We start from the raw sequence: 230,686 nt of genomic DNA on the forward strand, positions 1-230,686 counted from the left end.
CGATGAAGGAGCACGAGGCAGAAAAGGAGCAGCAGGATGCCGACAAGAAAGAGTTGCGCAAAGAAAAAGATACCAAGAAGCCAACCGGTCGCCCCGAAGGAGCCAAGGTGGTAGGCAAAGAGCCACAAAGAGACGCGCTCGATATAGCTGCCGACACCACCCGCATAAAAGTTGACGGTCAGGCTGCCATCGATAGTTTGAATCGCTTGCAGGCTATTCAAGATTCTATCGACGCCACGATGAAACGCGAATACGTACCTGTAACCAGTTTCATCCACACACTCGATATCAGCAATTACAACCACATCTATCAGGCCTATAGCACGCCAACAAATTATTACCAGAACACCTATTATAAACAGGGTCTGGTATATGGCAACGACTCGATTTACGATCAGGTTAAGCACCAGCATATCAAAAACACGTTGGCATTGGCACTGCTCGAAGGCTTCAATAAATACGTAAAAGCCGGCCTGAAGGCATTTGTTTCGTACGAGCACAACACCTATCAGATGCCTGAATTGGAGAATGGTTTGCTGCTTTGGAATAAGTGGAAAGAGTATAACCTTACATTCGGTGCCCAGCTGAGTAAGACACAAGGCAAGACACTGCATTTCAACCTTACTGCCGAGCGATGGCTTTCGGGAGCTGATGCAGGCGACATGACTATCGACTTCAGTACCGATCTGAACTTCCCATTATTCGGCGATACCGTCCAGCTGGCAGCATCAGCTTTCTATCAGCAGTGCAACCCTGTATTCCTGCAAGCCACCTATCACTCTAAGCATATCTGGTGGGATAACAATTTCGACAGAGAAAAACGCAGTCGCATTGAGGGTCTGTTCAGTTATCAGAAGACCAATACCAAACTGCGTATAGCTGCCGAGAATATCAAGAACTACACCTACTACGGTATGAGTTACGACCTGACCGATAATGGAGGACGTAAGAATATGACCGCAGGTGTTTATCAGGAAGGCGAGAATATCCAGATACTTACAGCTCAGCTGCATCAGAACTTCCGCTTGGGCCCACTGAACTGGGAAAACGTTATCACCTATCAGAAATCCAGCAACAAGGAAGTTTTACCCTTGCCCGACCTGAATATCTTCACCAATCTTTACCTGAAGTTTAAGATAGCCAAGGTGCTGGGTGTAGAACTGGGTGCTGATGCCACCTACTTTACCAAGTATTACGCTCCCGATTTCTGTCCTGCCATCAATCAGTTTGCAGTTCAGAAGAACGAGGCCAGCCGTATTGAATTAGGTGAGTTCCCCTTTATTGACGTTTATGCAAACATGACACTGAAGGGTGTAAGATTCTTCCTGGTAATGACCAATGTGGTTAACAATGGTGCAAACCACATGAAGTTCCTCACACCGCACTATCCTACTAACGGATCGGTAATACACTTTGGTGTTTCGTGGCCTTTCTTCAACTAAACAAGCAGAAGTCCAAGACTCACACAAACACCATAGATAAAGATATTACGCGCTGTTTCTCCTAAGCAGAGATTCAGCGCTTTTCCTTGGTATATGCGCTTAATCTTCAGATAAGTGATAAAGTGCAGCACGAGATAGATGAATGGGAATACAAAAGCAAGCAGATGACCATTCAACAGGAATGTACCACCCAGAATCATAGCGCCAACACCTACACCTATATATAACTGCAAACCGGCTTTTGCACCTAAACGCACAATGATGGTATTCTTACCAGCCTGACGATCGTTATCTCTGTCGCGGAAATTATTCACTATCAAAAGCGCATCGATAACCAGTCCGCAAGCTATCGAAGCAAGTACCAACTCCCAAGTAAACTCATGAAGCTGTATATAATAGGTACAGCAGACAGGAACCAAACCAAAAAACACAAGTACCAGCAAATCGCCTAAGCCTTGATACGAGAACCACGTGGTATAAAGGAATGCAAATAACACACATATCATTCCAACCAGCACCATCTCGAAACCGCCATAATACACTAGCGGCAAACCTATCACACAAGCAATGCAGGTTGTCAAGGCAATCGCTTTCTTCATCGAATCGAGTTTTACCCAGCCTTGCGCACAGGCTCTACGCGGACCTAAGCGTGTTTCAGCATCGTCGGTACCATTCACAAAATCAAAAAAATCGTTGATAAAGTTGGCATCAATCTGCATGGCAAAGGCAAACAGCAAGCACAGCAATGCCGCTACCCAGCTAAACGTTCCTTCACCATACTGCGCTGCGTCAGAATATGCCAAAGCCACACCTATCATCACAGGAACCGCAGCTCCTGATAATGTTTTTGGACGGGCGGCCAACAACCATGCTTTAGCCGAATCCGTCACTATTTTTTGTTCTTCTGCCATAATTTTCTTAAAATTTCTTGCAAAAGTAACTACTTTTTTGTAAATTTGCAAAGAAAATCAAAACTTTTTATGACAAGCAATACCCCGAGTCTGGATTTAGTGGAGTTTATCGAGACACAGATTCTCCCAAAATACGCTGAGTTTGACCGTGCACATAACATGGAGCACGTCACAAGAGTTATACGCAATTCTCTCGAGCTGGTTAGGGCTACGGGAGCTGACGTCAACATGGTTTATACCATTGCTGCCTACCACGATCTGGGCATGTGCGGCCATCGCGCCGATCACCATATGCGTGGCGGTAAGATTCTGGCAGCCGATGCCCGCCTGAAAAAATGGTTCTCGATCGAACAGATTAAGATCATGAAAGAGGCAGTAGAGGATCATCGTGCATCAGCCAGTCGCAGTCCCCGTTCTATATACGGCAAGATTGTGGCCGAAGCTGATAGAGACATCGATCCAGACCGTATTATTCGTCGCTGCATCCAGTTTGGCTTGGCTAACTACCCCGAGAAATCAGTTGAGGAACATTGGGCCCGCTTCAAAGAGCACATGGCCAGCAAGTACTCAAAAGACGGTTACATAAAACTATGGATTCCCAATTCGCCGAACGCTAAACGACTCAACGAATTGAGAACCATTATCGAACAGCCACAACAACTTCGTGAGGCTTTCGACCGAATTTTCCCTGAAGAGGCAGCTATCTCAGATACAGAAAGTAAATAGCTGCAAGAGCTACAACCATCGCTATCAGAATGGCCGACTTGATGAGACAAGAAGCAACTTTCTTAATCACCAAGAAGGCTACCACGATGGCTACCAGCACAAATATGTAATAACTTACGTTTCCCATTTTACTTAAACAGTTTTTTGAATGCAGTTGGAACAGGTGTTTCGAACTCCATAGGCTCACCGGTTACTGGGTGATGGAAGCACAGCAGCCACGCATGCAGACAAAGGCGGTGTATAGGATCATCGCCATTGCCGTACTTAGGATCACCACATACAGGATGTCCCATATCAGCTGAATGCACACGAATCTGATTCTTACGACCTGTTTCGAGCTTAAACTCTACCAAAGAGTGATCGGTAGTGCGGTCTAACACATGATAATGCGTAACGGCATATTTACCACCATTATCGGTTGGCGACGAATAAGTTACATACGCCTTATTATCCTTCAGCCAGTTGGCAATAGTACCCTCATCGTTCTCCATTTCGCCTGAACAAACAGCTACATATCGGCGATCGTACACGATATCATGCCAGTTATGCTCCAGAATCTGTTCGGTTTCCATATCCTTGGCATAAACCATCAGTCCACTGGTATCACGATCCAGTCGGTGTACCACATGTGCCGTACATTTCTGACGCGATTTCTTGAAATAATCATCCAGCACTGTTTTTACGTTCAGTGATGAGTGACCAGCCGCCATCGAGAGAATGCCCTCAGCCTTCTCAATCACAATCAGCCATTTATCCTCGTAAACGATTTTCACGTAACGACTCTTGAACGACTGCTGATTGCGCTTGGTTTTGCTAACAGCCACTTTCATACCTGGCTCCAACTGAAAATCAAACTGACTCACAGTCTTGCCATTTACTTTGATACCTCTACCCTGCAGAGTCGCCTTTATCTTTGAACGACTTTGCTGAACATTGGCCAACAACCATTCCAACAATGGCATCGACTCGTTGACCACCAGGTGCTCATAGTCACCCTCTCGGTTATAGCCTGCGTTATATCTCATCTCAACATCTTATTTGGGGGACAAAGGTAGTGCAAATTGAGCGAAATACAAAATAAATCACGATTTTTTTGTATTTCCGAGATGCAGTCTACCTTCGAGCGAAGCTCAAAGGCAAAAAAGACCGCAGATTCGAAAACCTGCGGTCTTTTTTTATTAGTAGAATTTAAAGTAGCGTCGGGCGTTGTTATAACTGATGTCCTCAACCATGCGACTCAGAATCTCCATATCGCAAGGCAGAAGGCCCTTCTCAACGTCGTTTCCGAGCATATTACACAGAATGCGACGGAAGTACTCATGACGTGGATAGCTCAGGAACGAACGGCTATCGGTAAGCATACCAACAAAGCGGCTCAGCAAACCAAGAACCGAAAGGGCATTCATCTGACGAACCATACCGTCCATCTGGTCGTTGAACCACCAGCCTGAACCGAACTGAATCTTACCTGGCTCGCCACCCTGGAAGTTACCCAGCATAGTAGCAATCACCTCGTTGGCACAAGGATTCAGAGTATATAAGATGGTACGTGTAAGCTTATCCTTCATGTTCAGCTTGTTCAGGAAAGTCGACATAGCCTTAGCGGTATTGAACTCACCGATAGAATCGAAACCTGTATCAGGACCGAGCTGGTTAAACATCTTGGTATTGTTATCGCGGATAGCGCCATAGTGGAACTGCTGTGTCCAGTCGGCATCAGCATCCATCTCAGCCATTACTGTCAGGAAGCAGTTCTTAAACTGACGAACTTCGAGCTTAGAAAGCGACTGTCCACGCATAGCCTTCTCGAAGATGGTCTCGATCTCAGAATCGGTGTACTCCTCATCGTAGAACTCCTCGATACCATGGTCAGAAAGCTTACAACCATTCTCGGCAAAGAAATCGTGGCGCTTCTGCAGAGCATCAACCATATCTGCAAACTTCACGATGTTCACATCGCTAACCTCACCCAGCTGTTCTACATACTTAGAGAACTCAGCCTTCTCAATGTTCATTGCCTTGTCAGGACGCCAGGCAGGAATCATCATAGGATCGTCCTTAGCCTTGGTCTTGGCATACTCAATGTGGTTATGCAGATCATCAACAGGATCATCAGTAGTACAAACACACTCCACGTTGTAATGCTTCATCAGGCCACGAGCAGAGAACTCTGGCTGCTGAAGTTTCTCATTACACTCATCAAAAATCTCGCGTGCTGTCTTTGGCGAGAGCTGCTTCGTAATACCAAAAGCAGTCTTCAACTCCAGATGAGTCCAATGATAAAGAGGGTTACGGAATGTATAAGGAACGGTCTCAGCCCACTTCTCGAATTTCTCCCAATCAGAGGTATCCTTACCGGTGCAATACTTCTCGTCGATACCATTGGTACGCATGGCACGCCACTTATAGTGGTCGCCACCCAACCACAACTCAGTAATACTCTTAAACTTGTGGTCTTTGGCCACCATCTCAGGAATCAAATGACAATGATAGTCGATAATGGGCATTTTAGCCGCATGATTGTGATACAGGTCCTGTGCCACCTGGGTCTCCAGAACGAAGTTCTCATCATTGAACTGCTTCATAAAACTGTTTGTTTATAGGTCCTTCTTAAAATTTTTCTGCAAAGTTAATTAAAATCTCGGAGAAAAGCACTATCTTTGCAGAAAAATAAAACGTAAACGATGACGTACCGTAGCAAAGTCCTCTTAATATACACAGGAGGCACCATTGGCATGAACCGGAACCCTCGCACTGGGGCTCTGGAGCCGTTTGATTTTGAACACCTATTATATAATGTACCCGAACTGAAGCAGTTTGATATCACCATCGAAACATACCAGTTCGATCCACCTATTGATTCGAGTGACATGTCGCCTGCCATGTGGACAGATCTGTAGCATTGTATCGCCGACCACTACGATCAGTACGATGGATTTGTAGTACTACATGGCACCGACACGATGGCCTTTACCGCCTCAGCCCTGTCGTATATGCTTGAGAACCTCACCAAACCCGTGATTTTCACTGGTTCGCAGTTACCTATCGGACAGCTGAGAACAGATGGTAAGGAAAATCTTATCACAGCCATAGAGATTGCTGCAGCCAAAGATAGAGAAGGACATGCTTTGGTACCCGAAGTAGGTATTTATTTCGGCGGTCATCTGCTTCGTGGCAATCGTACTACCAAACAGAGCGCCGAGGAGTTTAATGCCTTCGAATCATTCAACTACCCCCATTTGGTTGAAGCTGGTGTAAACATCACCTATTACCACGATCGCATGCTGAAGCCTGATTGGAGCAAGCCGATGGCTCCCCACTTTCGCATGGACAATAATGTGATTATCTTCTCGCTCTTCCCAGGCATCCGTGAGGATCTGATCCGTCACATCATTCATACCCCTAATCTGAAAGCCATTGTGATGCGTACCTTTGGCAGTGGCAACGCGCCCCAACGCCCATGGTTGCTGAATGCTTTACGTGAGGGAACCCGCAATGGTAAGGTAATCGTGAACATCAGTCAATGTATGCAGGGTGCCGTTGAGATGGGCCGCTACGACAACGGATACCATCTGCAAGAGGCTGGTGTTATCAGTGGTCGCGATTCTACCGTTGAAGCTGCAGTTACCAAACTGATGTTCCTGCAGGCACACTACCCCGACGATCCGGAAACAGTTCGCAAATACATGCAACAAAGCATAAGAGGAGAGATATCGTTTTAGTGATATCTCTCCTCTTATTTTTTCCAGAACCACGAGGTCACATCCTCCATCTCGCCGTCTTCTTTGATCTTATACAACCTTTGATTCGTCTTCGGATCCTTCAAAGGACCTAAGTGCTTGATAAACGGTCCTATCTTGATATAGTCGAAATCGCGCTTGTTGATAGCCGATGAGATGACCGTTTTACCACTATACCAAGCTACTTTGAACTCAGGGTGTACCTCTCGGATATATAATGCCAGCTGGTTAACGGCCTTGGGTTCGGCATCACCACCCATAAACGAGATACAGGTAATATCAGTACCGAACTTCTCTACAAACGCATCAATAGCTTCAGTATCAAGGGGCAATCCAATATCTTCCCAAAGGTAATAGCTATGACACCCAGGACAGCGACACGGGCAATTACTAATGTTAATTGCCAGTGTCACTTCGTCGGGTATCTCTTGAAAAACTATGCCGGTATTTACGTATTTTAGCATAATTGTTTCTGTCCTGCATAGTAGCGACGTGAAGCCTCTTCCTGACGAGCCTGTGAGAAGTTGCTAACACGCTTCAAGTAGCCGATAATACGGGTCATGTAGTCAACATTCTTAGAATGACAATGCGGACACTCCTTCAGATAGCGCTTGTCGATATGACCACAATCATTACATACAGTATTAGGAATATTGAATGTAAAGTAGTTACATCCTTCCTTAGCAGCCACCTTCAGCAGGTGCAGATACTGCTCTTTCGACAGATGCTCGTCGAGATTCATATGCAGAGCCGAACCACCAGTAAGATGCTCAATATATGGTGCACCATGCAGCTTGAACTTATCGATAATGGTCAGCGAGTCATCCTCTACTACATAGAAGTAGCTGTTATAGCAATCACGTGGCACAAAGTAACCATCCTCACGATCCCATTTAGCATGCTTTACACCTACATTCTCTGCAGGAATCATCTCACAGTTGAACATCACCTCCTTAGAGCGGTACTGCTTGTTGTACTTCTCAATCAGTCCAAGAATACCCTGAACAAAATGCAGATACTCGTCGTTTGGAGTAATCTTCAGACCCATGAATTCAGCAGCCTCAACCAAACCATTGATACCGATTGTGAGGTACTGACGGGCAATATTGATATAACCAGCATCGAACAGTGGTAACATACCCTGCTGCTGCAGATCCTTCAAATTCTCGTTGTAAGCCAACTGTACTTTATGGCACAGATCGATCACACCACTCAGATACTCCAGATAATCCAACTTGTGGTTGACGGCATACTGGATACAACGGTTCAGGTTGATAGTGAGCACACTCTTAGAACCAGTACTTACACCGCCTGCACCAAGCGTATAGCTGAAACCATTATCAGTAATCTCGTTACGCAAACGGCAGCAACTCGACAAAGAGTCGGCATTATCGCTCATATAGGTAAAGAACGAGTGTCCCTCAGCATACATTTCGGCTGTAAACTCGCCCCACTCCTTATCCTTGCAGTTACCATTCTCATCTACCAAAAGAGCCATAGTCTCAACAGGGAAAGTCAGCAAAGTCTTGGTACGCTCATGGTTAAACCACTTCATGAAGCGCTTCTGCAACCATGAAAGTCCCTCCCAATCGGGCTTAGAGCCATCGGGGAAGTAGAACTCACCAAAGATACTCTCGAAATAGTAACGATCGTAGTAGGCAATATTCCAGAATACTGCCTGATAGTTACGAGCACCTGTTGGCTGGTTCAAGGTATAAACAATCTGCTCAAAGTAATCAGTTATAATCTTATCAATGGTACGCTTCTTCAAACTCAGGTCTGCCTGGTCTTGTGAGCGCTTATAGTAATCCAGTCCGTACTCCTTACCCAGGAAATAGTTCATATACATCAGGAACTCAGGTGTAGCACAGGCACCACTCAGCATTGAACTTACCATAAACACCATATTCACAAAGCCACCAGCAAACGACTTCATGTTGGTAGGAGCAGTAGAGTTACCACCAATAGCCACAGTACCACCAATCAACCAAGGATACATGGTGATAGAAGCACAATAGTTGGCCAACGAAGTCTCGTCGTTCTTATATATAAAGTGGTGTGTCAGCTTGTCGATATATTCATCGGCCAACTGCTTACCATACATTTTCTTAATACGATCAGTGAGGAGTCGACGGTTCAGACGGATAAAGTTCGACTTTGGCAGCTCACCAATCAGTGTAGCAATATTCTTATGCTCTACATTGGCATTTGCATCGTACTTTGATCCTGTAGCAGCATTCACCGATTCGCAGTATTCTGAAAGGAACACCATTTTCTCGAGTGTCTCACGATCCTCAGAGTGCAACTGACGATAGAGAATAAACGATTTGGCAACCTTATAATAGCCTTCACGCATAAGTGCTTCTTCCACCTGGTTCTGAATATCCTCCACAGTAATGTTGTCATGCATGTCAAGGTGATTCAAGATTTTAGATACGATGGCTAGGTCAGCAGGTTCCTGAACGCTCTCGAAAGCCTTTACGATAGCATTCATAATTTTGTCGAGTGAGAACAAATCCTTCGATCCGTCTCGCTTGGTGATGGTAAAGTTTTTAATTTCCATGTTATTGTCTCTGTTTTTATTTATGTTTTGTTATTTAATTCTCTCCCAAAGTTTTCTTTTTTGGAAACTTTTTTGTTTTTGAATTCGGAAAAGTTTTCCAAAAAGTAAAACCGAATACGGTTGCAAAGATACAAAATATGCCAGAAAAAGCATTCTCGACAAGCCAAAAATTTCTCTAAAATAAAGTTAATATTGAAATAATACGCTACAATAACAATGTATAACATACTGATTCATAGACACTTCTACAATTTCACGACAGCATCGTCTTTTAAATTAAAGCTTTCACAACAGAAAATCTCCAATTTGCAGTCAGTATTCTTTTTGGAACACCACCACATACACCAAGATTTTCTTTTTGGAAAACTTTTCGTTTTTAAAAATCAGAAAAGTTTCCCGTTTTAACATTTTACAACAATCCATTTCCCCTCCCACGCGTACCTTATTATATATAATAGAGAATACTAAAATAACACAAAAAGAAAGCCTAAAACTTGCTGATATCAATTTATTATTGTATCTTTGCCAAAAATATCATTTAAACAATTAAACTAAACAAGTACAATTATGAAGGATCTTAAAGGAACAAAAACCGAGAAGAATCTGCAGGAAGCATTTGCAGGTGAGTCAATGGCACGCAACAAGTACAGTTACTGGGCATCAAAGGCCAAGAAGGACGGCTTTGTACAGATAGCCGCCATTTTCGAGGAGACAGCTAACAACGAGAAGGAGCACGCCAAGATGTGGTTCAAGCTTTTGGAAGGTGGTGCAATCAAGAGCACACCAGAGAATCTGGAAGCTGCTGCTGCTGGCGAGAACTATGAGTGGACCGACATGTATGCACGCATGGCCCAGGAAGCACGCGAGGAAGGATTCAACGAGATTGCCGCCAAATTCGAACTCGTAGCCAAAGTAGAGGCAGAGCACGAGGCACGCTACCGCAAACTGCTCGACAACGTTAAGAAGGAGCGTGTATTCTCTAAGGACAATGATGTTATCTGGCAGTGCAGCAACTGCGGCCACATTGTTATCGGCAAGAAGGCTCCACAGGTATGTCCTGTCTGCGATCATCCACAGGCTTACTTCCAGGTAAAAGCAGAGAACTATTAAAGATTAATTTTTCTAAGTACTTTGCAACAAAAAAGTACTTAGATTGCAATCGCTCTCTAAGTACTTTTCAAAAACAAGCCTGTTTAGGCAAGTATAATCTGAACAATGCGCTCTGCTGTTCGACCATCCCAACGGTCAGGCAGGGCGCATTTCTTCCAATCGCCGCTCACCATTTTCTTAACAGCTTCACTTAGTTTGTCTGCATCCTCACCAACCAACACATTCGAACCTACATTCACCGTTTCCTGATGCTCGGTATAATTATTCAGAGTGATACAAGGTACACTATTAAAGGTAGCCTCTTCCGACACATTGCCCGAATCGGTAATAATACCAAGTGCATGAGCAGTTAACCAACCAAACTCCAAGTAGCTCAAAGGATCAACAATATCAATAGCCAAGCCCATGCGCTCAACCACCTTACGGGCTTCGCCACGCAAAGGTGCAACAATTCGCATGCCATTAGCCGAAGCCACCATAGCCTTCAGCATTTTCTCCAAATTATCAATATCAGCAATCAGCGCTTTACGGTTCAGTGTAAATACCAGATACTGTTTCTCTTCAAGTGATGGGATCGAAGCTGGCTTCTTCATACGGTCGTAGTTATATCGCAAAGTATCCATCAGGATATTACCCACCATATAGGTCTGCGAACTCTCCGACTGCTCACGAGTAGCTATGCCCGTACTCTTCACACCAGCCGTGAACAGATAGTCAGACAAGGCATCTATCACCAAACGGTTGATTTCCTTAGGCATATTGATATTAAACGAGCGTGTACCAGCTACCAGATGCGCCAAGCGGATACCACGTTTCTTGGTTACTATGGCAGCAGCCATAGTCGAGGCCAGATCATCCACCACGATCACCACATCAATCTGATGCGCATCGAGGAAAGCATCGAAACGGGCCATGACCTGACTGGTAATCTCGTTCAGACTCGTTGAATCTACACCTAAGTAATATTGTGGACGTGGCATCTGCAAATCATCAAACAGCGATGCCTCAAGCGTTGGATCGTTCTCACTACCTGCATAAACCAACAAACATGTTGCTTCAGGATTTTTATTGATGGCTCTTACCAAAGGTGACACCTTAACGAAATTTGGGCGAGCACCCGCTATGATACATACAGTCTTTCCCATTTCTTTCTATTTTTGAGTGCAAAGATATAGAAAAAGTTTCTATTTACCAAGAAAAATGGCAAAAGGTTTGGATAAGTCCCAAAATAGTTGTATCTTTGCAGCAGAAACAGTGGGTCGTGCCTGATAGATCGGGATACTCTACATTAACAAAACAAATCGGGATCGTTTCCCTTGCCAATGGCGGGCCACGATTATCCTCCACGAGGAGAGCAGCAATGCCGGTGGATTACAACAGCAGGGAGCCCCCACATCGTGTGAAACAGGAGTTTTCACCAAATCATCGGCACGTACCCTTTCTTTTTTATATTAAACATTAAAGATTAAACATTAAACATTATATATTTTGTTATGTTTTCTGGAATCATCGAAGAATTTGCTACCGTAACAGCTATCCACAAGGATCGCGAAAATATCGATTTTACATTAAAGTGTTCGTTTGTCGACGAGTTAAAGATCGACCAGAGTGTTGCACATAATGGCGTTTGCTTGACTGTTGTTGCCATTGAGAATGGCACCTACACGGTTACTGCCATGAAGGAAACACTCGACCGCACCAATCTGGGCTTGCTCAAAGTTGGTGATAAAGTAAACGTTGAGCGCTCTATGCTGATGAACGGCCGATTAGATGGTCATATCGTTCAGGGTCATGTAGATGAGACTGCACGCTGCATTGCTGTTGAGGATGCTGACGGTTCAACCTATTTCACATTCGAATATCCTGAGAACCGCGAGATGGCATTGAAAGGCTATTTCACTGTCGACAAAGGTAGTGTTACCGTTAATGGTGTAAGTCTCACGGTTTGCAATCCAACAGCTAACACCTTCCAAGTAGCCATCATCCCCTACACTTTCGAGCACACTAACTTCTGCGACATCCGTGTAGGTTCGGTAGTCAACATCGAGTTTGACATTCTTGGCAAATATATCGCCAGACTGCAGCAGATTTAATCCACCTTTACAATAACAATTCTGATGGAGCGGAGATGAATGTCTTCGCTCCATGTTGTATCAGAAAGTCACGATCACGAAATCCCCACAACACGGATATACATGGTAGCCCAGAGTTCGCTGCTGTTTGAACATCCACATCACTATCACCAACATAAACAGCCCTGTCTTTTTCAACACCAAGCTCTCGCAAAGCAGCAAATACCGTATCTGGAGCAGGCTTCTTACGGATTCCCTCTGCTTCATGCTCACCTATAGCCACTTCGATGGTATCCGGGAAGAAATGACGACACAACTCCACGGTAGCAGCCATCATCTTATTGCTGACAACAGCCAGTCGGCAACCACGAGCTTTCAATTCGGCCAATACCTCAGGAATACCGGGATATGGTTGTGTTGTATCAAGCGAATGATGCATATAATGTTCGCGGAAGGTTGCAAACGTTGCCTCAAAATCAGGGTTTTCTGCTCCATGAGGAATAGCCCGCTCCATCAATTTCCGTACCCCATTACCAACGAACCTACGAACATCATCAACCGAATGTTCTGGCATGCCATGCGTGCGGAGGGCATAGTTACACGAAGCCGCTAAATCTGTTATTGTATCAAGTAAAGTTCCGTCAAGATCAAATATATAAGTGTTATACATTGAAGATTAAACATTAAAGATTAGACATTAGCGCTTTGAACGCTGAATCATGGTTTTCACCTTATTATTATATTTATCAGCCTTCAGCAAATCCTCGATGGTAATATGCATACGATATTTCCAACGGTTATAAGGATCGCTTGGCACATTGATGCGCTCGTCACGAACATTCTTTGAGCGCAGTTCGCCATCCATAGCCAACCAGTCCTGCAACGACAACATACAGAGCATAGACGGACAATAAAGATGACGCCCGATAATCTCCTCTGCCAAATGGGCCGGTAACTGTTCGGGGGCTCGACCTTGTTTCTGCAACATCGACACATAGAAACGCTGGGTACGCTCAGGACTTTCGCTCCACCAAAGGCGCAAGGGCGACATATCGTGCGTTGAAATTGTAGCAACAGAACGGTATGGATTGCCATCAAGATGAGCAAACTCATAACCACTCTGTTTGGGCATCGACTGGATTTCGAGCGACAGGATACGCAACTGATCGAGTACCGGCGCCACACAATCTGGCAACATGCCCAGATCCTCGCCACAGCATAGCATACGGGTAGAGCCAAACACATCGGTTAGTTTGCGGATAGCCTCAGCCCCCCAGAAAAAGTTATGACGCTGATAGTAATAATTATTGTAAAGTCGCATAAATGCGTCTTTTTCTTCAGCATTCAACGCCTCAAACACGGGCTCCCCTATTACACCGATTCGCGGATGATACATACCAGGCTGTTTTGGATCCTCCAGGAAGAGCACACTACTAACCAAGCGATAAAGTCCATCACGAATCCACAAACTATTTTCATCTATCCGTCCCTCAAAAGCCTGTTGCACTTTTTTCTGCGTGTTGTAATCTGATTTCAAATCATACAGACCGTAACTCTTAGGCATCAGGAAATGCTCGCGAACATATGGTGCATGCATACCAAACAGCTTATCTAACACCCTATCGTTAATAAAAGGTCTGGTAAACAAGTCCTTACGGAAAGGCAAACCAAAGTATTCTATCTCACCCACTGTCATTGGCAACGAAGGCAAGAAATGCCCCAGCAATCCAAAGACAGCATCGCCTGGTATCTCCCATATCCGGAAGAAACCCAGGATATGGTCGATTCGGATAGCATCGAAATACTGTTCCATCCACTTTAAACGTCTACGGAACCACTCTACAACACCAGTACCCCAATTGTAAGTTGGGAAGCCCCAATTCTGTCCGTTGGGCGAGAACATATCTGGTGGTGCACCTGTTTGTGCATCAAGATGGAAATAATCCGGATGGATAGCCGTTTCCACACTATCGCCATTTACGCCGATAGGCACATCGCCTTTCAGGAAGATGCCCTTTGAACGAGCATAGTCAGCTGCGGCTTTCAACTGCAAGTGAAGATGGTATTGCGTAAAGTAAATCAAGCCCACAGACGAATCCAACCACTTGGCGTAAGGCACCAACCAATCCTGGTTCTGAGCAAACCAAGTTTTGAACTCCTTGGACTCAAGAGTCTGTTGACCTTTCTCATCAAACAGTTCCTGAACATAAGCCCGCTTCACTCGATCCACCGCCTCATAATCACTATAGCCGAGTTCGTTAAGTTCCTGGCGTTGACGATGATACGTATTCATCTTGATTTTATTTTTCAGCACTCCAATAGCCTCCACATCCAGATAATGAGGATGCAAAGCAAAAGCCGAAACAATATTATATGGATACGAATCACTCCAGTTTTTCGAGCACGTAGTATCGTTAACCGGCAGTAATTGGATGGCCTTCATACCCGTTGCCGCACACCAATCAACCAATCGGTACAGATCACCAAAATCGCCCACACCATACGATTGTTTACTACGAAGCGAGAATACCGGTATCACCACGCCTGCAGCTCGCCAGGTATGCTCTTTTACCCTCAGGTTCTCACCATAAGCCACCAGTACTGTACCATCAGGCACCATAGTCTGATCAACAGGCAACAAACCCGCAGTTGTGCGATTATCACCTTCCTCCCAAGCCACGAGTGCATGGGAAGTGTCATCAATAATCACATATTTATATTCTATAGGCAGCAGCACAGCATCCACATTCACCGACAGCAGCCACTCGAATCTGCCAATTGGCTCCATACGCAGATAGCGAGACACGTTCCAACTGCCTAAAGCCGGATGGTCGCCAATAATAGCAACCGACTGTCCTTTTTGTAACTGAGGTGCCGACACCCTGAACAGGATTGTTTTACGATACAAAGGCACACGAAGCGGCTCAACCTGTTGGTCAACAGATAGTCCCATCGTTGTATGATAAGCCATGCTATAAAGATGATACTGCAGAGGCACATCGCGCCACAAATCAGCCATCACATAGTCTTTTGCCGAATCAAAATAATAGGTTCGAGGAATAGCATTCCACTCTTTTCTAAGCACATTACCATCAGTATCCTCTACCTGATAATAATAAGAAAAAGAGGTTATCGGATGTTTTCGAGATTCAAGCACGGTGGTTTCCAACTGCCACTCCATGCCGTCAGAGGTAGTCATCATCAACCGTTCCGTCTTTTTGGTCTGGTCGATGCTGAGATAGGACAGCACCACATAGAGATTTTGTCCCCATTGAGTGCCATATTGTATAGAAAACTTAAGTTTCATAAGCTATATTTTAGGGCAAAGATACAAAAAAATGATAAATTAGCGATAATAGTGGAGAGATTTTTGTAACTTTGCAGCGTTTTTTCAAGGATATGAAGATGAATTGGATAAAAAAGTCAAGCTATCTGGTTCCTATTATTGTATGCGCATTAGGAATCTTAGGCATCGCATATTACTATTTTGTGGGGAGTTTTTCTAAACTCAGCGCCACCGAATACGTGTATATCGACGACAACGACAATCTTGATTCAGTATGCGTCAAATTGGAGCCTATTGCATCCGATCATGGCCTTTCAGCTTTTAGAATGCTCGCTCGCCATGGTGGATATATGGAGCATATTCGTAGCGGTAGATACGCCATCCCCCCCGACCAGAGTACGATAAAAGTATTCCGCAATCTGAAGAATGGACATCAGGAGCCTGTAAAACTCACCATTCCCGAAAGTCGTACCATGGACAGACTGGCCGGCTATCTGTCACGCAAACTGATGATGGACAGCGTTGCTATAGCCATCCTGCTCAGCGATTCGTCGTTCTGTGCGCAGCAGGGTTACGACACAGCCACTATCGCCTGCTTGTTCGTCCCCAACACCTACGAGGTTTATTGGAATATCTCTATAGAGAATCTGATGAAACGCATGCAGAAGGAGAACGAGAATTTCTGGAATGTACAGCGCACCTTGAAGGCCGAGGCCCTGAAACTGAGTAAAAATGAGGTTTGCACATTGGCCAGCATCATCGATGAGGAGACTGCCAACAATGCCGAGAAGCCAATGATTGCAGGTATGTATCTGAACCGACTGAAAGCAGACATGCCACTTCAGGCTGACCCTACCATCAAGTTTGCCTTGAAAGATTTCGCAATCAAGCGTATCTACCACAACATGCTGCAATTCGACAGTCCTTATAACACCTATAAGAATACCGGTCTGCCTCCCGGCCCCATCAAGATTGCATCGGTGGCAGGTATCGACGCTGTACTGAATCGCACAGCCCACGACTATCTGTACATGTGCGCCAAGGAGGACTTCTCTGGCACACATAATTTTGCCAGAACCTATCAGGAGCACCTGAAGAATGCAGCAAAATATTCAAAGGCTTTAAATGAAAGAGGCATTAAATAAATTGAGAATTAACAATTGAGAATTTAGAGATATAAGATATGGAAGAGATTATTAAGAACGAAAGCGAGGAGAAGAAGTCTGTCAGCTTCATTGAACAGAAAGTTATCAATGACCTGGCAGAGGGTAAGAACGGTGGCAGAATGCAGACCCGTTTTCCACCAGAGCCAAACGGCTACCTGCATATCGGACACGCCAAAGCCATTGCCATCGACTTCGGACTGGCCAAGAAATACGGTGGTCAGTGCAACCTGCGCTTCGACGACACCAACCCCATTAAAGAAGATACTGAATACATCGAGAGCATCGAGAACGATATTAAGTGGCTCGGTTTCAAGTGGGCTAACGTTTACTATGCCAGCGACTACTTCCAGGAGCTCTGGGACTTTGCTGTATGGCTCATCCAGCAGGGACGCGCATACGTTGATGAGCAGAGTGCCGAGGTGATTGCCCAGCAGAAGGGTACCACCACAAGCCCAGGTACAAACAGTCCCTATCGCGACCGCCCCATTGAGGAGAACCTGAAGTTGTTCGAGTTCATGAACAGCGGCAAGTGCGAGCCAGGCACACTGGTTCTGCGCGCCAAGATCGACATGGCTCATCCCAACATGTTGTTCCGCGATCCCCTTATCTATCGTGTACTCAATATTCCTCATATCCGTACAGGCAATAAGTGGAATGCATACCCTATGTACGATTTCACTCACGGCCAGAGCGACTACCTCGAGGGTGTAACCCACTCTTGGTGTACACTCGAGTTTGTAGAACATCGACCCCTTTACGATCTGTTCGTTACATGGATGAAGGAGTGGAAGGGCGAGACCGACAACATCGAGGACAACCGTCCACGTCAGACCGAGTTCAATAAGCTGAACCTCAACTACACACTGATGTCAAAGCGTAATCTGCTGGCATTGGTACAGAATAACATGGTAAGCGGTTGGGACGACCCCCGTATGCCAACTATCTGCGGATTCCGTCGCCGTGGTTACAGCCCAGAGAGTATCATCAAGTTCATCGATAAGATTGGCTACACCAAGATTGATGCCCTTAACGACATGGCCCTCTTGGAGAGTGCAGTTCGCGACGATTTGAACAGCCGTGCTATCCGTGTCAGCGCTGTTCTTGATCCTGTTAAGGTGGTTATCACCAACTACCCAGAGGACCAGATTGAACAGCTCACCGCTATCAACAACCCAGAGAACGAAGCCGATGGCACTCACACTGTTGAGTTTACCCGCGAACTTTGGATTGAGCGTGACGACTTTATGAAGGAAGCCGAGAAGAAGTTTATGCGATTGGCCCCTGGTAAGGAGGTTCGTCTGAAGAACGCCTACATTATTAAATGTAACGAGGATCACCCCTGCGATGAGGACGAGAATGGAAACGTAACTACTATTTACTGTACCTACGATCCAGATTCACGCAGCGGTATGCCTGGTTCTAACCGCAAGATTAAGGGCAAGACCCTCCACTGGGTAAGTTGCAAGCACGCTGTCGAGGCCGAGGTTCGTCTTTACGACCGTCTGTGGAAGGTTGAGAATCCTCGTGATGACATGGCTGCCATCCGTGAAGCCAAGAACTGCGATGCTGTTACAGCGATGAAGGAGATTATCAACCCCGACTCACTGCACATCATCAAGAAGTGCTATATCGAGCCATACGCTGCCGATATGAAGCCACTCACTTATCTGCAGTTCCAGCGTATTGGTTACTTCACACCTGATACAGATTCAACAGCCGAGAAGCCAATCTTCAACAAGACTGTTGGACTCAAAGACACTTGGAAAAAGTAATTTCAGAAGAAGTGCCAGAAGATTTAGATTATTTCGAAAGCGAGGATTTTAAGGAAATCCTACGGCAATACGAGGAGTCAGTCAAGTCGGGCGAACGCATCTATATGGATGCCGACGACTTGACTGACATTGCCGATTATTACCACTACAACAACCGACTAGCCGAGGCCGAGGATGCCATTTCCTTAGCTATAGAATACAATCCTGAAGCCGTTGGTCCGATGCTATACAGAGCCCGCGAAGCTTTGGAGAAGAAGGACTTCAAGACAGCCGAGCAATATGCCGATAAAGTAGAACCTTTAGATAGTATTGAGGGTATCTACCTACGTGCCGAGATACTTATCACGAAAGGAGAGTTGGACAGTGCCGACGAATTGCTGTCAGGATACATCAAAGACTTACCTGAGGATGAATATGCCGACTTTGTGAAAGGCGTTGTAGGTCTGTATCTTGATTACGACCAGTTTGCTAAGGCCTTCGAATGGATAGCCCGCACTACCAACAACGATTCGGTAGGATTCAAGGAACTGATGGCTCGCACGCTGTTCGGATTGGGCAAATACAAAGACAGCGAGCGACTCTTCAACGAGTTACTCGACAAAGACCCCTACTCTGCCAATTATTGGAATGCATTGGCAGGCGTACAGTATATGAAAGAAGACTATTCGGGCGCTCTTACCAGTAGCGAATATGCCATTGCCATCGATCCCAACGACGCCAACGGTCTGCTCTCGAAAGCCAATACCCTGTACGCAATGGGTAACCACGACGAAGCTCTCAAATTCTTCCAGAAATATTCCGAGAAGGTACCCGACGATGAGTTCGGTTATTTGCATCAGGCCATTTGTCTGATCAACAAAGGCTTGTTTAAGGACGGACTTGAAAAGCTGAAAAAAGCAGTCAGCGTTTCCGCCATCGACTCTATTCACCTACCAGAGATTTATCAGGAGATGGCCTTTACCTATAACACCTTAGGACAGATGGAAAAAGCCCTATGGTGCATAGACATGACCGAAAAATTGGATTGCGACCATTTCCACATGGGTGTTATCAAGGGGCATATTCTCTTAGCCAACCAGAAAGAGACAGAGGCAGAAGCTGCATTCGCAAAGGTATTACAAGATTCGGGTAACAATCCCAAAGTAAGACTCAGAATCATCATCTCTTATCACGACAACAAGTTTTTACATTTTGCCTACAATGCCTATTTGGATTTCTTCAAGACTGTTGGCGAGGACTATAAGGAAGGCTATGCCTATCTGGCCTTATGTTGCAACGAGCTGATGAAGAATGATGAATTCTTATACTACCTGAAGAAGGCCTGTGATTGCAATCCGGAGGAAGCCAGAGCCATTTTAGGCGAATTTTTTCCTGCTCATATGGATCCAAAAGATTATTACCAGTACGCATTAGAACATACAGACGATTAATATGAATTTTATTACAAACATTCTCAACACGCTCGGTTGGTATCCAACCATTTTCTTTCTGATGTTATTAGAAAGCACAGTAGTGCCGGTACCGTCAGAGTTTGTAGTAACGCCTGCGGCTTACCATGCAGCCAGCGGCTCATTAAATGTATTCTTAGTCATCCTATTTGCCACACTGGGTGCCGACATAGGTGCCAGCATTAACTACTTTGTAGCCTTGTACGTTGGTCGTCCTGTCATCTACAAGTTTGCCAACAGCAAATGGGGTAAGATGTGCCTGCTTAACCAGGAGAAAGTTGAAAAAAGCGAGAAATACTTTGACGACCATGGCATTGCAGCGACACTTACCGGTCGTTTTGTTCCCGTCATCCGCCACCTGATTTCCATCCCTGCCGGCTTGGCACGTATGCATTACGGCAAATTCCTGCTGTTTACTACCATTGGTGCAGGAGGCTGGCATAGTGTACTGGCTCTTCTTGGCTGGTATCTGCATGCCATTGTACCCGAGGATCAGTTGAACGACAAAATTAGCGAATACGCCGAATATATCAAGTTCGCCATTCTGGGTCTGATTGTAGTAGCTGTCGTTTATTTCGTCATCAAACGAAAACTTAATCATAAACAAGAAAAGTCAGCGTAATAAGCATTTTTTTGCTTTTTTATGCTTTCTTTTCTATTATTTTTCGTATTTTTGCGCAATATTATCAGCAAACAACGATTATGGCAAGAACAAACAACCATTTGGTCATCATGGCAGGCGGCGTTGGTAGCCGTTTTTGGCCCATGAGTACTACCGAGAACCCTAAGCAGTTCATCGACGTTCTCGGCGTTGGCAAAACATTACTACAGTTAACGGTAGAAAGATTCGGCAATCTGGTTAAGCCCGAGAACATCTGGGTAGTAACCAACCAGAGTTATCAGGAAATTGTAAAGAAACAGTTGCCTGATATGCCAGCAGGAAACATTCTATGCGAACCTTGTCGCAGAAACACAGCACCATGTATTGCTTACGTTAGTTGGCGCATCAAGTCGAAAGACCCAAAGGCTAACATCATTGTAACACCAAGCGATCACATTGTGACAGATAAGGCTGAATTTCAGCGTGTCATCAAGGAGTGCATGCAGTTTACCAGCGAGACCGACGCTATCGTTACCCTAGGCATGAAGCCCAACCGCCCAGAAACAGGCTATGGCTACATCCAGGCCGACCTGAGTACCAGCTCGCTCCGAAACAAAGAGATTTTCAGAGTCGACTCTTTCCGCGAGAAGCCCAATCTCGAAACGGCTCAGGAATATATCAAGAAGAACTATTATTTCTGGAATGCAGGTATCTTCATCTGGAATGTAAATACCATTGTAAATGCTTTCCGCATCTACCAGCCCTCAATGGCCAAGATATTCGAGTCGCTGTTACCTATTTATGGTACCGACAAGGAACAGGAAGAAATCAACCGTCTGTTCCCCGAATGCGAGAATATTTCTGTCGACTACGCCATCATGGAAAAGGCCGAAGAGATTTTCGTTTGCCCATCCGACTTCGGTTGGAGCGATCTGGGCACCTGGGGCTCACTCCATGAGCAAAGCAAGAAAGACCTCTATGGCAATGTCAGCATCGGTCCCGATGTAAACCTGATAGAGAGTCACAACTGCATTGTTCACACCATGCAAGAAAAGAAAGTAGTTATTCAGGGCCTCGATGGTTATATCGTAGCCGAAAACAACGACACACTGCTCATCTGCAAACTGTCGGAGGAACAGCGTATCAAACAATTCTCAGGAAATAATTAACATAAACTATAATGGAAAAAAAAGTTGCTCTAATCACCGGTATTACCGGTCAGGACGGCTCATATCTGGCCGAGTTCCTTATTGAAAAAGGTTATGAGGTTCACGGTCTCATGCGTCGTTCATCTTCATTCAACACCGCCCGTATCGAACATCTTTATCTCGACGAGTGGGTTCGTGATATGAAAAAGGCCCGCCTTGTTAATCTCCACTGGGCAGATATGACCGATTCATCATCTCTGATCCGTGTCATCTCAAAGATTCGCCCAACCGAGATCTATAACCTCGCAGCCCAGAGTCATGTGAAGGTATCTTTTGACGTTCCCGAATACACAGCCGATACCGATGCTAACGGTGTGCTCCGCTTGCTGGAAGCCGTACGCATTGCAGGTTTGGCTGATACCTGCCGCATTTACCAAGCCTCTACATCAGAGCTCTACGGTAAGGTACAGGAAGTTCCACAGAGCGAGACTACCCCATTCTATCCCCGCTCTCCATATGCCGTAGCTAAGCTATATGGTTTCTGGATTATGAAGAACTATCGCGAATCATATAATATGTTCTGCTGCAATGGTATCCTCTTTAACCATGAGAGTGAGCGCCGTGGTGAGACTTTCGTTACCCGTAAGATCACATTGGCAGCCGCTCGTATCGCTCAGGGTTATCAGGACAAGCTTTATCTGGGTAACCTTAACTCACTGCGCGACTGGGGATATGCCAAGGATTACATCGAGTGCATGTGGCTCATCCTGCAGCAACCCGAGCCAGACGATTTCGTAATTGCCACTGGCGAATATCATACCGTTCGTGAGTTTGCTACCCTCGCCTTCAAGGAGGTTGGCATCGAGCTCGAATGGCGTGGCGACGGTGTCGATGAGAAGGGTTACGACAAGGCAACTGGCAAAGCACTGGTTGAGGTCGATCCTAAGTACTTCCGTCCTGCCGAGGTTGATCAGTTGTTAGGTAATCCTGCCAAGGCTAAGGCCAAGTTAGGCTGGAACCCACAGAAGACCTCGTTCGAGGATCTGGTAAAGATTATGGTTCAGCACGATATGAAGTTCGTTAAGAAACTCTTCTTAAAAGCTCACATGGACGATGCTCAGTAAAGAAAGTAAAATATATGTAGCGGGACACCACGGACTTGTGGGTTCCGCTATTTGGAATAATCTGCTTCAACGAGGCTATACCAATCTGGTAGGCCGCACTCACAAAGAGCTCGACCTTACCGACCAGGTAGCCGTTAAGCAGTTCTTTGATGAGGAACGCCCTGACGCCGTTGTGCTGGCAGCAGCCTTTGTAGGTGGCATCATGGCCAACTCACTGTATCGCGCCGACTTCATCATGATGAACATGAAGATTCAGTGCAATGTCATTAGCGAAGCCTATGCTCACGGTGTCAAAAAACTACTCTTCTTAGGTTCAACTTGCATTTATCCTAAAAATGCGCCACAGCCTATGAAGGAGGATTGCCTGCTCACATCGCCATTGGAATATACCAACGAAGAGTATGCTATCGCCAAGATTGCAGGTCTGAAGATGTGCGAATCCTACAATCTGCAGTATGGCACCAACTATATCGCCGTAATGCCTACCAACCTCTATGGCCCTAACGACAACTTCCATCTGGAAAACAGTCATGTGATGCCAGCCATGATGCGTAAGGTTTACCTGGCCAAACTCATCCACGATAATGCATGGGATAAGATTGCCATCGACCTGAACAAGCGTCCAGTTGAAGGTGTCAACGGCGATGCTTCTCAGCAGGAAATCTTGACAGTCCTGGCCAAGTATGGTATTGAGAACAACAAGGTTACACTCTGGGGTACAGGCACACCACTTCGCGAGTTCCTTTGGAGTGAGGATATGGCCGATGCATCAGTTCACGTACTGCTGAATGTGAACTTCAGTGACATCATCGGCATCGAGAAGTATTCTTCTGTACACTACGGCGCTTCTACCGATGGTGCTGTCGATCGCAACCATTCTGCCGGTCGCGGTGGAGCTATCCCCAAGTTAGGCGAAATCCGCAATTGCCATATCAATGTGGGTACAGGTAAGGAACTCACAATACGCGAGCTTTCCGAATTGGTTGTAAAAGCTGTTGGTTTCGAAGGAACTGTCGAGTTCGACACAACCAAGCCCGATGGCACTATGCGTAAATTGATTGACGTTTCAAAACTTCATTCTCTCGGTTGGACACACAAGGTAGAGATTGAAGATGGTGTAAAGAAACTTTTCGAATGGTATCGTTCAAGTTTAGATTAAAATAATTAACCCTCGCCAATCGGCGAGGGTTATTATTTATTACATATTCTTTTTCAAGGTTTCTTTCCAAGCCTCATAGGCAGCACGGTAAGCAGCGCGGTTCTGAGCATCTGGCTCAATCACCTCCAACTTATCCAGCGAAGCAAAAGCCTCAGAAGCATTAGCATAGATGCCAGCACCTAAGCCAGCACCCTTGGCGGCACCTACCGAACCATCTGTATCATACAGTTCGATGGTTGCACCACTCACACCAGCCAATGTATTACGGAACAATGGACTCAAGAACATGTTAGCCTTACCAGCGTGAATCTTCTTAATATCCATACCCATCTGCTGCATAATCTCCATACCATAGCAGAATGAGAATACGATACCCTCCTGAGCAGCACGAACCAAGTGAGCCTTGTTATGCTTATTAAAGTTCAAGCCATTGATAGAACAACCAATCTCCTTGTTCTCCAATACGCGCTCAGCACCATTTCCGAATGGAATTACAGTCACGCCCTCACTACCAATGGGCACACTGGCAGCCAGATCGTTCATCTCGGCATAGCCAATCTCAGGCGTGATATTACGATGAGTCCAAGCATTCAAAATACCAGTACCATTAATACAAAGCAGCACTCCCAGACGAGTCTGGTCTGCTGTATGATTCACATGTGCAAAAGTATTTACACGGATCTGTGGATCGTAGTTCACATCACCAAGTACACCATAAACCACACCCGATGTACCTGCAGTTGCAGCAATCTCACCAGGATTCAGCACATTCAGCGAGAGCGCATTGTTTGGCTGGTCACCACCTCTATAGGTGATAGGAGTACCAGCTTTCAGGCCCATCTCAGCAGCAGCTTCTGCACTTACTACGCTCTGCTCAGCAAAGGTTGGAACGATATCAGCAATCAGCGAATGATCGAATCCATAGTAATCCATCAAGAAGTCAGCCACCTGATTATTCTTGAAATCCCAGAACATACCCTCTGACAGACCGCTGACAGTGGTATTAGCAACACCACTCAGTCGCATAGCGATATAATCACCAGGCAGCATTACCTTATATATTTTACTATAGAGTTCTGGTTCATTTTCTTTTACCCAAGCCAACTTGGCAGCGGTAAAGTTTCCTGGTGAATTCAACAGATGACTCAAGCACTTGTCAGCACCGAGATCCTTGAAAGCCTTCTCGCCATAAGGTACAGCACGTGAGTCGCACCAAATAATAGCTGGACGCAATGCCTTCAGATCCTTATCTACACAAACCAAACCGTGCATCTGATACGAGATACCCACAGCCTTAATCTCCTCAGCTGTAGCACCACTCTCTTTCATAATCTTCTGCAGACTCAATTTGGCATTATCCCACCACATCTGTGGATCCTGCTCTGCCCATCCAGCCTTTACAGCCATAATAGGAGCCTCCTTTTCAGGATAAAAAGCTGTTGCCACACACTTGCCGCTATCGGCGTTAACCAACGATGCCTTCACTGATGAGCTACCGACATCAAAACCTAATAGATATCTATTTGCCATAACAATTTAATAATGAATCTTTATTTATAGTACGTTTCAAATGCAAATTTCCCTAAATAATTTAATAAAAACGACTTTTTTCCATAAAAAAATGATTTTTTTACGTATTTTTGAGTTCAATTTAATTTTTTTGTTTACCTTTGCACATAGAATGATTAAAAATTGCGTATTAATATAATTCATATATGAAGAAGAAAATACTAATACTTGACGACAAAGAGACCATTGCAAAGGTTCTCTCTATTTATCTGATGAGCGACTACGATGTACAGTGGTTGCCCGATGGTTTGCAGGGTGTAAAGTGGCTGCAGGCAGGCAACACCCCCGACCTCATCATCTCAGATATTCGTATGCCAGGAATGCGTGGCGATGACTTTTTGGAGTGGATCAAGCAGAACGAACTGTTCAAGCAGATTCCTGTCATCATGCTTTCCAGCGAAGACTCCACCAGTGAGCGTATCCGCCTGCTGGAGATTGGTGCCGAGGACTATATCGTCAAGCCCTTCAACCCCATGGAGTTAAAAATACGAGTAAAAAAGATTATTCCCTAAATAAATAATATGATAGGTGTTGTATATCTTGGCAGCAATCCCAAGACCGAGGAACGATTAAGGTACATCCCCGGTCGATTGGTGCAGTACACAAGAAATTACAAGGATGCGGCATCAGCGTGTTCAACGCATGTCCGTAACGAGCATTTTATCGTGTTTTACGAACAGGGCGAGCAAGACGCAGATATTAACGCCATCAACTATTTAAAGAAAAAGAATAAGCACATCTATATTATTCTGCTCACCAAGGAACTTACTGCAGAGAACCGTTCGGTTTACCAAAAGAGTGGTATCAACGACACCCTCGATTGTAACGCTTCTATTACAGAACTTAATAAGAAGATTCAGTTTATTTCCGACCGTGAGAATATGCTGTTCGATGATCAGCAGCCTAAATACAGAATGTTACGTTTCAAGATTCCTCTTTGGAAGAGAGTCTTCGATGTACTATTCGCTATCATCGCACTCATTCTTACCTCTCCCATCTTCATACTCACGGCTATCGCCATCCGTTTGGAGAGTAAAGGTCCGGTTATCTTCAAGTCAAAGCGTGTAGGTGCCAACTATACCATCTTTAACTTCTTGAAGTTCCGCTCCATGTATCAGGATGCCGAAGAGCGTCTGAAGGAGGTTGCTAAGGAAGCTGGCAACCAATATGCAGAAATGAGCAAAAAGGCAGAAAAAACGCCTATGTCAATGCCCGATTTCGGCATGGGTGGCAACATGATGATTAGCGATGATACCGACATGATGATTGCTGACGACGAGGTCATGCTGGTTGGCGACGATTTTGTGATTTCCGAGACCGACTACAGCAAAGAGAAGAAAGAAGAAATCGATAACGCATTCGTTAAGATTGAGAACGACCCACGCGTTACTAAGGTGGGCAAGTTCATCCGTAAATTCAGCATCGACGAGCTGCCTCAGCTTTTCAATATCCTCAAGGGAGATATGTCAGTGGTTGGCAACCGTCCTCTCCCACTCTATGAGGCCGAGAAGCTCACCATCGATACCAGTATCGACCGCTTTATGGCCCCCGCAGGTCTCACCGGCCTTTGGCAGGTTGAGGAGCGCGGCAAGGGTGGTATGATGTCAGCCGAGGAGCGCAAGCAACTCGATATCAAGTACGGCCAGACATATAATTTCTGGTTGGATATGAAGATCCTGTTCCGTACTTTCTTTGCCTTCGTACAGAAGGAGAATGTATAACTAAATCCCTATTGAAATGAACAGATTCAGACGACTGATATTCATTTTTGCAGCAGCTATAACCAGCACTACAGCCCTCGCCCAATTCAACGAGAGCGGTATCAGTGCAGGTTTCTTTGATTCTAGCAACGAAAAAGACATCAACTTTTCTGAATTCCACTTGCCTCCATTGTCGGTCTTGTTTGAAAATGCAAAAACAAGTCCACAGATATTATCGCTGGAAAAAGCACGTCAATTAGCAGAAGCAGAGGTGGCCAAACAAAAAAGACATATTTTTTCCTATATAACGGGGCACGCCAGTTATAGTTTTGGCATGGCAGATATGTATGGCAACAATTCATCAGCTTACAGTCCTGTCATTTACCAATACCAAGGCACTCAACAAAGTTATTGGAATGTTGGTGTTAATTTGGCGATTCCCGTTGAAGACATTTTAGACCTGACAGCCGCAGTAAAACGAAAAAGGCTTGAAGCAGAGAAAGTAAATATTGAAAAAGATATATTATACGATCAAATCAAGCAGCAAATTGGTGCATTATTTGTAAAAATCACAAACAACTTAGTCACACTTAAAACTCTTGGCGAATCGGCTGCAGCCTACCAAGGTGCAGGCGCTCTAAATAAGGAAGATTTTGAGAATGGCAACCTAGAAATTCAGTCGTATGCAGAAACCAAAAGATTTGAGAGTAGCCAGGTAACTGGTTATCAAAATCTTCAAACAGAGATTATCACCGATATTATTACACTTGAAATCCTGACGCATACACCAATCATCACGAACGCAACTACTGAAATTACACTCGACAAAAGTATCAACAAAACTGCAAAAGAAATTGCCAAAGAAAACAAGGTCACAGAGAAACGTATTAAAAAGTTAGAAAAAGAAGACAAAGAAAAAGAAATTAAATTAGAAAAGCAATTAGCCAAGGCTGAGGCAAAAGCTGCGAAAGCGGATCTCAAAGCGGCTAAAGCTGAGGCGAAGGCGTCTAAAGCTGCTAAAAAAGCTGCAAAAAAAACAAAATAAACGAACATTATAAAGCTATGGATTTATTCAGATATATTGTCAGATTTCTATACAAAATTAGATGGTATCTCATCATCCTGCCAATGATTGCATTGGTAATAGCTTGGTTTTCCACACGTGATATGGAGCGAGTGTATGATACGAATACCACCATATATACTGGTATGATTACGGGTTACAATTTGGAAGGAGGAACTGGTGCCGCTGGTGGACAGTCACAAATAAACATCACAAACCTGATGTTGTTGATTACAACCGACGCTACTATTCATGAGGTTTCATTACGCTTATTTGCCCGCTGCATGATGTACGGTAACCCAAATAAAGATAACAACTATATATCAGCAGAGCATTTCCGTATGCTGCAGAACAGTGTTCCTGTCGAGGTGAAGGCACTCATCAATCACAACAGCGAGAATGCAACATATGCAAACCTAAAAGCCTACGAACGTCCTTCAGCAGACAATTATGTATTTGGCATCACTAATTATCATCCTTATTTTGGAATTGATGCCATTACAAGCCGCTTAAAAGTAATTCAACTACAAAAAAGTGATATTATCGATATTGGCTACACCGCAAATGATCCAGGTATAGCATATAACACTTTGGATATCTTAAATGAAGTATTTGCCCGCCAATACGGATTATTGCGTTATGGCGAAACTAACAATGTTATTAAGTTTTTTGAACGTGAGGTAGCTCGTTTATATCGCATCCTGACAAATGCCGAAGACGACTTAATTCGCTACAACATTGAAAAACGTATCATCAATTATGCAGAGCAAACAAAACAGTTATCTTCATTAGATGCAAACCAGAAATTATCTGACAACGATTTAATTATTAACAAAACAACAACACGTGCGTTAATGAATTATTTAGAGCGCCAACTTGGTGACAGAGCAAAAGTTATTAAAGCCAACAGAGACTTCACTAATCAAGTTACAGATATTTCTCGCATACAATCACGCATATCCAACCTAAAGCTTATGAATAGTGAAGGAGGAGGAAATGAAGTTGAATCACAGCTTGAGCTTGCCAAAGCAGAAAAAATGCTTCAAAACGCATCCAATAATGTCAGAAATTTGGTAAAAGACATTGAAGCAGGCAACTATAATACAGAGTCAGGAGTTAAAGCCAGTGACATGGTAGGCAGATGGTTAGATCAGGTATTGTTACTTGAAAAAGCCAAAGCTCAAGAAACAGCTCAAGATATCATGCGTGAAAAATTGGACAATGAGATTCTCTATTATGCACCTATTGGAGCAACGATAGCGCGTAAAGATCGTCACATTGCGTTTATAGAAGGTAACTATATGGAGATGTTAAAAGCGTTGAATTCTGCACGCCTACGCCAAAAGAACTTACAGATGTCAACAGCCACATTGCGTGTTCTGAATCCTCCAATGTTCCCGATGAATGCGCAGCCAACTAATCGCTCGATGGTATTGTTAGGAGCATTCATGCTGACCTTTATGTTTACAGCCATGTATTTCTTTATTATAGAGTTGCTCGACCGTACACTACGCGACCGTATGCGTTCTGAGCTTATTACTAAAATTCCTGTTATGGGGTGCTTTCCGAAAGAAAGCAACCTGCGTTATCGACGATTCAACAAAACCATTGCAGATATGGCACTTCGACAGCTCAGCAAGGCCTTACTTCCTCATTTTGAAGAGGGTAAGCAGAATGTGCTCAATCTAATTTCTACAGATGCAGCTAATGGTAAGAGCTATATAGCCCAAGAGTTGGAGAACTACTGGATTTCGATAGGTCTTCAAGTACGTCGTATCACCTACGATGAAGATTACTTAGCAGAAGACAGCCGCTTTATTATGGCCAAAGATATTAAAGACATCTGTCCAGACTTGTTACCTAACGAGATTGCCATCGTCGAGTATCCAAACTTGGACGACAATTCCATTCCGTCATCACTGCTTAATATGGGAACAGTGAATTTAATGGTCACCCGTGCAAACCGAACGTGGAAAGATGTTGACCAAAAAGCATTAAAAGAGCTGAATGAACGATTGGAGAATAAAAATTCGCTCTTTATGTATTTGACAGAATGTCAACGCTATGCAGTAGAAGAATTTGTTGGTCAATTACCACCATACACAGGATTTAACAATTTCGTATATCGCATGTCGCAGATGGGATTGACTGCAGTAGAAAATAGTCATGCAAAATAATGGTTAATAAAGTTTATTCTAACAGAATATCTGAATATACCCATGAGAATGGAGGAAGGGTACTCATACTCTTTCTCTTGTTTTTGCTTGTAATTTATTCATTTCTCAATTATGGTTTCGGTGCATTTACAGTAGTGTGCTGCGTACCAATTTTGGTAATAATTATACTAGCTACATTTCGCTACAGAATGTTATGTTTTTGGTTGCTTGTAGTCGTCAATTATTTCCTTCAATGGCATGGTCTTAAGCTTCCGTCAGGCATTCCAATGTCAATGTATAATGAGATGCTTGAAATCATATTATTGGTATTAGTAATAATTGATGCTAAGGATGCCAAATTAGAGCGTATTACCAATCTTATGCTATTAGGGCTTTTCCTTTGGTGCGGATTTTGCACATTGGAAATTCTTAATAATAGTTGTGGATTAGGAATAAATGTAGGAGCATGGTATATGGGGACACGCATGATGGCATTTCAGCTACTATATGCATTTCTCACTTTCTCACTTTACATAAAAAATCCCAAAATTCTTATACGCTATTTGTTTATTTGGGGAAGCCTAGCTCTTTTCGCTTCATTTTGGATATGGAAACAAGCCAACATTGGTCTCACCCACTCCGAAGAAGTATGGCTTTATGGTGCAGGAAGTAATACACATATAATACAAAATGGTACACTAATACGATATTTCTCTATTTTCAGTGATGCAGCCAACTTCGGTATCGGCATCGCTTCTACTGCTGTTGCCTTTATTATTTTTGGTATTACCAGCAAAATAAAGAAACATCGTATTATCTTTCTAATCATAGGTTTAGCATCTGCTTGGGCAATGTTTCCTACTGGTACACGTACAGCTATCGCATGCTTTATTGCAGGTTTTATGGTATATATTTTCCTGTCAAAGTCCGTAAAAATTGCAGTCCCTTTTACTGTAATATTTAGCACCTTCGTATTCATCATTGTATTTACTAATATTGGACAAGGCAATCAACAAATTCGTCGAATGCGCTCGGCTTTTAACGATAACGATCCTTCTAGTAATGTACGTAAAATAAATCAAGAGGCCATAAAGAGTTATCTAAAAGATGCGCCATGGGGGCTTGGGGTTGGAATATGGAATTCTGGCGGAATTCCTACTAATAATAAGTTCCATAAGGTCTTTAGTACACCTGCTGATTCTGAATACGTTGGCATTTGGATAAGAACTGGGGTCATCGGACTGACGGTTTTTCTTATATCTAATGGTATTATGATATTAGGGGCATGTATTATAGTTTTCTTCCGACTGAAGAGCCCATCCCTAAGAGGTATAGGTGCCGGACTAACTTGTGCTATGATATCACAACAAGTAGGTGGATATGGAAATATGGTGCTATTTCAATTCCCTAATTGCCTTGTATTTTATGGAGGTCTAACTATAGTATATATACTGCCATTTATCGAAAAAGAATGGACAGAATGGGAAAATAAAGAGTTAGCAAAACAAGAAGAAAAGAATAGATTAAAGTTAGAGCAAAAGCTTGCAAAACGAGTGTAAATTATCCATCATTACTATCAATTACAATGGTTTGAAAGATACCTGCGAATTGATTGATTCAATCCCCTTCAACAACAATCTGGAGGTGATAGTGGTAGATAATGCCTCAAAAGAAGATGAAGCAAGCATCATCGCTGAGCGAAATCCCCAAGTAAAAGTCATCCGTAGTCCACGTAATCTCGGCTTTGCAGGTGGTAACAATTTTGGCATTAAGGAGGCTAAAGGAAAGTATATACTCCTTATAAATAACGATACATATTTCAAAGAGTATAATATAGAACAGCTCATTAAACGACTAATTTCATCAGACAAAATTGGAATCGTCAGTCCCAAGATCTGTTTTGCATGGGGCAACAATCCCCTTCAGTTTGCAGGCTATACACCTTTATCTCCAATAACAGTAAGGAATCAAGCCATCGGCTTTGGAGAAGACGATCATGGACAGTACGACATAGCCACCCCAACTCCATATGCTCATGGAGCAGCTATGTTAATTAAACGTGAGGCCATCAACAAAGTAGGTCTCATGCCCGAATGTTTCTTTCTCTATTACGAGGAACTCGATTGGTCCATGATGTTCACCCGTGCAGGCTATGAAATTTGGTATGATCCTGCTTGTACCGTTTATCACAAAGAGAGCCAGACAACAGGACAAAACAGCCCACTCCGCACCTATTACATCACTCGCAATAGGCTGCTCCTAGTAAAACGTAATTACAAAGGTATTAACAAATATCTCTCATATATATACCTTATAGGAATTGTCGGCCTAAGGGATATCCTAAAATATACCATTACACGACAACCAAGTCTCTTTAAAGCAGTACTTAAGGGACTTCGAGATTTTATAAACTCTAAATTCTCATGTCTAAATTCTTAATTTGCTAAATATGGATTTCTGGATTATATTATATATCATCGATTGGATACTATTTATCCCTGTTGCAGGAACAGTGCTTTATTTGGGCATTTTTTCTGTAGCATCCCTTTTCAATAGAGATACTATTCAAGATAAAGCAAAAACACAGAACCGTTTTGCAATCATCATACCATCTCACAAGCAGGACAAGGTAATCGAACAGGCAGTTGTATCCATCTTAAGCCAAGACTACCCACAACGTCTTTTCGACGTAGTGGTGGTATCTGACCATCAATCTGAGATCACCAACATGCGATTAGCCCAGTATCCTATTACCTTGTTAACACCCGATTTCGCAGAAAGCACCAAAGCGAAATCGCTTCAATATGCAATTCTAAAATTGCCAGAATTCAAAATTTATGATATCGCCTTGGTCTTAGATGCCGACAACATCGTTGAGCAAGACTTCCTGACCAAAGTAAATGATGCCTTCGAAACGGCTGCCACAAAAGCCATCCAGATGCATCGTATTTCACGAAACAGAGATACTGCAGCTGCCCGTATGGGATCTATCTTCGAGGAAATCAATAATAACATCTTCCGCAAAGGTCATATTAATTTAGGTATCTCTGCAGCTTTAGCCGGATCTGGTACAGCATATGATTTCACATGGTTCAAAACCAATGTGATGAAAGCCAAGACTGCAGGTGAAGACAAAGAGTTAGAAGCACTGTTATTAAAGCAAGGCTATTTCATTGATTACTTCGACAACATCCTATTATATGGTGAGAAGAAAAGAACTACCAGTAAAATGAATGAACAACACAGTCGTTGGACATTACAGCAGATTCAGAATCTGATTAAAAACATCAAATACTTACCTGGTGCAATTTTTAGGAAGCAATACGACTGGGCAGATAAACTCATTCAGTGGATGCTTATGCCTCGTACCAGCATGATAGGCATTATGATGTTTATGAGCATTCTACTTCCATTTATATATTTAACGCTGGCAGTCAAATGGTGGATTGTAAGTTCTGCAGTTCTATTCTTTTTTGCATTAGCTACACCCGATTATCTAGTAGACGAGATGTGGGACCGCACATTCCTGCGTTCTCCATTTGTAACATTATGGGGAATCATCAGTACAAAATTTTTAAACAAGGAAAAAGAAACCAACTAATATATCACGAAATTATGATTTGGCAGATATTACACATTATTGACATCACCCTCTGGGTACTCATCTTAGGCTCAGTAGCATATGTAGCATTCTTCGCCGTTATCTCATTATTTTATGAAAAAGAAGATCGCGTTGCTATTCATGCTGCAGCATTGACTAACAGGATGACAAAATTCCTCATTCTTTACCCTGCATATAACGAGGATCGCGTCATTATCAACGCTGTTGAACACTTCCTGGAACAGGATTATCCAGCAGACTTATACACAGTAGCTGTTATCTCTGACCACATGAAGTCTGAGACCAACGAGTACTTGCGTACGCTCCCCATTAAACTTCTTACCCCAACATTCGAGAAGAGTTCGAAAGCCAAGGCTATGCAGTATGCCATCAACGAGATTCCAGAAACATTTGACAACGTCGTTGTGCTTGATGCCGACAATGTAGTACGTCCAGAATTCCTATCGCAGCTAAATATTTTATGTTCTGTTTACGATGCCATCCAGTGTCATCGCTGCGCCAAGAATGCCAATAACGATGTCGCTGTACTTGATGGAGCCAGTGAGGAAATCAACAATACCATCTTCCGCAAGGCTCATAATCGCCTTGGTTTATCTTCAGCTTTAATTGGATCTGGTATGTGCTTTAATTACGAACTTTTTAGGAAGAACGTTTTCCAACTTTCTACTGCAGGTGAGGACCGCGAGATGGAGGCATTGTTACTCCATCAAGAAGTATTTATCAAATATGCCCCTGAGATTCACGTGTTCGATGAAAAGGTCAGCAACCAGGACAACTTCCAAAAGCAGCGCATGCGTTGGATGACAGCTCAGGTTCAAAGCCTTATGAGCAACATACCAAAGATACCAGGCGCATTAATTCATGGAAAAATTAACTTTGTAGATAAGACTATCCAACAGGCATTGATTCCACGCTCAATCCTGATAGTCCTTTTAACAGGTATTTCTATTTTTGTAACGCTAACTATTCCACAATGGTGTGAGAAATGGTGGATTACATTGGCAATATTAAGTCTGTCATTATTCGTCGCCATTCCCAAGGAAATACGTTTCCGTTCATTCTCAAAAGTCTTTACTATCCCAGGATTAGTTCTTCGAATGCTGAAGAATGTCCTCCATATAGATAGAAAGAATACCGACTTCATACATACCGAACATACAACATGAGCGAACGAGTACATAGAAGCGTAATGAATATCAAAGTGGGAATGCTATTTTACTTTCTCTCTTTGATTCTTGCATTCTTCTCCCGGAAGATATTTCTTGACTGTCTTGGAGCAGAGTTTATTGGACTAACAGGTATGCTCATGAACATTATGAGTTTCCTAAGCGTTGCAGAATTAGGTATTGGTACCAGTATAGTCTATTTCCTCTACAAGCCGCTTCAAGAAGATAATCATGAAAGGATTAATGAGGTGATGTCCATGTTGGCATTTCTATATCGCTGCATAGGTTTTATCATCCTTTTTGCAGGAATGACTGTTAGTATATTCTTTCCCTGGTGGTTTAATGACCTCGAAACAGGTCTTCCACTCGTATACTTTGCATTCTACTCTTTTTTAGCATCTTCAGCTGCTGGATATATTTTCAACTATAAACAACTATTGGTTGGAGCAAATCAAAAGCAATACTTAGTCAATTCCTACTTTCAAACTATAAGCATCGTTCAGAGTATTACCCAAATTTTACTCGCATATTATTATCGTAACCTATGGTTATGGGTTGTTGTAGGTCTAGTATTCACCATCGTAGGAATCATCATTTTTAATTATCGTATCCAGGAACTATATCCATGGCTTAGAATCAATCTGGGTGAAGGCCGTAAGAATTTAAAGAAATACCCAGAAGTCCTAAAAAAAACCAACCAGGTTTTTATCCAAAAGATTAAAGATTTCATTCTCTACCACAGTGACGAAATTATGGTGGGCATGTTCGTCTCTGTTGTCAAGGTTGCTTTCTATGGCAATTATACCATGATTATCAACAAACTTAATTTCATGGTGAACATATTATCGGAAGGCCTAAGTGCTGGTGTTGGAAATCTTTTGGCAGAAGGTGATGAACGTAACATCATGAAAGTTTTTTGGGAGCTAACCGCCGCGCGTTTCCTAGTACTTGGTATTATCATCTTCTCACTCCTGTTATTTTTTCAGCCGTTTATCGGCTGTTGGCTTGGTAAAGAATATCAACTAAGCAATATCATTGTATATCTAGTAATATTTAATCTCTTCATTCGCTATCAGACAGCTGCCGTATATATTTATATTGGCTCAGCAGGATTGTTCTCTGATGTGTGGGCAGCCTGGACTGAATTGATTGTCAACATCTCTGTCACACTTCTGCTCGCACCTACATATGGTATTGCCGGTATTTTGTTAGGCAAGATTATCAGTTTTGGTTTCATCAGCTCATTCTGGAAACCATACTACCTATTCTCCCAAGCATTCCACAGGAGTGCGTGGGAATATTGGCGTGGCATGGTTCCTTATTACATAATCTTTGTACTCTTTACCCTGTTAACAATCTGGCTTAAGCTGAATGTTATGGACCAACATTCAGATACTTTCCTTTCGTTAGCAATCTATGGATTAGCCATATCTGTTCCACTCTTTGTATTATTCTTCATTCTGCTTTTCCAATTTACCCCTGGTATGAAATTCTTCATTGCGCGAAAGCCTGCAGTACTGAAGATTCTAAATCATATTACAATTTAATACACGCCTATGAAATCTATCATTGTCATATTCCCCTACTTCGGGAAACTACCACCACAATACAAAATGTGGCGGGCATCAGCATTATACAATACAGACATAGACTACCTTTTTTTTACCGACTGTGATGTAGAGTCAGCAGAAAACATTATCGTGCATAAGATGTCATTTGCGGAATTCAGACAAATAACGCAAAGCAAGTTTGACTTTCCCATTGTACTTGATCGTCCATACAAAATATGTGACTACCGACCTGCCTTTGCATATATTCTCTCCGAATACGTGAAGGACTACGACTTCTGGGGATGGGGTGACCTTGATGTTGTATATGGCAACATACGTCATTTCGTCACTGATGATGTATTATCTCGTTATAAAATGATTTCCGGCTACGGGCATTTCACACTCTATAAAAATGATGATTATACCAATACCTTCTTCATGAAAGAAGTCGAAGGCTTTGTCAGTTACAGAGACGCTTTTACCCAACGACGCTCCATGTTTTTTGACGAATATGAATACAAAGGATTTGGTGACAAGTGGCGTGGTTGCCACCCCGAAGACTGTTGGTTAGAATGGCCCTTCGACAATGCTTCCAAACCTAAGCAGAGTTACCATTTCAATAGTATGACTCGTGGTTGGAAACAGGTTATCTTTGAACATATCGGGAATAAACTTTATATGTTACGCTTTAACAATGGACGGTTAGAGAAGCAAGAGTCACTCTATGCGCATTTCCAACATCGTGGGTTCATGAAAGACAAGGTCACTGACTATAGTCATTTTCTTGTAACCCCAGGAGCCATCATTGACTATCCCAGACATTTCGTGAACCTGCAACTTCGCTGGCTCTGTCGTAATCGCTCAATAATGACCATGTATTACCAGTGGAAAGATCGAATTTTGTGGAAATTAAAACATAGTTAGGATTAATAACACATAAAGGATAAGATTATGAAACTTGCAGTTTTAACATGTGGCATGCTCCCCATCCCCGCAGTACAAGGTGGAGCGGTAGAGAACCTGATTGATTTCTATCTCGAATATAATAACAATCACCATCTACATGATATTACAATATACAGCCCATGGGATGACAAACTAGTTGGACATCCTGCCTTAGCTTCTGATGTTAATCACTATCATTATATTGATGTCAGTAGTTTGAGGGCCAGGTTGGAAAGGAGACTTTTTAAGTTCTTCCGATACACATCTAAAGACTATTTTAACTACTTTATAGAATACTATTTTGAGAAAGCATATGCTGATATAAAAAACAGGCATTATGACTACATCATATTAGAAAACAGTGATGGTCACGCATATAAACTATCTCAAAGAGGATATAGAAATATTATCATACACATGAATAACGAAGCCCGCAAATCAAGGGCACAATATCATAGAGAGTTTCAGAACAATATATCCCTGATTCTAACCTGTTCAGACTTTATCAGAGATAGTATTTCCAATTTCATGCCGGCATGTAAGACAAAAACCCTTTACAATGCTATAGACACGAAGAAATTCTTCCCAAAAGAAAATCCAAGCCTAAAGCGTGAAATAATTGGGCTTAAAAATAATGACTTTGTAATTGTATATAGCGGTCGTATTAACGAAGAAAAGGGCATATCAGAACTAATAGATGCCATGCTCCAACTTAAAGACTACCCCAATATTAAATTAATGATAATCGGCGGCACTTTCTATGGTAATGCTAAAAACGAAAATGAATTTGTTCGCTCACTAAAGAATAAAGCCAAAAGCATTGAAGACAAAATCGTCTTCACTGGTTTTATTCCATACAAAAACGTACCAGACTATTTACATCTTGCTGACATTGCAGCATTACCGTCTATGTGGGATGAGCCGTTTGGTTTAACAATCGTCGAAGCTTTGGCAGCAGGTCTGCCCCTTATCACAGCACGAAGTGGTGGAATTCCAGAGATCTGCGAAGGAGTAGCAACAATTGTCAATAGAGACAACATTGTTAACAACCTTACCTCTGCCATTATCGATTTATATAATCATCCTGAGAAAAGGATACAAATGGCAGTTGCTTCAATTGATCGTGCCAAACACTTCGACAAGGAAGTGTATGCAGAGAAATTCTTCGCCGCAATAAAGGACTTATCCTAGCATTAACGTTTTCTTACTCCAAATAGCAGATAGGCCAATGTTGGACTCATTCTCAAGATCCTACTAATAACCAGACATCCTGCTACAATTATTAGCATGATTATTAACGTAATTGTTAGTTCGATAATAGGTATGGGATGTTCTGCCAAAGATGTGAAATACATCTTTAAATTAACAGGAAGCAAAAGATAATGCAGTAAATATATATCCAAGGTTCTTCGGCCTACATATTGTAAACACCTCCCTACGAACCTATCTTTTTTAAATAAATCCTGATGGATTCTGAAGAAAGAGAAGACAATGACGATTCCCGTAAGGGCAGTGGTTAATTCTAAAAGATTGATATGTGTGGCTCTTAATTCAACATAATACAAATTGAAGCCAAAGAAAATAACCAGACAAATCATAAGAACAGGTGTCTTATCAAGAATTGTCTGAACCATATTAAAGTGCTTTCTGAATAATGTACCGATCGTAAAGAAAAGGAAATACCCCCACTTCTCCATTGACAGAAGGTCCTTTATGTCATTTTCTATTGGCAATTTCGAGAAGACAGACGGTACATAAAACAACAAAAAGAACAAAGCGCCCACTGAAAGAATGATGATATCAGTATATATGCTTTTACAATGAATAAGATATAAAACATATCTACAAATTGCATATACACAGAAGAACAAATACAAACTCAAAGTGAACCAATAGCCCAGTTTCGAATCTGTATACAAGCCTTCCATAACACCAATATGGTTGATTATAAGAAAAACAAAGAAGAAGATGGACGTAGTAATAATTTGTGCGGAAAATTTCATTACAAATAGAAATTTCGTAGCATAACTTGCATTCCATATAGTTTCTTCCTTATATAGAACAAAACCGCTGATAAAAAAGAAAAGAGGCATTCTGAATTCGCACAGGACAGGATGAATCGAAGGAACGTAGTCACCTATACCTAAACAAAACGCTGCCACATGATGCGCAACAACCAACAACATAGTAAAGCCACGCATGGCATCAATATACTCTATTCTCTTACTGTCATTCATAATGCAGATAAAAATATTAGTTTAACTAGATACTATTCAAAACTCAAAACAAACTTCGTACTCTTGTCAATACCTTTCGTCACTCGACTAGAAATATAATTGCATACTATACCATATAAAACCGATACTATAAAAGTAATAAATATAACAACTAAAATTAGGATCAAATACATGGGATAGCTTTTTGTGTCCAGAAGATTCCTATCCACCGTCTCCAGAATGGATTGTATGCGGTTTGTTACATGTATGATATAAACGGCCAAGGTTCCGCTGGCAATCCAGTTAATGGCCTTATTATGGAACGTTTTGTAAAGGAATGGCAGGAAAGTACAGACAGATGAAAAAACGACAATAGGACTAGAGTAGTTCCAACACCACTTCACACCTGCCACAAAACTGAATATAATGATAATGGTTGAGAGCAGATACCCCAACACCCAAACCCAAGGTTTTATCTTTTTAATATCATCTTCATAGAGTTTGATGCATCGAGCAATCATATACATGAGTACAAAATGAACAACCGAATAGCCACGATTATATCCCAGTTCCTCTACTTCCATAATGCAATCAAACCAGAACTCCAGCCCCCAGAAAAGAAGTATCCATTTTAAACTGGCCCTTCCATAATTATCTACAAATGCATTAATCACAGGTGATAATATCATCAGCATAAAATAGCACTGAATAAAATAACCTGCGTAGGAGATAACAAAGCATCTCTCAATAAATTCAGTCAATACGAATTCATGATCACTGAAACATTTCACAATATACAATGGTACATATATTAAGGCTAGGTAAATAATTAATTTCAGGATCGAACTGAGTTTTAACCTTATACCGAAGTAGCCCGATATAATAACAAACATATTCACGCAGATTATCACAGCAGCACTGATGATCATCTGTCCAGTCCTAAATAATGTCGGATTGCTTATATCATAGGTAGGTAGAGGTCAGTCCCCCAAGAACCACCCATTAAAATGAACAATCAGCACAGCAAATGTTGCAATAATCCGGTATAATTCAATACTGGAATTCCTTGGAGAGCGATTAGCATTCTTATCTTTCAACATAATAGCAAAAATTTCGTTCTTAACCATTACTTGATTTTATACGGTACTTCCCTGCCATAAGAGGAAAATATTTTTCTGTAGCGATAATAAACGGAATGAACAGTAGTAAGACCAACACAGCAAAGACAACATCCGTAACAGATGGCGCTGCGAATACCCATACCAAATCTATCAGTATCTTATGTAATCCGAGTATGATAATAGTTCCTCGCGAAAAAATGGCAATAACCTTCGGGGCACATCCGAATAATACAGACAAGGCCCATATCATCACAGTACCTGCGACACCTCCTACCAAGAACAAGAAAATGTTACCGCCGTAATCACAACAGAACATACCTACGTAACCATTATACATAAAACACAAAGCAACAAGAAGAAGTCCGCCAACAAACGCAGCAATAAGCACCACCTTGTTATTTATGGCGTTTATCACCTCCTTGTAATTGCGCAACAGCACGCCAATGGCAAAGAAAGGATAAGCCGTACATACATCTACAACAGCATTCGGTTCTTTCAGGAAGAAAGGAAGTCCGGAAAGGTCACTATGATTATAATCGTATGCTAATACCATCATAACGACTGATAAAGAATAGAACAACTTCTTGGAGAAACAATACTGGAAAATAATCTTAAGCATCATCAATGTAAACACAAACCACAGTGTATCATATCCAGAAACCATTCCAAATGCGACATTACGTACAAACCAATAAGCATCTGCAGGAGAGAATGATCCATTGAAGAAATGCAAGATGCTGTGATAGGCAAAATTGATAACTGCCATCAGCAGCATTGGAACAACCAGGTTATACCATAGCTTCTTCCAAAACACCCGTCCATCAACTTCCTTCTTGTTCAGGAAGCCAGAGATTACAAAAAACAAAGGAACGTGAAAAACATAGATAGACTTTTCACCTACAGAATAGAAATGCCCAAGAACTATCAGATAAATGCCTAAGGCCTTCATCCAATCTATCCATTCTAATCTTTTTTCTCGCACTATTGTCTCTGTCATTACGAATTATGTCATATTACACTTTAGGCAGACGAATCCTATCACCTATCATGAGTTGGAACTCCCTGGATAAATCGTTGTTCATGCCAGATGCCGAGAAAAATGTCATCTCACCGAAATATATTTTCCCATTCACATTGTAAAGATCAACACGAACTTGCGGGAAGCCCTGACTAATCTTCCCGGCTATTTCTATCATTCTCTCCAAGTTCTGGGGTCGAGGTATATCCCGGAAGTGATCGGTTAAGTTTGTTTTATATTGACGCATCGGCTGCCAAGTATAGATGTCATAGAGGTCGAATACCGCATGGTTTGAGCCTCCATCACTCTTCAATTGGCGACCATAGATAACCTCTACATATTGAGGTTTGCCATGAATACAATTGATTTTATAGTCGATAAGGTCCTCTACATTATCTCCCAACTCTATCAGACTCTCTGCGATTACCCTGGGTTTAATAGTGGTGTAATGGAGTTCACACCATTCATAGCCATAGTTTACATTCAAATGTGCCTGTAAGAAATCAATAACTTCTTGCTTATTCATCTTACTTTTATCACGTATGACTATTGTACTACCACAATCATGAGTACACTTAACGACAAACTTATCCGGAAGACTGTCGAAATCGATATCCTGAGCCTTATCCCACACACCATAGCATTCTGTCAGGATATCTTTCAAACCAAGACTCTCTATGTATTTACGCACTTCATATTTGTCTGAAAACTCCGTCCACTTTGAGGTATCTGACATAACAGAAAGCCATGTCATCTTTTCATCCAACGTCCGTGGATTTTTCCATGGAAACTTCTCCCTATAGAACCTGTTCCACTTCATGTCAATTGCCTTTCTAGGATTATTTTTCTGTATATCAATCCATTTGTCTGTGGGATGGATATAGTGAATAAAATACAATGCCTTTAGCGTCCTGATAGGATGCAGAAATGATCTGGCACGTAACCTTAGCTTATAAGAGATATTAATCATATCAATCTACAATTACCATGTAAAAAACTTGAGCGAGGACTTTAGTCCGATATATTTCAAATAGCCGGATTTCATAGCACGCCAGAAAACCGCAGGTTTATCCTTATATGGAACGAAGTGACCAGTGTAGAACACCTTGCTAAGCGTATAACGCAGAAACTTATGAATTATCGGATTCTGGCTGAAACGTAACAATTCGTCGGCCACGGTGAGATAGCAATCCATATTACGGCGGGTGAATTTTGTTCCCACCGTTGACGCAGACCTGACGCGATGCTTCACAAAAGACTGCTTCAGACAGTATATGGAACTACTACTTAACATAAGAACTGTTGTAAACAATTCATCTTCATGAATAATGCCAGGATAGAATTCCAAACCAAGACGTTTCAGATGATCATGTCTGATTAGCAGGAGCCATACCACACAATTATAAGATGTGGTGTCAAGCAACTGATTAAGCAGACTCTCACCATCATATGCCTTGTTTTCTTCTACATACTTTGTACTATGCAACGACACTGAAAAATCCGTTTTGTCTTCCAGTAGCCAATCCCTGTCGAAGAAAATAAAATCGGCATGGTTCTTCTCAGCATATTCATAGCATGTCAGCAGAACGTCAGGACCAGTCAGCACATCATCAGAATCCATCATATAGATATATTCTCCTGTTGCATGCTGTAACGCCAGATTTCTTGCTACAGACTGTCCCTGGTTTTTCTGAGAGAAAGAGATAATCCGCGCATCCTTTTGCTGATACTTCTTGATGATTTCCTCGCTATTGTCTGTTGATCCGTCATTCACCGCAATAACCTCTATATCCTTTAATGACTGATTCAGGATAGAGTCAAACGCTTCCTCCAAATAAGGGGCAACGTTATAAATTGGCATTATGACGCTGACTTTTACCATTTGTTATTATCTAATAGATTGCAAAAATAAACATATTTTTCGATATGACAAAAATTTCATGAACATTTTTACAGACTTGTATTATTCTAGATTTCTATTACGCAGCCAATTCGACAAATCATCCAACGCTTGTATTCGGTATTCTGATCTAAGGTGACAAACGAAGCCATGTCCTCCTAAAGGATAAATATGGAGCTCTGAAAGACGGTTCTTACCATGCATCTCTTTGTCAAAGATTATTGAATTCCGAGGACTAACACATTTGTCATCACTTGCAACCGCGATAAATGCAGGAGGGGTCTTTTCTGAAACATGCAGTTCATTGCTAAACTGGTTTTCTAATTGGTCAGAAGCGTCACTTCCCAACAATTGATTATGAGAATCAATATGAGTCAGTTCTTTCTTCATAGAAATAACAGGATAAAAAAGAACCCCAAAGTCAGGACGAACAGAATCATTATCCAACACCATCATCGTTGATGCAAGATGTCCACCAGCAGAAAAGCCAACAAATCCTACGTTATTTTCTTCAAAATGCCATTCTTTGGCACACTTTCTCATCATTTGAATTGCCTCTGTTCCATCAGTCAAAGGTCCATAGCAATCATGTATTGGCATTCTATATTCCAACATAGCGGGTATATATCCTCGTAAATAGAAGTAAGGGAACCAATAATACCCTTCAAACCATTTTTCCAAATAACTATACCCCCCACCAGGGCATATAATAACAGCACCATGCACTTTATTATCTAAAGCTGGCAAAACGTGTAACGTAGCCCCATGAGGTAATTTAACATGAACAATTGATCTCACGAAAAAAATTGCACTCACCAGCACTACAATTAGTAACAAGACAAATGCATAAATCAATAATTTTTTACACCAAGATAATGATATAGAAATCATTTTACTTCATATTATTAACACCGCAAACATAGAGATTTCTAGAAACAAAAGAAATTAGAGAAAAAAAGTCGTACAAAGCATCTACTTCACACGACTTTTTATAAGGATAAAGTTTTACTTAGAATAAACCTTTCCTTCTACAGGTTTGGTGTACCAGTTGGTAGAGAGGATTGGATTGCTGCCCCAGTTATTAAATTCTGTATAGGCATCCTTAATACAAACTTTCTCTGTGGGATACTTAAAGTCGAAAGGAATCATGATTCCATGAGGATCCTGCCCCTTTGTCGACAGTTTAATAGCCAGATTGGTTGTCAAGTCGTAAATAAACGGCTGATTCTCGGCATCCAAGAAACTGAACGATTCACTAACAGTCTTCTGAGCGGTGATAGCAGCATGTTTCTCTGCGCCGCTTTCAGTATTCACAAACTGCTTAGCACCCACGCCAAAGAGCGAATGGATCTCTACATTGTCCTGAATAACACCTGCATTAATGTTTCTAACGCAAAGTTCATCGTATGCACCACACGCCACAATCGAATACTCTACGGTTGTTTTATTAATACGTTTTGCCTTAATCACAATGTCGTTCAAGTCATAATCACCTTTCTTAGTATCCTCGAAACAGAAAGTATAGGTATTATACTCAAACTCGTGAGTTGTATAAATAGGCTCAACACTCCCTTCAACTTCCAAAAGGATATCATTAAAGTCTCTATCAGTACCAGATTCCCAACACATCAAAACGCGGTCGTTAATCTTTAGCCACGTGGCACGAGGATCAGTTGGATTGAGTTTATTGAAGTTTGGCCATGTATTAATCTTGTTATTTAGACGACCATCAAAATATAACTCGCCTTGTTTTTTAGGTGCCTCTGTAACAGTCTTGGCCCGTATCATAAAACCAATCTTATAGCCTTTCGGGAATTTAAACGTACCTTCAGTTCCGATAGTTGGCGTTTTGCTATCACCAAAATAAAGCGCAGCAAAGGATGCTTTCTTTGCAAGGATATCATCTTCTTTATATTCAAAACACAAATTAAATGGAATCAACTTATATTTTGGCAGACTCTTCAGGAAGGCTACTTGTTCATCTGCCGTGCTTGGCATATCAGCAGGGTTGAAATAATAATAGTACAAGTCTGAATTATACACCTCATTACCATATTTATCTGCACCATCTTGCTTATATATTGGCGATACAACAATTGGTCCCTCCTCACCTGTTGTAATACGATACGCATCATCATCCGTATAACCAGCCGCCATAATCTGAATCAAGTTGTTTTCTTGTTTAGTTGGAGGCAAGTATGCGAAAACCAAGTCTCGAACTAAGGCCTTATATTCATCAGAGTATGGGTCTGCAGCAATCTTCATACGGTCATAATCGGCATCAGAAAGCATATATAGTCTCTCATCAGGAATCCAGCCACGTTTAGCTGCAAACGAAGTATCAATCTTACTAATGGCGAAAGTACCAGAAGGAGCCGAAACGGTGCGGGTTACAGCTCTGGTTTTAGCTGCAACCTGATCAAACGTAACACTATTTCCTTCTACCTTTTTATAATAGCAACCTTTTTCGGTATAGAAAGCTACATATAATCCTTCGTTCTTTTTGGGAACATCATAATTCAAGGTAACAGACGACTGATTATTGGTTTCGGCCTGATTCAATATGGTCATTGAATTATAAGTCTCACCCTCTTCGTCAGTCTGAGCTACCATAGCCATCACAGATACCTTTGTAACTGCCGAGGTGACATTGATTGTAATAGTGCCGCTTTCGGTAGAAATCCAATCCTGATTGGCTGGAATTGTAATACCCAAAACGCCTTCAGCATGCTGCTTAATCTCCTCATCAGTTACTTCTGGATCCGTAGGAGTCGTTTCTGGCGTTGGTTCTTGAATTGGCTCCGACCCATCAAAGCCTTTTACACAGCCTGATAACACTAAACCTAAAAGTGCTAATGATAGTAACTTTTTCATAATTTCTATATAATAATCGATTCAACTTACTTATCAAAGACCTTACCACTTACGGGATTCAGATACCAATCTGTTGATGTCACAGGGTTCTCACCCCAGCTATTAAATGTGGTATAGGCATCTTTAATACAGGTCAACTCTGTGGGATACTTAAAGTCGCAAGGAATCATGATGCCATGTGGTTCCTCGCCCTTTTGCGACATCTTCACATCGTAATTCTGAGTCTTATTGTAGATATAAACCTGTTTAGAGAAATCGGTAAAGCTGAATGATGGATCTACTGTTACCACCTCTGATACAGACTCGTAGTTTTTAGTCTGGGTGTTGATAAAGGTTGAGAGATTATCAACGCCAAACAACTTGTGGATCTCTGTGGTAGTATTCAATGTCTTACCATCGATGTTGCGCAGATAGAGTTCATCGTTAGCGCCACATGCTGCCACCGTGTACTTTACTTGTGAGATATTCAGGCGCTCAGCCTTAATCACCACGTCGTTCATATCATAGTCGCCCAAGTTACGGTCCTCAAAGCAGAAGGTATATACATTGTTGTTAATCTCATGAGCAGCATCAACTGCATACAAACCGCCATTAACCTCAACAATAATATCAGCATAATTCACATCGGCACCTTCCTCAAACATAAGATAGGTTCTTTGATTAGCTCCGAAGATAGCAACACGGGGATCGTCGTCCAACATTCCTTTATCAAGCGCATTCATAAAGTCTGGATAATGATTAATCTGCTTATTCAAACGACCATCAGCATACACCTCGCCATTAACCGCTTTATTATACGACTTCTTTGTATAGCCAGTTCCCTTATTGATGTCATTATCAGCAGAAAAAGAATCTGACCAATCAGTAGTGGTCTTTCTTAACATAAAACCAATACGGGTACCTTCTGGGAAGATAAAACCCTGAGCAGTCACATCACCTGTCTCATCACTCGAAACATCACCAAAGTATGGTAACAGATACTCATGAGCCTTAAAGTATTCGCCATTTCCCTTTCCTAAACCGCTTGCAGTCTTTGTTAACTTGCTATCAACGCATTTAAACTTAGGCAGGTTCTTCAAGAAAATCACCTGCTCTTCTTCTGATTTACCTTCCAACTTTTTGGGGTCAAAATAGTAATAGTACAGAGAAGTATTGTCAATCTCGGTAGAAAGCATCTGAACTGGTGTTACCGTGATAGGTCCTTTTCCATCTGCCACCAAATAGTTCTTTGTCAACACGTAAACGGGAGATGTTCGGATGGTTGTGAGATTCATTTGCTTATATTTACTATCTCGTGCTTTTTTGCCACCAACAGCATCCAGGACGGTTTCCAGACTCTTTTTCTCAGCATCTGTGATAGTCACCGTACGGTAAATAGCAGATTTCTCAACTTTCCAGGTACTATTACCACCAGCATTGTCAAGCATCCAGATACGCTCCTTTTCCCAATTGGTATTCTTCCATGCCTCAATGCTATTCTCTTTATCACCAAGTGTTCCTTCAGCATCAGCATTAGCCTTAATGGTACGGATAGCATTGTAAGTTAAATAAGAATTCTTGTATTTCATTTTAAGATTGCCAGCATCAGGCATATCTGGCAAATCGTAGGCAGCTCTTGTGCGAGTTTGGGCTGCATTCTGGAAATTCACCTGAGCATCACCAGCCTTAAAACCAGTAACATAGTACACTCCCTTACTATCCACACATGCAGCAACAAGTTCTGTGTATTCAGCTGGGCAATCATATGTCAGCGACACCGATTGTCCTTTACTGGTCGTAGCTTCATTGAGCACACGAGCATCGTCGTTAAAATAAGGAGCCTCTGTTAGAATCTGCACCTTAGCAACGTCGCTCAAAGGAGCGTCTGCAGCAATAGTAACAGTATGCTTAGTAGTAGAACTCCAATCCTGATTGGGACTGAAGGTTGTTCCAAAAACTTTTGCAACATTGGCATCAATCTCCTCTTGAGTTGCCTTGTTATTTGTTGGCGTTGGCTCTGGACTCGGCGTTGGCTCTGGCTCCACACCATCTATTCCTTTTACACAACTTGATAGAACTAAACCTAAAACTGCTATTGATAATACTTTCTTCATACGCGTCAAAATATTTAATAGATTAAATTATTTCTACATAATACATCATCTGAGATACCAATCCTGCTTTTTGGTTCCTTTTGAAGTAGACCACTCCAGGAAATCCGGGAAGAACTCATCAATGCGTTTACTCTCGTTTTCACGTTTCAGGATAGTATTTTCAAATACACTGATGTTAACACCATGCAAATAGAATGCAAATGGATAATTACCCTCGCGAACGAAATACAATCCCTTACTTGGATCAGAGCAGTCGTCGCCTGTACCAAAATAACTGGTATTCATCTTTGCTGTAGGAGCCTCCATAGGGATATGCACCTCCCAATTCTTATCACCCACTACACGATAGATGAAAGGCTTTATCGACGCCATATCAGCTGACGAGCCTAATGGAGTATCATACGACAGTTCCAGAATATATGTGGTTCCAAGTTCGCCCTTGAAGTCTGACGTTAGATAATACACATTACCATCCTTAGTAAACGAGGCCTCTTCGGCAACCGTTGCACCTTTGGCCATCTTCTTCATCACAATCGACTTAGGAGCAGTCTTTGTTTCCAAAGTCAGGGCCAAGCCACTTGTTAACTCTACATAATTCTGATAGGTGGTAAGATAGAATGTTTCCTTAATGATTTTTCCACTCTCATTAAACTCTTTCTCATGCTTCGCGTTTACAAGAGCGTCGTTAAGATCATAGTCACCAGCACTTGGCCATAAATCCTCGAAAGCATATACACCATTGGTTGAGGATTTTTTGTTTTCAATCTCTGGCAAAGCAGCAAAAACATTCACTGGCTTAAGAGCGAAAATCAAGTCATCAAAATCCTGGTCGTCGAGGGCATCCTCAAACGATACGATAGTGAAGGTTTGACCATCAGATGTCTTGTAGCTGAACTTGGCACCACGACTCTCGCCATTAGGATTAGGGAATTTGCCTGTATCGCTAGAGTATGACAAGCCGTCGGTCGTAGCACACCACGTATTATACTTTTTATTGTAATAATTTTCATTTTTACATTTAATTGAGTAGTCATTACCCTGCTTTGCCCATCCCTGGGTTCTCAAGATAAAACCGATTCTTGTGCCTTTAGGGAACACCTTTGTAGCACCGCTCTTATCATCATTGGCGATATTAGGATAATACATTAACTGAACCGCTTCTCCTCGGTTAACACCTATGTTTCCATTATAAGTCTCCAATCCTTTTTCTTTTGCTCTTGGCCAATTACCATCCTGGGTATTGGGGAACACCATAATGATATTAATATCCATAGGTTTTGTAGGCTTATTATCATCTGTATAATAATAGTAACCCAATGAAGAGTTCCAGCATGTACCACTACCAAGAACAGTAAACGAAACCTCTGAATCCTGCTCAAGCAACAGATCTGGAGATGAACAATACTCCTTGTTCATTGCACTTCCAGACGTAAATGCCTTACCTACAACTGAGTAAAGGTCTTGCATCTCTGCATCGCTGAAAAACAGATTCTTATTGGCAGTAGATTTATCGATGAGGTAATCAGGACGTCCCGAAGCCGAATTCCAAGTACCAAGCCAGTTCTTCCAATCCTGATAGATTCTAGTCTTGCCATCAGTCTTAAATTCCATTTTAAGCTTTGCAATATCATCTGTCGATACTCCAGGTCCTTCAGCACGTGTAGCAGCACGCGTTGAGGCGACATTTACATTTTCGGCAACCACAGATGCTGCCCCATTCTGCACATCAGCCTCCATCAAATGCATTCCGGTAAAGAAGTTACCAGTTGCGATATAAAGATGCTGGGCATAAGTGGGCAACTCGATAGTTGCGCTATACTTGCCGTTTGCATCTGTATAATCCTCAAAAATGGGAGTAACAGACTCGTTCCACGAATCATCTGGCGCATCTTCAACAGTCACGAACGGATTTTGAGTATATACGCCAAAGAAAACAGAACCATAAGTTTTTATTGCAGAATAGTCAACATTGAGCTTAACCTTCTGAACAGTTGAGAAATCAAACGAATTTGGAACTTTCGCTGTCGGGGTTGGCTCAGGTGTTGGTGTAGGCTCTGGCTCAGTACCATCAAAGCCCTTTACACAACTGGTTAGTAGTGCAGTACCTAAAACTGCTAATGTCATCAACTTTTTCATAATTCGTTCTATTTAATCGATTAAATTGTATTCTTTCTGCAAAAATACAAAAAGTTCTCCTAAACAAAAAGAAAAATACTACAAATCAGCAACAATTAACCTTTATTAACCATCCAGCATCATTTACTCACGCAATTTCGCCCAATACACAGTTCCAGTCATTTTATGCTGACTCTTAAAGCGGTATTCTGGACGATTCAAGAAGGCACCTATTTTACGGAAGGTATTACTTTCTTCCTTGTAGCCTTTAAACGATTGTTTCAAGATGGCGGAGATATCCTTAAGCGACATCCATTGAGCATCAGAATCGTTGTCTACAGGACGCTGCAACACTGCCATCAACATCTCGCCAAGACCACTAAGTTGCTGATAACTAAGGTTTCGCTGTATCAGTTGCTGTTCCTGTTCGCGAGTTGGCCAATAGCGTTCGCCGTTATGAATTTCGTGTAGTAATTGAGCGTAGAGCTGAGGGTAATCCACAGGTGTTCTAAAGTCAACATCACCCTCAACCATCACACAGATAAAACGGCGGGCACCACTAGGATCGGTCAGCGGCATCATCTCGTTAGTGGTTCCAATGAACGATGCAAAACGTCGATGTTCCGAATAAGCCTTTCCGTACGGAGGACGATATTTCAAATCGGCTGTAGATACTAAATATTTTAATACAATCTGTTGACGCTGGGTTATCTTATCAAACTCGTCGAGATTAATCAAGCCAAACGACGTCAGACCTAAGTTCAAATCGGTCTCGTTCTTAAAATTGATGCGATCATTATAGTAATCGCGCAACTGCTGGGGAAGTAAAATTCTACAGAACGATGATTTACCACATCCCTGGCGACCAATCAACAGTGGCACCAACGAGTTACCTGTAAGTTGACCTTTACCCATCCACATGGCCACCATCGAACGCATCCACAGATGGAACAGTGCAGGCCATTCCTCGTAACTGGTGGGGATGCGACGAGCCAAGACCTCTACCCTATCCTTGCCATCCCATTTTGGCAGACTATCCAGATACTCGTTCATGGGATCGTAAAGCTCAATATCATCCGAGTTCACATAACGACGGATATCTTTATCCCAACATTTAATGCCTTGACGTAACGCTCTCATTGTAATAGAGTTACGAGCCTCCTCTGTTAAGTCACGAAAAGAGAATCCGATGCCAGTACGCTCTCTAAATTCAGCCACGCCACGCATCACATTTTTACGAATCTCGTAGTTCTCGTTCAGAAACAAATCTATCTTCATCGTCAACAGTGTTTCCTGTGGTATATTCTTCTCTGGTTTATAGCCATTACGCTCCTGGTAGCGTTTCACAGCCTGAGGACGATATACATTATCGAATACCTTATTAATTAGCAGGTCATCGTCGCCAATAGCGTAAGTACGATAACGAGCCATACGCTTAGCTATAGCCATCGGGATGCCTGTTTCCAGACAATGGACAGCCAATCTAGTTAGCAGCTCGTGCTCCAAATCCTCACCTTCCAATCCTTCGCATTCATCGTAGGCCTTACTCAGATTAAACTCAAAGATATGGTGCATGGTAAAGTAACGACTCTGTCCCAATTGCTCGTCATCTTTTTCTAACGTCGATGGGCGTACCAACGACAGCGTCAGATTAGGCTTTTCGGCACGGGCATAAAAGGGAATAGCCATCGGATTGAAAACCACATCGGCATCAGTACTTATATAACAAGTACGATCCATACGTGGTTCCAGTTTCTCAATCATCACACCCAACTGAGCATTATAAGCCAAACGGGCTCGCTCATACAGATTCTCATGAAAATCGGCTATCTCATTGGGCTCCGTTGGCAACGGATAATTGGTGTCTTTGTTGCGATCACTGGGAAACAGTTCACCCTTACAAATGATTTTTACGCTACGCCCAGAAGCGCCCACAAATGCCATCAGTGTTTGAGGCACTTCGCCTGCACCAGTTCGGATAGCATCAGCCTCATCATAACCTGTTAGGTTATTTACTTCCAACAGTACCATGCCGGTATAACCCAAGGTTACACGCTGATGATTACGATTCTCCATTTCTGTAGCAAAACAGATACGTGGCAGCTTGGCTATAGTCATATCGGCACCGCTCACCGAGCCATCAGGCTGTCTGGTCAGGTCGAACACAGGATATAGACGACGAAGCTCATCTACTGTATGGCGATATTCATTGCCAACAATCATTTCTACGATATCCGTCAGTTCAAGCACACGCAGTGTTTCGGTCTGGCGATAGTTTTTTATAAGGGTTATCTTTGTCATATTGCTATTGATGATTAATTACGGATGCAAAGATAATAAATAAAAATATGATTTCCAAAAGAAAATAATAAAAAATAATGTCATAACGTCATATTACGTATAATTTACTGATTTCCAAGATGTTAATATATGATATCATGATGTCATAACAATAATTATGATGTCATATACCAATCACACTGATAAGTGTTAGAATATATTTCTTCGGCAGAAACACAGTGTTTCCAATGGCGAAACACTGTGTTTCGATTGATGGGACATAGTGTACTGATAATTAGAATAATGATAGCAGGCCTAAATATGACGTTAAGAAAAATACAATCATATAATATCATCATTTATAAATCACTAAATATCAATAAGTTATTTCAGAAATGACATTATGAAATTAAAATTTGGATATTTCACAGAAAATTTGTAACTTTGCACCAACAAAACAACCATACTATATGAATAAAGAAGAATGCCTCCGTGCGCAAGCCGCACATAACTTACCGTGTTTTATACACGAGTGTCCACTACACCAGACCTGTCTGCACTGGCTAACAGGTCAATACTATGGTAGCGACTTCCATGTAGTTACCAGTGTTAATCCTTACTACCCCAACGTGAACTCACTGCAATGCACCTTGTATCAAAAGGATGAGATTGTTACCTACGCCATCGGCATTAAGCACATTTTTGATGACATTCCCTATCCTATTGCACGTATTGTTAAGAAACGCCTCATCGCACTCTTTTCGCGTAAGCGTTTCTACGAGTATCGCAACGGCACACGTCCCATTCCTCCAAAAGACCAACAGCACATTGCCCGTATCTTCCACGAAGAAGGTTGGGATGGAGAAATCCGCTACGACGATTGGAAAGAAGACTATCAGTGGTAAGCTCTACTTTATTAGTTTTTCAGATCAAAATTTGGATGTATAAAAAATAATCACTACATTTGCAGCATGTAAAAAACAAACATCGTTTTATAATATGAAAAAGAATAAATTGTACTTAATGTACATAGCTCTTGCGACATCTCTTACAAGCCAAGTATCATGTTTAAAAGCCCCGGATTTTGGCGGCATGAAGTCAGAGGTAGAGGTACCCAATGGAGCAGTAAATTACTTTAAAAACGACATGGACTTTGATTTTGACGGCGGTTCAAAGATTGTAGCTTTCTCTGCCAACCTCAGATGGTCTATGGAAAAAACGAACACTCAAAATGGCGTAGATTGGCTCACCATCGATCCGACTGTCGGCGGTTCAGGTAATAGCAAGGTAACATTTACAGCTGCAGAGAATAACACATATGAAGACCGCAACATGGTAGTACGCTTTATTTGTGGCGACACCATCCGCAATATCCGAGTAAACCAGAAACGCCTGGAGGCCATCACTCTAACTTCCGACGTATTCGAGGTTCCTGCTTCAGGAGGCTATGTTCATGTCGTCGTTAATCACTCGAAGGATTTTGAATTCACCATTCCTGAGAACTATAAAGGTTGGATACACCAAGCAACAGCTTCAACACGAGGTTTGTTAGACCAATCTGTTATCTCCTTCACAATCGATCCCAGCGAGGAATACGAAAAACGCGAAGGCAAGATTTACTTTACTGCAGGAGACGAGCAAGAAGTTGTAACCGTTTATCAAGCTGGCGAGGGACAATTGGTTCTGTCGCAAAACGAATACAATCTTACTGCAGCAGAACAGGAATTTACCGTTGACGTAAGCAGTAACTATGATTTCAGCATTGAAATGCCAAAGGTAGAATGGCTGAAAGAGAATATCAGTCAGACGCGTGGCATGTCATCGCATACACTGAAGTTCAAGGTTACTCAAAACGATGACTATAATACCCGTTCGGCTAAAATCAAGATTTACGACAAGAACAGCAATCAGTCTGAAGATATAGTTATTAATCAAGCATCAATTGGTGCAAAACTCATTTTGGACACCAAAACGTTTAGTATCAATAGCGAAAAGCAGGATCTTGACATCGACGTAATGAGTAATTTTGATTATAATGTTGACTTCCAAGGTGCCAACTGGCTCAGAAAACGCCAAAACAACACCCGTGGCATAACAAACAGGGTATTAATGTTATCAATTGACGAGAATAAGAACAATGATGCTCGTACAGCCCAAATCAAACTGTCTGACAAGAACAGTGAAGTTGCAGAAATAATTACTATTACCCAGGGAGCAAAGAGCGGTATTGAGGTTCCAACCAAGGAGTTTGCTGTAGATGAACTTGGCGGCACCATTACCATCAAGGTAAATGCCAATGCCGATTACAAGCTGACCTCTAATAACGATTGGATTTCGATAGCAGCAAACACTCGTGCTCTTACACCTCACGAGCATCAGGTAACCATTGCTGCACTTGGCGATGCCGAAGACAGAGATGGTACTATCACTGTATCGAACGACGCGCTGAACTATAGTGCCACCATCACCATCAAGCAGCGTAACACCTTCTATTTCGAGACTAAGAGCATGGACATCATGGTTGGCAAGGAAAAGATGCTGTCTGTAAAGAACACCACGAAGCAGAACGTGGAATGGAGCAGCAGCAACACTGCGATTGCAACAGTTACTGACAACGGCTATGTAAAGGGCATTAACAAAGGTACAGCCACAATAATAGCCAAGACGGCTGATGGCAAGCATACAGCAACCTGTAAGGTAAGAATTTGCGAGATTCCTGATATGATTACCATCAAGAGTGGCGGTACCGTATCAAAGGAGGGTGATCTCCTCAAGAACGGAAGCCAGATCAAATGGGCCATCAAAAACAACAGTCCTGTTAAGATTACCCTCAAGAGTATGCAGCTCGAAGGTAAGGCATCTGGCGAACTGGGAAATGAGTATTATGCCAACGAAGATATTGCAGCCGGCAGTACTGTTACCAAGACCACAAAGATTGAAGCTGCGGCTGGGTATCACCTACCAATCACCTGTCACTTCGTATTTGTATATGACAATAAGGAATCTGAAATAGATGCCACTTACGAATAAGGCATAAAAAAGATGGGAATCGTTTTTGATTCCCATCTTCTTTTTTACTTCACCATCACCTTCTTGCCATTCACGATGTAAACTCCCGCTGGCAATCCGCTGAATGTCGTCGTATTTGCTTTCACTTTGCGGCCTTGCAGATTGTAAACATCAAACGGCTTACCTTCTGATACCACAATGCCATTGATAGCATTCGTACCGATAGCATAGATTTTCTTGAAATCTTTCCATCCTTCGGCCTGCTTATAGGCATCAATACTTTCTGCTGGCACGTAGAGTATGCAAGTTTCCTTATTGACACCCTCGAATACCGAAGAACTGCCTCCAGCCCTCGTCAAAGCCCTGCGTGTAGCTGCGACTGCTGACAGATTGATGGGGGTTACGCAGTAAACAGTTATCGACTTCAAATTCGTACAACCAGCAAATGCTGATGCACCAATCGAAGTAATACTACTTGGGATAACAATACTGGTCAGATCTGTATTACTATCATAAGCGTTAGCTGCAATACCTGTTACTTTATAATCCGAACCATTCAGTTCAACGACCTCAGGAATAACGACGTCGCCCGACGCATCAAGTCCACTCCATATTTCCACCTCAGGAGTAGCATCTCCACCAGCAGGAACAATAATATTGTAAGCTCCAGTAGGATCATCCTCTACCGAAGTCGTAATTCCGAGAATGTTATTCGCAAACGGCTTCCAATCGGGATGATTCTTATAGGTATTAACAGCATCGTTAGGCACATTCACCGTCACATTAGCAGACGGGAACGCATCTGCGCCCAACTTGGCAGGCGATGAGCCTTCACAAGTAATTGATACCAGGTTAACGCAACCTTCAAAGGCATTGGCTCCAATATTCTCAATACTCTTGGCAATGGTCAGCGCCTCAATATTCGACTTGCCCTTAAACACGGCATCTCCAACCGAAGTCACAGTATATTCATCCTTGCCAATCTTGAATGTGCCATTGATTGTTACATTCTTGCCAACATTACCGACCCTTGTCAGCACAGCTTTCTTATCACCAGTCGAATAAACATAAGTCCATCCATCCACATCAGTTTGTTTACGTTCTCCCACAAATACATTCAGGAAATTCCACCCCCTGGCTTTATAATCACTTACATTATTAGAAGAAGGTATAAACAAAGTGGCATTGGTGTTGGCAAATACATTTGAAATAGAGATTGGATTCACAATTTTGCTCTCTATCCACTTCAGCTTACTGCAAGCACTGAATACATCAGCATCGATATTCTCTACCCCAGCAGGAATAATCAGACTTGTAATAGTGTTTTTGTTAGCAAAAGCAGACTTACCAATGATTGCAACTGTATAGTTCTCACCAAGTTTAACCGAGCTAGGGATAACAACATCATTTGATGAAGCCGCGTACTTTCTTAGGATAGCCTTACACTTCCCGTCTATTTTCAGGCAATCGTAAGTGTTTCCATTGTCCACACAAACATCAACGAATTCTCCTTCTGCGACATACGAGACATTGTTCCATCCACTTACATTATACTTTTCTTTTGCACCCTTTGGTATATATAATGTTGCATCATTGGGGAAGTAATTTGCCTCATTTTCGACAGGGTTCTCTATACTACTTGACACACGAGTGATAGCTTTACATCCGTCAAAAGCCTTCTGGCCAATGGTTGTCAACGTTGATGGTAGCCATACCGTCTTCAGATTACTGCAACTCTGGAAGGCATAGGCACCGATGGTGGTGATATTCTTAGCTATCTTCAGTTGCGTCATCTTACCCTTATTGGGGTTATTTTTAAATACCGACTCTGAAATTGTAGTAACTTTATATGATTCACCTTCAAACTCAACAGTTCCATCAATAGTAACAACTTCTTTGTCAACAGTTGTTCCAATCAAAGTGGCTGTACCAACGCCCTTCAGAAATTCGTAAGTCATACTGCCCACGGGAGCTGTTTTCTTTTCACCTTGAGCCCAGTTATCAAAATACATCCATCCTTCAGTATTCTTATACTCAGCCTTAGTAGATCCATCCTCGTCGTAAGGTATATATACCGTTGCATTCTCATAGATAGCCTTAGGGAATACATTCTTCTTAAAACTGAACAGATTATCTTTCGATATTTTACTTGTAATGATTAATAGTTTTGTACATTGAGCAAAAACATTATCTGCAATACTCTTTAAAGATTCTGGCAAGACAATCGTTTCCACATTCTTACAGTCTTTAAATGCATCTGTGCATATGGTAGTAACCATATACTTAGCTTCGTCATTTTTCAACTGTACGATACTCGGTATATCAACATTTTTAGTTGCAACAACCTTAACTAACTGTGCTACCGTTTCATCCTTATCATTAATCACACATTCGAATGTCAGACCATTCAGACTTCTTTCATTTACAAAAGTTCCCTCTTTTCTTATCGGACATGCTTGCCATACTTCACTTGCATTATAGTCATCTATCGTACCACAAGGAACATATAAAGTTGAGGTAGACTTAAAGGCGGGGAATGCATCAGAGCTCACGTTAGGAGATGCTAAAGGCGTTTTACGCATGGTACATAAATAATCTATTTCACTACAACCATAGAATGCCTTACCAGCAATGCTCTCCAATGATTCGGGAAGCCATATTTTATTCAAGCCTATGCAACCTTGGAAAGCAGAAGCTCCGATTGACTGCACCTTCTCTCCTATCTTCAATGTCCTCATATCAGTGTTACCCTTAAAGGCATTCTCAGCTATAGCAACCACATTAAATGTGGTATTATTCTCGTCATTCTCATTTACTTTAAACGCTATAGAAGGAGGAATAACAACATCCTCATTCATATCACTAGTCTTACCCTCAATCAATATTGCGACTTTATCTCCTGTCGCACATGTGTAATACAGGCCATCTGTACTCTGATATCGAGATCTGTCGCCCACAAGGATGTATGCAACATCCCATGTTGCCTTATAATCATTATACAAACCGGCATCTGCGATAAACAATATGGCATCAGGTTTCGAGAATGCGATACTGCTTGGATTAGCAATCTTGCTAACGATTTCTTTCAGGTTCGTGCAACCTTCAAAAGCATTCTCACTAATCGAAACAATATTCTCTCCAATCTTTACCATTTTCACATCTGTATTATCCTTAAACACAGAGTTAGCGATAGAAATCACATTAAACTTTTTCTTATCCTCATCTGCCTCATTAACTTTGAACTCTATAAAATCAGGGATAGTCACTGTGCCATTCTTATCAATGGCTTTATCCTTATCCCACACACCTATCAAGATAGCCTCACTGCCACCTGCTGTGAATGAATAAACTAATCCATCTTCAAATTTTTTCTCTTGTCTATCTCCTACATATATATGATTTGATTTCCAACCTGCATCTACATACAAATTCTTAATATCGCTATCTGGAACATATAATAAGATATCAAACTGAGAAAGGGCGTTTAAATGCTTATTATAATCTATACAAATTATTTCTGAAAGATTGCTGCAATCTGAAAAAGCATTTTCGCCAACTATCTTCAGAGAAGTCTTAATCTCCAACCTTTTCAGATTAAGATTACCTCTAAACGCATCCTTACCAACGGCAATTACATCACATTTAGCAGCATCATTTCCTTCTCCAAGAGTAACTTTAGAAGGTATGGTTACAATACCATCCTCATTAATACCATCCTTGGCAACCCCAATCAAGATGGCCTTGTTTCCGCTCTTTTCACTTATTGTATAGGCATATTCTAATCCATCTACATCAGGTGCAAACTTATAATCACCCTCAAGAGTATACAAGAAATCCCAAGCAGAATAAAGTTCTGCTGTACCATCTGGAACATATAATATAGCATTTGGAACTGATTGCGCACTTATTTTACTAAAAACATCAGAATCCTTAGTTTTACTGATTACCTCAGTTAAGCTACTGCAACCATCAAAAATATCGACCCCAAGATTGGTTAGCGATGCAGGCAACTCAATCTTCTTAATACTGCTACAGTTCTGGAATGCTTGCTCTTTAATTTCCTTTATTCCATTTGGCAAAACCATGCTCTCAAGATTAGTATTGCCATTAAAGGCATTAACTCCAATATGTGTCAGTGTATTGGGGAATTCAATCTGTGTCAAGCCAGCACAGCCACTGAAAGCATCGTCACCAATCTTCTCAAGGTTCTGAGAGAGTGTGATACTCTCAAGTTTATTATCTCCCTTAAAAGTAGCTGTACTAATATTCGTAAGATTCGAAGGGAGCTTGACTTCTTCCAAATTTGTACAGTTTTGGAAAGCATAAGCCCCAACAACTTTTATTGTAGATGGCAATTCTGCCTTTGTAATATTTTTATTGTTCTCGAACGCATATTCAGCAATAGTTGTTACATTATAGTCATTATTTCCCAATGGAATTTTATCAGGGATGACTACATCATCACTCGATGATGTTAATATCGCAGATTTACCATTGACGTCCTCAACACATATATAATTAACGTCTTTATAATTAAAAGCATCGATAAATTCGCCCTCAAATACTTGATCCCTTTCTTCTACAAACTTATGCCAATACTTATTTTGCAAATACGCATCCTTTCTTTCAGAATGTACAATTAAATATGCAGAATATTTGGGGAATGTAGATTCACTGATGATTGGGACTTTATTAGCCAAACAACCAATATGTGTAATAGAATTACATCCTCTGAAAGCATTGTCGCCAATTTTAACCAAAGAATATGGAAGCCAGACTATCTTAAGATTATTACAGCCATCAAAAGCATTGGCACTGATTGTCTGGACACCATCCTGTATTTCCAATTTCTTGATTTTCGACTTATCTACATTTTTAAATATATCCTGTCCAATAGTATTCACCTCATAATACTTATTATCATATTTAACCGTACCAGGAACTTTTATCAGGCCATCTTCATCATCCACAGCCTCTATGGATGTGATGTTTGTCAAAGTCGCCTTTTTAGCACCTGTTAAAAATTCAAATACCATTGTGGGATAATCTTCAGCAGGCGTATTAGGAATTCTTCTTCCTTCAACATAATAAGCCGAATAAGCCTTCCAACCATCTTGACCCTGATAAGCAGATATTGATCCTTCCGGAACAAAAACCTCTGTTTGTGTATTGAAAGACGCAGGGAATATATTATCATTGTATTGTATCAGGTTGCCATCTATGTCTTTATCTATATCGCAATAGATGGTCTTTAATGCCACACTGTTGCAGAATGCACCAGCGCCAATTTCAGTAAGTGACGATGGCAGTGTCAATTCTGTCAAGCCAGTACAACCACTAAAAGCATTTTCGCCGATGGTATTAACTCCCTCTGGAATAGTCAGAATTTTAATACTATTATTCTTAGTACTACTGAATGCGGAAGCTGCAATAGTCTTCACAAACTTTCTGCCATAATCGGCATCGTCTATGAATTCATCAACATCAACACTATTACTTGTAGCTTCAGCCTTTATCAATGTGGCTTCCGATTCACCTGTTGCATATTCATAAGTCAAACCAGTAGCGGTAGTTGGCGTGATTCTTAATCCTTTATAGATTAATGGGAATTTCTTCCATTCTACGGCATTAGCGCCATCACCAGTATAGGCTTCAAACGAAGTCTCTGGCACATAGAGTGCAGCGAGAATTTGCCCGCTCGTTGTTTTATAGAACACATTATCACTGATAGATAGTGGATTTGCAATCTTACATGAAACATTTTTCAAGTTTGTACAAGTAGCAAAAGCATTATCTCCAATAGATTCAATACGCTCAGGTATTGTAAGATTCTCAAGTTTACTGCTACTACCGAACGCAGATTCGTCGATGATTGTTACGGTATAAGTATTACCATTAATTGAAACTGTAGGCGGAATCACTACATCTGCTTTCGAAGTAGTCGATTTAGTCAGTATTGCCGTACCAGGAACATATTCACCTTCATCATTCTTATGGTCCAAACAGATAAATGATAATGGCTGATCAGCATCATCTGTCGATTTTACATTAATAAATTTTCCCTCAAAGATTTTTCTTCCACCTTGTATCCAATAGTCTTTATTCACATAGTCATTCTTAGCACCATCGGGAACTAGTAGATAAATTGTATTGGTTGTTTGAGGGAACGAATTATCGCTAATGTCTGCAGGAGTTTCCGCCATACATCCTATATGTGTAATAGCCGTGCAGCCCTTAAAGGCTTCAGCTCCTATGCTCGTTAGAGTTGAAGGGAGCCAAATTGTTTCTAGTTTTCCACAACCATCAAATGCATTGGCATCGATGATGGTTTGAATATATTTTTGCGGATCATCTTGAGGTCTTTGTATCTCAAGTTTCTTAATCTTCGATTTATCAACATTTCTGAAAACGCTTCCACCTATCTTCTTTACTGTATAGGTTTTGCCATCATAAAGAACATTACCAGGTATTCTTACTAGACCATCCTCTGTAACATCAAGTTCAGTTACATATTTCAATGTCGCAGTATGATCACCCGTCATAAACTCGAAGGTCATTTTTGCATAATCACCATCGGCTTTTGCTTCAGGAATTCTTCTTCCTTCTATATAATTATCAAAATAAGTTTTCCAACCATCTTGCCCCTGATAAGCAGATATTGATCCTTCTGGAATAAATATTTCAGTTTTAACATTGAATGATGCAGGGAATATATTATCATTGTATTCTATCAGTTTACCATCTATGTCTTTATTTATATCGCAATAGATGGTCTTTAATGCTACACTGTTACAGAATGCACCAGCGCCAATTTCAGTAAGTGTCGATGGCAGTGTCAATTCTGTCAAACCAGTACAACCACTAAAAGCATTTTCGCCGATGGTATTAATTCCCTCTTGAATAGTCAGAGTTTTAATAATATTATTCTTAGTACTACTGAATGCAGAAGAAGCAATAACCTTCACATACTTTCTGCCATAATTGGCATCATCTATGAATTCATTAACAGTAACACTATTACTTGTAGCTTCGGCATTAATCAATGTTGCTTCTGATTCACCTGTTGCATATTCATAAGTCAGGCCTATTTCTGTAGTAGGCGTGATTCTTAATCCTTTATGGATTAATGGGAATTTCTGCCATTCCACGGCATTAGCGCCATCACCAGTATAAGTTTCAAACGAAGTCTCTGGCACATAGAGTGCTGCTGGGATTTTTCCTAATGTTGTTTTATAGAACACATTATCACTGATAAAAAGTGGACTCTGTATCTTACATACTACATTTTTCAAATTTGTACAAGTAGCAAAAGCTTTATCTCCAATAGCCTCAATACTCTCCGGTATTGTTAGATTCTCAAGTTTACTGCTACCACCGAACGCAGATTCGTCGATGATTGTTACATTATATGGCTGGTCATCAAAAGTAACTTTTGCGGGGATATCCACCTCAGCAATCGATGTTGTTGACTTTGTTAATATCGCAGTTCGTGTGATATTACTTACATTTTCACCTTCATCATTCTGTGTTACTGTTTCATGTTCCAAACAAATAAAAGTCAAAGGCCTGTCATCATCGTCTTTAGCTTTCTCATTCACGAATCTGCCCTTAAAGATTTTCTTGCCCTGCTTCCAATAGGTATTATTGGCATAGGCATCCCCTGCTTCATCAGGAACAAGCAGATAAACGGGATTAGTTGTTTGAGCAAATGAGTTTTCGCTGATTGATGGTGGAGCTACAGCATTACATCCAATATGGGTAATAGCTGTACAGCCATTAAAAGCATTAACGCCGATGTTCTCCAATGTTGAAGGAAGCCAAACTTTATTCAAGCCAGTGCATCCCGCAAATGCACTCTCCCCAATAGATGTAATATCAGCAACAATCTTAAGATTCTTAATTTTATTTTTTTCTGTTGTATTCTTGCACGCATTATCTCGCACTCCAATTACACGATAGTCATTTCCAAGAATAGTAACATAAGGTTGAATTTCAAGAATATCTTTACCTTCTGGGGCACGCAACACATGAGTCAATATAGCCGTGTTGTTATTTGTAAAGAACTCATATTGCATGTTTGGGTCATTATCATCAGGGCAATTATCCTTATCACCCTCAATATACTTATCCTTAAATCTTACCCAGCCACCTTTATTCACATCGATATAATCGTCATAGGCACCCTCTGGAATAAAGAAGCTAACCAGTGGTATTGGGTTGGAGAATACGGTTGGAGCAATAATGGGCAAATCCAAACCAGGGATTTTACTTACGATGGTAACAATAGGACACTCGTCGAATGCCATATCACCGATAGACTTGATGCTGGCTGGTAATTTTAATTCTTTCAAATTCGTACAGCCTTTAAATGCCATCTCACCAACATAGTTTATACCATCACCAATTTCCAACTTTTTCAAAGTCGTTTTATTTGTGAGTCCATTATTTATGAATGCTATTTTCTTTACCTCCAAATCTTTAGTTGAATTATCCGCAGGTATAAAAACTTGTATCTCATGGGGTAAAGCTATCTCTTCTTTTTTAACCTGCAGACCTATCAATTTTGCTTTTTTACCTTTTGAACCATATAGCAGGGTGTATAATTCATCTTTATCCTTTCCCACTATTTTAAGTCCTTCATAAGTGTTTTCTTCTTTAAAATTATTCCAACCGTCAGTTGTTAAATAACCAGTCGCATTTGGAACAAACAATGAAGCTGAATAATTTGAGAATACGTCATCTGTTATAGGGAAAGGACTACTTTCTATTTCAATGTCTGTAATGTTTGTGCAACCGTTAAAAGCTTCTGCATCAATTGCTGTCAGTGTGTTTGGCAATTTAATACTATTAATACTGGTGCATTTTTTGAAAGCCGCCACACCAATAACAGCTATTGAGTATGATTCATTACCTGAAACTGGAGAATTAATTACCAAATCAGATTTTCCAGATACAGGTACGCCTCTTACTAAAGCGGCTGTTTTTGAGCCTTCTCTACTCCAGCCAATATAAGTACCGGCATAAGTTTCCTCGTTACTCTTGAAAACCTCGATTTTTTCGCCATCAAAATATTTTGTACGGAATCCCCATCCATTGTGAGAATGGTTTGCATACAAAGTGGCGTTTACATTTGTAGATGGAAAAGCATTTGAAGCAAAAACATCAGGAGATGTACTTCTACATATGATATGATTCAGAGAAGAACAACCTTTGAATGCATTTCCATATACAAATTTAAGTTGCGATGGAAGGTTTACTATACGCAAATTCAAACAATTATTAAATGCATCACTTCCGATAACAAGATAAGGGGCTGACGATTCTTTATCATCTTCGAACGTCAACGTATAACATTTTGCATTATTGAAAACACTATTATCAACAGCAACAACCTTATACTGCCCAAGAGTCTTAGGTATAACAAGATCAACAGTTTCTTTACTACCACCAGTTATTATAGCTTCTTTTGAGTCTGTCGAATATATATACTTCCAATCACCATCACTATCAGCAACTGGAGTGCCTTCCATTGTTAAAGCGAATCCCGTCCAATTATAGTTTCCCTTTTTACCATTAGGAACATAAAGATATCTTGCATTGTTAAATGTTCCACTATAATCGGGCTGTATTGCAGCTTTACTTACGACTCTAACAAGTCCAGAGCAGCCACTAAATGCATTCGCACCGATAGCAGTAACATTTTCAGGGATAGTCAATTCTATTATTCCTGATTGGTTTTTAAAAGCTTCCTTGTCTATACCAGTAACTTTATAAGTTTGGGGAATTTCAACAATTCCACTTGCAGTGCATCGTAACAATGTCGCCTGTTTATCAGCATCATTAGAAGCGTTAACGCAAACAAAAGTAAATTTGTTATTACCTTTATAAACATCATCAGTTAACATATCGCCAATAAAAATTCTGGCACCGAAAAAAGTCTTCCACGTATCATTCACATAGTCTTCTTTAGGAGCATAAAGAGTCATCATTGGATTAGCAGTAGCAGGAGGAAAACTATATTTATTGTTTGATGCATCGCAAACAATAAGTATATCTTCCGCTTTCTGAACTTTACACCACACATGTTTTAAATTGCTGCAGCCAACAAAAGCATTTATACCAATTGTTCTCAAACTCGCAGGCAATGTAAGCAGTTCCAATTGGGCACAATTCTGGAAAGCAGACTCTCCTATCGAAATTAGTGAAGTAGGGAGAGTCAAAGAGTTTAAATTTGTCCAGTTGTAAAAAGCCCGATTACAAATTGTTTCTATACCATTCTGAATTTCAAGAGTATTGAAACTTACAAATGGATTGGTATTATTGTTTTCAAAAGCATAACTTCCGATACATACAACATCATAATCTTCCTTATTATTCTCATCTAAAACTCTTTCTACTTTGTTCTTTACAGTTATCTTGCCTGGGGTTTCTATAGAATTCGCACCCGATAACAAAGTCGCTTTTTTATCAACACTTGCACCCACATATGTAGTTCCGTCTTTCGTAAAATAATTCATATCGCCCACATATATTCTATTACCAAATATATTATTCCAATCTGTAACTAACGAATATGCAGACTTCGCTTCGGATGATGGAACATAAAGTGTTGCATAATTATTATTATTAAGAGAATTGGGGAATTTTTTTAGGATAAACTCCTGTGGTGTATTCTTAGCACATCGCACATGAGTCAAACGACCACAGCCTCCAAACGCATTTGTACCAATAGATTCCAAACTATTGGGTAAATCTAGCAATTGTAAGTTTGAATTGTTACTAAATGCATCTTTTCCTATCGTCTTGACATTTTCCTCAATCTTTAAATATCTGATAGAAGAATTGTCTTTAAAAGCACCCTCTCCAATAGCGGTTACATCAACACCTCCTGCTACAGGGATAGTACTAGGAATCACAACTTCCCTTTCTGGAAAGCTCTTTCCATCTACCAACGTTGCCCTTGTACCTTCATTATCAGTGATATACTGATATTTAATTCCTGTATCAGGATCCGTATAATCACTTTGGGCCATAATGGTCATCGAGGTTAGTAAACTAAGCAATAAAAAAAGACTCTTCTTCATATCTATAGCGTTTTTATACATTTGGGGACAAAGGTAAGAAAAATATCGATGTTTCCCAAATTTTAAATGTTAAATCTATAAATTTATATTAGTGCAGGTTAGTGCGTACTGCAGTGCGCAAATAAACGTACAGCAATACGCCAGTAAGCGTACTGCAGTGCGGAAGGCGGCATACTGTAGTACGGATTAGCCGCACTACATGCGGAAACATGCCGTACTACTCGTTGAGACTATCTCAGCACTAATCGTTCCAATTATAAAGCTGCTCATAGGCATCGAAGCCGAGGTGCTGCATGCCGATTTCCTTCAGAACATTCTTTATGATCATTATATCCTTGGGCGAACAAAGCCTCTCCCCTCGCCTACGTTCGAAATATCCCGTACGACCGAATTTACCTTGAAGTCTGCATGAGAACGTCTTATATTGCCTTGGCAACATCTCTTCCTGCATCTTTGCAAATCCACGAGCAAATGTCTGAGGCTCGTCTGAACGGTAGAATTCGCACTTTTCCGATGGTTCCGTAAATAAGGGATTCACTATTTGCACTATCTTGTATTTCTTGGTTAGCACATTCGTGGCCATTTGACGAAGACAGTGAGCGGCCATCGGACAGTCAGACTTGATACAAAGTGTATAATAGTCTGGTACTTCTTTACTACTGATTGTATTCATATTTGTTGATTATTTAAATACTTGCGGTTTACATATCGGCACCTCCATACGCCGTATTTTTAGTTCATGAGCCTCAGTTATATTTCGCTGCATAAACTTTACAGAGAAATAGTTCATAACCCATTTCAATATGGCATCACTTTCCCAGTTCTCAATACCAACTCGTCGGGCTATGTGATGCGTTACTTTTTCGTCTAGATAGAAAAGCAAATCCTCCTTGGCGACATATTCTGGCACCCTGTACTTTCTAGCATAGGCTTGGGTAAATTCACCGAAATAACGATTATAATAGGCTTCGTTTAAAAATAACGTCATAAATCCTTTATGTATGCGTTTAAGAGCCTCATCGCTTGCTTCTACATGAAACTTAGGCACGTTACCAGCCAATAACATATGCATATTGATACCATGACGATGTTGACGCTGATTCTCAGAGATCTTGTCGCGATCGTTATCGTTGGCCAATGCATTGGCCTTACAATCGAATATCTCGTATGGTATAGCCGGCTCTTCAATCTCCTGGCTTGGCAAAGCCACAAAACGGTCACCCACCAAGGGCGACATAAACGCATCCATCTGATGCGTTTCTCTGTTACGAACGATACGAAAAGCTTCAGCTTTCTCTATCAGTTCTATTAGTTCCGAATCTTGCTTGAACCCGAGCGCCTTGCGCAGTTTATTAAAGTGCATGCGAGTATAGGCCAACGTTACATCGTCCATATACTCGTAAGCCCCATCGAAAAGATATTTAATCTTTCCGATTTCCGACCACGAAAGTTTATGAGCGCGCCAGTGGCGATTATAGCTGCGGGCGCTCGTAGCAGCTATAGCCATATCCGTTTTATGTCTCATCGATTAATTTTTATTTATTGATTAGGCCCTATTTATAGGATAGGGCCTATCGTATAGGCCTTTAAAGAAAAGTTCGGTATTTCCCGAAGTTGATTATCTGGCTACAAATATACACATTTTCTATGAAACCACCAAATAATCTTCCACATTTTTTGGATAATTCAAAGAAAAAAACTACCTTTGCAGCAATGATACATTATATACGACTTATACGCCCGTTGCAGTGGCTCAAAAACGTGTTTGTATTTGCGCCCATTTTCTTCAGTACCAACCTGCTGAAGCCGGAATTCTTCTGGCCCACATTGATGGTGTTTGCATCGTTCTGTTTGATATCGAGTTCTATATACTGCTTTAACGATCTGAAGGATGTAGAGGCCGATCGTCAGCACCCAAAGAAATGTCACCGCCCCATTGCGTCAGGCAAAGTTTCAGTGATGGGAGGCTATGTGATGATGCTACTATGTACCATTGGTGCATTAGCCATTCTGCCATTGGCAGAGAGTCCTAATACGCCTTACCTCTATGCCATCATTATTGGTTATTGGCTGATGAATATCGGCTATTGTCTGAAGTTGAAGCAGTTTGCTATCCTCGACGTATCGATTATAGCCATAGGTTTTGTGATGCGCGTATTAGCTGGAGGTATCGCAACGGATATCTACATATCGCACTGGTTGGTGATGATGACTTTCCTAGTCACACTGTTCTTAGCCTTCACCAAACGTAATGACGATTATCGTATCTATGAGCAGACAGGCACCAAGCCTCGCGTATCAATCACAGGCTACAACAAGACCTTTATCAACGAGGCTACAGCCATCATTGCCTCTGTAACATTGGTGTGCTATATCATGTACACCATGTCGCCAGAGGTGATTCATCGCTTAGGCACCCGTTATGTTTACCTCACGTCAGGCTGGGTATTAGCTGGTTTACTACGCTATCTGCAGAATATGATTGTGTTCGGATTGAGTGGCAGTCCTACCAAATCTTTGGTAAAAGACCATTTCGTGCAATTCTGTATCCTGGGCTGGATAGCCTCATTCTTTGTAATTATCTATCTGTAAGATGAAGAAGAAAGAAAGATACGACCTGATTCTGGAGCATTTCCGCGAGAAAATGCCGTTAGTAACTACCGAGTTAGATTTCGGTAGTACCTTCCAACTGTTAGTAGCTGTGGTGCTGAGTGCGCAGTGTACGGATAAACGCATCAATCAGGTAACGCCCGATTTGTTTGCCCACTACCCTGACGCTCAGTCGATGGCAAAGGCTGAAGAAGAGGACATCTTTGAATGGATAAGGAGTGTATCGTATCCTAACGCCAAAGCAAAACACTTGGTAGAAATGGCAAGGGTGCTAATGGAGAAGTTTAATGGCGAAGTACCCAGTACACTCGACGAACTGCTAACACTGCCTGGTGTTGGCCGCAAAACAGCAAATGTGATTCAGAGTGTAGCTTTCGGCAAAGCCACCTTAGCCGTCGACACACATGTATTCCGTGTAGCACATCGACTTGGCTTGGTAAGCAAAAGCGATAATACCCCTTATAAAGTAGAAATGGCGCTCACGAAGTATATCCCCGAAGAGGATATACCTAATGCCCACCACTGGCTGCTACTACATGGACGCTATGTTTGCACAGCGAGGAAACCTCACTGTGAGAAATGCGAAATAGAAAAATACTGTGCTAAGATTATTTCTTAGGAGCGTTACGCTGCTGACCTAACTTGCGGAAAGCACGACGATGGAATTTATCCTCGGCAATAATCGTTCCAATTACTTTTGAAGCAGGCAATACACGTAAGAACTTATTATGATAGGTCTGAGCTATCTGCTTCAACTCAATCTCCAACTGGTCGCGACGCTGTACAGCACGCTTGCACGAAGCCTCATCATGGGGCAACTTAAAGAGTTCATGCATCTTATTATAAACTACACGCTGCTTCTGTTGCATCTCACGATACAATGGAAAGAACTTAGCGGCCTCTTCGTTAGTCAAACCAGCTTCGGTAGTGATATACTGCTCTAAGTCAGCCTGGAACTTCTCAGGAGAGAACTTCTGCTGTTCCTCGGCTGAAGCACCAAGCGCAACCACAAACATCAATACTGCGAATACAAGTAGTTTTTTCATCTTTCAAATACTTTTAATTTTCAGCTAAGTAAGCATAGATTTCGTGATTATCGAGCATCATGTAGTCAACAGCCTCATCCATATATTCGCTACTGGCATCCTGTTGCTGAGGCTGAACTGCGGTCTGAGCCTGTATGCTATCAGACGAAACGGCATCATTTGCCTGCCACATCCAGACAGCACCTGCTACCAACAAAGCACACACGCTGGCTGCCGCATAGAATACGGGGCGCATAAATACAGACTTGGCACGACGTTTTGGCTGCTCAGGCAGATTCTGCATCACCTGGGCAGTCAGGTTATCAAAATAACCCTCTGGAACGCGGAACGGATTCCGCTTTCCAACCTTTTCCTGTATGTACATTTCTTCGTTCATCGTATATATGACGTATTGATATTCAAATAGTTTAATCGCGCGACTTAAAAAATTCTGTAATCTTTTTCACCGCAATATGATAGGACGCTTTCAATGCTCCCTCCGACGTATCGAGCAGCTGACTGATGTCGCTGTATTTCATCTCCTCAAAGTATCGCAACTGGAACACCGTACGCTGCACATCGGGCAACTGTGACACAGCCTGTTGCAGCATCGCCTCGGTCTCGTTACCATCAAAATAGTCATCAGCCAACAGCGAGTTAGCAACCGACATATCATCAGAGGTAGCAGAGCCCAGGTGTTTATTGCGACGCAGAAAGTCGAGACTCTCGTTGATAGCTATACGCGACAGCCAAGTTGAGATCTTCGACTCGCCATGAAAATTATCAAAGCCATTCCATGCTTTCAGAAACGTATTCTGAAGCACGTCGTTGGCATCGTCGTGGGTAAGCACGATGCGACGTATCTGCCAGTACAGCTGTTCGCTATATTCGCGTACTATCGACTCGAACTCCCTTCGCTTATCCATTTTAATTCTTTACTAATCACCTTATCGAATCCATACAAATCGGGCCAATAATCAATAGCGCCCGTCTTAGGATTGGGGAAGGTTGTATAATACAATATGTATAGAGGCACGTGAGGCTTTACAGCATGATAGGATATCAGTCGATACGGATGCGGGGCATCAGCATGTTTGTGCAGCCACTCACGACCACGATCGGTTACAGGCGGAATATCCATCGAGATGCGAAGACTCTCGAGTGTCCATTCATCCACATCAGATAACAGAAAACTGGCCAGTTCAAACGGTTTCTGCACACGGACACAACCATGCGACAGGGTGCGGCGATCTCGCTGGAAAGCACTACGGTTATTGGTATCGTGAAGATAAATCGAGAAATCATTCTGGGAACGGAATACGATACGGCCCAAAGAGTTGCCTACTCCACCCTTCTGACTAATACGCAATTTACCAGAAAGTAACGCATTAGCACCAACACTGGCAACATTCAGAGTATCACCCGATTCCTTATCGATAACAGAATAACGGTTACGGGCAAAGTAAGCCGAATCGCCAGCATGATGCACTACTTCGGTCTTTACGATATTCTGTGGAATCACCCACTCAGGGTTTACCTGCATATAGCTGATGGCACTATGCAATAAAGGCGTTTTGGTTGGCACCGCACCACAACAGATACGCATATCAAGCACACTATCAACATCTATCGCCCACAACTGCTGAGCAGGGATATTTACCAATATCTGGCGTTTTACATCCTTAGGATGCTCTATCTGCCAGCGACAACGCTCCATGTTTACCGCCAACTGATGGCGTTTATCAGCATTGGTTGTCTTATCCATTTCACGCAACAGCGCCTTATAGATATAAGTATCAGGCGCTGAAGAAACAAGGAAAGCCAAGCGATCGCTTTCAGTCATCTTTTTGGCAGCCACAGATGTATCTGGCAAAGCTGGATCATAATCAAACACACGAGCGAAAATGCCAGGATTACCCACCTTGGGATCCATATGATTAAACACACGTGGTTTCATAAAACCATACCGTTGACCAGTTGCATAGCGAATATATGCCTTGGACAGATGGGCATTCAAACGAGGTAGCACCTCATTGATACTCATCCCAACCGAATCGAATAATAGCTGATGAACAATCTCTAAATCCTTAGCTATCTCAGGTACAAAAAAAGCAGTTGTATCTAAGCCGTTACGTGGCACCTCACGGCGCAGATAGGCCAAAACGGAATCGGCATCTGCCGATACCCCCATTCTATCAAACCAAGCACCGGTAACCGCACTGTCTAACTGATTAACATATTCACCAAAAGCAGAACGTTCAGCCTCAGATAGTTCTTGGCTTCCATGACCGAAGCAGGAAACCAGCACCAAACAGATACTCAACAAACCGAAACTTATCGGATGGATACCTTGCGAACTACTTTTCCGACCTTTAATATGTAACACCCTTTAGAAAGATTTAGTTCCAAACGCTGAACGGGGGCATCAATCTCATATTCTGCCACCAACCGACCTGTAAGCGATACCACCTGAAGCGTTTTGCCTTGAGCACCACTTACAGTCACAATATGTCCTTCGACCGCTATCGATGGTTCATCGAATTGTGCCGAAGAAGCCGGATCCATCAGCATTCCAGTAGCTAAAACCGGGGCTGCCAGTAGGAACAATATGGTTGATATGAGTAGAATTCTCCGCATAAGCAATCTATCTATATTCGGGGCAAAGATAGACAAATCTTCCGAAATGAACAAATTTTCGGCTTAAAAAGTAGCTTTTAGAGCCTTCTATACATCGAAAACATCCATTTCATTCGTCAAAAAACTATTCTCGAACACTTCTTTTGCCTGATTCAGCAACACCGTTTCATCCTCATATCGCGAACTATAATGACCTAACAACAGTTTGCCTGCCCTCGCATCACGAGCCACCATCGCTGCCTGTCGGGCTGTGGAATGACAGTATTTCTCAGCCTGAGGCAAATGATCATCGCCATAGGTACTCTCGTGATAAAGGGTGCTCACCCCTTTCACCTGCTGCCAAAGATCAGGAATATAGCGTGTATCCGACAGATAGGCATAGCTACGAATAGGATCGGCAGGTGTAACCAGTCGTTCATTGGGAATCACATCACCATCGGGAGTAGTCCAATCAGCGCCACATTTAATATTATTTATCTGCGAGTTAGGAATCTGATAGGCATCCATCATATCACGGCGGATATGGGGTTGTGCAGGCTTCTCACTAATCAGATAGCCACAACAAGGCATGCGATGAATCAACGGAATACTCTCAACTGTAATGCTGCGATCTTCGTACACCACCTGGCGCTGTGTGGTATCTACTGGATAGAATACCACCTCGTAGCCCAAGTCGTGGGTATAGAATTTAAGTTGTCGGTCTAATTCCTCTCCAAGTTCCTTGGGAGCATGAACATGCAGCTTGGCTGTGCGTCCTAACAAACCGAACGTTGAAATCATACCAATCAGTCCAAAACAGTGATCACCATGCAGATGGGTAATAAACACATGACTGAGTTTATTAAAACGTACCCTGCACTTCCGTAACTGCATCTGGGTGCCTTCGGCACAATCAAGCATCAAAACCTTCTCTCGCACCTCGACCACCTGCGACGACGCATTATGACGAAGTGTAGGCAGCGCACTGCCACAACCTAATATATGAACTTTAAATGGTTCCAAAACGCAGTAATTATGTTTATAATTTCATATACTCGTCCTGATGTTCCTCCAGCTTCAAGCCATGAAGGTCAGGCTGTTCTTTCTCTCGCCAACGGCTATACTCAAAGGTTTCCTCCTCATCCTGTGGCTTACCAATGGTTTTATATACTAGCGTATCTGATGAAAGTTTCAGGATATCAAAGCTGTTGGTTTCCTCAGATTGTTCACCACCTTCGCGAATAGACGTAATTTCCAGTTTGCCATTGAAGATACGCCAGGTACGATAGGTAATGTTGGTCATCTCAATCGATTCAGCCACACCACCCTCTTTGATACGGATACCTATTTCATCGCTGCCATCCAAAGGATCGGGCATCACCCAATCGCCCAACAACAAGTTGATATTGATAACCTCAGAAGCCTCTGTCTGATTTTTATTAGTCATCACTGCCAAACGATCACCTACTCTTACAGAGCCTAACATCTTATGGTTTTCAAGAGCCGGCGTGATATCAAGCGTCAGCGTGTCACCGACATCAGTTATCACCTTCAACTGGGATGTAGAAGGAATCGCGCCACAGAGTCCATAGAGTGTATGGTCACGAATCTGATCATACGCATCCACCGTATCCTCTTCACGCTCAGCCTGATGCGTGTTACCACCACAGCTCAACATCATCATAGCGGCCATCGCCACACTCAGAAAAACCAACTTTTTCATTTGACTATTTGACAATTTAATGATTTGACAATTCTACTTTCTTCGCTTCATTCCAGAGGGCATCCATCTCGCCTAAAGTCATATCCTTAAGCGGCTTGCCAATCTTAATGCTATGCGCCTCGATATAATTAAACCGGTTGATAAACTTTCGGTTTGTCTTTTCAAGGGCATTATCAGGATTCAGTTTATACAATCGGGCGGCATTAATCACGCTGAACAAGAAATCGCCCAACTCCTCAGTTGATTTTTCTTTATCTTCCTTATTCAGCTCTACCTCCAATTCAGCCAGTTCCTCATGCACTTTTTTCCATACATCCTGACGGTCTTCCCAATCAAAGCCTACGTTGCGAGCCTTATCCTGAATGCGATAAGCCTTGATCAGTGATGGCAGAGCATCAGGCACACCAGAGAGAACCGATTCGTTACCATCTTTCTCTTTCAGCTTTATCTGCTCCCAGTTTTCAAGCACCTGACCAACTGTCGTTACCTTTGCAGAATCACTATTCACTATTCCCTGTTCACTATTCACTTCCTTTGGCACATATGGCAGCGGTTTGGGGTTCTCGGCCTCAATCTGCGAAGGATGATAAACATGCGGATGGCGGGTTATCATCTTACGAGTGAGGGCGTTACAAACGTCAGCCATATCAAACTGCTCTTTCTCCTCAGCTATCTTGGCATAGAAACAGATGTGCAGCAACACATCGCCTAATTCTTTACAAATATCGGGAATATCGTTTTTAATGAGTGCATCGCAGAGCTCGTAAGTCTCCTCGATGGTATTGGGGCGAAGACTCTCGTTGGTCTGCTTTTTGTCCCATGGACAATTTGCTCTTAACGCGTCTAAAACGTCAAGAAAACGACCGAAAGCCTGCATTTTTTCTTCTTTTGTATGCATAAAACTATCTTTTTCCGTGCAAAAGTACTAATATTAATTGGAAATTTAGTAATTTTGCAGCGATTTTTGCAAAATATTAAAATATTATATATGGAATTAGCTAGCAAATACGACCCAAAAGAGGTCGAATCGAAATGGTATCAGTACTGGCTGGACAACAAGCTCTTTGCCAGTAAGCCCGACGGACGTCAACCTTACACAATCGTTATTCCGCCACCCAATGTAACGGGTGTGCTGCACATGGGACACATGCTGAACAACACCATCCAGGATATTCTGGTGCGTCGTGCTCGCATGGAGGGAAAGAATGCTTGTTGGGTACCAGGTACCGACCATGCTTCTATCGCTACCGAGGCTAAGGTGGTTAAGAAACTCGCCGGCGAGGGTATCAAGAAGCGTGATCTGACCCGTGAGCAGTTCCTGAAGCACGCATGGGATTGGACCGATGAGCACGGTGGCATCATCCTGAAGCAGTTGCGCCGTCTGGGTGCCAGCTGCGACTGGGACCGTACCGCATTCACTATGGACGAGACACGCAGCAAGAGCGTCATCAAAGTATTTGTAGATCTCTATAACAAAGGCCTCATCTACCGCGGTCTCCGTATGGTAAACTGGGACCCCAAAGCTTTGACAGCACTTTCAACCGAAGAGGTGATTTATAAAGAGGAGAAGAGTCACCTGTTCCACCTGAAATATTATGTGGATGGCTTGACCACCCTCGAAAACGAGGAGGCCTTAAAGGCTGAAGGCAACATCATCCACAAGGACGAGAAGGGCTACTATGCCGTAGTTGCTACTACACGTCCTGAGACCATCATGGGTGATACTGCTATGTGTATCAACCCCAAGGATGCCAAGAACCAGTGGCTGAAAGGTCGCAAGGTAATTGTTCCTCTGGTAGGTCGTGTGATCCCCGTGATTGAGGACCGTTATGTAGATATCGAGTTTGGTACCGGTTGTTTGAAAGTAACCCCTGCACACGATACCAACGACTATATGCTGGGTAAGACTCACAATCTGGAGACCATCGACATCTTTAATCCCGATGGTACCATTTCGGAGCAGAGCCCACTCTATGTAGGTATGGACCGCATGGATTGCCGTAAGCAGATCTCGAAGGACCTGCAGGAGGCAGGATTGATGGAGCGCATTGAGGACTATATTAATAAGGTAGGTTACTCTGAGCGCAACCCTGACACCGCCATCGAGCCACGCCTCTCACTGCAGTGGTTCCTGAAGATGCAGCACTTTGCTGACATCGCTCTGCCACCAGTAATGAATGACGAACTGAAGTTCTATCCAGCAAAATACAAGAATACTTATAAGAACTGGTTGGAGAATATCCAGGACTGGTGTATCTCTCGTCAGTTGTGGTGGGGACACCGTATTCCTGCTTACTACTACGACGAAGAGAAGTTCGTTGTAGCCGAGACAGCCGAGGAGGCCCTGGAGCTGGCTCGAAAGGAGAGCGGCAACGCCAACCTGCAGATGAGCGACCTGAAACAGGACGAGGATGCCCTCGATACCTGGTTCTCATCATGGCTGTGGCCAATCTCATTGTTTGATGGTATCAACACCCCTGGCAACGAGGAGATTAAATACTACTATCCCACTAGCGACTTGGTAACTGGTCCAGATATCATCTTCTTCTGGGTAGCTCGTATGATTATGGCCGGTGAGGAGTACATGGGTACCTTCCCATTCAAGAACGTTTACTTCACTGGTATCGTTCGTGACAAGTTGGGTCGCAAGATGTCTAAGTCGCTCGGTAACTCACCCGATCCTATCGAACTAATTGAGAAGTTCGGTGCCGATGGTGTACGTATGGGTATGATGCTCTCTGCACCTGCTGGTAACGATATTCTGTTCGACGAGGCACTGTGCGAGCAGGGACGTAACTTCAACAACAAGATTTGGAACGCCTTCCGCTTGGTTAAGGGTTGGAAGGTTGCAGATATCGAGCAGGCCGAAGCTGGAAAAATTGCCACCAAGTGGTTTGAGGCAAAACTGAAGCAGACCAACGCTGAGGTTGAGGATTTGTTTAAGAAGTACCGTATCAGCGAGGCCCTGATGGCTGTTTATAAGCTGTTCTGGGATGAGTTCTCAAGCTGGTACCTGGAGATGGTTAAGCCTGCCTATATCAATGGTGAGCCCCTGCCTATCGACAAGGCTACTTACGATAAGACCCTCGAGTTCTTCGAGATTCTGTTGAAGATGCTGCACCCATTCATGCCATTCATTACTGAGGAGCTGTGGCAGCACCTGTACGATCGCAAGGATGGCGAGAGCATCATGAAGGTTAGCCTGAAGCTCGACGCTCCTACTAAGGCTGACGAAGAGCTGGCTGCTCAGATTGAGAACGTGAAGCAGATTGTATCAGGCGTTCGTATGGTTCGTAACCAGAAGAACATTGCTCCAAAAGAGCAGCTCGACCTGCAGGTTGTTAGCAAGAACGATTATGCTGCGTTTGATGCCGTCACCATCAAGATGGCTAACCTGAAGAGCATCAACGTAGTTACCGAGAAGGATGCCACCGCATCAGCCTTCATGGTAGGTACCGACGAGTTTGCAGTTCCTGTTGGTGACATGATTGATGTTGAGGCCGAGATTGCTAAGATGGAGGCTCAGTTGCAGCACCTCGAAGGTTTCCTGGCAGGTGTGAAGAAGAAGCTCTCGAACGAGCGTTTTGTAGCCAATGCTCCTGAAGCAGTAGTTGCACTTGAGCGCAAGAAGCAGAGTGATTCTGAAGAGAAAATTGCAGCGCTGAAAGAAAGCATCGCTGCTCTGAAGAATAAATAAAAAGAATCCCCGCCGATTGGCGGGGATTTATTATTTCAGGCCTTTATTCAAGAATTCAATATAACCTTGAATATCCTCATCGTAAGAACGGCTGCCCGCTAACGGGTGGCCTTCTTCGTTTAATAGCACATAGAACGGTTGGGCGTTAGCACCGAACTTCACACGCTGCAGATAGCTCCACTTATCACCCACAGTACGCAAGGTACGCTTCTGGCCATTCTCCTCCACCTCGATAGGTGTAGCGAGTGGTGTCTTGTCGTCTACGTAAAGCGATATCAAGATATACTTATTATTCAGGATATCAGCCACCTGAGGATCGCTCCATACAGCAGCCTCCATCTTACGACAGTTTACACAACCAAATCCAGTAAAGTCGATAATCACAGGTTTGTGCTCAGCCTTGGCAGCAGCCATACCCTGTTCGTAATCCTTGTATTTGGCCTCGGTCACCGTCTTCTGCAGATTAAAGTCCTGTGTACTCATAGGTGGTGCAAAAGCTGAAATGGCTTTCAAAGGTGCTCCCCACAAACCAGGAATCATATAAATAGTGAAAGCTAACGAAGCCATAGCCAAGAAGAACTGTGGTACATTGGTACGATGCTTATCATCGTCGTGCGGGAACTTGAGCCAGCCCAACAAGTATGCGCCAAGCAGACCGAAGATAACAATCCACAACGACAGAAACACCTCACGATCGAGAATATGCCAACCGTAGGCCAAATCAGCCACACTCAGGAACTTGAGTGCAAAAGCCAACTCGATAAAGCCCAAGGTTACCTTGATGGCATTCATCCAACCACCTGACTTAGGAGCCGACTTCAACAAAGAGGGGAACATGGCAAAGAGTGTAAATGGAATGGCCAATGCAATGGCGAATCCCAACATACCGATAGTTGGAGCCACAATGCTTCCCTGCGTAGATACAGCCACTAACAGGAATCCGATAATAGGACCGGTACATGAGAAAGACACCAAAGCCAAGGTGAACGCCATCAGGAAGATGCTGAGCAATCCTGTAGTACTCTCGGATTTCTCATCAATCTTTGTTGACCACGACGCAGGCAAGGTGATTTCGAAAGCACCTAAGAATGAAGCGGCGAAGACAACCAACAACAGACAGAAGAAGATATTGAATACCGCATTAGTGGCCAAAGCATTCAGCGCACTGGCCCCAAACAACAGAGTAACAGCCAAACCTAACAGCACATAGATAACCACGATGCTTGCGCCATAAGTAGTGGCCTCGCGGATAGCTTTTGAGCGATCTTTATTACGCTTGAGGAAGAAAGATACCGTCATCGGAATGATTGGCCACACACAAGGTGTGAACAAAGCAATGAAACCACCCAGCAATCCCTCAATAAAAATCAACCACAGAGCCATACTCTCGGTAGGAGCCGCATTGCCATTGAAAGCCTGCAATTCAGAAACAACAGGTGTCCACAAATCATTTGCAACAACAGCACTATCTACAGGCGCCACTACTTTCGCAGTATCTACCTCGGGAGCATCTTTTGGAACAGAAGCTTCCTCCTCAATGGAACTTTTACCACTTTGCTTAAATGTAACCTCGGATGGTGGCAGACAAGCCTGATCGTTGCAGGCACCATACTCAATATAGCAATCGATATCGTATTGGGGCTTGGTAAACTTAATCTTCTGCACAAAGGTCACGGCCTGCTCAAAGTAGCGTACCTCCATCTCAAAGAGTTTATCAAACTGCTTGATTTCCTTGCCATGAGCCTGCAGTTTTCCTACAGGTTCGGCACCATCCATCTTATTCTTGTGGAACGAAGCCGAAATAGGGCCATCGTTACCCAAGCCTGTAGAATAGACATGCCAGCCAGCATCAATCGTTGCCTTGAATACCAGTTCAGCCTCACCATTCTTCAAATCCTTCATCTGAGTGGTGAAGTGTACCGGATCCATCATCTGGGCCTTGGCTGCTACGAAAGCAACCAAGAGCATCCATATAGTTAAGAGTTTCTTCATTTTTGTGCGATTTATTTATCTGATAAACAACAACTCACGGTACTTGGGTAATGACCACAGACCGTCCTCAACAATCATCTCAAGATGGTCGATCTCATAACGGATGGCATCCATCTTAGGACAAACGGTATCATGATAGCTCATGGCACGCTCATGGATATTGTAGATTCGATTAGCCACACGACGAGCCTCTGTGAGATCATCAACCAACTGCTCGATACGCTCGGTACGCTCAGCAATCTCCTTAATCAGTTTCATATTACGGGCAGACAAACGCTCAGCCTCAGCCTTTGCAAACACATCCTTCATACCCTGTACATTCTTAATGAGCTGACTCTGATAGTGTGTGCTCACAGGGATGATATGGTTCATCGACAGGTCGCCCATCACACGAGCCTCAATCTGAACAGTCTTCACGTAGGTCTCCCACTTCACCTCGTTACGAGCCTCTAACTCCTTACGATTCATCACCTTTACCGACTCGAACATCTTCACGCTGTCCTTATCCAGATAGTGCTCAATAATCTTTGGTGTTGACTTCTCGACATCCAGACCACGCTTGGCAGCCTCGGCCACCCACTCGTCGCTATAGCCATTACCATCAAAACGGATTGGCTTACAGGTCTTAATGTCCTCACGCAGGATATCAACAATAGCCGAAAGCTTGCTCTCACCCTTGGCAATACGCTTGTCCACACGATGCTTGAAGTTCTGCAAAGCCTCAGCCACAGCCGAGTTAAGTGCAATCATGGCTGAAGCGCAGTTTGAGGAAGAACCTGGTGCACGGAACTCGAAGCGATTACCCGTAAAGGCAAATGGCGATGTGCGGTTACGGTCGGTATTATCGATAATCAGATCAGGAATCTGTGGAATATCGATCTCCATGCCCTGCTTACCCTTAATAGTAAAGAGATCGTCCTTATCTGAAAGTTCAATATGATCGAGCAACTCAGTAAGCTGCTTACCCAGGAATGAACTGATAATAGCAGGAGGTGCCTCGTTACCACCCAAACGATGTGCATTGGTAGCACTGACGATTGAAGCCTTCAACAGTCCGTTGTGCTTATATACACCCATCAAGGTCTCGACAATGAAAGTTACAAAGCGCAGATTCTCCTCAGGTGTTTTACCAGGCGCATGAAGCAGCACGCCACTATCGGTAGAAAGACTCCAGTTATTGTGCTTACCACTACCATTAATGCCATCGAATGGTTTTTCGTGCAGCAACACACGGAAGCCATGCTTACGAGCCACCTTCTTCATCAGCGACATCAGCAGCATGTTATGATCGACAGCCAAGTTACACTCCTCGAAGATTGGTGCCAACTCAAACTGGTTAGGTGCTACCTCGTTATGACGGGTCTTACAAGGAATAGCCAACTCGAGTGCCTGGATTTCCAAATCCTTCATGAAGGCCTGCACACGATCAGGGATAGTTCCGAAATAGTGGTCGTCCATCTGCTGGTTCTTGGCACTCTCATGTCCCATCAGGGTACGACCAGTAAGCATCAGGTCGGGACGTGCCGAATACAAACCCTCATCTACCAGGAAGTACTCCTGCTCCCAACCTAAGTTTACCTGCACCTTAGCCACATCATTGTAGAAATACTGGCACACATCGGTAGCAGCTTTGTTAACAGCATGCAGCGAACGGAGCAATGGTGCTTTATAATCGAGCGCCTCACCAGTATAAGCAATAAAAATAGTAGGGATACAGAGTGTATCGTCGATAATGAACACAGGCGATGTAGGATCCCAGGCAGAATAACCACGAGCCTCGAAAGTATTACGGATACCGCCATTAGGGAAGCTTGACGCATCAGGTTCCTGCTGAACCAGCAGTTTGCCACTGAAGTTCTCTACCATACCACCTTTACCATCGTGCTCCACAAAGGCGTCGTGCTTCTCGGCAGTACCCTCAGTTAATGGCTGGAACCAGTGCGTGTAATGGGTTGCTCCCATTTCCTGTGCCCATTTCTTCATACCTTCGGCCACTTCGTCGGCAATCGAACGGTCCAAACGGGCGCCATTATCTATGACATCAATCAGTTTGTTGTACACCGTAATGGGCAGATACTTATACATCTTCTCACGGGTGAACACATACTTACCGAAATACTCTGAGGGACGCTCTGCAGGCGTTTTAACCTCTACAGCTTTTTTCTTAAAAGCCTCTTCTACAACCTGGAATCTAAGTTGATTTGACATAGTCTTATATAATTTATCTTTTTACCTTTTACAATCCTACCTTTAATCGATGAAACGCTTCGTGATGTCACCATAGGCATCGATACGGCGATCACGCAAGAAGGGCCACCAACGGCGCACCTGCTCAGAACGGTCCATATCCATCTCTACCACGATGCTCTCCTCATCATCAGTTGACGCCTCGTAGATAATCTCACCCTGAGGGCCGGCTACAAACGAGGTGCCCCAGAACTGGATGCCAGCAGTCTGACCAGAAGAATCGGGTTCGAAACCAACACGATTAACAGCAATCACTGGCAAACCGTTGGCCACAGCATGGCCACGCATCACTGTCTGCCAAGCCATACGCTGGCGTTGCTGCTCTTCGGGGGTATCATTATCGGCATAACCAATAGCAGTAGGATAGATGAGCATCTCGGCACCCTGCATCGCCATCAGACGGGCAGCTTCAGGATACCACTGATCCCAACATACCAACACGCCTAATTTTCCCACCGAGGTCTGGATAGGATGGAATCCCAAGTCACCTGGCGTAAAGTAGAACTTCTCGTAATAAGCAGGATCATCGGGAATATGCATCTTACGATACTTACCCACAATCTCGCCATTACTCTCGATGACTACGGCTGTGTTATGATATAAACCTGGGGCGCGTTTTTCGAATAACGAAGCAACGATAACCACGCCACACTTCTTTGCCAACTCACAGTACAACTTAGTAGATGGACCAGGAATTGTCTCGGCCAAATCGAACAGATCCACATCTTCCGTCTGACAGAAGTAAAGCGTATTATGCAACTCCTGCAGTACAATGAGTTGCGCACCACGTTTTGCCAGATCGGTGATCCCCTCACCCAATCTCAGGATATTGTCCTTGGTGTCAGCAGTATTATGCTGCTGCAAAAAACCCACTTTTAACTCTCTCATAATTTTGGATATTGCATGGTGCAGCAATGGAGTGAACCATGCTGCTTAATGATACTTCTACAATCGATACCTACAACCTCCCTACCCTCGTGGGCCTCACCAATCAATTTCAGAGCCTCAGCATCAAGATCGGGCTGGTTATAAGTAGGCACTAATACAGCACCATTCAATATTAAATAATTAGCATAGGTAGCTGGCAGACGCTCACCTTCGTCAAAGATAGCTCGTGGCATAGGTAACTTCACCAACTTATAGGGTTTACCAGCCATGGTACGGAAGGTCTTGAGTTGTTCTTCCATCTTCTTCAAATCTTCGTAGTGCTCATCAGTCTCATCATCGCACCCTATATATAATAAGGTGTCGTTAGGGGCAATACGGACCAAAGTATCGATATGTCCATCAGTATCATCACCTACCAAATGACCATAATCGATCCATAGCACACGCTCTGAGCAAAGGTCACGCTTTAGTCGCGCTTCGATTTCAGCTTTTGTCATTGGCTGATTACGATGAGGAGCCAACAAGCAACAAGAGGTAGTAAAAATGGTACCCTGACCATCGCTCTCAATCGAACCACCTTCGAGTACGAAGTCCAGACAATCCACATATTCGCCTTTAACCTTACCTTCATCATAGATACGACGATTAATGGCATTATCTAACTCAGACTCAAACTTTTCGCCCCAACCATTAAAGCAGAAATCCAACAAGCGAGCATCACCTTGATCATCAACCAATGTAATGAAACCATGATCGCGCGCCCAAGTATCGTTCGAATTGATAGTTGACAATTGATAGTTGACAGTTGAGCCAACATTCTTAGGAGCAACTATGAGAAGAGGTTCACGTTTTGATATTTCGCGAGCCATTTCTTCGTAAGTCTCAGTGATTTCATCGAGCATGGGTGCCCAGTCTGTTTTTGCATGCGGCCAAGTTAGCTGCACCATTGATTGTGGCTCCCATTCAGCAGGTAGACGCCACTGTTTTGTTGCGTTATTTTTTTCTATGCTCATAATTTTGGCGCAAAGTTACAAAAAAATGAGTAATAACTGATGGCATGATGAGATTTTTTTGTATTTTTGCACAAACAATTTAATATGTTAGAGGTTAAAGACGCGACAATAGCCGTTTCGGGAAAGGTTTTGGTAAAGAACCTGTCCTTTATAGCGGACGATGGAAAAATCACATGCATCACGGGCCCAGAAGGTTCGGGCAAGACTACTTTCCTGCGTACCCTAATGGGATTCCTACCTGTAACCGATGGTTTTGTGAGTGTGGATGGAGAATTGTTGACGGTACAATCTGCGCCTGCTTTCCGAAAGATGATGTGCTATCTACCTCAGAACATCCACCTGTTGCGTAACCAACTATACCAACCGCTATCGCCACAAGTAGAAGCTGAAGAGTATGGTGTTTGGAATAGCGAGTTACCATCTGTTGCTGAAATACCAGAGACAGAGCCATTGTCGCCCGAAGAGGTGCTACGTTTGGCAAGCATAACCATAGCAGAGGCAACCAACAAGCCGATTCTGGTGGCAGACGAACCAGCCTCGCACCTCTCGCCAGAGTTAACACCCAAAATACTACAGTTATTACAACAGCAAGCAGCACAAGGCAAATGCGTTTTGATAGCCAGTCGCAACCCGCAACTTATAACATATGCCCATCATGTAATTGATTTAAACCAGTTTCAGATATGACTACAACATTGATACTACATACCATTTTAGCACTTTTGCTACTAATTTTACCTTTTGGAGCACTTTATTTGTTAGACCGCCCCACCATGAAACCACTCGCCGTGGCATTAACGAAAGGATTTGTGCAGTTACTCATCTTTTCGCTGATTGCATGGGGCGTATATAAGGTAGATAACATCTGGCTATCCATTGGATGGCTATTAGTGATTGCTGTATGGGCAGGATTCTTGGTTATCAACAAATGCAAGCTGACCATCCAAAGTTATCTTTTCCCAACAAGTGCAGGACTATTTGTTGGCGTGTTATTGATTGGACTATGGCTTTTGGTAGCAGTTCTACCTATCGATCATATATCTGCCCGTTGGTTTATACCTGTCATGGCGGTACTATTGGGACATTCGTCAGCTATGCAAGTAAGAGGTCTCGGCAATTTTGTAACGATGTCGCAACGCAACCGCGGGCAATATGATTTTATGTTAGGTAATGGTGCATCGCAATGGCAAGCCCTGGTACCTTTTATGCGCACCAGTCTGTTAGCCATTCTGTCGCCAACTATCGCCAACCTTTCTGCATTAGCATTAGCCTCTCTCCCACTATTGTTCTGTGGTATGCTTCTAGGTGGTTTTGCCCCCATCAATGCTTTTGCCATGATGGTTTATGCCGTACTGGGATGTATTGCATCATCGGTATCGGCATTAGGAATTACATTGGTTATCATTAAGTACATCCATCGATTATCATGATAAGGAAACTATTTTTCGAATTAATGCAGGTTTCTGTGGGCCAGCTGGATTGTGTAAGCAGATTTCCAGAGCCCGATGAATGGAAGAAATTGTTCGAACTTGCCAAGCGTCACACGGTTGCTGGTATCTGTTATCATGGTATCACCAAACTATTCGACTACGGTTTGGTGGCTCCTCAGGAGTTATCGCTCGACTGGATGGCTGAGGCAGAGGATATCAAAGAACAGAATCGCGGCAGGAGTCGCAGACTAGTTACACTACAAGACGAGCTACACTCGCACCATCTACGTTCATCGGTGGTTACGGGACCAGGCTTGGTTCGTTTCTACGACCGTGAGCTACAACCACTTCGCTATACCAAGGGGGTTGATCTCTATGTATTCGGCTATAAGAATCAGGTTGACCTGAACCAATGGGCCGACATCAATGTACGTATTCATACCGAACTGCACGCAGGCAAATCATCTCAACGTAACACCCGACTTGAAAAATGGATGTTGCAGAACAACGACCTGATGTTTCGCAAAGCAGGCGAACTGACTGTGCCCTCGCATGCCATGACAATTGTTCTTCAGATTGTTCATCTATATAACTTTTTTTTAGAGAAGCGTTTACAGATGCGCAACCTCATGGACCTGTTCTATGTACTCCGTTTTGGTGATGGTAGCGGTAAACTGTTCCAATTCTCGCAGACTACGATTGATGGCGAGATCAAAGAATTAGGATTGACTCGTTTTTCACAAGGAACTATGTGGTTGATGAAAGAGATATTTAATCTTGACACTAATCACATGCCTGTTGAGCCACTAGAGGAAGAAGGTCAGTATATCCTGAGCGAAATGATGGGCGATGGTTTCACCTTCCATAACTGGTGGCACAAACTCTGGTACTATACCTGTCAAAACCTGACTTAGGCCGTCTTGTCGTACTTTACGCCAAACAAATAATGCCCCAAGAAAGGACTCAGGCGAATAGTATAGCTGGCAATCAAGGTTAGCGCCAGAACAATCAGTGATACAGCAAGTATCACCCAAAACTCAACAAAACGACTATCAAAAGCGGCCAATTTCGGCGAATAAACCATCAGGAATCGTGGCAAGAAGAAGAAATGCAACAGATAGATATCCAATGTTCGCTTTCCCACGTATTGCAAAGGCTGTGAGATATGCCAACGTTTAAGCCATGAGGCAGAAAGTCGGAAGAACGTAAAAACCATAACCATACCTGTAATGCCCCCGACATAAAACCTGAACATCTCGAACATCAGATTGTCATGATGCGAGGTGGAAGCTATCATTGCAAAAACCGCAGTGATTAATACGATTACAACAGGTTTATCCGTCCATCGAATAAAAGTATCGAAATATCGTCTGATACAGGTACCTAAATAAAAGAATAAGAAAAGACGCCATGTGGTTACACTCAGGAAACCAAAGAAATCAATCAACCACAATTGATAGCCATCGGCTGTAGAACGAAGACTATCGTAATATCGGGCATATAAGAATGTTCCAATAGTTAACGCCACCGCCATCAACGGTGTCCACTTCCTGCTGATACGTATCATCAGCATATAAAGAATAAAATACTCAAAAAGTGCAAAGGTAAACCAATAACCACCTTTAAGTGCCCCCAACTGATGAAAGAACTCTGGTGGTGGTGCCAAAAGTAGCAGGAAAATAAAGGTGGGTAGTAACTGTACCATCGCTTTATGTTTTGCAACCTCTTTAAACGGACGCTGAGCTACCGACTCGAACAACCATCCGCTAATCATAAAAAAACATGGCAAACGAAAGAGAATAAACACCGCATTATAGCCCATTCTCGAATCACCCAAACAGAAATGGCACACATGCGCAAACACTACGAGAATCATCGTAAATCCTCGCATCACATCAATGTATTCAATTCGTTGTTTTGCCATATCTTGTGCAAAATTACTAAAAAGAATCCACAATATGGATATTTTTTCGTAATTTTGCAACATGAACCGAATTAATTGGATAGATTGGGCAAAAGCATTCTGCATGACGGTAGTGGTATTCTGCCACCTACCCCAGCAAGAAGACACTTTTTATCTGCAGTTTTTAGCCTCAGTCATCCTCTCAACGTTCTTCTTCGTATCAGGCTATCTGAAGAAGAGGGGCCTAACAGTCAAAGAGTCTTCCAAGAAATACGGCTATGCACTCTTGATTCCTTATATTATATATAATGTAATATATTACCCCTATTGGTTCGTCAAATTCTACATAGAGCATGGCGGCATAACCTGGGGGGATGCTGTAAAACCCATTATCGGCACGCTATTGGGACAACTAAACAGTAGTTTTTCCTGTGAGCTCAATGGTGTTACCTGGTTTCTTATTGCCTTATTCATCATGCATATCCTAACAGATGTGCTCAATAAGAGCAAACATGGCAAAACCATCATGCTGATACTTTCCATCATCACCATGATTCTCTATGGTACCAACAAGTACTATCACTATGCCCCATACATTACCTATCACGGATTGATACGTTGCCTCTGCTTCTTCTTTATGGGCAACCTCTTCCAACAGAAAGGTTGGCTCCAAACACATAATATACGAAAAGATATAGTCATCGGCACCACTGCCCTATTATTCAGCCTCATCTTATTCTATTGGCATATCCACGAAGACAGATTCATTCTCCACATTATACTATATTATGTGGTAAACTTCATATCTATGTATGCTTTCATATACCTATCAAAGTCGCTCAACAACATCAAAAGCAGACTGATAACACTGATTTCCATTGGCACCATGCTTATCTTTGGCCTCCACCGAATAATGATTGGCATCATCGATTTCGGGATAGAGACTTTTCTCCATCGTCCAAACATCATTTACAATTGGTACGAATGCCTTATCATAGCATTCGTGATAGAAATCGTGCTATTGCCCATCATCATCTACAGGAGTAAATGACCTATTCTTTTCGGCAAAGGCTCTCAAAAAGCTCCTTCCATTTCGGCATAATAACATCTGCCCGATAGCGTTGTGACGATTTGATGGCTTCCTGTCCCATTCGTACACGAAGTTCCTTATCCTTAATCAATTGACAAACCCGATCAGCAAACGCCTGAACATCACGATTCTTGATTAAAAAGCCATCCACCCCATCCGTAATAATATCAGCCGGTCCATAAGGGCAATCGAAAGAAACAACAGGTAGTCCGCAACTCATTGCTTCAGAAAGCACTAAGCCAAATGGTTCGAAAGACGAAGTTAATAATAATATGGAACTATTACGATACTTCTCCATAATATCAGCAACAGGCTTAAAAACGCGAACACCAGGGGCATGAAGTTCTCCATCTGTATAGACATCAAGAGTCCAATCTTGATGTCTCGAAAAAACTAATGACCAGATTTTTAATAAGCTTTTAAAATCCTTTTGTTTAGTAAACCTGCCAACAAAAATAATTCTTTTCTCAACACATTCACTATAGTTATATGACTCATTTACATGTACGACATTGGGTATCACGAATACATTTTTATTATACAATTGCCAATCTTTTGCATCTCCCGCTGTCAGTGCAACTACAGCATCAGCCTTTTGGACTTGAAGCTTGTAATCCATGATATGAAGTCTTCTAAGCAAGCCACACTTTTCATAATAATCAGCCTTGCATAGTGTATGAGATTCTACTATCAAAGGAATTCTTCCCCTAACCTCATTCAACACTCCAACAAAATCCAACTTAGCACAAACAATAATATCACCATTAATCTGAAGCAATGTCTTCTGGATTTTATCTTTCAGTTGGACGAATAATCGCCTATGTACAAGGTAGCGTTTAATTCCACTATACTCATACTGTTTATGTAACATAACACCCACATCTATATGATTAATCCTAGGATTCAATGAAAATGGGATTGTATGCTCTCCATGAAAAACTGTCATAAGAATGACATCATAACCATAGCATTTTGACAGATAGTTCATCTTATCTGCCAGAACTCTCTCCAGTCCCCCCCATACCGCAAAGGCATCCGTTACATAAATTAGTCTCATCCCCTTTTTACCAAATTATCGTCACTATCCTCATAATGGTCTTTTTTATAGAAAATACGAGACAAGCCTTTTCCCTGGACCTTGACATGCTCAACAAAACTCTGCCACAAAGATTGGGAGCCAAGAGTTCCATACCCTGTAACAGGGCGAGCTTTACGATTATAAAGGAAAGCAATCTTACCAAATGGTTTTAAAGACAAAGCCAAGGAACCATCTTCGCCACGACGAATATCTGTACGAATCGTAACTTGACGGGCATAATCGGCATTAAATGCGAATACCATTCCACGAACACAAAGTTCTGGACGCTTGAAATGTTGAACGAACAAGAACATATCGCGAATCATTTCAAAAAAGAACAAACCAAATCGAGAATGGTTTTCATCAGGGTAGAAACTCCAAAAGGCACTGATGCAAGACACATTTGGTTTCAATAGTTCTTTCATCATCAAATCCACATAATTCTTAGGATAGATAGTATCGGCATCAATACAAAAATAAAACTTCCCTCGAGCATGATCTAAACCACATTTTCTCGCATAACCAGGACTCTGTCTCATTTCATTATAGTATTGGACTCCGAGCGATTTATATATATCCTCGGTCTTATCAGCTGAATTATTATTCACTCCAATGATTTCTACTGGATATGACAGTTGCATATCAGCTAAAGACCAAAGGCAAGATGTTAACCTACATTCTTCATTATATGCTATCACCACAATGCTAATCAAAGGATTATCACTTTGTATATCTGACAATCGAAAACGGATGTCTTCAACTACTACTTGAGGAATCTCACATAATTTTTTCCCGTAAATTGCCATGTATTTATCGTACCAAGCCATACCACAATTAAAATAGTTACTACTGTCTTGTCTTTATATTACCATTTTATAGTGCAAAAATATAAAAAAAAAAACATATTCAAAGAATTCCTTTAAAAAAAACACATTTTTTCATATTTATCATTCATTTTTGTTAATAACAGAAAATGACACAAGTATTTCTATGATGATATTCATAGGAGGTAGGATATACTGAATATCGCCCTATTCCACCCCTTCATCCTCAGGTCCCAACACCATATCACCATCTTAATCTGCAAAAAAACCTTAAAATTTGGAGGTTTCACAGAAATATACTATATTTGCAGAAAAAATAGGAAAGAATGAAGAAGAACCGGATAATACGAATAAATAGCAATGTACCCGTTTATAACGTGGAGGATAACATCCATCCATGTATTGAGAGTATTTTACGAAGTATTCTTCGATTTTCCACAAAAAAAATATATTAAGGAACAATCTATGCAACAAATTTGACAATGAAAAAAACAAGAGAATTAACATCAGCATTATCATCCCTGTATATAAGGTTGAAGCCTATATTGAACGATGCATAAAATCTGTGGCCACCCAGGAAGGCATCGGATCTGCATACAATTTGGAATGCATTCTGGTAGATGACTGTACCCCCGACAAAAGTATGGAAATTGCGAAGGGAGCCATTAAGCCATACGAGAGCATCCATTTTATCTGTCTTAGAAATGAGATGAACAAGGGACGTTCAGTAGCCTGTAATATTGGCTTAGAATACGCCACTGGCGAATATATCATGTTTATAGACAGTGATGATTATATACTCCCCAATTGTCTCAAAACATTTGCAGATGAAATTATTATAAACCCGGCAATTGACATGGTGGTTGGAAGCACAATCATCAAAAACAAAACCGATATCAAAAAAAAGAGAATTATTGGAAGGTAAAGAGTCTATCATTCATGGATTCCTTACAATGAAATATCTCATCACATCATGGAACAAACTTGTAAGAAAAGAATGCATAACCGATAATAAACTATTATTCATCGAAAACATCTACCTTCAAGATCAGCCATGGCTTTATTACCTCGTATCCCATATAAACTCCATGCTATTACTTCCCCATACCACATTTTTTTATGAAGAAGCGCCAGAAAGTACAAACCACGGAGCGTTAAATCCTGAAAGGGCACAAAGATACGTGAACAGTTGGAAAACCGTTTTTGAGTATTATCTATCACGTAGACCTAATAGCAAAGATTTTAAGCACAACCTAGAGGTTGATTACTTGCTTTATCTACAACGTACACATCTGCGCGCAATATTTTTGTTTCCATATGAAAAGAAAGACTACAACCAAATTTTAGTTTTTAGAAACAAGATAATGTCTCTTGCATTAAAAGACGGAAGGTTTCTCATTGCCTGCTTCCTTTTGCTTGAATATAGACCCTTCATATATTTATTTAGATTTAGATTTATTCGTTCTCATTATTACTATATGATAAAAATAGTAGGACACATAGCTCATCTGTTTGATTTTTTCCACAGAAAAAAAACTAATTTGCATCAATTAATTAACTCAATAATTCAAAATATGATACCCAAAATTATTCATTACTGCTGGTTAAGTGGAGACGAATTTCCTACATTGTTTAAGAAATGTATTAACTCTTGGAAAAAACAACTTCCTGGATGGGAGTTTCGTCTTTGGGATAAAACATGCCTTGAGGAGATCAATGAGCCTTGGGTTTATGAAGCATATGAAGCTAAGGTATATTCTCATGCCTCTGACTATATCCGTCTGTATGCCGTATATAAATATGGTGGTTTTTACCTTGACTGCGACGTTGAAGTATTGAAAGATTTATCCCCCTTTATAGAACTCGACTATGTTTTATCCAAGGAGAATTCCGACTCGGGATATATTGAGGCCGCAATATTCGGCGCTCATGCAGGAAATCCCTATTTAAGAAAATGCATGGAGAAATATCATGACCGGCATTTCATATTGGAAGATGGTTCATATGACTATAAATTTATAATTCCCGATATAATGATGCAGTGCATCTGTGAATATACTGTATTAGAAAATATAGCAGATTTCAAGCTTAGTCAATCAACCATGCAGATATATCATTATCTTTGCATTGGGTAAGAAGTTTTTTATAAAGATCAGCCAGGACAACAAGCGTACGACAGATGGCTTCACCAAAGGGAAAGAGAAGTTGACAGCCAATGGACTGAAGAAGAGCATTATCAAGACTTACTTGCCCAACGGGCACAGGCTCCCGCAAAATCCCTCAACATCACATTGTTGTCCTGACTAGAAACATTATAGGCCTTACCATATTCTCCATGTAGTAAGATGAAAAGCATCGCCCTCGCCACATCAGCAACATAAGTATAAGAAAAGAACTGTTCATACTTGATCTTGAGAATAATGTCCTCGCCTGCCCAAGCCTTTAAAATGAGCTGGGAAGAGGCATTGGCGTCAGATGCAAGCATGGTTGGACTAAATACGCGACTCAAACGAGCAATCTTCACTTTAGCACTACGCTCTGCCATATAAGAATAACACAAAGCCTCACTTAATCGTTTAGATTCCGGATAACATGAATGCGCATTAGCAAGATTTAACTTACCCGTATAATCCTCCATGAAGATATCGCTCCCCCTTACATTGCCATAAACCTCCACAGAAGAGGGATAAAGCACCGTCGCATCACATTCTAAAGCCTTAGCCAAAGGATGAGTATTATAAGCCAAAGGTATTATAACATCCACTTTTATATCTTGGGGGGGAATGGGTGACGAACATCCTGTTCAATAAAAAAAAAATGTGAATCTTCCTCATATTCTCCCAAACGATATTTCGCCTTCTCCCAATTTCTTCCTACAGCATGTATATGAATATCAGCCCCATGATAATTATAACACATTAAAGCATCAATAAGACATGTACCTATCATACCTGTTGCACCAGTTATCAGAAAAGACATTTTCTATATCTTCTCCAACTCAGGAATCTCCAATATACTAGTTAGGTCCTCCTGATACAGAGGATGTCATTTGTTAAGTTTTATTTCAGCCATGTATCTTTATCTACTTTCAAATAGCCTTTGAACAACTCTAGATCATCTTTCGTTGTCAGTTTTATATTCTTGTCAGAACCTGCGGCAAAATGAAGCGTCTCACCGAGTTCAACCATCATTGTATTAGTATAAGCAGAGCCATAAATGCCGATCTCTTTTTCAAATGCCTCATGATAGGCAGAATCTAACCTTCCAAACCTATAAGCCTGAGGCGTAGAAACACGACGTAATATCTCTCGTGGAATATATTCCTTCGTTGTTTCTTTATCCTCAGGATTCACAATAAATATTTGTTCATTATAAGGTAATGAAGTAACTGCATTACCATATTGCTTGGCTTTTTGAATAACATCCGTCAGAACGCTAGCATCCACCAAAGGACGTATACCGTCATGAATTATGATAATATCATTATCACTGACCTTGTCTTCTAAGTTATATACGCCATTTCGAATACTTTCCTGGCCAGTATTGCCACCCGAAACGACCCACTTCAGTTTTGAAATATTAAACTGGTGTGCGTATGCCCAAAGAACTCCATGCCATCCGTCAAGGCAAACGACTTCAATTGCATCCACCATTGGATGACGCTGAAACCCCTCTAAGGTATAGATGAGTACAGGTTTATCATACACATTGATAAACTGTTTGGGAATATCCTGCCCCATACGATTGCCAGAACCTCCAGCAATAATTATTGCAATATTCATAGTTTTAATCGATTTATTACGGTCATCATTTTTGGATATCATCTTTCCACCAAGCATCAAAAGTATGGTGTGTAACCCGATGCTCTACTGGCGGCAGCTGCATATAATCACCATAAATACTACTGAGGTATGCATCATAACCCACAGGAACCCGATATTGGCGGCCCTCAAATACCATATAAACTTCACTATCGAACACATGTTTGTCGACTTGTTCTCCTACTCCTAAGGGGTTAGCTATTAGTCCTGCTGAGGGCATACTTCCAAAAGCATACTTACGAGCTTCATTGTCCATCCAACGTGCAATTTGATGAGCAGTAAATGGTAGCAGCAATAATTTACCAAAAGTATTAACAATTATTTTGGATAGCGTTCTTTTATAATAATTTGGCCTCTTTGTATTAAGTACTTTATGAAGAAACATAATTTTTTTAATCTGGGCAGAATCCTTAACGCCATCTATGGGCAAGATATCAATATATACGCCAAAATGTACACCTTTGTAATGGAGTTCTTTTAACATGGTTCGATCATCATACACCTTAGCAAAAGCGTAATTATAATCAGGATGGGTAGATAAGCTCTTCACCCTATATTCACTATCCGGCTGATTGAATGTCATGCAAAATCGGTCGTAATCTGGTCGAGGCATGGCTATGTCAATATCATCATCCCATGGTATGTAACCCTTATGACGAATCGCACCCAAAAGCGTTCCACCGCACAGAAAATATCTTATACCATTATCTTCACAAAAGTCTGCAGTCTTTTGTAGCAAATCCAACTGAATGGATCTCAGTTCATCAGAAGTTATTTTTCTCATATTAATTCTTTTCTGCAAATATACAAATAAAAAAACAAAATACAAAGAATATTTTAAAAAACTGCATCCAAAACACGTTGCATCTGATTTTCCCATTTTAAGTGTTCAACTGTTTTGCGTATATATTCTGGTTTCATCGTGAATTTATTTACAAAATCAATAATTTTTTGGATATCAATCGGCGATTCGTCAGCTGGAGCCTTCAATACATATGATTGATGATCAAAGTCACTGTCTTGTTCACTATAGATAAAAGGAATTCCACGTGTAGCATATTCACGATTCTTTAAGGTCTTTATAACAGTGATGCCACTACGATGACGTGCAAGTGAACCTATTGCGAAACAAGACACATTAAAGACTTTATCCAATTCTTCACCAAATAGCTGACCATGAAAAATAATATAATCCTGTATCTTATACTTATCAATAATTACTTGCAATCCTGGGTGGAAATGATTATCCTTATACCTTTGATGTGGATGGACACCTCCGACTATATGAAAAAAAACCTGACGAGGATTCTGTGTATTTTTGTAATACTCACCGATTCCCGCTATCAGACGATCATATCCATGCCAAATATGAACTTCAGCAACACCAATCAAATGGATGGAGCCGTCAGTAGGAAACTGATAATTATGCAAAGGGATGCTATCAAAATCCACACCGTTGCTTATATTTATTGTACGTTGACCAAAGATCTCTGTCGCATCAGAGAAAGTAACCATAGCGTCCATATAACGATAAAGACTACAGCGGAAAAATTTATCAAGGATTAAACGTAACGGCTGTTTCCATATATGGGGACTAAACTCTGAATCATAAGGATATGTCGGGATCTCTGTTACAGCACGAATACCAGCACCTTTGACCTTCTTGAATAGACTGACAAGCCAGGGGCTAGCATTCATAAAACTCCGAGCATAGATAAACTCTATATTCTCATGAATACAATAGTTATATATACATTCATAGTTTATACGCTGACGAAGAGCTGCCAAACGTCCCACACCATAGTCCTTCAGTATAGTGCCATCTATATATCTGCACCTATGCCCATTTTCCGCAAAACCATAGTAGCAGAGTCTGACATCATGCCCATTTTCACGCAAGCCTTTAACTTGATAGTGGATTTTTTTAGAGATTCCACTATGCTCAGAGAAGCCATGATAGACTAAGAATAGTATCCGCATATTTATATTACTTTTTTCATTTTTCCCAACAATCTAACAAAAAACAAGGATAAAGAAGAAGGTATACGACTTAATCCCCATAAGAACATATTCTGTAAACGTTTGTGGCGGAATAGAAGAATCTGCCAGAAATTCACAGGAAACCAGAGAATTTTCTGCATCTCATGATTTGAAATTACAGGAACAATTCGCTGATAATACTTCAAAATATAACAAACCAAATAGAAGCTATTCATCTCAAGATTATAACAATAATATGGAAGGAAAGGTCTCCCAACAAACATTGCAATTTTACCCTTAAGATAATCTAATACTGAAACATTCTCAATGATTTCTGTTTTTTTCAGCATATCTCTATTTTGATAATGAGAGAGAGAGCCCGTACGACATAAATAATGATACGTAATCTTAGACAGAAGAACTGCCTTACTAACCCGAGGAACCATTTCGTATGTAAATGCCAGATCTTCCCAAAAAGCAGAATTCAAAAAACGCAAATTGCTTTTACGAAGGAAATCAAGTCTCATCAAGCAATTACATACTGAAATTTGGAAAGAACTATAATTACGGAATGCATAGAGAGCCATTTCATCATCAGACAGGAAACATACGTCTGGCAATATATATGATTGAGATGGAGATCCCTTAACATAATCAATCATATCTAAAGAGCCATATACTACATCTGCCCGATTCGTTGTTGCCTTTTCAAACAAGCAACAGATAGTGTCAGGCTCTATTAAATCATCAGAATCAAGAAAATAGAGATATTGACCTTGAGCTTCATCCAAGATTCTATTCCGAGTCATACCAACTCCCATATTACCTTTATTATAAAGAATACGAATATTCCTTCCTCGTGGATGCTCTCTTTGAAAACGCTCAACGATTTCAATCGAGCCATCATTACCACAATCATCCACAACTAGATATTCGATGCTTTCAAATGTCTGATTGAGGGCTGAAGCTATTGTATTCTCAATGAAGTCAATAGCTTTATAAACAGGTATTCCTATGGTAACATCATAATTCATCTTATAGAGCTTCGAATAATAGTTTCCACTGCTCAGCTATCTGTTCAATTTTGAAGCGCTGTACATTTTCAACCGCATTATTTGCCATTTTCTGACGTTCTTCTGGATGTTGTATCATCCAAATTATTGCTTCTGCCAGTTTTTCTACATTACCATTCTCTACTAATAATCCATCAATATGATTCTGAATAATATCCTTAGGTCCACATGGACAATCAAATGAGATGACAGGTAAGCCATTGGCCATAGCCTCAACAAGAACCATGCCAAATCCTTCAAAACGAGAACTCATTACAAGAAATGAGCTCGACATATACTCTTCTTGTATCCGATCTGTAGGTCCCAATAGTTTACAACGAGTCCTATCTATGTTTAACTCATCAATTAAAGAATCATATGGCGAGCGGTCTCCCTCTCCTACAATAGTCAGTATCCAATCGGAAGTGGATTTTTCAACAAGTGCCCACGACCTCAAAAGAAGATCGAATCCCTTTTGATAGACGTATCTGCCAACGGCAATTACACGCTTTTCAGTGGAAGTGCTATAGGTAGAGGATGAAAAAGTCAGAGGATCGGGAATGACTACTACATTATTCAATTCTGGCCAATTACGATGATCTTCTTCTGTTAAAACAACAAATCTATCAAGTTGTTTCAAATTAGAAACTAAATTATTCATCCATAATTTTGAGAAAAGATTCTTAAGTACATTTGTTTCACCCGGTTCAAAATTCCTATAATTAGACCGATTAACATGTAATTCACCGATTTTTTTACTACCATCTATTATTGATGTTAGAAAGTTAATTTCACGTCTAAGCAAACTGATAGTAATATCAGGGTGAATACGCAACAATTCTTGCTTAAGCAGTTTTTTATATAAGCGTTGCTTTTTTAGATAAACGAATATTTTCTTAAAAAAAGAGCAAGTCCATAGTTCTTCAAAACCAATATCCAAATTGACTACCTTTACCTTATCAGAAAGTGGATAGAATAGCGGTTTATCTTTTCCTTCAGTTAAGATAATAGTAATATCATAACCATAATGATCTGCAAAATAATTGGCTTTTAATGTCAAAACACGTTCAACACCGCCTGCCATATATAACGCAGGTGTACAATAAACTATTTTATATTGTTTGAAAGACATATGCTAAATTATTTCTTTGGCAAAAATACAAAAAAAAAACGAAAATTGCAAATAATTCAGTAGTTTTTGCTTTCTTTGTGGCAAAAATATTCTACAATGATTAAAATTAGTACCAAACACTAATAACACCGGCATTAGAAATGCGTCAACAATTGGAAAGTTTTTTTCTAAACAGGATTTGGATAATTACCTAACAGTAATTGTTGAACTACTTAAATATCAGAAATCTCCAATTATTAAGAATTTCACAAGACACACATTAAGCAAGTTTTTTATACTTGACATATTCCACCCTAATAGACTATTTTTCTGTATATGAGAAAACTCCAAAATCTGGTTACCTTAAAGTTATCGGATTAAAATAAACTCTCATCTTTTGACTTAAATGAACATATTTAATAGAAATATTGCATAAAATTTGGAATAATCCAAAAATATTTGTACTTTTGTCAACGATAATTTGGCTGATTATACATGTATGAAGAGTATTTGTTTTATAACAGATAGTATTTTTAAGTCGGGCGGCATGCAGAGAGTGACTGCCGTAATTGCCGAGGAGCTATCAAAACAATATGATGTGACCATCGTAAGTTTTGAAGAACCGGAGCAAGAAGACTTATCGATGTATGGGTTGAAAGACTATCCCGTGAAGATTGTGTTTACCCATTTTCGTAAAACCGAAAAATGGAAAAGCATGTTATACAACGCATACAGCTATCTGTATAAAAACGCTCTGCCAAAAACAGCCATCACCTCCGATTTATATGCGCACAGCTCTTTTCCCAGAGAGATGCGAGAAGCTGTTGTAAAAATACTAAAAGAAGGCGATTTCGACACGATTATTGCAGTAAACTCATATCTCTCCATGCGACTGGCAACCATCAAAAGAGACTTGGGCGATGTAAAAGCTATCGGCTGGATTTACAACTCGTTCAATGCTTTCCTGAGAGAGGGTTCACCTTACTTAGGCACTGAGCTAAAATACCACTACGGTAGACAGTTGCAGAAATTGGATGAGACAGTACTGCTGTACCTGCAGGATTCGGAGATGTACTATCATGCCTACGGATTCTCACCTTTTGTGATTCCAAATCCACTGACACTCAAACCAGGCGCTCCATCAACAGGAAAGAATAAACGATTCTTAGCAGTAGGAAGATTAACCCCAAAACATAAGGGATTCGACCTGCTGATAAAAGCCTTCGACAAGTTTGCTCAGCGCAATTCCGACTGGTATCTGGATATTGTAGGAGATGGACCAGAGAAAGAGGCACTGAACAAGATGATTGAGAATCGCTATCTGACGAAAAGAATAAAGATACATCCCTTTACCGAGAACATCCAGATGTTCTATTCGCAGGCCAGCATCTATGTATCAAGTTCGAGATGGAAAGACTTCGGACTGGTATTGGTACAGGCAATGGCACACGGACTGCCAGTGATTTCGTCGGACCTACCATCGAGTAAAGAGATACTGGGCGATTTCGGCATGTACTTTAAGAATGGTGATGTGGACGATCTTGCCAAACGACTGGAGGAAGCCACTTACATGGATTGGCAGTTAAAATCGAACGAGGCAATTATGATATCGCAACGTTTCAATGCGAACGTGATTGCTGAGCAATGGAAGACGCTGATAGAAAGTGATGGACAACGAAACCGTAAGAGCTAATTTAAAAAATAGTCCCAAGCTTAAAAAGCTGATTGATTGGGTGATTATGAACCAGGTGCAGACAAGACCACGCTGGTTTGTAAGATTATTGGCTCCATTATACCAGCACCGAGGTAAACACTCGGTGATTCACCGTTCGGCCAGAATGGACACTCCACCCTACCGAAAATTCTCACTTGGCAATTATTCGGTGGTGGAATCGTTTGCCTGCATCAACAATGCTGTGGGCGATGTGCTGATTGGCGATTACACCAGAATAGGTCTACACAATACGATTATCGGTCCGGTAAAGATTGGTCACCATGTAAACTTAGCGCAAGGCATTACCGTAACAGCATTGAACCACAATTTTGACGACACCAACAAACGGATAGACGAGCAAGGTGTAAGCACCAATGCCGTAACCATCGAGGATGACGTATGGATTGGTGCGAATGCCGTGATATTGCCAGGCGTTACGATTGGTAACCATTGCGTAGTAGCAGCAGGTGCAGTAGTAACCAAGGATGTACCACCCCACTCGCTTGTAGTAGGGGTACCAGCAAAAGTGATCAAGCAGATATGAGAATAGGTATCGAAGCACAAAGGGTGTTCCGCCGTAACAAGCACGGTATGGACTACGTGGTTCTGCAAGAGATTAAAGAGCTACAGCAGATAGACACGCAGAACGAATACTTTGTGTTTGTGGCACCAGGTATTGACCGATGCCTGAAGGATACCAAAAACGTACATATCATCGTTATCGGCGAAAGTTTCTACCCCGTTTGGGAACAGATAACCCTGCCAAGGGCTGTAAAGAAATACCATCTTGACATCCTGCACTGCACCAGTAATACAGCACCGATATTCTGCGACGTTCCATTGATACTGACGCTGCACGACATTATCTTCCTAGAACCAAGAGATAAGAACAACAAGTCTATCTACCAGAACCTAGGCTGGCTGTACCGACGCAAGGTGGTGCCTAAGATTCTGCAGAAATGTCGTCGCATCATTACAGTGTCGAACTTTGAGAAACAGAATATCATTAACAAACTGCACATCCCCGAAGAGCGGATGGCGATGATTTATAATGGCTATAACGACTGGTTCAAGCCTTTAAGGGATGTGGCTGATATCTACCAATCGTATATCGAAAAGCCCGGCTATTTCTTCTTCCTAGGTAACACCGACCCCAAGAAGAATACAGAGCGTACACTGATTGCTTATTCGAAATACCTGAAGGAATCGACCATAAGACGTAAGTTGCTGATGGCAGATTTAGACCAAAGCTACCTGAATGGCATTATTGAACGAAACAACATTGAGAACATCAGACCGTATATCGTGATGCCAGGTTATATCGTAAACAGCGATCTGCCATACATCTATAACAGCGCCTTTGCCTTTCTGTACACCTCGCTCAGAGAGAGCTTTGGTATTCCACTCCTTGAGGCGATGGCCTGCGGCACACCCGTGATTACTTCTAACACCTCGTCGATGCCAGAGATTGGTGGCAGCGAGGCTATCCTCATCAACCCAGAGAATCCTGATGAGATTGCCGCACAGATGTTACGTCTGGAATACGACGAAGCCTACTATGAGGCACAAAAAGTAGTTGGACTAAAAAGAGCAGGTTTGTTCTCGTGGCGCAAAACTGCCGAACAACTGCTGAAACTATACGAAACGGTTTACAAAGAACTACCGAATTCCAACATCAGCTGACGAGCATCGGGATTGTTCTGGGTATTTAAACGGTAATACCCACGACGACCTGTGGACTCTATGAGCGACTGAGGCGACTTGGAATTCTTAAGCAGATACTGCTGCACATAAGCACGAATTTCATTGAGATCGGGTGTGTAGAAAAAACTCAAATTCATATTATACACATGCTTGGACACCTGCATAACGCTGATGCCCTTATCACCCACACTTGTAAGTATACTTAATATCTGCTGATCGTATGTCATTATATTCGCTTAAAAAAGGCCGGTAAAAGCGATTACCGACCTTTTTCTATCATTCGTTAAAAGGCTTAAGCCAATGTAACTTTTTCACCATCATTAGCGAGCTTGCCCTCCTTGAAGAGCCAACCCAAACCGAGAAGAGTCTCCTCCTCAGAAATCTTTGCAGCCTTAGCAATCTCCTTTACAGTGAGAGCCTTACCTGCTGCTGCAAGTGCCTGATATACATCACCTGCCTTGAAACCTACATTCTCAGCGTTGATTGCGAGAACTGCCTTTGCAGCTGCCTTAGGAGCTGCGGCCTTCTTTACGGTTGTTTTTTTAGCTGGGGCTGCCTTTGTCTCGGTAGCCTTCTTAGCTGTTGCTTTCTTTTCTGCCATAGTTCTAAAAAATTAATACTCTATTTGAAGTGTTATACTTCTGTTAATTTTCGAATGCAAAAATACCGCTTTTATTCCGGACAACTCGCTGATTTTTAGGCTTTTTTAGCAGAATGTAAATTATTCTTGATGTAGGTCAACCGACGAACGAAGCAAGCGCAGTGAACTTTATTCACTGCCTTGCAAGGAGGAGGTAGAACGCAGTTCAACCTTAAGCTGAAGTTCGTCAAGTTGTTTCTGATCCAACTCACCTGGGGCATCGAGCATCACGTCGCGACCGCTGTTATTCTTGGGGAATGCGATACAATCACGAATGCTATCGAGACCAGCCATGAGGCTGACGAAACGATCGAGACCGAAAGCCAGACCTGCGTGAGGGGGTGCTCCGTACTTAAAGGCATTGATGAGGAATCCGAACTGAGCCATAGCGCGCTCGGGAGTGAAGCCCAGAATCTGGAACATCTTTTCCTGCAACTTACCATCGTGGATACGCAGTGAACCACCACCAACTTCGACACCATTGCAAACAAAGTCGTAAGCAACGGCACGAACCTTAGCAGGATCGGTATCCAACAGAGGAATATCGTCGGGATTAGGCATTGTGAATGGGTGGTGAGTAGCCATCAGGCGCTGTTCCTCATCGCTCCACTCAAAGAGTGGGAAGTCGACAATCCACAAGCATACGAACTTATCCTTATCGCGCAGTCCGAGACGGTCACCCATCTCCAGACGGAGTGTGCAGAGCTGTACACGAGTCTTGTTGGCATTATCGCCACTGAGAATCAGTACCAGGTCGCCATCCTTGGCACCACATGCCTCCTTAACCTGAGCCCAAACCTCAGGAGTATAGAACTTATCGATAGACGACTTAACAGTACCATCCTCGTTGAACTTAACATATACCAAGCCCTTAGCACCTACCTGAGGACGCTTTACAAACTCGGTGAGCTCATCGAGCTGCTTACGAGAATAGTTTGCGCAGCCTGGAACGCAGATACCACCGATATAAGTTGCTTCATTGAATACAGGGAAAGTACCTGTACCCTTAAGCTGATCCATGAGCTCAACAAACTCCATGCCGAAACGCAAATCGGGCTTATCGCTACCGAAGCGACGCATAGCCTCGTTCCATGTCATACGCTGGAGTGCAGGCAGCTCGATACCACGAACCTCCTTGAACAGATGACGAGCAAGATCCTCGAAAATCTGGAGCACATCCTCCTGATCAACAAACGACATTTCACAGTCGATCTGAGTAAACTCAGGCTGACGGTCGGCGCGCAGGTCCTCATCACGGAAGCACTTGGCAATCTGGAAGTAACGGTCGAAACCTGATACCATCAACAGCTGCTTCAGGGTCTGTGGTGACTGTGGCAGGGCATAGAACTGACCTGGATTCATACGTGAAGGAACCACGAAATCGCGAGCACCCTCAGGTGTAGAACCAATCAGGATTGGTGTCTCAACCTCGATAAAGTTCTGAGCATCGAGGAAGTTACGAATCAGGATGGTCATGCGGTGACGCAGTTCGAGATTCTTACGAACAGCAGCACGGCGCAGATCGAGATAACGGTACTTCATACGGATATCATCACCACCGTCGGTGTTATCCTCGATGGTGAATGGAGGTGTGAGACTCTCGCTCAGCACGTTCAGTTCCTTTACCAGAATCTCAATATCACCAGTTGGCATCTTGGGATTCTTACTCTGGCGTTCGCTTACCTCGCCCTTAATCTGAATACAAAATTCACGACCAAGTTTGTTGGCACGCTCGCACAGTTCAGCATCGTCAGCCTCGTTGAAAACAAGCTGAGTCAAGCCATAACGATCGCGAAGATCAACGAAGGTCATACCACCCATCTTACGACTTCGCTGTACCCATCCGGCCAGTGTTACAACACTACCGGCATCCTGGAGCCTAAGCTCTCCACAAGTCTTACTTCTGTACATATTTAATTGCTATTTATTCATTTAAGGTGCAAAATTACATAAAAAATTGATAATAGACAAACATATTTCTTAATTCTTCGTGATTAATTCATATTTTTATAGTAACTTTGCACTGATTTAATCATTTAAACGACAAAAAGATGAAAAAGATTGCATTTATAGCATTGATGCTGATTTGCGGATTGACAGCCGCATTGGCACAGAAACCTGCAGAAATCAAGTTCGATAAACTGACACATGATTTCGGAAGTTTCTCTGAGAAAAGTCCTGTTGTTACTTACACCTTCACCTATACCAACGTAGGCGAGCAGCCATTGGTTATCAATCAGGCTGTGGCCAGCTGTGGCTGCACCGTACCCGAGTACACCAAGGCTCCTATCAAGCCAGGCGAGAAAGGCGAAATCAAGGTAACCTATAACGGCGCAGGCAAGTTCCCCGGCCATTTCAAGAAGTCGATCACTATCCGCACCAATGGTGTAGTTGAGATGACCCGCCTCTATATTGAGGGAGAAATGACGGAAAACTAAAAGCCGTAAGAGAATCCGATAGAGCTATACTCCTTGAACTGGAGGTAACCCAAGTCGTCGTCCTTCGTACCTGTATCGTCGAAACGAGGGAAGAAGAACAGGTTAGCTGAGATATACTTTGATACACGCAGAGCGAAAGTGTTTTCCCACTCAATCTCTGTACGCTTATACGATGTGAATGCATAGAGGCGCGACTTCCATGTGATCACATCGTTTATTTTCCATGTCACATCAGCAGTGAGCTGCGAACCGAAATCAACCAGCGAATGACGACCTTCCTTCAAACCATAGCTGGTGGCAAGGTCTAAACGATCAACATAACGGTAGTTGATAGCCAATGGCGACAGGTTGACGGTACCCGACCATTTCTTATCCTTGGTAGCCAGTTTATAATCCATACCAAGACCGAAGTTGAGGTTGAATGGCGACATAAAATCGGAATAGACATTACGATCGTTTGACTTCAAACCCTGTGTAAACTGGCTATAAGCCAGAACCTGCAAGGTATAGTACCAATTCTTGGCAGCCTGCAAGCCGACCTTACTGGTGAGACGAATCAGGTCCTCATTCGACTTGAACTTATGAATCGAGTCAGTACGTGAACGCAGGAAACCTAGTTTCATCTCCAACTTATTATCCCACTTCCATTTGTTACGGTTATCGTAGTTGGCCTCTAAGGTCAGCGAACCCACCATCGAGTAGTTACTTTCACCGCCCTTATACCAGTTACCACTTACATAGTTCTGCATAAACTGCAGATAGCCATCACCTTTCTTTGTCCAGAAATCGGGTTTCTGAACCAGAATGGTAGTAGGCACATCGTCGGGGGTATCGATAACAGGACTTTCAACCTTTTCAACCAGCTTTACCTGGTTCTTAATGGGCTGATCCACATCCTTACGAATATTACCGGTTTGCTGAAGTTCCGACTCGGTGGTATTCACCAGATCAGGACGGTTCAGATAAATATGCAACAAGGCTTCGTCAATAGCATCAGCCACAGGGTCCTGACCAGCCGAATCGGGCTGGATTGAAAGTGATTTGTTAGCCACATTGTGGTAGAAAGTGACTGGTGCAAACAAACGAAAATAGCGTCCGTCTAATGTATCTTTTGGTTGAGCAGCAGAGGCGCTAAGCGTCCAAAATGCTGCGAATAATAATGCAACTTTTCTCATATCTGGTGCAAAGATACAATTTTTTGCCTATAGTATGCATTCTTTTCGCATTTTTTTCGTAATTTTGCACCTTGATTTACGCGTACATTAATAAAAAAGCAAAATAGAAATGAATAAAGACACTATTATCGGCTTCGTCCTCATTGCGCTGGTGCTTATCGGCTTCAGCTGGTACAACCAGCCTTCGCAGGAGGAAATGGAAGCTGCGAGAAAACAAGACAGCATTGCTACAGTGATGCAACAGGATGCCGCCAAGAAGCAGAAAGCAGAAGCGGCTGCACGTAAAGCACAGGCTGCAGCAGCTGCTCAGGGTGACACAACAGCATTGTTCTATGCCGCACTGAACGGCAAGAACCAGCCCGTTGTTCTGAAGAACGACAAGGTTGAGCTGACCTTCAACACAAAAGGTGGTACACTTGCTAAAGCAGTGATTAAGAATTTCGAGAATCTGAACGACCAGATGGGTGTAACCCTGTTCGACGAGAACACCCAGCAGATGAACTTTATGTTGGCTGGTAAGTCGGAGAACATCATCACCAAGGACCTGTTCTTCACTCCATCAAACGTTACCGATTCTACCCTCACCATGACAGCTCTGGCTGGCAATGGTGGTAGCATCGAATTCAACTACGTCCTGGGTAAAGACTACATGCTGCACTTCAACATGAAGGCCAATGGCCTGCAGGGCATGTTTGCTCCTAACTATCAGGAGATGAGCATTGAGTGGACCGACTTGGCACGTCAGCAGGAGAAAGGTTTTACTTTTGAGAACCGTTATACTTCGGTTACCTATAAGGAGAAGAATGGTGGTACCGACTATCTGAGCGAGACATCTGAAAAGATTGACGAGAATATTGATGAGGCTTTGGACTGGGTGGCTTTCAAGAACCAGTTCTTCTCAGCTGCTCTGATTGCTAAGGATGAGTTTGCAGCCAATTCACTGCTTACCAGCATTCCTCAGCAGAAGGGTTCAGGCTACCTGAAGCAGTTTAATGCTAAACTGAAGACAGCCTTCGACCCCACAGGTGCTAAGGCTACTGAGTTCGAGATGTATATCGGTCCTAACGACTTCCGTTTGATTAAGGACGTGGAGCAGCAGAGTGCATTCGGTAAGGACCTCGACCTGGAGCAGTTAGTAAACCTGGGTTGGTGGCTGGTACGCTGGATTAACCGCTGGTTTACCATTTACGTATTCGACTGGCTCACCTCATGGGGCTTCTCAATGGGTATCGTACTGATTCTGATTACCTTGCTACTCAAGGTCATCACCTTCCCAATGGTGAAGAAGAGCTACATGTCATCTGCCAAGATGCGTGTGCTGAAGCCAAAACTCGACGAGGCTACCAAGCAGTATGATAAACCCGAGGATCAGATGAAGAAACAGCAGGCCATGATGCAGTTATACTCACAGTATGGCGTATCACCTCTGGGTGGCTGTCTGCCAATGCTCATCCAGTTCCCAATCTGGATGGCTATGTTCTTCTTCGTACCTAACGCTATCCAGTTGCGTCGCGAGTCGTTCCTGTGGATCAGCGACCTTTCTACTTACGATCCAATCATCGAATGGGGCACTCAGATCTGGGGAATCGGCGATCACTTGTCGCTTACCTGTATCCTGTTCTGTGTAGCCAACGTGCTTTATAGCTATATGACTATGCGCCAGCAGCGCGACCAGATGGTTGGTCAGCAGGCTGAGCAGATGAAGATGATGCAGTGGATGATGTACTTGATGCCAGTAATGTTCTTCTTCATGTTCAACGATTACTCATCAGGTTTGAACTTCTACTACTTTATCTCACTGTTCTTCTCGGCTGCCATCATGTGGACACTCCGCAAGACTACCAACGACGAGAAACTGCTCGCCATCCTGGAGGCTAAGTACAAGGAGAACAAGAACAATCCTCAGAAGAAGACTTCTGGTCTGGCAGCCCGTCTGGAGGCTATGCAGAAGCAGGCAGAGGAACTGCAGAAACAGAGAATGAACCAACAAAAAAGATAAACTTTATGAAGAAATTTAGAATTCCAGTTTTACTATTGGGAATGATGCTTTTAGCTAATCCCGTTAAAGCAGCAGAAAACGTGAAGATAGGGAAACAGAATATCAAGCTTGCCAGCAACCTGATGACACCCGAGGCACTTTGGGCCATGGGTCGTGTAGGTGCTGCCGAGGCTTCGGCCGATGGTAAGCAGATTGTTTACCAGATTGGCTACTACAGCGTAAAGGCTAATAAGAGTCAGCAGAAGATTGCCATCATCAACGCTGATGGTACAGGCAACACCACTCTGACCACTGGTAGCAAGAGCGAGACAGATCCTACCTGGTATAACGGAAAGATTGCTTTCCTGACAGGTGGACAGCTGTGGACTATGAACCCCGACGGTTCTGACCGCAAGCAGATTTCGAACACCTCGAAACCTATCGAGGGTTTCAAGTTCTCGCCTGATGGCAAGAAGGTGATTCTGCTCCACTCACTCGAGTTCAACGAAATTATCAAGAAGAATCCCGACGATCTGCCAAAGGCTACTGGCCGCTTGGTAACCGATCTGATGTATCGCCACTGGGATCACTATGTAGAGAGCATCCAGCACCCCTTTGTTGCTGATGTAACAGAGGATGGCATCAAGGATGGTATCGACATTCTGGAGGGCGAGCCCTACGAGTGCCCCATGGAGCCATTCGGTGGTATCGAGCAGTTAGACTGGGCACCCGACTCTAAGTCGATTGCCTATACCTGTCGTAAGAAGACCGGTCTGGAGTATTCTATCTCTACCGACTCAGATATCTATTTATATATAATAGGTACGCGCGAGACCAAGAACCTTTGCAAGCCTGCAGATTACAAGGCACCTAAGGTTAATCCTACCAAGACCCTGAAGTATCAGAGTGTGAATGCCAAGGAGAACCTGAAGAATAACGTAGGTTACGATCAGAATCCTAAGTTCTCGCCTGATGGCAAGTATATTGCCTGGACTTCGATGGAGCGTGATGGATACGAGGCTGATCGCCTGCGCCTGTGTGTTTACAACCTGGCTACTGGTGAGAAGAAATACGTAACCGAGAGCTTTGATTCAAGTGTTGAGGACTTTGTTTGGAGCGATTCTAAGGACGCGATGATTTACTTTATCGGTGTTTGGCACGCTACCATCAACCTCTACGCCGTAAACTGGAAGGGTGAACTGAAGCAGTTGACCAACACTTGGGACGACTTCGGACAGATTCACCTGATGAACAATGGAAAGCAGCTGCTGATGGAGCGTCATAACTACACATCACCTGCCGATCTGTATATTGTTACTCCAAACTTCAAGAAGCCTGAGAAGACACAGACCAAGCAGCTTACTTTCGAGAACAAGCACATTCTTGATCAGCTGGCTAAGCCAACCGTACAGCAGCGTTGGGTAAAGACCAGCGATGGCAAGCAGATGCTGGTTTGGGTAATTCTGCCACCAAACTTCGACGAGAATAAGAAGTACCCCACCCTGCTGTTCTGCGAGGGCGGTCCTCAGAGTCCTGTATCACAGTTCTGGAGCTACCGTTGGAACTTCATGATCATGGCTTCGCAGGGTTATGTAGTAGTAGCACCTAACCGTCGCGGTCTGCCCGGATTCGGTCAGGAGTGGCTCGAGGAGATCTCTGGCGACTGGACTGGTCAGTGCATGAAGGACTATCTGGCAGCTATCGACGACGCAGCCAACAATCTGCCATACGTAGATAAGGATAAACTGGGTGCCGTAGGTGCATCGTTCGGTGGATTCTCGGTTTACTATCTGGCAGGTCATCACGATAAGCGTTTCAAGGCCTTCATCTCTCACGATGGTGCCTTTAACCTGGAGGCCATGTACACTGAGACCGAGGAGAACTGGTTCTCTAACTTCGAGTACGACGATGCCTACTGGAACAAGGATCGTACCGCTAATGCCGACAAGACCTATAAGAACTCACCTCATCAGTTTGTTGACAAGTGGGATACACCTATCCTTGTGATTCACGGCGAGATGGACTACCGTATCAACGCCACTCAGGGTATGTCGGCCTTTAATGCAGCACGCATGAAGGGTATTCCAGCCGAGCTGCTCATCTTCCCCGATGAGAACCACTGGGTACTGAAACCACAGAACGGTGTACTGTGGCAGCGCACCTTCTTTAACTGGTTGGACCGCTGGTTGAAATAAGCAAGCAATATATTCCCACGTTGGGAACAATTCATTCCCAGTGTGGGAATAATATGTTCCCAACGTGGGAATAAATACGAAAAGTAATTAAATAGAAACAAAATAATGACTCAAGCAATTCAAAAGACCCTTCGCGACAGCGCTGGAATGCGCTGGACTGCGCTTTTACTGCTGGCACTGGCCATGTTCTGTGCCTACATCTTTATGGACATTCTCTCACCTATCAAGGACCTGATGCAGGAGACCCGTGGTTGGGACTCAACAGCATTCGGAACCATGCAGGGTTCAGAGGTATTCCTTAACGTGTTCGTGTTCTTCCTCATCTTCGCAGGTATCATCCTCGACAAGATGGGCGTTCGTTTCACCGCTGTGCTTTCGGCTGCTGTAATGGTGGTTGGTGCCTGCGTAAAATGGTATGCCGTAAGCGAGAGCTTCATGGGAACCGGACTCGAGACTTGGTTTAACAACCATCTTAATTATATCCCCGTATTCGACGAACTGGGTGTATCACCATTCTATGCTGGCATGCCTGCTTCGGCTAAGTTTGCTGCCTGCGGCTTCATGATCTTTGGTTGTGGCTGTGAGATGGCCGGTATCACCGTAAGTCGTGGTATTGTAAAATGGTTCAAGGGTCGTGAGATGGCTTTGGCTATGGGTTCAGAGATGGCACTCGCCCGTCTGGGTGTTGCCACCTGTATGATCTTCTCGCCTTTCTTTGCCCGTTTGGGTGGTGAGGTTTCAGTAAGCCGTTCAGTAGCCTTCGGTGTGGTACTGATGTGTATCGCTCTCATCATGACCATCGTATATTTCTTCATGGACCAGAAGCTGGATGCACAGACAGGTGAGGCTGAGGAGAAAGACGATCCATTTAAGATCAGCGACCTGGGTAAGATTCTTACCGATGCTGGTTTCTGGATTGTAGCTCTGCTTTGCGTGCTTTACTACTCAGCCATCTTCCCCTTCCAGAAGTATGCTGTAAACATGCTGCAGTGTAACCTGACTCTTACAGCCCCCGATGCTAACTCATTCTGGGCTCAGCCCGATGTTACCATCGTTCAGTACATCATCATGCTGATTGTGGCTGCTGCAGGTTTCGCCTCAAACTTCCAGAAGAAGGCCAACCTGAAGTACGGTCTGCTGGCTCTCTCAATCTTAGCACTCATTACCTACTGTTATATGGGCTTCATGCGTCAGTCAGCCGAGAGTATCTTTGCAGTATTCCCACTGCTGGCTGTACTCATCACACCTATCCTTGGTAGCTATCTCGACCACCACGGTAAGGCAGCCACCATGCTGGTACTGGGTTCAATCCTGCTGATTGCCTGTCACCTCACCTTCGCCTTCGTTCTGCCAATGTTCAAGGGCAATGCTGTTGGTGGTATCATCATCGCTTACACCACTATTCTGGTGCTGGGTGCTTCGTTCTCACTGGTACCTGCAAGCCTCTGGCCTTCAGTGCCCAAGCTGGTTGATGCCAAGGTAATCGGTTCGGCCTACGCTCTGATTTTCTGGATTCAGAACATCGGTTTGTGGTTGTTCCCACTGCTGATTGGTAAGGTACTCGACCAGACAAACCCTGGCGTAACCGATCCTACACAGTTCGATTACACAGCACCTCTGGTTATGCTGGCTTCGCTTGGTGTAGCAGCCCTCATCCTGGGCTTCGTGCTCAAGGTGGTAGATAAGAAGAAAGGTATTGGTCTTGAACTTCCAAACATCACAGAATAATTATGAAAATAGGTTTCGATAACGACAAGTATCTCAAGATTCAGTCTGAGCATATCAAGGAGCGCATCGCTCAGTTCGACGGCAAGCTCTACATGGAGTTAGGTGGCAAACTGTTCGACGACCACCATGCATCGCGTGTTCTGCCAGGTTTCAAGCCCGACAGTAAGCTGCGCATGCTGGGACAGTTGCGCGACAGCATCGAGATTGTCATCGTGGTTAGCGCCGAGGACATCGAGAAGAACAAGGTACGTGCCGACCTCGGCATTACCTACGACGAGGATGTACTGCGTTTGCGCGATGAGTTCATGGGCCGCAACTTCATGGTGGGCAGTGTGGTTATTACCCACTACAACGGTCAGCATGCTGCCGATCAGTTCCGTCATCGTCTGGAGCGCGAGGGCATCAAATCATACATCCACTACCCCATCGACGGTTACCCACACAACGTGGAGCTGATTGCCAGCGACGAAGGCTTTGGAAAGAACGATTACGTAGAGACCTCACGTCCACTCGTTATCGTAACAGCTCCTGGTCCTGGTAGCGGTAAGATGGCTACCTGTCTGAGTCAGCTCTACAACGAGAACAAGCGTGGCATCCGTGCCGGATATGCAAAGTTCGAGACCTTCCCCGTATGGAACCTGCCTTTGAAGCATCCTGTAAACATCGCCTACGAAGCTGCAACTGCCGACCTGAACGATGTGAACATGATCGATCCCTTCCACCTGGAGGCATACAACAAGACTGCCGTGAACTACAATCGCGACATCGAAATCTTCCCCGTGCTTAATGCTCTCTTCGAGGGCATCTATGGCGAGAATCCTTACAAGTCGCCCACCGATATGGGTGTGAACATGATTGGTTTCTGCATCAGCGACGATGAGATTTGCTGCAAGGCTTCGAAGGATGAGATCATCCGCCGTTTCTACGATGCAACCAACAAGATGGCCGACGGTGCTGATAACGAGAGCGAGGTAAACAAGATACGTATGCTCTTTAATCAGGCCAAGATTACTACCGCCTTCCGTCCGGTTACCACAGCTGCCTACGAGAAGAAGATCGAGACAGGTCTGCAGGCTGCTGCTATCGAGCTTGAGGATGGTACTATCATCACCGCCAAGTCGTCGCCACTGTTAGGTTGCAGTGCCGCTCTGCTTATCAATGCCATGAAATATCTGGCAGAGATAAATCACGAGGAGAAGCTGATTCCACAGAGTCTGATTGAACCTGTACAGAAGACCAAGATTGAATACTTAGGTGGTAAGAACCCCCGCCTGCATACCGACGAGGTACTGGTAGCCCTGAGCGTACTCTCTAACGACGACGAGAAATGTCGCAAAGCCTTGGAGCAGTTGCCCAAGCTGCGCGGCTGTCAGGTACACACCACCGTTATGCTGAGCGAGGTTGACCGCAAGATCTTCAAGAAATTAGGTTGTGGATTGACATGCGACCCAGTAAAGAAAAAATAAATAACTCGCCTTTTGCGAGATGGATAGTGCTCATCATCGTGGCAACCGCCATGATGATGGGCTATTTCGTTAACGACGTTATGTCGCCACTCGAAACGCTCCTTGAACTGCCCAAGGAGCAGGGAGGCTTAGGTTGGACACCATCCGACTATGGTTTCTTCTCAGGCGCAGGCAGTTTTATCAATGTATTTCTGTTGATGCTCTTCTTCTCGGGATTGATTCTCGACAAGATGGGTATCCGTTTTACAGGCACGTTAGCCTGTTCGCTGATGGCCTTAGGCACACTGATAAAGTATTATGCCGTAACGGCCGAATTCGGTAACGAGCCCATAGCATTTCTCGATTATCAGCTGCCCGCCTCAGCCGTTTGGGCATCCTTGGGATTTGCTATATTCGGTGTAGGCTACGAGATGACAGGTATCAGTGTATCAAAAGCCATGGTACGATGGTTCACTGGTCACGAGTTAGCCTTGGCCATGGGCATCCAGTTGGCCATGGCCCGTTTGGGCACCGCTGCAGCCCTGAGCATCTCAGCCCCCATCGCCCGCCACTACACACTCTCCATGCCACTATTAATATCACTGGCATTCTTAATCATCGGTCTGTTGGCATTCCTGGTATTCTGCGTAATGGACCGCAAGTTAGATGATAGTGGACAAACAACAGAGGATAACGCTGATAACACGCAGTATGAGGAGCAATTCCATTTCTCTGATATCCTCGTCACCCTTCGTAATCCCGGTTTCTGGCTCATTACACTGTTCTGCGTATTGTTCTATTCGGCCGTATCTCCATTCCTCAAGTTCTCAACCAAACTGATGGTGATGAAATATGGTGTTGATCCCGATATCGCAGGATTCTTCTCATCGATTGCACCCTTCGGTACCATTCTGATGACACCATTATTCGGACTGATTTACGACCGCTATGGCAAAGGCGTAACCTTAGTAATTACAGGTGCACTTATGCTTACAGCCGTTCATTTCGGTTTCTCACTGCCTATTCACAGCAGCACCATCGCTATCGCTTTGATGGTAACACTCAGCATTGGCTACTCGTTGGCACCTGCCGCCTTATGGCCTTGCGTACCAAAGATTATCCCACTGAAGTGTTTAGGCACCGCTTACTCCATGATTTTCTTTATCCAGAACTTCGGACGTGCTGTGATTCCCATGTGTGTAGGACGAGCTAATGAAACTGATCCTACCTACACTACCTCGATGCTGATTTTTGGATTTACGGCATTAGGCGCAGCTGTAACAGCGATTGCCATACTGGTAATCGACAAGAAAAAGAACTACGGGTTGCAACTGCCGAATATTAAAAAATAAGTCGTACAACTAATGGCAGGTGGTCGCTGAAACCACCCTGGTAGCGAGGACCGATATACGTTCTTCGTGGTCGATACCCGCCATATCTGGCATCCTCTTCTAATAAGAACTTCGGTGCATGAATAAAAGCGGTATCCACCTTATTATTAATAGAGGAACTGCCTAATATATGATCGATACTCTCCCACTCGCCTTTGTAACGATAGGTGCCACGAACACCATTGGCACCCTTGGCATGTTTGGTCAGGTTCACCAAACCATGTTGCTCGTACTGTAACAGACTTGGACTAAGGGCACCATCATTAAAGTCGCCCGCAACCATCAGTTTAGCGTCAGGAGAGATGGCTCGGATAGAATCTATCGATTGGCAAAGTCGATCTGCCACAGCCAGTCTGAATGGGCGACTATGTTTCTCGCCACCAAACTTACTGGGCTGATGCACCACAAATACATGGAGTGTATCACCAGAAACAGTTTCGCCACAGGCATACAGTATATCTCGTGTAACACGCATGCCCTCGACAGGATTCACACGAATAGCATAACTACGGATGGGTGCAAACGAAGCTGGCGCATAAAGGAGCGCCACATCAATGCCGCGCTCATCGGGCGAAGAAGTCATCAGATACTGATAGCCAGCATGACGCAACAGCGAGCGACGCGTGAAATCACGCATCACCGAATCGTTTTCAACCTCACATAATGCCACCAAATCAGGGATACCATTACCTTCATCCGAACACGAAAGCAATTCCTGAGCCACCATATTCAGTTTATGCCAATAACGTCTCGACGTCCAATGTCTGTCCGATTCTGGAAGAAATTCAGTATCCTGCTTACCAGCATCGTGAGTATAGTCGAACAAGTTTTCGCAGTTCAACTCTACAAATGTCAAGAAGCCCGATAACAGCAGACTGAGTATCATTTACGCTTGATTTTCCAGCCAAGCCCTGCCACAAGGATACTCGTGATAGGCGACAGGATATTGAAGAAACAATAAGGCAGATAAGTGAGCGTAGCCACACCAAGCACGGTGCTCTGGGTAAGTCCGCAAGTGTTCCAAGGCACCAGTACCGAGGTTACCGTTGCACCATCTTCGCAACTGCGACTCAGCAAACGGGCCTCGTAGCCACCTTTCTTATATACATCCTTAAACATCGAACTGGCCAGCATAATCGACAGGTACTGATCGGCCATCGCAATATTGCAGAACAGCGAGGTGCCAACCGTCGAAGCTACCAACGAAGCTGTACCACGCACCCAGCGCAGCACCACCTTCATCAGGTCGGCTAACTGTCCGGTTGCCGTCAGCGCGCCACCGAAAGTCTGTGCGCAAATAATCAGCCAGATAGTCGGCATCATGCCCCCCATACCACTGGTCTGCACCAGATCGTTCAGCATCGGCACACCCGTCTCAATATTCGTACTGCCGTAACATACCTGCATCATACCTTTGTAAGATGACAGGAAACCATCGTGACCCGAAATCTGTCGGATCAGGTCGGGCTGTACCAACAAGCCTACCACGGCTGCCAACAGAATAGCCAGGAACAGTACCACCATCGATGGCCAACGGCGCGCAATCATCACACCTGTCAGTACAGGTACTATCAACAACCAAGGCGAAATCACAAACGTATGCTGCAAGCCGTCCATAAACTCCTGCACATTGCCATGACCCGATACGTTCATCATCAGTCCTGCAATCAGGAAGATAGAAAGCGATACCAAGAACGAAGGCACCGTGGTATAAAGCATATAACGGATATGCGTAAACAACGGCGTACCCGATACACTCGAAGCCAACACAGTAGTATCGCTCAATGGCGACAACTTATCACCAAAATAAGCACCTGTGATGATAGAACCGGCAATCCAGCCATCATCAAAACCATGTGCCTTACCGATACCCATCAGCGCAACACCGATGGTAGCAACGGTAGTCCACGACGAACCGATCATCAAACTCACCAATGCACACAGCACACTACTGCTCACCAAGAACACCTCGGGGCGGATAATCTGCATGCCGTAATAGATCATCGTAGGCACAATGCCCGATACCATCCAGGTTCCACCGATGGCACCGATCAACAAAAGGATAATGATAGCCGGTGTACAACTGGCTATCTTATCCGTTATCTCTTTTTCCAGATTCTCCCATTCCAGTCGTTTGGAGAAATGGCCTATTAACACACTAACTGCCGATGCCGCCAACAACGACACCTGACTGGCACCATCTAAAGTTGCGTTGCCAAAAACGGCAACGCAACATGTAATGAGTACTATCAGTACTATGAATGGGATAAATGAAATCATTTAGCAAACTTTTTCGAGACGCTTCATCATAGCGAACATGAATACTGCAGCTACCAAGCAAACGCCCAGGAACACACTCCAGCAGATCCAGAGGGGTACTGCACCCCACAGCAATCCACCTACTACAACAAGCTGATTACCGATGGCAGTAGCAACAAACCAGCCACCCATCATCATACCCTTGTACTTTGGAGGTGCAACCTTTGATACAAATGAGATACCCATTGGGCTGAGCAGCAGCTCACCGAATGTCAGCACCAGATAAACCATAATCAGCAGGTTTGGTGTAACATCAGCTACATGAACAGCAACAGGGTTACCATCAGCACCTACCTCGGTCTGAGGCATTGGCAGGCCGAATGATGAGAAGGCCATCAATGCATAAGCGATAGCGGCCACAATCATACCATAAGCAATCTTACGGGGAGCAGATGGTTCATTGCCCTTAGCTGCCAACGAACCGAAAATAGCCATCGATACTGGTGTGAGGGCTACTACATAGAAGGGATTGAACTGCTGGAAGATAGGAGCAGAAACAGTTACTGTACCCTCAGCATCATACTGAATAAACAGGAAAGCCAGTGCCAACACAATCACACCCAGTGAGATAGCCTTTGCTTTTGGAGTCTTCGACTGGAACAGTGAGAACGAAGCATACACAATGAATACGATGGCTACCAGGTTCCATACGTCGAAACACATGGCCTGCAGGCCCTGAGCACTCTGAGCAGTAAACTCATCGGCAAAGTATGTGAGCGACAAACCGTTCTGGTGGAAGGCCATCCAGAAGAAAATTACCACAGCAAATACCAGGCACAGAGCCACAATACGCTGCTTGGTTTCCTCCTTGGTGAGCTCAGGCTCGGTGCTTGCAGCATCAGCCTTAGCAGCCTTCTTGGTTCCACCCTCAGTATGACGGAAGGTTGAACGGAACATGTAATAGATGGCTATCGAGAGTACCAGCGATGCGCATGCCACTGCAAACGAGAAGTGGTAAGCATCGTTAGATGAATAACCAAGCGCGGTCTCGGCATACTCCTTGATACGGATAGCAGCAGTAGGTGCAAACAGGGCACCGATGTTGATAGCCATGTAGAAGATAGAGAAACCGGCATCGCGCTTATCCTTATACTGCGGATCGTTATACAAGTCACCCACCATTACCTGCAGGTTACCCTTGAACAAACCGGTACCAAAACCAATCAGCAACAGGGCAGCCAGCATCACTACCAGCGCTACGGTATCGCCACCAAGGGGCACCGACAGCAACAGATAGCCGGCAAACATAATGATGATACCTGTGGTAACCATCTTTCCGAAACCGAACTTATCAGCCAGGATACCACCAATCAGGGGCAGGAAGTAAACCAGCATAAGGAACGAACTGTAGATTGTGCCTGCCATAGCTGGCGACAATCCGTAATTAGCTCTCAAGAAAAGAGCAAACACGGCAAGCATGGTATAATAACCGAAGCGCTCGCCTGTGTTGGCCAGGGCCAACGCAAATAAACCTTTGGGTTGATTTTCGAACATAATTAATTATTTATTTGATTTTAGAATTCTTTGTTCTGATGATGTCAAACAGATAAGTACACTTAATCACGATGTTACCGAAGTTAGATCGCGAAAAATAGTCGCGTTTTGTGTTGCCATATATGTTACCTAATCCGTAGTAGTAGCGGCCTTCTATCATGAAATGTCCAAAGTGGCGATTGCTGAACTCAAGTCCTGCACCTACAGCAATACCATAATCAAACTTATTCTCGATGGCCATGGTATCCTGTGCCACCACATGCGATGCACGCAGGTCACCATACACGTAGTCGGGACCGAATTTTCCATCTTTGATAGCTGGGTTAAAGGCAGGATCGTGCACATCAAAGTTGCTCTCCACCTTATCGTTCAGATAGAATCCAATCTGAGGCCCCAGATGGATAAAGGCCTGCACGCCATTGCGCTCACGCCCCCATCCCAGTCGGGCCAGCAGTGGTATCTGCACGTAGGTCATCTTACGTTTATACTCCAGATTCTGCGTAGGATCGGTATGCAGGGGCACGGGCTGATCGTTCATATCCCATATCTTTTCCTGCCAACCTATCTGCGCAAAGTTCAGCTCAGCCGTTACGGCACAGATACTGCTGAAATATTTCTCACATGTGTAACGGGCCGTGATACCACCGGTAATGCCACCTAACATCGACTGTGGTACCTTCGACACAAACGACACATTACTCATCACATAACCGCCGTTCACACCAACAGCCAAGTCGTTACGATAGTCGCCTACCTGAGCAACAGCCGCTGCAATGAAAAAATGGAAAAATGAAAAAATTACAAATATACGCTTTATCATCCTTACATCCCTCATTCTTTAGAACTTAATCGTTTCCACGCGGCTATCGCGAGTGTAGTGAACAAACAATTGTGTATGGTTACGCAATCCGCCATTGCCATAACGCTCAAACTGCAACGGTGTCTGCACATAGTCGGGATTACTCTCTGCGCCCAAGAACTTACGTCCCTCGCGGTGCAAGCCCATCAGGAAGAAGTAGGCATGGTCGAAACCGGTAAGTGCAAAACGTGGCAGATTATTCTGCATATCGGTATGGAAATTCCAACGGAACTTCTGCTGCAGACGCTTGGTTGATGCCGACAGCGGATTATAGTAGAACACCGACGGAATATAGGTATTAAACTTGTAGAAGTTCTCCAAATGTGTACGGGTGTACATCAACCACTCGGTATAACCGAACATCGTAATAGCCAGATCAGGATCGGTAACCTTCAAGCCGTTCAGTTTAGAGAAAGCAACACCCAGCTCAGGCGAACGACCGGTATTCAGTATTACCACATTAGGCTTGGTACGACTGAATGCCTTTGAGAAATCGCTCTCGCCTGATTTCAGGTTGGTAATGTTACATGTCATCTTCTGCTGCTCCAACTGGCGGCGCAGGGCTGTGGTAAACTCACCCTTATTACTGGTAGAGTCGTTACAGTCGATAATCACCGTATGGTAGTTCTTGAATCCCTTCACAAAATGCTCGATAGTGGCCGAGTTCTGGGTAATATGACTCTGGTACACCTGATAGATGTACTTATTATCGGCCAACTGGGGCGCATTGATAGAGAATGGAATCAGCAGTTTAATCTTATGTTTCTCGACGAAAGCCGACAGGGCAGCCATCTGCTTAGAGTAGAGCGGACCGATAATCAGGTCGCACTTGGCAGCAGCCTCATCGTTCAGAATCTCGTTGATATTGCCGTCCTCAGCTGCATTCCAGGCATGGATATCAACCGAAACGCCACGCTGCTTCAAGCTGTCGCAAGCCATCAGCACACCACGGTAGTACTCTACCATGCGCTTGCCATCGCCATTCACATTGTGCAGTGGCAGCATCACACCCAGTCGGATGGCACGCTTACGAACATCATCGGTAGCATCCATATCGGGTTCTTTGGCCACGGGGTCAGCTACCTGCAGGGTAGCAAACGGAATCTTCAGCACGTCGCCTTTCTTCAGTTCGTAGCCAGGCTCGTTCATCTCGGGGTTAGCCTTCATCAGCTGTTCGATGGTGAGATCATACATACGCGATATGCCGAAGATGGTTTCCTTCTTCTTTACTTTATGCAATCCGCGTATCTGTTCACCCTCTTGAGCCGAGGCCACACCAACTGTCAGACAGAGGGCAGCTAAGAACAAAAAATATCTTAAAACTCGCGTCATATTTTCAAAATTTAGTCATTTCGCGTACAAAAGTACTAAATAATTATCAAATATCCGCTCGGTTTTACCGCTTTTTTTAAAAAAGAATTGCCAATTATCATTTTTTTAGTATCTTTGCACTTTAAATGAGTAAAAAATGATATTTCGACAGATATTTCCTACCGTTTTAGCCTTGTTTGCATCGCTTTCGGTCAGCGCACAGACCGATTCGGCTGCCATCGACTCGACTACCAATACAGGCGTCGAAAGCAAGCTCATTATGCCCAATACCTTTACACCCAACGGCGATGGGCATAACGATATTTACAAGGCCAAGGAGTACCGCAACTTATCCGAGTTTCGCGCGTACATATTTAATAGGTGGGGACAGAAACTCTACGAGTGGACCGATCCTGCCGAAGGATGGGATGGCAAATATCATGGAAACGATGTGAAACCTGGTGTTTACTTTGTGCTGGTAAAAGCCCGTGGCACCGACGATGTGATATACAACATACGCAAAGACGTAAACTTACTAAGAGGAGATGAACAGAGAAGATGAAAAGATAAATGTGTACGGCGCACGCGTACACAACCTTAAGAATATTGATGTAGAGATTCCCCGCAACTCGCTCACGGTGATTACGGGATTGAGTGGCAGCGGCAAATCGTCGTTAGCCTTCGACACCATCTTTGCCGAAGGCCAGCGCCGCTATATCGAAACATTCTCGGCCTACGCCCGCAACTTTCTGGGTGGTATGGAGCGCCCCGATGTAGATAAGATTACCGGCCTGTCGCCAGTTATCAGCATCGAGCAGAAAACCACCAACAAGAACCCACGTTCAACAGTTGGTACTACCACCGAGATTTACGACTATCTGCGTCTGCTCTTTGCCCGAGCCGGTCGTGCCTATAGCTTTGCTACAGGCGAGGAGATGGTACGCTACACCGAAGAGCGTGTGCTGGATATGATTACGCACGACTATGCCGGTCATAAAATCTACATCCTGGCACCACTCGTTCGCAGTCGTAAAGGTCATTACCGCGAACTGTTCGAGAGTATGCGCCGCAAAGGCTATCTGCATATCCGTGTAGATGGTCAGATGCTCGACATTGTACAGGGCATGAAAGTGGATCGCTACAAGAATCACGATATCGAGGTAGTGATTGACAAGCTCAAAGTACCCGAAACGCCCGATGTGGAGCGCTTGCAGAAGACAGTCACCCTCGCCATGAAACAGGGCGACGGACTGATTATGATTCTTGATCAGGACACAGGCTCTGTCAAGCATTTCTCAAAACGTCTGATGTGCCCCACCACAGGTATCAGCTACAGCGATCCGGCACCTAACAACTTCTCGTTCAACTCGCCCCAAGGTGCCTGTCCGCACTGTAAGGGATTAGGCGTCATCAACGAGATCGACCTCGACAAGGTGATTCCCAATAAGCAGGCTACCATCCGCGAGGGCGGCATCGTGCCTCTTGGCAAATACAAAAACCAGATGATATTCTGGCAGGTAGAGGCTATCCTGAAGAAGTTCGAGTGTGATTTAAATACCCCTATCGCCGACATCCCCGACGATGCGATGACCGAACTACTCTATGGTTCGCTAGAGGATGTACGTATCGATAAGGATCTGGTACGCACATCGAGCGACTATTTTGTATCGTTCGATGGTATCATTAAATACCTGCGTGGTGTGATGGAGAACGACGACTCGTCGGCTGGACAGAAATGGGCCGACCAATTCCTGGCCGAAATCACCTGTCCTGAATGTCATGGTCAGCGACTGAATCGCGAGGCCCTCTCCTACACATTCGGTGGTCGCAATATCGCCGATTTGGCCAATATGGATCTGATTGATTTGCGTAAGTGGATCGACGAACTGGAAATAGGCAATAACTTATCGAAACAGGAATATACCATCGCCAAGGAGATTCTGAAGGAGATCAAAACCCGTTTGGATTTCCTGCTCGATGTAGGTCTCGACTATCTGTCGCTCAACCGCCAGTCGGCAACCCTGTCGGGTGGTGAGAGTCAGCGCATCCGACTGGCTACTCAGATTGGTTCGCAACTCGTTAATGTGCTCTACATTCTCGACGAGCCATCAATCGGATTGCACCAGCGCGACAACGAGCGACTCATCAACTCGCTCAAGGAACTACGCGATATCGGTAACACTGTGATTGTAGTAGAGCACGACGAGGATATGATGCGCAGTGCCGATTACATCGTGGATATTGGTCCCCGTGCCGGGCGTAAAGGTGGCGAGGTGGTATTCCAAGGCACTCCAAGCGAGCTGTTAAAAACCAATACCCTCACAGCGCAATACCTCAACAAATCGCTCACCACTCACGTTGCACCGCTCACCCCGAGAAAGGGTTCTGGGCAGAGTCTGGTACTGCGCGGTTGTACAGGTAATAACCTCAAGCATATCGATGCCGAATTCCCATTGGGTAAGCTCATCGTCGTTACCGGTGTGAGCGGCTCGGGTAAGAGTACCCTCATCAACGAGACGTTGCAACCCATCCTATCGCACCATTTCTATCGCTCGCTCAAACGCCCCATGCCCTACGAGAGCATCGAGGGTCTCGACCTGATAGATAAGGTGGTGAGTGTGGATCAGAGTCCTATCGGTCGTACACCACGCTCAAACCCAGCTACTTATACAGGCGTATTCTCCGATATCCGCTCACTGTTTGTAAACCTGCCTGAGGCTAAGATTCGTGGTTACAAACCTGGCCGATTCTCGTTCAATGTCAAGGGTGGTCGTTGCGAAACCTGCGGTGGTAATGGATATAAGACCATCGAGATGAATTTCCTGCCCGACATCCAGGTGCCTTGCGAGGATTGTCATGGCAAACGTTATAACCGCGAAACCCTCGAGGTGCGCTACAAAGGTAAGTCGATTGCCGATGTGCTCGATATGACCATCAACCAGGCTGTGGAGTTCTTCGAGAACGTGCCAGACATCCTGCGAAAAATCAAGAGCATTCAGGATGTAGGTTTGGGTTATATCAAGTTAGGTCAGCCCTCTACCACCCTCTCTGGTGGTGAGAGTCAGCGCATCAAACTGGCCACCGAACTCTCCAAACGCGATACAGGCAAAACCATGTATATTCTCGACGAGCCTACAACCGGTCTGCATTTCGAGGATATCCGTATTCTGATGCAGGTTCTGCAGCAGCTGGTTGATCGTGGTAACACAGTGATTATCATTGAGCACAACCTTGATGTAATCCGCCAGGCCGACTGGATTATCGATATCGGTCCCGAAGGCGGTCGCGGCGGTGGCGAAATTCTCTGTGCCGGTACTCCCCAGCAAGTAGCAAAAAGTAAGCGAGGCTACACACCTAGCTTTATCAAGGAGATATTAGACAAATAAGAATTGAAAAGCGGAAGGCAACTTCACCTCTACCCTAACACTAACCTTGTTCTACTATCAGGGTAAAGCATGGTTAGTATTAGGGTAAATTTGTAAGCAAATAGCAACTTTTGCTTACTTTTTTATTAAAAAGTTGGTAAAATGTTTGGCGGTTTGAAATTAAATATATACTTTTGCAGCCGAAATGTTATAAAGACAACATAGAATATGAACAGAATTCAGAACAACTATTGGTGGTGGCAGAGCTCGAGATTAAATAGTCGCGAGGTTTAATGCCGTATACCTATAGATATAGTATAAAAAGGCTCGTCGCGACAGCGACGGGCCTTTTTTAATTAAACATTGAAAATTGAAAATATAAATAGATATGGAAAATTATTTTGCTGACGAGAGAGGTTTTTACGGAGAGTTTGGCGGGGCGTATGTTCCCGAGATACTCTACAAGTGTGTACACGACCTGCAGGAGGCTTACCTGCCTATCATTGAAAGCGCAGAGTTTAAGGCAGAATACCACGCCCTGCTGAAAGATTATGTTGGTCGCCCCAGTCCACTGTACTTCGCTAAGCGCATGAGCGAGAAGTATGGTTGCCAACTTTACTTGAAGCGTGAGGACCTGAACCATACGGGTGCCCACAAGATCAACAACACTATCGGACAGATTCTGCTGGCCAAGAAATTGGGCAAGACACGCATCATAGCCGAGACAGGTGCCGGCCAGCACGGTGTGGCCACTGCCACCGTGTGCGCACTGATGAACATGAAGTGCGAGGTGTTTATGGGAGCTACCGACGTGGAGCGCCAGCACACCAATGTGGAGCGCATGAAGATGCTGGGTGCCGAGGTTCACCCCGTACGTACAGGTAACATGACGCTGAGCGATGCCTGTAGCGAGGCTATACGCGACTGGTGCTGTCACCCTGCTGACACTTTCTACATCGTAGGTAGCACCATGGGCCCACACCCCTACCCCGACCTGGTGGCACGCATGCAGAGCGTGATCAGCGAAGAAATCAAATGGCAGCTAGAGGCCCAGATTGGTCGCGACTATCCCGACTATCTGATAGCCTGCATCGGTGGTGGTAGCAACGCAGCCGGCACTATCTATCACTACGTGAACGAAGAGCGCACCAAGATTGTGCTGGCCGAAGCTGGCGGACACGGTTGGCAGACCGACCATACTGCAGCCACCATCCATAAAGGTACAACAGGTATTCTTCACGGCTCAAAAATGCTGGTGATGCAGGATGAGAACGGACAGATACAGGAGGCCTTCACCATCAGCGCAGGTCTGGACTATCCCGGCGTTGGTCCCATGCACTGCAACATGGCGAAGAAAGGGCGCACACAGGTACTGAGTATCAACGACGATGAGGCTATCCGTGGCGGTTACGAGCTGACGCGTATGGAGGGTATCATCCCCGCCATCGAAAGTGCCCACGCCATTGCAGCACTCTCGAAACTCACGTTCAAGAAGGACGATGTAGTAGTGCTGACGGTAAGCGGTCGCGGCGATAAGGACGTAGAGACCTATCTGAAGAATAAGGCTATGGCTGGTGAATACGGATATTTTTGATTGAACATTGAACATTATGAGTAATTTCAATTATACAACTACAAGCAAAACCATTCTGGCGGATTTGTATACGCCAGTGGGGGTATATATGCGACTGAGAGATTTGTACCCACAGAGCGCGCTGATGGAGAGTTCTGACTATCACGAGAAGGACAACTCACGCTCGTTTATCGGTATCGAGCCCATGGCCAGCGTAGCTATCGGTCACGGCATGGCCACTATCACCTACCCTGATGGCACCACACTGCAGCACGAGGTAAACAAGGATTACCGCAGCGATAAGGCTATCCACGAACTGATAGATCGCATACACGTAGAGGGTGACGATGCCAAGCTTTGCGGACTGTTTGGCTATACCAGCTTCAATGCCGTACGCTACTTTGAAGATATCAACGTAAAGGACGAGACTCAGGCCAAGAACGATGCCCCTGACTTGCTTTATATATTATATAAGGTGGTGATTGTGTTCGACCACTTTAATAATACCATCAAGCTTGTTTCGCTGGAAGGCGATACCAAACTCGATGATGTAGTAAAGGCCATGAACAAGGCCAATGTAAAGGCATACGATTTCCACCCTGTAGGCGATGTGCGCTCTACCTTGACAGATGATGAGCATCGTGAGAACATCCGTCGAGGCATTAAGCACTGTCTGCGTGGCGATGTGTTCCAGATTGTGCTGAGCCGCCGATTCATCCAGCAATACGAGGGCGACGATTTCAAACTGTATCGTGCCCTGCGTTCAATCAACCCAAGCCCCTATCTGTTCTACTTCGACTTTGGCGGTTTCCGTATCTTCGGTTCAAGTCCCGAAACCCACTGTCGTATCGAAGGCCATAAAGCCTATATCGACCCTATTGCCGGTACCACCAAACGTACAGGTGATGCTGAGGCCGACCGCCAGGGGGCTGAATATCTGCGCAACGATCCTAAGGAGAATGCCGAGCACGTGATGCTGGTTGACCTGGCACGTAACGACCTGAGCCGCAACTGTCATGGTGTAAAGGTAGATTTCTATAAGGATTTGCAGTATTACAGTCATGTCATCCACTTGGTATCGCGTGTATCAGGCGAGCTCGATAACAACGCTGATCCTATCAAGGCTTTCATCGACACCTTCCCTGCAGGTACCCTTTCAGGTGCACCCAAGGTACGCGCCATGCAGCTTATCAGCGAGTACGAGCCACATAACCGCGGTGCCTACGGCGGTTGCATCGGCTACATCGGACTGGATGGCAGTTTGAATCAGGCCATCACCATCCGTACCTTTGTATCGCGTAATGGTGAGTTGTGGTTCCAGGCAGGTGGTGGCATCGTTGCTAAGAGCGATGTAGAGTACGAACTGCAGGAGGTGAACAACAAGCTTGGCGCCCTGCGCAAGGCTATACTGATGGCGGAGAAGATGTAATAAGGCACGGATTACACGGATTAACACGGATTTGTTATGAAAATAGTCATTATTGATAACTACGACTCGTTTACATACAACTTGAGTCATTTAGTAAAGGAGCTGGGCGCAGAGGTAACGGTGCTGCGTAACGACCAGTTTAAGCTTGAGGATTTGGAGCCATATAGCAAGATTATCCTGAGTCCGGGGCCTGGTATCCCCAGCGAGGCAGGTCTGCTGCTCGACGTGATTAAGAGCTATGCTGGTAAGAAGCCTATCCTGGGTGTGTGTCTGGGACATCAAGCCATCGGCGAGGCATTCGGTGGTAAGCTGGAAAACCTGAGCGATGTGTTCCACGGCGTAGCAACACCCTGTCATATTACCGTAGAAGACCCCATCTTCAGTGGCATAGAGCGAAATATCACCATCGGTCGCTACCACTCGTGGGTGGTATCAAAAGAGAACCTGCCCGACTGCTTAGAGGTAACCGCCGAGAGCGACGAAGGACAGATTATGGCCCTGCGCCACAAAACGATGAACATCCGCGGCATACAGTTCCACCCAGAGAGCGTACTGACACCCGACGGCAAGAAAATGCTGCAAAACTGGATGTTTCTTTAACATTGAACATTAAAGATTAAACATTAAAAGAGATATGGCACAGACAATGAAGGACATCCTGAACAGGATGCTGAACCACGAGGAACTGTCTCGTGAAGAAATGAAAGAAATTCTGATTGGTATCACCCAGAGCGAGTATCCCAACGAGCAGATTACTGCTCTGCTCACCGCGCTGCAGATGCGTGGCGTAACAGTCGACGAACTGTTGGGTTTCCGCGATGGTATCTTGGAAACAGGCGTGCCAGCCATTCTGAATGCCGATCGCTACATCGACGTGGTAGGTACAGGTGGCGACCGCAAGAACACCTTTAATATCTCGACCACCAGCTGCTTTGTGATTGCTGGTGCGGGCTACAAGGTAGCTAAGCATGGAAACTACGCAGCTACATCGGTATCGGGTGCATCGAACGTGATTCAGCACCACGGCATTAAGTTTACCGATGATATCGACAAACTGAACCGCAGCTTGAACGAGGCTGGCATCGTGTATCTGCACGCCCAGCTGTTTGCCAAGGCCATGAAGTTTGTAGGCCCCATCCGCAAGGCCCTGCAGTTCCCTACCATCTTTAATTTGTTAGGACCACTGGTTAACCCCTCACAGCCACAGTGCCAGTTATTGGGTGTAGCCAACCTCGACCAGATGCGCCTGTACAACCAGGTATATCAAAAGATTGGAATCGACTACGGTATCGTGAACTCTATCGATGGTTACGACGAGATCTCGCTGACAGGCGACTTCAAGGTAACCACCAAGCATTACGAGCGTATCTTTAAGCCCAGCGACCTTGGCTTTGAAATTGCCAAGCCCGAAGAGTTGGTTGGCGGTGCTACCGAAGAGGAGGCAGCACAGATCTTCGACAGCGTACTGGAGAACCGTGCCCTGCCCGCTCAGAAGAATATCGTACTGGCCAATGCCGCCTTCGGTATCCAGGTTCTGGAGAAGGGCGAGAAGAGCATCGAGGAGTGTGTAGAGATTGCCCGCGAGAGTATCGACAGCGGTGCCGCCCTCCGCACCTTCAAGAAGTTCGTTGAGTTGAACAGTTAATTTTGGGCAACGGACTACAGGACCTAAAGATTATGCACTACCTATTGTAAATATAAATAACAATGGATATATTAGAAGAGATAGTAGCGAACAAGCGCGTGGAAGTTGAAGCAGCCAAGTTGGCTGTAGCACCAGCAGTGCTGCACAAACAGGTGGAGGCGATTCTCGACTTTAGCGTGGCTTCGATGAAAAATGCCCTCACCGCATCCGACTCGGGCATCATCGCAGAGTTCAAACGCAAGTCACCTTCAAAGGGTTGGATCAAAGAGGAGGGCCAACCCGACATCATCCCATTGAGCTACCAAAAGAATGGCGCTGCTGCACTGAGCATACTTACCGACCAGAAGTATTTTGGCGGTTGCGACGACTTTATTCGCACGGCCCGTCACAGCGGTGTAAACATCCCCATCCTTTACAAGAACTTTGTGATAGATGAGTACCAGCTGTTCCAGGCACGCTTGTGCGGGGCTTCGGCTGTACTGCTGATTGCCGCCGACTTGTCGATAGCCGAGTGTAAAAGTCTGCTGAACACCGCCCACCAGTTAGGTCTGGAAGTTCTTTTAGAGATGCACTCCAACAAAGAATTGGAATACGCTGGGTTAGAGCCAGATATGTACGGTATCAACAACCGCAATTTAGGTTCATTTGTGACCGACGTAGAGAACTCATTCCGCTTGGCTGAGCTATTACCAAAGGATGCCGTAAAGGTGAGCGAGAGTGGTATTTCGAACCCTGATACGGTGAAGGCTTTACGTGAGGTTGGTTTCCGTGGTTTCCTGATTGGCGAGAACTTTATGAAGACAGCCGATCCAGGATCAGCATTACGTGAATTGATTGAGAAGCTATGATAATCAAGGTTTGTGGTATGAGAGAGGCGGAGAACATCCGCGAGGTTGAACAATGTTCAATGTTAAATGATCAATGTTCAATTGATTGGATGGGCTTCATCTTCTGGCCTAAGTCGAGTAGGTTTGTGAGCCAAGTGCCAGCTTACTTGCCAAAGCACTGCCAGCGCGTGGGTGTGTTTGTTGATGCCAGCATCGGCGACATCATGTCGGCCGTAGATAGCTTTGCACTCAACTATATCCAGTTGCATGGTCAGGAGTCGCCCAGCTACATCATTCAGTTGAAGCCACATCTACCCGCCGATGTAAAAATAATTAAATCCTTCAACATCGCCACTACCAACGACCTGGCGCAGACCAAACCCTACGAAGGATTGGCAGATATCTTTCTCTTCGATACGAAAGGAAAGTGCGTGGGTGGCAACGGTGAGAAGTTCGACTGGACGGTACTCGACGCCTACACAGGCAACACACCTTTCTTGCTGAGTGGTGGTATCGGTCCCGATGATGCTGAGCGTGTTCGCAACTTCCAGCACGACAAGTGCATTGGTATCGACTTGAACTCACGCTTCGAATCAGTCCCTGCTCTCAAGGATGCCGAAAAACTCAAGGCATTCTTTCAGAATGTAAAAATGTAAAAATGAGATAATGTAAAAATGTAATAAGATGAATAAGATCAATCAACTTTTCGCAAACAGTCAGGACCAGAAACTCCTGTCGCTATACTTTTGCGCAGGCTGCCCCACACTCGAGGGCACAGGCGATGTGATTCTCGCCATGCAGCGTCGTGGTATTGCCATGATTGAAGTTGGCATTCCGTTCAGCGATCCGCTGGCCGACGGTCCTGTTATTCAGACTGCCGCCACCCAGGCCCTGAAAAACGGTATGAACCTGCATATCCTTTTCGATCAGCTGAAAGCCATCAAGGATCAGGTGCAGATTCCACTGGTACTGATGGGCTATCTGAACCCTATTCTGCACTACGGTATCGAGGCTTTCTGTCAGAGTTGTGTAGAGGCTGGCGTGAGTGGTGCCATCATCCCCGACCTGCCATTCAAGGATTATCAGGAGGTAGTAAAACCCATTGCTGATAAATACGACCTGCGCATCATCATGCTCATCACGCCAGAGACCAGTGAGGATCGTATCCGCTTTATCGACGATAATACCGATGGTTTTGTGTATATGGTGTCGAGTGCAGCCATCACTGGTGCACAGAAGAGTTTCGACGAAGCCAAACAAGAGTATTTCCGTCGTATCAACGCCATGAATCTGCGCAACCCACGTATGATTGGTTTCGGCATCAGCAACAAGCAGACGTTCGAAGCCGCCCAGCAGAATGCCGCAGGTGCCATCATCGGTTCGAAGTTTGTAACCTTGCTGAATGAGAGCAACAACGCCGACGAGGCCCTCGACAAACTGTTTGACGCCCTTGAAAGATAACGTTTACGTAGAATTTTGCGTATTGATTAGTTTGTAGTTTAGCACTTTTGTTGTATATTTGCAGCAAAATTGCGAGACTGCAAACTAATAAACGTTACTAAATACAGATGATTAAAAGAATTTTTCAGATTGCGATGCTCTGCGTGCTGACACCCCTGTTAGCAGCAGCTCAGCAGTGGGACGAAACTCAGTATCGTCAGATTGAGCAGAGTATCCGCACACCGCATTTTGCCGACAAGGCTTATGTGATTACTCAGTATGGCGCAAAGACTACCAACACAGCCGCCAAGAACCAGAAGGCTATCCAGAAAGCCATCGACCTCTGCTCGAAGAAGGGCGGCGGCCGCGTAGTAATTCCCGCAAATCAGAAGTTCCTGACAGGTGCCATCCAGTTGAAGAGTAGTGTGAACCTGGAGGTGCAGGAAGGTGCCGTACTCGAGTTTGCCTTCCAGCCCGAGCTCTACCCCATCGTAGAAACCTCATGGGAGGGTTTGGAGTGCTTCAACCTCTCGCCTTGTGTATATGCTTTCAAGGCTAAGGATATTGCCATTACCGGTAAGGGAACCATCGACGGTGGCGGTAGCAACGACACCTGGTGGCCTTGGAATGGTAATCCCCGTTTTGGTTGGAAAGAGGGCACCATCAGTCAGCGTGGCGGCTCACGTGCGCGCCTGCTTAAGAATGGTGAGGACGGTGTACCTATGTATAATGAGAAAGGTGAGCGTAGCCCCGAGCGCGTGTTTACAGCTCAGGATGGTCTGCGCCCACAGCTGGTAAGCTTTAACAAGTGCGAAGGCATTCTGTTGGAGGATGTAACGCTGTTGCGTTCGCCGTTCTGGGTGATTCACCCCCTGCACTCTACCGATATTACTGTTCGTCGTGTAAAAATGATTAACGACGGACCTAACGGCGACGGCTGCGACCCAGAGTGCTGCGACCGCGTGCTGATTGAGGACTGTTTCTTTAACACCGGCGACGACTGTATCGCTATCAAGAGCGGACGTAATCGCGACGGCCGTGAGCGTAACATGCCATCCAAGAACATCATCATCCGCAACTGCGAGATGAAGAATGGCCATGGCGGTGTGGTAGTAGGCTCAGAGATTTCGGGCGGTTGCCAGAATGTGTATGCTCACGATTGTGTGATGGATTCGCCAGAGCTGGAGCGCGTGCTGCGTATCAAGACCAACAGCTGCCGTGGTGGTATCATCGAGAATATCAACATGCGTAACATCACCGTTGGCAAGTGTAAGGAGAGTGTGCTGAAGATTAACCTCGACTACGAGCACAACGAGATATGCTGCCGTGGCTACTACCCCATCGTTCGCAACGTTTATATGGAGAATGTTACCAGTCAGCAGTCGCAGTATGGTGTGCAGATTATCGGTCTCGACGAAGATACATTTGTTTACGACATCAATGTCAAGAACTGTCACTTCAACGGCGTCAAGAGTGGCAACTTTATGAGCGGCAAGACCCGCAACGTCAACTTCGACCGCTTGTTTATCAATGGTTCGCTGGCACTGCTCAAGGCCCCATACCAGAACTACTCGGAGTGGATGACCTACAGCGAGATGCAGCGCACCCCTAAGAGCTACCTGCTGGACTTCTCGCAGAAACCCAAGTGGAGTTACGTGATGGGTATTGAACTGGAAGGTATGCTCGACACCTATCTTAAATATGGTGGTGAGGATATCCGCAAGTACTGTCAGGAATATACCGACACGATGATTAACGCCAAAGGCGTCATTCGCAACTACGACATCCTGGACTACAACCTCGACAACGTGCGTACTGGTCATTTCGTAACCCGCATGTATCAGCAGTGGCCCGAGGCAAAGAACCTGGCAGCGATGAAGACGATGATGAAGCAGTTGCAGAATCAGCCCCGCACCATCGCCGACAAGGTATTCTGGCACAAGGCCATCTATGCCTACCAGGTATGGCTCGATGGTATTTTCATGGGTCTGCCCTTCCGCACACTCACTGCCCCCATCACCACCACCGCCAAGGAGGCTAAAAAAGGTGCCATCAACAAGATTTACGACGATGCTGTAAACCAGCTGAAGATAACCTACGAGCGCACACTCGACCCCAAGACAGGTTTGAACCGTCATGCCTACGACGAAACCCGCAACACCTTCTGGGCCGATAAGACTACAGGTCTCTCACAGCACTGCTGGGGCCGCGCGCAGGGTTGGTATTCGATGGCACTCATCGAGGTGCTCGATGCCCTGCCCGAGGATTACGCCCGTCGCCAGGAAGTAATCGACCTGCTGAAGAAGGATCTGGATGCCGTTATCAAATGGCAGGACAAGAAAACAGGTGTTTGGTATCAGGTGATGGAGCAGCCTGGTCGCGAAGGCAACTATCTGGAGTCAACCTGCTCGTCGATGTTTGCCTATGTGCTGCTCAAGGCTTACAACAAAGGTTACCTGGGCACCAAATATCGCGATGCCGGTATCAAAGCCTATAAAGGTATCATCAACAACTTTATCCGCGTAAACGAGGATCAAACCATCTCGCTCACTCAGTGTTGTTCGGTAGCAGGACTCGGTCCGGCCGCCACACCCGAGGTACAGGCGGCCTTGAAGAAGATAAACCCCAAGGCAACGGTAAATGAGAATACCCGACGTGATGGCGGTTTCAACTACTATCTGTCGGAACCTATTCGCGACAACGATGCCAAAGGTGTTGGCCCGTTTATCTGGGCCTCGCTCGAAATGGAACAGTTAGGATACAATATCAACAACGTGACGGCCTCTATAGACCGTCACGCTGTTGTTAATCGCAACAACCCTCTTATCACCAAAGCCGATGCGCTGTCGTCGCTGTCGGTTGGTAACGGTCACTTTGTAACCACCGTGGATGTCACGGGTTTACAGTCGTACCCCAACGATTATCAGACAGGTGTACCGTTGTGTGCCATGAGTGATTGGGGGTGGCATCAGTTTCCGAACACCAAGGGATTGAAACCTTCGGAATCGGAAAAAGCCTACGACTTTGGGCATGGGCATCCTGAGGTATATGCCGTAGAATACAAGAAAGCAGAGGACGGTCGCCACAAAGAGGCAACCGATTTTTTTCGTATTAACCCCCACCGCTTAAACTTAGGCGCACTGGGCCTGCACCTTACCGATGCCAACGGCACACCTATCGCCTTGAATCAGCTTACCAACATTCGTCAGGAACAGAAACTGCTGGATGGCGAGATTGAATCGGTGTTTACAGCCGATGGTCAGAAGGTTGAGGTGACAACAGGTGTTCATCCTGCCAAAGATGCGGTGTATGCCCGTATCGTAAGCCAGTTGCTCAAAAAACAGCGTGCCACCATCCGTTTGCGTTTCCCCTATCCCACCGGCAAGCATGCCGATGATGCCAGCGACTGGAACCAGCCCGAAAAGCACCAGTCGGAGATTGTAGAGCAGAGCGCACAGAAAGCCTTGATTAAGCGCACCCTTGATGCCACCACCTATTACGTGCTGTTGCAGTGGGAAGGTCAGGCCACACTCAGCAGATGCGATAGTCATGAGTTTGAGCTGGCAGCCAACGAGGATGTGCTCACCGTATCAGCCGAATATCTGAACAGTCTGCCCACCAGTCAGGCTTTGGCTTTTGAGTACGACCAGTACCATAAAGCCACGTTGCGCCATTGGAATGCCTGGTGGAAGGCAGGTGCCATCGTGGATTTCTCGCAGTGTACCGATCAGCGCGCCAAGGAGTTGGAGCGCCGCGTGGTACTCTCGCAATACCTCACCCAGATTAACTGTGCCAACAACATGCCGCCACAGGAAACAGGACTTACATACAACAGCTGGTTCGGTCGCCCACACTTAGAGATGACCTGGTGGCATGCCGTAGATTTTACTCTTTGGAACCGTCCGGAGGTGGTTGCACAGATGCTACAGTGGTACAATACGGTAGCCTATCCCGTGGCCCGACAGATTGCCGAGCGACAAGGCTTTAAGGGTGTGCGCTGGATGAAGATGACCGACCCATGGGCTGGCGAGGCTCCATCTAACACCGGCTCGTTCCTCATCTGGCAGCAGCCCCACTACATCTATCTGGCCGAGGAGATGTATCGCGCCAATCCTACTGCCGAGACACTGAAAACCTATGGTGAACAGGTAGAAGCCACCGCCGAGTTTATGGCCGATTACGTTACCTACGATGCCCAGCAGAAGCGTTACATCCTGAAAGGTGCCACCGCTATGCAGGAGTGCATGACTAAGGACATCTCGTACAATCAGCCCTTTGAGTTGGCCTACTGGCAGTACGGTTTGAAGGTGGCCCAGCAGTGGCGCGAACGCCAAGGCAAGGCACGTATCGCCAAATGGGATGATATCATTGCCAAGCTGTCGCCCCTGCCTGAGACCGATGGCATCTATACAGCCGGCATACAGATAGGTAGCGACAAGAACCACGAGGCATTCGACCCCTTTGATGCTACCAGCAAGAAAGTTGAGACCTTTGCCGATAAGTGCCGTAACGACCACCCTGCCGTGCTGGGTGCCTGCGGCATGCTGCCATACACCTCTTTATATAATAAGGAGCAGATGCAGCGCACACTCAACTGGGTGATGCAGAACTGGAACTGGCAAACCACCTGGGGATGGGATTACGGTATGATTGCCATGACCGCCGCCCGCTTAGGCGAACCCGAGACAGCCCTCAATGCCCTGCTCATCGATACCCAGAAGAATACCTATCTGCCTAGCGGTCATAATTTCCAGACCGCCGACCGCTTGCGCATCTATCTGCCAGGTAATGGCGCCTTGCTTACAGCCGTGGCCATGATGTGCGCCGGATGGGATGGTTGCAGCCAGCCGCTGAACCCAGGATTCCCCCAAGATGGCCGTTGGAACGTACGTTGGGAAGGACTACAAAAAATGCAATAATTGCGTAATTTAACAGCGCCATTTTGCTGTGTGCGATAACACCCCTGCATAACGTAAACGTTTGCAGGGGATTTCTTATAGAAAAGTATACATTGTTTCACAATTAATAATACTTTTGCACCCGTAAAGTTCTGCAAGGAGCTTAAAACGCTAAATATTTAACTCTATAAAAATAATATTAAGTACAACTAAAACTAACGTTCGTATGAATCATCAAATCAAAAGAGCCTCTATGGCTTTGCTTTTGTCTGTGTTCTGCTTCGTGGCCTATGCCCAGAAGACTATCACAGGTACAGTGAAGGATGCATCAGGTGAACCTATGATTGGTGTAAGCGTAGTTGTCGATGGTACCACTATCGGTGGTGTAACCGACTTCGACGGTAATTTCACCATTCAGAACGTATCTGAAAAGGCCGTCCTGAAGATTTCTTACATCGGTTTCAAGGAGCAGAAGATTTCTGTAGCCGGTAAGAACAGTTTTAACGTTACCATGCAGGAAGATGCTGCTGCCCTCGACGAGGTGGTAGTAGTAGGTTATGGTACGATGAAGAAGAAGGACCTGACCGGTTCGGTTGCTTCGGTTAAAACCGAGGATCTGGCTAAGGTGGCAGGTGCCAACGCCCTTTCGGCCATGCAGGCCAAGGTGCCTGGAGTTGACCTCCAGCAGAGTGGCGGTGGTGAGGCCGGTGCCGGTGTGAGCATGACCCTGCGCGGTAACCGTTCACTGTTGGCTGGTAACGGACCACTGGTTATCGTGGATGGTGTAGAGTATGGTTCTACCCTCGACATCCCAGCTACCGATATCGAGTCGATGGATATCCTGAAGGATGCTGCCTCTACCGCTATCTATGGTACCAAGGGTGCTAACGGTGTTATCCTGATTACCACCAAGCGTGGTTCGGCCGGTAAGACCAAGGTTAGCTTCAACGGCTACCTCTCATTCAACGGTGCCACAGGTATTGTTAAGCCAATGTATGGCGACAAGGAAGTACAGCGCCTGATTGACAAGAAGAACTACGAGACAGCCGCTGCCAATGGCTGGGCCTTCAGCAACACAGCTACTGCTGCCGACGTGCTGACCTTCAAACTGGATGATGGTACAGAGACCCTGTCTATCTACAATGACAAGTCATATACCGACTGGCTCGATATGATTCTTGACAACAGCGTATCTCAGAACTATGAAGTATCTGTTCAGGGTGGTAACGAGAAGACCAACTTCAATGTGTCGATGGCCGCTATGGATGATAAAGGTTTGATGAAGGGTGATGAGTTCAACCGTTACACCGGCCGCATCAACCTGGATCACAATATCAACCGCATCGTGAAGATTGGCGCCAGCCTCTCTTACACTTACAAGAGCAACGACAAGCGTAACGGCGGTGTTTATAACCAGGCTCAGAAGATGACCACCATCACTCACGCCTATCTGAATGACGGTTCTATCAACGCTACTCCTAACCCATGGTATGCAGCTCACTGCTCACCTCTGCTCGACGAGGATGGCGCTTACCAGCGCAATATCGAGAGCAGCCGTTTCTTCGGCAGTGGTTATCTGCAGCTCAATCCTATCAAGGGTCTGATCGTGAAGTCGCAGTTCACACTCGACCGCAGCACCTCGCGCACAGGTACCTATCAGGACTACCACAGCCAGGCACGCTATCAGTCGCCTACCACTACTTATATTGCCAACGACCGCAGCACTGGTACCAAGTATGTATGGCAGAACACTGCTAACTACAACAAGACCATTGCTAAGCACGATATGACCTTCCTGCTGGGTCATGAGATGTCGCAGTACGTATCTGAGAGCAGCAGCATCTCTGGTGTTGCCGGTTCTGAGAGCTACAAGAAGAGCGGCTTCTACGATGTCAGCAAGATTCAGTCACCTCTTGTAAGCACAGGCTACACCAAGAGCTCTATGCTTTCATTCTTTGCCCGTGCCAACTACTCATACGATGGCAAGTACCTGTTGCAGGCATCGGTTCGTGCCGATGGTTCTTCAGTACTCGCCGAAGGTCACAAGTGGGGTTACTTCCCATCAGTAAGTGCCGGTTGGCGTATCTCCGAGGAGAAGTTCATGCAGGGCACCAAGTCATGGCTCGACAACCTGAAGTTCCGCGTATCTTGGGGTCTCTCTGGCAACTCAGCCATCTCTGCCTACCAGACACTGGCCACCATCCAGAGCATCGTGCCAAACTCTACCGACAAGGCTCCTATGACCATGGCTAATCCTAACCTGACATGGGAGAAGACCGCCGCCCTCGACTTTGGTCTCGACTTCTCGTTCCTCAATGGTCGCATCTATGGAGGTATCGACTACTATAACAGCAAGACCTACGACCTGCTGTACTACAAGACCGCTCCTGCCTCATCGGTATTCACCAGCACTATCTCTAATGTTGGTAAGACCAAGGGCCACGGTCTCGAGATTTCACTCGGTGCAGTACCCGTTAAGACCAACGACTTTACTTGGGATCTGAGCGCATCGGCTACCTTTGCCCGCGACGAGGTTTCTGAGTTGGCCGACGGTATCGAGCAGGTAGTATCAGGCACCAGCATCCTGAAGATTGGCGAGCCTGTTTCAGCTTTCTACAGCTACGACATGGACGGCTGCTGGGGCATTGGCGAGTTCGACAAGTATCTGGCTGCTCACCCCAACTTCGAGAAGCCACAGGCCGACTACGGTGATCCTGGTACACCAAAGGTGATTGACGTAAACGGCGACGACAAGATCGACGATAGCGATAAGATTATCTACAACCGCTCGCCCAAGGCTATTCTTGGTTTGAACACCACCTTCACTTACAAGGACTTCTCACTGAGCGTTCAGACCATGGCCCGCTTGGGTGGCTACCTGAACTACAGCGGTTACGGACTCTATCTGTACGACAACGCCAACTGGGGCGACCTGAGCTACTGGACACCAGAGAACCAGGGTGCCGACATCCCATCTCCAGGTGCCACAGGTGCTACTCCTACATTCTACAAGAGCGCCATTCAGATTCAGAAGGCCGACTACTTCAAGATTAAGGACATCACCCTGTCGTACAACCTTCCCAAGAACCTCATCAAGAAGGTTTACATGAGCAATGTTCGCATTTACGGTTCACTCAAGAACTACTTCACATTCAGTCACTTCGACAACTACGACCCAGAGCGTGGCGGTTCAGTCAACTTCCCACTGATGAAGCAGGTTGTAGTAGGTCTTAACGTAACTTTCTAAATCAAATAATTGATTATCGATATGAAAAAGATATATAGTATGTTATTTGCTGCCGCTGCCATCAGCTTCGGCGCAACCTCCTGCTCCGACTTCCTGGACGAGGACAACAAGACCGGTGAGACTGCCGACCTGGCCTACAACACCGTATCGGGTATCGACGGACTCATCCAGTCGGCTTATACCTACACACACGGTTGGTGGGGTAAGGAGCCATCACTGGGTCTTGCAGAAATGGGCTCAGACCTGTTCTACTTTGGCTACGACAACAAGCAGAAGTCGATGCTGAAATACGATATCTCTGCCGAGGCTCTTGGTAGCAACGTAGCCGACAACCCTTGCTTGGACGAGTACTGGGAGATGTTCTACGCTGGCGTGGATGTATGTAACAACGCCCTGAAGTATGTGCCCGAGTGCAGCGTTATCGACGATAACAAGAAGGCCGCCTACCTGGGCGATGCTTACTTCCTGCGCGCTCTGTACTACTCTCAGATGGTAGCTATGTGGGGACCAATCCCTTACAATGCCGAGCCCATCAACGCGATTAACAACAACCCTGTTCGTGTGCCCGAGGCTGAGGTTTATGGTAACATCCTGAACGACCTGAAGCAGGCCATGGACAACTATAAGAAGGCAAACATCATGGATGGCAAGTCGGCCACTGCCGATGGTCGTGCCTACTACTATTCAGCCGAGGCCCTCTATGCCCGCGTAGCCCTCTACGCTGCATCTTGGTTGGGTGCCAATGCCGTTAGCGGTTATGGCAATCTCTATACCGAGGCTCTGAATGCTGCCAATGATGTGATCAACAACTCTGGCGCGAAGTTCTACAGCCGTTTCAGCGACACTTGGAATATGAACAATGAAGAGGCAACCACCAATACCGAGAACCTCTTTGCCGTTCACTACTCTAACGATCTGAACGCCGGTCGCGACAACTGCGTACCTTACCGTTTCTCAAGCGAGGGTACTGGCAATTTCAACTCACTCATCACCCGTACCGGTTATGGTCGTAACGGTGGTAGTGCCTCACTGCTGATGTTCGTATCACTCTGGAACAACGGTTGCGACGATATCGGTCCTAACGGACAGAAGAACAACTCTATCTTCTTCCGTATGGCAGCCGGTAAGACCACCATCAAGAGCAAGAGCACAGGTAAGGATGTTGAGGTTGGTAAGTACTACTCTCCTTACGGCCGTGGCTTCACCCGCTACCTGCCTTCACTCTATCTCTGGCAGATTCTGGATGAGATCAAGGGTACCGACCAGCGTTACAATGGCACCCTGCTCACCGAATATCGCGTACATCCCGACCTGGCTGGCAATGCTGCCAACTATCCTAAGATGGCCGATCAGACTTACAAGACCTACGACGAGGCTTACGCCGAGGATGGTAACTACTTCAACGGTGGTGTGATTGGTATCCAGTACGCCCTGATGGATGGTAACTCAGCCGAGGGTCAGGCTCTGCAGGCCGAGGCCAAGGACAAGTATCGCTTGCAGTTCGCATTCGGTGGCGACATTCCTGTTTACACCTCTGGCGATCCTGCTACAGCCCTGCCTACCGAGGGTGGAAAGGCTAAGAGCGATGTATATGGCGACGCCCGCTACAAGAGCGAGAAGATTGAAGGTCGCCGTTCGTTCCCTGGCATCAAGAAGTTCCTCGACGATCAGTACGAAGAGGATTATCCTACCTTCGATATCTCACACCGCGACATCATGGTACTGCGCTTAGCCGAGATGTACCTGATTAAGGCCGAGGCTGAGCTGGCAACAGGCGGCGATGCCCTGAAGACCATCAACCAGCTGCGTGCAGCCCGCGCCATCGCTGGCAAGGACAACAGCATCAGCGGTACTGTAACCATCGAGACTATCCTGAAGGAGCGCGCTATCGAGCTCTGCGGTGAGTACCAGCGCTGGTTCGACCTGAAGCGTACCCACACCCTGATCGACCACGTGAAGAAGTACAATGCTCAGGCAAGTGGCAACATTGCCCTGAAGCACTACTACCGTCCTATCCCACTCTCTGAGCTGGAGTCGGTTACCAACCGTGGCGACGCAGCTGTGACACAGGATGCAGGTGGTGTACTGCAGTACAGCGCAACACAGGAAACCATGTGGCAGAACCCTGGTTATTAATCCTATTATAACCATACAAATAAAAAGTAGCTTTCCGACTATCGGGAAGCTACTTTTCGTTTATCAATAAGTTACTTTTTACTGATCAAAAAGCTACTTTTCAGGGCTGCAGGGTTACGGCCATCAATCCGATGATCACATCGTTGGATAGCGTTCGGATGGTGAGCGACTGCAAGCGTTTCTGCTGGTCGAGCTGCATCTCTAACATCTGACCAGCACCACCGGGGATTTCTCTACCGTACTCACCACCAAGCTGGATGATGCTACCTAAGTTACGGCTCACATCGCCCGTGCTGAAGCATACACGATACGGACGGGGCTGCGGCGCGTTGAACGCCATGCCGTCCACATAGTAGTCCTGCTCGATGGGGCACCAGTTATCAGGATTACGCAGGGCAAGTGTGTCGGTCGTACCGTCGGTATAGGTCACAATCACCAAACCGTTGTCAATCCTGCTCTGCATGTGGTTAGTAGAACCAGCCATCAGCAGATAAGCCTTCTGGGCCTTGCCCTTCAAGGGGATGGTAACGGCATCGGGGTAGTTATCCCACAAACTGGTGTAGATGATGTTCTCACCCTTTTGCGGGGTACTGAAGGGGATGCCAACCATGTTAAACACACCGTTCACGATTTTGGTACGGAACACCGAGTCGTTAATCTCAGCAGTCTTCTTAGGATGGCACCACTCACCAATGCCCTGCACGGGTATCTGCAACGTGGTGGTTTGTGGACGCGGACTGAGATATTGGTTCTTGAAGATATCGCTCACGCTGGCGTTAAAATACTTAGCCAGTTTCACGGGCTGATAATCCAAGTCGAACTCTATCACCTGATGCTGGGCTGTGGTGCCCTTGATGTCTCGATACTGACCGCCGGACAGATTCTGACGGAAGATGATTTGCAGAGGCTGACGGAAGTTCTGGGTGATTTCAACACGCACCTTGCCATTCTTTCGCGTGTACTTGTACGACAGGTAGGGCGTTTTTACGCTGGCACTATCCCACTCTGCGGGGAACCCCGGACGGATGATGCACTTGCCATCGAGCGCCTGGGGGATGATGCCAAACAAGCCCTGCAACAGCGTTCGACTGCTGATGCCGATGCAATCACCAAAGTCGCGATAACACTCACCACGGGCCGCATCGTAATGACTAATCTGTCCGAAGTTGGCCGGACTTTGTCCGTAGTACATCTGATCCATGATGTTGGCTTTCATCAGCTGGTAGCCCTCGTCGGCACGCCCGGCCTCAAAGTAAGCCAACGCCGTGTGCATCACCTCGGCAGCAGCCACGTTGTTAATGCTCCAGCTGTAGGGCATCCAGTTGCTGGTTGAGATGGTTTGTAAACCCGACTGCTCCACGGGGATGTGCGGAATGTTACGGGTTACCCAGTTGGTAGCCTGGTAAGCCTGTTCGGTGGTGCAAGCACCACAGTCAATCGGGGTATAGATGCTCCACACGGCAGGATTATCGTGGGTGCGTTTCAAGCCCATGCCATCCTGATACTCGGCCCACACGCCTGCTTTCGACAGCCACAAACGCTGGTTCATGGCCTGCAGGATAGCTTCGGCCTCATCACGATAGGGCTGCGCATCCTCGCCAATGATTTCGGCGATACGGGCAGCCAACTTGTTGCCGCGATAGTTGTAGGCCGAACTATGAGTAACGGCACCACCACTGTAGTAGAGTGCATCGCTGGCCCAGATGCAGCAGTAGGCATCGTACAGATGGTCGCCATCGGCATCGTAGTTGCGTTTCTCCCATGCCAGATGCGACTTGAGTACAGGCCACATCTTACGCATATAAGCGGTATCGGCATCGTATTGGAAGTGCCACAGCAGCTCGTCGATGTAGTTCAGGTTCATATCGTAATGGTGCATCTGATCATTACGCTCTGGATTTCGACAGATGTAACCATCGCTGTACATTTGCGTGCCCCAACGCTTCTCGGCACGCGCCATGTTTAACGTTGAATCCTGCGAGGGATGCGGGATGGTGGCAGGCACATGGGTTACCTGACTCTTGGCGTAGGCATCAAAATGACTCACTGCCCTATCCTGCCAACCCAACACATCGCCCAAGTAACCGGCACGCCAACCAGCCAGCGGCATACGCCAACCGATACAACCGTGCAGCCACGTTTGTCCGTCCCAATCGCCATCGGCAGCCAGCACCAGGGCACCACCTAAGGTATTGATGTAGGCATCGGGCGTAGTAAACTGTATGCGCGCAGCCAACTGCTCGTAATACTGCTGGGCAGCGGCAAACTGCTTGGCACCATCGGCAGCCGCCAGCGGTTTCATCACGTTCACATCCACCAGCATGTAAGCCGTGTTGCCATCCAGCGCCACTTCGGCGGTTTGTAGCACCTCGCCTTTGGGTTCCAGCACGCCTGGTTTATCGGCACCGATATCGCCATTGCGACTGAGCTTAGGCTGAGCAATCTCGCACACCAAAGCCTTGATACGAGCCTTGCCAGCCAATGCGGGCGACGAGAACTGCCAGATGGCCGCCTCGCTATCGGGCAAGGCGATGACACGGATGGTTAGCTGCACCCCACCCCAGCCCGTAAGCTGATACGTGCGCTGGCCATCCACGTAGCTGGCCGTACAAGGACTCACCTGCTCTAGCGGATAGTCGATGCCATCCACCTGAGCCACCAGTCGGATGTTACGATGATAGCCTTTCTTTACCACGGCAAAGATGGGGCGGTCGCTGGTTTCCAGGCGCCAGTCGGTATGACTGCCGTAGAGAGCACGCGTGTAACGGTTGTTACCATCTGCACAAACAAAAGCGCCCCCCGCACCTGGCTGGTATTGCAAGGTGCGAGGAGCGGGTGTGCCATGGGTTTGGCACATAGCGGATAGCGGGACCATGCCCACTAGTCCGACTATAGCTATCTGTAGCTTATTCATTAGCAGGGGCGCTTCTTGGGCAGATTGAATGCGTCCTGCACTTCCTTCATCTGTGCGTCGGTCATGCCATCGGGCTCCGAACCCATCGACTTGGCACACATATAGATGTTGGCTGCCTTACAGAGCACGTCGGTCTGGTCGAAGGCATCCATGATATCGGTACCAACAGCCACGGTGCCATGCTTCTCCCACAGCACCACGTCGTGGGTCTTAATCTGCTCGAGTGTAGCCTCGGCCAGTGCTACCGACGATGGCATAGCGTAAGGTACGATACCGATGCCGAGTGGTGCGAATGCCAGTGTCTCGGGAATCATCGACCACAGCACGCGTGTCATCTCATCGCCCTTCAGGAAACGCTGGATATGACTCATAGCCACCAGCTCGATGGGGTGCGTATGCAGGGTAGCCTTGTAGGTAGAACCTGTCTCCAACAGATAGTTGTGCAGCGCCAGGTGTGTGGGCAGCTCCGATGTGGGTGCCACGGGCTCGTCGGCAATAATCTCGTAGCTGGCGCAGTCGTCGCAGATGCGGATGATACTACCGTTCTGCATAGGCTGCTTAGCCAGATCGCGCATACGCTTGCCTGTACCCTTGCAATAAAAATACTTTCCCTTAAGCTGAGGCAGTGTCATACCAATCTGCTTCACAGGGGCGATGGCAGGCATCTGCTTGCAGGCATCGTCCATATACTCGGTTACGTTCACGGTAATGTTACCACCGTTACGCTCAGCCCAACCTTTCTGCCAAAGATAACCTGTTACCTCGGCTATCTGGTCAACAACCGCTTTCAAACCTTCGCGGCCGTCCAAAATGCTATTAAACTGTTTCTCCATATCTTTCTTTTGTTATTTGTTCCAATGATTTACCACGGGTGTTAGGCATACCGATAAGACCAACCACGAGCGATGCCAGCAGCAGGGCCACCATGCAGTAGGCAGCCAGTGTAAAGCCCTCGCCATTGTTGCCATAGATAAAGGTGAACACCAGTCCCCATACAGCCGACAGGCCACGAACGATGAAGAACATCAGTCCCTGCGCACCGGCACGGAACTTGGCAGGGAACAGCTCCGAGCCCCACAAGGCGTAGAACACCTGTACCGAGCTACCGTTGTTAACACCCCACAGGATGGTGAACACCCAGATACCTGCGATGGTTGACACGCCACCACCGATGATAAGAATCCACGCGGTGAGCGCTGCTGCCAAACCGAACACATAGAAGAAGCGGTGTGCCACCTTATCAACCATAAACGAGATGATAAACGTGGTTACCACTACAAACACCCAACTAATGCAACTCAGCATGTTGGCTGCCTCGTTGCTCAGTCCGCCAGCGGTCTCGTAAATGTGTGGCATAAAGAATCCCATCACACTGGCCACCAGGTTCCAGGTAAGGTAGATGGCTGCCAGGAAAGCCACTGTCTTCACAGCAATCTTATTGGTAAAAAGCAGCTTGATGTTATCTACTATACTGCTCTGGTCCTTCTCCTTGTTGGCGGTAAACTCGGCGCTCTCCTCCAGCTGGCGCTGCAGGTTCCAGGCAATGAAAGCCACCACAAACAGGGTAGCGAACACTACACGCGAAGAGAATACCTCGACAGCAGCCTGAGCCGCATCGGCACCGATGATATCGTGGGCGATAGCCTCGACCGGACCGTACAGATAACCGCCCGGCGCAAACAGCATACCGAACAGCAGGATGCACATCGGACCTACGCCCCACGACATCTGCGAGATACAGATGTTACGACCGCGGTTGTTCACCTCCGAACTCTCAGAGATATAGGTCCACGAGGCGGGCACACCGATACCTACCGAGATACCTGTTACCAGGAATCCAGCCAGCAGCATGGGGAAGTTCATCGACAGCATGATGATGAGCACACCCGTCATATACACCAGCAGGTTGTAGGTAAAGATGAACTTACGACCGAACTTATCGGCCAGGAAACCACCGATGATAGCACCGATGGCGGCACCCAGCGCATTGGCACTGAGTGCGTTCAGCCAACCTAAGTGCATCTCGCTCAAACCCAAGTAGTTCTGCCACAGCGTTACGCCACTGGCACCAGCAACGATGGCGCCTGCATCCAGGTAGTTATTGAGAGACACGGCCAGCGTGCTCTTCAGCGAACTCGACTTAGCCATCGTCTTAGCGTTTTGAAGTCACATCCTGCTCGTACTGCTGGATGGCAGCGATAAACTCCTCGCCTACAGGCACGTTGTTCTTCAGGTTGAAGTAGTCGAACACAGCACCGAAAGGCAGACTCTTAGCCTCTTCCATCAGGGCCAGACGCTCAAAGTTCTGTCCGTTGTCCTCGTACTTACGCAGCAGCTCCTTTGGCTCCAACAGGGCCTGCAGGATGCACTTCTGCGTGGCACGGGCACCGATGATATAAGCACCGATACGATTGATTGAGGCATCGAAGTAGTCGAGACCCACGTGGGCACGATCGAGCGCATCGCTACGTACCAGCTCCTTGAACAGGTCGAGTGTCTGGTCGTTCATGATGGTTACGTGGTCAGAGTCCCAACGTACTGGGCGACTTACGTGCAGCATCAGCTCGGGCACATACATCAGCAGGGTTGATACAAAGTCGGATACGTTCTCGGTCTGCTCGTAGTGACCGGTATCGATGGTGTACATCTGCTTGCGGGTAGCACAGTAGGCGGTGTAGAAATCATGACTGCCCACGGTGTAGCTCTCCAGTCCGATACCAAACAGTTTGGCCTCGAAGCAGTTCTTTACGCCATCCAGCTTCTCCTCCATAATCTCATCGAGCGAGGCAGCCAAGATTTCGCGGTACTTCTTGCGCTGTACGGGCATGTCCTTGCTTCCATCGTGTACCCAGATGTTCATGATACAGGGATCGTTCTGCGCCTTACCCATGGCATCGGCGATACGACGGCAACGCTTGGTGTGCTCAATCCAGAAGTCGCGGATGGCCTTATCGGGGTTAGAAAGAGTGAGACTGCCGCTCTTGGGGTGCGAGAAGCTCGACGAGTTGAAGTCGAGTTTCATGTTCTGCTCCTTGGCCCAGTCGATCCAGCTCTGGAAGTGCTCCACGTCACACTGGTCGCGATCTACGAACTTTCCACCAAAGTCGCCATATATCTCGTGCAGGTTCAGGCGGTGGTTACCAGCCAGCAGGGTCTTTACAAATTCGATATCCTGGCGCACCTCGTCGATATTACGGGCACGTCCGGGGTAGTTACCAGTGGTTTGGATACCACCACTCAGGGCCTCGTTACGCTCAAAGCCCACTACATCATCAGTCTGCCAGCAGTGCAGCGAAATCTGCTGTGCCTGCAGTTGGTTCAACACGGCGTCGGTATCAACGCCTACGGCAGCGTAGCGCTCTTTGGCTACGGCATACGCTTTTTCAATTAGTTCTGTTTTCATTGTTTTCTATTTATTATTAGTTATGTTCAGATATGTCTCATAAGCCTCATCCCAAGCAGTCTGGTCGGTGGGTTCGTACTTCACCAGATCAAGACTGTTGGCAATGATGCGGCGCATCTCCCAGATATCATTTACCAGTCCGGCAGCCTGGGCCTGCAGCATGATGTTGCCGATGGCGGTACCCTCTTGTGGACCGGCCAGTACGGTTGCACCGGTGGCGTTGGCGGTAAACTGGTTCAGATACTTGTTCAAACTGCCACCACCAATCACGTGCAGTGTCTTTAATTCGAATGGAGCAAACTCCTGCAGCCACTGGAACACCTGTTTGTAGCGCAGAGCCAGCGAGTCGAAGATACAACGACAGATTTCGGCCGGTGTTTCGGGCACAGGCTGATGGGTGTCGCGACAGTACTGCTGGATGGCACCAATCATGGATTTGGGCGATGCAAACAGCTGGTCGTCGGGGTTGATAATTGAGCGGAATGGCTCAACCTGCATGGCCGAACCCTGCAGCTCGGGATGCGACAACTTGCGCACCTCGTCGGGCCACTCCAGTCGGCAGCGCTCGTACAGCCACATACCACAGATATTCTTCAGGAAACGGGTGGTACCCTCTACGCCACCCTCGTTGGTAAAGTTGCGATCGTACGAGAGGTCGTTGATGATGGCATCCTTGGTCTCGATACCCATCAGGCTCCAGGTACCGCTACTCAGATAGGCAAACTGCTCGTTCTTGGCAGGCACGGCTGCCACAGCCGAACCGGTGTCATGACCAGCCACAGCTATCACGGGCACAGCGCCCAGTCCGGTCAGCTGCTGCACCTCGTCGGTCAGCACACCAATCCGGGTGCCAGGCATCACCATCTTGCCAAACTTACCGCGGTCTAATCCTACCGATGCCAGAAGGCGCTCGTCGAGCTGCTTGGTACGTGGGTCGAGCAACTGCGAGGTAGATGCGATGGTATATTCGCACACGGCCTCGCCCGTCAGCATCCAACTCAGTGCATCGGGCACAAACAGTATCTGCTTGGCGTGCTTCAGCGCGCTGTTATTCTCCTTGCGCATGGCGTAGAGCTGGAACAGCGAGTTAAAGAACATAAACTGTATGCCTGTTACATCATACACCTCTTTCTTTGTAACGACGTTCTGCAGATAATCGTCCATCGCCTCGAAGGTGATGGGATCGCGGTAGGCACGCGGATTACGCAGGATGGCGTTGTCCTCGCCTATCATCACAAAGTCCACACCCCAGGTATCGATACCGATGCTCACGATATCCAGTCCGCGGCGTGCCACCTCTTTCAGGCCCTTGATAATCTCGAAATACAGGGCGTAGATATCCCAGTAGTAATGACCGCCCTGCACAATCAGGTTATTGGGAAAGCGGGTCACCTCTTCCAGTTCGAATTTGTTATCGTTGATACGGCCGATGATGGTTCGACCGCTGGTAGCACCAAGGTCTACCGAAAAAAAGTATTTTTGATTATTCATATATCATATGTTGTAGTTGTTCTTTCGAAACGGGGTTCTTGGCAAAGGCCAGCGGCTTGCCGTCGATGGTAAAATCTACCAGCTCGTACTTATCCGATGTCTTCACGTCGTAAGGCGTCGGGGTTTCCACCTGGATGTTACGCATCACGATGTTGTTGCATCTCGACAGCGGCATGTCGTCGCGCTGCTCGGGCTTAAAGAACTGTGTCCAGGGGTGGATAAACAAAAAGCGCTTGCAGTGACCGGTGATGTTCTCAACCAGCACATACTCGTAGTGCTGCGGCGTGTCGGGACGCATTTTCAACCACAGCACACGGTCGGCACGCTCGGTGTAGCAGTTGCGCAGAATCACGTTGCGGTCGTGCAGCGACTCCGAACCCAGCGTCAGGCAGCCGTGTACCTTTCCGTAGTGACAGTTCTGAATCAGTATGCGCTCGCAATCGCCGTTGGTCTCGTCCTTGTCGGCCCAGGTTCCCTTACCGCCTTTCAGCACCACGGCATCATCGTTCACGTGCATATAGCAGCCGTTGATGAGCACATCGGTGCAGGCGTCGATATCGATGGCATCGCTCGATGGCGCGCCACGTGTGGGGTCGGGCTCCCAGATATTCTCGGTGGGGGCATAGATGTAGCAATCCAGATAGCGCACGTGGTTGCTCTTGTACACATGGTTAGTCCAGAAGGGCGAGTTAACCAGATGCACATCCTGAATGGTGACGTTTGTTGAGTTCGACACATAGGTGAGTCGTGGGCGCTGCGCATCCTTGTTGGTACACTGGGGGTTCCACTTGCGACGAATCCAGAACTCCTGCCAGTAGTTCAGTCCGTTACCATCGATGGTACCCTTACCACTGATGGTAAAACCGTCCAGTCCGTCGGCATTCACCAGGGCACAGAAGTAGGTGCAGGTTTCGCCCTCGATACGGGTCTTGATATAGGGGAAATCGATGATGCGATCGGAGCCCTTCAATCGTCCGATTACATGCAGGTGCGTACCCTGCTTAAAGAACAAGGCGCCTGTAAGGAAAGTGCCCTCGGGGATAACCACCACGCCACCACCCTCTTGGGCAGCACGGTCGATGACAGCCTGGATGGCCTTGGTCTGCACCACGGTAGAATCGCGACGCACACCAAAGTCGGTAATCACATACTGCTTACCCAGCTTAGCCACATCAACTTTAGTAGTATCCTTAAACCACGCGTCCATCACGGTCTGGTCGGGCCAAACCTCAACGGCGGGTTTCTTCTTGGGTTTTGCAACTCCCGTAGCAACCAGCGCCACGGCAAGCAACAAGAGCACTATTCTTCTCATTTTTCAGTTATTTGTTTTAATCGCCTACAAAATTACGGATTATTTCCGAATTAGCAGCGATACAAATTGTACTAATTGCTATCTTATCGTACGGATTTAGTTATTTTTGGCGTACAATACGCTTAATTTAACTTAGGTTTCAGCTCGTCGGGACTCTCTTTCGTAAACATATCCACTCTGGGTGCCTCGCGCTCAAACAGGTGCTGAATCACCTCGGGTGCCACACGGATGGCGGGCTTGAAATCGTCCGATGCCATGTAACGCAGTATGCTGTAACGCAACTGTCGGGCCACGGGTCGGCGGTCCAGATTGCGGGTAATGTCCATCGTGGTCATCAGCAGGCGGCCGTTCAGTACGCACGCCTCTAACAGCATACCCAGTTTACGACTTACGTGCCAGGTATCGATGGGCTGCACGATGGGCTGATAATCGGCGGGGAACTCGGCCATATTGACGACCTGCGCACGGTTGGTCAGCTCCCACCAGTTCAGGTTCTGCCAATCGTCGGTTGGGAAATAGCCGAACACGGGATGGTTGCTCTGGATATAGGCGCCGGTGGTGTGCGGCGGGCGCATCTTAAACCACGACGTGTTCCAGAACACAGGCAGGAACGTGTGCTTTACATCGTTGCCGTAATGTATCTTGCCAGCGGCCGTCAGCAGCACATCGCCACCATCAGCCAGCACTTGCAGGGCCTTGGCATCGAGGGTATCAGCGAAAAACAAACTGTCACACTGTATTTTGTCACAATTCAAATCGTTGGGGTACACCCAGAAATCCCACTGATTGCTGGCCTTACCGTTAATGGCCACCTGCAGCGTAAGTTTGGTGGGCTGCTGATAAGCGGCCAAATCCAACTGCACCTTACCTAACTGGATGTTCTTACCAAGGGGGATGGTGGTTACAGGCAGCATGCCAGTGTGGCCGGCTACGCGCCATGTTACCTGGGCACCACGCAACGCAGCAGCCGAGGCATTATACACCTCGATGGGCACCTCAAGGCGCTCGTTGTTGGTATATACAAACTTGGGGAACTTGGCCAGGGGCACTATGGGCGAACAGAACTGCGCCCAATCTTGCTGGTTGCAGTAGCCCTTCTCCAGCCAATGCACATTGAGCACACCCACCAGCGCGGTTCCCTGACCCGAATAGTCGTTCAGCCCCAACAGCTGGAAACCGGCATAATCCTTGGTACGCAGGTTGCGCTCAATCTCGTATTTATAACACAGCGTCTGCAGTCGTCCACTGGCCTGCAGGAATTTCTCAGCCTGACTGGCCATGCCGTTATCGGCCAGCAAATCGCGGAATATCTCAAAGTTCCTGGCTTTGTAGGCACCGGTGTATTGCGGTATCTCCTTGAAATCGGGGAAGGCGCACCACTGTCCCTGCTCGTGGGCAATGATGGGCGAGTTATTAGGTTCGCTTGACTTGTAATTGCGGGGGAATAGCAGCTGCTGATAATAATCATCATCGCTGCTGGGTGCATGCTTGTCCCAATCCAGTCCGCGGGCACCAGCTTTTACGTGATACTCCGAACCATCGTCCCAAGCCCAGCCGCCACCTACCGATGCACCGCAGTACAGTCGGGTTGGGTCGTAGGCTTTCATCTGCTGCACCCACTCGTTGGTGTAAGGCACCCAGTTGCCAGCGGGCTCGTTGCCAGCCGCCATCATGCAGAACGAGGGGTGATGACCGTACGCATCAATCATCCTCCGGCCCTCGTCCATCAGGTACTGATCGATGGCCATACCACTGCGCAGTTTTACGCCATGGTTGGGCCACGACGGACCCTCGGGTTGCAGATACAATCCCAGTCGGTCGGCCACGGCAAAGGCGGCTTCGGGTGGACAATACGAGTGGAATCGGATGTGGTTGATGCCCCATGCCTTGCACTTCCCCAGCACACGCTCCCACGAGGCCTCGTCGGTTGGCGGATACCCCGTTTCGGGGAAACAACAGTTGCCCACCGTACCACGCAGGTACATGGGGTGGTTGTTAATCAGCATGCGGGCGCCGTCAATCTTCAACTCGCGCAGACCGAACGTTACGTTCACTGAGGTGCCCTGATAGTTTACGGTGCGGGTGTATAGCTGCGGATGGAACTCGTCCCAGCGCACGGTATCGCTACCCAACGGCAGGCGATAGGTAGTCTCGTTGATGGTGATGTCCACCATGCCGTTCTGCATATCGGGCACCACCCGTTTGCGCCAGATGTGCGGGCCCTGGCGCAGTTCTATCTTACCCACAATGCCGTTCCAGTTGCCTTGCGTCTGGTCGGTTACGCTATGCGAATCCTGACCCACGCACACGTTCTCGATGCCATTGTACACCTGGATGGTAAGCTGGTTGGGCTTGCCGTATTTTATATAAGGTGTAACATCGTAAACATGCGGCACCGACAGCGACTGCTGATGCCCTACCCGCTGACCATTCACCATTACCGTGGTCTCGATATGCGGGCGCTCCAGGTACAGCATCACCGGCTGCCCTTTCCATTGTTTGGGCACCATCACCGTGCGCTCGTACCAGGCATTACCCACGTAATGCTTGTCGGGGGTTAGGAAGAACGGAAACTTCATCTGCCCTGCCTGGCGATAACGCGCCATGTAGGGGTTAAAATAGTAGGATGAGTCGTAGAGCGAGCTGGTCCACTTGGTGTTCACGGTTACCTCGTCGCCCTTGCCGTTTGTCAGCATCGAGCCGGGCAATCGCACCACTCCTGTTTCGCGTTCGCTACTGAACTGCCACTCGCCACTCAGGTCGATACGCTGCTGGGCCAGTGCGGGAAGCACCAGCATCAACAAGCAGCCCATTAACTTCAGTTTCATATCAATCGAGATGGAACACCTCCTGCAGAGGCTTGGTTACAGGCGAGTTGTCGGGGTTCACGTCCATAATGTCGGCCATCATGTCCCACCATTTCTGGGTGATGGGATCCACGTTGTCGGTATCCTGCGAGTTGCCCTCGCCTTCGCACTCCTGATAACCAAACAGTATGTTGGTTTCCTTGTCCCAATAAATGCTGTAGTTGCTCACGCCGCCATCCTTAATCATTTTTACTAATTCGGGCCAGATGGCAGCATGCCTACGCTCGTATTCCTTTTCGCAACCGGGTTTCAGCTGCATCTTAAATGCAAATCGTTTCATTTGGTTTTACGTTATTATTTCTTCTTTAGGTACTTTGCTAATGCACTATGGTTGGCGCGCAGACCCTTGGCCACACACTGGGCGCTGGTTTTGGCACCCAGCAGCGATGTGTGGGTGTGGTCCTGCTTAAAGTATTTCTCGGCTTTGGCCTTGCTGCCACATTTCTGGTCGTAGAAGTCGGCAGCCAGATTGTGCAGATCCACAAACTCTACGCCCGTTTCCTTTACCACCTGACGGTACCAGGCACCATACGAGTCGTTGCGACGCTCTATCTTACCGCTCTCCCACTCGTTGCGCGGGGTGAGTGATACCAGAATAGGTGTAGCACCTTTTTCGCGTACGTCCTGAATAAACTTTTTCAGATACCAGCCAAAGCTGTAAACCACCTCGTACGAACCGTTCTGAAGGCGATATACATGACAGCTGTCCTGGCCTGTGGCGATGGCTGCACGATATTTGGGTGCATCGATGGCGCCCGTATCGTTATGACCAAACTGGATGAGCACGAAATCGCCGGGTTGCAAGCTGTTATACACCTGCTCCCAACGGCCCTCGTTCAGATAGGTACGACAGCTACGACCTGCCTTGGCGGCATTCACAATACTGATTTTGTTTTCATCAAACACCGTATTGGCCACGGCGCCCCAGCCCCACATGCCGTCCTTATCCTTATCGGCATTCTTCACGGTGCTGTCGCCAGTGATAAACACCACGGGCTTACCATCGGTACGGTCCACCTGCCAGGTGTTCAGTTCCACGTTCTGCATCATCGCCTTCAGCGGGTTCAGCGCAGGGTTGCGGCTGGCCATCAGGCCCTCGGCAGCCGAACGGGCATTCATCATCGCACCAAAACGACTGGTATGAATCTTATCCAGGAAGAAGTGGTAATCGGTTTTCCAGGCACCATAGCTATCCAGCTTTCGGCCCGATATCTCGTTCAGGTCGATAAAGGGCACGCCCTCTTCGGCAGCCACCTGCATCAGCCACTGGGTGTGAGGTTTGCGGATAATCTTGCCGTTCTCGTCGTAGGCATTGCGCGGGGTGAGCGACATCAGGATGGGGTTACCGCCCTGCGCACGTACATCATTAATATACTTACGCATGTAGCCGCCATAGGTATAAACGGTTTCGTGCTCGCCGGTCTCCTTGATCACCACCTGCAGCGAGTCATCGCCCACGCCGGGGATACTGGCACGCGCGCGGCCCTCGTCGTAGGGTCCGTTATCGTTATGGCCGATACTGATAATCACCCAGTCGCCCGGACGGATAGCCTGCTTGATGGGCTGCCACAACTTGTTGTAGAAGGTACGACTACTCATACCGCCAAGTGCCTGATTCTCAACGGTTATCTTATCGGCATTAAAGTATTCGTGTGCATAGTAGCCCCAGCCCCACTGACCGTTGTTACCATTACCCAAGGTACCCGTACGCATGGTTGAGTTACCTATCAGAAACAGCACGGGATTGTTACCTTTTCTACTCGAACCAGGCACGGGGCGTGCCGTCATCGCCTTGGCTATACTGTCGGGCGTGTTGTCCACCACCCCATTCACATCCTTTGGTGCCTCGGCCACCTGTGCCTGCGCGCCCAGCGCGCAAGCCATCATGCATAGTGCAAACAGTCGTTTCATCTTACAACACATCATCAAACGGAGCAGCACTTACACACTTCAGGTTCTTCTCTAACTGTGCGGTTGAGCTGGCACCTACCAATACCGATGTCACACCCTTCTGGTGCAGCACCCATGCCAGGGCCATCTCGGCCAATGTCTCATCGCGACTGGTAGCTATCTCGTTATATCTCTTCAGCTTGGCCAACAACTCGGGTGTCAGCATTTCCTCCTTCAGGAACTTACCCTTCGACATTCTGCTATCAGCTGGCACGCCATTCAGATAGCGATCGGTTAACAATCCCTGAGCCAGTGGCGAGAATGAGATAAAGCCCACGCCCTCTTCGGCACAGAAATCCAGAATGCCCTCTTCCATTGGTTCACGATCCAACATATTCAGTCGACCCTGATAAATCAACAACGGTACATCGCGCTCACGCAGATACTTGGCAGCAAATCGAGCTGCTTCGAGCGGCCAACGCGAAATGCCAATATACAAAGCCTTACCCTGGCGGACGATATCCACCAATGCCTGCAACGTTTCCTCGAGTGGTGTCTCCGGGTCGTAACGGTGACTGTAGAACAAATCCACGTAATCTATCTTCATGCGTTTCAGACTCTGGTCCAGGCTCGCCATCAGATATTTGCGGCTGCCCCAGTTGCCATAAGGTCCAGGCCACATATCGTAACCTGCCTTGCTCGAAATAAACAGCTCGTCGCGATAGGGTCGGAAGTCCTCGTCCATCAGTCGGCCCATCGTCTCCTCGGCCGAGCCATACACCGGTCCGTAGTTGTTAGCTAAGTCGAAGTGGGTAATGCCATGGTCGAAAGCATAATGTGTTATCTCGCGACTGCGCTCATAGGGGTCAACACTACCAAAGTTATGCCAGAATCCTAAGCTCACCTTTGGCAGCAACACACCCGAGCGTCCGCAACGCTCAAACTCCATCCCATTATCGTAGCGGTTCTTATCCGCAAAGTAATTTTCCTTCATAGATAGTTAATGTTTTAGTAATTTTGCTGCAAAGATAGCGAATAATTGCGAAACTCCATTAGGAATATCGTTCATTTTTGTACAAAATTGTATGTTTTGGCATAAAAAAATAACAGAGGCATGCAATCACTGCAGGCCTCTGCCGAATTATTCTACATTATTCTCTTTTAAAAAAATGGATTCTTTTTAGAATGGGATCTTATAGCCCAGAGTCAGCATAATCACGCTGTTCTTGTTTTTTCCTACATCCTTACCAACATTAGTAAGACCGAGGTTGTAACGGGCATCGACAACGAAATCACCAAACTCGTAGGCAGCACCCAGAGGAATTGAGAAATCAGTCTTGTTGCAGAGCTCCTTAAAGTCAAGACCTTCAGCCTTAGCCTTGGTCATGAAACCAACCTGTACACCAGCCTTCAGGGCCAAACCAGGAGCCACATACACGTTGGCCAGTACAGGCACGTTGATATACTCCAGATTGTTTTTCGTGCCGTCGGCCTTAGCACCCTGCTGGGTGTAGAGCAGACCAGCTGTCAGTCCGAAGTTGTCGGTGCACATATAGCCCACCTCGGCACCGGCCACCAGACCAAACTTCATGTCGTTGTCGTTGTTAGTCACAGTAGCTAGTGTAGCACCTACCATAGGCTTCAAGTATGCCTTACCAGCCACCTGGGCGTTAACAGTCACAGCTGCAATCATCATAGCAGCAATCATCATAAGCTTTTTCATAATCTTTCCTTGTTTGTTAATAAATAATATTGTTAATAGGATTGTTTCATCACCTTTTTAAGTTTCGTTTGCAAATTTAGACATTTCTTCGACACAATAGAACAATATTTGTGTTAATAAATATTAATCAACCCAAAATTCTCATATTTATGTCATAAAATTTGGATTTTCATAAAATACTTTGTATATTTGCAGCATTATTACTAACGACGGAACAATGACGAGAAACAATCTTTTGACACTATTACTGGGTATTTTTATCATTTTAACAGGCTGTACGAAAGACGGCGATACGATATACCAGATAAATCCTGACGAGGAGAAGCCAAGCACGGCTCCGCTCGTCACCGTGATCTATGGCCCTAACAGTCTGGGCGACCGCTCGTATTGCGACAAGATTTACAGGGGTATTGAAGCTTCGGCCACCAAACATGGCATCAGAACCCTACAGTTGATGCCTGAGAGTACGGAGCAGGGCCTGGCCTATCTCGAGATGATGTTCCAGCAGATGGAGAATGCGCAGGACAGTGTGCGCCGTCTGTTCATCACGCCCAGTCCCGTTTACGATGAGTTTATCCGTAAGAACAACCGCCGTTTGGAGAACAACCCTAATGCCGACCTGCTGTATATGGAGACCACTACTCCGCTTGAGGGCAAGGGCTCCACGCTCTACATCGACTATTACGGTGCGATGTATATGGCAGGATGCTTCAGCAAATATGCGTTCACTATTGATCTGTCGCTTTTGATACTGGCCAATCCTTACACGCAATCGGTGGTAGAGGCTGGAGAGGGCTTTGTGGATGGTTTTAACGATAGCGAAACTAAATGGGAATGGAAAAAACCAATCAAGATAAAGTATCTGAGCGACGAACCCGGTGGCGGATTCCAACTGGCTGACACCACTGCACTGCGCATATACCAAGAGGTTGCTAACAACGAGGAAGACGCTAATATTTGTGTGGTGCCCGTTTGCGGCGGTGCCATGAATGCCTTCTACCGCATCCTACCTCCTTTAAGTAAATATATATGCATTGATGATTATATCTCCCTGAATGGTCCATTTAACTACGGTAACGTCATCAAGCATATAGACAGGGTACTGGACGACTATATAGAGAAATGGTTAAACGCCACGATGCCCAAACACCAGACGTTTGGACTGGCTGATGGTGGCACGGAGTTCAATTTTGGCGAAGATTTCGGTTTCAAAGATTCAGTAGTGGACAGTGTGCGCCAAGTAGCCATCAGAAAGGAGGGGGAACGGTATGGTAAGTGAAAAGTTAAAAGTGAAAAGTGAAAAATTTGCTACCGCAATCCTAGGCTTCATTTTGATGCTGACTGGCTGTAAGAGTGAGGATGACGTGATAGTGTATAAGGACTCGCGTCGATGGGTGGAGAAGACGGTGGCTGTGGTGGCCCCATTGAACGATCCCATTATGAAGGCCCGACTGGAGCGTACGGCTGAGTGGATGCTCAGCAGTCTGCACAACGCCCAGTTGCACGACACGCTCTGCATCGACCTGAAACTGGAGTGGTACGATGAATACGGCACCGACCTGAAAGCGTTAGGCGAACGGTTGGCTAACCGTGATGACCTGATGGCCGTCATCGGCCCCTTCGACAGCGACAACGTTGACATACTGGCTCCCTACTGCCAGCAGACCCACAAGCCGCTCATCCTGCCCACTGCCACCTGCGAAACCGTGATACGCCGCTTTGCCATTACCAGCACGGGCGATGGGCAGCAGCCCTTCCTCTGGTCGCTCACTGAGACCGATGTGTCGCTCTCGGAGGTGATGTTGAGTATGTATGCAGCCAACATCCAAAGGGGCAAAATGTATGCTAAGTTTTCTGATTATTCCGCACTATTCACGCCCGACGGTAAATTCGGTCAGACATTCTTTGAATGGGGACCTTTCTCGGCTACCGAACTGGGCATAGGCTTCAAGTATAACGAGCAGTATTCCAGCCCGGACATGCTCATACAGAAAATGAAAGCGTATTACGATGATATCAGCGAAACGTTCGGCCTCTTGACTATACCTGCCTTTGTGGTTTTGGAGAAACCAGAGCCTCTTCCACAGATCAGGAGAATCCAAGCTCAACGTTGGGGGGGGATGGATATTATCGAAGAAATAAAGGAGTGGGAAGCTGATGGCGAGGATATCTTCGAATACAGCAAATCTTCTCTGTATAAATTAACAAACATGTTCTCACCCGTCTATTTTGTATTATCGAATCTTACTGATGAAGCGATAGCGGCATTCGATATATACGACAGGACCATTATAGAACTCTATGAGGGCTTCTCGCCCTATGCCGACCCGATGACAGGCTTTGAGATGAGCTACGAGGCGCGCTACAACACGAAGCCTACCTTTGCCGAGTGTAAATTCTACGATGCCCTGTTGCTCTCGGCCTTTGCCGCCAACTACATGGAGCACCATCAGGAGGTGGATAACCTCAACGACGCCATCATCGCCATCACCACCACCGACAACTTCCTGTCGGGCTATGCCTGGAGCGAAACGGGTATGGAACTATACCTTGCAGCCTTGGAGCAGGGACAACTCGTTGGCTTTAAGGGCGCTTCGGGTCCTGTGCAGTTCGACAAGGAGTGCTACACCGCAGCCCTCAACACCACCTATGTGAACTGGATGATTAGAGACGGGCATGTGTACCACTCGGGCTATTACAGCCGGTCGGGCAATGCCCAGACGGCGAAGACACTGGCCTCGTGGAACTGGTTGGTGGAGAATGCCGAGGAGATGTTCGACAATACCTACGGCAAGAACATGCCCCCCATCAACTACCCCACCCTTACCGATCAGTATGCTGTGCTGGTGCAGGGCAGTAACGGCTGGAGCAACTACCGCCATGAGGCCGACGTGCTGAACATCTATCAGATGCTGAAGGCTGGCGGCTACGACGACGACCATATCATATTGGTGAGTGCCGACGATGTAGCTAATGCCTCGGAGAATACCGACCGCGGTGCCGTGCGTACCGATCCTAATGGGGGCAATCTGCGCGAGGGCGCTGTGATAGACTATAAGAATGCCGACCTGACACCGGCCGACATCGTGAATATTCTGAAGGGCAACAAGACCGACCGTACGCCAGTGGTATTGCCCAAGGACGAGGGGCAGAACGTGTTCTTCTTCTGGAGCGGACACGGGCGCAGCAAGGCCACCAACGGTGTGAACGAGATGGCGTGGCGCGACGAGATGGCAGGCAACGGCATGACGGCCGACCTGCTGAGGCAGACACTGCAGCAGATGGCAACGCAGCAGCAGTTCCGCCAAATGCTGGTTTGCCTGGAGCCCTGCTACTCGGCCAATATGGGCAAGGCACTGGAAGGCATCCCGGGGGTGCTGGCCATCTGCTCGGCAGGGGCTTACGAACAGTCGTTTGCCGACTCATGGAGCAACGAACTGGGTGTTTGGATGTGCGACCGATTCAGTCGCAACCTGGTGGGGCATGTATCGGAGAACCCCGACGGCACCTACCGCGATCTCTACCTATACTGCGCCCAGCACACGCTTGGCTCGCATGTGGGTATCTACAACTACACCAACTTCGGCAACCTCTACACTACGAGCCCGAAGGATTTTTTTGTAAAACGTAAATAATGTAACGATATGAGAAAAAAATTATTATGGGTGCTGGTCATCCTTATTTGCGGATTGGCTACAGCAATTTTAACCGGCTGCTCGAGCGACGACGATAAGGCCGAGGCTAAGACAGAGGTAACGATGATGTACTACGTGAAGGTGACCGACGATGTGCTGAAAGTGGCCGACGTAGAGGTGAACTACGTGGACCAGACGGGCGCCAAGAAGAAGGAAGCGCTGACATCGGCTGAGTGGAAGAAAACTTTTAGTGCCAACGCACTACCACTTACCGAGGGCCTCTGGGCCAAGATTACTCCGAAAGCAGCCGTCGGCGCTGGTAATTATCAGCTGTACGTAACTACTGCTGCTGGCTATCAGGCCAAACTGCCAAGCGGCAAGACCATCGCCGACGCCTTTGGCAACGACCCCGAAGCAGCACCCACCGCTGCACAGACTGCCGCAGAGGTGGCTGTATGGTGCGCCAAGAGCGGCACAGTTGCTTTTACCGTCAGCCAAGAGGGCTATGCTAAACAGACGAAAGTGGATTTTGGAGGAAATGATGATTATGATGATGCTGATAATGGTCTGGCTACCTGGTTATGCGAGAAATTTATGAAATTTTGGGGTTACCCAATAAGTTATTGCGCAAGAAAATAACTATTAGGAATCATCCATGAGAAAGTTTCTGCTCTGGTTTCTGGCTGCGCTGCTGATGACTGCCTGTGGCGGGTGTTCAGCGACTGGCGACAAGGTTGACGGTGACGAGGTGACTGATGCCGACAGCCTTGTGGTAGGCGACCAGTTGCCAGAGTTTAAGGTTACGATGAGCGATGGCTCGATGGTGCGCACGGCCGATCTGCTGGGTAAGCCCTCGGTAGTGGTGCTGTTCTCCATCGACTGTATGGACTGCCGCCACCAGCTGCCACAGATACAGCGGCTGTGGGATATGAATCAAAAAAACAGTGTGATTCAAGGCCAGCGCATACCCATCGTGCTGATAGCACGTGAATGTACGGAAGAGGATATCGAGCCGTTCTGGAAGTTTTCCGAGTTCACCATGCCCTACTCGCCACAGCCCAACCGCCGTGTGTACTCGCTCTTCGCCCCTCGCGTAATCCCCCGCATCTATATCAGCGATGCACAGGGCATTATCCGCTACATGCATGTGGATATAGGCATGCCCACTGCCGAAACGATAGTTAATGAAATAAAGGAACTAAAACAATAGAACAATGAGAAAAAAATTATTATGGGTGCTGGCCATCCTTATTTGCGGATTGGCTACAGCAATTTTAACCGGCTGCTCGAGCGACGACGGCGGAGTAAAGCCTGAGCCCCAACCCGAGGCTAAGACCGAAGTAACAATGATGTACTATCTGAAGGTAAGCAACGATGTGCTGCAGGTGGCCGACGTAGAGGTGAACTACGTGGACCAGACGGGCGCCAAGAAGAAGGAAGCGCTGACATCGGCCGAGTGGAAGAAAACTTTTAGTGCCAACGCACTACCACTTACCGAGGGCCTCTGGGCCAAGATAACGCCTAAAGCATCGATAACCGAAGGCTCTTATCAGCTTAACCTCACTACAGCTGCTGGCTACGAGGCCAAACTACCTACTGGTAAGACCATCGCCGACGCCTTTGGCAGCAGCGCCAGCACAACACCCAGCACCGCCAAAACGGCCGACAACGTAGCCACCTGGTGCGCCCAGAGTACCGCCATTGCCTTTACGGTAGGAGCCGAAGGCTATGCCAAAACCGCCACCGTGGATTTCGGAGGCAATAGCCACACTGATACCTCATCGCTGTTTCCCGATTGCTTTACTCTCTCGAGTATATTTAATTTCAATTCATATAACTGCAACGAAGAAACAAACAACGAGAAAGCAGGTACTTTGAACGATTACGACGTTAACGACAACCGCCTATGGTGGTAACATAAAAACCCAAACGATATGAAACATATAAGCATAACCGCACTCGCAATAGCAGCTATCATGATGGCTGGCTGCACTAACGGCTACGACGATATGATGCCGCAACAGCCCGGACAGCAGGCACAATCAGCCAACCGGGTAGTAACGCTTACCACCACCGTTGGTTTCGACGGCAGTGCACAAACGCGCAGCCTGTACGACGACGGACTGAAGATATTTGCCATAGGCGACAAGATAGCCGTGGCTTACCAGAACACCAGCGGCGAGATGGTGAAACAGGAAGTAACCCTTGCGCTGGCCGACATTAAGAACAACGGCAAGTACGCCCGACTGACGATAACAGCCACCAACCCACAGAGCGATGGCAAACTAAGGATAGTGTACCCTGCCAGCATGGCCAACGACGACGGCACGGTGGATATGAACCAGATATACAACGAGCAGGACGGCACACTGGCCACATTCGGCAATAAATACGACGTGGCCGCTTACGATGGTAAGCTGGATGGCGCGGCACTGCCCAAAAACGCACCACTAACCAACCAGCTAGCCGTTTGTAACTTTACCATCAAGGACGATGGTGATGCATTCATAACCAGTAGCATTACCAAACTTACCATCAAGAACGGAAAGGATGTGTATCACGTTACCACCTCGTACTTAAACAACATCTGGGTGGGTATAAAGCCCATCACCTCGGGTGATATCGAGATCTATGCAGCCAAGCGCAAAGAGCTGTACCGCAAAAAGGTTACCAGCAACACCAGCCTTGCTGCCAACACCATCACCCCCATCAACATTAAAGTATCGCTGATTGAGGGTGCCACATCGGGCTTGTTCACCGCTAACGAAGATGGCGACCTGATTTATTTCTCACGGGGTAACCTGACAACGATGTACACCAGCCACTGGAACAATTGGAGCTTTGCCGATAAGCAGTACGGCTATATAGGCGAAGCACCGGGCAACACCTGTATCGACGACCGCTATTATGGCTGCGTGGTCGACCTTTTTGGCTGGAGTACAAACGCCAACACCAACTATTTTGGCGTTAACGTGAGCGATGAAGACGAAACTTACATGGGCGACTTTTACGATTGGGGAATAGCCGACATTCGTAATGGCGGCGGCAGGAACAAGTGGCGAACACCCAGCGCTACGGAGTTTACCCACCTGCTGTTTCAGCGCTCGGGCACAACTATCAACGGCGTAAGCAACGCCCGCTTTGTAAGGGCCTACATCGGCAATTACAAAACAGGTGGTCTGATTCTATTCCCCGATCACTATGTGCATCCTGACGAGCTGAAGTTGCCCGGATCGCAATTTATCAACAACAGAGCACACAGCGAGGCAGATGGCGCTGGAACATACGACTTGTATACGACTTTCGAATGGTTGCAAATGGAGGCCGCAGGTGCGGTGTTCCTGCCCGCTGCAGGATTGCGCGTGGGTACCGAAGTGGCCGTGAGATACTACGGGCAGCGACAAGGCTACCATACATCATCCATATACACTGGCGACTACGTTTGGACCATGGGCACCGACCTGCGACGCTTAGGTAGCAGCACCGAGTGCAGTTTCGAAACCGGTATATGGGAAAAGAACCGCCACGTAGGCTGCTCGGTACGCTTGATAGGCCCTGTTGAGCAGTAAGCATTGTGCTTTTTCTTGCTCACGTTCAAAATCGTTTGATTATATCAATTCGGGTATAATTTTAAGTAATTACAACAAAATTATACCCGAACAGATATAAAAACCTTTCGCAGATCCGAGCGCTTCTGATTATGCTATAGTTGGTTTATAAACTCTATAATGGTTATTACTGCAAGCTTTGGCCAGGGGATGTTTTTCAGTACATCAAAATGCTTATCGTTAGTAACGATATACTCTGCATTGGCAGCAATAGCACAATCAACGAACTTATTATCATCTGTATCTGATGTTATTAGGCCAAAATGGTAAAAAGAATCTTGAAACAAAGTCGTACTTAATCTTGCAATAGCTTCTACAACATTGTGGGCAATCTCTCTTGTTGTTTTGCTAGATATTATCTCTTCATATTCGTTCAATATCTCAGTATTAACGCACAGTTGTATTTGCCCATCAAGTATATCTGCCCATATCTTATGATACGGGCTGCTAGAGGGGAGCGACTGCAGAAGGCAGTTGGTATCAAGAACGATTCGCCTCATACTTGTAAGGAGTTCTCATATGTTCTTTGCCCCACTCTTCGATAGTGTCATTGTTAATGGCACCATTATCCCATAAAGCATCAATCGCTTTTTGGGCTTTGCCGGCGAAGTATTTCGCTAACATGTTTCTGAACTCAATCAGTTCCGATTCGGATTTAATGCTATTAATAGCATTCATGAGTTCCATTTGTGCTAATTCACTATACGACATAATATTTTCCTTTCTTGCTATTCGGTTGCAAAGATAGAGTTTATTTTTGAAAGTTCCAAGTTTTTGGGGACTTTTTGTACATAAAACGGTGATCCCGATCTGACAGATATAAACCAGTGCCCTGAATCAGGGCAGTGGTTGGGGGATGCCGTCGCGATTCGCGACACTGCCCGGTTTTAGCAGGGAATCCGCGTGAACTGGCAGAAAACAGCTTATCCTACAGAGTAATCCCTTTCGCAGAGTTATCGCTTAACGAACAAAGAGAGCCGTGCCGCGGGGCATGGCTCTCTGATTGTTTCTACGCTTGGATGAAGGCTACTTTGTGGCGGTTCTTTGACGAGGGGGTGCTGGGGCGGACGGCAAAGTGCAGCCACACGGCACCGTAGCGATTCTTTTCTATCAGCAGCTCGTCGAACTCCTGCTGCGATTCCCGGGCGTAGGCCAGCAGGATGGCGGCATAGGTGATGGCTTGCTCCATGCCGCTGGTACGGATATCGGCCACGCATATTCTTGCGAAGATGGTCTAACGAACCGTTACGCCAAGGCGGAATAACTGCTGTCCTGACAGCGTTATCTATATTTTTAAGTTCAAGTGCTCTGCGCCGCCACGGCGCGGGCACTTTTTTTATTAGAAGTATTCTCTTACGGCAAATTCAAATTGCTCGATGAATATTTTCTTGAAAGCATAAAGGTTGTTCTGCTCGTAAAAAATAAGCATTGCCTTTTTGTAATCAATAGAGTCAACGGAACGAAAACTTAGTGGACAATAGCCATTGGCTATCAGAATGGCATTGCTGGTGATGCGGGCTGTGCGTTTGTTGCCATCCGCGAAAGCCTGAATATATGATAGAAGCACGAGGGTAAGGAGTGCTTTCTCAAACACATTTTCTTTACTATTGATCAAGTCACACGTGTCATGCAGAGCCTCACGAATCTGGAATTCATTATCAAGCGGATGATAATTGGTACCAGTGATTCCCACACGACGATGGCGGATACCTCTGTCGACAGATAATTCTTTGGTAAGTAACTGATGAATGTCTTCGATATGGCTGATTGTCAAATGTTGCAGATAATCAGGATTGTCGAGCACAAATCGTAAGGCATCTTTATGATTAAGCAGCATCACAGCTTCTTCTTTTGTCTTTCCGTCAGCAGTCTTACTCTCTCGCAGCAGGCGCTCTGTCTCAAGAAGCGAATAAGTATTTCCCTCTATTTGCGATGATTTCCAGCTGAGGTCGATACCCAAACGTTCCATCTCTTTGCGGTATTCGTTTTCTGTCATTTCACTAATGTGCTGCTTGAACTCTGCCTGCAGTTCATTCAGAAGCGCTATCTCATCGTCGGTAAAAAGCGTTACAACTGGGAGCTGTTGACGAATCAAATCAAAATTGAAAGAAGTCTGCACCTGTCGTTTATCCTGATCCTGCGAAAAATAGGTATCCAAATTTAGTGGCATCAGTAAGTGAGCTTGATCTGATAACCGATATCGAGTTGCGCGAGCCTTTCCTTCTACAACGATGCTGCCGTCTTTTACGCCCGACGCAATCATACGTTTCATGGTGGCATCACTACCTTCAAAGGCGATACCCTTTGCTATATCATCACGCGTAGATAGGGGATGATAGTGCAGATACTGTAATAATTCTCTTGCTATATCCATAACTAAGTTCACGAAATCGGTGCAAATATAGTGATTTTTCCCTAATTATCGGCTCATTTTGAGCTTAAAAAAGCATAAATAGCAACAGTTTTGAGCCGATTTAACCTGAACCTCGCTTAACGAACAAAGAGAGCCGTGCCGCTGGGGCATGGCTCTCTGATTGTTTCTAGGCTTGGATGAAGGCTACTTTGTGGCGGTTCTTTGACGAGGGGGTGCTGGGGCGGACGGCAAAGTGCAGCCACACGGCACCGTAGCGATTCTTTTCTATCAGCAGCTCGTCGAACTCCTGCTGCGATTCCCGGGCGTAGGCCAGCAGGATGGCGGCATAGGTGATGGCTTGCTCCATCCCGCTGGTACGGATGTCGGCGGCGCAACCTGTCAGATGGTTGCTGGTGGGCGCTCCCCCAACCTTCCGGTTCAACTGCGGCGAGCGATAGCCCGAGTTGATCACAATAGATCGTCCGGTCCGTTCTCTCAGCGCTTCCAGCCATGTGCATAGGCGTTTTAGATTTGCTATCGCCTCATGGCTAGGGATGTTATACACTTCGGGATGACTACTACTCTTTGTCATCTCACCTAGAGTGAAGTGCTCGGAGAGGTTTGCATTACTGTTTAACTGAACTATGGATTCCATAATGTTTAATGTTTAATCTTTAATGTTTAATTTACCTTTCTCTTCTTGTTCACGTTCAGTGGTGTACTATGGGGGAAGGCCTGGCTGTAGGCGCTGTCGAGGGCTTTCAGATCTATCTTGTAGTAGCTGATGACTGTACGTACAGCTACAATAGCGCGCAGCAGTTCGCGGTGCTTGCGCGGATAGAGACTGGGCTTTGGCAACTCGTTCCAGCCCTCCTGCTCGCACAGGTGGCACACGTGCCAGATAAAATCATCATTGGCCTGTGGGCCGAACCACAGCTTCAGTATGTTACGTATGCAGTAGCGTTTGCACTGCATGCCAAGCAGGCGCCTTGTGCGCTCCAGCCGTAGCCAGAGCTGCACAAAGCATTCGCGGGTATTATCTACTTGTATCATAGGTTGGCGTATTTTTGTTTAAACTGTTCGGTTTTACAATAGCGACGACTCACCTCGTCGTACACCAGATGACCGCGGGTTTGCCATTGGCGCAGGGCACTATCGCCATCGCCTTGCCTGCCTTGCTGCTGGCGCATCAGCATATACTGCTCGCGGGTAAACTCATCGGGCAGCAGGCGCAACAGGTTCTTGGGGCCCGAGCGGCGCTGTATCTCAACTTCCTCGCGCAACTCCTTCTCCAACTGGTCGCCAAAGTACAGCATCTTGCACCACAGGTTGTACTGCTCGCTCCAACGCACAAAGTCGGCTATCGTCTTGTCCCATCTATAGCCGTGGGCCACATACAGCAGCATGCCTTTTAGCCACGAGATAACGTTGGCACGATACGACAGCACGCGATAGGCCTCACTCTCGAACAGCTTGGCAGCCTCCTTGTTTTCTATACGGATATCGAGCGAGAGTTTCTTGGCCTGCGGGCACTCTATCAGTCCGTTGGCAGCCTCCAACCGGTCGATATAAGGCTTCAGTTCGGCAGCAAACTGCTCGTCGTAGATGCCCTGTATGGGCGGCTCGTCGTCGTCATCATCGTTGCGGATGATGGTGGCCACATCCAGTCGGCCCACGGTACCATCGTTCACCATCTTATAGAAGAACTTACGGGCGTTTGGCGGCGTGGTGCTGGCGTTAAAGTTCCATCTGAGCGGAGCAATACCACTCACGCTATCGGCACCCACGCGCTCCTGACCAGCCAGCGAATTATCAAAGGCCTTACGTATCAGCAGCCCCACCTCATCTACCGAGTTTTTCGATGTCACCTTCTTCAGCGCCTCTACCTCATCTACGATGGTAAAAATGTAGCGCTGCCCGTTGTTGTGGGCATCCACTATGCGCTGGTTAAACACGGCATCGGTCAGGTTATCAATCAGCATCTGTATGCAGATATCAGCGGGGCGCGGGTCTTTTTTCTGCTTGCCGGTGGGGTTCTTGCGTTTCCACTCGGCCTCACGCTCGCGGTTGGGCTGGTCGCGCTGTCGGATGTCCTCCATGATGTAATCGATGGGCTTTTTGATGCTGCCCTTACCGATGGATTGGCGACCCACCAGCAGATTCATAAACGTGGCCTCGTGCTCCACGTTGTCCCAATAGCGGAATTTCACACCGTGCAGATGCGCACCCAGCGCAGGAAATACCGCACTGGCCACGGCTGGTTTGTAATACCATGGCACGTTTTTGGTTAGCAGCTTTATCAGCGGTGGCAGCTTTTTGGGCATGGGTGGCGGTGCGGTCATGGTGCCGCCACAGGCCTTGATGCCTGCCTGCGATTTAAGTGCTTGCAGCACCTGTTTCAGTCGGTACGGCATACCCTTACGCGGTTCTTTCAGGGCGTTCTCGATGGTTTTCTGATACTCGTCCATATCGTCCTGGGTGCAGGTGCCATCAGGTGCAGCCCAGTAGTTGGGTATCACCTGCATCAGCTGCTCCAGATCGTAGCCGCAGATGCTGCGGATGGTAACGGCCAGCTCGAAGGTAAGCGCATTCCTATCGCCCACCGTAGGCACCTTGCCGCCATTGTACAGCTCCCAGTACTTGGCAATAATCTCGCCAAACGCCATGCCGTTGTAATCTTTTTGCAACGGAATACAGGACTTTAGGATTTTTCCTTCGTGCGTTGTCGTGACTGGGGACTGGTACCTGTCACAGGATGTGACTGGCCCTGTCCCCTGTCGCGAGAGGTAACCGATGTTTTCGAACTGTCACACTGTATCACTGTATCAACCTGTTCGGCCTCCTCAAATATCGCATCATCCAGATACAGCAGTTCGGCCTCTGTTGTAGTAAAGAACACGCGGGTGATGTCCTTGGCCCCACTATCATAAGCTACAGATATCAACTCACTCGCCCATTTCAGGTTCTCCTCCTGACTCAGTTCGGGCCTTCGCGCAAACACCAGGTGGTAGCCACCGCCACGGGCACTCTCCTCCATCATCTTCAATCCCAGCTCATCTTTCTTGCCCAGGATGCGCTCACGAACGGCAGGCATTTCATCGGGTGTCAGGTGGTCGATATCCATACCCACGGTGGTGCTCATACGGGTGCTGCCCTTCAGGCTGCCATCCTCGTTAGGTAAGCAGCTGTAGTTCATCTGCAGCAGCTTGTGTTTCAAAGTCTCCTCGCCATTGCGGATACGCGCCACCAACTGCTGCTGCTCGCCACCATTTCGCAAAGCCAGATACTCCTCTCTCGTTAGGACGGGACGCATCATCTTCGCCCCATCCTTTATATAAATTACATGTACACTCATAGTTTTTCATTTTTTTTGCAACGGATAACAGGACTTTACGATTTTTCTAATCAATCTTGTCAGTCCTGTAGTCCGTTGCTAAATTTATTTATCAGAAATTGGGGTATCCCAGTTTTGCGTTCAGGAATCTCACGCCATCAAGGGTCCAGGTCATGTAAACCTTTACCTTCTTCTGGCCCTTTAAACTATAGGATACGTGCGTGCGCAGGCGTGTAAGGTTGCGGTCGGCCAGATCGTCGCTGATGTTCCAATGCCCATCGCGGCGGTACTGTATGCCCATATCGCGCAGTATGGCGTTAAAGTCGTAGGTAGTCATGTTAAACGTCTTAGCCACCTGCGTAGCCGTCAGCGTATCCTCGGCGGGCTCGTTCAGCATGCGCAACCCCTCGCCGATAATCTCATCGGCCAGCGCCAGAATCTTCTTCGGACTTGGCAGTGCCAGCTGCTGCTTACGTTCCAGCTCCTGCAGTTCCAAGTGTTCCCAGCGCAGCACCAACTTGGCACGCTGCTCATCGTTAAACTTCGTGGCGATGTAGAGGCACTCGGTTTTGGTTAGCTGATAGCAGGGGGCGTGACGAACGGCACCATTGCCGATTTTTACCTCTCGGAACATCAGCGCAAATTTTCGCCCATGTACTTTTTCCCAGGCCGGCTCCATGTTTCGGATAGCCTTCATTAAGTCTTTGTGTTGCTTACCTGTCAGCTCAGCAATTTCGAGCGACGTAATTGTTTGTACCTTATTAATATTTATAATCTGTGTCATAATTTTGAGTTGTTTAAGCGAGAAGAAGTTTCGGAAATCCGATGGCCATCTTCACGTGAAGACTTCCTCTGCTCCAACTCATGGGTTTTACATTATTTATTAAGCTTTACGATATCAGTGCAAAGTATCTCTTGGAACACTTGGTTCTGATATTCGTGAGTAGAGAAACGAAGTGTGGCTGCCACCACATCACCTTCGTAGAACCTGCACGCCGCCAGATTGCCCAGCATAGCGCACACATACTCGTTTTCGAACTTTGATCCACCCATCTCGCGCAGCACAATGTTGCACTTCTGGATGGTACCGTTTTCTGTTTTCGACGACTGTACGCCAAAGGCCTCGCCCTGGCGTACTACTTTTAAAATTTTTGTTTCCATAATTACAAAAATGTTGTGTAAGGTTTGTATTTACCATACCCTTTGCGTTTATAAATTGGTTTGTATCAGCATGTCAAAGAACGTGCAAACCGAATACAAAGCGAAAGCTTGCTTTCAGGCTTTGTTGAGGTGCAGCCGTTTTTCGAGGTGCAGCCTCAATGAGCACCGTCAATCAATGTTTGACGCTGCAAAGATAGGCACAAAAAAGAGGTGCATGAAACAATGCCATGCACCTCTGTAGGTAATTCTGTAAGTTCTGTAACTTATTCTGTAAGAGTTTGTAGTTTTAGCCGCTTGCTTACCTCGTTTTTATAGGCATCAACCAGCCGCAACACACGCTGCTTTGCCCCCTGCTGTTCCCATTTACCAACGGCCAGTCGCATGTAGGGATTATGCCGAAAGGTGTTAGATATCAGTCCCTCTACACAACCGAAGTCGCGCTCAAACTGACTCATATTGTCAGCATACTGAAAGCAATCGCGGCACACCCCGAAGATAACAGCCATCGAGCTGTCACCCCAAAAGAAATCGCGAACCTCGTCCACACTCTCCACTAGCATCTTCACCTCGGGCACATCACTCTGCTGGGACATCACCTGATGGTCGCCCACGCGCACCTGCGCCTTATCTACCGAAAGATTCACCACCTCGTTGTCGTGAATGTCGACATACGATCCTTGCACATAAATATTATTTCCTGCCATAGTTTTTATAGTTTTATATACGGGTTACACTACTGTTATCGTGGATGTCGTTATAGTTGCCAGCCACATTCACCACCTTGGGTTCCAACTGCTCATCATCGAGATGCGAAAGTTCCTCCATAATATCCTCGGGAAAATCCATCTGGGCACTGGCACACAACTCGGTAAACACCATTTTGGCAGCCTCGCGCTTAGCCAGATTCTTGCGCTTTGATATCTTGAGATAGCTGCGCATAGCCTTCAGGATATCGACTTGCGGCGATTTGCGCGCCACCCCGGCAGATAGTTTATTAAGCTCCGACAGTTTTACCTCGGCGGCTTGGCGTTGGGCCCTCTCGTCCTGCAGTTCGCTGTTAAGACGGTCGATTTTCGTGAGCAGCTCGTCTGTCAGTTCCATCAGTCGCACCAGGTTCAGTTTCTGTTCCAGTTTCTCTTTCATTTGCTCGATGTCGTTTTCGAGCATGCGCCTGGCACCATCCTGCCAAGCTTTCAAGTCTTCGTAATTCTGTTCCATATTCTTTTTTAGTTTTGAGATTTAATGATATCCGATACCAGCTCGTTGAGAGCCATGATCAGAACGGTTATGAAAAATACATTTGCCATAATTATTTGATATATTTGTTTGATAAAATTTGGTTTTGGTTGCAAAATAAAAAACGAGATGTATCAGAACGCGATACACCTCGAATATTTTAATATCTTTTAAGACCTTCGGCAAATTTCTGCCGCATCTGTTCGCGCACATCGGGCGGCGACAGCACCTCGATGCCAGCACCGTGAGATAGCAGCTGACTCAGGAAATCGTGCGTAGGACGGATATCAAACGTAAAGTCGGCATAGCTTTCGGCAGTGGCCACCTCGCGTTGTGAGTGGTGCAACGGCAGGGTGCGCAGGTAGTTGGGTGTGTAATCGTAAGCGCGTATCACCACATGGGCCATGGGCGTGTCGGTAGTCAACACACCGAAGTATTCCGAAAAATAATCCTGAGGCGAGAAATCGTCGGGCATTTCGAACAAATCATCTGTAGTTGAGAGCTCCGATATGCGATCGAGCGCATAGATGCGCAGCTGCTGCTCATCGTTCAGCGCCAGCAGGTACCAGCGCTGGTGAAACAGCTTCAGGGCGTAGGGACACACCGTTTTTACATAGCCCTCGCCATTAAACTTCTGGTAGCCCATACGCAGGCGGCGGCCCGTGTGGAAAGCGTGTATGATAGTGCTGAGATACTCGGCCCCAGAGGGGATGTTCTCAAGCACCATACGCTCTTTCAAGCCCACACTCTCGGCCAGCACACCATGCACCGAGAGCGTATTGTACAGCCAGTGCGCAATGCTACCATTGGCAAGCACATCGGCATTTCGGATACTATATTTATAAGTAGATGAGTCGGCCTCGATGATGATGCCGAACATGTCGAAGATGGAGCGGCGATGACGGGTAAGCGTGCTGCGCGTTAGCTGATTACCGTCGGTAACCCCATCATCACGCCACTTGCGGTCCAGTTCGTCAAGTGTTAGCGCACGGTGCACCTTAAGCGTGTTGATAAGCCAAATATACTGGTGAAAAATCTGAGCTGGTTTCATGCCTGCAAAGGTACAGTTTTTCTTTGGATTATTACGATTTTGGCCGTATTATTTCTTTGGATTTTCCCAAATAACAAAAAAAGTGCCCCTCGCCTCGCGACGAAGGGCACTTGAACTTAGAATTACGATAACGTTTATTTTGTAATAATCAATCGTTCCAATCACCAACGGCAGTCCAGGTTGCCCAGGTTGAAGGCATTAATGCATCCCAGCTTGCTTTATTTGTTGTAGTGGTGTGCAACTTAGCACCAGTTGCCGTGCAACCATCGAACATTTGATAACATTCATGATTCAAACTTGTATATGCAGCCTTCACATAAGCAGTGGTCAGGCTGCTGCAGCCATAGAACATTCTATTGTAGCAGTCTCCTTTCAGCTCCGTGGCGGGCAGGGCGGGTGCTGTAGTCAGGCTGCTGCAGTAACTGAACATGCCAGAGTAGCAGTACTCCTTCAGCGTCGTGGCGGGCAGCGCGGGCGCTGTGGTCAGGCTGCTGCAGTTATAGAACATACTATTGTAGCAGTTGTCGGCCAGGGCCGTGGCGGGCAGCGCGGGCGCTGTGGTCAGGCTGCAGCCCTGGAACATAGCATAGTAGCAGTACTCCTTCAGCGTCGTGGCGGGCAGCGCGGGTGCTGTAGTCAGGCTGCTGCAGCCATAGAACATGCCATAGTAACAGAAGGTGGCCAGCGTCGTGGCGGGCAGCAGCAGGCCGCTGGCGTCGGTCAGTTTGGCGTTAGTATCGAATAATAAGGTGAAAGAAGCCCACCCCGTCAGCGTGATGTTTGTGGCAAAATTTGTCTCGTCCACCAGACTCATGATGTTGCCATACACTTTTATATCAGCCGTGCCGCCAGTAATCGTGGTGCCGTCATAACTTGTAATAGTGGTGCCGTTTCCATAGAACGCTACCTTGTCGCCTACAGCCACGTCGATAGGAGTGCCGTCAGGTACAGCCGTCTTAGCGCCACCGTTCAGCGAATACTGCATGCCTGCCTGCGGATACGAAACCTTAATCGTTCCAGCCGTGAGTGCCTCCAGTGTGAGCGGTGTGCTCAGCGTTGGAACAATGGTTACCTCAACAGCCGAAGCAGCAATCTCGCTGTCATTATAGCCAGTGTTACCCTTGGCGTAGTACCATACGTAGTAGGTGCCTACCCCGAGGTTTGCTGCCGTGGGCACTGTGGCACTGAAGCCATCGGTAGTGGTGGGCTTCGCGTTAGTCTCAGTCACCTGATACATCATCGTGCCGCCATCGGCCACGCCTGCTGTAACAAGGGCTGTGGTTGAGCCAGTTACGATGTAGCCCGCTGTAGCCTTCGGAGCGGTGGTGATAGTAGCAGCTGGGAGGGTGGCTGGTTTAACCGTCAACTTGTATGATTTTGAATCGGCCTGGAAAATCTTTTTGCCGCCGGTGCTGTAGCCAGTGGCCGTAGCGGTGATGGTGGCTTCGCCTTCGGCAATGGCGGTCACCATGCCCTCGCCATCAACGGTGGCTACCTTGGTATCGCTCGAGGTATATTCCACCACGGCTGTGATCACCGAGATGGCCTTGCGCCTGTAGGTGTCGCCTACCTTGATTGTTACAGGCTTGTCGCTCATAGAGAGATAAGCCGGTGTGGGATTGTCTTCGCTGGCGAAGATGTCGTCGCAAGCCGTAAAGAGCACAGCCAGGCAGCACATCAGCGATGCCTGCAGCAGTCTTGAAATACTTTTCTTTGTCATGATTGATCGTTTTAGAGAATTATTATATGTTATTACGTAAAAATTTCTTTATCATCAGATATCGGCTACAAAGGTAAAAAATTTTCAGCTGCTTTCACCCTCCACTGAGTTAAATCTTGTTAATCTGATAGATGTTTCTAAGTTTCGTAGCACAAAAAAAACGCCGACATCCCTTTAAAATAAGCAGATATCGGAGAGAGAAAAAACAACAGGTTGATACAGTGTTACAGTGTGACAGTTAGAAAAACGAGGGTGTGATGGTGCAAAAGTATATCTATATTATTATATATATAAATATATATAATAATATAGCAGTATATACAGCAAGGGAGGGGCGAGAATTTTAACTGTCACACTGTATTTTTGTGCGGATGATTCGTGAACCGCAATCAAAATATCGTACCTTTGCAGTGTTGAAATGAAATGAGACTGATGGCGGCCGCGCGCGGCAAAAATATTTCCCACGTGCACTAAGAAATTCTCCCACACGAGGGCGCTAGAAGCTCATTAAACATGAAACATTAAACATTAAACATTAACTATTAAAATTATTTTTACAAACTTAAAATTTAGCATTATGGCACTGAAAGTTAAAGCACAGGAAAAGTTGCAGAAGATTGGCAAGTATGAGGGTACTTATCGCTACATCATGATGCCGGAGTTGTACACCTCTCTCAGTCAGGACAAGGTGATTAAGGAGGCTGCCCTGCGCAGCGGAGTTAGCAAGGGTATTATGCAGGCCTGCTGGGATGCGGCTGGCGAAGTGATTAAGGCTTGGGCCACAGAGGGTCACTCGGTTGCGCTGCCAGGTTTGGGAACCATGCGATTCGGTATCCGCGCCAAGAGTGTAGCCAAGGTGGACGAGGTGAAAGCCGGACTGGTAACCAGTCGCCGCATTATCTTCACCCCAGCGGTGGATCTGAAGGAGGAGCTGGCAGGCACGGCCATCCAGATTACCTGCTACGACCGCGATGGCAAGGAGATTAAGCGCGTGACCAGTACCGACCCAGGTACGGTTGAGGATCCCGATCAGCCATCGAATGGCGGAAATACCAGCGGCGGTGGTAATACCGGTGGCAACGGTGGAAACCACAACGAACCGATCGGAGACTAAGGGCTGGGGCTTAGGCCCCACCCTATCCATTGACCATTGACCATTAAACATTAAACATTAAAAGCTATGACAAAGAAAGAAACATTGAAGTTTATCGTGCAGATGATTGCAAGTATCGCAACGGCGATAGTAACGGCGCTGGGCGCGACATCGTGTATGGGCGCCATGTAAAATAGCCAAGGACCTGCACTTGCGCGGCCCGCCACGCATACTGCAGCAGGCTCTATTACCCTCAGGTTTCAAATCGAAGCCTGGGGGGATTTTTTGCAGCCCTATAAATTATCCCAACGGTTACAATAGGGCTCAAGTATTTTGAGGGGAACCTGAAGTTCGGTGGCCGTTGCTCGCCAATCTTTAATGGCGGTACGTACCTGATCTATGATTTCAGAGGCCTCCTGCTGTTCAAACATATAGCTACCCGAGGCGTGGAGCAGAGTGTTGGCATCCGACTGCTCGGTGTATTGGTCGATAAGCAGGCATTGATGCAACTTTGTACCTGGGTTTATATCGTAGGCAGGTGAGAGCGTCCACCCTTTCGGAGTAAGCAAGAAACCGTGATTGCGAAAGTGGTCGTCGGTATTGCCAAACATCACGTTAAACGCCACTCTACGATATAGTTCTCTGAGGTTCTGCTGTACGTCAACACATCCCTGAAGAATGAAATCTACGATGTCTAAATAACCATTACCTGTACTACTGCCGGCACCATCGTCGAAACCAAGCAACGACATAGCTGAAGCAAAATGTTTACGACGGCCATCGGCAGTTCTGTCGAAACGTTCAGAAAGCAACAGATGGCGATCTTTTGAAATCTTGATGGTATGGGTATTGGCCACGTTGATACCAGCTGCAGCTGCTAGCCTGTGCGAGAAATGCTCGATAAGTTCGGTGTTCTCCAAATCCTTCTTCGAAGGGAACTTAGCCACATAGAGTTTGCCGTCGGCATCTATGACATTGGCTTTGGGGCGGGCACCACCAAGCGATGTTCCTGGGTCGATCAACTGGTCGATCCAACGCTGCTCGGGCAACTCATTACGTTCTTCGGCCGACTCGATTTCATGACAGGCATCGCACAGGGCTCGAAGACTTTCAATGGGAGGCACTAGGAATTTTGCAGAATCGTTCATGTAGCTATCACTATCTTCATCTCTGTAGCGTATGCCGCCCATACGTGTAAAATCCTCAATACCCGTAAGGTAATCAAAGTTGGTAAGCATACGCACAGGTCTGCTCTCAGCTTGTGCTTTCAGGCGCTCTCTGCGGTCGAGCAACAAACGTCCCCAACGATCGGGAAAAGAGTCCTTCACGAACCCAAACACACTATCTGCACCACGAGGATGCTGCAACGAGGGCACATTCATCAGGTCGCCACTCAACATGATACCGCCATGCTTTTTCAGCCATTCGCGCGAATACTCAAATACAAAGTGATCTTTGCCACGAATACGTTCGTAGCCTAACGTTCCTATTTCTTGGGGAGTGGCAAGAAAGTCGAAATCTGCGAATACCGTAATCTTTTTCATTTGCTAAGCAATTCTGCATCCTGAAGCTGACGGCCGAGTGCATCGTCGGCAGCAAGCAACGAGATATCCTTTTCAAGATTTAGCGCAAAGAGCACACGCGCATAGATACCCATGGAAACCGTAGGGTCGCCATGTTCCACCTTCGAGACAGTCAGTCGTGTAACCGTTGCCCTGTCTGCTACGTCCTGCATAGAGAGATGCCTACGCTTACGTGCCAGCATAATCTGTTCGCCCATAAGTTGCAACTGCTGAGCCAAAGCCCTCGGCATCGTCTTTCCGAATGTATTCTTTCCCATAATTGTATCTTATCGGGTGCAAATATAAACAAAAATGTTTAATATAACAAACATTTTGCAAGTTTTTTGAATTTATCAGTACTGCTCTTCGTGATCGTAGGTGGATGGGATGTGGCGGATGAGCTTGTGGGCTGCGGCCTGGGCCATGGCCTCGTAGGCGCGCTCGCTGGGGTGCAGATGGTCGCCACTATCAAAACCGTCGGCAAAGGCCTTGGGGTTAGTGGCACAGCGCACGGCGGCATCGAAATCGATACAGCCATCGAACACAGGCGAGGTGCGCAGCCACTCGTTAAACTCGCTGCGCATGGCGTCGCGCTTCTCGTTATAGGTACGCCAGCCATAGATGGGCAGCAGGGTACCACTCCACACCTTGAGGCCCATGGCCTTGGCGGGCTTTACGTAGATATCCTCTACGCCGCGCTGCATCTCCTCGACAGTAGGCAGGTCGCTCCAGGGGCGGAAGGGATTCACATCCTCGCCCACGGGGTGGATGATATCGTTGATGCCGTGCTGGATAATCACATCGGTGGCACCGGCCACACGCATCTCGATGGGGAAACGGGTGGCGCCTTTTAAGCCATAAGCCTGATAGGTAATACAATCGTACTGGCGCAGAATGCGGGTACCGCTAACGGCGCGGCGGATGATGGACACGTTGGTGCCAAAGGCGAGCTGTGCCAGATAATCGGGCCACGACTGGGCGGTGATAGAGTCGCCATAGCACACTACAGCGTGGTTATCGGGCGATGTAAGTACATCGATGGTGTTGAGGAAATAGAACCAGTTGGTATGGCGGGTAAGGTCGAGAGGCAGCTCGTCGGCCTCGGCAAAATCGCCATAGGCATAGAAGCCTTTCGACAGCGGACCGGTGATGAGGGTGCCGCTATTCATCTGGGTGAAATCGGCCAGATACATGCTTACATCCACGGTATCGCCACGATGAACGGCGTAGCTGATGGCATCGCTCTCAACCTCGTTACCAGGCTGCAGCGTAACGCTGATGGCACCGCCAAAGGTAATGGGGGTGTGACCTACAAACACCTTCGAAAGGGTTACGGGTTCGGTGCCTGTGAGATTGGAGAAACGGAAACGCAAGGCGCTACCTGCAAACGGCATGCGTACAGGGTAACGCAAGGTGAGATTCTTGGCATATACGGCCTCGCGACGGTCGGTAATCGAGGTGGCATTACCCCAACAGGCCACCCACTTTAAATCGGTATTATTCATATCAGTATGATTTGTAATCACTTAACCAAGTTTCGACATAAAACGCTCGCGATCCACCACGAATCGCAGATGACTACCCTCGCCTATCAGCACATCGCCCTGATAGGCCGAAACCTTGAACTCGATCTTCTTGCCATCCACCTTCACCACTTCGGCAGTAGCGGTAACTGTGTCGCCCACCTTAGAGGGTTTGAGGTGCGACGAGGCGATATGGCCGCCAACGGTGGTACTACCCTCGGGCAGGGCATCGGCCACAGCCAGCATGGCCGCATTCTCCATCAACGCCATCATAGCGGGCGTGGCCAGCACAGCCATATCGCCCGAACCAATCTTAACGGCGGTAACATCATCGGTTACCACCAAAGTGCTTGTATGTTTTAATCCTACTTCGATCATTACAACTAAACTTTTGTTAATCTTTGGTGCAAAAGTAGTAAAATTACATTAGAATAATGTATCTTTGCAGTCCATTTTAATAAGAATTGTGAATTAGACTTAGAAGAAAACTACAAACATGAGTAAAATTGAAAGAGAAAAGCAGACCGTAAGAAAGATGATTGAACTTTATTGTCGCCATCATCTGCATCAGGAAACAATGACAGAAGAATACCAGCATCTGGCCGACTATGCGTGCCAACGACTGGACCACTGCCGATTTGGCGAGAAGAAAACGGTTTGCAAGCGATGCCCGATACACTGCTATGCCCCACAGGAGCGCGAAGCCATACGTAAGGTGATGCGCTGGACAGGCCCCAGAATGATGATATATGCACCGAAAGCTGCTATCATACATACTTATTATATGTTGAAAAGATAATAAAATGGAACCGACTACGTCCAGAACTCTTTTTCGCCAGTCGGTTCCATTTCACCATTACACTTGGGGCAGGTGTGCTTATCCCACACCCTGATTTTATCACTGCCGCATTGCAGGCACAGGCGCCCCACCTCACTGCGGTACGACGGAGCCACATCGGCTATGATGCCACCCACCACCAGGTTCTGGATGGTGTGGCAGTCGGGGCATGATACGGCCGTGATTTCCTGACGGAAGAGTCCGCGCCCCTCGTACACCTCGGCCTCGTAGCCGCATTGCTTACAGCGATATTTCAGTTTCCAAGCCATAATTAATACCCGAGGGTTTCGCCTACCAATACTACTACATGGCGGCCTTGGGGTGAGTTACGGAGAAAATGAACGTAGCTGCAGATACACTCCGGCGAGTTGCAGTTATGGCACACGCCATCCGTATGGCAAGGCGTATGAATATCGAAACGGGCCGCATTGATGGGCGATGCCGTGCTACGCGCCCTTGCGAGGGCAGCCTCTACATTCTGAGCCACTTTATTCAGACCGATAACGAAGATTACCTTCTTAGGTCCCCAGGTGATGGCAGCCACACGGTTTCCGTTGCCATCGATATTCACGATAACACCGTCTTCCGAGATAGCGTTGGCACTCGACAGGTAAACATCGGCCGAAAAAGCCTTGAGATAAACGGATTGTTTCTCTTCAGGCGTTTCTGCCAGGTCGCGATCCAGAACCTCCAGTGTGCCACGATCTTTCAGATATTGCGGGATACCCAGGTCGCGTACGGTCATCGTACCGCCCCAAGTCACACTGCTGCCGTCGGCGATAAGGTCCGAAACTTTCTTCACGGCCTCTTCTGCCGTCGCACAATAGAAACCCTCTATGTGGCGACGTTTCAGATTCTTGATAATCGTCTGAGCCAGGAGCTCATTTCTTTGCTTTTGTGGTGTCATAACTTAACTCTTTATTTCACAAAACATACTGATTTCATTGCAAAGATACATTTTTCTCCACGTTTTTTCGTACTTTTGCACCCAAGTTTACGATACTTTAAGATAAGGAAATGGTACAATTAGAACCGATACTGCAATAAGAAAACGTTTCAGGAGCTGACCACGAATGAGCTGTACGAATTACTTAGAGTGCGTAGCGAAGTATTCGTGGTTGAACAGAACTGCGTTTATCAAGATATGGACGGAGATGACCAGAAATCCATTCACTTGTGGCTGACAGTAGCCGACAAGATTGTAGCTTTGGCTCGTGTATGCCCCGCCGGTACTCACATGAAGGAGATATCTATTGGCAGAGTGATCACCACCGAGCGAGGCAAAGGGTATGGCAAACAAATCATGCTTCATGCCATCGAAGCAGCTGAAAACCATTTCGGCGCAACACTTATCGACATAGAGGCACAGGAATATGCCAAGGGATTCTACGAAAACGTAGGATTCGAGCAGTCGTCCGACACCTTCATGCTCGACGGCATTCCTCACATCAAAATGACTTGGACTAAAGATCTGGCCGCCGTCTCACGGGGATGACACCTGGAGAGTATAAAAACTACAGTTGATTTTTCCCTAAGAACTCGCTGGGAGTAAGCCCCGTGATGCGCTTGAAGAGACGAGTAAAATGGTGGGGGAAATCGAATCCGAGCAGGCGGGAGGTCTCGCTGATGTTGTGACCCTGCATCAACAGACTTTTCGCCTGATTGATTATATAATTATGTATGTAACCGATAGCCGTGCCACCAGTGGCCTTGTGGACAATATCGCCAAAATAACGAGGCGAATAGGCCAGTTCGGAAGCGCACCAAGCGACGGTAGGCAAACCCTGCATCAGCTGACGGTTCTCACGAAAATAGGTTTGAAGCAAGTTGTGAAAGCGCTTCAGCAGGTCAGCCTCTCCCCTGTCCTCTTCGAAAAGCTGGCGCTGATAGATACGATTACAGTATTCCAGTATCAGGCGCAGATAAGCCAGCAGCACGCTTCGGAGTGAAGGTGAATCCTCGTGCGTCTGCAACTCTTGTCGCATCTGTGCCACCAACTGCGTGATGCTGAGCCATTCGTCGGGCTCCATGCGCAGCGAACCATCAAAGAAATACGAGAAGAACTGATAGCGGTCTATCTGGCGTTCCAGTTCAGTGCCGTGCAACAGTTCAGGCGACCACAGCAATACCCAACCACACAACGAGATACGCTCGCCATTGTCTTCCAATCCGCCTATCTGTCCTGGTTCTACAGCTATAATGGAGGCATCGCTTACCTGCAGCGTCTTCATACCGTAAGAGAGCGTATTGGGAAACTGTCGCTGGATGAACAGACCATACACGCCATAGTTGTTCAGGCTATGACGGAAGGGCGCCAGCTCGTCGTAATGGATGATGCTAATTAATGGGTGCAACACCGGAGCATCCACAAAACGAGCATAGTCGTTAGGACAATCAACCTTCAAAATATTCCTCATATCGGGAACAAAGATACACAAAATAATCTAATAATGGTAGAAATTTAATGGTTTTTTAGCACTTTCTGCGAAATTGGTATATAATCAGCCAATTTGTGTAATAGCTATATAATATATAATGTGTACCTTTGCACCCAGAAACTTAGAACAGTTATCCTATGAACATCAACAAACCTATCAGTCGAAGAAAAGCACTCAAGGTCATGGGCCTTGGAATGTTTGCAGCCTGCGTTCCGACGCTTCCGTCGTTTGGAGAGTCCCCAAAGGAAAATGAGAAGAAGACCAAACGTCTGATCTTCTATTTCTCTGCAACCGGCAATAGCCTTTATATAGCCAGGCAGTTGGGCGGAGATGAAGCGACCTTGCTGAGCATCTCACAGGAAATTCACAACGAGCATCCTGATTATGAGGCAGAAGAAATAGGATTCGTGTGTCCCGTCTACTGTTTCATTCCTCCTGCCATTGTCCAGGATTTCATTGCTCGTTCATCTTTCAAGGCCGATTATTTCTTTACAGTGGGCACTTATGGAGCCCATAGCACGATATTCCCAGAGTTCGTTGATGACCTTGCCAAGAAGCACGGTTTTCAGATGAATTATATCTCTACCATCCAGATGGTCGATACTTACCTGCCGTATTTCGACATGGAAAGGGAATTGGCCGACCCCAAGCTTCAGCGTATTCCCGAAAGAGTTGCCACAGTTCTTGCTTCTATCAACAATCGCGAAAACTATATTCAGGAGGTTACAGAGCAGGACAGGATGATATGTGACGGATATTACCGCATGTCGGGACGCGACCGCCAGCGCCCGACTATGACAAGATCGGAGAAGATTGTCTTTGCCACGGATGACTGCATCGGATGTGGAGTTTGTACTTCGGTTTGTCCGCATGGCTCCTGGAAAGTGATTGATGGTCATTCGGTTGCCAATGGGGTATGCGAAAATTGTCTGGCATGTGTTCACAACTGCCCGAAGAAAGCAATTTCAATCATTCCCACGCCTCCTGAACCCGAAGAGGCAAACAGGAATGCACGATATCGTAATCCGAATGTCAGCTTAGCTGATCTCATCAAGGCCAATAGTCAACAATAATATGAAAGTAATTTCTTTAAAGAGAATCTGAAATGAAGAGATTGAAGATAACGATTATCTCAATGACTTTAGCTACAACAGCAATTGCTCAGGGTGTGATGGATGTGCACTCACACCTAGGAGAAAAGCCATCAGCAGCCATCGCCACTGCAAACATGATTGTCCGCATTGCTGAGATTGAGGTCTATCCGCAGTATATGAAGGAATATCTCGCCTTTGCTAACGAGGTGGATCGCCTGAGTATAGAGCGCGAGCCTGGTGTCATCTGCCTGTATCCCATGCAGAGTGCCGAAGACTCATGCCAGATTCGCATCCTCGAAATCTATGCCTCCGAGGAAGCTTACCAGCTGCATCTGAAGACCCCTCACTTTCTGAAGTACAAGCAGGGCACGCTCCACATGGTGAAAGACCTGAAACTGCCCACGATGAAGCCGCTCGACCCAAAGACAATGAAACTGATATTCAAAAAGCAGAGATAACGATGCATAAGTATTTATTATTTTTAGCCGCCATGCTGTTCTGCAGCTGTTCTGCAGACAACGAAGCGAAAGCAGAAACACCTACTATGAATAAAATTTATATCACTATCGGTGGACAAACGCAAAGCGCGACACTTGTGGACAATGATGCCACACGCGAGTTGGTTGCTGCTCTGCAGGATGCGCCCATAACAGTGACTCTCAACGACAACAATTTTGAGATATGGGGTTCTTTAGGCAAATCGCTGACAACGAAAAACGAGCAGATGACAGCCCAACCCGGAGACATCGTTCTTTATAACGGCAGCAACATATGCATCTTCTACGAGTCAAACTCCTGGAGCTATACTCGTTTAGGACATATCGACGGACTGTCAGAAAATGAGCTTCGCACATTCCTGAAGGCTGGCCAAAACAACATCAGTGTGACGCTTTCGCTTACTTCAAGTACGACCGCCATCAAGAGCGTCAATGGTAATCGTTTGAAAAATGGAGATTATTATTCTCTGAATGGCGTGAAAGTGGAGAACCCTTCAAAAGGTATCTATATCAAGAACGGTAAAAAAGTTATATTATGAGAACAATAATCATCACAATGCTGCTGGGCGGAATGCTCGTAGCATGTAACAACAAACAAACTATTAATAACGATATGGAACAGAAGTTAGAATTGACGCAGGAGTGGGATAAGGTGTTCCCGCTGAGCGAGAAAGTGAACCACCGCAAGGTGACGTTTGAAACACAGTATGGACTGACGCTGGCGGCAGACCTCTATACGCCTGCGGCGAGTGAAAAGTTAAAAGTGAAAAGTGAAAAGTTGCCTGCCATCGCCGTCTCTGGGCCTTTCGGCGCCGTGAAGGAGCAGTGCAGTGGACTCTATGCCATGAAGATGGCAGAGCGTGGTTTCGTGGCGCTGGCTTTCGACCCTTCCTATACGGGTGAGAGCAGCGGTGAACCGCGCCGCACGGCTTCGCCCGACATCAATACCGAGGACTTTATGGCTGCGGTCGATTTCCTGTCGAAGCAGGACAATGTGGATGCCGAGCGTATTGGCATTATCGGTATCTGCGGTTGGGGTGGCATCGCACTGAATGCTGCCGCTACCGATACTCGCATCAAGGCTACCGTAGCCTCTACGATGTATGATATGACTCGTGTCAGTGGCAACGACTATAACGATGCTTTCGACAACGAGCAGTGGCGTCATAGGAACCGCGAAAACCTTTCAAAGCAACGCCTCACCGACCCCAACGCGATGGCTGGAGGTGTGCTGGATACCGTGCCCCCACAGGCACCCAACTTTGTGCACGACTACTACGACTATTACAAGACCGAGCGCGGATATCATGCCCGCTCCGGCAACTCTAACGACGGCTGGCGCGTCATCGGTACACAGGCCTACGCCAACAGCCGCTTCCTCTACTACATCAACGAGATCCGCTCTGCTGTTCTTGTGATGCACGGAGCTGATGCCCATTCACGCTACTTTGGCGAGGCTGCTTATCACTATATGGTGGATGGCAAAGCTGAAGGTTATAAATTTGTTGGCGAGCCAAATCCCAACCCCGAGAACAAGCAACTGCTCATCATACCAGATGCCTCTCACTGCGACCTCTATGATGGCGGCTACGAGGAAAAAGCAGGTCAGGGTCAACCCAAGAACATGATTCCGTGGGATAAGCTGGCAGAGTTTTTCAAAACGTATTTGAGATAGGCTTAGGCACAAGCCACACCAATAAACATCTCCCAAATCGAAAAGATTTGGGAGATGTTTCGATAAATCTCATTGCCACAAAATAACATAATGATAACATACGCTTAACCAATCTTTTTCTTGAGAGTACCTATCTTTGCACCATCAAATAAACAACTAATAAAAGACATAAGCAGAATATAACATGTACGACATATTGAGGCTATATGGGGGACTTAGAATCAGATGCCTGTGGCGGATGATTAGGGAGCTGAAACTCGCGGCTATTCCCGCCCTGTTGCTCCTTATGTTATTGGGAGTAATAACATGGAAAGAATTGGGGACGGCTCCCGTCTATTATAGCGTGCTGGTTGATGTAACCCTGCTATTGGCCTGGCACCTCACGCGCAGCGATAGCGTGTTTCTCTGCTCCATCTTTTGCGAAAGACGTACGAAGATGTTGTTCTTCGCAGAATACACGCTTCTGTCCGCCCCTTTCCTGTGTTTCTTCCTCTATCGTAGCGCACCTTGGGCTGTAGCCATCGTTCTACTGGCATTGGTGATCGTGTGCTTCTTGCCTTGCGGAGGCATCTCCTTGCGCCTGCCCACATGCCCGTGTCTGGCCTCCGGCAGTTACGAATATCATCGGGCAGCGCGCCTCACGCTCCCCCTACTCTTGCCACTCATGGCGGCAGGAGCCATTGGTGCCTACATCGGCAACCGCCATCTGGTCATCGGTGTCAGTATGATAGCCGTTTCTGTCTTCAGCATGTTGATGATGCGCGAGTGGCATATGGAGTATCTGTTTCATTACAAGAGTGCTGCGAGGTTTCTCCGGCTGAATTTGCTGTTTGCCCTGAGAAATGCGTGCATCATCTTTCTGCCTTTTATCGTATGTCTGCTACTTGTTGCCCCCAGTTGGTCGCAGTTGCTTTTAGGCGAATCCTACTGCCTTGGTGCAAGTCTTCTGCTGTTTCAAGTAGAGATGCTTTGCTTCGTAAGCGGCGGAACCAACAGTGGTAACGACCTCATATCAGCCCTTGTGTATGTGGCCTTGAATGTCATTTTCTGCGTGTCGGCACTGGTGCCACAGGCCTTAGTGCTCTCCGTCATCGTGTCCGTCATACTGGCTTATCATGCCTATTTAGTAATCAAGAAATATAAATGATGATTGAAATCAGGAACTTAACAAAGAAATATCGTGAGCTCACGGTCATCGACAACTTCTGCCACTCGTTTGATGGCGGCAAGGTGTATGGCATCATGGGCGAGAACGGCGCAGGCAAGAGCACGCTGTTCAGATGTATTGCCGGAATCGAGTCGTACGACGGTTCAGTCGTCGTCAACGAGAACAAGCAGATTGGTTACATGAACGATACGCCCTTCTACTACTCTTACGTCACAGGCATGGAACACATCGAGTTCTGTCTGCGTGCCAAGGGTAAGACCATCAGCCGAGACGAGATTGAGCAGTTGAATGAGAAGTTCGCCCTGCCGCTCCAGAGATACGCCAGCAGATACTCCTTAGGCATGAAAAAGCGCCTGATGCTGCTGACGTTGATGCTGCAGGACAACGACATCGTCATCATGGACGAACCCTTCAACGGCATCGATCTTGCCGGAACAATCATCCTAAGACAGTGGCTCAAGGACCTAAAGGCCCAGGGCCGTTGCGTCATTCTTTCCTCACATATTGTTGCTGCCATCGCTGACATCTGCGACGAGATGACCTACATCCACCAGGGAAAGGCCGTCTGCGACTTCTCTGGTATGTCAGCAGCATCTATCGAGCAATATATCATGGAAGAATTCTTGTCACATTTATCGTGATTATCGTGACGCATAAAAAGAGAGCGCAACTCCCGATTTCTCTAGGAGTTGCCCTCAATTTGCACTTCTCACAATTATCTGCCATATTGATAAATCATAAAGTATTGTAAAGATGGATGCAAATGTACAAATAATCAATTATAAATCAGTACCTTTGCAGTGATAATTAATATGTTTTTTGAAATTATGATGAAGAAAATAATAAACCCTTGGCGTAACCATGAGGGGTATAACTGTTTCGGTTGCAGTCCAGACAATCCTATTGGACTCCACATGGAGTTCTACGAAGATGGTGACTATATCGTGAGCACCTGGCATCCTGAGCACAATTATCAGGGCTGGGTAGATACCATGCACGGTGGTATTCTGAGTACTTTGATCGATGAAGTGTGCGGTTGGGTAGTCACTCGCAAGTTACAGACAAGCGGCTATACCGTTCAGCTGAATGTAAAGTTCCGCAAGGCGGTTCCTACGACTGAGCCCGAACTGACTATCAGGGCAAAGGTTACGAAGCAGGTTCGTAATCTGGCCTATATCAGTGCAGAAATAACGAACTCGAAAGGTGAACTCTGCAACGAGGGCGAGGCCATCTACTTCCTGATGAACGAGGAAAAGGCCAAAGAAATGGGATTCATGCATTGTGATGTTGAAGAATAACAACGATAAGAAACTGTTTGATTGAGTATGATAACCATCGATACGATAAACATGTGCTCGCACCTGCAACGCAAGCTATTCGAAAAGGATGGCCAATATCATTCTCTATGGATAGCCATACAGGATGATTCAGAACTGACTGCCGTAGTCCGTTCTCGCCAGCTACATATTTATCGCAATGGCAAGAAAGTGCTTGTACTGGCAGGAAAGTCTGCACCAAAGATTATCAGAGAGGACCCGATTTGCAAGCTATTACAAATTGAGCGAATAAAGTGGATGGAGCAACGTTTTAATTATGCCTTGGCTGCCATCAAGAATGGGACTGTAGATTCGCAGAAGGCTATCAAAGATGATATTGCCGAACTCAGCAAATACTATGGTAGTGAGTTGTGGAAATTGGACTTTGCTGCTGATGAAGCAGGAAAACTTCCCCCAGACCTCAAACGCGGAGTTCTATCAGAAGACGGCATTTGGAACCTGCTCGTTGACTATAGTGAGATTCAAAAGAAAAAGTAATAAAAATCCCCGCCAAGGTAAAACTTGACGGGGTTCTTTTTTATAGTGATTGAAGGGATTACTCTTCAACAGCTGCCTGGGCGGCGGCGAGGCGGGCGATGGGCACGCGGAATGGAGAACAAGATGCGTAGTTCATGCCAATCTTAGCGCAGAACTTAACTGAGCTGGGCTCACCACCATGCTCACCACAGATACCGCAACGCAGGTCAGGACGAACCTCACGACCCTCATTAACGGCAAACTTGATGAGACGGCCAACACCCTTCTGGTCGAGTACCTGGAATGGGTCAACCTTCAGGATCTTCTTATCGAGGTAAACAGGCAGGAACGATGCGATATCGTCGCGGCTGTAACCGAAGGTCATCTGAGTCAGGTCGTTAGTACCGAATGAGAAGTACTGAGCCTCTGAAGCAATCAGATCGGCTGTGAGGGCAGCACGTGGAATCTCGATCATTGTACCAATCTCGAACTCAACCTCGATACCATACTCAGCGAATACCTCCTTAGCGGCATACTGGATAACCTCCTTCTGCTGCTTGAGCTCGTTGATAGTACCAATCAGAGGAACCATGATCTCAGGCATTGGGTTCTTACCCTCCTTCTTCAGCTCACAAGCTGCAGAAAGGATAGCCTTGGTCTGCATAGCAGTAATCTCAGGGAATGTGATACCCAGACGGCAACCACGGTGACCCAGCATTGGGTTGTTCTCAGCAAGTGAGTCAACACGGCGCTGGATTTCCTCCAAGCTAACGCCCATCTCCTTAGCCATGGTCTGCTGACCAGCCAGATCGTGGGGAACGAACTCGTGGAGAGGGGGATCGAGCAGACGGATGTTAACGGGCAGTCCGTCCATAGCCTCGAGGATACCCTTGAAGTCGGCCTTCTGATAAGGCAGCAGCTTAGCAAGAGCCTTCTCACGTCCGGCAACGCTGTCGGCCAGAATCATCTCACGCATAGCAACAATCTTCTGATCCTCGAAGAACATGTGCTCGGTACGTGTAAGACCGATACCCTTAGCACCGAAAGCGCGAGCCACCTGTGCATCGTGTGGAGTATCAGCATTGGTACGAACCTGCAGCTTGGTGTACTTGTCGCAGAGGTCCATCAGCTCCTTGAAGTCGCCAGAAAGCTCGGCAGCCTTGGTTGGAACCTCGCCAGCATATACCTGACCAGTTGTACCGTTCAGAGAGATGAAGTCGCCCTCCTTATATGTTACACCGTCGATCTCAACAGTCTTATCCTTATAGCTTACATTCAGAGCACCAACACCCGATACGCAGCACTTACCCATACCACGAGCCACAACGGCTGCGTGAGATGTCATACCACCACGAGCGGTCAGGATACCCTCGGCAGCAGCCATACCAGCCAGGTCCTCAGGAGAGGTCTCGATACGTACGAGTACTACCTTGTGGCCATTCTCGTGCCACTCCTTAGCGTCGTCAGCGTGGAATACAATCTGACCGCAAGCAGCACCTGGAGAAGCGGGCAGACCCTGTGCAATAACCTTAGCAGCAGAGAGAGCCTTCTTATCGAATACAGGGTGCAACAGCTCGTCGAGCTTCTGAGGCTCGCAGCGCTGGATGGCAGTCTTCTCGTCGATCATACCCTCGTGGAGCAGGTCGATAGCAATCTTAACCATAGCAGCACCAGTACGCTTACCGTTACGTGTCTGGAGGAACCAGAGTTTGCCCTCCTGTACGGTGAACTCCATATCCTGCATATCGTGATAGTGGTGCTCCAGCTTATCCTGGATACCATTCAGCTCGGCATAGATCTCAGGCATAGCCTCCTCCATTGAAGGATACTTGGCAACGCGCTCCTCCTCAGAGATACCAGCGCGCTCAGCCCAACGCTGAGAACCAATCTTGGTAATCTGCTGTGGTGTGCGGATACCGGCAACAACGTCCTCACCCTGAGCGTTAACCAGATACTCACCGTTGAACAGGTTCTCACCATTAGCAGCATCACGGCTGAAGCAAACACCAGTAGCTGATGTATCGCCCATGTTACCGAATACCATGGCCATTACTGATACGGCTGTACCCCACTCGTCGGGGATTCCCTCCATCTTACGATACAGGATAGCGCGCTCGTTCATCCAAGAACGGAACACAGCGCAGATAGCACCCCAGAGCTGCTCGATAGGATCGTTGGGGAAGTCCTTACCAGTGCGCTCCTTGATGGCAGCCTTGAACAGCTGAACCAGCTTCTTCAGGTCCTCAACAGAGAGGTCCTTATCCAGAACAACACCGCTCTCCTTCTTAACCTTCTCGATAATCTCCTCGAATGGATCGATATCAGTTTTATTTACGGGCTTCATCTCGAGTACAACATCGCCGTACATCTGTACGAAACGACGATAAGAGTCGTACACGAAGTGAGGATTATTTGTCTTCTTAGCCATACCCTCGGCCACCTCGTCGTTCAAACCAAGGTTCAGGATGGTGTCCATCATACCAGGCATTGAGGCACGGGCACCAGAACGAACAGATACCAACAGAGGATTCTGGGCATCGCCGAACTTACAGTTCATCAAATTTTCAATGTGCTTCACGGCAGCCATCACGTCATCGTTCAGCAATTCCATAATCTTCTGCTGACCAACCTGATAGTACTCATTACAACAATCTGTGGTGATTGTAAAACCTGGAGGAACAGGCACACCAATGTGGTTCATTTCAGCAAGGTTAGCACCCTTACCGCCAAGCTCCTCACGCATCTTTGCGTTTCCTTCGGCCTTTCCATTTCCGAAGAGATAAACTCTTTTCTGACTCATACGTAATATTTATTTTTGTTGATGATAAATTATTTTTGATTAGATTCTGCAAAGATATTAAAATTCCATCAAATACACAAGAAAATAAAGCAAAAATTGCAAACTCGACCTTACATTTTTGTTTTTTTGACCTTTAAGGCATTAATAAATTTGGTTTTTCGCTCAATTTGCACTACCTTTGCAGCCAAATTAAGAAAGATTATGGCAAGAAACAAGAAACCATTACCGCTCCTTGAGGGCGTGGTGATTGAAGCTGTGGCTGCCGAGGGCAAATGTTTGTTCCACTGGAACGATCTGGTGGTGTTTGTGCCTTTCTGTGTGCCTGGCGACGTGTGCGATGTACAGATTCGCCGCAAAAAACACTCCTTTGCCGAGGGCGAGGTTGTTAGATTTATAGAATTAAGTAAGGTACGCGCGACCCCCTTCTGCGCCCACTTCGGTGTGTGCGGTGGTTGCAAATGGCAGAACCTGCCTTACGAAGAGCAGCTTAAGTTTAAGCAGCAGCAGGTGTACGACCAGCTGCACCGCATTGGCAAGATAGAACTGCCCGAGTTTATGCCTATCCTAGGTAGCGTTCACACTCAGGAGTATCGCAACAAACTCGATTTCGGATGCGCCAACAAGCGCTATCTCACCAAGGAGCAGATTCAGACACTGCCTAATGACGAGTCTCAGAGCCTGAAGGATGTGCCCGCTATCGGATTCCATATTACAGGTGCTTTCGATAAGATTCTGCCTATCGAGAAGTGCTGGCTGATGGACAACCTGCAGAACGAGATTCGCAACGAGGCCCGTGAGTATGCAATGGCCAACGGCTTATCGTTCTTCGACCTGCGTGCCCAGGTAGGACTGCTGCGCGATATCATCATCCGCAACAGCGCCAGTGGCGAGTGGATGGTTATCTTCCAGTTCCACTACGACCGCACATCGGCCGAGGCGCTGGCCCAGAGCGAGGAACAGGCCAAGGGACTGCTGCAGCACATCGCCGACAAATTCCCACAGATTACCTCGCTGATGTATCTCGACAATCAGAAGTGCAACGATACCATCGGCGACCAGGAGATATTGGTATTCAAGGGTATCGACCACATCTACGAGTTGATGGAGGACCTGAAGTTTAAGGTTGGTCCCAAGAGTTTCTACCAGACCAACACCGAGCAGGCCTACCACCTGTACTCGGTAGCCCGCAACTTTGCCGGACTTACTGGCAACGAACTGGTTTACGACCTTTACACAGGTACAGGAACCATTGCCAACTTTGTAGCCAAGAAGGCACGCAAGGTGATTGGTATCGAGTATGTACCCGAAGCTATCGAGGATGCCAAGATCAACTCTGAAGTAAACAAGATTGGCAACACCCTGTTCTATGCAGGCGATATGAAGGATATTCTGACAGAAGAATTCATTGCCGAGCACGGACATCCGGATGTAATCATTACCGACCCACCACGTGCCGGTATGCACCCCGATGTGGTAAAAACCATTCTTGGAGCAGCACCAAAGCGCATTGTTTACGTAAGTTGCAACCCTGCCACTCAGGCTCGCGATTTGCACGATCTCGACGTAGATTATCGCGTGGCAGCTGTTCAACCCGTTGATATGTTCCCCCACACACCACACGTAGAAAACGTGGTGCTGCTGGAGCGCAGATAAAATAATTTGGGGCAAATACTTGGGAGTTTCAATAATTTTTCATATATTTGCCCCAAGTTTAACTAAAAACATTTTTGACGAGCAACTACATTACTAATTTTTAAACTCATATTACAATGAAAAAGGTATTTTGGATGATGGCGCTTATGGCGTCGATGACAATCACAGCTAACGCCGAAAATCTGGTTGAAGCAAGTGATAATCTGGAGCCCTTATCAGATGCTGACGTAGCACTTCTCAACTCTATGGAGGCTACACAGCAGAAGGCTACCATCGAGGTACCCGCCTGGGTAAACAACATCAAATTCAGCGGCTACGGCATGCTGCAGTATCAGGCCGAGGACAAGGATAATGCGCACAGCAATACATTTAATCTGCGTCTGGCCCGTTTCATCCTTGATGGTAAGATTGGTGATTTCGACTGGCGTGCCCAGATTCAGGGCACCAACGCTACCGGTCCTGGTCAGCCTACCGTTCAGTTGGTCGACCTCTATGCTGAGTGGCGTAAGTATCCCGAGTTCAAGATTCGTGCAGGTCAGTTCAAGCGTGCCTTCACTTACGAGAACCCCACCCACCCCATCACACAGGGATGGCGTAGCTATGCCGACGTAATCAACAAGCTCTCTGCTTTTGGTGACCGTACAGGTGAGAAGTCGTCAGGTGGTCGTGATATCGGTATCCAGTTCTCGGGTGATCTGTTCCCCAACGCCAATGGTCGCCGTGTGTTCCACTATCAGCTGGGTATCTACAACGGTGAGGGTGTGAACCAGAAGGATATGGACAACCGTAAGGATATCATCGGTGGTGCATGGATTATGCCTATCAAGGGCTTGCGCATCGGTGCCTTCGGATGGACAGGTAGCCGTGGTGGCATGCTGGATCCTAATACTGGCAAAACCATCAGTATTAAGAAGAACCGTTATGCCCTGTCTGCCGAGTACGACCTGAACGATTACACCTTCCGTGCTGAGTATATCCACAGCCAGGGTTGGGGTGCTAAGTCGCCTGGTAACAACGTACGTGAGATCGACTACAGCAAGGGCGACAAGGCCGATGGTTGGTACGTATTTGGTATCGTGCCTCTGGTTAAGAGCAAGCTCTACGCAAAGGCTCGTTATCAGACCTACCGTAATCAGAAGGAATGGGCTACATCAGTTAATCAGGTTGAGTGCGGTTTAAACTATCGCTTTACTAAGAATCTCGAGCTGCATGCTGAGTATTCACGCGTAAACGATCGCTCGCTGGCTAAGCACAACTACAACTTGTTCGACATGGAGCTCGACTTCAGATTCTGAAGCGCATAAAGAGCACTCGCCACGATAGCCACCAGCTCTACCAACCAGTAGACGATGCCATCCAAGAAGATGGTGCAGGCATAGGCGAGAAATCCAAACAAAAGCAATACGATTGCATATCGATATACGGCTGCCGACATACGGTAGCCGTATTTTTTATAAGCATAACCGTTAATCATCAGGCACTCGAACACATGCGCCAATGTGATGGCAATACCAGTACCCAGCAAGCCCCAATACTGATAGCCCACTACCATCAGCAGCACAAACGCCACATAATACGCTGCCTCTAACATCAGATAGGTCATCGAATAGCCTCGTGCCAACGTGATGTAAGCCACAGGCATTGTGAGCACCTTGAAAAACATGGCCAATGCAGCCACCTGCGCCATAGGCACTACGGGCACAAACTCGCTGGTGAAAAGATAAGGAATAAGTATTGGCAACAAGGCGATGAGGGCTGTAAGCATGGGGGCCACTATCAACAGCGACACCTCCATCTGGCGATTCACCGTAAGATTGGTTGCTGCCACATCATGGTTAACAGCCGAGAGACGCGGATAATAATCGGTTTCCATAGCCGAGAACACCATACCTGCATAGGTAATGGTAAGCATATAGCCTGCATTATAAAGGCCCAGCACTTCAAGATCGCCCATCACATTCAGGTACGAGCGCACAAACATCTCGGCCCCGCTACCCACAATGCCTGCCAACGTAAATGACACACCCAGACGAACCATTTCCATACCCTCGCCCAGAATGCCTCGCGTGCCTCGCAACTGCAACGGAAATATGCGCCACGAGAACCATAATGTGGCACTCATGGTAGCAAACGCCATCAGCACAATAACAGGCACGATACCTGCCTGACCGAACATATAATAAATAGGTATGGCGATAACCAACGACGCCAAGGCAGCTACAATTTGTACCAAAGCCAAGGCCCCCAGCTTTCGCACGCCTTTCAGGATAGCCGTTTCGCCTCCCGTAATAGCCAGCATACCAATGGCAGGCGCCAACAACACAAAATGCAGGGTGTGATTGCCCCACGAGAAGGTGGCATTACTGAAAAACGGACCTAAAACCACGCATACCAGCATACCCAGCAAAGCAGTAAGTAAGCACCAGCCACGCACCACTTTTACATAGTGGGCAGTATGCTCGGTATCGCCGGCATCGTAGCATTCCGATATATGGCGCACCGCACTCATGGCAATACCTAAGTTAGTGGCCTGTGATATCAGCTGCACCGTGGTATTAAAGAGCGACACCAAACCCATACCACCAGGCCCCAGCAGCATGGCCACGATTTTATTGCGCACAAGACCTATCAACACATTCAGGCCTTGCACCCCGCCAAATACACCCGTGTACTTCAGCACGTGGCTATAACTCTCGTTGCGCTCTTCGTTCATAATTCCTTAAAAACAAACGCAAAAGTAAGCAAATTATTACGATTATCCAAATTAATTTGGAATTTTGCTCGCTTATTCGTACCTTTGCAGCCATAATGGTAGCAAATCAACAAGAATCAACACCGATGGTGAGTTTTATCATCACCTATTACGAGTTACCCGTAAAACTGCTTTGCGAGTGCCTCAACAGTATCTTTGCGTTATCGCTCAGCGACCAGGAACGTCAGGTTATCATTGTCGATGATGGTTCCGAGAACAGTCCGTTACCAGCCCTCCAGCGTTATGCCGATAAAGTGATTTATCTGCGACAGAAGCATCAGGGACTGAGTGTGGCCCGCAACACAGGTATCCAGATGGCTACCGGCAAATATCTGCAGTTTGTGGATGCCGACGACCAACTGATTACATCGGGCTACAATGCTTGTCTCGACATCATCCGCAAGCATACCGATGCCGACATGGTGCTGTTTGATTTCGCCGACGAGCCAGCCACCAGTGGTACCAGTTTTATGCGTCACCATAACATCCACGGATCAGCCTGGGGCTACCTGTTCCGCCGGGCTACCTTAAGCGATTTGCGATTTACACCAGGCATCTATCACGAGGACGAGCTCTTTACCCCTCAACTGCTGATACGTGCCGAGGTAGTTTATCCCACCCAGGCAAAAGCTTATAGCTACAATAAGCGCCCCGACTCTATCACTACAAACCAGGATGCAACCCACATAGAGAAACGACATACCGATGCTCTGCAGGTGATTTTTGAGTTGAACAAGATGGCCGACCGTTTGCCCAAGAACGATCAGCTGGCTATGGATCGCAGAGTGGCCCAGCTTACGATGGACTATCTCTACAACACCATCATCCAAACCCGTTCGCTATCCGTCACGCTGCAACGTATCCAAGTGCTGCGTGCCGAGGGGTTGTTCCCCCTACCCAATCGCAACTACACCAGCAAATACCAGTGGTTCCGCCGCCTGTCGAACAGTAAATTAGGTTTGGCCACCCTTGTCAAGGTGCTGCCACTCATGAAGCGAGAAAGATGAGGATACTACTCTTTGAGGATTATAGCACGCTGCACACTCTGTTGGCAAAGGGGCTGCGCGAGTTAGGCCATCAAGTAACACTGGTGGGCAATGGCAATATGTTTCACGATCTGCCGCGCGACATCGATATACGGCGCAGCGATGGTCCTTTTTCCGGCATCCGCCACATGGCCCGGATGCTCAGTCTGCTGCCACGCTTCACAGGCTATGACATCGTGCAACTCATCAATCCCGACTGCTTCGGCTTAAAGGCAGAAAGAGAGTATTTCTTCTACGATTTTCTGCGCCGTCACAACCGCAAAATGGTGGTGGGGGCTTTTGGTTGCGACTGGTATTGGGTGGACGATGGCTTGCACCACAAGACCTTCAGATATGGCGATTTCTATATTGGCAACCAGATGCGCAACGACGCTGCTGCCCAACAGTTTATTCACGAATATGTAAACACGGCCAAGGGCGACTACTGTCGCTATGTGATGGAAGATGCCGACCGAATCCCCACCTGCCTCTACGAATACCAGGCTTGCTATGCCCATTATTTCCCCGAGAAGAGCGAATATATCCCGTTGCCCATAGAGATAGAGAACGACACCCCTACTCACCTGTTCGATGGTAAACGCCTACGTTTCTTCATCGGCATCGACAAGGCTCGCAGCCAGTACAAGGGCACCGACATCATGCTGAGTGCTCTGGAGCACATAGCCGCCAAGCATCCCGACTCCTGCGATATCATCAAAGTGGAGAACTTGTCCTATGCCGACTATCAGCAGTCTATGAATAGCAGCGACGTGATGCTCGACCAACTATACAGCTACACCCCTTCCATGAACTCGCTGCTGGCCATGAGCAAGGGCATCATCGTGGTGGGCGGTGGCGAACCCGAACAATACGACCTGATTCATGAAACCAGTCTGCGCCCCATCATCAATGTTGAGCCCACCTATGAAAGTGTGTGCGCCCAGTTAGAGTGGCTGATAACCCATCCTCAAAAAATCAACCAATTAAAGGCCGACAGCATCAGCTACGTCAAGAAACATCACGATTACAAACAGATTGCCCTCAGCTACGAGGCCATGTACCAGTCATTACTTCAGCAATCTGAGCGCCGATAACACTTGGCGCGAAACGCCTTTCCACCAGTTCTGCCAGATGTCGCCCTTCCTCTTCTGTCACAGGTCGGCCGACGGCTTTCTGCATCTCCTTCATCAAAGCTTCGGCATCGCCTACTGGCACATAGCGAAAACCAGCATCCAACTGCATACTCTTGGGCACCCCTTGGGTTGATATGGCAGGTATGCCAGTGCTCATCGCCTCGGCTATCACCAGTCCTTGCGACTCATTGCGAGTGGCCAGCACCAAGGCATCCGACTGATAGTATAGCCGTTTCATCCCCTCGGCATCCAATGCGCCATGACATGTCACGTTGCCTTTCAGTCCATAGAATCTCATCAGCTTTCGGCAGTCCTTACTATCAGTACCACGTCCAGCGATATGCAATTCTGTTTCAGGACACACCTTTGCCAAAAGGGCAAAGGCCTTGAACAGCACGTCATAGCCTTTGCGATGGTTAAACACCGCAGGGCAACAGAAAACAAACGGACGGCCATCCAAGGGTTGTCGTTTCTTGAATGCATAGAAGTCGGTATCCACCACATTGCTGATGGTGACATGGCAAAAATCATGTCCAAAATAGTCAGCCAACTCAGCCACCAGCTCATCCGACACGGTAATCACCTGGACAGCCTCATGATAAGCCTCCTTCAGCAGCGGCACCTGCCAAGCTGTAGTTGGTGCTTCGCCAAGTTCCAACTTAAATATATCCTTTGGCAAATGCTCGGTAATGACGTACGGGATATCGTACTGCTTTCTGATTTGCATAGCAGCATAGCCAGCCCATTTGGCACAGTGGGCATGCAGAATATCCGGTTTGCCGTATTTAGCTACATACTCGGTAAACATCGAGCACACTATATCCACCCAACACATGACATTGTGGTGTACCATGCGTGGCAAACCACGCTGATAGCTCTGATAAATGGTAATACCATCGCGCTCGTGCTCAAAACGACAAGAGGGAAGGACCAGAAAGTCCTTCCCTCCGATGGTGATACCTAATTGCACATTACTTAAAATACGAACCTCATGTCCTAAAGCCTTTAAAGCTTTAGCCTGCTCCAAACAGAACTCGCCTCCGTAAGGGGTAAAGAATGAAGGGATTTCGAGTATGTGCATAGCATAGCCTTATGCCTCAGCAGGAGCCTCCTCAGTAGCGGGAGCCTCAGCAGCGGCAGCAGCAGCCTCGGCCTCAGCCTTAGCAGCAGCCTCAGCAGCCTTCTTGTCAGCTACCTTCTTAGCAATTGCCTCGTTAACGGCCTTCTCAGCCTTCAGGGCATTAGCAGCAGCGTCCTTCTTAGCCTTAGCCTCAGCCTCAGCGATCTTGTTCAGACCGTTCTGCTTGTCAGCCTTCCAGGCGTCGAACTTCTTCTGTGCAGCAGCCTCATCGAAAGCGCCCTTCTTTACGCCACCCTTCAGGTGCTTCATCAGGTAAACGCCCTCACGGCTCAGGATGTTACGTACAGTGTCAGTGGGCTGAGCACCTGTCTCTACCCAGTACAGTGCACGCTCGAAATTCAGGTCAACTGTGGCAGGATTGGTGTTAGGGTTGTAAGTACCAATCTTTTCAGTGAAACGACCATCACGTGGTGCACGAGCGTCGGCGATTACGATGCTGTAGAAAGCATAACCTTTGCGACCACCGCGCTGCAATCTGATTTTTGTTGCCATTTTTTAAATCTTTAATTTTTTGTTAATAATTTGAATTTCATGCTCTTAACTCGTAAAAGCGGGTGCAAAATTACAACTTTTCCGTCAATCCACAAAATATTTTCATCTTTTTTTGTATTTTTGCACTCTGAAATGTCACAACGTAACGAAAAACAGTTATCCATTCTGATTCCAGTGTACAATCAGGTATGCGTGGAATTGGTAAACCGATTGCATGAGCAAGCGGTAAATCTTGGCATTGATTTTGAGATACTTGTAGCCGATGACGGGTCGACAGATCCAAGTTGTATCGAGGCTAACAGTGCGATAGATAATCTGAGTAATTGCAGATTCCTAAGGCAGCCCGAAAACATGGGGCGTGCTGCCATCCGTAATTATCTGGCTCGCGAGTCATCCCTCGCGTACCTATTATATATAGATAGCGATATGAGTATCATCAGCCCCGATTTTCTTTCGCGCTATTTATCATGCTTACCAGCTACAGTGGTTGATGGTGGTGTGGTAATCAAAGCCACAAACGACAACCAGAAACAATTGCTACGCTATCGTTATGAGAAATCCGAGGAACTGAACCACATAGCAACAGAACGCCAGAAGCGCCCCTACCAGCATCTGCACACTGCCAATCTGCTGATAGAACGCCAACTGATGTTGCAACACCCTTTCTGCGAACGCATCAGGCATTATGGCTACGAAGATGTGTTGTTAGGCAAAACGCTGCAGCGCCATCATGTGCCCATTGTTCATATCGATAATCCAGTTGGGTTCTGCACCTTCGAATCGAATGCCGATTTTGTGGCAAAAACCGAAGAAGGTCTGCGCACACTCTGCGAATTCCGCAACGAACTGAGAGGCTATTCGCGTTTGCTCACATTAGTTCAGGGTATCCATATCCCCGCCATTCTGTGGCTCATCCGCCTGTGGCACCGATTGTTTGGAGCAACAGAAAAGCGGAACCTTTGTGGATCCCGCCCTCTACTCTCTCTTTATCAATTATACCGCTTGGGGTATTATCTTACTCTACTCAAGCACCGAGAAGGTTAGTTTCTCGTAACCTTCAAAGTCGTCGAACTGAATCTGGAAGTCGGCATACTGGTAGTAGTTACCGCCAGTATTATGCGTATCCTTCAGTGAGTTACTCTTAGCCAGTGTGTTCAGAATCTGATTGTAAACCACCTTGTCGTTGTTATCATCAGCAATCTGAATGGCCATAGATGTAACAATTCCACCTACTACCTTATAGGTGTAATCACCTGCAGCATAGAGCTGGAACTCATCAGTTTCCAGGATTGTCTCCAGTTCACCAACCTTCTCTACGAGTTCGTCGTATGTCAAGTTTACATGTGTAATGGGCACGCGATTCTCGTCGAGCTTAATATAAGTGGTGTCACACTCACTGGTGACCTGAGCATCCTCTGCATAGCTTACGATCGGACCCATCATCAGGGCGATCAGTAAAATTGTAACTTTTTCTCTCATCTTCATATCAATCCATCTTTGTTTCACGGTGCAAAGGTAATAATTTATAAGGTACCCTCCAAGCGTTTTTGGCTAAAAATTCATAAAATAACCGCCTGCGGGCTACTTTTTGACCGAAATCAAGCCGCAGGCGGTTACACTTTGCTATTTAAACGCTTAAAATGCGCTCATTTTATTTTTTCACTGGTCGGATAGCGAATGTAAAGTCATAATCCTTATACTCCATCATATACTCTTTTCTGGGCCATGCACCCCATGAGTTTACGCATCCCAATCCCATCTGGCGCTGCTGAATGTGCACCTGAGTCAGTGGGCGCTCAACCAGGTCTCCAGAATGGCGTCCAATCTTCTTGTCCTTCACAGCACCGTCGTCCAGATCCTCAGTCAGGAACTTCAGCGCGCTGGCCTCCATAGGCGCATTGCTGTAGAACTCCAGTCCGTTGCCCTCAGCATTCACTACGCGGAACCAACGCACATCGGTGTGGTTACCAGACTCCTGTGGACGGATGTAAGAGAAGTACTCGTTCGAAACCTTATTTTCGTACACGCCGATAAACTCGCTCGAATTGCGGTCGATATAGTTCTCCACCGGACCACGACCATAGTAGCAGATAGCATCAAACTCCTGAGGCATCTGCAGCTGCATGCCATAACGGAACATCGGAGCCACCTTGGCCTCCTTATCAGCAGCCAACTGCTGGCGAACAATCACCTCACCCTCGGCAGTCAGTGTGTAGGTCATGGTCAGAGTAGCCTTCACATCAGGCATATCAAATACCGATGTCACGGTGTTGCCATCAACCTTGCAGTCCTTCAGTTTCATCTGTGGGTTCTTCCAAACACCAAAGCGGTTCTGCAGTCCAGCACCGTAGTCGTTATCTGTTGGTGCACGCCAGAACTCTGGAACGATGCTCTCGCGATCCACCAGCATGGCCTTACCATCCACATCCAGATAGTCAATCCAACCACTCCACTTACCAATGGTCAGTGTCGTACCAGCAGCCTCCATCTTTACATAGCTCTCAGTTTCTTCAGTGTTTATTGTTTCATGTTTAATGTTTAATGTTTCATGTTTAATGTTTAATGTTTCATGTTTAATGTTTAATGTAGGATACTGATAGTTGCTCAGTGCAAACTGCTGGCGAGCCATCACCTGTCCCTTCTCTACCAGTGGCTCAGCCTCCTTGGTTTTGAACTGGAAGATCACGAAAATCTCCTGATCGCCATGGTGACCCAGCACACGCTCGATGGTCTTTTTCAGTGTCTCATCAGTAATCACCTTACGCTGTTGTGGAGCAATACCGCTCACATCAATCTTACCACCGTGTCCAAAGGTCATACCCTCAGGACGGTTGCCATCGTGATGATGTGCACCTGCGCCACCAACAAACCACTCCAGCTCCAGGTCGTCGAGTGTCTTAAAGAAGTTCTCGTTGTAAACCTCAAAGCGTCCTTCTTTCAATCCCTTATCAGCAATCCAGGCGTTCTGATAGTAGTAACGCACCTCATAGGCATGAGGGTTCAGTCGGCGGTCGGGTGCGATAATACCATTACAGTTAAAGTTGTAGTCGCTGGCAGGATAGCGGCCATAGTCGCCACCATAAGTAAATATCTCCTTACCAGTAACCTTGCTCTTATCGCGCATACCCTGATCTACAAAGTCCCAGATGTAACCACCCTGGTAGTGAGGCTCCTTGCGAATCAGGTCCCAGTACTCTTCGAATCCACCCATCGAGTTACCCATGGCATGAGCATACTCACACTGAATCAGTGGCTTCTCAACCTTACCGCCAGTCACTTCACCCTTCGAGTATTTCTCGCTCCAGTTATAGTCGGCATACATGGGGCAGTAGATATCTGTAGCACCCTCGATGCCTGCACGCTCATACTGGCATGGACGTGTCTTATCGTATGCCTTCACCCAAGCGTAAGCCTTCTCAAAGTTGGCACCATAGCCAGCCTCGTTACCCAAGCTCCACACAATAATGCTGGGGTGGTTCTTATAAGTAATCATGTTACCCTCCTGACGCTCAATGTGAGCCTTTTCAAAATCAGGACGGATAGCCAGAGTCTTCTCATTGTAACCCATACCATGGCTCTCCAGGTTGCTCTCAGCAGTCAGGTAGATACCATACTCATCGCACAGGTCATACCAACGTGGATCGTCGGGATAGTGACAGGTACGCACAGCATTGATGTTCAACTGCTTCATTATCTTAATATCCTGAATCATGCGATCCACACTCACGATGTAGCCACCATCAGGATCCAACTCGTGGCGGTCGGCACCCTTAATCAGGATAGCCTTACCGTTCACCAGCAGCTGTCCGCCCTTAATCTCAATGTGGCGGAAACCAATCTTCTTCTTGATAACCTCAAGTGTCTTATTGCCCTGCTTCAGATATATAAATAAGGTGTACAGGTTAGGCGTCTCAGCAGTCCAAGCCTTGGCATTAGGTACATTAAACATTAAAGATGAAACATTAAATTTCAGTCCTTCAGCCACTGCATTTCCCGCAGCATCGTATAGGCTTGCTTCAAGGTTAGCCTTACCAGCCAGTTTCACATCCACGTTCAGCACACCATTGCCCTGCACGTAGTCCTGACCGATGGTAATATCCTTGATGTGCACCTTAGGTGTAGCATAGAGATACACCTCGCGGGCAATACCCGTGAAGCGCCAGAAGTCCTGATCCTCCAGATAGCTACCATCGCACCAACGCATAATCTGCATGGCAATCAGGTTCTTACCTGGCTTCAGATACTTGGTGATATTAAACTCTGCAGCCACCTTCGAATCCTCCGAGTAGCCCACATACTTACCGTTCACCCAAACAGCCAGGTTACTGGTAGCCGAACCTACATGGAAGAAAACCTCCTGACCTTTCCAGTTTGCAGGCAGGTCGAAAGTGCGACGATACGAACCCGTGTAGTTGTTCGTCTCGCCAATGTATGGAGGTTCGTTCTTAAAGGTTGTGCACCAAGCATATCCCATGTTCTTATAGGTCTTGTCGCCATAGCCCTCAATCTCAAACAAACCGGGAACAGGAAAATCCACCCATTTAGAGTCGTCGTACATCAGGGCATAGAATCCCTTAGGCGCATCCTGATGGTTCTTTACGAAATTGAACTTCCACTTACCCTCCATCGACAGGTAGCGGTCGCTCTGCTTTTTGTCGCCCTTAGCTTTGTCCTCATTCTCGAAGGCAAAGAAGTGTGCCCTACGCGCTTCGCGGTTCTGCTGGTTCACACTGGCGTCCCTCCACACGGGTGTTTTCTGTGCACTCGCAACTGAGAATGCACCACACACACATAATAATACAAGTTTCCTAATCATATTGGTTGTTCATTAATGAATTTTTTGATAATCCGTGCAAAGATAGCAAGAATTCATCAAAACACCAAGCAAACTCCCTATTTTTTAACATCCTCTTACAGGTTCTGTATCACGCCCCTGCCTATCCCCGTTAGTTTTTCAAGTTGTCGTATCGATGCCCCTTTCTTTCTCAAATCCGCCAGTGTCTTCAGTTGCTCCGCCCTTGTCAGTCCTAAAAACTCTATCATACTGGCGGTTTTAGTCATGTCGTACAGCATCACCAATACCTGTTCGTCCTTAGGTCGTCGCATCTCATCCGTCAGCGGTCCTATACATGCCGCCAGCCTGGGCACTGGTGCCGATAGCATCCGCACCATATCCTCTTGGTTCATCTGCTGATAGTTAGCAGGTATCTCGCAAATACGCGGCAGTTCACTCTCCTCCCCTACGTACTCATGCCAACTACTATACGGATAGTGTTCGGCATCCCACACCTTCATGCGCTCCGGTGCCTGACTGATGTGCCTCAGCACCGTGTTCCATCGCTCCTCATTCTCCACCGGTTCGCTTACAAACCTGGCCCTGTAGATGGCGCCGTCGCGGTCGTATTTATCATTAAAGTAGTGTGCATAGGCCGCCGCTATGCGTCCCATCGTCACACTCACCGTGTCGGCCTCCTCCTTCAGCAGCAGGTGAAAGTGGTCCGGTAGCAAGCAGTACGCATACACCGTAAAATACCGCTCCTCACCATCCTTCGCCGTTTGCAACCTCTCCAGTATTTCAATAAACGTCCGGTAATCCTCATCATCTATGTAGATGTCACGGTGCCTCACACCCTGCATCAACACATGATACACCCCCGAACGTGCCCTCACTCTCGGTTTCCTAGCCATAAAAAATACTATTTTCAACTCTCGAGTGTAACGAGTGTAATGAGAAAATGAAACTTTCACTATGGAAATACATTTGGGTCGAGGTGAATATATTTATATAGAGAAAGTTGCAAAAACTCGCTACACTCGTTACACTAATTGAAGAATATCATTGTTTCGCTTTTACAATGGTATTGTTATTTAATTCCGATAGAATGCAGATAGTCCACATACTCTAATGCAACTTTATCCCATGTAAGATTGTCAAAAATACGCTGTTTTAGTTTCATACCAATCTCTTTGTATTTTCGAGGATCACTTTCAACTAATTTCATCGTTTTAAAGAGTGAGAATTCATCATTGACATTACTCCATAGGCCTAAAGAAGTCGTCAAAGCCTCCTTATTTGCAGGAATCTCACTGCACAAACAAGGTTTACCATACGACATGGCTTCTAAAAGAGCTATCGGGAAACCTTCTGACTTTGAAACCAAACAATAGGCCATACAATTTGTTAGAAGTGCAGCCTTGTCGATGCCATATACCGGCCCTATGAAGATTATTCGCTTATCTTTGCCTGCTATTTCTTTTAAATATGCACCATAACTATTTTCCGAATTTCCTGCAATCACTAACTGAATATTTGAATCTTGTTCATGCAGCAAAAAAGCTCTAATTAAAATATCTAAGTTTTTCACAGGATCAATTCTTCCTATAGATAGATAGTATTGGCCTTTTATAATATTCAATCTACGCATCAAATCTGTTGGCTCAACCTGCAAAGGTAACTCCACACCACAATTAATTACCTTCGCATCCTTCCACATTCTTTTTTTTATCAAATATCTATTTTGCTCACTTACAGTAATTATAGGAGAGAAAATCAATGAAGAAGCTTTATAAAGTAAATCTATTATCAATCTTGATATTTTTCCATGTTTGGGATTATCTTGCGCAAAAGAGTGTTGTGTATGCAATACCTTAATTCCCAATATTTTGGGGATCCATTCATAAAAGAAAGGTAAATATATCGACTGATAGTTAACCACATCATAATCCTTAAAATCTTTCAATATTTTTAAAGACGCTTTAATATTGTGTGATAATATCGCAAATTGATTTTCGTGCACTTTAATTTTAGAAATTCTAATATCATCCAATTCGTATTCTTCGGAGTTATTCCCACGACACAATATACTACATTCATGACCTTTGATTTTAAGCTGTTTAGCCAAATTAAACACGTAGTTTTCAATACCCCCAGAAGAAGGGACCTCAACACCTCCTACTAAAATTATTTTCATCTTTCTTCTATCAAATCAATATATCTTTTTTCAAACAATTCTATAGAATACTGGTTTCTTAGGATTTGATTACCATTAGCTCCCATCTTATTTCTCAGAGAAATATCTCCTATAAGTGTATTTAAAGATACTGCCATTCCTTCTACATCCCCAATAGGGTGTAGGAAACCACTTTCACCATTTCTAACTAAGATATCGTTGTCCCCTACTTTAGTTGCAACAACAGGGAGACTCCAATTCATAGCCTCCATAATTGAGTTACTTGTGCCTTCAAAAAGACTAGTTGAAAGGTAGATATCAGAAGTTCCCACTATTTCCTGGACATTGTTTGGCCGAATATGAAGTTTGACAAAATCTGAAACCCCACATTCATCTATCCACCTCTTAATATTTTCTTCTTCTACTCCATATCCAATTGCGTCAAAAACAAAATCTTTTCTTTTTTTTGACAGGATCTCAATGGATTTAATTGCCGTATAATAATCTTTCTGAGGAACATATCTTGCAATTGTTACAATATGTTTTACCTGCTGGTCGTTCCTTATTATCGGTTCCTTTATATCTGGAAAGCAATTAGGAATAACAATGTTTTTAGATTTATTAAACCCTCTTCCTCCTATCTCATTAGCCCCGGAATAACAATTAAAAATAGAACCTGTAGCTAAAAAATTGTGAACAATCCTTTCTGCGATTAACTTATAATATGATATGTACGCATTTCTTATTCCTCCATATATGAAAGGTACTCCTGCTATTTTACCCGCTATACACCCGATTACATCACAGTTTGTCATGTAATTAAAAAGAACATCTGTCTTATTCTGCTTTAAAAGTTTTGATAGGGTAAATATGTTCTGAATTGACGTACCCTTTAACGGATGGAGTACTACACCAGAATTATTAAGAAGTAGCAAATTTTCTGGGGATGGTTCCAACATTCCCAGATTTAAATAAAGATCAACATGATAATGCTTGTCTAACAATATCGCAAGGAGTGTTGCTTGCTTTTCTGCTCCTCCTGGTTTTATTGTTGGTATAAAGATTCCGATATTTTTCATCTTACTTTTCTTAACAGGAAATAGCCCTCCCTAAGGAGCTTATAGAGCCATGAGTCGCGACTCATTTTCTGACCGAGAGTAGCTGCAATTTTCTCATAATAGAGATACATTTTGCTCATTTCTTTTACCTTGGCACCCGTCACCTGTTCGATATATTCATTAGCTTTATGGGATGCCTCATAATATATATTACGTTGATAGTGATTAATATTATCTATAAAGTCATCCTGACTCTTAAGATAGTCATTAAAGTCAATCAACATTAACCTTTTATGATTTTTGGCATATTGTCGTAGCAAGGTATTTATTTCTTTATAGTACACGTGTCTATTCTCATATGAGAGATCTTTGTTTGCTTCATAAGGCATTTCACTCCCTAACAGCAAACAAACTTTTGCTTCTGGCTGGATTCTGTCAAGCAGAATATCCAATTGATTACAGAATTCCACTGGTGACAACCTGCCAATAAACTCATATTTTCTCTTAAAGTCAGTCAACCATTCTCTTGTAAATTTGTTACCAGCCGTAAAAATAGTACCTTCTATATATCCCGGCCAATTCTTTTCTTCTGTCAGTGGATATGCAAATTCACCCCAAGCTATTTTTTGGCCCGTCCTCTTGTTTCGGTATATACCCAAGTTTGGCTCTATTTGGGTACTCAAAAATATCAATGCTGTATTCTTGTCATACATTGAGGTATCAAACATTTCCTCATCATTAAATACACAGTCATCCAACATCTCTTTTTTGGCTGCATCTGATAGAAATGGTAGTGACAGGTAGTTTACCGAGTGATTCTGATGTTCAATACTATTTCCTCTTTTCAAACCGACATATGTAAATTCCTCAACAATGTTATCCGCCTTTAAGAAAGTTGCCATGATTCTTAAGTCACATGCGCCCTTGAACACAATCTTTATATGCGATTTCTCATCATCATTCGTAACGAGGGTCGTGTCCTGATTAATCCAAGCAGGAGCATCAACGTTCTCTACCGTATTCACAACATCTCCCACAACAGTTAACTTGGGCCATCCTAAAGTGGAGTAAACATACTGCTCGACGCCCTGGCCTATAGTTCTACAAGAAAACAAGAAATGAATACATTTATTTTCCTTAAGAGCAAAAAAACCAACCACACCATAATCACCAAAATTATCTCTTACGGTGACATAACCAGAATCAATGGTTTTATCATTTAGCAGTGCTATCAATTCTTCTTTTGTTGACCTCACCTTGGTGAAGTTCAACTGATTTGTTCTATTAACCAACTCTGAAATACGTTCTATCTGGTTAAGACAATCTCTTTTGATGTCTACTTTCGTATTTGTACTCCATAGAAAGTCGAGGTTATTTGATGCATTAGCTTTTGCCTCCTGCTTTTTTTCCAAAACTTTATAATTCTTAAGGCGTTTATGTTTTATATCTGTTGCCGAATTTTCATCACAGAACTTTATTAATTCCGCAATAGCCTCTGGACCTGCAATCATCAGTTCCTTAGAATAAAACTTTGACTCATTGAGATTCACCTCATTATCATCCAAGAACAGGCAATTTACCGGTCTTAGCCCCATGTCCTTAATCTGTTTCTCTATACGCTGTCCTTTGGGTGTCCAATCAATCGATTTAAACACGAAATAATCATTAATTCCAAACTCTTTAAGTTTTTCAACCGTCGGTTCAAAATCGTTCTTCGAGCAAATAGTATTCACTATACCACGGTCTGTTAAATCTTTAATCAATTGAATATTTTCTGATATACCTTCCACAGGTCCCTCACTTAATGTTCCATGCCAGAAAGTATCATCTAAATCCCAAATGACAAGCTTAATTTGTGAACAATCAATCATTGAATTTCAGTGCATTTAAATATTTATTCAATTACTAACCCCATGACTTTCTCAATAATTGGCGCCATGTCGTAGTACTTGTATTCCGCCAAGCGACCACCGAACAACACACCGTCTTCATTCTCAGCCAAGGCACGGTACTTTTCTGCTAAAAGGTTGTTTTTATTATCATTAACAGGATAATACTGGTCCATTTCCTCTTTATACTCAGTAGAATACTCTTCGCTTACAACCGTCTTTGGGCAATCATAAACTGCCTGACCAAACATTTCAAAATGCTTGTGCTCAATGACACGGGTATAGGGCTGTTCATGAGAGGTATAGTTCACAACAGCATTACCCTGATAATTGGGGGTATCTTCTACGCGGGTTTTGAAACTGACGGTACGCCAATCAAGCTTGCCATAGCAGAAATCAAAATACTCATCAATAGGGCCAGTATAAACCAGCTGCTTGGCATATTTACACCAGTCATGATATTCGCTCTTGAAGAAGTCTGTATTGGTCTTACACTCTACACCTTCCAGCAAGCCCTCGATGAGTTTATTATAGCCTCCAATGGGGATTCCTTGATAGGCATCATTAAAGTAGTTGTTATCAAAGACAAGGCGTACAGGCAGGCGTTTAATGATGAATGCCGGCAAGTCTCTGCACTTGCGGCCCCATTGCTTCTCAGTATACTCTTTGATTAATTTTTCAAAGATGTCTTTCCCAACTAAACAGAGACCTTGTTCTTCAAGATTTCGGGGCTCAGATACACCTTCTGCCTTCATTTTAGTCACAGCCTCGGCTTTCTGTTCTTCAATCTTTGCCACAGCCTGCTCAGGTGTGGTTACACCCCACATCTGATAGAAAGTGTTCATGTTGAACGGTAAATTGTAGAGCTTGCCATGGTAATTAGCTACTGGGCTGTTGGTGTACCGGTTGAAAGGCACAATGCTGTTCACGAAGTCCCAGACCTCTTTGTTGTTGGTATGGAAGATGTGTGCACCATACTTATGAACGTTTATGCCTTCCACATTTTCGCAATAGACGTTTCCACCCAGATGGGGGCGTTTGTCTATTACAAGACATTTCTTTCCTTGGCGAGTGGCCTGACAGGCGTAAGTCGCGCCAAATAGGCCAGAGCCTACAATCAAATAATCATATTCCATTTTTATTCTTTTAATATCCTTTATATTGTTTGTCGCCATCATAAGAAATAACCCGTGCAGGATTACCTATTGCAACAGCGTTTGTTGGCAAATCTTTAGTAACTACACAACCGGCTCCAACACAAGCATTATCTCCAATAGTAATGCCACCTATAATAGTGGAATTAGCTCCAATCAATACATTGTTTCCGATTTTGGGAGACCCTTTAGAGTTTCGCCCTATCGTTACACCCTGAAAGATTGTACAGTTCCCACCTATAACAGATTCGTGATTTAATACAATACACCCATGGTGCGGGAATCTAATACCCGGCCCTATCTGCATATCTTTTTCTATCTGAATCCCTGTTAAAATATTAACATAATGACTGATGACACTGCATAGGAACCCAAACGGGGCGGGGTAATTTTCATGAGCTAATCTATACCAAAATGATACCATAAAAGATGGATTCCAAAATATGGCAATAAGCATCCTAATATACCGTATTATACCTTTAGCTTTAACATGTCTACTAAAGTCAGCATCTATCAACGTCCAAACTTTCATTATTTCTCTAATTGAAACACAATATGCTTTGCAAAGTCCATTCTACCCTCTTTGGTAAAGAAGTGCTTATAATAATCCTGTGCTTGCTTTGCTATCTTTTGATATTCTTCTGAAGCAGATTTCAGTAAGACTTCCTTAAAATCAGAAAAATCCCATTTAAGAGGTACATAAGTAACCCATGGTTGATAAGCATCGGGGTAAGTAATGCAATGCTCCATAGATTGCTTTATCATACAACCACCATATACGAATGCCTCAAAATCACGTCCACATATTTCACCCCAACCAAAAGGAGATAATATTGATTTTGCACTATGCCCTTCTTTTATATATTCTTCCTTTGGGATCTTTTTAGTCACATCAGGATAAGATATACCTTCCATCTCCTGTATTAATTTCCTACTTTCAGATCTCGGGTATCCTGCCAAGGGTGAGTAACCACTACCTCGATATTGTACATCAAGAGGCTTTTCTGATTCCGGATCTACAAATACTGGCTTTGTGACACTATGTGGATGCATCACCATTTGCAAGGGCTTAGCATACAAATCCCCAATTCCTACATTCCAAGCCACACGTAGTTTTGAAAGATATTTTTCTTCAGTATGGGGGTAATATCTTGCTGTGATAGTCTCGTCCTCTACCCCCAGCAGCTGATGATAATATTCGCAAAAAGTGCGTGTACCATATACGTCACGGCAATATTCTTTGGTATTGACCAATAATTGTTTTTTAAAATACAAATCCACATATGGCATTACATCAAACATACATGTGCCAGTGCTATCTGCAGTATCTAGCCAAATAAGCATATTGCAATGCTCTTTGATTTTCTTAAGAATCTCTAAACGTTCCTCTTGCGGCAACTGGCATAGTTCCGACGTACTGTGATGGAATGCCATCATAACAATATCTCGTTGCTTCTTTGTCGCTCCAGTGTAAGATGCCCTTTCTAACTTCTTCTGAAAATTTCCTTTAAAAACAGGGAGATAGTCTATTAGACTTTGATATTCTATTTTATAGCCCAATTGTTTGAACTCTTTCCGAGAAGCAAACAAGGGCTTAAGCCATCTATATATGTAATGATGGCGTTCATATACAATTGTAATTGTTCTCATACTAATAATTTTGATAAATATTCAATAATTGGGATGCCATTTTTTCTATAGAGAAACTATCTCTAACATATTTTTTTGCTTTGTGAGATAACGCAATTGCTTCTTGATAATTATCTGTTATCTTTTTTATTTCATCTGCTAATGAGTGAGGCTCTTCCGATTTAAAGAGACTGCAAACTGCTCCATTCTCAGACACCTCCTTATGCCCGTCAACGTTGGATAGCACTACTGGTACTCCAGCCCCCATTGCTTCAATGGCAGCAATACCCAGCCCTTCATGTCGTGATGAATATACCGCAATATCAAAATCACATAAATGATTGCATATATAGTTATTATCTACATCCCCAGCAACTTTAACATAGGACTCAAGGCCTTTTTCTTTAACCATATTCCTCAACCGTCCAATATCTGGTCCATTACCCCAAAACTCCAATCGCAGATTACATCCGTCTTTTATAAGCATTTCTAATGCCTGGAGGGTTATATCCTGTCCTTTCACTTCCATCAACAGACGTCCCACCTGCACCATTCTAACTGGTTTGTCTTTGTATATAGTTTTCTCTTTAACTGCATAAAAGTCTATGCCATTATAACATATAGTGCAATAATCGTTGTTTATATGCGCTTTATAAACATCATAAACGCACTGCGATATTGCCAAATATTGGTTCACAGACTTGTCGTAACCGTAAATATCCACATTGTTGTGTATATGGACGAAGCGTTTCTCTTTTCTCCCTAAGGATTTAAAATAGGGTGTGGTATAGGGAGAATGAAGATGTAAAATATCTGGCGAGAACTTGTGATACATCCAATTTATTTTAAAAAAATAAAATGGATTGTGATTACCTACTGGTTTTTGGACATAAAGAACACTAACTCTGCTATCTAATGCCTTTATCATAGCTTCTGAATAAGAGTTGGTTGTTATCATCAGCCCAACTTCTAAGCCTTGATTAACCTGCTGTCGAGTAAGGTTGACCAAGAGGTTCTCTATACCGCCATTGTTAAAAGTGCCTATTACGTGAAGTACCTTCATTATCCTACTATTTTAATACTGGAAGTTTTTTAAGGCCAAGGGTTACTACCATTTTAAAGAGAAAGACTATTATCTGAGCAATCCTTCTATGCCTATAACCCTTCACATCGATTACCGCCATTTTACAATACTGATTGTAGGTATGAGTTCCCACGTCATATATCGGATGTGGCGTACAGAAACGATATATTTCTTTAAAACAAAATTCGCCATTATTATAGGTTACTTCTTGAAATGACATACTGTGACCATAAACATGATTACTTTCTTGGGCAGGTCGAATAAGCTTACCTTTATAAGTGAACATCATTCCAGCATTGCGGGCAATATTCTCGGGGAACAATACCCGCTGAGTTTCTGTGTAAGGGCCCATTAAAGAAGAACCTCTCCATATCGTTAACTCAGAGCCATTAGGACGTGGATCATACGTAGATAAAAGCCAATAATTGTTGCCGTCCTGATATAGTGTTGCATCTGTCAATTTTTGGTCTGACAATTGGCCTACTTTCTCAAGGGTCTCATTAATTCTATCATAGCGATAGATATTCCAACCACCAGAAGCATAATTCTCTGGACATACATAAATTTCATTATTCTCGCGCCAGATCATCGGGAACGAGAGATGAGTTGGCAAATCTAGGAGTATTAAACAATCTGTAACCTTCCAATCCGCTCGATCAATTGTTATCTTGGCGATTCTTCCTCTATGTACTTTATAGTCAAATTCCTCTACCAATAAATTGATATGATTTGAGTCATAGTCAAGTATAAAAGGATCTGCGAACCATTTTTTACCGGTAAACTTGCCATTACTTACCCAATGAATTTGGTTACTCTTTAAGTCTTCAAATCCATTCAAGCATATTCCAAGAAGCCAAGCAGACTCCTTCATCTCTTTTATTTTCTCACTAAATAAAGACATATTGACAACAATTATTTATGGAAGATAAACTTTTTTAAAAAATCACCAAGTAATAGCCAGAAAGGTTTAGGATCTTTTTTATCATACTCCATGTACCTATCAGTTCTGCAAATATCCTTTATCCATGTGAATATATTTAATTGACCATGTCGTATTAAGCTCACATCCGCAAACTCAGGCATAACATAAACTGGCCTTACCTGCCTGAAAGACTCAATGTCTATTGTAGATTTTAAATGTGACATATACCATATATAAGGGAGATTAACACCTGCAGCAGTAACACATATTGCATTGCCATCATTCCTAAAATTGATTTCCATAAAATAATCGTTCCCGTCTTTCCCCCTCAAAAATTCCATACTAAACAGTCCTGAGTAACCTGCTTTCCGCAAGAACTTTTTACATTTTTCAACTATTGGTTCATACCTTGTATCCAAATTCTCAAAATGAAGGAAACCCGTATTTGTAGTAGCTGCCGGTCTAATCACGTGTGATATACCAGGAATTAAGACTTTGGAACCAGAATCTAGAGATAAACCTATTAATTGGTATTCGAAATCTTTATCAATCAACTGCTGCACTTGCACTGAAGTAGCATGTCTTGATTTATAATTATTCCAATCATCGATAGTATATATTCGTTCAATATCTGATTTTAGGCCATTTTTGCTCATTAAAGGTTTAATTATCCATGGCAATGGGATAGAAATATCATCATCACATTTGGATATATCAGTTGCTATAGAAAGTGGCACACGAAATCCAACATCTGATGCAAATTTACTCATAACCTCTTTATCCATCAATTCCGTAACTCTTCCTTGTCTTTTTGAACCTGGCAATGAATAACTTTGTGATAATTCATCATAATGCATGTCTAGTAAACTTGAAAGATTGTCAGCACATGCAATAATCACTGGTTTATCTCCATGTTTGCCAGCTTCCGCCCTTAGCACTTCTAGAACAATCGGTTCATTTTCAACTATCCAACATTGCTTTATATATCTACTCTTTGCCACATATGGGTTCTTATCCTTTGTCTCAATAATCACATATGAATTTACCCCTTTCTCTCCCAGACTGCGCATCACCCCCAATATATTGTGATGATTGCCGCCAACAACAAAAACCTGCTTACTCATATTTAATCTATATAGATAATTCTTTATTTTCGTAAATAGCCCTTGACATTAATGCCAAAAATAAAATCAGCTGATAAAAGAAAACGGGCATTTCAAAAAAAGCACCATCAAACGAAAAAAACACTAATGAAAAATATAATGGAGCAAGAACAAAAAGCACATCTTTTCTTTTTTTTGCTTCTCCTATCATAATTACAAATAGCATAGCATGAATAAATACGCCTATGAGACCATAACGTAGTACTATCGGCACCCAAGTGATATCCCCACTTTCTATCAGGCAACGGCCATAGTAGCGCTCATCATTTCTAGTACCAATGTAAAAACGAAATCTAGATAATGTTGATGGAGAATCTTCGTGCATAGTACCTACACCAGTTAAAAGATATCGAGGGTTCTCTGCTAAATACAACACTCTTTCCGTCAACATTGCTATTCTAAAGGAGAAAGTACCATTACCTTCGTCAACATTGCTAAGATTATTAATATTACTAAAAACCCCAATCAAATCTCCGGAGGTTGACACGCCTCCTTGTTCGCTTGTTTTTTTTCCAATAAATATTGTAGAAATAGGGATTAATAATATAAGTGAAAATAAAAGAATTAGTTTTCTCTTTTTGTTACCTAGTTTCACGATATAATACGCTAATCCTAGAATAATTGATAATATCCAACCTCGTGCGTATGTAAGAAAAACAATAAGCATCATCACAGTAAAAAGGAGAATCTTACTTCTTTCCTGAAGTGACCTTGCTTTCAAAGCATAAAAGATAAAAAAGAATGCAAATGTAGGGATGTTCATTTTCACATCAATCCCTAATATATCACTATTGCTCTCATTCGTCAACGCGTCAGCCAGCAAATTTATACCAAGATACTGCAAGAAGAACAAAAATGTTTGTATAATAGTTATAGCGAAAAGTATTCTTAAAAACTTCTCATAGTCTTTTAAAGGTATAGAGACAAACAGGAAGTATCCTACCATCATTAACGGGACCCTAACGACCTTAAGGCTATAGAGAAAAGAATCTGCGCCAGTAATAACTGTCAATACAAATTCTAATAATATAAAGGCTATATAAACATATACCCATTTCCAGATTCTGCCATTATTCCAATCTAATATTTTATTATTACGAAAAATAGCAATTGGCAACAAAGCAAAATTAAGGAACACACATATATCCTCACCTCTGAAGGTAATAACTTCAGACGTATCAAGAAGAAACAGCTTCGTCATCAATCCTAAATAGCAAATGAGAAACACAATGTATTTCCGGCTACAAAAGGAAAGAAAAGCAATCGCAACAAGAATAATATATAAAACCAACATCTGCTAAATAACGAAGATTTTTTTTAGGTATGGCGTCTTCATTATCAACCAACTCACGGATAGGATAAGTAACAATATTAAGGCCCACTGAGCTACTGGCTCAAAATATCCCAAGAACGGGAAATGACCGTACTTCATAACAGCTCCTATCACACGATCATGAAAAGCATACACAGGAATAAACAAAGGAGATATTTCGCTAATCAAAAATGATCTCCTAATTTGCAATTGTAAGATCGTCACAAAGATTGCAAAAACAGAAAAGACACATAAAGAAGAACCAAACATAAACTCTGCGCCATATTTACCTATGGATGGGGTCAGATACGAAAAGAATACCGTATAAAGTGCCCCCCCCCCAATAGTATAAATAGAATTGGACGACTTATAGTCTTCCACTTATAATCTGTTTTAAAAAAAGCTTTGATTTGCTCCGAATTCTGTCTTATGTATCCTCCTAAACAATAATAAAATAACCAATTCCAAAGTCGAAACGTTTGAATTACGTTAGACTCAAAATTGTCTTTCACATTTGCCACAAACGCAAAGGACATTAATAAGAAAAGAATAATCAAACATAGTTCTGTACCCCAGGGCTTCTTCATTATATTATTGAAAAAAGGAGTGGCTGCATAGCATATAATTATAGCACCAAAGAACCAAAAATGGCCAACAGGACCTTTTTGAAACAAACTTAAAAAGATATAATCCTTCACCAGAGAAACCGCATCTCCTCCATCTTTTAACCAATAAATTATAGCTACAAATACTATTATTCTAAAAATCCTTAATGTTTTTTTAAGGATATACTTAAAATCTATTGTTCTTCCTATCTGTAAGAATCCACTTGTGGTGAAGAACAAAGGGATTGCCCAACCACCTAAAGAATATAGATACCTTGAGAAGATATTGTCATAAGATTCTAAACCGAGCGTCGTATGTAATGATACGACACCAATCATAGCAAATATCTTAATCAGATCTAACGATAATACTCGTTCTTTCATTATATATCTATTCTGGTTATCGTCCTATTATCTTTGCAATTCTGATATTAAATTTTTTCCATATCAGTATAAATGGAATTTTCCGATATGTTGCTTTAACTAGTCTATTATAAAGCATGGGGACTTTGTTGACACAAGAGTCTAATAAGCTCAACTGCTGGGTATCATCTTGCGTCAACACTTTTTTATTCAAGAGAAGAACCCTATAATAACTTACAATAGGATTATAGATAATACGACACAAGGATTCCTTACGTTCTGATGAAAAATCTTTTTCTCTGAGAAGGTAATCATTCGTTGCTCTTAAAGCTACTTTATAATAATCATTATAATGAGCCAATGTACTCTCTACAGACACTGTTTGACCTTCTCTCCCTATATAATACTGATAAAGAGTGGCATCTATGTAGCAAAAAGATTTCGCTGTAGTTAAGGGATAATAACAATACTCAATATCTGTATAACTGATACCCTCTTGATGTTTTAGTCCAACATCGTGTAATAGGGATGTCTTAAATGTGATGGAATGCATTACAAGAAGACGCTCATTTGGAGTATTAATGAAACGAAAACTATCAAAATCCAATTGCCCTTTAGGCATATTAACCTCTGCGTAATCTTGAATAGTACCATTTACGTCAATTGCACGGTAATTGGTTAAAACAAAATCAAAGGTATCTTGACCAGAAATTAAAGCTTTTACTACTGTTTGCAATGCTTCTTGATCGAACCAGTCATCGGCATCTAGTATCCTGAAAAACATACCCGTTGCTTCTGCTAGTCCCTTATTTATACAAGAGCCATAATTCCCGTTTTTCTTGTCAATTGCCCTAAACACACTAGGAAACTTTTCCTGATAAGATTGAGCTATTTCAAGTGATCTATCTTTACTCCCATCATTTATTACAAGGATTTCGATTTGCTCAAATAGATATCTATCTTCTATTACCAACGAATCAAGACAACGCTGGAGATACTTTTCCATGTTGTAAGTTGGAATAACTATTGAAAGTATTTTACTCATATCTTTTGGAGTTTTATAAATAATCTAAAAAATAAAATGTATAACCCTTCAAATGGAAAGAATTTTGGATGCAATCCCAAAATCTTTCAAAAAATCAATAAAAGACTCAGCCTTCTCTTTACTTGAAGTAAAATCGCGGTTCGCTAATGATAATTTTCCATATTTTTTTGCACCCAAATTGTGGCATACAAGAATCTCAATTATGTTTATTTCCATAACACTAAGCCAATCCTTAACTTCATTTATATAGTCCATAACACTATCAACAAATACGAACCTAAAGAATATGCTCTTGCCGCCAATCATCATTAGATGTTTCTTTATCTCATTTTGATAGTTGCTATCACTTAAATACATCTCAGGTTGAATTTTTAGGTCTACTATATATGTATCAATAAAAGGATTTACTAATAATAAAGATTGATCTGGTGCAATTAATGATGTTTCTAATGCTATATGCAATCCTTTCTCTTTTAAAAGCTCGAGGACACTAACCAAATTTTCAGACTGGAATAACGGTTCTCCTCCAGAGAAGGTTATACCGCCATTAGATTCGATGTATAAAGATTGGTCTCTTAGCAAAATATGAAACAGTTCATCTGGAAGATAATCCCTTGATGTCTCCTCTGCAACTCCAAAAGGACAAGCTGTAATTGAGTTGCTCCCTTTATTTCTCTGACAGAGTTTACACAATTCAGAATGAACCCCTTTAGACAAAAGGCATTTACTATTATCAATAAACAATTCTTTTTCAAAAGAAATTGTTTCAGGATTACAACACCACGGGCAACGTAAATAACATCCCTTAAGAAAGACCGTTGTTCTCACTCCAGGACCGTCATATACACATCCCCTTTGGATATTGGTGACTCTAAGTTGCTTCATATACTTCAGCACGTCGTATTAGATTATCTTTAAACGACTCTGGCAAATCATTAAAATAAGCACTAAAGCCCCAAACCCTTACAATAAGATTAGGATATTTTTCAGGATGAGCTTTGGCATCAACCAATGTAGCTTTATCCATAACATTAAGCTGTAATTCAAAAATACCGTTTGAACATGCATTTTTTAATATCCTCGTAAGCTTTTCTGACTCTTTTATATAAGAAGAAGGTATTATAAAATCTACCACATTGCCATTTATGCAATTATCATTATAATGCAGCATTGACGAGAATTCTAATACCTCGGATATGTCTATTTTTGAAGTAAGAGGAGATATGTGAACAGCAAAGGGTTCTCCATTTAATCTCCCATCTAATGAAGCAAGAACATCTTTTGAACTTGAAATATAATTAGGAGAACTAAAACCGACTTTGACAGGTTGACCGTTGCTCGTCAATTTACTAATCACATCTCCTGTAAATGATATAAGATTATTTGTTAGTTCAACAACTTCTTCATCTGTTGATCCAAATTTCTTCCCTGAATTAATTACTAATGAATGGAGATCTTCCATTCCCTCAAAATTAGTCTCAATTGCCCTTTTGCAATCTGAGAGCTTAAACAATTGTTCATCATATACAAATTGTTTGATACTCAATAATGCGTTCACGGTATTGGGGAGACTTACCACTTGTGCGCCATGGAAAGAGTATTTTGCACCACCATCTGTGAAGTCCAGTTCTTTATCAATACAATCATCAAAAAACAATGTAAAAAGAGGAGAGCAATCAAAATCAATATCTTTTACGACACTTTCTAATTCTTTTGCATAAGCTGCTTTATACGAAATTAATAGACTATTAAAGTTTGTAAAGTCTTCTCCAGACAATATAATATCATTAAGAGGTTTTATGGCAATAGCGCTCTTAAAAGGATTATTCTGGTCAAATGACTTACCTATAATAAGCGGCTCCCAACAGGCAGATGTACCAACATTCCAGACATCACTCCTATCGTAACCAAACCTAGCCATCTTATCCATTACGAGCATTTCGTTCATAATAAGAGGTGAGCCTGTTCCTGTTAATATACACTTAACAGCCTTATTCCATATTTGCATTGATGTATCCTTATTAACCCGTAGAATTAATTTGGGGTCAGGAATCTTTAACTCTGCCATAATTTCTAAGAATAACGAAGTTAAAGGTGTATCCACATTTAATCCTTGCTCGTTAACACCTCCGAGTAATATATACTGCCCTGTATCACCAACAAATGACATGCTTTTCGCATGTGTATCTTTCCCTAAAACGAGGATAAATTCTCTTATCATCCTTTTTGCCTCGCTCTCGGTTATTATTCCATTTAGTATATCATTTTGATAATACTCGCATAAAATACTATCGAGACGACCCAATCCTATATGATAGTGATCCATTTGCCAAAATAAAGCATTATAAAACAACAACTTTTGCAATGCTTCATCTAATGAGGTCGGTTTGCCATATAGCATTTTTGGAAAATAATCTTTAAGGATGATTTCTCTCCTTCCATCACTCTTTGCTAATGATATAGATACTCTATTAGCAAGCTTTTCTATCTCGCTCAACACCTTAAGTTCTCTGTCTTTGAAAGCAATATTTGAGCATTTTTGAATGCGGCTTCTTAATTCATTTAAATCTGATTGAAGTACGCGGTCATAGTCTACTGTAATACTACAAATAACAGGGCGCTCATGCATTCTCAATATTAACGAATCCAGTGGATAAATATACTCAGTGCCTGTATGAATCTTGATTTTTGAATAAATAAGAGACAATTGTCTGACATAATCATCCAAATAGTTCAAGCTTTTATTATCAAGAACCAACTTTCCGTTTACAACAGCTCCAAACCTTGAAACAGAAGGATTTTTTTGATTTAGCTTGCCATACCCTCCGATCAACTTCATGAGCCATGAAAATGCACGATTACCCATATTATTTTGTTTTCATTCTAAATTTATCTGATACTGTTGAACAAATCCAAATGAATGAACCGTTTTTCAGTATATACTCCATAACACAAAATGTTAATACTCCTAATAAAACATAACTAATAACAAGAACCCATCCTTGTAGAAACTGCTTTAATAATATCATTAGAGGAATGAGGATTAAGGCTCCAATTAGTGCTTTAAGAATATCCTTCCAATTACTAATTCTTATAGGTGTATTTTTATAAACGAATAGCGTTGTAGCTACCAAGATAATTGTTTCTGCTGCGACTGACGCAATAGAGGCGCCAACACTACCATAGAATGGAATTAATAGGCAGTTTAAAAGGAAATTAGATATCGCTCCAATTATCACTGAATAAAGAAAAAACTTATCAAACCCCATACCTATAAGGATTTGAACTCCTGTAAGATTATTTAAACCTATCGCAATTATCAATAAACTTAATATCATTAATGGTAGAATCGATCCCCAGAACAACTCTCCAAAAAACAAAGGGACAAAAGAAGGGGAAACACATATAAGACCTATCGCGGCAGGGAAAGAAAGAAGAGAGACTACAGAGAACGACTTATCCATTAAAGAGTTAATCCCTGAATAATCTTTGTTTTGCATATAATATGACACCCTAGGAACAGCAACTATTGACAAACTGGTTACTGCCGTAAGTATCACTTTTGACATATTCATGGCATTTGTGTAAAAACCGACTTCTTCATATCCTTTTATAAATCCCAACATTAAAGTATCTAACACACCATATATCGATATGGCTATAGAAGAGGCGAACAAAGTAAGTAAAGGCCGCATATGGGGTTTAAGACCTTTAGTCGTTAAGCGTGGTCTTATCCCAGAGCGTCTCATTTTAATATAGTTCCAAATGTCGGTAAGGACAGCCGCAAGTACACTAATTAAAACATATATTATAAGATCCTCCTTGTTACGTACAAAAACAAAAAGGCTAATAACACTTGCTGTACGAATAACTAATGTACGAAATGTAATATATCCAAACTCTTCAAGACCTTGATAATACCAATTAATTTTAAATGGTGCGAGGTACACAAGAAAACCGGCGAGTAAGAAAATAAGAAAGTTCTCCGTAAGCTGGTTCACAAATAGAAGTGAAGCAATATAAGCGATAGTGACTCCAATTGTAGTAAAGGCCGCTATAGACATTATCTGCGAAACCAGCGTTGAAATTCCTTCTTTATCATCTCTTAGTTTAGAGACCTCGCGTACACCATAAGTGGGTATACCAAGCAATGCAACCAATGCAAAATACCCTGCATACGTATTGGCAAAATTGTATATACCTATACCATCTGGTTCCAAAACGCGTGAGACATATGGTGCCGTGATTAAAGGAAAAATCACGGATGAGATATTCAAAAGGACATTATATAAAAAATTCCTTTTAATTGATTTCATAGATTATACCAAGAAAACAGGGATTAATTACACAAAACTAATTATTATAGAAAATCCCTATTAAATATTAGAAACCATATCCATAGCTGCCCCCATTGCAACATCCATATTATAGTACTCCCAATCAGCAAAACGACCAGTGAAGTAGAAGCCATTAGGCGATAAAGCATCCTTCAGCGACTTGATCATACCACGGGTATTTGCGTCCTGAATCGGATAGGTATATTTGTTATACTGATGATCCAAATATTTTGGATTCAGGGGTATTCTGGAGAGGTTATCTAGGATGTCCTCCTTGCTTATTTCATCTGTAAACTCGATAGTTGCCGTAATGCGATCCTTAGCCACAGATAGGTAATTATTTGTCTCAGAGAAATTACCAGTACAAATAATACGATGACTCTCATGACGACGAGAAGGCTGATAAATCCAGGAATAAGGATTTTTGTCAATTTCGCAGAACACAGCTGTCGTGCCATGATACTCCAAATTAGCAACAGGTTTCTTGAAGGCTTCAATATCCAGGCCCCCAATCATATTGACCATGTCTTTGATATTGCCGCAGAACACGACTTTATCAAACTCTTCTCCACATACAATCCATTTCCCGTTTACAAGTTTTATTGATTGGATGTCAGAGTCGTAGCGAATATCAAGACCTTCAGCCAACTTATCTGCAATATATTGTGAACCATCTTTCTTTTCATACCAGAAAGTGGCATGTACAAAGGCTTTTTCTTCTACCTTATTGGCATTGTTATCTCGCATTTCCTGAGTGGTTGGCATTGGAAGTTTTCCCTCCATCCACGACATCGGAACTGTTGTCAAATCACGACGCCACACTTTCTCATTGTAGGGCTGGAAATAGAGGTTATAGAGAGTCTTACCGAAGCGCCAACGGAGGAAATCACCAAAGCTATCGTAATCCGTAAATGTGGCGTTCAAACCCTTCACCTTATCTATTTCCTCCAAGTCTTCATAGAAGGCTGTCTGTGTTGCCTCATCAAATAGGTACATATGATTCTCTATGGGGTAAGGGATATTGTCATGTTCCAGAGACGTGCCGTTTTTATCCATAAAGACACAAGAATTACGGTCAGCTTTACTGAACTCTTCTTCACGGGTAAACTTTGACCAAAACCAATCAAGAACATCTTGTCGTTTGGAGTTAAACACATGTCCTCCACAAGTGTGGAAGAGACTACCATTCACTCTACGGCACTTAATTAGGCCTCCAGGCTGGCTTTCTTTCTCAAAGACAGTAATGTCATACTTATCTCTAAGAAAATGAGCAGTGCTCATTCCAGAAATGCCAGCTCCAATTATCGCAATTCTATTATTATTCATAACTTGTCAATTATATTCTTTAAACTATTTGCTCTAACTGACGTATAATGCATAGAAAGATAATCCGAATATTTTTTCATGTCCACATCGGAATCTAGGGCTTTTTGAACAGCCATCTCAAATTGTTCATAAGTTTCTATATTTTCCGAGAAACTCTTTAAATCATAGTATTCCGTATCAGAATTCATGGAATATCTTGCAATAATATGGCAACCTGTAGCTACTAGTTCCAAGAAACGTGGAGTTACTTGGTGATAACCTTTAGTCCTACTCTCATCACCATCAATGCCCGGTGTGGAATAAAGCCCCATTTTACCCTTTCGCATTATTTCTATGTATTTCTCTCTTGTATCAATATTGCCTAGTATTTCCCCTCTAGAAGTAGCATATATCCAAGTTTTATCACTCATTGATTTCCGGTAAACAAAGTAAAAATCAGGGTGCTTTTCGTAATACATCTTTACAAAAGTCTCAAGCTTTGGATTCTGTCTTCCAACCATTACCAGGTCATATTTCTTTTCAATTTTTGAATCTGATGTTATCGAATACTTATCAGAAATACTCAATGGATGATGGACAATATTCAGCGGACATCCTTTGCTCTTTAGATAATCGTATGCTTCTTTACTTGAAATTAATACTATTGGGCAATGGTAATAATTATTATAAAAAGACAATAATTCTTTATCTGTGCGCAAATAGAAATCTATAATACATGGGATATAATTTTTCTTGTTATTAATGTTATTTACATAGGGGGTCATTTCTAGTGCAAAAACTTTTTTGCGAATGGAAATACTCGTAAGAAAAGCATTAAATGATTTGAAACGTTTATCTTCCAAATACTCCTGATACTTTTTCTTCGGTATAAAATCTACCTCTAGAACATCTTTATAAATATCCTCCCACTCATAAACAATATCGTAAGATGGGTACTTTTCAAATTCTCTTTTAGTATATACACCCTCTATCAACATAACATAATAATATATTTACTTCACTATAGGTAAATATGTAAAAATGACGTATACGCTCAAAAGGGTACCTTTGAGGCACCGAATCGGGCTTTCTTGCGTCCCGATGGTAGCAAGCGACAAGGTCGAGCGTACGCTAAATTTTGATTAAAATTTTAGATTTCTTTATCTTTTGATGCCAATCGTCTGTGGCAGAAGACTAGCATAGCTCACTTCTTACTTCTCGAGCCAAAACGATGTTGGTTATTCAGATTGTTACGAGAATCATAATCTGATAATTTTTGTTCCAGATTGCCTATGGTAGAAAGAGCTATGGGCTCTCAATGATATCGCCTTGTTCTTCCCCGAGTTTACGATAGAAGTTCAGCTGCTCTAACAATTCGTCTCTGTTCATAGTGCCAATTCTCTGTGGAGTTGTTATACATATAGAATAATACGTCTCCGGTTCCGATGTAGTCGTACATTCCTGAACGCAAGATTTTTTCTGTTATTGCTGCCATTGTACTTAATATTTAATTCGGCAGCCGCTCCAGCTGTGCTGGCTTCGCTCGTCGAAGAAAGGTAATCACTTTATTCAGCCCCTGCAATACGTCTTTTTTTCACGCTTACAAATATTCTTAAATATTATTTATTTCTCCAAACCCAGCACCAATGTATAGTACTCCAATATCCTGCTGATTACAAAATCTGCTTCATGTTTTGTAGGGAATGTACCTGAGGCATGACAATACGTATTACGTTTATTGGTCACTTCATCTTTAATTCTTGTAGCGACATCGCCAGAGAGTTGCTTAAATCCTGCAGCATTTCTTTGCAAGTCCCTGACATACTCTGTAATAGAATGACTTGTGTCTGTTCTTGCCCCAAACTTATCTAGGAAAATACGTAGCCCAGTGTCAAATGCCCTCGTGGAATGTAACACCCTATTCAGTTCTGCTCTACGGGCATCTTTAACCACTAACGTAGAGTCTTCTTCCATATTCCACTCATTCTTTACGATGTCAGCCATCTGTACCAAAGCGGTATTACCTACAACAAAAGAATCAAGTTGAAATTTCAGTGTTTCTATTTTTTTAGCGAGCGACATGATTACGAATATTTTGATATTTATCAAATACTTGCCAAAGCTGCTGCTGAGTTGATATAGAGATTGGTGCCATGCCAACAAACGACAACATCCGATTGTAACTATTAGGAACCATATCGGCATCGAACATTGTCCAATCAGTATTAAGCACACTCAGCTCATCAAACATTGCTGTTGGATACAATCTTCCATCGTCAAGATGAAACATTGACATAAATGCCAAAGTCATCAGACTATCAAGTGAAGATTTAAAACTAATGCTTGATTTCCTTTCAGCCACTCCAACAAATCCACCTTGTGTTTGCCAATAGTTATTATTTGAACGACGATTCTGGGTACTCCAGCTAACGGTTTCAACTTTCCTTACTATGTTTCTATTATCAAAAGCAGCAACCTTCCCTATCTCTGAATAAGACTTAACAGATAGTTCAAGCCTATTTCTGTAATTGACATACTGCATCGACTGGATCTTACTAAAATCCTTCATGCGTTTCACTACAGGCGATTCTACAGAAATATATCTAACTACATCATTTGCGGTATCAGAGATATGACAGAATGAGTTTTCTAATATTTTCGAATCAACTTTTGCAGGTACTTCTTTTATAAGTACAAGTATTGGAATAAGTTTATATCCATAGCTCAGCTGAGACAAAAATAATCTACGCAGAAGGTAATCGATATTCTCCCCCTCTTTATAAGACTGCACATAAACAGCAAACAGCTTGCTGCCATTTGCAGCTATCAAATCAGGATTATCCAATGTAAATGGATTCTCTGGTGATATCAGGCATCGCTCGCAATTATTTGCGACAGTTTCAATAAAATAATGTTTGTCCGCTATCCTCATAGATATACATCGTTATTTATAATAGCTTTTATACCATTCCGAAAAATCACGAAGCCCTTCTCTTAATGAAATCTTTGGTGTAAATCCAAAATCACGTTCCAAGGCTGTTGCATCAGCAAACGTTGCAGGCACATCGCCTGGCTGCATGGGTACCAATTGTTTGTGAGCTTCGAAATCGAAATCCTTTGGCAGTACGCCAGCACGAACCAATTCTTCTTGAAGGATATTCACGAAATCGAGTAATTTTTCGGGCTGCCCACCTCCAATGTTATACACAGCATAGGGTGGTACAGGTAAGCCATCCTCGCCTTTCTTACGTTCTGGAGCACCCTGCATTACACGTACAATACCCTCAACAATATCATCGACATATGTAAAATCGCGACGACAGTTGCCATAGTTAAATATCTGGATGGTTTCGCCTTTAATCAGTTTGTTGGTAAAACCAAAGTAAGCCATATCTGGACGACCTGCAGGGCCATACACTGTAAAGAAACGTAGACCAGTAGTGGGGATATCGTAGAGTTTGCTGTAGCAATGTGCCATCAACTCGTTTGATTTCTTTGTGGCTGCATAAAGCGATACAGGATTGTCTACACGATCGTCGGTAGAGAATGGTACTTTCTTATTGCCACCATACACACTGGAACTTGAAGCATAAACTAGATGCTCAACTGGGTGATTCCTACAGGCTTCGATGATATTGTAGAAACCGATTATATTTGACTGGATGTAAGCATCGGGATTGGTGATACTATAGCGGACACCGGCCTGTGCTGCAAGGTTTACCACTACATCGAAATTATACTGAGCAAACAGTTTCTCTATCAAGTCCTTATCAGCCAAATCTCCCCGTACAAAGTGCCATTGAACATGGAACATTGAACATTGAACATTTAGTTTCTTGAGGCGATACTCCTTTAGGCGAACATCGTAATAATCGTTCATATTATCGATGCCTACGATAGTTGCGCCCTTTACATCCTTAAATAAACGATGTACCAGATAAGATCCAATGAATCCTGCAGCACCAGTTACAAGGATACACTTGTTATCTAAGTTAATCTTTTCCATATTTCTCTACAGCAGCATAATATGTATCAAGACTACCGATATCAAATCTCCCTGCACTCATGGGCCAGGCATGCATAGTGGTGTGTTCTACCATATAATGTGCCAGATTGCCAGGGGCATCTTTGCCACAGCCATTTTCTACAGAGTGGCGTACCAAGGCGAGATCTTCCTTTAGATAGATATAGAAAGGAGGTACAGCCCAATGACTTTTGGGGGCTTGTGGTTTCTCCTCCATACCAAGTACGCGGTTGTTCTCGTCGAGCTCTACAACACCTGTGCGCTGAAGTTTCTCTATGCTTGGCTGCTCATGACACATGATGCAAGAGGTTTTCTTGGCTTTAGCGAAATCAACGAACACCTGGAAAGAGAAGAATAGCAGGTTATCGGCTGCTACCACCAGCAAATCGTCGTTGATATGCAGCTTATCCATCGCAAAAAGCAAGTCGCATACGGCACCAAGGCGGGTTTCGTTTGTATCCGTGCCATCATCAACAATCGTGATGGGCTTGGTATAATGCTGAGCTTTTGCCCAATCTTCGAAGATACCGGCAAACTTATGATTGGTAATGATGATATGCTCGGTGATGTCATCGATTGCATCGATGTCGTCAAGCATACGGCCTAAGATGGTGTTATTACCAATCTTTAGCAACGGTTTCGGAAAGTTCTTGGTTAACTCACCCAAACGA

The 230,686-nt window shown here is 45.0% G+C and carries 189 protein-coding genes and 3 pseudogenes (2 of these 192 running past the window's edge); 79 read left to right on the forward strand and 113 right to left on the reverse strand.

The genetic code is table 11. The features are described from left to right. Positions 1 to 1,442 carry the 3' portion of a putative porin gene (locus PRU_RS07030; RefSeq protein ID WP_013064143.1) on the forward strand. Its footprint begins 889 nt before the window's first position, so only the last 1,442 of its 2,331 coding nucleotides appear in the window; the start codon falls outside the window, past its left edge; the stop codon is at positions 1,440 to 1,442. Here the strand turns inward: PRU_RS07030 and menA are convergent. After that, positions 1,439 to 2,353, reverse strand: a complete 915-nt coding sequence (gene menA / locus PRU_RS07035; RefSeq protein WP_041385873.1) for a 1,4-dihydroxy-2-naphthoate octaprenyltransferase — start codon at positions 2,351 to 2,353, stop codon at positions 1,439 to 1,441. The genes PRU_RS07030 and menA overlap by 4 nt on opposite strands. 69 nt (positions 2,354 to 2,422) lie before the next feature. Here menA and PRU_RS07040 point away from each other — a divergent pair, with 69 nt between their 5' ends. Next, the gene (locus PRU_RS07040) at positions 2,423 to 3,079 is read left to right on the forward strand and encodes an HD domain-containing protein (RefSeq protein WP_013064404.1); all 657 of its coding nucleotides are present in this window, start codon (positions 2,423 to 2,425) and stop codon (positions 3,077 to 3,079) included. On the opposite strand, the gene PRU_RS16075 is transcribed toward PRU_RS07040, so the two are convergent. The 3 genes from PRU_RS16075 to uxaC form a co-directional block, all read right to left on the reverse strand. After that, entirely contained in the window at positions 3,054 to 3,206 is a 153-nt protein-coding gene (locus PRU_RS16075; protein WP_170857807.1) for a hypothetical protein, read from the reverse strand. The genes PRU_RS07040 and PRU_RS16075 overlap by 26 nt on opposite strands. A 1-nt stretch (position 3,207) precedes the next feature. Beyond that, positions 3,208 to 4,104, reverse strand: coding sequence for an RluA family pseudouridine synthase (locus tag PRU_RS07045; protein ID WP_041385874.1), 897 nt, complete (start codon positions 4,102 to 4,104; stop codon positions 3,208 to 3,210). 153 nt (positions 4,105 to 4,257) lie between these two features. Next, positions 4,258 to 5,664, reverse strand: a complete 1,407-nt coding sequence (gene uxaC / locus PRU_RS07050) for a glucuronate isomerase (RefSeq protein ID WP_013065670.1) — start codon at positions 5,662 to 5,664, stop codon at positions 4,258 to 4,260. A 99-nt stretch (positions 5,665 to 5,763) separates the two neighbouring features. Here uxaC and PRU_RS07055 point away from each other — a divergent pair. Continuing rightward, positions 5,764 to 6,801, forward strand: a pseudogene (locus tag PRU_RS07055) (asparaginase). Between the two features lie 14 nt (positions 6,802 to 6,815). On the opposite strand, the gene nrdG reads toward PRU_RS07055, so the two are convergent. Both nrdG and nrdD read right to left on the reverse strand, forming a co-directional pair. Beyond that, the gene (gene nrdG, locus PRU_RS07060; protein WP_013064511.1) at positions 6,816 to 7,283 is read right to left on the reverse strand and encodes an anaerobic ribonucleoside-triphosphate reductase activating protein; all 468 of its coding nucleotides are present in this window, start codon (positions 7,281 to 7,283) and stop codon (positions 6,816 to 6,818) included. Next, positions 7,277 to 9,382 (reverse strand): anaerobic ribonucleoside-triphosphate reductase, encoded by a 2,106-nt coding sequence (gene nrdD / locus PRU_RS07065; RefSeq protein ID WP_013063280.1) that lies wholly within the window; start codon positions 9,380 to 9,382, stop codon positions 7,277 to 7,279. The genes nrdG and nrdD overlap by 7 nt, the downstream gene beginning before the upstream one ends. A 567-nt stretch (positions 9,383 to 9,949) precedes the next feature. Between nrdD and rbr the strand changes: the two genes are divergently transcribed. Further along, positions 9,950 to 10,492, forward strand: coding sequence for a rubrerythrin (rbr, locus tag PRU_RS07075; RefSeq protein ID WP_013063889.1), 543 nt, complete (start codon positions 9,950 to 9,952; stop codon positions 10,490 to 10,492). Positions 10,493 to 10,575: 83 nt separating this feature from the next. On the opposite strand, the gene PRU_RS07080 is transcribed toward rbr, so the two are convergent. Beyond that, positions 10,576 to 11,637: a UDP-N-acetyl glucosamine 2-epimerase gene (locus tag PRU_RS07080; RefSeq protein WP_013063252.1), complete on the reverse strand. Its 1,062-nt coding sequence runs from the start codon at positions 11,635 to 11,637 to the stop codon at positions 10,576 to 10,578. 348 nt (positions 11,638 to 11,985) lie between these two features. Between PRU_RS07080 and PRU_RS07085 the strand changes: the two genes are divergently transcribed. Next, on the forward strand, positions 11,986 to 12,585 hold the full coding sequence (locus PRU_RS07085; RefSeq protein ID WP_013063884.1) for a riboflavin synthase: 600 nt from the start codon (positions 11,986 to 11,988) through the stop codon (positions 12,583 to 12,585). A gap of 7 nt (positions 12,586 to 12,592) precedes the next feature. Here the strand turns inward: PRU_RS07085 and PRU_RS07090 are convergent, their stop codons facing one another. Together PRU_RS07090 and PRU_RS07095 are read right to left on the reverse strand one after the other, a co-directional pair. Continuing rightward, positions 12,593 to 13,234, reverse strand: coding sequence for an HAD family hydrolase (locus tag PRU_RS07090; protein WP_013065509.1), 642 nt, complete (start codon positions 13,232 to 13,234; stop codon positions 12,593 to 12,595). Between the two features lie 27 nt (positions 13,235 to 13,261). Next, on the reverse strand, positions 13,262 to 15,871 hold the full coding sequence (locus tag PRU_RS07095) for a 4-alpha-glucanotransferase (protein WP_013063385.1): 2,610 nt from the start codon (positions 15,869 to 15,871) through the stop codon (positions 13,262 to 13,264). A gap of 98 nt (positions 15,872 to 15,969) precedes the next feature. Here PRU_RS07095 and mltG point away from each other — a divergent pair, with 98 nt between their 5' ends. The 7 genes from mltG (at position 15,970) to PRU_RS07130 (ending at position 24,268) form a co-directional block, all read left to right on the forward strand. Further along, a complete protein-coding gene (gene mltG, locus PRU_RS07100) occupies positions 15,970 to 16,995 on the forward strand; it encodes an endolytic transglycosylase MltG (RefSeq protein WP_013064369.1) in 1,026 nt (341 codons plus the stop codon). Positions 16,996 to 17,033: 38 nt separating this feature from the next. Continuing rightward, on the forward strand, positions 17,034 to 18,788 hold the full coding sequence (locus tag PRU_RS07105; RefSeq protein WP_013065220.1) for a glutamine--tRNA ligase/YqeY domain fusion protein: 1,755 nt from the start codon (positions 17,034 to 17,036) through the stop codon (positions 18,786 to 18,788). Beyond that, on the forward strand, positions 18,776 to 20,218 hold the full coding sequence (locus tag PRU_RS07110; RefSeq protein ID WP_148214882.1) for a tetratricopeptide repeat protein: 1,443 nt from the start codon (positions 18,776 to 18,778) through the stop codon (positions 20,216 to 20,218). Before PRU_RS07105 ends, PRU_RS07110 begins: the two co-directional genes overlap by 13 nt. A gap of 1 nt (position 20,219) precedes the next feature. Beyond that, positions 20,220 to 20,858, forward strand: a complete 639-nt coding sequence (locus tag PRU_RS07115) for a DedA family protein (protein ID WP_013065076.1) — start codon at positions 20,220 to 20,222, stop codon at positions 20,856 to 20,858. A gap of 80 nt (positions 20,859 to 20,938) precedes the next feature. Further along, on the forward strand, positions 20,939 to 22,006 hold the full coding sequence (locus tag PRU_RS07120; protein ID WP_013063257.1) for a mannose-1-phosphate guanylyltransferase: 1,068 nt from the start codon (positions 20,939 to 20,941) through the stop codon (positions 22,004 to 22,006). 11 nt (positions 22,007 to 22,017) lie between these two features. After that, a complete protein-coding gene (gene gmd / locus PRU_RS07125) occupies positions 22,018 to 23,109 on the forward strand; it encodes a GDP-mannose 4,6-dehydratase (RefSeq protein WP_013065500.1) in 1,092 nt (363 codons plus the stop codon). Further along, entirely contained in the window at positions 23,099 to 24,268 is a 1,170-nt protein-coding gene (locus PRU_RS07130; protein WP_013065270.1) for a GDP-L-fucose synthase family protein, read from the forward strand. The genes gmd and PRU_RS07130 overlap by 11 nt, the downstream gene beginning before the upstream one ends. Positions 24,269 to 24,307: 39 nt before the next feature. Here PRU_RS07130 and PRU_RS07135 read toward each other — a convergent pair whose 3' ends face one another. Then, positions 24,308 to 25,798, reverse strand: coding sequence for a xylulokinase (locus tag PRU_RS07135; RefSeq protein WP_013064637.1), 1,491 nt, complete (start codon positions 25,796 to 25,798; stop codon positions 24,308 to 24,310). 185 nt (positions 25,799 to 25,983) lie between these two features. Here PRU_RS07135 and PRU_RS07140 point away from each other — a divergent pair, with 185 nt between their 5' ends. The 11 genes from PRU_RS07140 to PRU_RS07190 all read left to right on the forward strand — a co-directional run bounded on the left by PRU_RS07140 (position 25,984) and on the right by PRU_RS07190 (position 39,230). After that, positions 25,984 to 26,349, forward strand: a complete 366-nt coding sequence (locus PRU_RS07140) for a response regulator transcription factor (RefSeq protein WP_013063705.1) — start codon at positions 25,984 to 25,986, stop codon at positions 26,347 to 26,349. A gap of 9 nt (positions 26,350 to 26,358) precedes the next feature. Then, a complete protein-coding gene (locus PRU_RS07145) occupies positions 26,359 to 27,558 on the forward strand; it encodes a sugar transferase (RefSeq protein ID WP_013063098.1) in 1,200 nt (399 codons plus the stop codon). A gap of 16 nt (positions 27,559 to 27,574) precedes the next feature. Continuing rightward, on the forward strand, positions 27,575 to 28,582 hold the full coding sequence (locus PRU_RS07150) for a TolC family protein (protein ID WP_013065634.1): 1,008 nt from the start codon (positions 27,575 to 27,577) through the stop codon (positions 28,580 to 28,582). Positions 28,583 to 28,599: 17 nt separating this feature from the next. Beyond that, complete coding sequence (locus tag PRU_RS07155; protein ID WP_013065057.1) at positions 28,600 to 30,777, forward strand: GumC family protein; 2,178 nt, start codon at positions 28,600 to 28,602, stop codon at positions 30,775 to 30,777. Then, positions 30,777 to 32,315 (forward strand): O-antigen ligase family protein, encoded by a 1,539-nt coding sequence (locus tag PRU_RS15265; RefSeq protein WP_013064025.1) that lies wholly within the window; start codon positions 30,777 to 30,779, stop codon positions 32,313 to 32,315. Before PRU_RS07155 ends, PRU_RS15265 begins: the two co-directional genes overlap by 1 nt. Then, entirely contained in the window at positions 32,299 to 33,195 is an 897-nt protein-coding gene (locus PRU_RS07165; protein WP_013064944.1) for a glycosyltransferase family 2 protein, read from the forward strand. Before PRU_RS15265 ends, PRU_RS07165 begins: the two co-directional genes overlap by 17 nt. A gap of 10 nt (positions 33,196 to 33,205) precedes the next feature. Further along, the gene (locus tag PRU_RS07170) at positions 33,206 to 34,357 is read left to right on the forward strand and encodes a glycosyltransferase family 2 protein (RefSeq protein ID WP_013064179.1); all 1,152 of its coding nucleotides are present in this window, start codon (positions 33,206 to 33,208) and stop codon (positions 34,355 to 34,357) included. 164 nt (positions 34,358 to 34,521) lie between these two features. After that, the gene (locus PRU_RS07175) at positions 34,522 to 35,544 is read left to right on the forward strand and encodes a glycosyltransferase family 2 protein (protein WP_177168145.1); all 1,023 of its coding nucleotides are present in this window, start codon (positions 34,522 to 34,524) and stop codon (positions 35,542 to 35,544) included. Between the two features lie 23 nt (positions 35,545 to 35,567). Next, positions 35,568 to 37,091 (forward strand): lipopolysaccharide biosynthesis protein, encoded by a 1,524-nt coding sequence (locus PRU_RS07180; RefSeq protein WP_143040052.1) that lies wholly within the window; start codon positions 35,568 to 35,570, stop codon positions 37,089 to 37,091. Positions 37,092 to 37,100: 9 nt separating this feature from the next. Then, positions 37,101 to 38,018 (forward strand): DUF6625 family protein, encoded by a 918-nt coding sequence (locus PRU_RS15270; protein WP_013063992.1) that lies wholly within the window; start codon positions 37,101 to 37,103, stop codon positions 38,016 to 38,018. Between the two features lie 27 nt (positions 38,019 to 38,045). Beyond that, entirely contained in the window at positions 38,046 to 39,230 is a 1,185-nt protein-coding gene (locus tag PRU_RS07190; protein WP_013064491.1) for a glycosyltransferase family 4 protein, read from the forward strand. Positions 39,231 to 39,232: 2 nt separating this feature from the next. On the opposite strand, the gene PRU_RS07195 is transcribed toward PRU_RS07190, so the two are convergent. The 10 genes from PRU_RS07195 to PRU_RS07240 all read right to left on the reverse strand — a co-directional run bounded on the left by PRU_RS07195 (position 39,233) and on the right by PRU_RS07240 (position 53,677). Next, positions 39,233 to 40,276 (reverse strand): acyltransferase family protein, encoded by a 1,044-nt coding sequence (locus tag PRU_RS07195; RefSeq protein WP_013063375.1) that lies wholly within the window; start codon positions 40,274 to 40,276, stop codon positions 39,233 to 39,235. A gap of 32 nt (positions 40,277 to 40,308) precedes the next feature. After that, positions 40,309 to 41,217 (reverse strand): acyltransferase family protein, encoded by a 909-nt coding sequence (locus PRU_RS16430; RefSeq protein WP_338063716.1) that lies wholly within the window; start codon positions 41,215 to 41,217, stop codon positions 40,309 to 40,311. A 157-nt stretch (positions 41,218 to 41,374) separates the two neighbouring features. Next, positions 41,375 to 42,373: an acyltransferase family protein gene (locus tag PRU_RS07205; protein ID WP_013064901.1), complete on the reverse strand. Its 999-nt coding sequence runs from the start codon at positions 42,371 to 42,373 to the stop codon at positions 41,375 to 41,377. A gap of 16 nt (positions 42,374 to 42,389) precedes the next feature. Then, the gene (locus PRU_RS07210; RefSeq protein WP_177168144.1) at positions 42,390 to 43,214 is read right to left on the reverse strand and encodes an ATP-grasp fold amidoligase family protein; all 825 of its coding nucleotides are present in this window, start codon (positions 43,212 to 43,214) and stop codon (positions 42,390 to 42,392) included. Positions 43,215 to 43,376: 162 nt separating this feature from the next. Further along, positions 43,377 to 44,276 (reverse strand): glycosyltransferase, encoded by a 900-nt coding sequence (locus PRU_RS07215; protein ID WP_013063063.1) that lies wholly within the window; start codon positions 44,274 to 44,276, stop codon positions 43,377 to 43,379. An 81-nt stretch (positions 44,277 to 44,357) separates the two neighbouring features. Beyond that, entirely contained in the window at positions 44,358 to 45,185 is an 828-nt protein-coding gene (locus PRU_RS07220; protein ID WP_013065262.1) for an alpha/beta hydrolase, read from the reverse strand. A 114-nt stretch (positions 45,186 to 45,299) separates the two neighbouring features. Further along, positions 45,300 to 47,168, reverse strand: coding sequence for a DUF4842 domain-containing protein (locus PRU_RS07225; RefSeq protein WP_013065688.1), 1,869 nt, complete (start codon positions 47,166 to 47,168; stop codon positions 45,300 to 45,302). 26 nt (positions 47,169 to 47,194) lie between these two features. Next, positions 47,195 to 49,261: a DUF4842 domain-containing protein gene (locus tag PRU_RS07230; protein WP_143040051.1), complete on the reverse strand. Its 2,067-nt coding sequence runs from the start codon at positions 49,259 to 49,261 to the stop codon at positions 47,195 to 47,197. A gap of 45 nt (positions 49,262 to 49,306) precedes the next feature. Then, complete coding sequence (locus PRU_RS07235; protein ID WP_041385886.1) at positions 49,307 to 51,397, reverse strand: LruC domain-containing protein; 2,091 nt, start codon at positions 51,395 to 51,397, stop codon at positions 49,307 to 49,309. A 123-nt stretch (positions 51,398 to 51,520) separates the two neighbouring features. Continuing rightward, positions 51,521 to 53,677: a virulence-associated E family protein gene (locus PRU_RS07240; RefSeq protein WP_013064933.1), complete on the reverse strand. Its 2,157-nt coding sequence runs from the start codon at positions 53,675 to 53,677 to the stop codon at positions 51,521 to 51,523. Positions 53,678 to 54,126: 449 nt separating this feature from the next. Here PRU_RS07240 and PRU_RS07245 point away from each other — a divergent pair, with 449 nt between their 5' ends. Beyond that, positions 54,127 to 54,561, forward strand: a complete 435-nt coding sequence (locus PRU_RS07245; protein ID WP_013064695.1) for a DUF6078 family protein — start codon at positions 54,127 to 54,129, stop codon at positions 54,559 to 54,561. A 187-nt stretch (positions 54,562 to 54,748) separates the two neighbouring features. Next, the gene (locus PRU_RS07250) at positions 54,749 to 56,686 is read left to right on the forward strand and encodes a BACON domain-containing protein (RefSeq protein WP_041385888.1); all 1,938 of its coding nucleotides are present in this window, start codon (positions 54,749 to 54,751) and stop codon (positions 56,684 to 56,686) included. A 44-nt stretch (positions 56,687 to 56,730) separates the two neighbouring features. Here the strand turns inward: PRU_RS07250 and PRU_RS15840 are convergent, their stop codons facing one another. The 3 genes from PRU_RS15840 to PRU_RS07265 form a co-directional block, all read right to left on the reverse strand. Next, on the reverse strand, positions 56,731 to 67,749 hold the full coding sequence (locus tag PRU_RS15840) for a leucine-rich repeat protein (protein WP_177168143.1): 11,019 nt from the start codon (positions 67,747 to 67,749) through the stop codon (positions 56,731 to 56,733). Positions 67,750 to 67,990: 241 nt separating this feature from the next. Then, entirely contained in the window at positions 67,991 to 68,422 is a 432-nt protein-coding gene (locus PRU_RS16080; protein WP_041385892.1) for a DUF6078 family protein, read from the reverse strand. A gap of 9 nt (positions 68,423 to 68,431) precedes the next feature. Continuing rightward, positions 68,432 to 69,256, reverse strand: a complete 825-nt coding sequence (locus PRU_RS07265) for a hypothetical protein (RefSeq protein ID WP_143040049.1) — start codon at positions 69,254 to 69,256, stop codon at positions 68,432 to 68,434. Between the two features lie 206 nt (positions 69,257 to 69,462). Between PRU_RS07265 and PRU_RS07270 the strand changes: the two genes are divergently transcribed. Together PRU_RS07270 and nth are read left to right on the forward strand one after the other, a co-directional pair. Continuing rightward, the gene (locus tag PRU_RS07270) at positions 69,463 to 70,341 is read left to right on the forward strand and encodes a decaprenyl-phosphate phosphoribosyltransferase (RefSeq protein WP_013064946.1); all 879 of its coding nucleotides are present in this window, start codon (positions 69,463 to 69,465) and stop codon (positions 70,339 to 70,341) included. A 1-nt stretch (position 70,342) separates the two neighbouring features. Then, on the forward strand, positions 70,343 to 70,978 hold the full coding sequence (gene nth / locus PRU_RS07275) for an endonuclease III (protein ID WP_013065070.1): 636 nt from the start codon (positions 70,343 to 70,345) through the stop codon (positions 70,976 to 70,978). Here the strand turns inward: nth and PRU_RS07280 are convergent. The 8 genes from PRU_RS07280 to mazG all read right to left on the reverse strand — a co-directional run bounded on the left by PRU_RS07280 (position 70,968) and on the right by mazG (position 76,621). Beyond that, complete coding sequence (locus PRU_RS07280) at positions 70,968 to 71,405, reverse strand: hypothetical protein (RefSeq protein WP_013064405.1); 438 nt, start codon at positions 71,403 to 71,405, stop codon at positions 70,968 to 70,970. The genes nth and PRU_RS07280 overlap by 11 nt on opposite strands. Before the next feature lie 13 nt (positions 71,406 to 71,418). Beyond that, a complete protein-coding gene (locus PRU_RS07285) occupies positions 71,419 to 71,781 on the reverse strand; it encodes a hypothetical protein (protein WP_013065309.1) in 363 nt (120 codons plus the stop codon). 31 nt (positions 71,782 to 71,812) lie between these two features. Continuing rightward, entirely contained in the window at positions 71,813 to 72,310 is a 498-nt protein-coding gene (locus PRU_RS07290) for an RNA polymerase sigma factor (protein WP_013063187.1), read from the reverse strand. Beyond that, on the reverse strand, positions 72,280 to 73,707 hold the full coding sequence (locus PRU_RS07295; RefSeq protein ID WP_148214884.1) for a L,D-transpeptidase family protein: 1,428 nt from the start codon (positions 73,705 to 73,707) through the stop codon (positions 72,280 to 72,282). The genes PRU_RS07290 and PRU_RS07295 overlap by 31 nt, the downstream gene beginning before the upstream one ends. An 11-nt stretch (positions 73,708 to 73,718) precedes the next feature. Next, positions 73,719 to 74,021, reverse strand: coding sequence for a T9SS type A sorting domain-containing protein (locus tag PRU_RS07300; RefSeq protein WP_041385898.1), 303 nt, complete (start codon positions 74,019 to 74,021; stop codon positions 73,719 to 73,721). Positions 74,022 to 74,108: 87 nt separating this feature from the next. Next, a complete protein-coding gene (locus PRU_RS07305) occupies positions 74,109 to 75,023 on the reverse strand; it encodes a ribonuclease Z (RefSeq protein ID WP_013065638.1) in 915 nt (304 codons plus the stop codon). 16 nt (positions 75,024 to 75,039) lie between these two features. Beyond that, entirely contained in the window at positions 75,040 to 75,723 is a 684-nt protein-coding gene (locus PRU_RS07310; RefSeq protein WP_013063333.1) for a lipocalin-like domain-containing protein, read from the reverse strand. Positions 75,724 to 75,739: 16 nt separating this feature from the next. Next, complete coding sequence (gene mazG, locus PRU_RS07315; RefSeq protein WP_041385900.1) at positions 75,740 to 76,621, reverse strand: nucleoside triphosphate pyrophosphohydrolase; 882 nt, start codon at positions 76,619 to 76,621, stop codon at positions 75,740 to 75,742. 90 nt (positions 76,622 to 76,711) lie between these two features. Here mazG and PRU_RS07320 point away from each other — a divergent pair, with 90 nt between their 5' ends. Beyond that, a complete protein-coding gene (locus tag PRU_RS07320) occupies positions 76,712 to 79,420 on the forward strand; it encodes a valine--tRNA ligase (RefSeq protein WP_013063839.1) in 2,709 nt (902 codons plus the stop codon). Positions 79,421 to 79,450: 30 nt separating this feature from the next. Here the strand turns inward: PRU_RS07320 and PRU_RS07325 are convergent, their stop codons facing one another. The 4 genes from PRU_RS07325 to PRU_RS07340 are packed head-to-tail and all read right to left on the reverse strand — an operon-like array spanning position 79,451 to position 85,560. Beyond that, the gene (locus PRU_RS07325) at positions 79,451 to 81,412 is read right to left on the reverse strand and encodes a protein-disulfide reductase DsbD family protein (RefSeq protein WP_013063772.1); all 1,962 of its coding nucleotides are present in this window, start codon (positions 81,410 to 81,412) and stop codon (positions 79,451 to 79,453) included. A 15-nt stretch (positions 81,413 to 81,427) separates the two neighbouring features. Further along, positions 81,428 to 83,620 carry a glutamine synthetase III family protein gene (locus tag PRU_RS07330; RefSeq protein WP_013065587.1) on the reverse strand — a complete coding sequence of 731 codons (2,193 nt, stop codon included), beginning with the start codon at positions 83,618 to 83,620 and terminating at the stop codon, positions 81,428 to 81,430. A gap of 42 nt (positions 83,621 to 83,662) precedes the next feature. Beyond that, complete coding sequence (locus PRU_RS07335; protein ID WP_013063814.1) at positions 83,663 to 84,547, reverse strand: carbon-nitrogen hydrolase; 885 nt, start codon at positions 84,545 to 84,547, stop codon at positions 83,663 to 83,665. After that, positions 84,544 to 85,560 carry an agmatine deiminase family protein gene (locus PRU_RS07340; RefSeq protein WP_013063172.1) on the reverse strand — a complete coding sequence of 339 codons (1,017 nt, stop codon included), beginning with the start codon at positions 85,558 to 85,560 and terminating at the stop codon, positions 84,544 to 84,546. The genes PRU_RS07335 and PRU_RS07340 overlap by 4 nt, the downstream gene beginning before the upstream one ends. An 84-nt stretch (positions 85,561 to 85,644) precedes the next feature. On the opposite strand from PRU_RS07340, the gene PRU_RS15275 reads away from it, so the two are divergent. The 3 genes from PRU_RS15275 to PRU_RS07355 are packed head-to-tail and all read left to right on the forward strand — an operon-like array spanning position 85,645 to position 87,904. Continuing rightward, positions 85,645 to 86,247 carry an ATP-binding cassette domain-containing protein gene (locus PRU_RS15275; RefSeq protein ID WP_013065336.1) on the forward strand — a complete coding sequence of 201 codons (603 nt, stop codon included), beginning with the start codon at positions 85,645 to 85,647 and terminating at the stop codon, positions 86,245 to 86,247. Next, positions 86,244 to 86,990: an ABC transporter permease gene (locus tag PRU_RS07350; protein WP_013064073.1), complete on the forward strand. Its 747-nt coding sequence runs from the start codon at positions 86,244 to 86,246 to the stop codon at positions 86,988 to 86,990. Before PRU_RS15275 ends, PRU_RS07350 begins: the two co-directional genes overlap by 4 nt. Next, positions 86,987 to 87,904 carry a nucleotidyltransferase family protein gene (locus PRU_RS07355; protein ID WP_080517176.1) on the forward strand — a complete coding sequence of 306 codons (918 nt, stop codon included), beginning with the start codon at positions 86,987 to 86,989 and terminating at the stop codon, positions 87,902 to 87,904. Before PRU_RS07350 ends, PRU_RS07355 begins: the two co-directional genes overlap by 4 nt. On the opposite strand, the gene PRU_RS07360 is transcribed toward PRU_RS07355, so the two are convergent. After that, the gene (locus PRU_RS07360; RefSeq protein ID WP_013063204.1) at positions 87,901 to 88,914 is read right to left on the reverse strand and encodes an acyltransferase family protein; all 1,014 of its coding nucleotides are present in this window, start codon (positions 88,912 to 88,914) and stop codon (positions 87,901 to 87,903) included. The two genes, PRU_RS07355 and PRU_RS07360, sit on opposite strands and share 4 nt — an antisense overlap. Before the next feature lie 61 nt (positions 88,915 to 88,975). Here PRU_RS07360 and PRU_RS07365 point away from each other — a divergent pair, with 61 nt between their 5' ends. Beyond that, positions 88,976 to 89,944 (forward strand): acyltransferase family protein, encoded by a 969-nt coding sequence (locus PRU_RS07365; protein WP_013064387.1) that lies wholly within the window; start codon positions 88,976 to 88,978, stop codon positions 89,942 to 89,944. Between the two features lies 1 nt (position 89,945). Here PRU_RS07365 and PRU_RS15280 read toward each other — a convergent pair whose 3' ends face one another. Together PRU_RS15280 and PRU_RS07375 are read right to left on the reverse strand one after the other, a co-directional pair. Continuing rightward, on the reverse strand, positions 89,946 to 91,040 hold the full coding sequence (locus PRU_RS15280; protein ID WP_013064843.1) for a glycosyltransferase family 4 protein: 1,095 nt from the start codon (positions 91,038 to 91,040) through the stop codon (positions 89,946 to 89,948). After that, on the reverse strand, positions 91,037 to 91,888 hold the full coding sequence (locus PRU_RS07375; RefSeq protein WP_041385906.1) for a glycosyltransferase family 2 protein: 852 nt from the start codon (positions 91,886 to 91,888) through the stop codon (positions 91,037 to 91,039). The genes PRU_RS15280 and PRU_RS07375 overlap by 4 nt, the downstream gene beginning before the upstream one ends. Positions 91,889 to 92,402: 514 nt before the next feature. On the opposite strand from PRU_RS07375, the gene PRU_RS07380 reads away from it, so the two are divergent. Continuing rightward, positions 92,403 to 92,810, forward strand: coding sequence for a glycosyltransferase family 2 protein (locus PRU_RS07380; RefSeq protein ID WP_224083080.1), 408 nt, complete (start codon positions 92,403 to 92,405; stop codon positions 92,808 to 92,810). 28 nt (positions 92,811 to 92,838) lie between these two features. After that, positions 92,839 to 94,020, forward strand: coding sequence for a glycosyltransferase family 32 protein (locus PRU_RS15285; protein WP_013063723.1), 1,182 nt, complete (start codon positions 92,839 to 92,841; stop codon positions 94,018 to 94,020). A 101-nt stretch (positions 94,021 to 94,121) separates the two neighbouring features. Here the strand turns inward: PRU_RS15285 and PRU_RS16275 are convergent, their stop codons facing one another. The 6 genes from PRU_RS16275 to PRU_RS07415 all read right to left on the reverse strand — a co-directional run bounded on the left by PRU_RS16275 (position 94,122) and on the right by PRU_RS07415 (position 99,870). Beyond that, on the reverse strand, positions 94,122 to 94,649 hold the full coding sequence (locus PRU_RS16275) for an NAD-dependent epimerase/dehydratase family protein (RefSeq protein ID WP_224083034.1): 528 nt from the start codon (positions 94,647 to 94,649) through the stop codon (positions 94,122 to 94,124). 295 nt (positions 94,650 to 94,944) lie between these two features. Next, the gene (locus PRU_RS07395) at positions 94,945 to 95,667 is read right to left on the reverse strand and encodes an IspD/TarI family cytidylyltransferase (RefSeq protein WP_041386714.1); all 723 of its coding nucleotides are present in this window, start codon (positions 95,665 to 95,667) and stop codon (positions 94,945 to 94,947) included. A 25-nt stretch (positions 95,668 to 95,692) separates the two neighbouring features. Beyond that, complete coding sequence (locus PRU_RS07400) at positions 95,693 to 96,586, reverse strand: LicD family protein (protein WP_080517179.1); 894 nt, start codon at positions 96,584 to 96,586, stop codon at positions 95,693 to 95,695. After that, positions 96,544 to 97,686 carry a glycosyltransferase family protein gene (locus PRU_RS07405; RefSeq protein WP_013065565.1) on the reverse strand — a complete coding sequence of 381 codons (1,143 nt, stop codon included), beginning with the start codon at positions 97,684 to 97,686 and terminating at the stop codon, positions 96,544 to 96,546. The genes PRU_RS07400 and PRU_RS07405 overlap by 43 nt, the downstream gene beginning before the upstream one ends. Before the next feature lie 2 nt (positions 97,687 to 97,688). Continuing rightward, positions 97,689 to 98,720, reverse strand: a complete 1,032-nt coding sequence (locus tag PRU_RS07410) for a glycosyltransferase family 2 protein (protein ID WP_013064856.1) — start codon at positions 98,718 to 98,720, stop codon at positions 97,689 to 97,691. Between the two features lies 1 nt (position 98,721). Then, positions 98,722 to 99,870, reverse strand: coding sequence for a glycosyltransferase family 4 protein (locus PRU_RS07415; RefSeq protein ID WP_013064047.1), 1,149 nt, complete (start codon positions 99,868 to 99,870; stop codon positions 98,722 to 98,724). 478 nt (positions 99,871 to 100,348) lie between these two features. Between PRU_RS07415 and PRU_RS07420 the strand changes: the two genes are divergently transcribed. Genes PRU_RS07420 through PRU_RS07430 form a run of 3 tightly spaced genes read left to right on the forward strand, consistent with a single transcriptional unit; the run spans position 100,349 to position 103,246 of the window. After that, positions 100,349 to 101,542, forward strand: coding sequence for a glycosyltransferase (locus PRU_RS07420; protein WP_013065225.1), 1,194 nt, complete (start codon positions 100,349 to 100,351; stop codon positions 101,540 to 101,542). Next, on the forward strand, positions 101,517 to 102,107 hold the full coding sequence (locus PRU_RS07425; RefSeq protein WP_013064643.1) for an acyltransferase: 591 nt from the start codon (positions 101,517 to 101,519) through the stop codon (positions 102,105 to 102,107). Before PRU_RS07420 ends, PRU_RS07425 begins: the two co-directional genes overlap by 26 nt. Then, positions 102,104 to 103,246: a glycosyltransferase family 4 protein gene (locus PRU_RS07430; protein WP_013064004.1), complete on the forward strand. Its 1,143-nt coding sequence runs from the start codon at positions 102,104 to 102,106 to the stop codon at positions 103,244 to 103,246. The genes PRU_RS07425 and PRU_RS07430 overlap by 4 nt, the downstream gene beginning before the upstream one ends. On the opposite strand, the gene PRU_RS07435 is transcribed toward PRU_RS07430, so the two are convergent. The 3 genes from PRU_RS07435 to aspS form a co-directional block, all read right to left on the reverse strand. After that, complete coding sequence (locus tag PRU_RS07435; protein ID WP_013063982.1) at positions 103,213 to 103,494, reverse strand: hypothetical protein; 282 nt, start codon at positions 103,492 to 103,494, stop codon at positions 103,213 to 103,215. The genes PRU_RS07430 and PRU_RS07435 overlap by 34 nt on opposite strands. 65 nt (positions 103,495 to 103,559) lie before the next feature. After that, positions 103,560 to 103,868, reverse strand: coding sequence for a winged helix-turn-helix domain-containing protein (locus tag PRU_RS07440; protein WP_013064089.1), 309 nt, complete (start codon positions 103,866 to 103,868; stop codon positions 103,560 to 103,562). Positions 103,869 to 104,036: 168 nt separating this feature from the next. Next, complete coding sequence (aspS, locus tag PRU_RS07445; protein WP_013065074.1) at positions 104,037 to 105,818, reverse strand: aspartate--tRNA ligase; 1,782 nt, start codon at positions 105,816 to 105,818, stop codon at positions 104,037 to 104,039. A 140-nt stretch (positions 105,819 to 105,958) separates the two neighbouring features. On the opposite strand from aspS, the gene PRU_RS07450 reads away from it, so the two are divergent. After that, positions 105,959 to 106,345: a DUF1573 domain-containing protein gene (locus tag PRU_RS07450; RefSeq protein ID WP_013064564.1), complete on the forward strand. Its 387-nt coding sequence runs from the start codon at positions 105,959 to 105,961 to the stop codon at positions 106,343 to 106,345. Here PRU_RS07450 and PRU_RS07455 read toward each other — a convergent pair. Further along, positions 106,342 to 107,520, reverse strand: coding sequence for a DUF3078 domain-containing protein (locus tag PRU_RS07455; protein WP_013064131.1), 1,179 nt, complete (start codon positions 107,518 to 107,520; stop codon positions 106,342 to 106,344). The two genes, PRU_RS07450 and PRU_RS07455, sit on opposite strands and share 4 nt — an antisense overlap. Positions 107,521 to 107,629: 109 nt before the next feature. Here PRU_RS07455 and yidC point away from each other — a divergent pair, with 109 nt between their 5' ends. The 5 genes from yidC (at position 107,630) to PRU_RS07480 (ending at position 116,218) form a co-directional block, all read left to right on the forward strand. Continuing rightward, positions 107,630 to 109,519, forward strand: a complete 1,890-nt coding sequence (yidC, locus tag PRU_RS07460; protein ID WP_041385910.1) for a membrane protein insertase YidC — start codon at positions 107,630 to 107,632, stop codon at positions 109,517 to 109,519. A gap of 5 nt (positions 109,520 to 109,524) precedes the next feature. After that, positions 109,525 to 111,693 carry a S9 family peptidase gene (locus PRU_RS07465; protein ID WP_013065720.1) on the forward strand — a complete coding sequence of 723 codons (2,169 nt, stop codon included), beginning with the start codon at positions 109,525 to 109,527 and terminating at the stop codon, positions 111,691 to 111,693. A 105-nt stretch (positions 111,694 to 111,798) separates the two neighbouring features. Beyond that, a complete protein-coding gene (locus PRU_RS07470) occupies positions 111,799 to 113,421 on the forward strand; it encodes an MFS transporter (protein WP_013063985.1) in 1,623 nt (540 codons plus the stop codon). Positions 113,422 to 113,423: 2 nt separating this feature from the next. Continuing rightward, positions 113,424 to 114,887, forward strand: a complete 1,464-nt coding sequence (locus PRU_RS07475; RefSeq protein WP_013065452.1) for a DUF1846 domain-containing protein — start codon at positions 113,424 to 113,426, stop codon at positions 114,885 to 114,887. Then, positions 114,863 to 116,218, forward strand: coding sequence for an MFS transporter (locus PRU_RS07480; protein ID WP_013064676.1), 1,356 nt, complete (start codon positions 114,863 to 114,865; stop codon positions 116,216 to 116,218). The genes PRU_RS07475 and PRU_RS07480 overlap by 25 nt, the downstream gene beginning before the upstream one ends. Here PRU_RS07480 and PRU_RS07485 read toward each other — a convergent pair. The 5 genes from PRU_RS07485 to PRU_RS07505 are packed head-to-tail and all read right to left on the reverse strand — an operon-like array spanning position 116,208 to position 122,261. Then, the gene (locus tag PRU_RS07485; RefSeq protein ID WP_013063698.1) at positions 116,208 to 117,143 is read right to left on the reverse strand and encodes an endonuclease/exonuclease/phosphatase family protein; all 936 of its coding nucleotides are present in this window, start codon (positions 117,141 to 117,143) and stop codon (positions 116,208 to 116,210) included. The genes PRU_RS07480 and PRU_RS07485 overlap by 11 nt on opposite strands. Beyond that, positions 117,140 to 118,537 carry a Na+/H+ antiporter NhaC family protein gene (locus PRU_RS07490; protein WP_013063136.1) on the reverse strand — a complete coding sequence of 466 codons (1,398 nt, stop codon included), beginning with the start codon at positions 118,535 to 118,537 and terminating at the stop codon, positions 117,140 to 117,142. The genes PRU_RS07485 and PRU_RS07490 overlap by 4 nt, the downstream gene beginning before the upstream one ends. Beyond that, positions 118,538 to 120,070, reverse strand: coding sequence for a peptide MFS transporter (locus tag PRU_RS07495; RefSeq protein ID WP_013064953.1), 1,533 nt, complete (start codon positions 120,068 to 120,070; stop codon positions 118,538 to 118,540). 10 nt (positions 120,071 to 120,080) lie between these two features. Then, the gene (locus tag PRU_RS07500; protein ID WP_013064360.1) at positions 120,081 to 120,890 is read right to left on the reverse strand and encodes a porin family protein; all 810 of its coding nucleotides are present in this window, start codon (positions 120,888 to 120,890) and stop codon (positions 120,081 to 120,083) included. An 18-nt stretch (positions 120,891 to 120,908) separates the two neighbouring features. Then, a complete protein-coding gene (locus PRU_RS07505; protein ID WP_013063393.1) occupies positions 120,909 to 122,261 on the reverse strand; it encodes a PBP1 and LysM peptidoglycan-binding domain-containing protein in 1,353 nt (450 codons plus the stop codon). Positions 122,262 to 122,505: 244 nt separating this feature from the next. On the opposite strand from PRU_RS07505, the pseudogene PRU_RS07510 reads away from it, so the two are divergent. The 12 genes and pseudogenes from PRU_RS07510 to PRU_RS07565 all read left to right on the forward strand — a co-directional run. Then, positions 122,506 to 122,802: pseudogene (locus PRU_RS07510) on the forward strand (T9SS type B sorting domain-containing protein); the annotation flags it as partial. Next, positions 122,786 to 125,626 (forward strand): excinuclease ABC subunit UvrA, encoded by a 2,841-nt coding sequence (gene uvrA / locus PRU_RS07515; protein WP_013064681.1) that lies wholly within the window; start codon positions 122,786 to 122,788, stop codon positions 125,624 to 125,626. The pseudogene PRU_RS07510 and the gene uvrA, both read left to right, overlap by 17 nt. A 367-nt stretch (positions 125,627 to 125,993) precedes the next feature. Then, positions 125,994 to 127,199: a tryptophan synthase subunit beta gene (gene trpB, locus PRU_RS07520; RefSeq protein WP_013063584.1), complete on the forward strand. Its 1,206-nt coding sequence runs from the start codon at positions 125,994 to 125,996 to the stop codon at positions 127,197 to 127,199. 16 nt (positions 127,200 to 127,215) lie between these two features. Then, a complete protein-coding gene (locus tag PRU_RS07525; protein WP_013063297.1) occupies positions 127,216 to 128,607 on the forward strand; it encodes an anthranilate synthase component I family protein in 1,392 nt (463 codons plus the stop codon). A gap of 36 nt (positions 128,608 to 128,643) precedes the next feature. Then, positions 128,644 to 129,207 (forward strand): anthranilate synthase component II, encoded by a 564-nt coding sequence (locus PRU_RS07530; protein ID WP_013063712.1) that lies wholly within the window; start codon positions 128,644 to 128,646, stop codon positions 129,205 to 129,207. Positions 129,208 to 129,253: 46 nt separating this feature from the next. Next, positions 129,254 to 130,252, forward strand: coding sequence for an anthranilate phosphoribosyltransferase (gene trpD, locus PRU_RS07535; RefSeq protein WP_013064513.1), 999 nt, complete (start codon positions 129,254 to 129,256; stop codon positions 130,250 to 130,252). Between the two features lie 62 nt (positions 130,253 to 130,314). Then, on the forward strand, positions 130,315 to 131,100 hold the full coding sequence (gene trpC, locus PRU_RS07540) for an indole-3-glycerol phosphate synthase TrpC (RefSeq protein WP_013065650.1): 786 nt from the start codon (positions 130,315 to 130,317) through the stop codon (positions 131,098 to 131,100). Further along, positions 131,097 to 131,735, forward strand: a complete 639-nt coding sequence (locus PRU_RS07545; protein ID WP_041385913.1) for a phosphoribosylanthranilate isomerase — start codon at positions 131,097 to 131,099, stop codon at positions 131,733 to 131,735. Before trpC ends, PRU_RS07545 begins: the two co-directional genes overlap by 4 nt. A gap of 28 nt (positions 131,736 to 131,763) precedes the next feature. Next, the gene (gene trpA, locus PRU_RS07550) at positions 131,764 to 132,540 is read left to right on the forward strand and encodes a tryptophan synthase subunit alpha (protein WP_013064090.1); all 777 of its coding nucleotides are present in this window, start codon (positions 131,764 to 131,766) and stop codon (positions 132,538 to 132,540) included. A gap of 107 nt (positions 132,541 to 132,647) precedes the next feature. Next, positions 132,648 to 137,438: a glycoside hydrolase family 88 protein gene (locus PRU_RS16435; protein WP_013064880.1), complete on the forward strand. Its 4,791-nt coding sequence runs from the start codon at positions 132,648 to 132,650 to the stop codon at positions 137,436 to 137,438. 205 nt (positions 137,439 to 137,643) lie between these two features. Continuing rightward, positions 137,644 to 140,664 carry a SusC/RagA family TonB-linked outer membrane protein gene (locus PRU_RS07560; RefSeq protein ID WP_013063195.1) on the forward strand — a complete coding sequence of 1,007 codons (3,021 nt, stop codon included), beginning with the start codon at positions 137,644 to 137,646 and terminating at the stop codon, positions 140,662 to 140,664. Between the two features lie 21 nt (positions 140,665 to 140,685). Continuing rightward, positions 140,686 to 142,800 carry a RagB/SusD family nutrient uptake outer membrane protein gene (locus tag PRU_RS07565; RefSeq protein WP_041386719.1) on the forward strand — a complete coding sequence of 705 codons (2,115 nt, stop codon included), beginning with the start codon at positions 140,686 to 140,688 and terminating at the stop codon, positions 142,798 to 142,800. 100 nt (positions 142,801 to 142,900) lie between these two features. Here PRU_RS07565 and PRU_RS07570 read toward each other — a convergent pair whose 3' ends face one another. From PRU_RS07570 to PRU_RS07620, 11 genes are all read right to left on the reverse strand, one after another. Continuing rightward, positions 142,901 to 145,714 carry a hypothetical protein gene (locus PRU_RS07570; RefSeq protein WP_013064078.1) on the reverse strand — a complete coding sequence of 938 codons (2,814 nt, stop codon included), beginning with the start codon at positions 145,712 to 145,714 and terminating at the stop codon, positions 142,901 to 142,903. After that, complete coding sequence (gene rhaD / locus PRU_RS07575; protein ID WP_036908833.1) at positions 145,714 to 146,547, reverse strand: rhamnulose-1-phosphate aldolase; 834 nt, start codon at positions 146,545 to 146,547, stop codon at positions 145,714 to 145,716. The genes PRU_RS07570 and rhaD overlap by 1 nt, the downstream gene beginning before the upstream one ends. After that, the gene (locus PRU_RS07580; protein ID WP_013064092.1) at positions 146,531 to 147,862 is read right to left on the reverse strand and encodes an MFS transporter; all 1,332 of its coding nucleotides are present in this window, start codon (positions 147,860 to 147,862) and stop codon (positions 146,531 to 146,533) included. The genes rhaD and PRU_RS07580 overlap by 17 nt, the downstream gene beginning before the upstream one ends. A 4-nt stretch (positions 147,863 to 147,866) precedes the next feature. Further along, entirely contained in the window at positions 147,867 to 149,117 is a 1,251-nt protein-coding gene (locus PRU_RS07585) for an L-rhamnose isomerase (RefSeq protein ID WP_013063469.1), read from the reverse strand. Between the two features lie 6 nt (positions 149,118 to 149,123). Further along, positions 149,124 to 150,608: a rhamnulokinase gene (locus tag PRU_RS07590; protein WP_013065635.1), complete on the reverse strand. Its 1,485-nt coding sequence runs from the start codon at positions 150,606 to 150,608 to the stop codon at positions 149,124 to 149,126. Next, positions 150,601 to 151,920: a glycoside hydrolase family 28 protein gene (locus tag PRU_RS07595; protein WP_041385917.1), complete on the reverse strand. Its 1,320-nt coding sequence runs from the start codon at positions 151,918 to 151,920 to the stop codon at positions 150,601 to 150,603. The genes PRU_RS07590 and PRU_RS07595 overlap by 8 nt, the downstream gene beginning before the upstream one ends. A gap of 122 nt (positions 151,921 to 152,042) precedes the next feature. Then, positions 152,043 to 154,748 carry a sugar-binding domain-containing protein gene (locus PRU_RS07600; RefSeq protein WP_013064577.1) on the reverse strand — a complete coding sequence of 902 codons (2,706 nt, stop codon included), beginning with the start codon at positions 154,746 to 154,748 and terminating at the stop codon, positions 152,043 to 152,045. 1 nt (position 154,749) lies between these two features. Continuing rightward, complete coding sequence (gene rhaM, locus PRU_RS07605; protein WP_013064159.1) at positions 154,750 to 155,067, reverse strand: L-rhamnose mutarotase; 318 nt, start codon at positions 155,065 to 155,067, stop codon at positions 154,750 to 154,752. Positions 155,068 to 155,081: 14 nt separating this feature from the next. Next, positions 155,082 to 156,698: a rhamnogalacturonan acetylesterase gene (locus PRU_RS07610; protein WP_224083035.1), complete on the reverse strand. Its 1,617-nt coding sequence runs from the start codon at positions 156,696 to 156,698 to the stop codon at positions 155,082 to 155,084. 1 nt (position 156,699) lies between these two features. Continuing rightward, a complete protein-coding gene (locus tag PRU_RS07615) occupies positions 156,700 to 157,671 on the reverse strand; it encodes an aldo/keto reductase (RefSeq protein WP_013065569.1) in 972 nt (323 codons plus the stop codon). Between the two features lie 186 nt (positions 157,672 to 157,857). Beyond that, positions 157,858 to 158,400 carry a porin family protein gene (locus tag PRU_RS07620; RefSeq protein ID WP_041385922.1) on the reverse strand — a complete coding sequence of 181 codons (543 nt, stop codon included), beginning with the start codon at positions 158,398 to 158,400 and terminating at the stop codon, positions 157,858 to 157,860. Between the two features lie 235 nt (positions 158,401 to 158,635). On the opposite strand from PRU_RS07620, the gene PRU_RS07625 reads away from it, so the two are divergent. Genes PRU_RS07625 through PRU_RS07650 form a run of 6 tightly spaced genes read left to right on the forward strand, consistent with a single transcriptional unit; the run spans position 158,636 to position 165,604 of the window. Then, positions 158,636 to 159,679: a hypothetical protein gene (locus PRU_RS07625; RefSeq protein ID WP_143040046.1), complete on the forward strand. Its 1,044-nt coding sequence runs from the start codon at positions 158,636 to 158,638 to the stop codon at positions 159,677 to 159,679. Positions 159,680 to 159,689: 10 nt separating this feature from the next. Next, on the forward strand, positions 159,690 to 162,035 hold the full coding sequence (locus tag PRU_RS07630) for a C13 family peptidase (RefSeq protein ID WP_224083036.1): 2,346 nt from the start codon (positions 159,690 to 159,692) through the stop codon (positions 162,033 to 162,035). 9 nt (positions 162,036 to 162,044) lie between these two features. Then, positions 162,045 to 162,674, forward strand: coding sequence for a hypothetical protein (locus PRU_RS07635; RefSeq protein WP_013064427.1), 630 nt, complete (start codon positions 162,045 to 162,047; stop codon positions 162,672 to 162,674). Between the two features lie 16 nt (positions 162,675 to 162,690). Next, a complete protein-coding gene (locus PRU_RS15295; protein ID WP_049769108.1) occupies positions 162,691 to 163,245 on the forward strand; it encodes a TlpA family protein disulfide reductase in 555 nt (184 codons plus the stop codon). 4 nt (positions 163,246 to 163,249) lie between these two features. After that, positions 163,250 to 163,951, forward strand: a complete 702-nt coding sequence (locus PRU_RS07645) for a hypothetical protein (protein WP_013063439.1) — start codon at positions 163,250 to 163,252, stop codon at positions 163,949 to 163,951. A gap of 18 nt (positions 163,952 to 163,969) precedes the next feature. Continuing rightward, complete coding sequence (locus PRU_RS07650; RefSeq protein ID WP_143040045.1) at positions 163,970 to 165,604, forward strand: hypothetical protein; 1,635 nt, start codon at positions 163,970 to 163,972, stop codon at positions 165,602 to 165,604. 134 nt (positions 165,605 to 165,738) lie between these two features. Here PRU_RS07650 and PRU_RS07655 read toward each other — a convergent pair whose 3' ends face one another. The 14 genes from PRU_RS07655 to PRU_RS07730 all read right to left on the reverse strand — a co-directional run bounded on the left by PRU_RS07655 (position 165,739) and on the right by PRU_RS07730 (position 176,498). Continuing rightward, a complete protein-coding gene (locus PRU_RS07655; protein WP_013063922.1) occupies positions 165,739 to 166,143 on the reverse strand; it encodes a putative toxin-antitoxin system toxin component, PIN family in 405 nt (134 codons plus the stop codon). Continuing rightward, positions 166,124 to 166,354 (reverse strand): hypothetical protein, encoded by a 231-nt coding sequence (locus PRU_RS07660; RefSeq protein WP_049769109.1) that lies wholly within the window; start codon positions 166,352 to 166,354, stop codon positions 166,124 to 166,126. Before PRU_RS07660 ends, PRU_RS07655 begins: the two co-directional genes overlap by 20 nt. Positions 166,355 to 166,652: 298 nt before the next feature. Continuing rightward, the gene (locus PRU_RS07665) at positions 166,653 to 166,832 is read right to left on the reverse strand and encodes a hypothetical protein (protein WP_224083037.1); all 180 of its coding nucleotides are present in this window, start codon (positions 166,830 to 166,832) and stop codon (positions 166,653 to 166,655) included. 150 nt (positions 166,833 to 166,982) lie between these two features. Continuing rightward, the gene (locus tag PRU_RS07670) at positions 166,983 to 168,017 is read right to left on the reverse strand and encodes a Fic family protein (protein WP_013064254.1); all 1,035 of its coding nucleotides are present in this window, start codon (positions 168,015 to 168,017) and stop codon (positions 166,983 to 166,985) included. Between the two features lie 166 nt (positions 168,018 to 168,183). Continuing rightward, entirely contained in the window at positions 168,184 to 168,651 is a 468-nt protein-coding gene (locus PRU_RS15675) for a D-Ala-D-Ala carboxypeptidase family metallohydrolase (protein ID WP_013065290.1), read from the reverse strand. 26 nt (positions 168,652 to 168,677) lie between these two features. Then, positions 168,678 to 169,049, reverse strand: a complete 372-nt coding sequence (locus PRU_RS07680; protein WP_041385933.1) for a hypothetical protein — start codon at positions 169,047 to 169,049, stop codon at positions 168,678 to 168,680. Beyond that, positions 169,046 to 170,683: a hypothetical protein gene (locus tag PRU_RS15305; protein ID WP_148214885.1), complete on the reverse strand. Its 1,638-nt coding sequence runs from the start codon at positions 170,681 to 170,683 to the stop codon at positions 169,046 to 169,048. The genes PRU_RS07680 and PRU_RS15305 overlap by 4 nt, the downstream gene beginning before the upstream one ends. Before the next feature lie 14 nt (positions 170,684 to 170,697). Continuing rightward, positions 170,698 to 171,351, reverse strand: coding sequence for a hypothetical protein (locus PRU_RS16285; protein WP_041385938.1), 654 nt, complete (start codon positions 171,349 to 171,351; stop codon positions 170,698 to 170,700). 91 nt (positions 171,352 to 171,442) lie between these two features. Then, positions 171,443 to 172,114 carry a phage regulatory protein/antirepressor Ant gene (locus PRU_RS15310; RefSeq protein ID WP_013064706.1) on the reverse strand — a complete coding sequence of 224 codons (672 nt, stop codon included), beginning with the start codon at positions 172,112 to 172,114 and terminating at the stop codon, positions 171,443 to 171,445. Between the two features lie 92 nt (positions 172,115 to 172,206). After that, positions 172,207 to 172,491, reverse strand: coding sequence for a hypothetical protein (locus PRU_RS07710; protein WP_013063710.1), 285 nt, complete (start codon positions 172,489 to 172,491; stop codon positions 172,207 to 172,209). 263 nt (positions 172,492 to 172,754) lie between these two features. Further along, positions 172,755 to 173,195: a hypothetical protein gene (locus PRU_RS07715; protein WP_013064650.1), complete on the reverse strand. Its 441-nt coding sequence runs from the start codon at positions 173,193 to 173,195 to the stop codon at positions 172,755 to 172,757. A 13-nt stretch (positions 173,196 to 173,208) separates the two neighbouring features. Next, positions 173,209 to 173,709 carry a hypothetical protein gene (locus PRU_RS07720; RefSeq protein WP_013063847.1) on the reverse strand — a complete coding sequence of 167 codons (501 nt, stop codon included), beginning with the start codon at positions 173,707 to 173,709 and terminating at the stop codon, positions 173,209 to 173,211. A gap of 178 nt (positions 173,710 to 173,887) precedes the next feature. After that, positions 173,888 to 174,778, reverse strand: coding sequence for a helix-turn-helix transcriptional regulator (locus tag PRU_RS07725; protein WP_013063413.1), 891 nt, complete (start codon positions 174,776 to 174,778; stop codon positions 173,888 to 173,890). A gap of 148 nt (positions 174,779 to 174,926) precedes the next feature. Beyond that, positions 174,927 to 176,498, reverse strand: coding sequence for an Ig-like domain-containing protein (locus tag PRU_RS07730; RefSeq protein ID WP_013065374.1), 1,572 nt, complete (start codon positions 176,496 to 176,498; stop codon positions 174,927 to 174,929). A 577-nt stretch (positions 176,499 to 177,075) separates the two neighbouring features. Between PRU_RS07730 and PRU_RS07735 the strand changes: the two genes are divergently transcribed. Continuing rightward, entirely contained in the window at positions 177,076 to 177,612 is a 537-nt protein-coding gene (locus PRU_RS07735) for an HU family DNA-binding protein (protein ID WP_013063914.1), read from the forward strand. Positions 177,613 to 177,678: 66 nt separating this feature from the next. Then, positions 177,679 to 177,783 carry a smalltalk protein gene (locus tag PRU_RS16085; protein WP_157054458.1) on the forward strand — a complete coding sequence of 35 codons (105 nt, stop codon included), beginning with the start codon at positions 177,679 to 177,681 and terminating at the stop codon, positions 177,781 to 177,783. A 101-nt stretch (positions 177,784 to 177,884) separates the two neighbouring features. Here PRU_RS16085 and PRU_RS07740 read toward each other — a convergent pair whose 3' ends face one another. The 4 genes from PRU_RS07740 to PRU_RS07755 form a co-directional block, all read right to left on the reverse strand. Continuing rightward, positions 177,885 to 179,135, reverse strand: coding sequence for a type II toxin-antitoxin system HipA family toxin (locus PRU_RS07740; RefSeq protein WP_013063303.1), 1,251 nt, complete (start codon positions 179,133 to 179,135; stop codon positions 177,885 to 177,887). Beyond that, complete coding sequence (locus tag PRU_RS07745) at positions 179,132 to 179,431, reverse strand: helix-turn-helix domain-containing protein (protein WP_013065100.1); 300 nt, start codon at positions 179,429 to 179,431, stop codon at positions 179,132 to 179,134. Before PRU_RS07745 ends, PRU_RS07740 begins: the two co-directional genes overlap by 4 nt. A 75-nt stretch (positions 179,432 to 179,506) precedes the next feature. Continuing rightward, positions 179,507 to 180,658: a GDSL-type esterase/lipase family protein gene (locus PRU_RS07750; RefSeq protein ID WP_013064498.1), complete on the reverse strand. Its 1,152-nt coding sequence runs from the start codon at positions 180,656 to 180,658 to the stop codon at positions 179,507 to 179,509. A gap of 21 nt (positions 180,659 to 180,679) precedes the next feature. Next, a complete protein-coding gene (locus tag PRU_RS07755; protein ID WP_013063810.1) occupies positions 180,680 to 181,054 on the reverse strand; it encodes a thioesterase family protein in 375 nt (124 codons plus the stop codon). A gap of 118 nt (positions 181,055 to 181,172) precedes the next feature. On the opposite strand from PRU_RS07755, the gene PRU_RS07760 reads away from it, so the two are divergent. Continuing rightward, positions 181,173 to 181,475 carry a nitrous oxide-stimulated promoter family protein gene (locus PRU_RS07760; protein ID WP_013063220.1) on the forward strand — a complete coding sequence of 101 codons (303 nt, stop codon included), beginning with the start codon at positions 181,173 to 181,175 and terminating at the stop codon, positions 181,473 to 181,475. Between the two features lie 14 nt (positions 181,476 to 181,489). Here PRU_RS07760 and PRU_RS07765 read toward each other — a convergent pair whose 3' ends face one another. Both PRU_RS07765 and PRU_RS07770 read right to left on the reverse strand, forming a co-directional pair. Then, complete coding sequence (locus tag PRU_RS07765) at positions 181,490 to 181,783, reverse strand: hypothetical protein (protein WP_013065437.1); 294 nt, start codon at positions 181,781 to 181,783, stop codon at positions 181,490 to 181,492. A gap of 2 nt (positions 181,784 to 181,785) precedes the next feature. Continuing rightward, positions 181,786 to 182,421 (reverse strand): lactate utilization protein, encoded by a 636-nt coding sequence (locus PRU_RS07770; RefSeq protein WP_013064110.1) that lies wholly within the window; start codon positions 182,419 to 182,421, stop codon positions 181,786 to 181,788. 189 nt (positions 182,422 to 182,610) lie between these two features. Between PRU_RS07770 and PRU_RS07775 the strand changes: the two genes are divergently transcribed. Continuing rightward, positions 182,611 to 183,009, forward strand: a complete 399-nt coding sequence (locus PRU_RS07775; protein WP_013063177.1) for a GNAT family N-acetyltransferase — start codon at positions 182,611 to 182,613, stop codon at positions 183,007 to 183,009. Positions 183,010 to 183,028: 19 nt separating this feature from the next. Here PRU_RS07775 and PRU_RS07780 read toward each other — a convergent pair whose 3' ends face one another. Continuing rightward, a complete protein-coding gene (locus tag PRU_RS07780; RefSeq protein ID WP_013064225.1) occupies positions 183,029 to 183,931 on the reverse strand; it encodes a helix-turn-helix transcriptional regulator in 903 nt (300 codons plus the stop codon). 158 nt (positions 183,932 to 184,089) lie between these two features. Here PRU_RS07780 and PRU_RS07785 point away from each other — a divergent pair, with 158 nt between their 5' ends. The 9 genes and pseudogenes from PRU_RS07785 (at position 184,090) to PRU_RS16295 (ending at position 190,200) form a co-directional block, all read left to right on the forward strand. Next, positions 184,090 to 185,025, forward strand: coding sequence for an EFR1 family ferrodoxin (locus PRU_RS07785; protein ID WP_049769111.1), 936 nt, complete (start codon positions 184,090 to 184,092; stop codon positions 185,023 to 185,025). A 32-nt stretch (positions 185,026 to 185,057) separates the two neighbouring features. Then, positions 185,058 to 185,504 (forward strand): putative quinol monooxygenase, encoded by a 447-nt coding sequence (locus PRU_RS07790; RefSeq protein WP_224083038.1) that lies wholly within the window; start codon positions 185,058 to 185,060, stop codon positions 185,502 to 185,504. A 2-nt stretch (positions 185,505 to 185,506) separates the two neighbouring features. Continuing rightward, positions 185,507 to 186,082: a cyclophilin-like fold protein gene (locus tag PRU_RS15315; RefSeq protein ID WP_049769112.1), complete on the forward strand. Its 576-nt coding sequence runs from the start codon at positions 185,507 to 185,509 to the stop codon at positions 186,080 to 186,082. After that, on the forward strand, positions 186,079 to 187,218 hold the full coding sequence (locus tag PRU_RS07800) for an alpha/beta hydrolase (protein ID WP_218140767.1): 1,140 nt from the start codon (positions 186,079 to 186,081) through the stop codon (positions 187,216 to 187,218). Before PRU_RS15315 ends, PRU_RS07800 begins: the two co-directional genes overlap by 4 nt. A gap of 664 nt (positions 187,219 to 187,882) precedes the next feature. Then, the gene (locus PRU_RS15850) at positions 187,883 to 188,365 is read left to right on the forward strand and encodes a hypothetical protein (RefSeq protein WP_143040043.1); all 483 of its coding nucleotides are present in this window, start codon (positions 187,883 to 187,885) and stop codon (positions 188,363 to 188,365) included. Further along, on the forward strand, positions 188,362 to 189,027 hold the full coding sequence (locus tag PRU_RS07810; protein ID WP_013064636.1) for an ABC transporter ATP-binding protein: 666 nt from the start codon (positions 188,362 to 188,364) through the stop codon (positions 189,025 to 189,027). Before PRU_RS15850 ends, PRU_RS07810 begins: the two co-directional genes overlap by 4 nt. A gap of 189 nt (positions 189,028 to 189,216) precedes the next feature. After that, on the forward strand, positions 189,217 to 189,684 hold the full coding sequence (locus tag PRU_RS07815) for a PaaI family thioesterase (protein WP_041386730.1): 468 nt from the start codon (positions 189,217 to 189,219) through the stop codon (positions 189,682 to 189,684). A 30-nt stretch (positions 189,685 to 189,714) separates the two neighbouring features. Then, positions 189,715 to 189,939 (forward strand): annotated as a pseudogene (locus PRU_RS16290) (hypothetical protein); the annotation flags it as partial. A 21-nt stretch (positions 189,940 to 189,960) separates the two neighbouring features. Further along, positions 189,961 to 190,200, forward strand: coding sequence for a DUF4298 domain-containing protein (locus PRU_RS16295; protein WP_224083082.1), 240 nt, complete (start codon positions 189,961 to 189,963; stop codon positions 190,198 to 190,200). A gap of 58 nt (positions 190,201 to 190,258) precedes the next feature. Here the strand turns inward: PRU_RS16295 and ppdK are convergent, their stop codons facing one another. Next, the gene (ppdK, locus tag PRU_RS07825; RefSeq protein WP_013063640.1) at positions 190,259 to 192,979 is read right to left on the reverse strand and encodes a pyruvate, phosphate dikinase; all 2,721 of its coding nucleotides are present in this window, start codon (positions 192,977 to 192,979) and stop codon (positions 190,259 to 190,261) included. Between the two features lie 201 nt (positions 192,980 to 193,180). Between ppdK and rlmD the strand changes: the two genes are divergently transcribed. Together rlmD and PRU_RS07835 are read left to right on the forward strand one after the other, a co-directional pair. Beyond that, entirely contained in the window at positions 193,181 to 194,632 is a 1,452-nt protein-coding gene (gene rlmD, locus PRU_RS07830) for a 23S rRNA (uracil(1939)-C(5))-methyltransferase RlmD (protein WP_013064746.1), read from the forward strand. 116 nt (positions 194,633 to 194,748) lie between these two features. After that, on the forward strand, positions 194,749 to 195,927 hold the full coding sequence (locus PRU_RS07835; protein ID WP_013063537.1) for a porin: 1,179 nt from the start codon (positions 194,749 to 194,751) through the stop codon (positions 195,925 to 195,927). Here the strand turns inward: PRU_RS07835 and PRU_RS07840 are convergent. After that, positions 195,888 to 197,345, reverse strand: a complete 1,458-nt coding sequence (locus tag PRU_RS07840) for an oligosaccharide flippase family protein (protein ID WP_013064342.1) — start codon at positions 197,343 to 197,345, stop codon at positions 195,888 to 195,890. The genes PRU_RS07835 and PRU_RS07840 overlap by 40 nt on opposite strands. Before the next feature lie 95 nt (positions 197,346 to 197,440). On the opposite strand from PRU_RS07840, the gene PRU_RS07845 reads away from it, so the two are divergent. Both PRU_RS07845 and PRU_RS07850 read left to right on the forward strand, forming a co-directional pair. Further along, positions 197,441 to 198,391: a glycosyltransferase family 2 protein gene (locus PRU_RS07845; RefSeq protein WP_041385945.1), complete on the forward strand. Its 951-nt coding sequence runs from the start codon at positions 197,441 to 197,443 to the stop codon at positions 198,389 to 198,391. After that, complete coding sequence (locus PRU_RS07850; RefSeq protein ID WP_013063581.1) at positions 198,388 to 199,503, forward strand: glycosyltransferase family protein; 1,116 nt, start codon at positions 198,388 to 198,390, stop codon at positions 199,501 to 199,503. The genes PRU_RS07845 and PRU_RS07850 overlap by 4 nt, the downstream gene beginning before the upstream one ends. On the opposite strand, the gene PRU_RS07855 is transcribed toward PRU_RS07850, so the two are convergent. Further along, on the reverse strand, positions 199,451 to 200,623 hold the full coding sequence (locus PRU_RS07855) for a glycosyltransferase (protein WP_013064959.1): 1,173 nt from the start codon (positions 200,621 to 200,623) through the stop codon (positions 199,451 to 199,453). The genes PRU_RS07850 and PRU_RS07855 overlap by 53 nt on opposite strands. 9 nt (positions 200,624 to 200,632) lie before the next feature. Beyond that, on the reverse strand, positions 200,633 to 201,175 hold the full coding sequence (locus tag PRU_RS07860) for a 30S ribosomal protein S16 (RefSeq protein ID WP_013063861.1): 543 nt from the start codon (positions 201,173 to 201,175) through the stop codon (positions 200,633 to 200,635). A 132-nt stretch (positions 201,176 to 201,307) separates the two neighbouring features. On the opposite strand from PRU_RS07860, the gene PRU_RS07865 reads away from it, so the two are divergent. Then, entirely contained in the window at positions 201,308 to 202,219 is a 912-nt protein-coding gene (locus tag PRU_RS07865; protein ID WP_013064673.1) for a glycosyltransferase family 2 protein, read from the forward strand. Here the strand turns inward: PRU_RS07865 and PRU_RS07870 are convergent. The 24 genes from PRU_RS07870 to PRU_RS07990 form a co-directional block, all read right to left on the reverse strand. After that, the gene (locus tag PRU_RS07870; RefSeq protein ID WP_041385946.1) at positions 202,196 to 202,660 is read right to left on the reverse strand and encodes a hypothetical protein; all 465 of its coding nucleotides are present in this window, start codon (positions 202,658 to 202,660) and stop codon (positions 202,196 to 202,198) included. The genes PRU_RS07865 and PRU_RS07870 overlap by 24 nt on opposite strands. 166 nt (positions 202,661 to 202,826) lie before the next feature. Continuing rightward, positions 202,827 to 205,988: a glycoside hydrolase family 2 TIM barrel-domain containing protein gene (locus tag PRU_RS07875; RefSeq protein WP_074683808.1), complete on the reverse strand. Its 3,162-nt coding sequence runs from the start codon at positions 205,986 to 205,988 to the stop codon at positions 202,827 to 202,829. 98 nt (positions 205,989 to 206,086) lie between these two features. Then, the gene (locus tag PRU_RS07880) at positions 206,087 to 206,863 is read right to left on the reverse strand and encodes a transposase (protein ID WP_013065025.1); all 777 of its coding nucleotides are present in this window, start codon (positions 206,861 to 206,863) and stop codon (positions 206,087 to 206,089) included. Positions 206,864 to 207,039: 176 nt separating this feature from the next. Continuing rightward, a complete protein-coding gene (locus tag PRU_RS07885) occupies positions 207,040 to 208,146 on the reverse strand; it encodes a glycosyltransferase family 4 protein (RefSeq protein ID WP_013063856.1) in 1,107 nt (368 codons plus the stop codon). Continuing rightward, the gene (locus PRU_RS07890) at positions 208,143 to 209,204 is read right to left on the reverse strand and encodes a glycosyltransferase (protein WP_013063399.1); all 1,062 of its coding nucleotides are present in this window, start codon (positions 209,202 to 209,204) and stop codon (positions 208,143 to 208,145) included. Before PRU_RS07890 ends, PRU_RS07885 begins: the two co-directional genes overlap by 4 nt. Beyond that, positions 209,201 to 211,054 (reverse strand): HAD-IIIC family phosphatase, encoded by a 1,854-nt coding sequence (locus tag PRU_RS07895; protein WP_013065093.1) that lies wholly within the window; start codon positions 211,052 to 211,054, stop codon positions 209,201 to 209,203. The genes PRU_RS07890 and PRU_RS07895 overlap by 4 nt, the downstream gene beginning before the upstream one ends. A gap of 23 nt (positions 211,055 to 211,077) precedes the next feature. Continuing rightward, a complete protein-coding gene (gene glf, locus PRU_RS07900) occupies positions 211,078 to 212,208 on the reverse strand; it encodes a UDP-galactopyranose mutase (RefSeq protein ID WP_013064827.1) in 1,131 nt (376 codons plus the stop codon). A 10-nt stretch (positions 212,209 to 212,218) separates the two neighbouring features. After that, positions 212,219 to 212,758, reverse strand: coding sequence for a serine O-acetyltransferase (locus PRU_RS15685; RefSeq protein WP_013065689.1), 540 nt, complete (start codon positions 212,756 to 212,758; stop codon positions 212,219 to 212,221). Continuing rightward, positions 212,758 to 213,876, reverse strand: coding sequence for a hypothetical protein (locus tag PRU_RS07910; RefSeq protein ID WP_013063577.1), 1,119 nt, complete (start codon positions 213,874 to 213,876; stop codon positions 212,758 to 212,760). Before PRU_RS07910 ends, PRU_RS15685 begins: the two co-directional genes overlap by 1 nt. 1 nt (position 213,877) lies before the next feature. Then, positions 213,878 to 214,918 carry a glycosyltransferase family 4 protein gene (locus PRU_RS07915; protein ID WP_013065419.1) on the reverse strand — a complete coding sequence of 347 codons (1,041 nt, stop codon included), beginning with the start codon at positions 214,916 to 214,918 and terminating at the stop codon, positions 213,878 to 213,880. Positions 214,919 to 214,925: 7 nt separating this feature from the next. Continuing rightward, entirely contained in the window at positions 214,926 to 215,840 is a 915-nt protein-coding gene (locus PRU_RS07920) for a glucosamine inositolphosphorylceramide transferase family protein (protein WP_041385950.1), read from the reverse strand. A gap of 11 nt (positions 215,841 to 215,851) precedes the next feature. Beyond that, positions 215,852 to 216,985: an ATP-grasp domain-containing protein gene (locus PRU_RS07925; protein ID WP_013065712.1), complete on the reverse strand. Its 1,134-nt coding sequence runs from the start codon at positions 216,983 to 216,985 to the stop codon at positions 215,852 to 215,854. Positions 216,986 to 216,992: 7 nt separating this feature from the next. Continuing rightward, complete coding sequence (locus PRU_RS07930) at positions 216,993 to 218,225, reverse strand: hypothetical protein (RefSeq protein ID WP_143040042.1); 1,233 nt, start codon at positions 218,223 to 218,225, stop codon at positions 216,993 to 216,995. 413 nt (positions 218,226 to 218,638) lie between these two features. Beyond that, a complete protein-coding gene (locus tag PRU_RS07940) occupies positions 218,639 to 219,325 on the reverse strand; it encodes an acyltransferase family protein (protein ID WP_049769114.1) in 687 nt (228 codons plus the stop codon). Positions 219,326 to 219,341: 16 nt separating this feature from the next. After that, positions 219,342 to 220,349, reverse strand: a complete 1,008-nt coding sequence (locus PRU_RS07945; RefSeq protein ID WP_013064816.1) for a glycosyltransferase family 2 protein — start codon at positions 220,347 to 220,349, stop codon at positions 219,342 to 219,344. Positions 220,350 to 220,397: 48 nt separating this feature from the next. Continuing rightward, a complete protein-coding gene (locus tag PRU_RS07950; RefSeq protein WP_013063191.1) occupies positions 220,398 to 221,234 on the reverse strand; it encodes a 4Fe-4S cluster-binding domain-containing protein in 837 nt (278 codons plus the stop codon). After that, a complete protein-coding gene (locus PRU_RS07955; protein ID WP_013063575.1) occupies positions 221,221 to 223,215 on the reverse strand; it encodes a pyruvate formate lyase family protein in 1,995 nt (664 codons plus the stop codon). The genes PRU_RS07950 and PRU_RS07955 overlap by 14 nt, the downstream gene beginning before the upstream one ends. A 1-nt stretch (position 223,216) precedes the next feature. Continuing rightward, entirely contained in the window at positions 223,217 to 224,665 is a 1,449-nt protein-coding gene (locus tag PRU_RS07960) for a flippase (protein ID WP_013064039.1), read from the reverse strand. Positions 224,666 to 224,725: 60 nt separating this feature from the next. Continuing rightward, the gene (locus tag PRU_RS07965; RefSeq protein ID WP_013065212.1) at positions 224,726 to 226,012 is read right to left on the reverse strand and encodes a protoporphyrinogen/coproporphyrinogen oxidase; all 1,287 of its coding nucleotides are present in this window, start codon (positions 226,010 to 226,012) and stop codon (positions 224,726 to 224,728) included. Next, complete coding sequence (locus tag PRU_RS07970) at positions 226,009 to 226,989, reverse strand: hypothetical protein (protein WP_041385953.1); 981 nt, start codon at positions 226,987 to 226,989, stop codon at positions 226,009 to 226,011. Before PRU_RS07970 ends, PRU_RS07965 begins: the two co-directional genes overlap by 4 nt. A gap of 625 nt (positions 226,990 to 227,614) precedes the next feature. Then, complete coding sequence (locus tag PRU_RS07975; RefSeq protein WP_041385955.1) at positions 227,615 to 228,073, reverse strand: hypothetical protein; 459 nt, start codon at positions 228,071 to 228,073, stop codon at positions 227,615 to 227,617. Next, a complete protein-coding gene (locus tag PRU_RS07980; RefSeq protein ID WP_041385956.1) occupies positions 228,060 to 228,923 on the reverse strand; it encodes a hypothetical protein in 864 nt (287 codons plus the stop codon). The genes PRU_RS07975 and PRU_RS07980 overlap by 14 nt, the downstream gene beginning before the upstream one ends. A gap of 12 nt (positions 228,924 to 228,935) precedes the next feature. Beyond that, positions 228,936 to 229,997: an NAD-dependent epimerase/dehydratase family protein gene (locus PRU_RS07985; protein ID WP_013064393.1), complete on the reverse strand. Its 1,062-nt coding sequence runs from the start codon at positions 229,995 to 229,997 to the stop codon at positions 228,936 to 228,938. Then, a protein-coding gene (locus tag PRU_RS07990) for a sugar phosphate nucleotidyltransferase (protein WP_013063937.1) crosses the window boundary here: on the reverse strand, positions 229,984 to 230,686 show its 3' portion. It continues 35 nt past the right edge of the window; only the last 703 of its 738 coding nucleotides appear in the window; the start codon falls outside the window, past its right edge; it ends in the stop codon at positions 229,984 to 229,986. The genes PRU_RS07985 and PRU_RS07990 overlap by 14 nt, the downstream gene beginning before the upstream one ends.

The sequence above is a fragment of the Xylanibacter ruminicola 23 genome (assembly GCF_000025925.1).
Classification (GTDB): domain Bacteria; phylum Bacteroidota; class Bacteroidia; order Bacteroidales; family Bacteroidaceae; genus Prevotella; species Prevotella ruminicola.

Coding starts and splice junctions, on each gene's coding strand:
- menA (WP_041385873.1), bottom strand. CDS start 2,353: ATGGCAGAAGAACAAAAAATAGTGACGGATTCGGCTAAAGCATGGTTG.
- PRU_RS07040 (WP_013064404.1), top strand. CDS start 2,423: ATGACAAGCAATACCCCGAGTCTGGATTTAGTGGAGTTTATCGAGACA.
- PRU_RS16075 (WP_170857807.1), bottom strand. CDS start 3,206: ATGGGAAACGTAAGTTATTACATATTTGTGCTGGTAGCCATCGTGGTA.
- PRU_RS07045 (WP_041385874.1), bottom strand. CDS start 4,104: ATGAGATATAACGCAGGCTATAACCGAGAGGGTGACTATGAGCACCTG.
- uxaC (WP_013065670.1), bottom strand. CDS start 5,664: ATGAAGCAGTTCAATGATGAGAACTTCGTTCTGGAGACCCAGGTGGCA.
- nrdG (WP_013064511.1), bottom strand. CDS start 7,283: ATGCTAAAATACGTAAATACCGGCATAGTTTTTCAAGAGATACCCGAC.
- nrdD (WP_013063280.1), bottom strand. CDS start 9,382: ATGGAAATTAAAAACTTTACCATCACCAAGCGAGACGGATCGAAGGAT.
- rbr (WP_013063889.1), top strand. CDS start 9,950: ATGAAGGATCTTAAAGGAACAAAAACCGAGAAGAATCTGCAGGAAGCA.
- PRU_RS07080 (WP_013063252.1), bottom strand. CDS start 11,637: ATGGGAAAGACTGTATGTATCATAGCGGGTGCTCGCCCAAATTTCGTT.
- PRU_RS07085 (WP_013063884.1), top strand. CDS start 11,986: ATGTTTTCTGGAATCATCGAAGAATTTGCTACCGTAACAGCTATCCAC.
- PRU_RS07090 (WP_013065509.1), bottom strand. CDS start 13,234: ATGTATAACACTTATATATTTGATCTTGACGGAACTTTACTTGATACA.
- PRU_RS07095 (WP_013063385.1), bottom strand. CDS start 15,871: ATGAAACTTAAGTTTTCTATACAATATGGCACTCAATGGGGACAAAAT.
- mltG (WP_013064369.1), top strand. CDS start 15,970: ATGAATTGGATAAAAAAGTCAAGCTATCTGGTTCCTATTATTGTATGC.
- PRU_RS07105 (WP_013065220.1), top strand. CDS start 17,034: ATGGAAGAGATTATTAAGAACGAAAGCGAGGAGAAGAAGTCTGTCAGC.
- PRU_RS07115 (WP_013065076.1), top strand. CDS start 20,220: ATGAATTTTATTACAAACATTCTCAACACGCTCGGTTGGTATCCAACC.
- PRU_RS07120 (WP_013063257.1), top strand. CDS start 20,939: ATGGCAAGAACAAACAACCATTTGGTCATCATGGCAGGCGGCGTTGGT.
- gmd (WP_013065500.1), top strand. CDS start 22,018: ATGGAAAAAAAAGTTGCTCTAATCACCGGTATTACCGGTCAGGACGGC.
- PRU_RS07130 (WP_013065270.1), top strand. CDS start 23,099: ATGCTCAGTAAAGAAAGTAAAATATATGTAGCGGGACACCACGGACTT.
- PRU_RS07135 (WP_013064637.1), bottom strand. CDS start 25,798: ATGGCAAATAGATATCTATTAGGTTTTGATGTCGGTAGCTCATCAGTG.
- PRU_RS07140 (WP_013063705.1), top strand. CDS start 25,984: ATGAAGAAGAAAATACTAATACTTGACGACAAAGAGACCATTGCAAAG.
- PRU_RS07145 (WP_013063098.1), top strand. CDS start 26,359: ATGATAGGTGTTGTATATCTTGGCAGCAATCCCAAGACCGAGGAACGA.
- PRU_RS07150 (WP_013065634.1), top strand. CDS start 27,575: ATGAACAGATTCAGACGACTGATATTCATTTTTGCAGCAGCTATAACC.
- PRU_RS07155 (WP_013065057.1), top strand. CDS start 28,600: ATGGATTTATTCAGATATATTGTCAGATTTCTATACAAAATTAGATGG.
- PRU_RS15265 (WP_013064025.1), top strand. CDS start 30,777: ATGGTTAATAAAGTTTATTCTAACAGAATATCTGAATATACCCATGAG.
- PRU_RS07170 (WP_013064179.1), top strand. CDS start 33,206: ATGGATTTCTGGATTATATTATATATCATCGATTGGATACTATTTATC.
- PRU_RS07175 (WP_177168145.1), top strand. CDS start 34,522: ATGACAAAATTCCTCATTCTTTACCCTGCATATAACGAGGATCGCGTC.
- PRU_RS07180 (WP_143040052.1), top strand. CDS start 35,568: ATGAATATCAAAGTGGGAATGCTATTTTACTTTCTCTCTTTGATTCTT.
- PRU_RS15270 (WP_013063992.1), top strand. CDS start 37,101: ATGAAATCTATCATTGTCATATTCCCCTACTTCGGGAAACTACCACCA.
- PRU_RS07190 (WP_013064491.1), top strand. CDS start 38,046: ATGAAACTTGCAGTTTTAACATGTGGCATGCTCCCCATCCCCGCAGTA.
- PRU_RS07195 (WP_013063375.1), bottom strand. CDS start 40,276: ATGAATGACAGTAAGAGAATAGAGTATATTGATGCCATGCGTGGCTTT.
- PRU_RS07205 (WP_013064901.1), bottom strand. CDS start 42,373: ATGACAGAGACAATAGTGCGAGAAAAAAGATTAGAATGGATAGATTGG.
- PRU_RS07210 (WP_177168144.1), bottom strand. CDS start 43,214: ATGAAGTGGAACAGGTTCTATAGGGAGAAGTTTCCATGGAAAAATCCA.
- PRU_RS07215 (WP_013063063.1), bottom strand. CDS start 44,276: ATGGTAAAAGTCAGCGTCATAATGCCAATTTATAACGTTGCCCCTTAT.
- PRU_RS07220 (WP_013065262.1), bottom strand. CDS start 45,185: ATGATTTCTATATCATTATCTTGGTGTAAAAAATTATTGATTTATGCA.
- PRU_RS07225 (WP_013065688.1), bottom strand. CDS start 47,168: ATGAAAAAGTTACTATCATTAGCACTTTTAGGTTTAGTGTTATCAGGC.
- PRU_RS07230 (WP_143040051.1), bottom strand. CDS start 49,261: ATGAAGAAAGTATTATCAATAGCAGTTTTAGGTTTAGTTCTATCAAGT.
- PRU_RS07235 (WP_041385886.1), bottom strand. CDS start 51,397: ATGAAAAAGTTGATGACATTAGCAGTTTTAGGTACTGCACTACTAACC.
- PRU_RS07240 (WP_013064933.1), bottom strand. CDS start 53,677: ATGACAAAGATAACCCTTATAAAAAACTATCGCCAGACCGAAACACTG.
- PRU_RS07245 (WP_013064695.1), top strand. CDS start 54,127: ATGAATAAAGAAGAATGCCTCCGTGCGCAAGCCGCACATAACTTACCG.
- PRU_RS07250 (WP_041385888.1), top strand. CDS start 54,749: ATGAAGTCAGAGGTAGAGGTACCCAATGGAGCAGTAAATTACTTTAAA.
- PRU_RS15840 (WP_177168143.1), bottom strand. CDS start 67,749: ATGAAGAAGAGTCTTTTTTTATTGCTTAGTTTACTAACCTCGATGACC.
- PRU_RS16080 (WP_041385892.1), bottom strand. CDS start 68,422: ATGAATACAATCAGTAGTAAAGAAGTACCAGACTATTATACACTTTGT.
- PRU_RS07265 (WP_143040049.1), bottom strand. CDS start 69,256: ATGGCTATAGCTGCTACGAGCGCCCGCAGCTATAATCGCCACTGGCGC.
- PRU_RS07270 (WP_013064946.1), top strand. CDS start 69,463: ATGATACATTATATACGACTTATACGCCCGTTGCAGTGGCTCAAAAAC.
- nth (WP_013065070.1), top strand. CDS start 70,343: ATGAAGAAGAAAGAAAGATACGACCTGATTCTGGAGCATTTCCGCGAG.
- PRU_RS07280 (WP_013064405.1), bottom strand. CDS start 71,405: ATGAAAAAACTACTTGTATTCGCAGTATTGATGTTTGTGGTTGCGCTT.
- PRU_RS07285 (WP_013065309.1), bottom strand. CDS start 71,781: ATGAACGAAGAAATGTACATACAGGAAAAGGTTGGAAAGCGGAATCCG.
- PRU_RS07290 (WP_013063187.1), bottom strand. CDS start 72,310: ATGGATAAGCGAAGGGAGTTCGAGTCGATAGTACGCGAATATAGCGAA.
- PRU_RS07300 (WP_041385898.1), bottom strand. CDS start 74,021: ATGCGGAGAATTCTACTCATATCAACCATATTGTTCCTACTGGCAGCC.
- PRU_RS07310 (WP_013063333.1), bottom strand. CDS start 75,723: ATGAAAAAGTTGGTTTTTCTGAGTGTGGCGATGGCCGCTATGATGATG.
- mazG (WP_041385900.1), bottom strand. CDS start 76,621: ATGCATACAAAAGAAGAAAAAATGCAGGCTTTCGGTCGTTTTCTTGAC.
- PRU_RS07320 (WP_013063839.1), top strand. CDS start 76,712: ATGGAATTAGCTAGCAAATACGACCCAAAAGAGGTCGAATCGAAATGG.
- PRU_RS07325 (WP_013063772.1), bottom strand. CDS start 81,412: ATGAAGAAACTCTTAACTATATGGATGCTCTTGGTTGCTTTCGTAGCA.
- PRU_RS07330 (WP_013065587.1), bottom strand. CDS start 83,620: ATGTCAAATCAACTTAGATTCCAGGTTGTAGAAGAGGCTTTTAAGAAA.
- PRU_RS07335 (WP_013063814.1), bottom strand. CDS start 84,547: ATGAGAGAGTTAAAAGTGGGTTTTTTGCAGCAGCATAATACTGCTGAC.
- PRU_RS07340 (WP_013063172.1), bottom strand. CDS start 85,560: ATGAGCATAGAAAAAAATAACGCAACAAAACAGTGGCGTCTACCTGCT.
- PRU_RS15275 (WP_013065336.1), top strand. CDS start 85,645: ATGTTAGAGGTTAAAGACGCGACAATAGCCGTTTCGGGAAAGGTTTTG.
- PRU_RS07350 (WP_013064073.1), top strand. CDS start 86,244: ATGACTACAACATTGATACTACATACCATTTTAGCACTTTTGCTACTA.
- PRU_RS07355 (WP_080517176.1), top strand. CDS start 86,987: ATGATAAGGAAACTATTTTTCGAATTAATGCAGGTTTCTGTGGGCCAG.
- PRU_RS07360 (WP_013063204.1), bottom strand. CDS start 88,914: ATGGCAAAACAACGAATTGAATACATTGATGTGATGCGAGGATTTACG.
- PRU_RS07365 (WP_013064387.1), top strand. CDS start 88,976: ATGAACCGAATTAATTGGATAGATTGGGCAAAAGCATTCTGCATGACG.
- PRU_RS15280 (WP_013064843.1), bottom strand. CDS start 91,040: ATGAGACTAATTTATGTAACGGATGCCTTTGCGGTATGGGGGGGACTG.
- PRU_RS07375 (WP_041385906.1), bottom strand. CDS start 91,888: ATGGCTTGGTACGATAAATACATGGCAATTTACGGGAAAAAATTATGT.
- PRU_RS15285 (WP_013063723.1), top strand. CDS start 92,839: ATGAAATATCTCATCACATCATGGAACAAACTTGTAAGAAAAGAATGC.
- PRU_RS07395 (WP_041386714.1), bottom strand. CDS start 95,667: ATGAATATTGCAATAATTATTGCTGGAGGTTCTGGCAATCGTATGGGG.
- PRU_RS07400 (WP_080517179.1), bottom strand. CDS start 96,586: ATGGGAAAATCAGATGCAACGTGTTTTGGATGCAGTTTTTTAAAATAT.
- PRU_RS07405 (WP_013065565.1), bottom strand. CDS start 97,686: ATGCGGATACTATTCTTAGTCTATCATGGCTTCTCTGAGCATAGTGGA.
- PRU_RS07410 (WP_013064856.1), bottom strand. CDS start 98,720: ATGAATTATGATGTTACCATAGGAATACCTGTTTATAAAGCTATTGAC.
- PRU_RS07415 (WP_013064047.1), bottom strand. CDS start 99,870: ATGTCTTTCAAACAATATAAAATAGTTTATTGTACACCTGCGTTATAT.
- PRU_RS07420 (WP_013065225.1), top strand. CDS start 100,349: ATGAAGAGTATTTGTTTTATAACAGATAGTATTTTTAAGTCGGGCGGC.
- PRU_RS07425 (WP_013064643.1), top strand. CDS start 101,517: ATGGACAACGAAACCGTAAGAGCTAATTTAAAAAATAGTCCCAAGCTT.
- PRU_RS07430 (WP_013064004.1), top strand. CDS start 102,104: ATGAGAATAGGTATCGAAGCACAAAGGGTGTTCCGCCGTAACAAGCAC.
- PRU_RS07435 (WP_013063982.1), bottom strand. CDS start 103,494: ATGACATACGATCAGCAGATATTAAGTATACTTACAAGTGTGGGTGAT.
- PRU_RS07440 (WP_013064089.1), bottom strand. CDS start 103,868: ATGGCAGAAAAGAAAGCAACAGCTAAGAAGGCTACCGAGACAAAGGCA.
- aspS (WP_013065074.1), bottom strand. CDS start 105,818: ATGTACAGAAGTAAGACTTGTGGAGAGCTTAGGCTCCAGGATGCCGGT.
- PRU_RS07450 (WP_013064564.1), top strand. CDS start 105,959: ATGAAAAAGATTGCATTTATAGCATTGATGCTGATTTGCGGATTGACA.
- PRU_RS07455 (WP_013064131.1), bottom strand. CDS start 107,520: ATGAGAAAAGTTGCATTATTATTCGCAGCATTTTGGACGCTTAGCGCC.
- yidC (WP_041385910.1), top strand. CDS start 107,630: ATGAATAAAGACACTATTATCGGCTTCGTCCTCATTGCGCTGGTGCTT.
- PRU_RS07465 (WP_013065720.1), top strand. CDS start 109,525: ATGAAGAAATTTAGAATTCCAGTTTTACTATTGGGAATGATGCTTTTA.
- PRU_RS07470 (WP_013063985.1), top strand. CDS start 111,799: ATGACTCAAGCAATTCAAAAGACCCTTCGCGACAGCGCTGGAATGCGC.
- PRU_RS07475 (WP_013065452.1), top strand. CDS start 113,424: ATGAAAATAGGTTTCGATAACGACAAGTATCTCAAGATTCAGTCTGAG.
- PRU_RS07480 (WP_013064676.1), top strand. CDS start 114,863: ATGCGACCCAGTAAAGAAAAAATAAATAACTCGCCTTTTGCGAGATGG.
- PRU_RS07485 (WP_013063698.1), bottom strand. CDS start 117,143: ATGATACTCAGTCTGCTGTTATCGGGCTTCTTGACATTTGTAGAGTTG.
- PRU_RS07490 (WP_013063136.1), bottom strand. CDS start 118,537: ATGATTTCATTTATCCCATTCATAGTACTGATAGTACTCATTACATGT.
- PRU_RS07495 (WP_013064953.1), bottom strand. CDS start 120,070: ATGTTCGAAAATCAACCCAAAGGTTTATTTGCGTTGGCCCTGGCCAAC.
- PRU_RS07500 (WP_013064360.1), bottom strand. CDS start 120,890: ATGATAAAGCGTATATTTGTAATTTTTTCATTTTTCCATTTTTTCATT.
- PRU_RS07505 (WP_013063393.1), bottom strand. CDS start 122,261: ATGACGCGAGTTTTAAGATATTTTTTGTTCTTAGCTGCCCTCTGTCTG.
- uvrA (WP_013064681.1), top strand. CDS start 122,786: ATGAACAGAGAAGATGAAAAGATAAATGTGTACGGCGCACGCGTACAC.
- trpB (WP_013063584.1), top strand. CDS start 125,994: ATGGAAAATTATTTTGCTGACGAGAGAGGTTTTTACGGAGAGTTTGGC.
- PRU_RS07525 (WP_013063297.1), top strand. CDS start 127,216: ATGAGTAATTTCAATTATACAACTACAAGCAAAACCATTCTGGCGGAT.
- PRU_RS07530 (WP_013063712.1), top strand. CDS start 128,644: ATGAAAATAGTCATTATTGATAACTACGACTCGTTTACATACAACTTG.
- trpD (WP_013064513.1), top strand. CDS start 129,254: ATGAAGGACATCCTGAACAGGATGCTGAACCACGAGGAACTGTCTCGT.
- trpC (WP_013065650.1), top strand. CDS start 130,315: ATGGATATATTAGAAGAGATAGTAGCGAACAAGCGCGTGGAAGTTGAA.
- PRU_RS07545 (WP_041385913.1), top strand. CDS start 131,097: ATGATAATCAAGGTTTGTGGTATGAGAGAGGCGGAGAACATCCGCGAG.
- trpA (WP_013064090.1), top strand. CDS start 131,764: ATGAATAAGATCAATCAACTTTTCGCAAACAGTCAGGACCAGAAACTC.
- PRU_RS16435 (WP_013064880.1), top strand. CDS start 132,648: ATGATTAAAAGAATTTTTCAGATTGCGATGCTCTGCGTGCTGACACCC.
- PRU_RS07560 (WP_013063195.1), top strand. CDS start 137,644: ATGAATCATCAAATCAAAAGAGCCTCTATGGCTTTGCTTTTGTCTGTG.
- PRU_RS07565 (WP_041386719.1), top strand. CDS start 140,686: ATGAAAAAGATATATAGTATGTTATTTGCTGCCGCTGCCATCAGCTTC.
- PRU_RS07570 (WP_013064078.1), bottom strand. CDS start 145,714: ATGAATAAGCTACAGATAGCTATAGTCGGACTAGTGGGCATGGTCCCG.
- rhaD (WP_036908833.1), bottom strand. CDS start 146,547: ATGGAGAAACAGTTTAATAGCATTTTGGACGGCCGCGAAGGTTTGAAA.
- PRU_RS07580 (WP_013064092.1), bottom strand. CDS start 147,862: ATGGCTAAGTCGAGTTCGCTGAAGAGCACGCTGGCCGTGTCTCTCAAT.
- PRU_RS07585 (WP_013063469.1), bottom strand. CDS start 149,117: ATGAAAACAGAACTAATTGAAAAAGCGTATGCCGTAGCCAAAGAGCGC.
- PRU_RS07590 (WP_013065635.1), bottom strand. CDS start 150,608: ATGAATAATCAAAAATACTTTTTTTCGGTAGACCTTGGTGCTACCAGC.
- PRU_RS07595 (WP_041385917.1), bottom strand. CDS start 151,920: ATGAGAAGAATAGTGCTCTTGTTGCTTGCCGTGGCGCTGGTTGCTACG.
- PRU_RS07600 (WP_013064577.1), bottom strand. CDS start 154,748: ATGAAACTGAAGTTAATGGGCTGCTTGTTGATGCTGGTGCTTCCCGCA.
- rhaM (WP_013064159.1), bottom strand. CDS start 155,067: ATGAAACGATTTGCATTTAAGATGCAGCTGAAACCCGGTTGCGAAAAG.
- PRU_RS07610 (WP_224083035.1), bottom strand. CDS start 156,698: ATGAAACGACTGTTTGCACTATGCATGATGGCTTGCGCGCTGGGCGCG.
- PRU_RS07615 (WP_013065569.1), bottom strand. CDS start 157,671: ATGAAGGAAAATTACTTTGCGGATAAGAACCGCTACGATAATGGGATG.
- PRU_RS07620 (WP_041385922.1), bottom strand. CDS start 158,400: ATGAAAAAGCTTATGATGATTGCTGCTATGATGATTGCAGCTGTGACT.
- PRU_RS07635 (WP_013064427.1), top strand. CDS start 162,045: ATGAGAAAAAAATTATTATGGGTGCTGGTCATCCTTATTTGCGGATTG.
- PRU_RS15295 (WP_049769108.1), top strand. CDS start 162,691: ATGAGAAAGTTTCTGCTCTGGTTTCTGGCTGCGCTGCTGATGACTGCC.
- PRU_RS07645 (WP_013063439.1), top strand. CDS start 163,250: ATGAGAAAAAAATTATTATGGGTGCTGGCCATCCTTATTTGCGGATTG.
- PRU_RS07650 (WP_143040045.1), top strand. CDS start 163,970: ATGAAACATATAAGCATAACCGCACTCGCAATAGCAGCTATCATGATG.
- PRU_RS07655 (WP_013063922.1), bottom strand. CDS start 166,143: ATGAGGCGAATCGTTCTTGATACCAACTGCCTTCTGCAGTCGCTCCCC.
- PRU_RS07660 (WP_049769109.1), bottom strand. CDS start 166,354: ATGTCGTATAGTGAATTAGCACAAATGGAACTCATGAATGCTATTAAT.
- PRU_RS07665 (WP_224083037.1), bottom strand. CDS start 166,832: ATGGAGCAAGCCATCACCTATGCCGCCATCCTGCTGGCCTACGCCCGG.
- PRU_RS07670 (WP_013064254.1), bottom strand. CDS start 168,017: ATGGATATAGCAAGAGAATTATTACAGTATCTGCACTATCATCCCCTA.
- PRU_RS15675 (WP_013065290.1), bottom strand. CDS start 168,651: ATGGAATCCATAGTTCAGTTAAACAGTAATGCAAACCTCTCCGAGCAC.
- PRU_RS07680 (WP_041385933.1), bottom strand. CDS start 169,049: ATGATACAAGTAGATAATACCCGCGAATGCTTTGTGCAGCTCTGGCTA.
- PRU_RS16285 (WP_041385938.1), bottom strand. CDS start 171,351: ATGAGTGTACATGTAATTTATATAAAGGATGGGGCGAAGATGATGCGT.
- PRU_RS15310 (WP_013064706.1), bottom strand. CDS start 172,114: ATGACACAGATTATAAATATTAATAAGGTACAAACAATTACGTCGCTC.
- PRU_RS07710 (WP_013063710.1), bottom strand. CDS start 172,491: ATGGAAACAAAAATTTTAAAAGTAGTACGCCAGGGCGAGGCCTTTGGC.
- PRU_RS07715 (WP_013064650.1), bottom strand. CDS start 173,195: ATGGCAGGAAATAATATTTATGTGCAAGGATCGTATGTCGACATTCAC.
- PRU_RS07720 (WP_013063847.1), bottom strand. CDS start 173,709: ATGGAACAGAATTACGAAGACTTGAAAGCTTGGCAGGATGGTGCCAGG.
- PRU_RS07725 (WP_013063413.1), bottom strand. CDS start 174,778: ATGAAACCAGCTCAGATTTTTCACCAGTATATTTGGCTTATCAACACG.
- PRU_RS07730 (WP_013065374.1), bottom strand. CDS start 176,498: ATGACAAAGAAAAGTATTTCAAGACTGCTGCAGGCATCGCTGATGTGC.
- PRU_RS07735 (WP_013063914.1), top strand. CDS start 177,076: ATGGCACTGAAAGTTAAAGCACAGGAAAAGTTGCAGAAGATTGGCAAG.
- PRU_RS16085 (WP_157054458.1), top strand. CDS start 177,679: ATGACAAAGAAAGAAACATTGAAGTTTATCGTGCAGATGATTGCAAGT.
- PRU_RS07740 (WP_013063303.1), bottom strand. CDS start 179,135: ATGAAAAAGATTACGGTATTCGCAGATTTCGACTTTCTTGCCACTCCC.
- PRU_RS07745 (WP_013065100.1), bottom strand. CDS start 179,431: ATGGGAAAGAATACATTCGGAAAGACGATGCCGAGGGCTTTGGCTCAG.
- PRU_RS07750 (WP_013064498.1), bottom strand. CDS start 180,658: ATGAATAATACCGATTTAAAGTGGGTGGCCTGTTGGGGTAATGCCACC.
- PRU_RS07755 (WP_013063810.1), bottom strand. CDS start 181,054: ATGATCGAAGTAGGATTAAAACATACAAGCACTTTGGTGGTAACCGAT.
- PRU_RS07760 (WP_013063220.1), top strand. CDS start 181,173: ATGAGTAAAATTGAAAGAGAAAAGCAGACCGTAAGAAAGATGATTGAA.
- PRU_RS07765 (WP_013065437.1), bottom strand. CDS start 181,783: ATGGCTTGGAAACTGAAATATCGCTGTAAGCAATGCGGCTACGAGGCC.
- PRU_RS07770 (WP_013064110.1), bottom strand. CDS start 182,421: ATGACACCACAAAAGCAAAGAAATGAGCTCCTGGCTCAGACGATTATC.
- PRU_RS07780 (WP_013064225.1), bottom strand. CDS start 183,931: ATGAGGAATATTTTGAAGGTTGATTGTCCTAACGACTATGCTCGTTTT.
- PRU_RS07785 (WP_049769111.1), top strand. CDS start 184,090: ATGAACATCAACAAACCTATCAGTCGAAGAAAAGCACTCAAGGTCATG.
- PRU_RS07790 (WP_224083038.1), top strand. CDS start 185,058: ATGAAGAGATTGAAGATAACGATTATCTCAATGACTTTAGCTACAACA.
- PRU_RS15315 (WP_049769112.1), top strand. CDS start 185,507: ATGCATAAGTATTTATTATTTTTAGCCGCCATGCTGTTCTGCAGCTGT.
- PRU_RS07800 (WP_218140767.1), top strand. CDS start 186,079: ATGAGAACAATAATCATCACAATGCTGCTGGGCGGAATGCTCGTAGCA.
- PRU_RS15850 (WP_143040043.1), top strand. CDS start 187,883: ATGGCGGCAGGAGCCATTGGTGCCTACATCGGCAACCGCCATCTGGTC.
- PRU_RS07810 (WP_013064636.1), top strand. CDS start 188,362: ATGATGATTGAAATCAGGAACTTAACAAAGAAATATCGTGAGCTCACG.
- PRU_RS07815 (WP_041386730.1), top strand. CDS start 189,217: ATGAAGAAAATAATAAACCCTTGGCGTAACCATGAGGGGTATAACTGT.
- PRU_RS16295 (WP_224083082.1), top strand. CDS start 189,961: ATGGAGCAACGTTTTAATTATGCCTTGGCTGCCATCAAGAATGGGACT.
- ppdK (WP_013063640.1), bottom strand. CDS start 192,979: ATGAGTCAGAAAAGAGTTTATCTCTTCGGAAATGGAAAGGCCGAAGGA.
- rlmD (WP_013064746.1), top strand. CDS start 193,181: ATGGCAAGAAACAAGAAACCATTACCGCTCCTTGAGGGCGTGGTGATT.
- PRU_RS07835 (WP_013063537.1), top strand. CDS start 194,749: ATGAAAAAGGTATTTTGGATGATGGCGCTTATGGCGTCGATGACAATC.
- PRU_RS07840 (WP_013064342.1), bottom strand. CDS start 197,345: ATGAACGAAGAGCGCAACGAGAGTTATAGCCACGTGCTGAAGTACACG.
- PRU_RS07845 (WP_041385945.1), top strand. CDS start 197,441: ATGGTAGCAAATCAACAAGAATCAACACCGATGGTGAGTTTTATCATC.
- PRU_RS07850 (WP_013063581.1), top strand. CDS start 198,388: ATGAGGATACTACTCTTTGAGGATTATAGCACGCTGCACACTCTGTTG.
- PRU_RS07855 (WP_013064959.1), bottom strand. CDS start 200,623: ATGCACATACTCGAAATCCCTTCATTCTTTACCCCTTACGGAGGCGAG.
- PRU_RS07860 (WP_013063861.1), bottom strand. CDS start 201,175: ATGGCAACAAAAATCAGATTGCAGCGCGGTGGTCGCAAAGGTTATGCT.
- PRU_RS07865 (WP_013064673.1), top strand. CDS start 201,308: ATGTCACAACGTAACGAAAAACAGTTATCCATTCTGATTCCAGTGTAC.
- PRU_RS07870 (WP_041385946.1), bottom strand. CDS start 202,660: ATGAAGATGAGAGAAAAAGTTACAATTTTACTGATCGCCCTGATGATG.
- PRU_RS07880 (WP_013065025.1), bottom strand. CDS start 206,863: ATGGCTAGGAAACCGAGAGTGAGGGCACGTTCGGGGGTGTATCATGTG.
- PRU_RS07885 (WP_013063856.1), bottom strand. CDS start 208,146: ATGAAAATAATTTTAGTAGGAGGTGTTGAGGTCCCTTCTTCTGGGGGT.
- PRU_RS07890 (WP_013063399.1), bottom strand. CDS start 209,204: ATGAAAAATATCGGAATCTTTATACCAACAATAAAACCAGGAGGAGCA.
- PRU_RS07895 (WP_013065093.1), bottom strand. CDS start 211,054: ATGATTGATTGTTCACAAATTAAGCTTGTCATTTGGGATTTAGATGAT.
- glf (WP_013064827.1), bottom strand. CDS start 212,208: ATGGAATATGATTATTTGATTGTAGGCTCTGGCCTATTTGGCGCGACT.
- PRU_RS15685 (WP_013065689.1), bottom strand. CDS start 212,758: ATGAAAGTTTGGACGTTGATAGATGCTGACTTTAGTAGACATGTTAAA.
- PRU_RS07910 (WP_013063577.1), bottom strand. CDS start 213,876: ATGAGAACAATTACAATTGTATATGAACGCCATCATTACATATATAGA.
- PRU_RS07915 (WP_013065419.1), bottom strand. CDS start 214,918: ATGAAGGTACTTCACGTAATAGGCACTTTTAACAATGGCGGTATAGAG.
- PRU_RS07920 (WP_041385950.1), bottom strand. CDS start 215,840: ATGTCTTTATTTAGTGAGAAAATAAAAGAGATGAAGGAGTCTGCTTGG.
- PRU_RS07925 (WP_013065712.1), bottom strand. CDS start 216,985: ATGAGTAAGCAGGTTTTTGTTGTTGGCGGCAATCATCACAATATATTG.
- PRU_RS07930 (WP_143040042.1), bottom strand. CDS start 218,225: ATGACGAAGCTGTTTCTTCTTGATACGTCTGAAGTTATTACCTTCAGA.
- PRU_RS07940 (WP_049769114.1), bottom strand. CDS start 219,325: ATGAAAGAACGAGTATTATCGTTAGATCTGATTAAGATATTTGCTATG.
- PRU_RS07945 (WP_013064816.1), bottom strand. CDS start 220,349: ATGAGTAAAATACTTTCAATAGTTATTCCAACTTACAACATGGAAAAG.
- PRU_RS07950 (WP_013063191.1), bottom strand. CDS start 221,234: ATGAAGCAACTTAGAGTCACCAATATCCAAAGGGGATGTGTATATGAC.
- PRU_RS07955 (WP_013063575.1), bottom strand. CDS start 223,215: ATGGGTAATCGTGCATTTTCATGGCTCATGAAGTTGATCGGAGGGTAT.
- PRU_RS07960 (WP_013064039.1), bottom strand. CDS start 224,665: ATGAAATCAATTAAAAGGAATTTTTTATATAATGTCCTTTTGAATATC.
- PRU_RS07965 (WP_013065212.1), bottom strand. CDS start 226,012: ATGAATAATAATAGAATTGCGATAATTGGAGCTGGCATTTCTGGAATG.
- PRU_RS07970 (WP_041385953.1), bottom strand. CDS start 226,989: ATGTTGATAGAGGGTGTATATACTAAAAGAGAATTTGAAAAGTACCCA.
- PRU_RS07975 (WP_041385955.1), bottom strand. CDS start 228,073: ATGTCGCTCGCTAAAAAAATAGAAACACTGAAATTTCAACTTGATTCT.
- PRU_RS07980 (WP_041385956.1), bottom strand. CDS start 228,923: ATGAGGATAGCGGACAAACATTATTTTATTGAAACTGTCGCAAATAAT.
- PRU_RS07985 (WP_013064393.1), bottom strand. CDS start 229,997: ATGGAAAAGATTAACTTAGATAACAAGTGTATCCTTGTAACTGGTGCT.